Annotated in this window: 182 protein-coding genes, 1 tRNA gene, 2 pseudogenes, 1 riboswitch and 1 other annotated feature (1 of these 187 running past the window's edge); of the genes and pseudogenes, 38 read left to right on the top strand and 147 right to left on the bottom strand. The window is 35.0% G+C overall.

Annotation, left to right across the window (positions count from 1 at the left end; genetic code table 11):
• Positions 1-75: 75 nt before the first annotated feature.
• From SLH52_RS04285 to SLH52_RS04245, 9 genes are all read right to left on the bottom strand, one after another.
• On the bottom strand, positions 76-1113 hold the full coding sequence (locus SLH52_RS04285; protein WP_320208042.1) for an anthranilate phosphoribosyltransferase: 1038 nt from the start codon (positions 1111-1113) through the stop codon (positions 76-78).
• A gap of 314 nt (positions 1114-1427) precedes the next feature.
• A complete protein-coding gene (gene nasC / locus SLH52_RS04280; protein WP_320208041.1) occupies positions 1428-3554 on the bottom strand; it encodes an assimilatory nitrate reductase catalytic subunit NasC in 2127 nt (708 codons plus the stop codon).
• A 10-nt stretch (positions 3555-3564) separates the two neighbouring features.
• On the bottom strand, positions 3565-3870 hold the full coding sequence (gene nirD, locus SLH52_RS04275) for a nitrite reductase small subunit NirD (RefSeq protein ID WP_320208040.1): 306 nt from the start codon (positions 3868-3870) through the stop codon (positions 3565-3567).
• Between the two features lie 11 nt (positions 3871-3881).
• Positions 3882-6305, bottom strand: coding sequence for a nitrite reductase large subunit NirB (nirB, locus tag SLH52_RS04270; RefSeq protein ID WP_320208062.1), 2424 nt, complete (start codon positions 6303-6305; stop codon positions 3882-3884).
• A gap of 204 nt (positions 6306-6509) precedes the next feature.
• Complete coding sequence (locus SLH52_RS04265; RefSeq protein ID WP_320208039.1) at positions 6510-7958, bottom strand: NarK family nitrate/nitrite MFS transporter; 1449 nt, start codon at positions 7956-7958, stop codon at positions 6510-6512.
• Positions 7959-8247: 289 nt separating this feature from the next.
• Entirely contained in the window at positions 8248-8811 is a 564-nt protein-coding gene (locus SLH52_RS04260) for a hypothetical protein (protein WP_320208038.1), read from the bottom strand.
• A 118-nt stretch (positions 8812-8929) separates the two neighbouring features.
• Entirely contained in the window at positions 8930-10099 is a 1170-nt protein-coding gene (locus SLH52_RS04255) for an endonuclease Q family protein (RefSeq protein WP_320208037.1), read from the bottom strand.
• A 24-nt stretch (positions 10100-10123) separates the two neighbouring features.
• On the bottom strand, positions 10124-10684 hold the full coding sequence (locus SLH52_RS04250; RefSeq protein WP_320208036.1) for an NUDIX hydrolase: 561 nt from the start codon (positions 10682-10684) through the stop codon (positions 10124-10126).
• A gap of 11 nt (positions 10685-10695) precedes the next feature.
• Positions 10696-11235: an isochorismatase family cysteine hydrolase gene (locus SLH52_RS04245; RefSeq protein WP_320208035.1), complete on the bottom strand. Its 540-nt coding sequence runs from the start codon at positions 11233-11235 to the stop codon at positions 10696-10698.
• Between the two features lie 228 nt (positions 11236-11463).
• Here SLH52_RS04245 and SLH52_RS04240 point away from each other — a divergent pair, with 228 nt between their 5' ends.
• Entirely contained in the window at positions 11464-12381 is a 918-nt protein-coding gene (locus SLH52_RS04240; protein ID WP_320208034.1) for an aldo/keto reductase, read from the top strand.
• Between the two features lie 109 nt (positions 12382-12490).
• Here the strand turns inward: SLH52_RS04240 and SLH52_RS04235 are convergent, their stop codons facing one another.
• A complete protein-coding gene (locus SLH52_RS04235; RefSeq protein ID WP_320208033.1) occupies positions 12491-13006 on the bottom strand; it encodes a GrpB family protein in 516 nt (171 codons plus the stop codon).
• Between the two features lie 55 nt (positions 13007-13061).
• The gene (locus SLH52_RS04230; protein ID WP_320208032.1) at positions 13062-13313 is read right to left on the bottom strand and encodes a YqkE family protein; all 252 of its coding nucleotides are present in this window, start codon (positions 13311-13313) and stop codon (positions 13062-13064) included.
• Between the two features lie 154 nt (positions 13314-13467).
• Here SLH52_RS04230 and SLH52_RS04225 point away from each other — a divergent pair, with 154 nt between their 5' ends.
• The 3 genes from SLH52_RS04225 (at position 13468) to SLH52_RS04215 (ending at position 15722) form a co-directional block, all read left to right on the top strand.
• Entirely contained in the window at positions 13468-14370 is a 903-nt protein-coding gene (locus SLH52_RS04225; protein ID WP_320208031.1) for a hydroxymethylglutaryl-CoA lyase, read from the top strand.
• A gap of 90 nt (positions 14371-14460) precedes the next feature.
• Positions 14461-14589: a hypothetical protein gene (locus tag SLH52_RS04220; RefSeq protein WP_320208030.1), complete on the top strand. Its 129-nt coding sequence runs from the start codon at positions 14461-14463 to the stop codon at positions 14587-14589.
• Between the two features lie 221 nt (positions 14590-14810).
• Complete coding sequence (locus SLH52_RS04215; protein ID WP_320208029.1) at positions 14811-15722, top strand: alpha/beta hydrolase; 912 nt, start codon at positions 14811-14813, stop codon at positions 15720-15722.
• A gap of 27 nt (positions 15723-15749) precedes the next feature.
• Here SLH52_RS04215 and SLH52_RS04210 read toward each other — a convergent pair whose 3' ends face one another.
• Entirely contained in the window at positions 15750-16073 is a 324-nt protein-coding gene (locus tag SLH52_RS04210; protein WP_320208028.1) for an iron-sulfur cluster biosynthesis family protein, read from the bottom strand.
• Positions 16074-16233: 160 nt separating this feature from the next.
• Between SLH52_RS04210 and SLH52_RS04205 the strand changes: the two genes are divergently transcribed.
• Both SLH52_RS04205 and SLH52_RS04200 read left to right on the top strand, forming a co-directional pair.
• Positions 16234-16431 carry a CDGSH iron-sulfur domain-containing protein gene (locus SLH52_RS04205; protein WP_320208027.1) on the top strand — a complete coding sequence of 66 codons (198 nt, stop codon included), beginning with the start codon at positions 16234-16236 and terminating at the stop codon, positions 16429-16431.
• A gap of 477 nt (positions 16432-16908) precedes the next feature.
• Entirely contained in the window at positions 16909-17967 is a 1059-nt protein-coding gene (locus tag SLH52_RS04200) for an oxidoreductase (protein WP_320208026.1), read from the top strand.
• A gap of 76 nt (positions 17968-18043) precedes the next feature.
• Here SLH52_RS04200 and SLH52_RS04195 read toward each other — a convergent pair whose 3' ends face one another.
• Together SLH52_RS04195 and SLH52_RS04190 are read right to left on the bottom strand one after the other, a co-directional pair.
• Positions 18044-18373 carry a YolD-like family protein gene (locus SLH52_RS04195; RefSeq protein ID WP_320208025.1) on the bottom strand — a complete coding sequence of 110 codons (330 nt, stop codon included), beginning with the start codon at positions 18371-18373 and terminating at the stop codon, positions 18044-18046.
• Positions 18374-18768: 395 nt separating this feature from the next.
• Positions 18769-20028, bottom strand: coding sequence for a DNA polymerase thumb domain-containing protein (locus tag SLH52_RS04190; RefSeq protein WP_320208024.1), 1260 nt, complete (start codon positions 20026-20028; stop codon positions 18769-18771).
• Positions 20029-20445: 417 nt separating this feature from the next.
• Here SLH52_RS04190 and SLH52_RS04185 point away from each other — a divergent pair, with 417 nt between their 5' ends.
• The 3 genes from SLH52_RS04185 (at position 20446) to SLH52_RS04175 (ending at position 23701) form a co-directional block, all read left to right on the top strand.
• Complete coding sequence (locus tag SLH52_RS04185) at positions 20446-21081, top strand: TetR/AcrR family transcriptional regulator (protein WP_320208023.1); 636 nt, start codon at positions 20446-20448, stop codon at positions 21079-21081.
• Between the two features lie 31 nt (positions 21082-21112).
• Entirely contained in the window at positions 21113-22387 is a 1275-nt protein-coding gene (locus SLH52_RS04180) for an MFS transporter (protein ID WP_320208022.1), read from the top strand.
• 162 nt (positions 22388-22549) lie between these two features.
• A complete protein-coding gene (locus tag SLH52_RS04175) occupies positions 22550-23701 on the top strand; it encodes a C45 family peptidase (protein WP_320208021.1) in 1152 nt (383 codons plus the stop codon).
• Positions 23702-23761: 60 nt separating this feature from the next.
• On the opposite strand, the gene SLH52_RS04170 is transcribed toward SLH52_RS04175, so the two are convergent.
• The 12 genes from SLH52_RS04170 to SLH52_RS04115 form a co-directional block, all read right to left on the bottom strand.
• Complete coding sequence (locus SLH52_RS04170; RefSeq protein ID WP_320208020.1) at positions 23762-23974, bottom strand: hypothetical protein; 213 nt, start codon at positions 23972-23974, stop codon at positions 23762-23764.
• A gap of 172 nt (positions 23975-24146) precedes the next feature.
• A complete protein-coding gene (locus tag SLH52_RS04165) occupies positions 24147-26330 on the bottom strand; it encodes a motility associated factor glycosyltransferase family protein (protein WP_320208019.1) in 2184 nt (727 codons plus the stop codon).
• Positions 26317-26613, bottom strand: coding sequence for a hypothetical protein (locus tag SLH52_RS04160; protein ID WP_320208018.1), 297 nt, complete (start codon positions 26611-26613; stop codon positions 26317-26319). Before SLH52_RS04160 ends, SLH52_RS04165 begins: the two co-directional genes overlap by 14 nt.
• A gap of 40 nt (positions 26614-26653) precedes the next feature.
• Complete coding sequence (gene pseC, locus SLH52_RS04155) at positions 26654-27847, bottom strand: UDP-4-amino-4,6-dideoxy-N-acetyl-beta-L-altrosamine transaminase (protein ID WP_320208017.1); 1194 nt, start codon at positions 27845-27847, stop codon at positions 26654-26656.
• A 14-nt stretch (positions 27848-27861) separates the two neighbouring features.
• Positions 27862-28890: an SDR family NAD(P)-dependent oxidoreductase gene (locus SLH52_RS04150; protein WP_320208061.1), complete on the bottom strand. Its 1029-nt coding sequence runs from the start codon at positions 28888-28890 to the stop codon at positions 27862-27864.
• 128 nt (positions 28891-29018) lie between these two features.
• Positions 29019-30068, bottom strand: coding sequence for a pseudaminic acid synthase (gene pseI, locus SLH52_RS04145; protein ID WP_320208016.1), 1050 nt, complete (start codon positions 30066-30068; stop codon positions 29019-29021).
• Entirely contained in the window at positions 30069-31130 is a 1062-nt protein-coding gene (gene pseG, locus SLH52_RS04140) for a UDP-2,4-diacetamido-2,4,6-trideoxy-beta-L-altropyranose hydrolase (RefSeq protein WP_320208015.1), read from the bottom strand.
• A gap of 32 nt (positions 31131-31162) precedes the next feature.
• Positions 31163-31888, bottom strand: a complete 726-nt coding sequence (locus tag SLH52_RS04135; RefSeq protein WP_320208014.1) for a glycosyltransferase family protein — start codon at positions 31886-31888, stop codon at positions 31163-31165.
• A gap of 16 nt (positions 31889-31904) precedes the next feature.
• Positions 31905-32846 carry an ATP-grasp domain-containing protein gene (locus SLH52_RS04130; RefSeq protein WP_413785487.1) on the bottom strand — a complete coding sequence of 314 codons (942 nt, stop codon included), beginning with the start codon at positions 32844-32846 and terminating at the stop codon, positions 31905-31907.
• 23 nt (positions 32847-32869) lie between these two features.
• Positions 32870-34231: a sugar phosphate nucleotidyltransferase gene (locus tag SLH52_RS04125; RefSeq protein WP_320208012.1), complete on the bottom strand. Its 1362-nt coding sequence runs from the start codon at positions 34229-34231 to the stop codon at positions 32870-32872.
• Positions 34232-34556: 325 nt separating this feature from the next.
• Positions 34557-35684: a glycosyltransferase family 4 protein gene (locus tag SLH52_RS04120; protein WP_320208011.1), complete on the bottom strand. Its 1128-nt coding sequence runs from the start codon at positions 35682-35684 to the stop codon at positions 34557-34559.
• A 385-nt stretch (positions 35685-36069) separates the two neighbouring features.
• On the bottom strand, positions 36070-37008 hold the full coding sequence (locus SLH52_RS04115) for a dTDP-glucose 4,6-dehydratase (protein ID WP_320208010.1): 939 nt from the start codon (positions 37006-37008) through the stop codon (positions 36070-36072).
• Positions 37009-37338: 330 nt separating this feature from the next.
• On the opposite strand from SLH52_RS04115, the gene SLH52_RS04110 reads away from it, so the two are divergent.
• A complete protein-coding gene (locus SLH52_RS04110; protein ID WP_320208009.1) occupies positions 37339-37785 on the top strand; it encodes a hypothetical protein in 447 nt (148 codons plus the stop codon).
• Between the two features lie 152 nt (positions 37786-37937).
• Here the strand turns inward: SLH52_RS04110 and SLH52_RS04105 are convergent, their stop codons facing one another.
• The 3 genes from SLH52_RS04105 to SLH52_RS04095 form a co-directional block, all read right to left on the bottom strand.
• Positions 37938-38726: an SDR family oxidoreductase gene (locus SLH52_RS04105; protein WP_320208008.1), complete on the bottom strand. Its 789-nt coding sequence runs from the start codon at positions 38724-38726 to the stop codon at positions 37938-37940.
• A gap of 282 nt (positions 38727-39008) precedes the next feature.
• Positions 39009-40679, bottom strand: coding sequence for a glutamine--tRNA ligase/YqeY domain fusion protein (locus tag SLH52_RS04100; RefSeq protein WP_320208007.1), 1671 nt, complete (start codon positions 40677-40679; stop codon positions 39009-39011).
• 69 nt (positions 40680-40748) lie between these two features.
• Positions 40749-41006: a binding site (T-box leader), on the bottom strand.
• A gap of 283 nt (positions 41007-41289) precedes the next feature.
• The gene (locus tag SLH52_RS04095; protein WP_320208006.1) at positions 41290-42255 is read right to left on the bottom strand and encodes an MBL fold metallo-hydrolase; all 966 of its coding nucleotides are present in this window, start codon (positions 42253-42255) and stop codon (positions 41290-41292) included.
• A gap of 711 nt (positions 42256-42966) precedes the next feature.
• Here SLH52_RS04095 and proI point away from each other — a divergent pair.
• Positions 42967-43803 carry a pyrroline-5-carboxylate reductase ProI gene (gene proI, locus SLH52_RS04090; RefSeq protein ID WP_320208005.1) on the top strand — a complete coding sequence of 279 codons (837 nt, stop codon included), beginning with the start codon at positions 42967-42969 and terminating at the stop codon, positions 43801-43803.
• Positions 43804-43924: 121 nt separating this feature from the next.
• Here proI and rnz read toward each other — a convergent pair whose 3' ends face one another.
• A complete protein-coding gene (gene rnz, locus SLH52_RS04085; protein WP_320208004.1) occupies positions 43925-44866 on the bottom strand; it encodes a ribonuclease Z in 942 nt (313 codons plus the stop codon).
• A 417-nt stretch (positions 44867-45283) separates the two neighbouring features.
• Here rnz and zwf point away from each other — a divergent pair, with 417 nt between their 5' ends.
• Both zwf and SLH52_RS04075 read left to right on the top strand, forming a co-directional pair.
• On the top strand, positions 45284-46762 hold the full coding sequence (gene zwf / locus SLH52_RS04080; protein WP_320208003.1) for a glucose-6-phosphate dehydrogenase: 1479 nt from the start codon (positions 45284-45286) through the stop codon (positions 46760-46762).
• 67 nt (positions 46763-46829) lie between these two features.
• Positions 46830-47444: a cyclase family protein gene (locus SLH52_RS04075; protein WP_320208002.1), complete on the top strand. Its 615-nt coding sequence runs from the start codon at positions 46830-46832 to the stop codon at positions 47442-47444.
• A gap of 205 nt (positions 47445-47649) precedes the next feature.
• Here the strand turns inward: SLH52_RS04075 and rpiA are convergent, their stop codons facing one another.
• The 9 genes from rpiA to mce all read right to left on the bottom strand — a co-directional run bounded on the left by rpiA (position 47650) and on the right by mce (position 58043).
• On the bottom strand, positions 47650-48321 hold the full coding sequence (gene rpiA, locus SLH52_RS04070; RefSeq protein WP_320208001.1) for a ribose-5-phosphate isomerase RpiA: 672 nt from the start codon (positions 48319-48321) through the stop codon (positions 47650-47652).
• Between the two features lie 193 nt (positions 48322-48514).
• Positions 48515-49846, bottom strand: a complete 1332-nt coding sequence (locus SLH52_RS04065; RefSeq protein WP_320208000.1) for a CoA-disulfide reductase — start codon at positions 49844-49846, stop codon at positions 48515-48517.
• Positions 49847-49916: 70 nt separating this feature from the next.
• On the bottom strand, positions 49917-50702 hold the full coding sequence (locus tag SLH52_RS04060; RefSeq protein WP_320207999.1) for an alpha/beta hydrolase: 786 nt from the start codon (positions 50700-50702) through the stop codon (positions 49917-49919).
• A gap of 87 nt (positions 50703-50789) precedes the next feature.
• Positions 50790-52202: an NADP-dependent phosphogluconate dehydrogenase gene (gene gndA, locus SLH52_RS04055; RefSeq protein WP_320207998.1), complete on the bottom strand. Its 1413-nt coding sequence runs from the start codon at positions 52200-52202 to the stop codon at positions 50790-50792.
• A 92-nt stretch (positions 52203-52294) separates the two neighbouring features.
• Positions 52295-53545 (bottom strand): DNA polymerase IV, encoded by a 1251-nt coding sequence (locus SLH52_RS04050; RefSeq protein ID WP_320207997.1) that lies wholly within the window; start codon positions 53543-53545, stop codon positions 52295-52297.
• A 41-nt stretch (positions 53546-53586) separates the two neighbouring features.
• Positions 53587-54051: a chemotaxis protein CheW gene (locus SLH52_RS04045; RefSeq protein WP_320207996.1), complete on the bottom strand. Its 465-nt coding sequence runs from the start codon at positions 54049-54051 to the stop codon at positions 53587-53589.
• A gap of 267 nt (positions 54052-54318) precedes the next feature.
• Entirely contained in the window at positions 54319-55437 is a 1119-nt protein-coding gene (locus tag SLH52_RS04040) for a tripeptidase T (RefSeq protein WP_320207995.1), read from the bottom strand.
• A 640-nt stretch (positions 55438-56077) separates the two neighbouring features.
• Entirely contained in the window at positions 56078-57628 is a 1551-nt protein-coding gene (locus SLH52_RS04035) for an acyl-CoA carboxylase subunit beta (protein ID WP_320207994.1), read from the bottom strand.
• Between the two features lies 1 nt (position 57629).
• A complete protein-coding gene (mce, locus tag SLH52_RS04030) occupies positions 57630-58043 on the bottom strand; it encodes a methylmalonyl-CoA epimerase (protein WP_320207993.1) in 414 nt (137 codons plus the stop codon).
• 549 nt (positions 58044-58592) lie between these two features.
• Between mce and prli42 the strand changes: the two genes are divergently transcribed.
• Positions 58593-58688 (top strand): stressosome-associated protein Prli42, encoded by a 96-nt coding sequence (gene prli42, locus SLH52_RS04025; protein ID WP_214480176.1) that lies wholly within the window; start codon positions 58593-58595, stop codon positions 58686-58688.
• An 89-nt stretch (positions 58689-58777) separates the two neighbouring features.
• Here the strand turns inward: prli42 and SLH52_RS04020 are convergent, their stop codons facing one another.
• Positions 58778-59290 carry a L,D-transpeptidase gene (locus SLH52_RS04020; protein WP_320207992.1) on the bottom strand — a complete coding sequence of 171 codons (513 nt, stop codon included), beginning with the start codon at positions 59288-59290 and terminating at the stop codon, positions 58778-58780.
• A gap of 73 nt (positions 59291-59363) precedes the next feature.
• Positions 59364-60314 (bottom strand): aromatic acid exporter family protein, encoded by a 951-nt coding sequence (locus tag SLH52_RS04015; protein WP_320207991.1) that lies wholly within the window; start codon positions 60312-60314, stop codon positions 59364-59366.
• Positions 60315-60540: 226 nt separating this feature from the next.
• Between SLH52_RS04015 and SLH52_RS04010 the strand changes: the two genes are divergently transcribed.
• A complete protein-coding gene (locus SLH52_RS04010; RefSeq protein ID WP_320207990.1) occupies positions 60541-61158 on the top strand; it encodes a nitroreductase family protein in 618 nt (205 codons plus the stop codon).
• A gap of 57 nt (positions 61159-61215) precedes the next feature.
• Here SLH52_RS04010 and SLH52_RS04005 read toward each other — a convergent pair whose 3' ends face one another.
• Entirely contained in the window at positions 61216-63318 is a 2103-nt protein-coding gene (locus SLH52_RS04005) for a neutral/alkaline ceramidase (protein ID WP_320207989.1), read from the bottom strand.
• 471 nt (positions 63319-63789) lie between these two features.
• Here SLH52_RS04005 and SLH52_RS04000 point away from each other — a divergent pair, with 471 nt between their 5' ends.
• Entirely contained in the window at positions 63790-64269 is a 480-nt protein-coding gene (locus tag SLH52_RS04000; RefSeq protein ID WP_320207988.1) for a hypothetical protein, read from the top strand.
• A gap of 290 nt (positions 64270-64559) precedes the next feature.
• On the opposite strand, the gene SLH52_RS03995 is transcribed toward SLH52_RS04000, so the two are convergent.
• From SLH52_RS03995 to SLH52_RS03985, 3 genes are all read right to left on the bottom strand, one after another.
• A complete protein-coding gene (locus SLH52_RS03995) occupies positions 64560-65081 on the bottom strand; it encodes a DinB family protein (protein ID WP_320207987.1) in 522 nt (173 codons plus the stop codon).
• 325 nt (positions 65082-65406) lie between these two features.
• Positions 65407-66039 carry a PAQR family membrane homeostasis protein TrhA gene (trhA, locus tag SLH52_RS03990; protein ID WP_320207986.1) on the bottom strand — a complete coding sequence of 211 codons (633 nt, stop codon included), beginning with the start codon at positions 66037-66039 and terminating at the stop codon, positions 65407-65409.
• A 76-nt stretch (positions 66040-66115) separates the two neighbouring features.
• A complete protein-coding gene (locus SLH52_RS03985; protein ID WP_320207985.1) occupies positions 66116-67396 on the bottom strand; it encodes an APC family permease in 1281 nt (426 codons plus the stop codon).
• A gap of 148 nt (positions 67397-67544) precedes the next feature.
• Between SLH52_RS03985 and SLH52_RS03980 the strand changes: the two genes are divergently transcribed.
• Positions 67545-68456 carry a LysR family transcriptional regulator gene (locus tag SLH52_RS03980; RefSeq protein ID WP_320207984.1) on the top strand — a complete coding sequence of 304 codons (912 nt, stop codon included), beginning with the start codon at positions 67545-67547 and terminating at the stop codon, positions 68454-68456.
• 130 nt (positions 68457-68586) lie between these two features.
• On the opposite strand, the gene SLH52_RS03975 is transcribed toward SLH52_RS03980, so the two are convergent.
• The 16 genes and pseudogenes from SLH52_RS03975 to SLH52_RS03905 form a co-directional block, all read right to left on the bottom strand.
• Positions 68587-69309, bottom strand: a complete 723-nt coding sequence (locus tag SLH52_RS03975) for an amino acid ABC transporter ATP-binding protein (protein ID WP_320207983.1) — start codon at positions 69307-69309, stop codon at positions 68587-68589.
• Positions 69302-69961, bottom strand: coding sequence for an amino acid ABC transporter permease (locus tag SLH52_RS03970; RefSeq protein WP_320207982.1), 660 nt, complete (start codon positions 69959-69961; stop codon positions 69302-69304). Before SLH52_RS03970 ends, SLH52_RS03975 begins: the two co-directional genes overlap by 8 nt.
• Before the next feature lie 84 nt (positions 69962-70045).
• Complete coding sequence (locus tag SLH52_RS03965) at positions 70046-70846, bottom strand: transporter substrate-binding domain-containing protein (protein WP_320207981.1); 801 nt, start codon at positions 70844-70846, stop codon at positions 70046-70048.
• 505 nt (positions 70847-71351) lie between these two features.
• Entirely contained in the window at positions 71352-71789 is a 438-nt protein-coding gene (locus SLH52_RS03960; protein WP_320207980.1) for a BrxA/BrxB family bacilliredoxin, read from the bottom strand.
• A 97-nt stretch (positions 71790-71886) separates the two neighbouring features.
• Positions 71887-73017 (bottom strand): methylmalonyl Co-A mutase-associated GTPase MeaB, encoded by a 1131-nt coding sequence (meaB, locus tag SLH52_RS03955; RefSeq protein WP_320207979.1) that lies wholly within the window; start codon positions 73015-73017, stop codon positions 71887-71889.
• The gene (gene scpA / locus SLH52_RS03950; protein ID WP_320207978.1) at positions 72995-75202 is read right to left on the bottom strand and encodes a methylmalonyl-CoA mutase; all 2208 of its coding nucleotides are present in this window, start codon (positions 75200-75202) and stop codon (positions 72995-72997) included. Before scpA ends, meaB begins: the two co-directional genes overlap by 23 nt.
• Positions 75203-75205: 3 nt before the next feature.
• Positions 75206-77287, bottom strand: coding sequence for a methylmalonyl-CoA mutase family protein (locus SLH52_RS03945; protein ID WP_320207977.1), 2082 nt, complete (start codon positions 77285-77287; stop codon positions 75206-75208).
• 456 nt (positions 77288-77743) lie between these two features.
• Positions 77744-78712: pseudogene (locus tag SLH52_RS03940) on the bottom strand (dihydrolipoamide acetyltransferase family protein); the annotation flags it as partial.
• 156 nt (positions 78713-78868) lie between these two features.
• Positions 78869-79018 (bottom strand): annotated as a pseudogene (locus SLH52_RS23330) (biotin/lipoyl-containing protein); the annotation flags it as partial.
• 45 nt (positions 79019-79063) lie between these two features.
• Positions 79064-80047, bottom strand: coding sequence for an alpha-ketoacid dehydrogenase subunit beta (locus tag SLH52_RS03935; protein WP_320207975.1), 984 nt, complete (start codon positions 80045-80047; stop codon positions 79064-79066).
• A 17-nt stretch (positions 80048-80064) separates the two neighbouring features.
• Positions 80065-81057, bottom strand: a complete 993-nt coding sequence (locus SLH52_RS03930; protein ID WP_320207974.1) for a thiamine pyrophosphate-dependent dehydrogenase E1 component subunit alpha — start codon at positions 81055-81057, stop codon at positions 80065-80067.
• 124 nt (positions 81058-81181) lie between these two features.
• On the bottom strand, positions 81182-82603 hold the full coding sequence (gene lpdA / locus SLH52_RS03925; protein ID WP_320207973.1) for a dihydrolipoyl dehydrogenase: 1422 nt from the start codon (positions 82601-82603) through the stop codon (positions 81182-81184).
• Between the two features lie 38 nt (positions 82604-82641).
• Positions 82642-83727, bottom strand: coding sequence for a butyrate kinase (buk, locus tag SLH52_RS03920; protein WP_320207972.1), 1086 nt, complete (start codon positions 83725-83727; stop codon positions 82642-82644).
• 178 nt (positions 83728-83905) lie between these two features.
• A complete protein-coding gene (bcd, locus tag SLH52_RS03915; RefSeq protein ID WP_320207971.1) occupies positions 83906-85006 on the bottom strand; it encodes a branched-chain amino acid dehydrogenase in 1101 nt (366 codons plus the stop codon).
• A gap of 20 nt (positions 85007-85026) precedes the next feature.
• Positions 85027-85938, bottom strand: coding sequence for a phosphate butyryltransferase (gene yqiS / locus SLH52_RS03910; protein ID WP_320207970.1), 912 nt, complete (start codon positions 85936-85938; stop codon positions 85027-85029).
• A gap of 176 nt (positions 85939-86114) precedes the next feature.
• Positions 86115-88187 carry a sigma 54-interacting transcriptional regulator gene (locus tag SLH52_RS03905; protein ID WP_320207969.1) on the bottom strand — a complete coding sequence of 691 codons (2073 nt, stop codon included), beginning with the start codon at positions 88185-88187 and terminating at the stop codon, positions 86115-86117.
• A gap of 283 nt (positions 88188-88470) precedes the next feature.
• Here SLH52_RS03905 and SLH52_RS03900 point away from each other — a divergent pair, with 283 nt between their 5' ends.
• Positions 88471-88719: a DUF2627 domain-containing protein gene (locus SLH52_RS03900; protein WP_214480201.1), complete on the top strand. Its 249-nt coding sequence runs from the start codon at positions 88471-88473 to the stop codon at positions 88717-88719.
• A 73-nt stretch (positions 88720-88792) separates the two neighbouring features.
• Positions 88793-88939, top strand: coding sequence for a YycC family protein (locus SLH52_RS03895; RefSeq protein ID WP_214480202.1), 147 nt, complete (start codon positions 88793-88795; stop codon positions 88937-88939).
• 44 nt (positions 88940-88983) lie between these two features.
• On the opposite strand, the gene SLH52_RS03890 is transcribed toward SLH52_RS03895, so the two are convergent.
• From SLH52_RS03890 to SLH52_RS03760, 27 genes are all read right to left on the bottom strand, one after another.
• Positions 88984-90567, bottom strand: a complete 1584-nt coding sequence (locus tag SLH52_RS03890; RefSeq protein ID WP_320207968.1) for a FapA family protein — start codon at positions 90565-90567, stop codon at positions 88984-88986.
• Between the two features lie 512 nt (positions 90568-91079).
• Positions 91080-91865, bottom strand: a complete 786-nt coding sequence (spo0A, locus tag SLH52_RS03885; protein ID WP_320207967.1) for a sporulation transcription factor Spo0A — start codon at positions 91863-91865, stop codon at positions 91080-91082.
• A gap of 246 nt (positions 91866-92111) precedes the next feature.
• Positions 92112-93398: a SpoIVB peptidase gene (gene spoIVB / locus SLH52_RS03880; RefSeq protein WP_413785486.1), complete on the bottom strand. Its 1287-nt coding sequence runs from the start codon at positions 93396-93398 to the stop codon at positions 92112-92114.
• A 132-nt stretch (positions 93399-93530) separates the two neighbouring features.
• Positions 93531-95255, bottom strand: a complete 1725-nt coding sequence (gene recN / locus SLH52_RS03875; protein WP_320207965.1) for a DNA repair protein RecN — start codon at positions 95253-95255, stop codon at positions 93531-93533.
• 12 nt (positions 95256-95267) lie between these two features.
• Positions 95268-95717 (bottom strand): transcriptional regulator AhrC/ArgR, encoded by a 450-nt coding sequence (ahrC, locus tag SLH52_RS03870; protein WP_320207964.1) that lies wholly within the window; start codon positions 95715-95717, stop codon positions 95268-95270.
• A 316-nt stretch (positions 95718-96033) separates the two neighbouring features.
• Positions 96034-96861 carry a TlyA family RNA methyltransferase gene (locus SLH52_RS03865; protein ID WP_320207963.1) on the bottom strand — a complete coding sequence of 276 codons (828 nt, stop codon included), beginning with the start codon at positions 96859-96861 and terminating at the stop codon, positions 96034-96036.
• 4 nt (positions 96862-96865) lie between these two features.
• Positions 96866-98758 (bottom strand): 1-deoxy-D-xylulose-5-phosphate synthase, encoded by a 1893-nt coding sequence (gene dxs / locus SLH52_RS03860; protein WP_320207962.1) that lies wholly within the window; start codon positions 98756-98758, stop codon positions 96866-96868.
• A 14-nt stretch (positions 98759-98772) separates the two neighbouring features.
• Positions 98773-99378 carry a hypothetical protein gene (locus SLH52_RS03855; protein ID WP_320207961.1) on the bottom strand — a complete coding sequence of 202 codons (606 nt, stop codon included), beginning with the start codon at positions 99376-99378 and terminating at the stop codon, positions 98773-98775.
• A 717-nt stretch (positions 99379-100095) separates the two neighbouring features.
• Positions 100096-100986, bottom strand: a complete 891-nt coding sequence (locus tag SLH52_RS03850) for a farnesyl diphosphate synthase (RefSeq protein ID WP_320207960.1) — start codon at positions 100984-100986, stop codon at positions 100096-100098.
• A 5-nt stretch (positions 100987-100991) separates the two neighbouring features.
• Entirely contained in the window at positions 100992-101219 is a 228-nt protein-coding gene (locus SLH52_RS03845; protein ID WP_214480212.1) for an exodeoxyribonuclease VII small subunit, read from the bottom strand.
• Complete coding sequence (gene xseA, locus SLH52_RS03840; protein ID WP_320207959.1) at positions 101212-102567, bottom strand: exodeoxyribonuclease VII large subunit; 1356 nt, start codon at positions 102565-102567, stop codon at positions 101212-101214. Before xseA ends, SLH52_RS03845 begins: the two co-directional genes overlap by 8 nt.
• Before the next feature lie 25 nt (positions 102568-102592).
• Complete coding sequence (gene nusB, locus SLH52_RS03835; RefSeq protein WP_320207958.1) at positions 102593-102988, bottom strand: transcription antitermination factor NusB; 396 nt, start codon at positions 102986-102988, stop codon at positions 102593-102595.
• A 498-nt stretch (positions 102989-103486) separates the two neighbouring features.
• On the bottom strand, positions 103487-103888 hold the full coding sequence (locus SLH52_RS03830; protein WP_320207957.1) for an Asp23/Gls24 family envelope stress response protein: 402 nt from the start codon (positions 103886-103888) through the stop codon (positions 103487-103489).
• A gap of 21 nt (positions 103889-103909) precedes the next feature.
• Positions 103910-105265: an acetyl-CoA carboxylase biotin carboxylase subunit gene (accC, locus tag SLH52_RS03825; RefSeq protein ID WP_320207956.1), complete on the bottom strand. Its 1356-nt coding sequence runs from the start codon at positions 105263-105265 to the stop codon at positions 103910-103912.
• Between the two features lie 55 nt (positions 105266-105320).
• Positions 105321-105839: an acetyl-CoA carboxylase biotin carboxyl carrier protein gene (accB, locus tag SLH52_RS03820; protein WP_320207955.1), complete on the bottom strand. Its 519-nt coding sequence runs from the start codon at positions 105837-105839 to the stop codon at positions 105321-105323.
• A gap of 250 nt (positions 105840-106089) precedes the next feature.
• Complete coding sequence (locus tag SLH52_RS03815; RefSeq protein ID WP_320207954.1) at positions 106090-106662, bottom strand: SpoIIIAH-like family protein; 573 nt, start codon at positions 106660-106662, stop codon at positions 106090-106092.
• Positions 106663-106666: 4 nt separating this feature from the next.
• Positions 106667-107320: a stage III sporulation protein AG gene (gene spoIIIAG / locus SLH52_RS03810; protein WP_320207953.1), complete on the bottom strand. Its 654-nt coding sequence runs from the start codon at positions 107318-107320 to the stop codon at positions 106667-106669.
• 7 nt (positions 107321-107327) lie between these two features.
• Positions 107328-107921: a stage III sporulation protein AF gene (spoIIIAF, locus tag SLH52_RS03805; protein WP_320207952.1), complete on the bottom strand. Its 594-nt coding sequence runs from the start codon at positions 107919-107921 to the stop codon at positions 107328-107330.
• A gap of 27 nt (positions 107922-107948) precedes the next feature.
• Entirely contained in the window at positions 107949-109121 is a 1173-nt protein-coding gene (spoIIIAE, locus tag SLH52_RS03800) for a stage III sporulation protein AE (protein WP_320207951.1), read from the bottom strand.
• An 80-nt stretch (positions 109122-109201) separates the two neighbouring features.
• Positions 109202-109594 carry a stage III sporulation protein AD gene (gene spoIIIAD, locus SLH52_RS03795; protein WP_320208060.1) on the bottom strand — a complete coding sequence of 131 codons (393 nt, stop codon included), beginning with the start codon at positions 109592-109594 and terminating at the stop codon, positions 109202-109204.
• A gap of 15 nt (positions 109595-109609) precedes the next feature.
• On the bottom strand, positions 109610-109816 hold the full coding sequence (gene spoIIIAC / locus SLH52_RS03790; protein ID WP_214480222.1) for a stage III sporulation protein AC: 207 nt from the start codon (positions 109814-109816) through the stop codon (positions 109610-109612).
• 22 nt (positions 109817-109838) lie between these two features.
• Complete coding sequence (spoIIIAB, locus tag SLH52_RS03785) at positions 109839-110351, bottom strand: stage III sporulation protein SpoIIIAB (protein ID WP_214480223.1); 513 nt, start codon at positions 110349-110351, stop codon at positions 109839-109841.
• Positions 110352-111275 (bottom strand): stage III sporulation protein AA, encoded by a 924-nt coding sequence (spoIIIAA, locus tag SLH52_RS03780; protein WP_320207950.1) that lies wholly within the window; start codon positions 111273-111275, stop codon positions 110352-110354.
• Between the two features lie 746 nt (positions 111276-112021).
• Entirely contained in the window at positions 112022-112579 is a 558-nt protein-coding gene (gene efp, locus SLH52_RS03775; RefSeq protein ID WP_320207949.1) for an elongation factor P, read from the bottom strand.
• Positions 112580-112663: 84 nt separating this feature from the next.
• A complete protein-coding gene (locus SLH52_RS03770; RefSeq protein WP_320207948.1) occupies positions 112664-113725 on the bottom strand; it encodes a Xaa-Pro peptidase family protein in 1062 nt (353 codons plus the stop codon).
• On the bottom strand, positions 113718-114170 hold the full coding sequence (gene aroQ, locus SLH52_RS03765; RefSeq protein ID WP_320207947.1) for a type II 3-dehydroquinate dehydratase: 453 nt from the start codon (positions 114168-114170) through the stop codon (positions 113718-113720). The genes SLH52_RS03770 and aroQ overlap by 8 nt, the downstream gene beginning before the upstream one ends.
• A 344-nt stretch (positions 114171-114514) precedes the next feature.
• Positions 114515-115036 (bottom strand): YqhR family membrane protein, encoded by a 522-nt coding sequence (locus SLH52_RS03760; protein WP_320207946.1) that lies wholly within the window; start codon positions 115034-115036, stop codon positions 114515-114517.
• 381 nt (positions 115037-115417) lie between these two features.
• Between SLH52_RS03760 and SLH52_RS03755 the strand changes: the two genes are divergently transcribed.
• Both SLH52_RS03755 and SLH52_RS03750 read left to right on the top strand, forming a co-directional pair.
• Positions 115418-116371: a DUF1385 domain-containing protein gene (locus SLH52_RS03755; RefSeq protein WP_320207945.1), complete on the top strand. Its 954-nt coding sequence runs from the start codon at positions 115418-115420 to the stop codon at positions 116369-116371.
• 67 nt (positions 116372-116438) lie between these two features.
• Positions 116439-116825, top strand: coding sequence for an SA1362 family protein (locus SLH52_RS03750; protein WP_320207944.1), 387 nt, complete (start codon positions 116439-116441; stop codon positions 116823-116825).
• A 71-nt stretch (positions 116826-116896) separates the two neighbouring features.
• Here the strand turns inward: SLH52_RS03750 and SLH52_RS03745 are convergent, their stop codons facing one another.
• From SLH52_RS03745 to SLH52_RS03730, 4 genes are all read right to left on the bottom strand, one after another.
• A complete protein-coding gene (locus SLH52_RS03745) occupies positions 116897-117778 on the bottom strand; it encodes a patatin-like phospholipase family protein (protein WP_320207943.1) in 882 nt (293 codons plus the stop codon).
• Positions 117779-118120: 342 nt separating this feature from the next.
• Positions 118121-118549: a transcriptional regulator MntR gene (mntR, locus tag SLH52_RS03740; protein WP_320207942.1), complete on the bottom strand. Its 429-nt coding sequence runs from the start codon at positions 118547-118549 to the stop codon at positions 118121-118123.
• A gap of 322 nt (positions 118550-118871) precedes the next feature.
• A complete protein-coding gene (locus SLH52_RS03735; protein ID WP_320207941.1) occupies positions 118872-121439 on the bottom strand; it encodes a vitamin B12-dependent ribonucleotide reductase in 2568 nt (855 codons plus the stop codon).
• A gap of 801 nt (positions 121440-122240) precedes the next feature.
• Positions 122241-123074 (bottom strand): biotin/lipoate A/B protein ligase family protein, encoded by an 834-nt coding sequence (locus SLH52_RS03730; RefSeq protein ID WP_320207940.1) that lies wholly within the window; start codon positions 123072-123074, stop codon positions 122241-122243.
• A 206-nt stretch (positions 123075-123280) separates the two neighbouring features.
• On the opposite strand from SLH52_RS03730, the gene SLH52_RS03725 reads away from it, so the two are divergent.
• Positions 123281-123604 carry a rhodanese-like domain-containing protein gene (locus SLH52_RS03725; RefSeq protein WP_413785485.1) on the top strand — a complete coding sequence of 108 codons (324 nt, stop codon included), beginning with the start codon at positions 123281-123283 and terminating at the stop codon, positions 123602-123604.
• 214 nt (positions 123605-123818) lie between these two features.
• Here SLH52_RS03725 and gcvPB read toward each other — a convergent pair whose 3' ends face one another.
• The 3 genes from gcvPB to gcvT are packed head-to-tail and all read right to left on the bottom strand — an operon-like array spanning position 123819 to position 127750.
• Positions 123819-125276, bottom strand: coding sequence for an aminomethyl-transferring glycine dehydrogenase subunit GcvPB (gcvPB, locus tag SLH52_RS03720; RefSeq protein ID WP_320207938.1), 1458 nt, complete (start codon positions 125274-125276; stop codon positions 123819-123821).
• On the bottom strand, positions 125269-126615 hold the full coding sequence (gcvPA, locus tag SLH52_RS03715; RefSeq protein ID WP_320207937.1) for an aminomethyl-transferring glycine dehydrogenase subunit GcvPA: 1347 nt from the start codon (positions 126613-126615) through the stop codon (positions 125269-125271). Before gcvPA ends, gcvPB begins: the two co-directional genes overlap by 8 nt.
• A 28-nt stretch (positions 126616-126643) precedes the next feature.
• Positions 126644-127750 carry a glycine cleavage system aminomethyltransferase GcvT gene (gene gcvT, locus SLH52_RS03710; protein ID WP_320207936.1) on the bottom strand — a complete coding sequence of 369 codons (1107 nt, stop codon included), beginning with the start codon at positions 127748-127750 and terminating at the stop codon, positions 126644-126646.
• 344 nt (positions 127751-128094) lie between these two features.
• Positions 128095-128186, bottom strand: a riboswitch (glycine riboswitch).
• Positions 128187-128423: 237 nt separating this feature from the next.
• Between gcvT and SLH52_RS03705 the strand changes: the two genes are divergently transcribed.
• Positions 128424-130124, top strand: a complete 1701-nt coding sequence (locus SLH52_RS03705; RefSeq protein ID WP_320207935.1) for a DEAD/DEAH box helicase — start codon at positions 128424-128426, stop codon at positions 130122-130124.
• Positions 130102-130914 (top strand): YqhG family protein, encoded by an 813-nt coding sequence (locus tag SLH52_RS03700; RefSeq protein WP_320207934.1) that lies wholly within the window; start codon positions 130102-130104, stop codon positions 130912-130914. Before SLH52_RS03705 ends, SLH52_RS03700 begins: the two co-directional genes overlap by 23 nt.
• Before the next feature lie 239 nt (positions 130915-131153).
• Here SLH52_RS03700 and SLH52_RS03695 read toward each other — a convergent pair whose 3' ends face one another.
• The 10 genes from SLH52_RS03695 to comGA form a co-directional block, all read right to left on the bottom strand.
• Positions 131154-131672 (bottom strand): hypothetical protein, encoded by a 519-nt coding sequence (locus SLH52_RS03695; RefSeq protein WP_320207933.1) that lies wholly within the window; start codon positions 131670-131672, stop codon positions 131154-131156.
• Positions 131673-132074: 402 nt separating this feature from the next.
• Positions 132075-132263, bottom strand: coding sequence for a YqzE family protein (locus SLH52_RS03690; RefSeq protein ID WP_320207932.1), 189 nt, complete (start codon positions 132261-132263; stop codon positions 132075-132077).
• A 22-nt stretch (positions 132264-132285) separates the two neighbouring features.
• Complete coding sequence (locus SLH52_RS03685) at positions 132286-132804, bottom strand: shikimate kinase (RefSeq protein WP_320207931.1); 519 nt, start codon at positions 132802-132804, stop codon at positions 132286-132288.
• A gap of 101 nt (positions 132805-132905) precedes the next feature.
• Complete coding sequence (gene comGG / locus SLH52_RS03680) at positions 132906-133292, bottom strand: competence type IV pilus minor pilin ComGG (RefSeq protein WP_320207930.1); 387 nt, start codon at positions 133290-133292, stop codon at positions 132906-132908.
• The gene (gene comGF / locus SLH52_RS03675) at positions 133279-133749 is read right to left on the bottom strand and encodes a competence type IV pilus minor pilin ComGF (protein ID WP_320207929.1); all 471 of its coding nucleotides are present in this window, start codon (positions 133747-133749) and stop codon (positions 133279-133281) included. The genes comGG and comGF overlap by 14 nt, the downstream gene beginning before the upstream one ends.
• The gene (comGE, locus tag SLH52_RS03670; protein WP_320207928.1) at positions 133728-134057 is read right to left on the bottom strand and encodes a competence type IV pilus minor pilin ComGE; all 330 of its coding nucleotides are present in this window, start codon (positions 134055-134057) and stop codon (positions 133728-133730) included. Before comGE ends, comGF begins: the two co-directional genes overlap by 22 nt.
• Complete coding sequence (comGD, locus tag SLH52_RS03665; RefSeq protein ID WP_320208059.1) at positions 134041-134493, bottom strand: competence type IV pilus minor pilin ComGD; 453 nt, start codon at positions 134491-134493, stop codon at positions 134041-134043. The genes comGE and comGD overlap by 17 nt, the downstream gene beginning before the upstream one ends.
• Positions 134483-134788 (bottom strand): competence type IV pilus major pilin ComGC, encoded by a 306-nt coding sequence (gene comGC / locus SLH52_RS03660; RefSeq protein WP_320208058.1) that lies wholly within the window; start codon positions 134786-134788, stop codon positions 134483-134485. Before comGC ends, comGD begins: the two co-directional genes overlap by 11 nt.
• A gap of 25 nt (positions 134789-134813) precedes the next feature.
• Positions 134814-135848 (bottom strand): competence type IV pilus assembly protein ComGB, encoded by a 1035-nt coding sequence (gene comGB / locus SLH52_RS03655; RefSeq protein WP_320207927.1) that lies wholly within the window; start codon positions 135846-135848, stop codon positions 134814-134816.
• Positions 135832-136905, bottom strand: coding sequence for a competence type IV pilus ATPase ComGA (gene comGA, locus SLH52_RS03650; protein WP_320207926.1), 1074 nt, complete (start codon positions 136903-136905; stop codon positions 135832-135834). The genes comGB and comGA overlap by 17 nt, the downstream gene beginning before the upstream one ends.
• A 336-nt stretch (positions 136906-137241) precedes the next feature.
• On the opposite strand from comGA, the gene SLH52_RS03645 reads away from it, so the two are divergent.
• On the top strand, positions 137242-137943 hold the full coding sequence (locus tag SLH52_RS03645; RefSeq protein WP_320207925.1) for a helix-turn-helix transcriptional regulator: 702 nt from the start codon (positions 137242-137244) through the stop codon (positions 137941-137943).
• 85 nt (positions 137944-138028) lie between these two features.
• Positions 138029-138271: a DUF2626 domain-containing protein gene (locus SLH52_RS03640; RefSeq protein WP_320207924.1), complete on the top strand. Its 243-nt coding sequence runs from the start codon at positions 138029-138031 to the stop codon at positions 138269-138271.
• Positions 138272-138409: 138 nt separating this feature from the next.
• Here the strand turns inward: SLH52_RS03640 and SLH52_RS03635 are convergent, their stop codons facing one another.
• Both SLH52_RS03635 and SLH52_RS03630 read right to left on the bottom strand, forming a co-directional pair.
• Positions 138410-139537, bottom strand: a complete 1128-nt coding sequence (locus SLH52_RS03635; RefSeq protein WP_320207923.1) for a class I SAM-dependent methyltransferase — start codon at positions 139535-139537, stop codon at positions 138410-138412.
• A gap of 4 nt (positions 139538-139541) precedes the next feature.
• Positions 139542-140177: an MBL fold metallo-hydrolase gene (locus SLH52_RS03630; protein WP_320208057.1), complete on the bottom strand. Its 636-nt coding sequence runs from the start codon at positions 140175-140177 to the stop codon at positions 139542-139544.
• 101 nt (positions 140178-140278) lie between these two features.
• Between SLH52_RS03630 and SLH52_RS03625 the strand changes: the two genes are divergently transcribed.
• Both SLH52_RS03625 and SLH52_RS03620 read left to right on the top strand, forming a co-directional pair.
• Entirely contained in the window at positions 140279-140761 is a 483-nt protein-coding gene (locus SLH52_RS03625) for a hypothetical protein (protein WP_320207922.1), read from the top strand.
• Positions 140762-140848: 87 nt separating this feature from the next.
• Positions 140849-141025 (top strand): DUF2759 domain-containing protein, encoded by a 177-nt coding sequence (locus tag SLH52_RS03620; RefSeq protein WP_214480445.1) that lies wholly within the window; start codon positions 140849-140851, stop codon positions 141023-141025.
• A gap of 349 nt (positions 141026-141374) precedes the next feature.
• Here the strand turns inward: SLH52_RS03620 and SLH52_RS03615 are convergent, their stop codons facing one another.
• The 6 genes from SLH52_RS03615 to SLH52_RS03590 form a co-directional block, all read right to left on the bottom strand.
• Positions 141375-142508 (bottom strand): hypothetical protein, encoded by a 1134-nt coding sequence (locus SLH52_RS03615; RefSeq protein ID WP_320207921.1) that lies wholly within the window; start codon positions 142506-142508, stop codon positions 141375-141377.
• A gap of 77 nt (positions 142509-142585) precedes the next feature.
• Entirely contained in the window at positions 142586-143779 is a 1194-nt protein-coding gene (locus SLH52_RS03610) for a M14 family metallopeptidase (RefSeq protein WP_320207920.1), read from the bottom strand.
• A 267-nt stretch (positions 143780-144046) separates the two neighbouring features.
• Positions 144047-145939: an LTA synthase family protein gene (locus tag SLH52_RS03605; RefSeq protein WP_320207919.1), complete on the bottom strand. Its 1893-nt coding sequence runs from the start codon at positions 145937-145939 to the stop codon at positions 144047-144049.
• A gap of 858 nt (positions 145940-146797) precedes the next feature.
• Complete coding sequence (locus SLH52_RS03600; protein ID WP_320207918.1) at positions 146798-147763, bottom strand: ROK family glucokinase; 966 nt, start codon at positions 147761-147763, stop codon at positions 146798-146800.
• Positions 147764-147855: 92 nt separating this feature from the next.
• A complete protein-coding gene (locus SLH52_RS03595; protein ID WP_320207917.1) occupies positions 147856-148056 on the bottom strand; it encodes a YqgQ family protein in 201 nt (66 codons plus the stop codon).
• Between the two features lie 213 nt (positions 148057-148269).
• On the bottom strand, positions 148270-149733 hold the full coding sequence (locus SLH52_RS03590) for a spore germination protein (RefSeq protein WP_320207916.1): 1464 nt from the start codon (positions 149731-149733) through the stop codon (positions 148270-148272).
• A 411-nt stretch (positions 149734-150144) separates the two neighbouring features.
• Between SLH52_RS03590 and SLH52_RS03585 the strand changes: the two genes are divergently transcribed.
• Complete coding sequence (locus SLH52_RS03585; protein WP_320207915.1) at positions 150145-151026, top strand: hypothetical protein; 882 nt, start codon at positions 150145-150147, stop codon at positions 151024-151026.
• Here SLH52_RS03585 and SLH52_RS03580 read toward each other — a convergent pair.
• The 6 genes from SLH52_RS03580 to SLH52_RS03555 all read right to left on the bottom strand — a co-directional run bounded on the left by SLH52_RS03580 (position 150998) and on the right by SLH52_RS03555 (position 156971).
• Positions 150998-152545 (bottom strand): rhomboid family intramembrane serine protease, encoded by a 1548-nt coding sequence (locus SLH52_RS03580; RefSeq protein ID WP_320207914.1) that lies wholly within the window; start codon positions 152543-152545, stop codon positions 150998-151000. The genes SLH52_RS03585 and SLH52_RS03580 overlap by 29 nt on opposite strands.
• A 217-nt stretch (positions 152546-152762) precedes the next feature.
• The gene (locus tag SLH52_RS03575) at positions 152763-153485 is read right to left on the bottom strand and encodes an HAD family hydrolase (RefSeq protein WP_320207913.1); all 723 of its coding nucleotides are present in this window, start codon (positions 153483-153485) and stop codon (positions 152763-152765) included.
• 334 nt (positions 153486-153819) lie between these two features.
• Positions 153820-154002: a hypothetical protein gene (locus SLH52_RS03570; RefSeq protein WP_320207912.1), complete on the bottom strand. Its 183-nt coding sequence runs from the start codon at positions 154000-154002 to the stop codon at positions 153820-153822.
• A 377-nt stretch (positions 154003-154379) separates the two neighbouring features.
• Entirely contained in the window at positions 154380-155330 is a 951-nt protein-coding gene (locus SLH52_RS03565) for an L-lactate dehydrogenase (protein ID WP_320207911.1), read from the bottom strand.
• A 293-nt stretch (positions 155331-155623) separates the two neighbouring features.
• Positions 155624-156409, bottom strand: coding sequence for a DUF92 domain-containing protein (locus tag SLH52_RS03560; protein ID WP_320207910.1), 786 nt, complete (start codon positions 156407-156409; stop codon positions 155624-155626).
• Positions 156402-156971, bottom strand: coding sequence for a 5-formyltetrahydrofolate cyclo-ligase (locus tag SLH52_RS03555; RefSeq protein ID WP_320207909.1), 570 nt, complete (start codon positions 156969-156971; stop codon positions 156402-156404). The genes SLH52_RS03560 and SLH52_RS03555 overlap by 8 nt, the downstream gene beginning before the upstream one ends.
• Positions 156972-157463: 492 nt before the next feature.
• Here SLH52_RS03555 and rpmG point away from each other — a divergent pair, with 492 nt between their 5' ends.
• The 3 genes from rpmG (at position 157464) to SLH52_RS03540 (ending at position 158819) form a co-directional block, all read left to right on the top strand.
• Positions 157464-157613: a 50S ribosomal protein L33 gene (rpmG, locus tag SLH52_RS03550; RefSeq protein ID WP_214480264.1), complete on the top strand. Its 150-nt coding sequence runs from the start codon at positions 157464-157466 to the stop codon at positions 157611-157613.
• A gap of 326 nt (positions 157614-157939) precedes the next feature.
• Complete coding sequence (locus tag SLH52_RS03545) at positions 157940-158329, top strand: hypothetical protein (protein ID WP_320207908.1); 390 nt, start codon at positions 157940-157942, stop codon at positions 158327-158329.
• Positions 158322-158819 (top strand): hypothetical protein, encoded by a 498-nt coding sequence (locus SLH52_RS03540; RefSeq protein ID WP_320207907.1) that lies wholly within the window; start codon positions 158322-158324, stop codon positions 158817-158819. The genes SLH52_RS03545 and SLH52_RS03540 overlap by 8 nt, the downstream gene beginning before the upstream one ends.
• A 216-nt stretch (positions 158820-159035) precedes the next feature.
• Here SLH52_RS03540 and phoU read toward each other — a convergent pair whose 3' ends face one another.
• The 11 genes from phoU to SLH52_RS03485 form a co-directional block, all read right to left on the bottom strand.
• A complete protein-coding gene (phoU, locus tag SLH52_RS03535; protein ID WP_320207906.1) occupies positions 159036-159695 on the bottom strand; it encodes a phosphate signaling complex protein PhoU in 660 nt (219 codons plus the stop codon).
• Positions 159696-159933: 238 nt separating this feature from the next.
• Positions 159934-160761, bottom strand: coding sequence for a phosphate ABC transporter ATP-binding protein PstB (pstB, locus tag SLH52_RS03530; RefSeq protein ID WP_320207905.1), 828 nt, complete (start codon positions 160759-160761; stop codon positions 159934-159936).
• Positions 160762-160926: 165 nt separating this feature from the next.
• Entirely contained in the window at positions 160927-161805 is an 879-nt protein-coding gene (gene pstA, locus SLH52_RS03525; protein WP_320207904.1) for a phosphate ABC transporter permease PstA, read from the bottom strand.
• 1 nt (position 161806) lies between these two features.
• Positions 161807-162715, bottom strand: coding sequence for a phosphate ABC transporter permease subunit PstC (gene pstC, locus SLH52_RS03520; RefSeq protein ID WP_413785484.1), 909 nt, complete (start codon positions 162713-162715; stop codon positions 161807-161809).
• 117 nt (positions 162716-162832) lie between these two features.
• Positions 162833-163789, bottom strand: coding sequence for a PstS family phosphate ABC transporter substrate-binding protein (locus SLH52_RS03515; RefSeq protein WP_320207903.1), 957 nt, complete (start codon positions 163787-163789; stop codon positions 162833-162835).
• Positions 163790-164286: 497 nt separating this feature from the next.
• Positions 164287-166446, bottom strand: coding sequence for a penicillin-binding protein 2 (locus SLH52_RS03510; protein ID WP_320207902.1), 2160 nt, complete (start codon positions 166444-166446; stop codon positions 164287-164289).
• Positions 166447-166540: 94 nt separating this feature from the next.
• Positions 166541-167833: an MFS transporter gene (locus SLH52_RS03505; protein WP_320207901.1), complete on the bottom strand. Its 1293-nt coding sequence runs from the start codon at positions 167831-167833 to the stop codon at positions 166541-166543.
• 338 nt (positions 167834-168171) lie between these two features.
• Positions 168172-168780 carry a superoxide dismutase SodA gene (gene sodA / locus SLH52_RS03500; protein WP_320207900.1) on the bottom strand — a complete coding sequence of 203 codons (609 nt, stop codon included), beginning with the start codon at positions 168778-168780 and terminating at the stop codon, positions 168172-168174.
• 261 nt (positions 168781-169041) lie between these two features.
• Positions 169042-169115 (bottom strand) — tRNA-Ile (locus SLH52_RS03495).
• 45 nt (positions 169116-169160) lie between these two features.
• Positions 169161-169643, bottom strand: coding sequence for a DUF456 domain-containing protein (locus tag SLH52_RS03490; protein WP_320207899.1), 483 nt, complete (start codon positions 169641-169643; stop codon positions 169161-169163).
• A gap of 387 nt (positions 169644-170030) precedes the next feature.
• Positions 170031-171656 carry a Na/Pi cotransporter family protein gene (locus SLH52_RS03485; protein ID WP_320207898.1) on the bottom strand — a complete coding sequence of 542 codons (1626 nt, stop codon included), beginning with the start codon at positions 171654-171656 and terminating at the stop codon, positions 170031-170033.
• A gap of 289 nt (positions 171657-171945) precedes the next feature.
• On the opposite strand from SLH52_RS03485, the gene SLH52_RS03480 reads away from it, so the two are divergent.
• From SLH52_RS03480 to ispG, 3 genes are all read left to right on the top strand, one after another.
• Positions 171946-172719 (top strand): DUF1189 domain-containing protein, encoded by a 774-nt coding sequence (locus SLH52_RS03480; RefSeq protein ID WP_320207897.1) that lies wholly within the window; start codon positions 171946-171948, stop codon positions 172717-172719.
• 223 nt (positions 172720-172942) lie between these two features.
• Positions 172943-173293: a hypothetical protein gene (locus tag SLH52_RS03475; protein ID WP_320207896.1), complete on the top strand. Its 351-nt coding sequence runs from the start codon at positions 172943-172945 to the stop codon at positions 173291-173293.
• Between the two features lie 139 nt (positions 173294-173432).
• Positions 173433-174509 (top strand): flavodoxin-dependent (E)-4-hydroxy-3-methylbut-2-enyl-diphosphate synthase, encoded by a 1077-nt coding sequence (gene ispG / locus SLH52_RS03470; RefSeq protein WP_320208056.1) that lies wholly within the window; start codon positions 173433-173435, stop codon positions 174507-174509.
• Between the two features lie 45 nt (positions 174510-174554).
• Here ispG and SLH52_RS03465 read toward each other — a convergent pair whose 3' ends face one another.
• The 5 genes from SLH52_RS03465 to SLH52_RS03445 all read right to left on the bottom strand — a co-directional run bounded on the left by SLH52_RS03465 (position 174555) and on the right by SLH52_RS03445 (position 178352).
• A complete protein-coding gene (locus SLH52_RS03465) occupies positions 174555-174881 on the bottom strand; it encodes a DUF4190 domain-containing protein (protein ID WP_320207895.1) in 327 nt (108 codons plus the stop codon).
• A gap of 340 nt (positions 174882-175221) precedes the next feature.
• Positions 175222-175638 (bottom strand): Fur family transcriptional regulator, encoded by a 417-nt coding sequence (locus SLH52_RS03460; protein WP_320207894.1) that lies wholly within the window; start codon positions 175636-175638, stop codon positions 175222-175224.
• On the bottom strand, positions 175635-176474 hold the full coding sequence (locus SLH52_RS03455; protein ID WP_320207893.1) for a metal ABC transporter permease: 840 nt from the start codon (positions 176472-176474) through the stop codon (positions 175635-175637). Before SLH52_RS03455 ends, SLH52_RS03460 begins: the two co-directional genes overlap by 4 nt.
• Positions 176475-176477: 3 nt before the next feature.
• On the bottom strand, positions 176478-177248 hold the full coding sequence (locus SLH52_RS03450; protein ID WP_320207892.1) for a metal ABC transporter ATP-binding protein: 771 nt from the start codon (positions 177246-177248) through the stop codon (positions 176478-176480).
• Positions 177249-177479: 231 nt separating this feature from the next.
• A complete protein-coding gene (locus tag SLH52_RS03445; protein WP_320207891.1) occupies positions 177480-178352 on the bottom strand; it encodes a YitT family protein in 873 nt (290 codons plus the stop codon).
• A gap of 146 nt (positions 178353-178498) precedes the next feature.
• Between SLH52_RS03445 and SLH52_RS03440 the strand changes: the two genes are divergently transcribed.
• The gene (locus tag SLH52_RS03440) at positions 178499-178753 is read left to right on the top strand and encodes a DUF2624 domain-containing protein (protein WP_320207890.1); all 255 of its coding nucleotides are present in this window, start codon (positions 178499-178501) and stop codon (positions 178751-178753) included.
• A 97-nt stretch (positions 178754-178850) separates the two neighbouring features.
• Here SLH52_RS03440 and SLH52_RS03435 read toward each other — a convergent pair whose 3' ends face one another.
• Both SLH52_RS03435 and SLH52_RS03430 read right to left on the bottom strand, forming a co-directional pair.
• On the bottom strand, positions 178851-179744 hold the full coding sequence (locus SLH52_RS03435; RefSeq protein WP_320207889.1) for a deoxyribonuclease IV: 894 nt from the start codon (positions 179742-179744) through the stop codon (positions 178851-178853).
• A 40-nt stretch (positions 179745-179784) separates the two neighbouring features.
• Positions 179785-181098, bottom strand: coding sequence for a DEAD/DEAH box helicase (locus SLH52_RS03430; protein WP_320207888.1), 1314 nt, complete (start codon positions 181096-181098; stop codon positions 179785-179787).
• Positions 181099-182138: 1040 nt separating this feature from the next.
• On the opposite strand from SLH52_RS03430, the gene SLH52_RS03425 reads away from it, so the two are divergent.
• On the top strand, positions 182139-182528 hold the full coding sequence (locus SLH52_RS03425; protein ID WP_320207887.1) for a hypothetical protein: 390 nt from the start codon (positions 182139-182141) through the stop codon (positions 182526-182528).
• Positions 182529-182916: 388 nt separating this feature from the next.
• A complete protein-coding gene (locus tag SLH52_RS03420) occupies positions 182917-183864 on the top strand; it encodes a 4-hydroxy-3-methylbut-2-enyl diphosphate reductase (protein WP_320207886.1) in 948 nt (315 codons plus the stop codon).
• A gap of 128 nt (positions 183865-183992) precedes the next feature.
• On the opposite strand, the gene SLH52_RS03415 is transcribed toward SLH52_RS03420, so the two are convergent.
• The 10 genes from SLH52_RS03415 to recO form a co-directional block, all read right to left on the bottom strand.
• Complete coding sequence (locus tag SLH52_RS03415) at positions 183993-185111, bottom strand: Nif3-like dinuclear metal center hexameric protein (RefSeq protein WP_320207885.1); 1119 nt, start codon at positions 185109-185111, stop codon at positions 183993-183995.
• Positions 185108-185815, bottom strand: coding sequence for a tRNA (adenine(22)-N(1))-methyltransferase TrmK (locus SLH52_RS03410; RefSeq protein ID WP_320207884.1), 708 nt, complete (start codon positions 185813-185815; stop codon positions 185108-185110). The genes SLH52_RS03415 and SLH52_RS03410 overlap by 4 nt, the downstream gene beginning before the upstream one ends.
• Positions 185816-185914: 99 nt before the next feature.
• A complete protein-coding gene (cccA, locus tag SLH52_RS03405) occupies positions 185915-186268 on the bottom strand; it encodes a cytochrome c550 (protein ID WP_320207883.1) in 354 nt (117 codons plus the stop codon).
• Between the two features lie 179 nt (positions 186269-186447).
• Entirely contained in the window at positions 186448-187587 is a 1140-nt protein-coding gene (locus tag SLH52_RS03400; RefSeq protein WP_320207882.1) for an acyl-CoA dehydrogenase family protein, read from the bottom strand.
• A gap of 226 nt (positions 187588-187813) precedes the next feature.
• On the bottom strand, positions 187814-188938 hold the full coding sequence (gene rpoD / locus SLH52_RS03395) for an RNA polymerase sigma factor RpoD (RefSeq protein WP_320207881.1): 1125 nt from the start codon (positions 188936-188938) through the stop codon (positions 187814-187816).
• A 52-nt stretch (positions 188939-188990) separates the two neighbouring features.
• Positions 188991-190796 (bottom strand): DNA primase, encoded by a 1806-nt coding sequence (gene dnaG / locus SLH52_RS03390; RefSeq protein ID WP_320207880.1) that lies wholly within the window; start codon positions 190794-190796, stop codon positions 188991-188993.
• A gap of 35 nt (positions 190797-190831) precedes the next feature.
• Positions 190832-191278 (bottom strand): YaiI/YqxD family protein, encoded by a 447-nt coding sequence (locus SLH52_RS03385; RefSeq protein WP_320208055.1) that lies wholly within the window; start codon positions 191276-191278, stop codon positions 190832-190834.
• Positions 191279-191820: 542 nt separating this feature from the next.
• The gene (locus tag SLH52_RS03380; protein ID WP_320207879.1) at positions 191821-192630 is read right to left on the bottom strand and encodes a pyruvate, water dikinase regulatory protein; all 810 of its coding nucleotides are present in this window, start codon (positions 192628-192630) and stop codon (positions 191821-191823) included.
• Between the two features lie 42 nt (positions 192631-192672).
• Positions 192673-193314, bottom strand: coding sequence for a helix-turn-helix transcriptional regulator (locus SLH52_RS03375; RefSeq protein ID WP_320208054.1), 642 nt, complete (start codon positions 193312-193314; stop codon positions 192673-192675).
• Positions 193315-193440: 126 nt separating this feature from the next.
• On the bottom strand, positions 193441-193550 hold the 3' portion of the coding sequence (gene recO / locus SLH52_RS03370) for a DNA repair protein RecO (RefSeq protein ID WP_320207878.1). 643 nt of this gene lie beyond the right edge of the window; only the last 110 of its 753 coding nucleotides appear in the window; its start codon lies beyond the right edge, outside the window; the stop codon is at positions 193441-193443.

The raw sequence follows: 193550 nt of genomic DNA, 5'->3' as shown, positions 1-193550 counted from the left end.
TTTACAACGAGTAAAATTTCAACGGCTTTTTCATTTCAGAGGTGGGTTTTGTCCCAGCCTCTTACAACACAAAAATTAAGAATAGAGCAATTGCTGCCACCGGTTTAATTGAGATATACCTTTACCCTCATTTAGTTGCTCCGTCGCTTTTTCAATTCCTCCTTCAATTGTAGGTGTTATATTAAATAAGAAATACCTAACCGCGGTGTTATAAATAACTTTTGCTCGCAACGGTAATAATTCTGGAGCTTGTTCACCGTTTAATATTCTTTTCATGATCGTTGCCTGCTCTTGCTTTGTAAGAACCTCATCATCTTTCTCATACTTTAACCCATACTGCTCAGGGTTTAATAAAAATGATTCTGCATGACTATTGGTTACCTTGTAAACAAAACTCTTACGATGGATAGGTAAGTCCTCTGATCCGTCTTCACCTTGGACAACATAGCCAACATCATAACTAGATTGTTGGATAATTGGAATGAGTTTATCTACTGCAGTTTTATGAAATACACCTACCATCATTTTCTTTGCATTTCCAAGGTTAAGCATTTTCTCAACTGTATTAATAATTGAACGAACGCCAATTTCTTCTCGAATATGCCTTATTTTTTTCAAAGGTTCACATAGATTTTCTGTCCAAACAAAGCCGATTTGATTACTCATAATTGAGTCCTCAATTTGTTTTGGTGTTGCATTTGTCTGAATCGATAATTCTGAGAGGATATCTTTAATTGTCATGCCATGTTTAGGAGGTAAAGTGTCACTACTATGTAATAAAACTGGCACACCAGCTTCCGCTAATAATAATGAAGTAGGAACAGTTGTAACAAAACCTTTCCTACCATCATATGGACCAGCAAAATCAATTAAGTCATCTGAAATGGTAGATGGAAGGTTTAGCTTCTTTGAGCACCCTTTAAGTTCATCGATAAAGCCAAGTACTTCACTATATGTTTCTCCCTTCATTCGCTCCGCTATTAAAAAAGCACTAATTTGTGAGTCGGTTGCCTTACCACTTGAAATTAAGCGTGCAGCTTCACGCATTTCTTCATAAGTTAAATCTTTTGAACCCTTTTTTCCTCTACCAACTTCTTTAATCCACTGTTGCACAGAAATCCCCCTTTTCAGTAATTAGCTAAGTGTGATTGTCAATACTATATCGTTTTTTTTTATCTATGAAAAGGAGAATGTATTATTAAACAATTAAATTCCCTTAATAGCAGTTGTTCAATCGCCTTGGAGAAAAGCTCTTTTTTGTTGCCATTATAACCAAACCGAAACATGTAGTTTTATACGTTGATCATCGTTTTATCAGAGAAAAGCCGCCACCAACTTAAGTTGCGTATAATTAAATCTTAGTACGAAAAACAACAATCAACGAGAAAACACATGACTAAATCGGCTTCATCTATTTTGAAAACATGCTAAAACGGACTTATTTTTACAGCGCATAGCTTAAAGCTTGGCATTTTACATGATGGGTCAAAGGAGGGATCAGTAATTCGATTAATATTTTGTATATCTCCCCAGTGAAATGGTACAAAGACTGTATCACGTCGAATTTTCGGTGTTATTTTGCATCGTACGACGACACTTCCCCTTTTTGACTCCAGCTTAACAAAACTTTTATCTTTAACTCCAAACTTCTTTGCGGCTAACGGGTGAATTTCAATATGTGATTCAGGATAACGCGAGTTGAGTGATGAACTTCGTCTAGTTTGAGTTCCTGATAAATAATGTGCTAATACTCTACCTGTCGTCAAGTATAGAGGGTAATCTTCTGAGATTGCTTCACGGTTAGGTGTAGTTGCTATGACTTTGATTACTGCTCTCCCATCTGTATGTGCAAACTGATCGCTAAAAAGCCTCTCTGTTCCTGGATGGTCACTATTTGGACAAGGCCAATACAGCTTTTCTTTATTATTTAACCTTTCATAAGTAACACCAGCATAATCAGCCCTTCCTCCTCGACTTGCTACTCTAAGCTCATTAAATATGTCTTCAGAGGTAGCGTAATTAAAATATTCTCCTTCTCCAAGTATTGTTGCAATATCACGAAGAATTTCCCAATCATGTTTAACTTCACCCGGTTTTTTTCTTTCACCATTTCTTAACGTTATTCTACCTTCTAAATTCGTCATCGTTCCTTCGTTTTCTAAATAAGAAGAAGACGGTAAAAGTAAATCTGCTAGTTGGGCAGTTTCTGAGATGAACATATCTACAACGACAAGAAAATTTAATTTTTTTAATGATTTTTCTACAAAAATCGCATTTGGATTAGACACAACTGGATTTGACCCTACTACTAATAACCCTGTAATCTCCTTTCTATCAATTTTCTCTATCATTTCATAAGCGGAAACCCCTTTGGAAGGAAGATCGAATTCATTCATACCCCAAACAGAAGCAATATGCTTTCGATGTTCCATATTATTTATAGATCGGTAGCCCGGTAATTGATCCGCTTTTTGACCATGCTCTCTACCACCCTGACCATTACCCTGTCCAGTGATTGCACCATAGCCACAACCTTCTCTACCAATTTTCCCAGTAATTAAACATAGATTAATAAAGTTTCTAACAGTTTCATTACCATTTACATGTTGTTCGACACCTCTAGCAGTGAATACCATCGCTGAATTTGCTTTACCATACATTTCTGCTGCTAGGCGTATTTGTTTTTCATGAATACCCGTTTGCTCAACTATATCTGTTAATTGTATATTACAAAGAAATTGTTGTAGATCGTTATAGCCATGTGTTCTATTTTCAATAAAATCCTTATTGGCATATCCTTCTTCAACCAACACCTTTAACATCCCATTGACTAAACTCCAATCAGTCCCTGGCTTTAATTGCAAATGTATATCTGCTATTTTGGTTGTAGCCGTTTCCCTTGGGTCAATAGCAATAATAAACGCACCATTCTTTTTGGCTTTTAGAAAATATGGCATGATCGTAGGTTGACATTCAGCGATATTTGTTCCCGCTAAAATGATGCATTTAGCTAATGGAATATCTGACAATGGGTTCGTCATACCACGATCAATACCAAAAGCATCGTTAGCAGCAGTTGCCGCCGAAGACATGCAAAACCTTCCGTTATAGTCTATATGTCTAGTTTTCAAGGCGACTCTAGCAAATTTCCCTAACATATATGCTTCTTCATTCGTTAATGACCCTCCGCCATACACAGATAAAGCATCGAACCCATCTTCTTCTTGAATACTCTTGAATTTCCCCTTAATAATTTCTAATGCCATGTCCCATGTGATTTTTACAAATTCACCATCTATCTTTAGCATTGGGGACGTTATTCGCTTATCATTAATCACATGTTGATGTGCATTTAATCCTTTTATACATAGCTTTCCCTGTGAAGTAGGATCCATTTTATTAGGAACAACCTTGTATTTCATTCGTTCAATGATACGTTCCTCAATCAATTGCATACTACACTGCATACTACAATATGGACATTGGGTGTTCATTATTTTTTCATTATTTAATTGTTTTTGTTTTTCACGAAAATGTTTCAGTAAATCGTTCATTTATTCCACCCTACACAGTAAGTAAAATTTTGTCATTCTTCACTTCAACATCATAAACTTTTACGCAACCTGTATCTGGTTGCTGTACTTTACCATCTTCCAAACATATTTTCCACTCATGTAAAGGACAGTAGACAACATTACCACTCACTATTCCTTCTGCTAATGTGCCACCGTTATGGGGACATTTATTTTCAACAGCATAAACTTCTCCATTAGATAAACGAAACAATGCAATTTCTGTATTATTTAGCTTTACTGATTTTCCTACCCTCTGAGGCAACTCACTATATTTTGCAATCTCTATTTTATTCATTTATATCACTCCTAAATTGTTGTTAACGAATAACTGTTATACAATTTATGTTGTTTATCTTTATCATTAACGACATCTTCCCATGGATCTTTTAGTGTAGCTAAAGCTACCTCAATTCGTTCATTTAATGACGAACGTACTTCCTCACTAGCCAATACATCACCAATCGCTGCCAAACCCATTCTCTCAACCCAAGCAGAAGTTCTTTCCCCATACTCCCCTGTTTCACGATAGTATTGGAGAATAGCTGCACTCCATTGTATAACCTCATCGGCTGTTTTCACTTTACATAACAGGTCACCTGCACGTAAGTTAGTACCTCCATTACCACCGATATATAACTCCCAACCATCACTTACTCCAACAATCCCAATATCTTTTATCGCACTTTCTGCACAATTCCTCGGACAAGCAGAGACGCTCATCTTCACCTTGGCAGGTGTATTTAATCTTTCAAATTTCTTCTCAAGATCTATACCCATCTGCGTTGAGTTCTGTGTTCCAAATCTACAAAACTCTGACCCTACACAAGTTTTAACAGTACGTATCGCTTTCCCGTATGCATAACCAGAAGGCATATCCAACTCTTCCCATACCTTTGGCAAATCTTCTTTCTTAATCCCAAGTAAGTCAATTCGTTGACCACCTGTTAACTTCACCATCGGAACTTCATATTTCTCTGCAACGTCTGCAATACGCCTTAATTCTTGTGCATTAGTTACCCCACCATACATTCGCGGAACGACAGAATAAGTGCCATCTTTTTGAATGTTTGCATGCATTCTTTCGTTCACAAATCTAGATTCTAATTCGTCTACATACTCCGTTGGATGCACCATCCCTAAATAATAGTTTATAGCTGGTCGACACTTTGAACACCCTTCATCAGATTGCCAGCCTAACACGTTCATTACTTCACGGATATGAGTTAAGCCCATCATTCGTATATTTTCAACAATCTCATCTCTAGTTAACGATGTACATTCACAAATTGACTGTATTTGTTCAGTTTCTTCAAAGCTTTCTCCTAACGTTTCCTTAACTAGCTCACTAACAAGAGGTGAACAACCTCCACACGAAGTTCCAGCTTTCGTACATGATTTAACTTCTGAAACAGAACTTAAATCATTTGACTTTATTGCTTCAACAATCATTCCTTTCGTTATACCATTACACCCACAAACTTGATCATCCATCTCCATAGATGCTAAGATTGACTGTTCTCCACTTCCATTACTTTGTCCTTGTACAAATGATAAAGGAGCCATGTCACTTATCAATGTTTGTTTTTGCATCATCTGAAGCAGCTTAGTTCCATCAATAATATCACCATATAATACCGCGCCGACTACTTTGCTATCACGAATAACGACCTTTTTATAAATATTGTTATATTCATCGTAAATTTGCATACTCTTGTCATTTACATCTTCTTGGAACTCTCCGGCAGAAAAAACATCTACACCGGATACTTTTAGTTTTGTCGAGACGACAGAACCTTCATATTTTTTATCATCAATCTCATGCAATTTTGTAGCTAGTACTTGACCTTGTTCGTATAGTGGAGCAACTAATCCGTATACAACTTCTCGATGTTCAGCACATTCTCCAACAGCATAAACATGTGGTATTGACGTTTGCATGTAATCATTTACGACAATGCCTCTATTTGTTTCTATACCGCTTATTTTTGCTAGTTCAACATTTGGACGTATCCCCACCGCCATCACAACTAAATCAGCAGTAATTTCTGTCCCGTCAGCAAAGCGCAGCCCTTCTACACGATCTCCACCAATGATCTCTTTCGTTTGCTTCTCTAATAAAAAATTCATCCCTTGCTTCGTAAGCTCTTCTTCAAGTAGTTTGGATGCTTTTGGATCAAGCTGCCTTTCCATCAAATACTTTTCTATATGAATGACATCAACTTCCATACCTAAATTCAACAAACCTCTTGCAGCCTCTAAGCCTAATAAGCCTCCACCTATTACGGCTGCTTTTTTATAATTTTTTGAAGCATCAATCATTCTTTCACAATCTTTAATATCACGAAATGCAGTTACTCCTTCTTTATCAGCGCCTGGAAGAGGGAGAATAAATGGTACAGATCCTGTAGCAATGATTAATTCATCATAATTAATTTCTATTAACTTATCAGTTATAACCGATTTTGTAGCCGTGTTAATTTCTTGTACTTTATGACCGGTAAACAATTCAATATTATTTTCTTTATACCACTGCCAGTCATTAATCGTTATATCTTCAAGTGATGTATCTCCTGCTAGCACAGTTGAAAGTAAAATTCTATTATAATTAGGGTGTGGTTCTTCACCGATAACCGTAATTTCAAATTGATTAGGGTTCAGCTTAATAACCTCTTCAATACAACGAACACCCGCCATACCATTACCTATAAGAACTAATTTCTTTTTATTCAGCACAAGTATCCCTCCGATGTTTTTAATTTTTAAGAAAGGCTCTTTTTGTCAACATTGTTGCTATTTACGTATCCATCTTGCTCATTTCCGACAAGCGCTGGAAGCATTACACAGGAAGTTTTTTCATCATGTATAATGTCTATGCGACCTCGATTCGTTGGCACCTGGAGCTAAGCTACTTGTAAAGCAAGAGATAAAATTAACTTATCCAACGAGCTCCTCTTGTTTCGGTTCCATCGCTGCAACAATAGCTTCATTTTCCAATTTAGGTTCAACAAGAAAGAAAGCTGCGATAAAACAAGCGAAGGCACCTATGCCGATAATCATAAAAAATAATGATGGGTTGAGAAAGCTTAAAACTGTCAAGAAGATAACCGAACCTACATTTCCATATGCACCTACCATCCCAGCTACTTGACCTGTAATTCGCTTTTTTACTAATGGTACCATTGAGAATACAGATCCTTCTCCAGCTTGAACGAAGAATGAGCATACCATCGTTAAGAGAACAGCGGCTACAAGTGACCAACTTGAAGAGATTTGTGACATAGCAATATAAGCTGCTCCAAGACATAGAAGCAAGACCATTAATGTTTTTTTTCTGCCAAATTTATCGCTAAGCCACCCTCCACCTGGACGTGCAACTAAATTCATGAAAGCAAAGCTCCCACCAATCATTCCAGCTTGTGCAACAGTTAAATTAAATGTTTCTTCAAAAAACATCGGGAGCATCGAAACGACAGCTAATTCAGAACCAAATGTTATTAAATAGGCAAAATCTAATATGGCTACTTGTTTAAAAGAATACTGTTCTTCTTTAGGTACCCCAGTTTTTAAATGGTGTTTGTTTACACTCCATATTTTATAGACGTTAAATAAATATAAAACAGCTAAAACGATATATATTGCTAAGGCAATATTTGCACCTATAAAATTCACATTTTTGAGTTTCCATGTTAACAAACCAAGTACTCCATACAACGGTAGAGTCATCACTATGAGTCCAATCATACTCTTATAGCTAGTTACTTCCATCGCACCAGACCTCTTTGGAATCTGGTATACCTTTTTTGCAGGTGTATCTTGCACCGATCGATAATAGATAAATCCGTATATTAAACTAAGTAACCCAGTTAACCCAATCGCATATCTCCAGCCGTCATCTCCACCAACCCATAGAGCAATGATCGGTAAACTAAATGCTGCAGCTGCTGAACCAAAATTTCCCCATCCTCCGTATATCCCTTCTACTAAACCAAGTTGTTTTTGGGGGAACCATTCAGAAACCATTCTTATTCCTATAACAAAGCCAGCTCCGATAATTCCTAAAAAGGCACGAGCTATAAATAACTGCCAAAAAGAAGTACCAAAGGCAAACACAAAACACGGTATACTCATAACAATTAGTAGTGAAGAGTATACTTTCCTCGGTCCGAAACGATCGACTAACATGCCAATAATGATTCTTGCTGGAATAGTTAATGCTACATTAATTGTCATTAAAACCGTAATCTGTTCTTTTGTTAACTGTAGCACCTTCATTAAGGTCGTATTAAAAGGGGCCATATTAAACCAAACAACAAATGATAAGAAAAAAGCAAAGGTAGTCATAAATAAAATCTTTTTGTTTCCTTCGTAAATATTTTCGTTCATTTTATCACTCCTTGATTTAATATCTATTTGGACACTGTAAATCCATGTTATATTTCATGACATTCACAACATTTAATTTTCAGTGTTTTTTTAATAATTGTAATTATGCCATATTTTATGATCATTGTCACTATTTTTATGTCACATTTTATTACATAAATTTAAATTATACATTTATAAAGCAATTAAATTACATATCATGTTATATTTTATAACATGATTTACAAATAAAAAAACAACCCTTTCTCACTAAAAGGATTGTTTTTTAAATTAATTATTAGCATGTATACTAACTTGGATACTCTACCTTGATCCCGTTACGATCAAGTATCTTTCTAATAAGAATACCATTTTTATAGTACTTTCTTGCATCTATCTCAAATTCTACGTCATTTTCATATTCTAAGTGTAATACCCTTACGCCATCATTATTGTAAATTACTTGTGCTTTCGTTACTTCATCCCACTTGTATTCTGTTTCTTTCATTGACAGTGGAGCATTAAATTTTATAGTATCGTGAGTCATATATGTGTAATCATTCATACCAAATAAGTAACAAGGAATTGAACTAAGTACAATAAGTGATGATATTATTTTTATTTTAATTGTATCTCCAAGTTTTCTCTCTAAAGTGTAATATAGGATAAGGCCGAGACCTAAGAAGATTGCTGCTATAAATATCCATAAGTAGGCTGTTATATTTGGCGAGTAATACCAATACCCTTGATCGTAATTAATCATTAACGGTTGGATAATCCCAACAATTAGTATAGGGATGATAAAGCTCGAGAATATTATTATTAATGATAATACGAGTAAAGTATTAGATGTTTTTGTGCTTATATGATTCATAGATATGTGCCTCCTTGAAAAGCTAGTATAATATAAACATACGTGGCACTAGCTACTATGATTCACATATCTGACATTTCATCTAACGTCAACCTCTCCTTAATAATAATATAAATACCTAATCTTTAAATTTTACTCTGCCGTATTTTCCTCCACCGCCTGTTTCTACAGAAAGAGTACCGTTCCTTGCATTCATAATAGAATTAACAATTGATCGATTGACAACACGAAGCAATGATTTCTCTGGAACTTGATGTATAATCGCCATTTCAGTTTGAAAATGATCAAGTAAATTTCGCAATGTCTTCTTGCCAATGCCAGGTATAAACTCAAGTGGAACTTGGTGAATATAGCTAGGTCTATTTTCTCGCTTTGAATTTGTGTTTTTTAGTTCCTTTATACGATAATAAACACCCTTAATTATCTTCTTATGTCCGCATTTCACACAACATCCCTCTCCAAGCCCCATAGTTGCGAAGCATCTTTCACATACTGCGTGATAATATTTTCCTAGCTTTGGGTCAAGCCCGTAATTAGCAACAACCGCACGATTGTTATCATTGTGTAGGGCTTTTCTCAATTCTAGAAAAGTTGGTGCTTTCATCTGAATCACTTGGTACTCTCGAGCAATTTTCCCTACAGAATGGGCGTCTGAATTTGATAAATACGTATAGTTATGTAACTCATTTATTTGATCAGCCATGTACGAATCTGCACTTAAACCTAGTTCTACAGCATCTATTAATTGGGGATCAAAAACTTCCACGAGAGAAGAAGCTACACCTTTTCCGTACAAGCTTTTATAGGGAGTAAAAATATGTGCTGGAATAAATAATCCCGACATTGATTTTACTTTTTGCTGTAATTCAACAGCCGTTCCATATATTCTTTGTGTACTTAGCGTAATATTTTTCAATCTACTTTCTAACCAATGTGTAAATTCTTTTATCTTTGCTAATGTTGGAAAATACACTAAAACATGAACTGGTCCTTTACAATGTTCATCAAACACTTCAATTTCACACCCAAGTATTACTGTAAGATTTTTATAGCAAAGCCCCCCACCTACAAGTTCAGTCATTTCTCCTTCACTTAATAGGTCCTCAAGCTCATTTTGCACTTCTGGAACGTGGCAATCAATGATACCAACCATATTAAGTCCTTTACGATTTAAGGCTTCATGTAATATCGTTGGTAACGTCATTGTTTTTGATGCAGTGATCTTTACGGGCTTACCTGATTTTGTCCTTCCGAGATGAATATGTAAATCAACATAATATTGTTGCATCGTGTAGGAATCACATTCCTTCCATCAGTTGTTACTATTATCAGCTAATTGCTTCATTTGTAAATATTGAACAGCATAGGCTGTTTTCGCATCATATATTCGTTTTTCCGACATATAAGCTAATGCTTCATCTAACGTTAACTCAATCACATCAACGAATTCATCTTCATCTAATTGTGCTTTTACTTCTAATTTCATTAAACCTTCTGCAACATAAAGATGGACGAGTTCATCTGCAAAACCTGGTGAAGTGTAGAATGATGTTAAATGCGTTAACTTGTGAGCAGTATAACCTGTTTCTTCTTCTAATTCTCTCTTTGCTGTTTCAATCGGTTCTTCCCCTTGTTCCAATTTGCCTGCTGGTATTTCAACAAGGACACGTTCTAATGGTTTCCGATATTGCTGTACCATGACAATCTTGTTCTCACTCGTTACAGCAATTACCGCAACAGCTCCTGGATGTTTTACTATTTCTCGCTTACTCGTTTTACCGTTCGGTAATTCTACATCCTCTACGTATAAATCAATAATTTTCCCAGTAAAAAGCTTATTTTTTTTAATTGTTTTTTCCTTTAAATGATTCATGATTTCTCCTTTTACCTTATTTCAGTCTTAAACACTGTTTCCATATGTGTTACAAACGTATCTTCATTCTCTGTAAAAGTTGCCATTTTATCACGATGCGCAACCGTTTGATATCCTCGTGCATATGCACCGTAAGCAGTTAAAAAATTACAAATATCTGTACAGACACCTGTTACGTGTACTTTTTTTACATTTCTATTTTGCAATTCTTCATGCAGTGCTGTGTCATAAAATGCATCATATTCAGGCTTCGGGATGTATACAACATTTGGATGATTTTTATTTTCCTCAAACCATGCCGCTAAATCACCAAATAGTTCCTGCCCCCACGTACCCTTCACGTTATGCGCTGGCCACAATTCAAAATGTGGATCATTTTCTTCATGTGCATCCATACAAATTGCAACTACTTGATCATTCGCAATAAAATCATCAGCCGCCTTAATAATATTTGCAACGATTTGTTGTGCTGGCTTCCCAACTGTTAAATTTCCTTTATCTGATACAAAATCATTACTCATATCAATAATGAGTAGTGCTTCTCGATTCATTTCTATTCCCCCTTCAAGATGTTGTTCAAAAGTTCAGAAAAATATTGAACAAGCTCATTAAATATATATAGTTTCAACATATTTGAGCTTACCCATTCTGTCAAGTTACAATATTGTTAGACTGTTTAAAAGGGCTAAATCTTGGACGTGGTATGGAAATTCCAATAAGAAGTAGTACGTCACATAACATTCAGTCGATTAAGCATATAGTTCAAGGGGGAAATGCAATTGAACAAAAGACAAATAGGTTCTTCAGATTTATTCGTTAGTGAAATTGGCCTAGGTTGTATGTCATTAGGTACAGATGAAAAGCACGCAATATCAATTGTTGATCATGCACTCGATCTTGGTATCAATTTTTTTGACACAGCTGATTTATATGATTTTGGAGTAAATGAAGAAATAGTCGGTAAAGCATTAAAAAATAGGCGGCATGATATTATTCTCGCAACGAAAGTCGGAAACCGTTGGACTGATAACAAAGACGGCTGGTACTGGGATGCTTCTAAACAATATATTGTAGAGACTGTGAAAGACAGCTTACGTAGACTGCAAACAGATTATATTGATTTATATCAGCTTCACGGTGGGACGATAGAAGATCATATTGATGATACAATCGACGCCTTCGAACAGTTGAAGCGGGAAGGAGTCATTCGTCAATATGGAATATCCTCTATCCGACCAAATGTCATTCGAGAATTCGTCAATAAGTCATCAATCGTTAGTGTAATGATGCAATACAGCATACTAGACCGCCGTCCTGAAGAATTATTCCCAATGTTGCAGAAAAACAATATTCATGTCATTGCACGTGGTCCACTTGCAAAAGGAATCTTAACTGGAAAACCTCTAATGAACGCGAGAAAAAAAGTTTTAGAGAAAGGATACCTTCATTATACGTACGAAGAACTAAGCCATGTTCGAAGTGAAGTAACAGCTATTTGTAACAACCGCAGCTTAACTGAAATTGCGCTTCAATATTGTTTACATAGCTCTGAAGTAGCAACTGCTATACCAGGCGCGAGTAGAATCGAACAACTTATTGAAAATGTTGAAGGTGCAAAAACAATAGGTTTAACAAATTCACAGTATTCAAAAATACAAGAGGTTACTAAAGTTAACAAATATGAGCTGCACCGATAAGTTGGTACAATTTTTTCACACAAATTAACATACGAAAAGCAGGCAAAGAAATACGTATAAACCTTCTTTGTCTGCTTTACTGTGAACATCTATATTAGGCAATCCCTTATCAATTATTGGTATACCATTTTGCAGCTTTACGATCAATTTCTTTAATAAAGGCATCCTTCCCAGCAATATAACTAGCAATATCGTTTGCATATTGTGTTGCTAGTCGTTCCTTTAAAATTGCGTATTCCATCGCCTCATCCGAGTGATTAATAAGATAATCTCGAAAGATAATATGACGTAAAACTTGTGGGTGGTCAGTTGGAAATACATGTACGTGATGCGTTCGATGATTACCGCCTTTTTGGAAGTATCTACGGTCTTCAACACCATTTTCTCCTTTTGCTTCATATCCTATATTTTTCATTTGATCATTTAAATTATCTACTAACCCCAGGTCGTCGACTTCAATCATTATATCAATAATTGGCTTAGCCGACATATTTGGAATTGATGTACTGCCGATGTGATGATAACTAGCAGCTAGGTCTTGATAAATATGCATTAAAGCTTGTTTCTCCAAGTCAAATTGCTGACTCCAGTCTGAATTATAGCGATGTACCTCAACCTTTCTCACCTTAGCCTCCTATACATTTGGTAGATTATGAGTAAAGAAGCGTCTACCAATTCATCTATTTATAGTCATCCCAATTTAAATTACTTTCATTTAATAGTTCTTCAAAGGATTTGTTCTTTTCACGTTGACGACGTTCTTCTCGTTTTCTGTTTTCTTCATCTTCTTGTCTTCTTTTCTCTTCTATCGCTAATTCATTCTTTTTTTCTTGTAATTGTTGAAAAAGTGAAGAATTAAGTCGGTCTTTTACACTTAATACATCATCATGACTCTTGTGTTTATGCTGTTTTTTATGTTTATTTTTCTTCATTTTGATCACTCCCGTTCTTCATTGTGTGTCAATATTATAGCATATGGACATTCGCAATCTTACTAGAAATTAGTTTAATTGTTGCCGAAATATTCAAATATTTAATAGAATAAAGGTAAGCGTTTTCATCTATTAAATGAAGGAGGATATGATTATGCAATTACCTGATCAAGTCACAATCATTGAGGTCGGCCCACGTGATGGGCTACAAAATGAAAATGCCCTCATTCCTACTGAAAAAAAAATTCAGTTTATTCATAGCTTAATGGAGGCTGGTATTCATGAAATGGAGCTAACATCGTTCGTCTCACCAAAATGGGTGCCACAAATGAAAGATGCTGAGGACATAATTTCATCTTGCTTAGATACAACGAAGCGGCACTTTGTGTTAACTCCAAATAAAAAAGGGGTTGACCGGCTTTACAAAACTTCTTGTAAACATGTTGCCCTTTTTGTCGGGGTCAGTAACACGTTTAACAAAAAAAATATTAATAAAACGACAGCTGAAAGCGTCACAGAATTAATCCCACTTATTCATGAGTTAAAAGAAAAAGGCTATTTTGTACGTGCATGTATATCCACTTCATTTTATTGCCCTTATGAAGGGAAAATTTCTGAGGCGGATGTCATGTCATTATGCGCTCATTTTGTCAATGCTGGAGTAGATGAATTAAGTGTTGCTGATACGATTGGAATGGCTAATCCACAACAAGTTTTTTCATTGTTTACAAAATTGAAAGCAAGATTTCCTCACGTACTACACACCGGTCATTTTCATGACACACGCGGAATGGCGATAGCAAATATTTATGCAGCACTCCAAGCTGGTACTATGCGATTCGATACGTCTGTAGGTGGGTTAGGAGGATGTCCGTTTGCTAAGGGGGCAACTGGCAATGTAGCTACAGAAGACGTCGTATTTATGATGCATCAAATGGGCATTAATACGAACATTGAGCTAACTAAATTAACTGAATCCCTCAATGTTATCCGCCCATTTTTAACGAAATCCTTAAACAGTAACTATGACGATATTGTACAAAAAACATCGCTATAATTTTTTTATTACAATATTGGTATAATATCTTACTATTTTTCTCACCATACTATTTGTATAACAAATTTAGTAAAGGAGACTTTTCAATCTATGCCAAAACAACAAAAAACACGTGGCCAAAAAGGTAAGCAGAATTCTGACACAACAAATACTATGATGTCTGTCGAGGAGTTGGAAAAAGCAACACACCCTACGAACCGCCAAAATTCTAAATCATAAGACAGACACCTTAAAATTCACCGTAGTCAACGCCCTGTAAGCTAAGCTACGGTGAGATTCCTTCATCAATATGCCAACAAGATCTTGAATCACCTCTAAAGAAGCATTTGTCACCTGCTGAAATGGCGAAGTATCCTAAATTCAATTAACACATTCTCTCCGATCATCTTTCCCCTAATGGTATAATGAAAATAAATCACTCTTTAAGGGGAAAGCACTTTATGATAACACTATTCATATTTATTGGAGCGTTATTTACCATTATCGTAATTACTGGATTTATACTAACAAATCAAATTTTATATATTTCAAAGAAAGATGATGATGAGCTATATAACCGAGAAGTAAATGAAGGTCGCTTTAAACCTGAAGCTTTTGCACAACTGCCTTGTCAAAAGATTGAGATACAATCAAAATACAACTACGAAATCCACGGTTGGCTTATTGCACCACACCAAGCAAATAAGTATATGATATTTTGCCACGGTGTAACAGTAAATAAAGTGAATTCTATTAAATATATGGATGTATTTTTAGAGAGAGGTTGGAATGTTCTTGCATATGATCATCGCCGTCACGGCGAATCAGGTGGAAAAACAACAAGCTACGGGTATTACGAAAAGCATGACCTCGCTGAAGTTGTTAACTGGTTAAAAAAGCGTGTCGATCATAATAGTATGATTGGTATACACGGAGAATCAATGGGTGCAGTAACACTACTATTATATGCTGACATGGTTAAGGATGGAGCTGATTTCTACATAGCAGATTGTCCTTTCTCTGATTTCGAGGAACAGTTAGTCTACCGTGTAAAGAAGTCGGTTAACCTTCCCAAGCAGTTGTTTATACCTTTGACAAACCTATTTTTAAAATGGCGAGAGGGGTACTCATTAAAGGACATATCCCCCATTTCAATCGTAGAAAATATTACACAACCGATTCTGTTTATTCATAGTCAAAAGGATGACTATATTTTACCTGAAATGACTAAAAGTCTATACAAACAAAAAAAAGGACCCAAAAAGCTATTTCTAGCTCAAAATGGATCACATGCATTATCTTTAGCAGAGAATAAAACAGCTTACGAACAAGTTCTTGACGAGTTTTTAGCACAGTATAAACTCAATACTTAAAAAGCGCCATGAATCATTATAGCTCTGCTATTCCCCCATTTCTAATAAGCTCATCCGTGGATTTAAGATTTGGCTTGGGCTTTTGAGCATGAAACAGTTTGCATTCTCTGTAAAATCAATCGTCATCTCCTCATCAAAAAACACTGTTTTTGATTGATCAATTAGCAATGGTATAAAATTCGTATCCACTTTTATCTCATCATCATTTTCTTTATCAACAATCCACAATGCCGATACACCACTAACTACACAGCCGCACCCTTCTGTGTCATAAGCAAGCTTTAACAATTTACTTTGTTCCATATTAGTTTCTATATGATCTATTGCTTTTTTTGTAAATGTAATTTTCAAATTGATCCTTCTCCCTGTAAGTTTTCCTATCATTTTAGCATATTACCATAAGATATACTCATATTTTGTATACAAGCTCATTTATTTGCATATTCTCATAGTAATGAAGTTGAGTTTTTTTGATATTTGTAAAAAATACCCAATCAAAGGAGAGAAAAACATGTCTGATGTTCGAATTAAAGTGTTAGATAATGGACCATTACGAGTAACTGGTAACATTGAATTAACTGATGGTGATGGTAACAGTTTTGAAACGAAGCAAGCTTATTCTTTATGCCGGTGCGGCTTATCAAGTAAAGCTCCATATTGTGACGGATCTCATAAAGATAAATTCGAATCTTCTGTTCGAGCTGAGTAAACTCACAAAAGTAAAGGCTATTTTCATAAACATTGTTTACTACAAATGGGCAGAATGATGAGTATTATGAGAGCTTAATAATTGTAAAAGTATAAAAGTGCCACGAACGCTAGATTTCGTGGCATCTTCTTCTATTTAACGATGACTCTTGAGTAAAAAGACATTATACAAAAAATTACAAAAGACTCTTTTCGTAAACTTTGTTGCTATTTTTATTAAAAAAATGGATAATATGATGAGTTTTTTTAGAGCTTAATAATGTAAAAGTAGTAAAGCTGCCACGAATACTAGATGTATACGTGCTTATATCTTAGAACGTATAGCAACTATCAATGCGAAAAGAGCCTTAAATAACATAGTTGAACCTCAAAAGAGATGGAAAGTTAGCTACCAGTCTTGTTAGCTTTTCATTACTCCTTTACGACTACACATAAAATGTGTATACTACAACCATTCCAAATGAAAGAAGGAAAAATAATGAACAAAACCATACATGTTGGTCTCGTTGGTTTTGGATTTTCTGGACAAGTATTTCATGCACCATTTGTTCATTCTCATCCAAACCTGCAATTAACAAAAGTCGTTGAACGAACGAAAAGTCGTTCAAAGGAACTATACCCATACACAGAAGTTGTTCGTGACTTCGATGAACTGCTTGAAGACGAAGCAATTGATCTTGTTATCATTACTACCGCTAATGAGCTCCACTATCCTATGGTAAAGAAAGCCTTGCTGAAAAATAAACACGTGGTCGTCGAAAAACCTTTTACGATTTCCTCTGAAGAAGCAACACAATTAGCTAAACTAGCAAACAAACAAAATCGAGTGTTAAGTGTCTATCACAATCGTCGCTTTGATGGTGATTTTTTAACTATAAACCAGATCATTCAACAAAATCTACTTGGTCATATCGTCGAATTTGAGTCACACTACGATCGTTACCGAAATTTTTTAAAAGGCTCCTGGCGAGAAGACAATAGACCAGGATCAGGTATTTTGTATGATTTAGGCTCTCACTTAATCGACCAAGCAATCACATTATTCGGGTATCCTCATACTGTGACTGCTGATGTGCGAATTCAACGACCTATTGCTCAAACCGTTGATTCCTTCGATCTCAAATTAGATTACGATAACCTCAAGGTTTTACTAAAAGCTAGCATGTTAGTAAGGGAACCAGGACCTCGTTTTGTCATTCACGGCACAAACGGTTCTTTTGTTAAATATGGGATGGATCCACAAGAGGAACAATTAAAAAATGGCATGATGCCTACAAATATGATGTATGGAATAGAAAAGGTAGAGCATTGGGCCACCCTAAACACTGACCTTAAAGACCTACATTACAAAGGGAAAATTGAAACAATGAAGGGAAATTACATGAATTTCTACAATAATATTTATGATGCAATTGTAAATGACATGCCACTAATGGTAACCGGTGAGCAAGCATGTAATACTATCCGCATAATTGAGTTAGCGATGCAAAGTTCCGAAGAGGGTAGAAGTATACCTTTTACACCTCAATTAGTTTAATTCATACCCTCTATAGCGCTATTTATCGTTTATTCTCGAAAATCTTTTCTATACGTTCTTTTTTAGTATTTTTCATTTACAAAGGCTGAATGTCTACAATATTAACAAGCTGTACATCATGGATTTTTTCAACCAAATCTATGATGCGTACAGTTTTGTTAATGTGGTCTATAAAATGAATATTACCTTCAACATTATTTATCGCATGATTTTGATAATAGGAAAAAGATAATGTTTGATTTCCAGCTATACCGATATGAATCATTTCATTCAACTCTTCTAGCCGCTGCTCATCTAGCAAAGGCTTTGATGCTCTATGCTGATTTTTTTCTAACTCCCTTAACAGCTTTGTATGTTCAGGGAGCATCATTGATACCCATTTAATTGTTCCACGGTCTCGAATCACTTTTATCACTCTCCTTTTAAACTAGGTACAGCGCCTTCATTTGTAATGCTTCCAATGCTTGTCGAGAGGAGTCATGGATGACGACATTCCTCCGTTGCCCATAGGAAGTGGGCTGGTTTTAGGGGGAATTGGGTCGGCTCGCTTTTCCTTTTGTCCAGCTACAGCGCCTATCTCCTCGAGTCACTTCTCCATTACACCTAAAGGCAAAGAACGCCTTCATTTGTAATGCTTCCAGTGCTTGTCGGAGATGACCAAGGCACTTCCGCTTTTCCTTTTGTCCAGCTACAGCGCCTATCTCCTCGAGTCACTTCTCCATTACACCTAAAGGCAAAGAACGCCTTCATTTGTAATGCTTCCAGTGCTTGTCGGAGATGACCAAGGCACTTCCGCTTTTCCTATTGCTTATGGCCTCCTACTAGTGTGCTGCGGTGACGGGCTGTCCCTGCATTCGTATATGAAACTGCTCGCAAAATTGCATTTGAGCCGTATTTCCTCCTAATTTCATCCATACAGTAGCCGAGTGCTTGCTGCTTCGGTTTATTCATTTCAAACAGTGATAGTTGCATATTTAGATCATCCTCAATATTAGACAGTGCAATTGAGATTTTTCGTACTGTTTTATTTGTATAATGCTTTTGAAATAGCTCAATACAAACATTGTAAATGTCCATTGTAATATTTGTTGGTTCTTCAATTGTTTTTGAACGATAAAATCCGCCACCAAATTCATCTTTACTATATCCAATACCAAGACTAACCGTTCTTCCGACCTTTTTAGCTGCGCGAGTTCTTCTTGCCACCTCCTCACACATTTCTAATATTACTCGCTTTACATCTGTCGGATCTGGATAATCTCGTAATAAAATTTGACTTTTTCCAAAGCTAATTTGTCCTTGTAGGAAGGGTGCCCCAAGCTCTGAAAAGTCAACACCCCACGCGTGATAATATAGCTGATTTCCCATAATACCAAACTTTTGTTCAAGTTGTTTGAGGGAATAATTAGCAAGCTGCCCTACTGAGAATATTCCTATCCTGTTTAATCTTTTTTCCATTTTCCCACCAATTCCCCACATTTGACTAAGTGGTGAAAGCGGCCAAAGTTTTGTTTTCACATCATCATATGTCCATCGGGAAATCCCTGTTTTTTTCGCCTCTAAATCCAAGCATAATTTTGCCATAAGCATATTTGGTCCTATACCAATTGCACACGGAACTTCATATTCTCTCTCTATATCTTTTTTTAATTTTTGAGCTGTCGTTTCTGCATCACCCCATAGCTTCTCAGTACCATCCACTTGTAAAAAACTCTCATCAACGCTATACGTATGAACTGCTTCTCCCGGCACATAGCGCTGAAATAACTTAGTAAGTTCCATTGATATACGTAAGTATGTGCGCATCTTTGGATTGACGATTACAATTCGCGGGTCCTTAGGAATTTCAAATAAACGCGACCCTGTTCTAATACCAAATTCCTTCTTCAAGCGTGGTGAAGCTGCTAAAACAACACTCCCCTGTCTTTCTGTATCACCAACAACCGCTAAGTAGCATGTAAGTGGATCTAAATTCAATAGTACTGCTGCACAACTTGCAAAAAAGCTTTTCATATCAATACATAAGATGTTATGGTGAGGCATTTTGCTATAATCGATCAAATATAACACCCCTAAAGGAATATATGTTCGTATTATTATTATATTCAATATCTTAACCGAATATACGTTCGTTATCAATTGCAAATTGTTTCCAATAAGATATACTAAAATACCCAATGTTCGGTGACAAACACTGAAGCCACACAATGAAGGTGTTTTATTGTTTGAAAAGTGCTATTGTTAGATACTTCAGAAGACCCTTTGCTTAAACTTTGTTGCTTTTTTCACTTAAATTTGAGTAACTGATGTGTATAGTTTTTATAGGAGAAAAGATGCCACTTATTACTTGTAGCAATTAATGTGAAAATACCAGGGATTTATTCCACATAATTTTTTTTACAAATTATTCTTTTATTACTAAAGTATACATGTTATAATTTTGATTGATTAATCAATCAATGAATGTGAGGTCTAATTATGTCTAAACAATTATCTAAGAAGGAACAACTACGTGAAGAAAAACGACAAAGAATTTTACATGCAGCTATCACCCTCTTCTCGAAAAATGGCTATTCAGAAACAACGATTGCAGCTGTCGCCAAAGGTTCGGAAGTGAGTTTCGGAACTGTATTTACATATTTTCCAAATAAGGAGCAACTATTTGAGGCCGCGGTATTAGAACCGTTAAATGAAATCAAGCCGCTGTTTTTATGTCAAATTAACAAGGGTCAAACTCCCTTAGAACATCTTAAACAAATGGTTAAAGAGCATGTTATTACCTTTTCTCAAAAGGAAACCCATTTACGCTTAGTTCAGTATGTATTAGGGCAACATGAAAGGTTTCCAAAAATATTCGAGCAATTAGATTCTTTTTTCCATGACGTCATCGAAGCACTGGAGCCAATCATTATAGAAGGACAAAAACAAGGTGAGCTGCATACGTTGAATCCTGAAATCGTAGCAACATCTTATTTCCAATTTTTAAATGGGATTCGTGTAACAATTATTGATCCCCCTGACGGAATTATATGGAAGGCTCTTATCCCACAGGCGTTGCTCCTTTTTGCACCAGTAAATTCAAAGGATATTTACGATAGCACCCTCAATGAATAAAATGCTAATTTTAAAGGAAGGAGATTGAAAGATGAAAACAAACTTATTCAGCCCACTTAAAAACAAGCAGTTTAGAGCGTTATTTTCTGCACAAGTCGTATCAGATTTAGGAACATTGTTCGATTTAACTGCCCTTTTCGCTTTGTTTGCCTACCATTGGGAGCTAGGTCCTTATTATCTAGCATTATTGTCAATTGCATTTGGCTTACCGTGGGTTTTATTCGGTCCAGTCGCTGGAGTGTTTGCTGATCGACTTCCTCAGAAATTAGTCATGATTACTAGTGACCTCATCCGAGCCTTAGTTGTTTTTTGCTTAGTATTTGCCCCGAATGCTTATGTCGTCATTATTCTCGTAGCTATAAAAGGCTTTTTTAATGCATTATTTGATCCAGCAAAACAAAGTGCGATTAAACAAATTGTTCCAGATGATATGCTTCTTCAAGCAAATGCACTAAGTCAGCTGTCACTCAATCTTTCTAGGGTGCTTGGTCCTTCTCTTGGTGCGATTGTTTTAGCTATTTCAACTCCACAAACTGCATTTGTACTTGATTCAATTACATTTTTGCTTTCAGCAGTATTTTTACTAAAACTACCAAAAATGAGGCACAGCCGAGTAGAAGAAAAGGGTCATGAAAAACAAACGATGAATTCATTACAAACTTTCATTAACGAGTTAAAAGAAGGTCTGCAATATGTCGTTACAAACAAATTATTAATATTCTTAATTTCTTTTAACGGAGCTGTATTTTTCATCATTTTCCTATTCGATAGTATAGGTGTTCTGTTAGCAAAAAGCTTCGGCTTCAGTGAATCAATTTATGCTATTTTTAGCAGTGTTATCGGACTTGGAAGTATCATTGGTTCAATTATCATTAGTCGTCTAGGTAAAAGAATTAATGAGAAAGTATTGATGTGTTCCTCTGCTGTGTTGTTAGGTGTGTTAATTACACTAAACGGAGTGGGCGGTATAGGGTATATCCCCCCTTCATTACTGTTTTGGCTGTTGATATGGCTAATGATTGGAATATGTGTAGCAGTGATTACCATATGTTATGGCTACTTACTTCAAAAAACGACCCCGCAGCATGTCATGGGCCGGGTTTCCAGTATAGGTAACGCCATCATTAATGCATTTATCGTCATTTCTCCAGCATTGGGAGCTTTAATAGCAAGTATAATCGGAGTTGGGGGTGTATTTTTAATAGCTGGAATTGCAATGATTTTACTTGGAGGAATTGTAAGCTTCTCCATGCGAGGCCAACAAACAACAAGTATAAGTGCTTCACGAACCAAGGCTCATTCATAACTAAAGACTTTTCATACCAAATTAGAACAGCTAGAAGTGGTTTTATAAGATGATAAAGAATAGAAGATAGCAGAAATTTTAGTTATCTGCATGTAAATTGTTTTATAAAAATCAACAACCTTTATGAAAAAAATTACATCATATTTAACAGGAGGGATATTCATGTTTTTCGAGGAAAAAGTAATTACAGGAAGTCCAAGTGAGTTTATGGAAGTTCGTCATGTAAAGATAAAAGGTTCAAATTTTGATATTGGAAAGAAGCTAGCTGAGATTGCGTATAATAATCATCGTGCCCTACCTTACCCCGCAACTACCAAATACAAATATCAGCTAGAATATTTTAAAAATAATTATCCTATCTTACTTGACCGAATACAAGGAGCGACTGATTATTTCAGTAATGTAAACGTTGAAGACAATAGCTATGATTTTTCTTCCTTCGTTTATTCGTCTGGATTACCTGGCTGTTCAGTTGTATTTTACCCTCCAACAACTACACAAAATGGAAGTCCAGTCGTAAGTCGTAACTTCGACTTTGCAACTGGAACTATAACTGGAGGAATACCAGCTGATGACGAAAAACCAGCTTTTGCAAATCCTTACATTCTTGAACTGCATCCAGACGAAGGCTATTCTTCTTTATGTGTGTCGGGATATGATATGCTAAGTGGAGTACTTGATGGAATAAACTCAGAAGGCCTTGTTGTTACGTTATTAGCTGATGATGATGCGATTTCTCATTACCCTATAGAACCAACCTATCAACCTCAAGTTGGTTTGAATGAATTACAAATACTAAGACTGTTATTAGATACATGTGCCAACATTGAAGAGGCAAAGAAAGCACTGTATATGAATAAACACTATTATACTCTCTATCCCTTGCACTTCCTCATCGCAGATAAACATGGCAACTCATTTGTTTGGGAACAATCTCACGGACGTAATAAAGAATTTATTTTTGATGGTGATAAGAACCATCCCCAAGTAGTTACTAATTTCCCATTGTACAAGTATCAATCCGAGTCACAATTTCCCGATACTGATGATCGATTATCTATGTATAACCGGTTCTGTAATATAAAAGAAAATGTCAAGAGAAATAAAGCCCCTTATTCCATAGACTTTATTAAAAATGTAAATCAACAAGTCTCTTTTCATGACCATTCTCACTTAAGAGAATCACAATGTCCTACACGAACGTTATGGCATAGCATATATGATATTGAAGATCGTACTATATTAATAGATTTTTACTTAGGTGAAGAAAATGAAACGATAAAAAGATCCGGATATATCCACCTTTCCCTATGAAAAAGTCATAAAGGGTGACTCATGATTGAGTTATTCCTATTTCCTTTGATGGTTTCCAGTTCACAACTTATAGTTTAATTCTTCACCCTCATTTATTATTGGGGGTGAAGGCACAGTTGTGAATTGTGATGGACTTGGGCTACCGATAATATCAGCACGACAATGCTGAATAGATAAGTTCAACGATGTAAATAGCTTCCTTTCTTTTTTCTTGGTCAGGGCATATGAGCAAATCAGTAATCGACGAAAGCATACCATACCGTAGTGCTTCATAGGTTAAATTTGTCCCCTTCATCCTTGATGTAAGGATAACCCAAAATTTTAGAGCAAACCTTACACTCTTTATATCTTGTATATAAGACAGCATTGCCTTTATACAGTAGCTAGAATCACTCTTACCGCTTTTTGAGCTACCCTTTTAAATTATGCTAAAATATACTTATATTTATAACTTCTTTTGTGCTTCTCTAAAGCTCTCAACAAGGCTTTCTGCTATAATCTCTAATCTCTTGAACCAGTTAGATTGTACTGTCAAAGCTTTCACTGCACCTTCTACAGTGTGAATATTGCCTAGCCGATTTAAATCGTCGTAACCGGTATACATTATCTGTTGAAAAAAATAAACGAACAAATCATTTGAAAAAAACTGTTGAAGATCTATATGGTTTTTATTCAACACCTCTTCAAGCTCTTTTAAAGGAGTTCTAGTCTCTTTTTTACATAAATTTAAAACTTCGTGGCATCTTTTCATTCCTTTTTGAGTTGAATGTAATAAACTCTTCATTTTATTTGTATACTTATCTAGTTCATCAGCAAGATCATGTAATCTAATCATTCTTTCTTTTAAGTTGATTGTTTCTTTACTTTCAGAAACAATTGTATAGAGTTTCTTTTTCAACGGCTTTTTACAGTATAATTCAATAGCTTCCATAAGTGGCATACAAGTCGTACCGTTAATCTGCGCACCACCTTCTGTTGCATTAATGACTGTTATGTGGGGGGTATTCATTATCATTTCTTCAAGGCCTTTTCTAAAGAACGTCCACAAAGGTGTTGAAGCAATTGATTTACCGTCATTACTGTCAACATTCACTACCTTATTTTTGTCATAATAGCTTTGGGAACTTCCTTCGTAATAACGTGACCTTTTACTATGGTGAGCTCCATCTGGAGCAAAGGCAAAATCTTGACCTACAAATATTACAGGGTTGGCACCCATGTATATAGCAGCCTCGTACGCTAGATGTGATACGTTAGAACCACCACTTAGACAAGATTCATCTCCAATTAAGCGGTTAACCCATCTATTCATTGCTTCCCTTGAGCGAAATATTGGAATCCTTGGTCCTTGAAAAGTTTGATAATTTCGCTCATCAATTATTGCTAAACCAAGTAAGACTAATTCCTCTGGATATTCTATGCCTCTAAAATGATGTAAAAAAGCTTGCTCGGTTCGTTCTAATATACACATTGCATCAGGTTTAATTTCTTCCTTTAATAAAGGTAGTACCGAAGAGCCAGCTGCTATGATTAGACCTTTATCCTTAATCTTTTTTAATATTTCGATATTTTTGTCCAATGATGGTCCATTTGCAACAATAAACGCTGGTTTATTATAAAATTTATTTTTCAAACTACTAACATACGGATTTTGAATAATTTCATTTACATTGTTAATTAAATTATGAAAACCTATTAAATTATCGTAAGGATCGTTACCTATATTTATCGTACAAAAAGTAATAAGCTCCATAATTGATTGATGAAGGTGCAAGTATTTCTTTTTAAAATATCTTTTTGCACTATTCGTAAAGACACACGTAGGCATCGTGCATTTTAGCAACCCACCAGTAAGTAAAAATTGCTGGAATTCTTGTGAAATATCATGAAAATCTCCCACAAAAAAAATAACTTTTGGATCTTTCAACATTTTTTCAAGGTCAAACAAATATAACATCGCCAAAAAAATATATATATTTTGTTCAAATATAACAACAAACGTATTCTGGTGTCTTTTTGCATCAAGAGTAAACAGTGGGTATCCAACGTCACAGCCATAAATAAATAAAGATGTAGCATCAATTATAGAATTTTCTTTAAATAATACTTCACCTTCATCTAATGGTGTCGTACCATTTAAATAAAAAGACCCTTCTGTTCCAATATACTTACAAGTCGGCATTCCTTTATCATTAACCGACACCTGAATTTTTCTCCAGAGATCATCTTTATTCACCTTTCTCACTTGTTTTTTAATACGCTCTGGGAGAAGGTTAAAGTTTTTCTGAAAACCTATTTCTAATAGTGTAGTTTTTAAAATTAACCTTCCTTTCATTTTTTTTAGTAACTGCAACCCCTCACATTCAAGTACACTTCTAAGACCGATGATATCTTTTTCACTTAATATCTTACGTAACGGGTGAAGTAGTAAAATTATAGCTCTTACTTCATCATAGCTTACCATCATGTTAGAAGAATAATTTTCTATAACAAACTCTAATTTTTCTAGAAAAAAGATAAAGTGCTCGAGAGCATATTTGTCATTCCCTTCTTTTATGCTCTGTACCGTCAAAAGAAGTATTTTTTCCGACTCTACTATATGATTGTACAAATCATCATTTATCATCATCTTCCCTTTCTAGTAGGTTTTTCCATTTTTCCTGTTGAAAATCTTCAAGGTTTTTTAGAACTCCTTTCTTATATTGAAGCGACTCATAATCAAGCTTATCCATTGTAGCCTGAACCTCTTTAATATCCTCTTCAGTCCAATAGTTAGATAATGATTGATTGGACATTTCTTTTAATCCAACTAAAATTGTTTTTAATTCGATAACAGCTTTGTTATAGTCACTTTCCTTACTAGCTTCAAGGCTCTTATTATCTTCATTAGCATGCATTTTCTTATTGTCCATTAAAAGCACCTCGCATTTTTTATCATATTCAAAGAATTTCTTATTTTGCAAAGTGAAAAATGACTTTTTGGACTGCTTTTATTACACTCTCAACATCATCATCAGTCATTTTCGGAAATAGCGGTAAGGTAATAGCATCGCCATAAAACTTTTCCGCTATCGGACAAAGGCTTCGTGGATAACCAAGCTTTTGGTAATAAGGTTGTAAATATACAGGTATATAATGAACATTAACTCCAATATTTTCATTTATTAAAGCCTCATATATTTCCTTACGAGCCACGTATAATTTGTGCAGGTCCAATTTAATGACATATAAATGATAACTTGAAAGTCGATCATTCTTTTCATAAGGTAGGATAAGTTGATTTAGCTTATTAAAAGCATTATTATATTTTCCTACTATTTCCTTCCGACGACTTATAAACGAATCAACTTTTTTGAGTTGACTTATTCCTAGCGCAGCCTGAATATCAGTCATACGATAATTAAATCCTAGAAATTGCATTTCATAATACCACGCTCCTTCATTCTCCCCCATCTTTTCACAGTTTCTAGTAATTCCATGATTACGGAATTGGATTAGCTTATCATAATAGTCTCGATTGTTTGTTGTAATAACCCCACCTTCACCAGTAGTAATGTGCTTTACTGGGTGGAAGCTAAACATTGTCATATCACTAATTGACCCTATCTGTCTTCCCTTATACTTAGCACCTAGTGCATGAGCTGCATCTTCAATAATGATTAAATCGTATTTCCTAGCAATATTAATAATCGCATCCAAGTCAGCAGGCAGACCACCAAAATCTACAGGGATTATCGCCTTTGTTCGTGATGTTATTAACGCTTCTATATTTTCAGCTGCAATATTATTCGTATCAAGATTAATATCAGCAAAAACCGGAGAGCCTCTCTGATATAAAATACAATTCGTAGTTGCTACAAACGTTATTGGCGTTGTTATTACTTCATCCCCCTCAGAAATACCCGCAGCAAAAACAGCAGCATGAAGTGCAGCCGTTCCACTTGAAAAAGCAACAGCATATTTACTATTTACATATGTTGAAATCTCTTTCTCAAATTTTTTAAGAATAGGTCCAGTAGTTAAATATTCACTTTTCAAAACATCGATAACTATGTTAATATCTTGGTCATCAATCCATTGCTGTCCGTAAGGGAGAAATTCATTTCGAACTGGTTTGCCACCGTGTACTGCCAATTTATTTAACATAACATTCCCCCTCGTCATCGATCAGACCGTAAAAAATCTAATAAATTTACCTCTTTCAATATAATGTTTTTGATGTCTTTCACAGCTAACTGGTTACAACCAAAACAGTCAGCTCGGTAATGAACACTTTTAACAGGCTTACTCGCGCCTTCAACTTTTGGATAATCACTAGGAATAATAAACATGTTATCTTTCTCATAAACAAATGGGATTTCTTCATTCATTAAAAGTTCTTCAACAACCTTTTCCCCAGGTCGTAAGCCGATTTCTTCAATATAAATTTCATCCTTTAATATATTAAATTTTTCCTCAACAATTGATATGATTGCTTCCACTAGGTCATTCAGTTGAACTACAGGCATTTTTAATACGAATATTTCTCCTCCATTAGCAATTCGAAGTGCATCTAACATTAACGAGCATGCTTCAGTTTGTGACATCATAAATCTTTTCATTTTTAAATCGGTAACTGTTATTTTTTTTTCTTTCATTATTTTCTTAAAAAATAAAGGAATAACTGACCCTCTTGACCCAATTACATTGCCAAACCTGACTGAAGAAAAAACAGTTTTATGATTTCCTTTATATGAATTGGCAGAAACAAAAAGTTTTTCTGCAATTAACTTAGATGCTCCCATTGTATTAGTAGGACTAATTGCTTTATCGCTGCTTGTAAATAACACTTTTTGCACTTTGTTTTCAAGAGCTGCTTCAATAACATTTTGTGAACCAATTATATTCGTTCTGACAGCTTCAAATGGATTATTTTCACAAGCAGGGACATGCTTTAACGCTGCTAAATGAAACACATAATCAATATCATTCATCGCATAACTAAGCCGCTCTTTATCTCTAACGTCGCCAAGTAAAAAGCGCAATCTTTTTTGAGCTTTCCACTCTTCTTGCATTTCAAACTGCTTATTTTCATCCCGACTAAAAATACGTACAATAGCAGGATTATATGTTAACAAAATATCTACTAGTGCTTTACCGATACTTCCTGTTCCTCCTGTCACCAAAATTTTTTTTCCTTCAAACAAAATAACACCTACTTCCCCTCATAGATTTCACTATTACTTCACACTACACTTGGAATAAAATTAGGTGTTTTTTTAAAAATGTTTAAACTGTTTGAACATTGACATTGAAAGGGTGAATTAATCGAAATTAGTTAAAGCATCTTCCATGACACAGGGGTACCTTTCTTAACACTTTCCTTTACACGCTTCCCTAATAAAATGTCATAATATTTCGGCTCAAGACCATAACCTGGCCGAATGATTCTAATATTTTTTTCTGTAATCATTTCTCCTGCATTTAAGTCTTCAGTAATATATATAGAACGACGATGAAGCAACGACGAAACCTCTCCTTCTGTTGGTCCATAGCTCACCTTTCCTATTGATCTCCAAGCCTTCCTTACTTCGGTAACAAGCATTTTCATCTCATCTGGTTCCATAGAAAATGGTGAATCTATCCCATCATCAGTTCTAGACATCGTGAAATGTTTTTCAATAACTGTTGCTCCTAAAGCAACACTAGCTATTGGAACACCTAACCCTATAGTATGATCTGATAATCCTACCTCACAATTGAACAACTCAGCCAAATGAGGGATTGTCACAATGTTTGAATCACTTTCGGATGCAGGATAGGAACTCGTACATTTTAATAAAATTATATTATTGCACCCCGCACCTTTTGCTGCTTGAACTGCTTCATCAAGCACGGCGACTGTTGCCATACCGGTAGATATGAATAAAGGTTTCCCTGTCGCAGCTACTTTTCTAATTAACGGGATATCTACATTTTCAAATGAAGCAATTTTATAAGCTGGAACTTTTAATGTTTCTAAAAAATCTACAGCAGTCACATCAAAGGGAGAACTAAACCCGACCATCCCGAGCTCCCTACACTTGTTAAATATCGTCTCATGCCATTCCCATGGTGTATACGCCCTCTTATACAGCTCATACAATGTCTGACCTTGCCATAAGCTATTAGCATCGTTAATAAAAAATTCCTCTTTTTTCATATTTATTGTCATCGTATCTGCTGTATATGTTTGTAGTTTTATAGCGTCGACACCAGCTCTAGCTGCAGCCTCTACAATTGTTAACGCATGATCTAATGATTGATTATGATTCCCGGACATTTCCGCAATAATAAACGGTTGATGACCCTTACCAACGTAACGATTAGCTATTTTGCATTTATACATCTATTTTTCTCCTCCCTTCATTTGTAAAATTGTGTTGACAGCGCTATGTTGTTGATTATTTGTACATCTATTTGTAATAGCTAACGCTCGTTGACTCATATTAATTAACTTTTGAGGTGACCTTAAAGCATTGTTAATTTTTGCAACGTAATCATTTACTTTGACATCCTCATGCCAACCGATTTTCCATACAGCCCCATATTGATGAGCAGCACAAACTGATTGTTGTTGATTTTTTGCAACAATCGCAGTGATAGAAGGGACACCTAAATAACATCTTTCCCACATCGATATACCGCCTGCTCCAATTGCGAGATTCACCTTTGATAGCAATCTTGCAAAATGGGTTATTTGACTATGGTATTGATAACCTTGTTGTTCACACATCATATAAATCACATCTTGTTTCGGATTTGAAGTCCCAACGACGACATCTACATGATGTAAATCAAAATCAATTTTATTCACGGCTTTTAGAGCTTTTTCAGTTTCTTCTGTTGGATCGCTACCTCCGAAGAAAATAAGTAGCCGACGGACATGACCGTCTCTTGGTTTTACTTGCATTCTTTCATGGATAAATTCTTTTCTAATGAGTAGATGCTTTGGTCCGAGGATTTTTTTACAATGAGGTGGAACGAGTAGGTCATAACGAGTTTGGTAGTTACTAATAAAATTGTGATCAAGCAATATATCACACTGATGACATCTGTTAGCTAAATCATCAATTACCATCAATTTAGAAACGCGATTCCTCACTATACTCTCCCATTTTTCGCTAATATGATAGTGATCAACGATAAGCCATTCTATTTGGTTAGAAATCACTTGTAGTCCTTGCAAAGTTTCATCCGCATCTTCTTGCTCTGAATGAATTTGCTTATAAAGACGGATCACACGAAACCCCTGTAATTCAATATATGAGTTAAGATTCCCTTCAAGCTCCCTAGATATAAAAACAACAAGATATCCTTCTTCTCTTAATTGTTCAGCAAGCACTAAACAACGCATAACATGACCAGTACCTATTAGCGTAGATGCGTCTACTCTAAAGACAGTGTTCATAGATATCCTCCATTTGAGCTCAACATTACGGTTTATTCAACAGGTTTTTGAGTGATATGAGCATTCATATTTGCTACATTAGCATGTGTAACTAAATATTCCACCACATCTTGAGAAGGGATTAGAATCTCTCCCTTAAAATAATCAGCTACCACACAGCACAACTGATAATCCTCTATTGTATCTAAGGTAATCCTCAGCTCAGGATGATTCAGAAAACTAGGTGCGATTACTTTTGTATGCTTGAACTTCGATGGATGTTCATAAGCATAGTAAGTAACATGTTCACGATGACGGGTTTCATGACCATATTTATAAATAAACTCAAGGGCAGTAAATGCAATCATTTCAACAACTAGTCCGCGAGGTAAATGCCCATTAACAATTACAATATCTCCCGGATTCTTTTCCATACGATTTATGATTTGGTTTGCAAAGGTATAATCTATAAATGGACAATCTGCAGTAACACGAATAATATAATCTGGCTTATACTGTTTAGCACAATGATAGTAACGACTTAGTACATCACTTTCACTTCCACGGTAACAAGTAATATCATGTTTTTTACACCATTCTTCAATTTGATTATCTTGTTCGAGGGTCGAAGTTGCCACAATGATACCCAAAGTCTTTTGAATTTTCTTACACCTAGAAACGACATAGTTTATAACCGTACTCGTGCCTAACGGTTTTAATACTTTACCAGGTAATCGTGTCGAGCCCATTCGAGCTTGGATAATTATTAGAGTTTCCAAATGCTCACCGCCTAGCTCACAATATTAAATCTTCAGGGTACCGAACAAGCATCATTTCCTTATTAGTGTGAACAAAAGGGTGTTTGTGTAAATCATTCCCATTTGTTTCTAATATAAACCAGTAAAAGCTATCTAAGCCTGCCGCTATACTTAATGTAGATGCACCACCAAAACGACTATTACATTCAATAATATGAAAATAGCCATTCTTATCAACTATCACTTGTAAAACAACATGACCATATAACTCTAAATCAGTAACCATTTTTGAACAAAGCTTTGCTAATCGTTGATCACGAAATGTAGTAGATATTTGTGATTCACCATCAACTACTAATACACGTTTTCTAGTCACAACACCTTTCACTTCTCCAGTTCTCATTACATATACATCTGCGGATATTTCATCCCCTTCAATATAAGGTTGAAAAATGGGCTTAGCTAGCTTTTCAGCATACTCGATTGACTGATCTTTTGTTAATTTCAAGCCAATATCTTTTGATCCAGCCCCATACCTTTCTTTTACTACATAAAATTGGTTATCCCCTACCATATCTATAAAACTTGTTTCCGTTTGAACTACAGGGTAGCCATGCTTCGTTCCGAATTTACTAAATAGATATTTATCTACACATCTGCCTACAGCTTTTTTTGTGGCAATCATTACAAAGATACCATTTTCATTTAATACATTTTTATGCTTAGCAAAAAATAATAATTCTCCATCACGAGAAGGAATAATGGATGTAATGTGATTTTCTATACAATATTGAAGTAAGTAATCAACTGTAAGCTTATTGAAGTTAGGGATTTTCCAAAATTGATCAACGAAATAACGACCGATACAATGATCATCGCTATCGGCTCCGTACACTTTTATGTTACTATTGATTTTTTCAGCTGCTACTTTCACTGCTTTTAGCATCGGTACTTTTTTTGATATACTTGTTACAAGAATATTAGTTTTTATTTATGTCCCCCCTAAAAAATACTCTGTTGAATTGTGTTCCAATCTATAAACAATCGAATAATATCTTCTTCAACAAGCTCCTTGCCCATTTGTATTTCGATAATTTCAATATCAGTTAACCCTCTTATCGTATGTTTGTCACCGATATTAATATTTACAACATCCCCAGCCTTTACATGAAACTCCTTATTGTTTAAAATACATGTTCCACTACCTGAAATAATCTTCCACGTTTCATTTCGTTTTTTGTGAAATTGATAACTTAAATTTTTCCCTTTATAAATACAGACTCTTTTTGTTAGTACTTCAATACCAGTTGCTAACTTGGTATAATCAAGAACGCGATACCACCCCCAACGGCGCTCTTCATACATAGGTCGTTGTTCAAATCCATCTAACAAATCTTTTAATCTAGGACTAGCTTTTTTACTACTTACTAAAATCCCGTCTGGACTTGCTGCAACAACTGCATCCGACACTCCTAATACATATGTAGGAATCTCTAGTTCGTTTATAAGATGTATATTCGTTGAATCTTCACTTATTTTCCCATTTCCTACAATATTATTAGACATTTCATCTGTTAAAGTGTTCCAAGAACCAAGATCCTTCCATTCACCCTCATATGGCAAAACGACTATATTTTTTGCAAATTCAACAACTTCGAAATCAAAACTAATTCTCTTTAATTGCTCGTATTGTCTTAACAACTTTTCATATGTAACCGCTATGCCTTTTTGTACTAACAAATTTATTAAATATCTTAGTTTAAATGCAAAAATCCCACAATTCCAAAGTGCACCTTCTTTTATTAATCTTTGTGCCTCTTTTTCATTCGGTTTTTCAATAAAGTTACTCACATTATAGTAAGAACCTTGAACAAAAGATTGCTTCGGCATAATATATCCATATTTTTCAGACGGATATACAGGACGTACTCCAATTAAGGCAATATCACATTCTGTTTCATTTACAACCCTCTCTAATTCTAGTACCTTAGTAAAAAAATAATTTTCAACATAAGAGTCAACAGGAATGACACAAATCACTTCATCAAGGCCATTTCCTATTGATAGTAAGTAAGTTGCAGCTAACGAAATAGCTGGAAACGTATCTCTCCTGTTAGGCTCAATAATTATTGATATGGTAGAAGAAATTTGATTTTGTACTATTTCTACTTGAGATCTAGGTGCAGTAATGTACATTGAATCCCTTACACCAGCTAATTGCAGCTGACGTAAAACTCTCTGAACCATTGACTCTACATTTCCATTGTCATCTTTTAATATCTTCAAAAACTGCTTCGATCTTGAATCATTAGAAATTGGCCACAACCGTTTCCCCGATCCACCTGATAGTAACACGTGGTGCATTTATTCCCCTACTCTCATTATGATTTTCAATATTGAAGAGAGAATACTAACAATATCATTCAGGCCAACATTCTTTGAATTTAGAATACTAAGTACAATTTATCTTGTAAATTAACGGCAATTTCAGTCACAGATGTTAGAATGTTTTTGTTACGAATGTTTTCCTTCTTAACAGACTGTCATGCTTAAACTTTATTCCGTTACGTTCAAATAAATTGCATGCTTTTCGGTAAATCCTTGAACTAATGGTGAAAGCAACTAATAGTTTTCATAGAATTAAATTGTAGCAATAGTTGTTATTCATATTTATGAGTGTTGAGAATAGTTATTGGTTATGTCTTCTAATCGTGTTTACATATTTACTGACACATTCGTTAATATCATACTTCTTCTTTACAGTCATTTTTGCGCTTTTTGTTAATTCCGATAATTTATAGTAATTCTCATATGAATAAATTAATGCATCAGCAAGTTCGTCTATATTCCCTGGTTTCACCCCTATTCCATTAATATTCGGGCGTAAATAATCTTGTATACCTTCTGTATAAGAGGCTATTACAGGCACTTGAAGAGCCATCGCCTCTAGTCCAACAATACCTAGACCTTCACTTAGTGTAGGAAACACAAAAACATTACAGCACTTAACCAATTCGAGAGGTTTTTTTAGCATACCAGTAAACACAACATGTTCTTGTATACCACTTTGATGTATTTCATATAGTACTTTCTCATAATAGTCCTGTTCAGCAATTTCACCTATAATGATTAATTTCGCTCTTTTAATTTGATTTAGCGCTTTTTTAAAAGATTTAACTAAATGTAATATCCCCTTCCTTTCTTCTACACGCCCTAAAGTAACAAAACAAAATTCATCGCTCTCACAATATAATATTTTTAACTTTTTGTTTATCTGAATATTCTCACAATATTCCACGTCAATTCCCCAAGGGATAACCTCTAATTTGTTCTTATCAATATTCATGTTCACTTCTAGAAATTCTTTCCAATAATATGACATTGTATATATTTCATCACACATATTAAATGCATAACCATCTGCTATGTTCATCCATGCTGGCCTATTAACATTCCAACTGTGAAACGTTGCTACAATTGGAATATCTTTACCACAAAGTTCCTTTGCCATATTTACTAAGAAAGCTGGATATCCAGCATGTACATGAACAAGGTCAAATTGATCTAGAATAGTTGTCAACGATATAATTTCCATCCACATGCTTTTGTAATCACGCTTAAAGGAGTCAACTTTTATAATAGGAACATCATTTTTCTTTAATATTCCTTCATATTCATCCCAATTCTTTATTTGTTCAACTGGATTTGAAGTTGCCACAGTTACTTCACAATATTTTCTTAATTCTAAAGATAATGTAGTTACAACTTTTCCAGAACCACTTATTAAAAATGGGGTGATTTCCAATACCCTCATCATTTTCCATCACCTCTTATTTAAAATTGTATATAATCTATCTCTAGTCTAGTTACCAAATATACAATAATATTGAGATGCCACCTTGTTTGATCAGTTGCTGATATTTTCACCACCACTAAATCTAATTTTCGTACGTTTACTAAATGTATTTTGCGGTATGTTTGTTTCAGAATAAGTAGTTCCGGTCTAATGTATATCCATTACACTTAAATAATTTCTAGAGAACCAACAATTATCTCCAAAACTATGACTAGTAGTCATAATATCGGTTTTCGATTTTAATTAAAGCAATCAATCCAAATCTAAATCTTTATAACAGTATAGTACTTAGTTTAAGCTCTTTTTCTTTCCACTATGTCCTATTAGACTAATTTATTATATTTTCTCACCTATCTTTTAACCACTCCTCTGTTCTTCTTATTCCTTCTTCTAAACTCACTTTCGGCACCCATCCTAATAGTTGTGTTGCCTTATCAAAATTACATAGTAGTTTCTCAATTTCACTTTGAGGATGAATATGAGGTACGAGTCGAATCCTAGATTGATCACCATCAACAATCATCTTTGCTAACTTTTTTATTGAAATATCAGATCCTAACCCTGCATTTATTATTTCTCCATTTGTTTGATTAGAGTAGCCTGCTGTAACAATAAATCGAGCACAGTCATCTACAAAAAGAAAATCTCTCGTCTGAGTCCCATTACCATATATATTTAAGCTTTGACCATTCAATTTATTTTGCAGAAATTTAGTAATAACCCCACCTTCTCCATTTGACTTTTGATAAGGACCATACGTATTAAACGGGCGAAGAACTACTACTGGAAGACCGTATGAATAATAATAAGAGAGCACCATACTTTCCGCTGCTATTTTTGCTCCTGCATATGGGGAGGCTGGTTTAATTGAATGTGTCTCATTAATACCAACATCGTTTGAAGATCGATCATAAACCATACATGTACTCATAAAAACAAGCTTTACAGCATATCTCCTGCATTGTTCAAGAATGTAGAATGTTCCAATTGTATCATTATTAAAAGTTGTATCGGGATGCTCAATACTATCATGAACATTAATGCTCGCCGCCAGATGATAACAAAGATCAAATTTTTGTAGAAAGAGCTCGTTTAATAAAGCAGTGTCTTTAATATCCCCATGAACAAATTCCATAAAATTTTCATTACCTATAAACTCTTCAATATTTTCTTTTCTACCGTTAGATAGGTCGTCCACTATCCACACTTTGTGCTGATCCGATAATAACTGTTTAACAACCCATCTACCAATAAATCCAGCCCCCCCTGGAACAAGTATTTTCAAGGGCAAATTCCTCCTATAAAGTAGTGCCTCAATTTATTCTTTCAAATCCATTTATGCTCAATGTATTCCGGTTAAAGTTGTACTATGTATAACAAATTACTATTAGTCTAAATCATCATGTTCTCATTGAATAAGTTAAGTAATTTATTTCCTTATGGACTTACCACTCAAAAAACCTTACTCTGTAATACATGAGCAAGGTTTACTGAAATGTATAAGATAACTAAACAGCTACTATTACCAAAGAAGATATTATTTACCCCCGTGCCCAATCAATGCTGATTAGCAAGAATAAAATACACTAGACAAACTATGAAAAGGGGTTAAAACATGGGTAAATATACTACATCGTCATGTTGTGGTAGCACTAAGATAACTACCACAGAGAAGACAGCTTGTTGCGATTGCCCTACCTTTGTTAACCAGATGAACAGTAGTGTTAACTTATCTTGTGGGGCATCTGAATACACAATTTTCGCTGGAAATACCCAAGGCTCTTTAAGTGGAACAATCTCTACCAATGGAGCCGGTACAGGACCTTGCTCTAATGCAACTATACGTATCTTATCAAATAACCTATTATTACATCAACAGGATTTAATTGTGACACAAAACTTTAGCTTTTCTTTTAATAATGTAACAAGAGTTACCGCTTCGTGTAGTGGAGGTAACGATGGCGATATGTGTGAAATAAAATGGGAGTTGGCATCTTCAGAAAGATGCATAACAAATAGTCCTCCCCCAACAACATTTTCTTCAAACTCAAATGGACCATAGAATCAAAATTCTATTGCTGTAGCAGTGATTCCCGAATTATATAACAATTCCATAAATTAACAAATCTTAACTAAGCGCTCTTAGACAAGTTACCACCGTTCATAGCGGTGGTTTGTTTTGTGTAATGTTAAATTACTCCTCATTAACTAATGTTATTTCTTATCAAATACTCCTGCAAATTTCTCAAAAGCTCTAGGAAATAAATGATACAAAACACTACTAGCATTCATCCATCTAGGTAAATTTAACTCTCGCTTAGGATGAATCATTAATTTTATGATTTGCTCAGACACATACTCTGATTTCAAGATTATTTTTTTTACATTTTTCACATAATTACCTGATTTATCAGCAGTATTGAAAAAATTTGTTTCAATTGGTCCGGGATTAACTGCTGAAACATGAATATTTGTTTTAGCAAGCTCCATTCTTAAACTATTTGTAAATCCGATGACTGCATGCTTGCTAGCTGAATAACCACTAGATTTAGGTGTAGCCAATTTGCCCGCTTGAGATGCAATATTTATAATATGCCCCGAGTTATTGCTTACCATAGAAGGTAGCACTTCCTTCGTACAAGCCGTTAACCCAAGTACATTTACCGCAAACATTCGTTCAATATCATCCATATTTGCTTCAATAAATGAATCAAAAATACCGAATCCAGCGTTATTTACGAGAATGTCTATATGTCCAACTTGTTGATAAATTTGTTGAAAAACTACCTTTACTTGAGCTAAGTTACTTACATCAAGTGGAAAATACAGACTATCGACTGAAGCTTTTTCATTTATATATGATGAAATTTCTCTTAATTTGTCTTCAGATCGAGCTAGCATTATAGGGCGAGCACCCATCTCAGCCACCTTCAAAGCAATTTTTTCACCAATCCCTGAGGAAGCTCCTGTAATAACGATGTTTTTATTTAATAGTGTATTCATACTTCTCCCCCGCAAAAATTAAGTTCCATAAGAGACATATTTGCCCATTTTATTTTTATATGACGGTTTTATCAATTGTAGCCTTTAAAAGTTTTTTTATCTATAGACAAGCATTGTATTTTCACATGCATTAATACACCTGATAGGATCGAACATTTACTAAGCCATTTTCAATTCTTTTCTTTTCCAATATAAATATTGATTGCCTTAATAATTGAGGTAGTTTCTGGTTTACTAGACGTTTACTAATATTGTAATTTAATCACTTGGATTATCATCATTCTATTTTCTTTTCCAAGAATCTTTTAATGCAACAATTCTGTTAAAAATTAACTTTTCGGCTGATGAATTTTTATCTACGTTGAAATAACCATGACGGAAAAATTGAAACTTACTTTCAATCTTTGAGTTGTTAATAGCAGGTTCTATGACACAGTCTTTTTTAATCACTTTCGAATTCGGATTGATTTTTTCCATCCATGTTTTCTCTTTGTCCTTTACGATATCTTCATTCTCGAATAATTTCTCATATAATATAACGTCTGCTTTTACACTATGTAGAGCTGAAACCCAATGAATCGTACCCTTTACTTTTCTGCCTGCAAAACCTGTTCCACTTTTTGTTTTTTGGTCATACGTACAACGAAGTTCAATAATTTCACCAGTCTCATCCTTTATAACTTCATTACACTTAATAAAATAGGCTCCCTTTAATCGAACCTCTGAATTCAATGTTAACCTTTTAAAACCTTTTACGGGCACTTCCATAAAATCATCTTTTTCAATATAGATTACGCTTGAAAAAGGTACAGCTCTTTTTCCTAAATTAGGATTTTCTACATTGTTGTCAATTGATAGCATTTCCTTCTTATTTTCATCAAAGTTCGTAATAGTAACCTTTAAAGGATTTAACACAGCCATAACACTTTTCACTTTCGGTTTCAGTTCGTTACGAACGATACTTTCAAGCATTGCATAATTAACAGTGCTTTGATGTTTTACAAAACCAATTTCATTTATAAACTTTCTGATACTTTCTGGAGTAACTCCTCTTCTTCTTAATCCCCTTATTGTTGGTAATCTCGGGTCATCCCATCCATCTACATACCCTTCTGTTACCAGCTCTCTTAAATATCTTTTACTAGTTACAACTCCTGTTAGATTTACCCTGCCAAACTCTCTTTGTTTCGGTGGTTCTTTTACATCGAGTTCACTTAATACCCATTCGTATAACGGGCGATGGTCTCTAAATTCTATGGAGCATAGAGAATGTGTAACCCCTTCTATTGAATCTTGAATTGGATGTGCAAAATCATACATCGGATAAATACACCAATCACTACCCGTTCTATAATGGTTTTTGTGAATAATTCTATATAAGATAGGGTCTCTTAAATTGATATTTGGCGACTCCATATCTATTTTTGCTCGTAATACTTTAGAAGCTGTTGGAAATTCACCCTTTTTCATCTTTAAGAATAAAGTTAAATTTTTATCAATAGTTCTTTCTCTATATGGACTATTTTTTCCAGGTTCAATTAAAGTACCACGATAATTTGTAATTTCTTCAGGAGAAAGGTCACAAACATAAGCTTTACCTTTTTTTATCAATGTAACAGCAGCATTAAAAATTTCATTAGAATAGTCTGATCCATAAAATACTCGATTACCCGGGCGATAGCCTAACCAGTTAATATCCTCAATAATTGCATTAACATACTCAATATCCTCTTTTAAAGGGTTTGTATCATCAAAACGTAGATTAAAATTCCCATTAAACTTTTGAGAGACCATAAAGTTTGTATGAATAGCATAAACACTACCAATATGAAGATATCCATTTGGCTCAGGTGGGAACCTTGTACAAATAGGTCTATTAAAAGTACCATCCATTAAGTCGTCTTCGATTAATCTATCTATAAAACTGTTGGTAATTATCTTATTCTCACTCATTTTCTATCCTCCTAAATTTAAATTTGAATTGTTCAACAAAAAAAATCTCACCCCCAAGACTAGTTATGTCTTGGGGACGAGATTATATATCGTGGTACCACCCCAGTTTGTTAATATGTCACCATATTAACCTCTTCAGGTACGGTATTAAAATTTAATACTTATACCCTAGCTCTATAACAGGAGCACCTGTCACACTATCCCTTAAAATAAGTTCCAATGCGATACTCTGAGGCTTGGTTCAACAAATAATTCTTACTCCTTTTCAGCAGTTGGAGCTCTCTGTAAAGAATTAATATTATCTACTCTTCTCTTCGTCGCGATTACAATTTTTAGTTTTTTTTATAGTATCAGTGCAAGCATTTTTTGTAAATATTTACTTCTAAAATACACTAAATTGTTAAAATATATATCCGTTTAATGTTTAAGATATCATTTCATTATTCACACCCACTGAGGTCTGAGAAAGAAACAACACACGAATTAGCAGTACAAATTGAAGAAAGAAATTTAAAACAATATATAGTGGTTTAGCATAAGAGCCATCTACTTAAATAAGGCTAACTGGTCCTAGAACCGTTAGCCTTTATATACCTACTGTTTGTTCACGTTACAACACTTTAGAAACTTGAGCGGAATATAGCCATTGCTCGCTTGATGTATCGACTACAATTTCGTTGATATCAACTAAATAGTCCAATTGCCCAAACGCTTCAGACATTGTGAGAGCTAACTCCTTTTGATAAACAGAAGGATACAGCTCCTTACACACCTCAAAAGCAGTCATAGGTTTTTTCTTTAACATGTCTAGCACATAATATGCCTTTTCTTTTTGTTTATCAAGGCGTTTAAGAATTAACGAATGTGCATCTTCTATATCTTCTCCGTGACCAGTAAAAGCATAAGAGATATCAATATCAAGTAGCTTTTTAATTGACTCATTATATTGTAATTGAGGTTTTGGACGGTTTATCTCACCAAACATAGGTGCTTCAAGCAGCGGGTTAGGTGAAATAGCTGCTAATAAATGATCACCTGCAATTAACAGTCCATCTGATTCACGGTAAAGCACGATATGGCTTTGGGCATGCCCTGGTGTTTCTATAACCTTCCATTCATGCAAACCGTCAATTTTATCACCTTGAATAATTTCACCTGTTAATGACCGAGTGCAAGAAAAGCGGAGTGACAGTTTCATTTTCGCAATGAGAGGCATATAAGCTGGATCTATACCCGCTTGAAAAAAAAGTGATGTAAAAAAAGATTCCCTTTGCGTTAAGTATTCCTTATCTTGACTAATCCATGGTTCATTTTTCGGATGACCAATGACCGGTAGATCAGCAGGTAAATAATCCAGTAAACCAACATGATCTGGATGATGATGTGTAATAACAACTTGCTCAATATCCTCTGGACGATAGCCGTATTCCTTTAATTGAGTTCTAAAAACATTCCATGCTTCCTCTGTTTTAATTCCAGCGTCTATTAACGTTAAGCTGTCACCTTTTATGAGATACATATTAACATCACCAACTGGAAATGGTGTTGGTACAGTTAATTTTAAAATTTGCTCCATTACTTTCACCCTTTCATGTTCAATTATATTTATATAATCATTTTTCAGCTGTTAACGTACAATTTGATAGCTCCCCTAACATGAGGAGTTTAATTATCATATACTATGTATCATAGTTTACATGTTTTCCTCTCACTTGTCATTATATTCAAATAATTAGATATGATAACGCGTTAATGCGGTAAAAAAAATCAACTGATAGCTATTGACAAATAGATGTGGACAATTCATAATGACAAACAAATAAGAAAACTGAAAATCAAAACTTGTTGGGTATATGAGCTGAAAGACAAACACATGAATACACCTTTTGTCTTCAAATGTATGTCTGAACGACTTGAACCCGATCAAGCTCGATAACTAGACACAAATAACCTAGGCAATTTATGCCTTCTAACCATATAGCAAATGCACTGAATGGGACTAGTAAATGATTAATGGTAATAAGAGAATGAAATCCATCGGCTGAAAGATTTCATAACCCGCTTAATCAATGAACCTACCCAGGAGCAGTTAGCAAAACTAACCGTATACCCTCGTTACGGGAGAGAGCTGGACGATTTTCATTCGTGAATTGTGAGTTTCGAGTGTTATTGTCAATGAAGGTGGTACCGCGGAAATAGACCTATTCCGTCCTTTTTATGGATGAAATAGGTCTTTTTATATTTCACATGCTTTTTGGAATATCAATTTGATTTTGGAGGGATTACAATGAGCACCGAGTTAAATATTGCTTTCATCGGAGCAGGTTCGATGGCTGAAGCGCTAATAGCTGGTATGGTGAAGGAATCACTGTATCAACCAAAGCAAATTTCAGTAACAAATCGCTCCAACTATTCTCGTTTAGTAGAATTATCGAATAAATATGGGGTGACAACGACTACCACTAAAGAAAGCCTTATAAAGAATGCGGATGTTATCGTCCTAGCAATGAAACCGAAAGATGTGGCTGAAGGGTTGTCCTCCATATCGAAATATATTCGAGCAGATCAGCTCATTATTTCATTGTTGGCAGGCGTTTCTACGACATCTATAAATGAACTTTTACAGGAAAAGAACCCTGTTATACGAGCCATGCCAAATACGTCTGCAACCATTGGCAAATCCGCAACTGCTTTGGCACAAGGAACATATAGTTCAAAAAGCCATTTAGAAATTGCTAGGACATTGTTTGAAACTGTTGGGATCGTTACTATAGTTGCTGAAGACAAGTTACATGCTGTAACAGGCCTTTCTGGAAGTGGGCCAGCATATGTATATTATTTAGTGGAAGCAATGGAAAATGCATCAGTTGAAATTGGCCTAGATAAAGCTGTTGCCAAAGAGCTTATTTTACAAACAATTATCGGGGCAGCAGAAATGTTAAAGACATCAGAAAAACAACCGGCCACACTTAGACGCGAGGTGACAAGTCCAGGTGGTACAACAGAGGCTGGCATACAGGTCCTAGAACAGCATCAATATCAACAAGCTGTAATTGCGTGTATAAAACGGGCAACTGATAGATCAACTGAATTGGGGGCAGCTTTAACACAACTTGTTAAATAGCAAAGCTTAGCATACCCAATTCTACCTTAGAGCAATCTATTTCATCAGGTGGAGCATTTCCCCACCTGATGACAACCCATTTAAATGAAGTAGAAACTAACTTCATATCAAAAAAATGACATTAACCTTTCATACCTCTTGATAATTTTGGAATAGGGTATGACAAAAAGTCATGAGCCATATATGTATTATCGAATATCTCACGAGCCTCATTTACAAGCACTTCAGAGCTACTCCCCTGATAGCGCGAGCTAATATGTGTTAGCATCAAAGCTTTAACATTAGCCTTTTTTGCAATCTCTGCAGCTTCATAACTAGTTGAATGAAAATAATTATAAGCTAACTCTTCTTCAGCTCCTCCAAAAGTTGCTTCATGAATCAATAAGTCTGCATTTTTACCGAGTTCAACACTTTTTTCGTTACTTCTCGTATCTCCTAAAACCGTAATAATTCTCCCTTTTTGGCTTGGACCAATAAATTGTTTTCCATCAATGATGTCACCGTTTTCTAACTCAATAGTTAAACCCTTTTTTATTTGTTGGTATATTGGACCAGGGGGGATACCACGTGCTTTTAACTCGTCTACAAGTAACGCTCCTGGTAAATCTTTTTCAACAATTCGATATCCATAGGAAGTGATACCATGTTCAAGTTTACCTGCAGTAACATGAAATTGCTCATCCTCATAGATCAACCCTTCATCAATTTCATGAATATGTAAATCGTATTTTAAGCGGGTGCTACTAGTTTTTAAGGAGATGGTTAAATAATCTTTAATACCGCTCGGTCCATAAACTGTCACTGGTGTTTCTCCACCTTGAAACGATCGGCTTCCTAATAACCCTGAAAGTCCAAAAATATGATCGCCATGAAGATGGGTGATAAAAATTTTGTCTATTCTCCTCGGGCGAATTGACGTATGTAAAATTTGGTGTTGAGTTGCTTCACCACAATCAAAAAGCCACACGGATGCACGCTCTTCTAACAATTGTAAAGCAATTGATGTTACGTTCCGCTCCTTTGCAGGTACACCAGCCCCTGTTCCTAAAAAAATAACTTCCATAATAATACCTCCCCCACCGTTGCGCTATACTAAGCATAACAACTACAGTTAGATTAGGCAAAAAGAAAAATGATAGTTAAACTCATGTATGATTTCTTCAAATAATGACTCCAGAACTTCATCATACCAGTAGCTGTTGTATTAATAGACTTTTGTTACTAAGTATATATTTAATACATAAGTTTACTATGTAGGTGTCGGTTTTTTTCGATAAATATGTAGAATATTAGCCTGTTTTATCGTATTTTTTCTTTTAAAACATAAAATTGGTTGCTATAAATTTTATTTTTGTAGTCATTTATGATAAAACTAAATATAAAGGATCAGCTAATATCATATATTTTCCTTTTACTTACAAACCACAATTAAGTATTGCATAAATACTTTTAACGCTACGAGAAGAGAGAGGTTTTGAGCGTGAGCAATGTAGAAAAACCAAAAGCAATTATTATTATTTTTGGAGCAACAGGTGACTTAGCAAAGCGAAAATTATATCCCTCCATTTATAACCTATTTAAGGAAAAAAAGATGTCTAATGACTTTGCAGTTGTGGGGGTTGCAAGGCGACCTTTATCAAACGAAGAGTTCCGTAACGATGTAAAAACTTCGATTGAAGATTCCAATATCCAAGAGCTTGATAATGATGATTTTACGTCGCATTTTTACTATCACCCTTTTGACGTAACGAATAGTTCTTCATACGAGCAATTAAAGGAGTTAGTAGACACACTTGATACAAAATATAACACCGTGGGCAACCGAATGTTTTATTTAGCAATGGCTCCGGAGTTTTTCGGTACAATTGCCTCTTTCTTAAAATCAGAAGGATTAACAAACACTCAAGGGTGGTCAAGGCTAGTCATTGAAAAACCTTTCGGGCATGACCTACCATCAGCACAAAAATTAAATGAACAAATTAGAGAATCCTTCTCTGAAGATCAAATATATCGTATCGATCATTACTTGGGTAAAGAAATGGTTCAAAATATCGAAGTTATTCGCTTTGCGAATGCTTTATTTGAACCGCTCTGGAATAATAGATATATATCAAATATCCAAATTACGTCTAGTGAATCACTTGGTGTCGAAGATCGTGGACGATACTATGAAAAATCCGGAGCATTGCGGGATATGCTGCAAAACCATATGCTACAAATCGTATCTCTCCTAGCAATGGAACCACCAAGTAAGCTTGCAACAAAAGAAATTCGAAATGAGAAAGTAAAAGTATTAGGTGCACTTCGTCCAATAGAAGAACAAGAAGTTAATGATTATTTTGTTCGTGGTCAATACGGCAAAGGAATCGTTAACGATAAGAACGTGAGCGCATACCGTGAAGAAAATTTAGTTGATGCAGAGTCTAATACTGAAACGTATGTAGCTGGAAAACTACTTATCGATAATTTCCGCTGGGCAGGGGTACCTTTTTACATAAGAACAGGTAAAAGAATGCCTACAAAATCAACGAAAGTTGTAGTTCAATTTAATGATGTACCGATGAACCTCTATTATAAAAAAGGGGAAACGATGCACCCTAACTTACTCGTCATACACATTCAACCTGATGAAGGAATTACATTGCATTTGAATGCAAAAAGAAGTGGACAGACGATGAAAACAACACCTATACAGCTAGATTATTGCAATAATTGTGTGGACGGCATAAATACGCCTGAAGCATATGAAAAACTCATCTTTGATTGTATGAGGGGTGATGCTACGAACTTTACACATTGGGATGAAGTTGCTCTTTCTTGGAAATTTGTTGATACAATATCATCTGTTTGGGAAAAAGAGAAAGCACAGGATTTTCCTAATTATGAAGCTGGCACAACAGGACCAAAATTAGCAGATCAACTCCTTGCAAAAGATGGCTTCGCTTGGTGGGGGATTTAACCCTCCACCAGATATACATATTAATTTAGCGGGGGACATACCCCATGAAAGGAATTGAATAATAATAATGAAGATGTATGATGTGACTGCACAAGTTTATACAGGAATGCCTGTGTACAAAAATACACCTGCAAAACAACCGAGTTTAACAACTGTAACTAATGATTATATAACCGAATCTCGAATTGATATGGATGTGCACAGTGGCACGCATGTTGATGCGCCTCTACATATGATTAATGATGGCGAAACGATTGAAACGATATCAATTGAAGACTTAGTAGGCCAATGTAAAGTATTTGACCTAACAGAGGTTGAAGACCAGATTACAAAAAAAGACATTGAAAAATTCGACATTCAGGAAAATGATTTTGTTATATTCAAAACGAAAAATTCGTATGATGAAGAGTTTAATTTTGAATTTATTTTTGTAAATGAAGAAGCTGCAACTTATCTTGCTGAAAAAGGAATAAAGGGTGTTGGTGTTGATGCATTAGGCATCGAAAGAAGCCAGCCAGGACATCCAACACATAAAACATTATTTACGAATGATGTTATTATTATCGAAGGTCTTCGTTTAAAAGAGGTAGCTGCTGGTGAATACTTTATGGTTGCTGCTCCAATAAAGCTGCAGGGCTGTGATGCTGCTCCAGCGCGTGTTTTATTGTTTGAAGGTATGTAAAATAAAGAGCTCTCATAAATAGTTTTTCAATATAAAAATGTGTACATCCATATGTAAAAAGGTGTACACATTTTATTTTTTTATTTCAACTGTTAACACATCGATTGTTATTGATGAAAGCTTATATCGCTAATGTTTGTAGCATTTTTCTGTATTAAACCTTAGCGAGCGATTTAGTGTAGACAAATATCTACAAAGAAACAACCTATACCTTTTCAATAACTTGCACACCATCACTTGACCCAATGATAACTACGTTGGCCATATTCGGAAACAAACCTGTATCAATGACTCCTGAAACTTGTTTCAAGCTTTGCTGTAACACTGCTGGAGCATGAATTTCACTTACATTACAATCAAGTATGTAATTTCCATTGTCAGTAATATATGGCTCATTCTGAACAGTTCGTAGTTGAGGCAATACATTCAATTGCTGAGTAATTTCCTTAGCAGTTCTTTGCCAAGCAAATGGTACAACTTCAATTGGTAGTGGAAACTTTCCTAAGGTTTCCACGATTTTGGTTTCATCAGCAACTATGACTAACTGTTTTGAAGAAAGAGCAACTAACTTCTCTCTCAACAATGCACCACCTCCACCTTTTATAAGATTATACTCAGCATCAATTTCATCAGCACCATCTATTGTTATATCAAGTTCTTTTATTTCATCAAAATTACTCAATGGTATATTTAACTTTCTTGCTAATATCTCTGTATGATTTGAGGTAGGTATAGTCGTTATCGAAAGCCCTGCTTTTACTAACTCACCGAGCTTTTTAATTGTCCAATATACTGTTGAGCCCGTTCCAAGTCCTACTGTCATTCCATCTGTAATATATTCTACTGCTTTTTCTCCTGCAATTCTTTTTGTATCCACATAAGCCTCCTTATTTTATATCAAGTTTTTTTGGAAACTTTGTTGTTTTAGTTAATATATTTGAACTGCTAAGCAACTTTTATACAATTTCATAGTCGTTAACGAAGAAATAGATGCTCGAACTTGAGTTATATACATAATGATTTGTCAGTACAAAAAATATCAATCAATGCTACAACTATGATTCTAGTGTTTACCGTACCCTTCTAGCAGCCTGTTGAATCGGATCCCACGCACCGTTAAATGGCGGAGCATAACATAGATCAAGATCTTCTAGTTCGTTTACTGACATGCGATTATACAGCCCTGTTGCTAATACGTCCACACGCTTATCGACCCCTGCTTTACCGATCAATTGTCCACCAAGTAAAAGATGGTTATCACTTCTATAAACTAGCTTTATATGGATTGGATCAGCTCCTGGATAATACCCTGCAATATGCTTCGTAGTTATTTTTACTGTTTCATAGGGAATTTTTAGAGCATGAGCTTCTTTCTCAGAAAGTCCTGTTCTCCCTAACGATAGATCCATAAATTTAATAATGGATGACCCCGTAACTCCTGCAAAAGTTCTTGACTTTCCTACCATATTTAAACCAGCAAGCCTTCCCTGCTTGTTTGCTGTCGTTCCAAGAGGAATATAGTCATCTTGTCCTTTTACCATATGATATTGTACTGCACAATCTCCTGCCGCATACACATCCTCTATATTTGTTTGCATATAACGATTTATTTGAATTGCACCCTTTACGCCAAAAGCAAGCCCCGTGTCTTTCACAAATGTCGTATTAGGTCTTGCACCGATAGCTATTAAAACGAGATCTGTGTCATATTCACCACGATCAGTTTGCACTGATTCAACAAATTTATCCCCATTCAAAGAAAGGACATTCTCATTTGTATTTAACTCTATTCCATGCTTTATTGCTTCTTCATGAATGAGTTCAGCCATATCTTCATCAAAAATGCTTCCCAATTGACTACCACGTTGAATCATGCGAACATTTTTTCCAAGCATTTTGAAGTTCTCTGCCATCTCTAAGCCAATGTAACCACCACCAATTACAGTCACATTGTTTATATTATCATCCAGTTCTTCAAGTATGCTATTAGCATCTGGGATTGTTTTCAGTGTAAACACACGCTTAAGGTCAACACCCTTCCATTTTGGAACGACAGGTGATGCACCGCTAGCAATTAATAATTTATCATACTCATAAGCAAACGTTTCTCCGGTATGGCTGTTAATACCTTGAACTACTTTTTCTTCAGGAATAACATTTTGAACTTCGTGGTATATTTGAGCATTAATTCCGTACTTGTCTCGAAAAGTCTCCACAGACCTAGCTATAAGTTTCTCAGTAGATGGAATTACTCTACTTATCGTATATGGTAAACCGCATTGTCCATAAGAATAAATTCCACCTTTTTCTAATGTTGTGACCTTGGCATCGCTGTCATTTCTAATAATTTGCATAGCAGCACTCATACCAGCTGCATCACCGCCTATAATAACGTAATTCAAAAAATCATCCTCCCCGCTCTTATATTTATCAATGATTTTCAGTAACAGCGAAATTATTTTTTATCGGTTCTCACGATAAAAAACTTTTTATATCTGATAATAACTGTTCACTATCCTCAAACATGCTCATATGACCAACGTGTTTAATTAGAGATTGAGTTACATTATCTTTTGAAGTGGAAAACACCTTAGCTGTTGGTATGATTAGATCCTGTTCTCCTGCGACTAATAACACAGGTAAAGAAGTATGCTCTAGTATATCGCTGCGATTTGGGCGGTTTTTCATTGCCTTTAACGCACCAATAGTTCCCTCTTTTGATGTTTTATACCCAATTTCCTTTATGTAAGCCTCCTCTTCCATCATTTTCATTACGTTATTTTCCGAAAAAAGCTTAGGGACTAAACCATTAATTAGTGGCCTTACACCGTCTTTTTCAACTTTTTTAATATTCGCTTCCCTACCGGCTATCGCCTCATCTGAATCAGCAAAAGCAGTCGAATGAACGAGTGAAAAACTATTTAGCATGCTACTATAACGTTCTACAAAAGCGAGTGTAATGTACCCACCTAGGGAATGTCCAAACATTGAAACTTTATTAATATTCAGCGCTTCTAACAGAAGTTTAATATCTTCAGCCATATCTTCAATGGTATATTCGTCGGTTTGATAAGTTGAACCTCCGTGCCCGCGTAAATCAGGAGCAATTACTCGATATTGTTTCGCTAATTCTGGCATAATCCTTTCCCAATATGCATGACTCCCACAAAATCCATGCAGTAAGACAATTGGTTCCCCTTGTCCAACATCTTCATATGATAGTGTTAAATTTTCCGAAATAAACTGCTTCTTTAGCAAAATTTTCCCCTCCTATTGACTAATAAATAATTTAATCTTCAAATATACAAAAGAAAGCCCCACCTTAAGGAGCTTTCTTCATTACTTTTATTTTTCTAACCATTCTGTATGGAAAATGCCTTCTTTATCAATTCTTTGATACGTATGCGCTCCAAAATAGTCACGCTGTGCTTGAAGTAGGTTTGCAGGTAAAGTTTCAGTACGATAACTATCGTAATAAGCGAGAGCACTAGAAAATGCAGGTACAGGAATACCTAACTTCACCGCACTAGCAATAATCTCACGTAGTGATGATTGATAGCTTTCAACGATCTCTTTAAAATATGGATCAAGCAAAAGGTTTGGTAAATGAGCATCTCTATCATATGCATCCTTAATTTTTTGTAGGAATCTTGCTCGAATAATACATCCGCCTCTAAAAATCATCGCAATATCTCCGTATTGTAGATTCCAATCATATTCTTCAGAAGCAGCTTTATACTGAGCCCAGCCTTGAGCATAGGAACATATTTTACTCATATACAATGCTTTTCTTACGGCTTCAATAAACTCTTGTCTATCTCCGTCAAAAGCAGGTGATTGTGGACCACTTAACATGGAGCTTGCTTTAACCCGTTCTTCCTTCATAGCAGATATGAAGCGAGCAAAAACAGATTCTGTAATAATAGGTAATGGTACACCAAGGTCAAGAGCACTTTGGCTTGTCCACTTTCCTGTGCCTTTTTGACCAGCTGTATCTAAGATAACATCAACTAGAGGTTTCCCTGTTTCCTCATCAACTTTTTTGAATATATCTGCTGTGATTTCAATGAGATAACTATCAAGTTCACCAGTATTCCACTCTTTAAATATTTCATGAAGTTCTAAAGCGTTGAGTCCTAAGACGTTTTTCAATAGAAAATAAGCTTCACTAATAAGTTGCATATCGCCATATTCAATTCCATTATGCACCATTTTTACATAATGTCCAGCTCCATCTGGGCCAATATATGTACAACAAGGCTCACCATCAACTTTTGCGGAAATAGCTTCAAAAATTGGTCGTACAAGTTCGTATGCTTCCTTTTGGCCACCTGGCATAATAGCTGGGCCTTTTAAAGCACCTTCCTCTCCACCTGAAACCCCTGTACCAATAAAGTGAATGCCTTTCTCAGCTAACAGTTGGTTTCTTCTTTGTGTATCGCCAAAATAAGTATTTCCACCGTCTATTAAAATATCCCCTTTTGATAAGTGAGGAAGTAATTGTTCAATCGTTGCATCCGTCGGTTTCCCTGCCTTAACCATCAACATGATTTTCCGTGGTACTTCAAGTGATTCCACAAATTCTTCAATGCTATAAGTAGGTTTTACATTTTTTCCTTGTGCTTCACTAAGCATTTCATCCGTTTTTCCACGTGAACGATTATATACAGATATAGAGTACCCTCTACTTTCAATATTAAATGCTAAATTTTTCCCCATGACCGCTAAGCCGATCACACCAATTTGCTGTTTTGTCATGATAAGTACTTCCTTTCTATCAACAAATTCTATATTCAACCTTGAAAATACCACAAATATACTACTATAATCAAGTTCCACACACTAAGGTACTACAGGAAAAAGTCTTTTTCAAAACTTGTGCCTGATTCATTATCTCCATAATCATTTGATTTGTTAACTTTCACACCTCTTTTTATCGTATCTTTGCCGAACTTTTCATTTATTTGTGTTATCGTATTAGCTAATGGTTCTTCTCTAGCATCATCTTCGAATGAAAAAATATCAAGTTGTTTTGATGCACTTTCTTTTTCAAGTAAGTTTTGAGCTGTAATACCGAGCAAACGAATCGGTTGCTCATCCCAATGGCTTTTTAATAGTTGTAGCCCTGTCGAAAAAAGCATCTCATCATTAGACATTGGGTTTGAAAGCTTTTGACTGCGAGTAATTGTTTTGCGATTAGCGTAGCGGATCGTTAGTTGAACTGTTTGACAAACTAAATGTTTACGCCTCAAACGTTGTCCTACCGATAGGGCTAATTTCTGCAATACTTTCTCTATTTTACGTTCATCAATTGTATCGTGTGGTAAAGTTGTTGAATTACCTATACTTTTACGATCATAAATCGCCTCTGGGTCAACTTGCCTCCCATCTTGCCCATTTGCTCTTTCCTTCAACTTTATACCGTTAATTCCAAGAAGGTTTCTTAACTGAACATCGTTTCCTTTCGCTAAATGCTCGATCGTTTGAATATTGATTGTCTTTAACTTTTCTGCTGTTCTTTTACCAACCCCGTGCATAGCATCAACCTGTAACGGCCACAGCTTTGTTGCTACATCTCTTTTTCTCAAAATCGTGATACCAAGCGGTTTTCTCATATTTGATGCCATTTTAGCTAAAAATTTATTAGGTGCTATACCAATACTACAAGGTAATTGCAGATTGTGAAGAAGTTTTTTTTGTATCTCTGTGGCGATTTGAAGAGGTGAACCGAGCTCATAGCAATTAGTAATATCTACGTATCCTTCATCAATGGACACCGGCTCGACGAGTGGAGTAATTGTTCTAAGCACGTCAAACATTTGCAATGAAGCTTTCCTATATCTTTCGAAATTTGGCTTAATTATCGATAGTGTTGGACATAGCTTTTTCGCTTCCCATACGGGCATTGTAGTCTTAACTCCTAGAGCACGTGCTTCGTAGCTACAAGTTATAATAATTCCTCTTCGTTCTTCTACATTTCCAGCGATCGCAATAGGCTTTCCTTTAAGCGATGGTTCATATGATACTTCAACAGATGCATAAAAACTATTCATGTCTACATGTAAAATTACTTGACCATTTTTCGGATATAAATGTTTCATAAAAAACACTTCCAAAATTAATGTGATAAGACAGTCACCTATTATTGGTGACTGAGCATATGTCCTTTAATGTCTTCTTTCCCTTCCAAACTATCAAATAGCATAGCAGGATCAATTAAAGTTACTAAGCGATTTTGTAAATTTGCTACACCTGTGAAATAAGACGTCTTTTTAAACTGTACAAGTTGAACTTCTTTTATATAATCACTTGAAATATCAATAATTTCCTTTGCTTCATCAACTACAAACCCGACAGTAATATCTTTAGCTTTTGTAACTATTAATTTAATGTTATCCATAGTTTCAAAAGAGTTGTTAAATAAAATAGTTCTCGTATCAATAATCGGTACAAGCTCATCGCGAATTTTTAAGACACCTATCACATATGGAGGCATTTGAGGGATGATCGTAACAGACGCCATTTTTTCTATCGAAACGACTTGGTTAATTGGAAATCCGTATTCTTCCTTATTTATATTAAAAACGACCACTTTATTGCTTTCCATCTAAATTCCCCCTTCAAACGGCAACGACTACAAAAACTATTTGCTAAGTACATTCTTTTGAAATGCAAACAATTTCTAGCAAATCAAAGGCTCTTTTCGTATTCGTTGTTGTTTTATAAATTACATATATCCATATAGCGCCGTAGCATCTTTTTTTCTATATTAATGTTGGTTACAAGGTAACAATGGCAACAAATTTTACGAAATTACTTAACTAAAAAATCGGCCCCACTTCCCACGATAAGGAAATGGAGCCTGATCCTTACCTTAATTCGCTACTTCTTCAATAATTGCAACGACCATTTCAGCACATTTTACTAATTCTTCAATTGGTATTTTTTCATTTGTTGTATGTATTTCTTCATAACCAACTGCTAAGTTAACTGTTGGAATTCCAAACCCAGCAATTACATTAGCGTCACTGCCCCCACCACTTCTTTGTAGTTCGCATGGACGATTGATTTTTTTTGCAGCTTTTTTTGCGATCTCAACAACATGATCGCCATCACCAAACTTAAATCCTGGATACATAATGTTGACTTCTACATCAGCTTTTCCACCCATTTGTTCTGCAACAGATTCAAAAGCATCCTTCATTTTTGCAACTTGTGCTTCCATTTTTTCTTGAACTAATGAGCGTGCCTCAGCTAAAATATCAACACGATCACAAACAATATTTGTTTGGGAGCCACCCTCAAAGCGTCCAATATTTGCAGTTGTTTCTTCATCAATACGGCCTAACGGCATTTGTGCAATTGCTTTTGACGCAATTGTTATTGCAGAAACTCCTTTTTCCGGAGCAACCCCAGCATGAGCTGTTTTTCCATGGATGGTTGCTATTATTTTCGCTTGCGTAGGTGCAGCTACCACAATATTACCTACTTTACCATCGCTATCAATAGCATAACCATACTTTGCAATGATTTGTGATGGGTCTAATACTTTTGCGCCGACTAGACCAGACTCTTCACCAACAGTAATAATAAATTGAATCGTTCCATGTGCTATATTATTTTCTTTTAACACACGAATTGCTTCTAGCATTGCAGCTAATCCAGCTTTGTCATCTGCACCTAAAATCGTTGTGCCATCAGTTACAATGTAACCATCTTTAATCGAAGGTTTGATGCCATTTCCTGGTACTACTGTATCCATATGTGACGTAAAATAGATTGGGTCAACTCCATTTCTTGTACCTTCTAATGTGCAAATTAAATTGCCAGCACCATGCCCTGTTTGTGAAGTTGTATCATCTTCAACTACTTTTACACCTAAGGATAAAAATTTTTCCTTTAATACTTTTGCTATTTCTGTTTCATATTTTGTTTCAGAATCTACCTTCACTAGTTCAATAAATTCGTTAACTAGACGATCTTGTTGAATCATTGTCATTCCTCCATCATTTTATCACTTTTGCACATTTCTAGTGTAATATAAAACAGTTTATTTTTCACCTTTTGTCGGTTATCCATTCTTCTAATGCAGGCCACCAATGTTATGTTTATCCTACATTCATTATTAGCTTCATCTTAAACTACACAACTAAAAAAGAAAGAAGCATTACTCCAAATTACATAATGCTTCTCTAAAATACTGTTATTGTTTATTTGAATAAAAGCTCGGTTAAACTTCAATGTTTAGTTATAAGGAGGAAACGTAAGCTGGTGAATGTGTCCATCATGTCAAGTTTACTCTAACGCTTGTCAGAGGAGTAAGGGTGGTAATCCACCGTTGCACACAGGACTTGGGCTAATTATAAGTATTTGCATACGCTTGCGTTTTTGTTACTGCTAACTTCAGCGCCTATCCCCTCGAGGTCACTTCACCAATTCACCTGAAGGTAAAAAGCACCTTCATGCGAATTAGCTCCAGTGCTTGTCGGGGATGAACAAGGCGCTTACGTTTTTGTTACTGCTAACTTCAGCGCCTATCCCCTCGAGGTCACGCCGCCAAGAGACATTGTGCGTCTTCCACTGTTAAAGGTTTTTGTACAGGAAGATCAGAACAGTCAGCTCCTATTTCGTTCCTACAACGGGATGTTGCCGTGTTTCTTTTTCGGACGCTGTTCTTTCTTATTCCTCAGCATTTCAAGTGCTTGAACTATTTTAATTCTCGTTTCTCGTGGGTCGATGACGTCATCAACCATACCTTGACTAGCTGCTACATATGGGTTTGCAAACTTTTCCCGATATTCTTCTATTTTTTGTGCTCGTATCTCTTCAGGATTTTCACTTGCGTTAATTTCGTTTGCAAAAATAATATTTGCCGCACCTTGAGGGCCCATTACAGCTATTTCAGCATTTGGCCATGCAAATACAATATCTGCTCCGATTGACTTACTATTTAGCGCAACATATGCTCCACCATATGCCTTACGAAGTATTACTGTTAATTTTGGAACAGTCGCTTCAGAATAAGCATATAAAATTTTTGCACCATGACGAATAATTCCACCATGTTCTTGTTTAACACCTGGGAAAAAACCCGTCACATCTTCAAACGTGATAAGTGGAATGTTAAACGAATCGCAAAAACGAATAAATCGTGCAGCCTTATCTGAAGAATCGATATCTAATCCTCCCGCCATAAACTTTGGTTGGTTACATACGAGTCCAACTACTTCGCCTCTTATTCGCGCAAAGCCTACAACTATATTGCGAGCGAAGTGCTCATGAATTTCTAAAAAAGAGCCTTCATCTACAACTTGTTCAATGACTTTACGGACATCATATGGACGAACAGGATCAAATGGGATCACATCTGTTAAATCTGCTCGATAATCATCATCTGATGAAACGTCATAAATAGGAGCCTTCTCCTCATTGTTTTGAGGTAAATAACTTAGTAATTTTCGAACTTGAGCGAGTACTTCCTCTTCCGTCTGACCAGAAAAATGGGCGTTACCGCTTATAGAATTATGTACATTAGCTCCACCTAAATCCTCCGAACTAATTTGTTCACCAGTAACAGTCTCAATTACTTTTGGACCAGTGATGAACATTTGACTCGTCTTTTCTACCATGAAAACAAAATCAGTAATTGCAGGTGAGTAAACAGCTCCTCCCGCACAAGGTCCCATAATTACCGAAATTTGTGGAATCACACCTGAATAGATTGAGTTTCTATAAAAGACATGGCCATAGCCATCTAAAGACAAAACCCCTTCTTGGATTCGGGCGCCACCAGAGTCATTTAGTCCGACAAATGGAGCTCCATTTTGAACTGCTAAATCCATTACATTTGCTATTTTTTTAGCATGCATTTCGCCTAGTGCGCCACCAAAAACAGTGAAATCTTGCGAAAATAAATATATCGGTTTCCCGTTGACTTTCCCGTATCCTGTTACAACTCCATCTCCAGGACCTTCCTTATTACCTAAACCAAAGTCGTTGCAACGATGTTCAATAAATGGGTTTAATTCAACAAATGTTCCTTCATCTACTAACAGCTCAATACGCTCTCGAGCTGTTAATTTACCTTTTTCATGCTGTTTAGCTATTTTATTATCCCCACCACCCATCTCAACTTTTCTACGTCGATCGTATAAGTCATTAATTTTTTCATAGATGTCTTCCATGCTAATCCTCCTGCTTTCTTTTTTCACAAAGTTCAAATAAAATACCTTTTGTCGATTTAGGATGAATAAAAGCTATTTGCGAACCTCCTGCACCCGTTTTTGCTTTCTCGTTAATCATCCGAATCCCGTTCACCTTCATATCTTCTAGTCGTTGTTCTATAGAGTCTACAGCTAATGCTATATGATGGATACCTTCTCCACGTTTTTCAATAAAAATTGCTATGGGACTATCTGTGTGTATTGGTTCTAATAGTTCTAACTTAGATTCACCTATTTTTAAAAAGGCTACGCGAACTTTTTCAGACTCTACCTCTTCGATTCCTTCTAAATGTAGCTGAAGTACATCTTGATAAAATGGTAGCGCTTCCTTTATTGAACGTACTGCAATACCAATATGATCAATTTTCTTTACCATATAGCAATAACACCCTTTCTAGTAAAATATCTTCACACAAAAGTGATTAGATAGCTACTCTTATCAGTAATAAAACTGTAGTTTCCATAACATATTACCTCATACTAGACCATAGGTTGCAATTCTAGTCTAGAGAGTCACTAGTGATGACATTACATCGATATCCACTGAGCGTAAGCTTACTTATTCTAGGTGGAATTACATATGCTGCGCTTTCCAATTATCCAGTTACGCCTCCTTGCCTATCGAGTTGCTTCATCTATACAACTGAAGGCATTAAAAAACGACTTCTAATGTATAGTCTTCAATCCTTGTCGAGGAAGTCACGGATGACGATATCCTACTGTTGCCTACAGGAGGTGGGCTAATTTAAGATGGAATTGAGTCGGCTTCGCTTTCCTTATTAACTTATTCTGCAAAAAACGACATTTTCCTTCAATTATTCTAATTTCCAAAATCAACTACAACTTCATAGAATAACTTCTTGTCCAAGTTATCATTTGAGGTTAAAATGATATAAAGAAAGCTTTGTTTAGGAGGGGAAAAAGAATGTCCCGTAAAAAGACACAAAAGGTTATCATTTATGTCATGCTCGGTACAATGTTACTTACAACGTTATTAGCTGGTGCTAGTACGTGGCTATAAAATATAATAATTAAAGCATCGGAATAAATAAATTCCGATGCTTTTTTATACTTCATTTTGTTATTTGAACTGAGTTTGCTGTATATCTTTCAACGTTTCATTGCGCCATATTGTATTGCTAACGCTTCAAAGCTATCCTCACTACGTACAATTAAAACTCTTGTACCGATAGGCAATTGGTCAAAAAGCTGTTCAACATCTTTATTTTGCATCCTAACACAGCCTTGTGTTACATATGTTCCAATAGATGAAGGGTTATTCGTACCATGGATGCCGTATATTCTACCTTGCGTACCTTTTACATCAAGCCCTAGCCATCTGCTCCCTAATGGATTTTTTGGAGAGCCACCTTGAATATCTTTTTTTCGATAATATGGATTAATTGCTTTTACGATAATCGTGAATTCTCCTTGTGGTGTATCGTTGTTAGTAACACCTGTGGCGATAGGAAAAACCCCCTGTATTTCCCCATCATTAATATATGCTAATTTATTGTCATGTTTATTAATAATAACAAAAGGGTCACCGATTATTGGATTTTGCCCTAATGGCCATATTGGAGATAAAGAAATAGTAAACAACAGCAACATGGACCAATTCAAAACTTAACCACCCCCATTTAATCCACTTCATCTTTAGTGTTATTAGAACGAGAGGTTTTATTCAAGATTTAAACTAGTTCATTGGTATAAATGAGTCTTTAATAATTAAGTAGAGCTCCATCTCTTTTATAAAATGAAGTAAAGAAGCTCTTGCCTCAAATTCTTCACGACTAATAGGTAAAGGCATGTCCTCAAACTGTTTCTTCATATTTGCTAACTTTATTAAGTATGTTTTAGCTGTATTACCAGGATGAATACCTGTAATTAATTCCTCTACGAAATCAGCTATTATTTCGCCCTGTTCCACAGTTATCGTAATTGATGTTACTGTCGGTAACACTCTCTCAATAATTTCAAACTGCTTTTCTCGCATAGTAAAGTAATGGTAGTAACCGTCTTTTTTCCGAAGAAAGCGATTATCAATGTCCTTAAGTGCCATATCTTTAGCCTCTTGTATAAGCTTATCTGTTACTGTTATCTCTTCCCCTTTCCAGCTCATATCATTTGTTCGTAAATAAACAACAATATGTTCGAATATTCTTTTAAAATTACCTTCAACTTCTTGTTGATAACTTCGTAGTCTTTTTTCAACACTTGGCATGTATATATTTACGAGTAATGCAATTAATATACCGATTAAAATAATAATTAATTCATTTATAACAAATTGAACAGTAAATTGCTGCGCAGCATAAAAATGAAGAATAATTACAATACTTGTTATTATTCCTTCCTGAATCCGTAACATAACAGTTGTAGGAATAAAAAATAAAACTAATAGACCAACCGAAACTGGTGTATATCCAATACCCTCGAAAAATACAAATGCAAAAACAATGCCAACAACACAAGCTAGAAACCTGTCAATAGAGCTTAACACCGATTCCTTCTTTGTCGATTGAATACATAATACAGTAATAATTCCTGCTGAAATGTAATTCTCCAATTGCAAGAAATTCGCAAGAGCCATTGAAGTCGTTATCCCAAGTGCAGTTTTCAACGTTCGATAACCAATTTTAAACATAATCTTCTCCTAGGTTGTGAATTCCCATATATGTAGTTACACTTTCATTGCAATCATTATTATAAACCGCAAACTAAAGAATTGAAAGTTCCACTATTATAAGGAGATATGCGCCGCTTTTTAATTGACAAGCACAGAAAAAGATGGTTTAATTATCTTGAATTAAAGATATTTTAATATGAGATAATTAACTAATCAATAGATTATGGAAGTGAGGTATTAACAAATGAACGCAACGCAATTAATTAAAGAAAGACGGTCCGCAAGTAATTTTGAAGAAGACATTAAAATGACCGAACATGATTTTGAACAAATATTTGAGCTAGTTAAGTATGCTCCATCAGCATTTAATTTACAGCATACACACTATGTTGTCGTACAAAATGCTTCAACGAAGCTTGAGCTTAAAGAAGCAGCTTTTGGCCAACACAAAGTTGGTACAGCTTCTGCAACAATCGTTGTTTTAGGTGATCGATTAGCTTATCAACAAGCTGCTAATATATACGAGGGGCTGGTAAACTTAAATATACTCAGTAAGCAGGAATTTGATCATACGATTCAAAGTATTAATCAACTATATGAATCTCGCGGTTCTCAATTCTTAACAGAAGAAGCAATTAGAAACGCTAGCTTATCAGCAATGTTGTTTATGATTGCAGCAAAAGAACAGGGCTGGGATACTTGCCCAATGATTGGTTTTAATCCTAATCAAGTAAAAAAGGTATTACAGTTAGAGGATCGTTATGAACCTGTATTATTAATTACTATTGGCAAAGAAAAACTCTCTAGTCGCTCTCCTAGAGGATACAGAAAACCAGTAAGAGAATTTGTTACGTTTACATAAGAAATTGCTCTACAAATAACAGAAGCGCTCCTCTTAAAGGAGAGCTTCTGTTTATCATTACTCTAATGTAAACTCTGAAGAGATTCCATCGTACTCATATACCTTTCCAGTTATAGTCTGATATGCTCCATAATGAACAATTCGGTAATTCCCAGCATCTGCGTCAAAAGGAATTTCCCATTCAATTAAAGAGGAGGATGTCCCTAGTATTGTTGATTCTCTAATCCATCTATACTTCGTTTCCCAATCCCCATCATTAGCAACAGTTATCCACTCACCATTCTCAAGCTTTTGAACTTCTAAGTATGTGGACTGTGTCCTAAAATTATTATTTGGATGTCCTGACCAAAAACTAACACTAACAATATCCCCTTTTTGATAAGACAATTGCACATCATCTTTTACATCACCAAAGTCCTTAAAAATTGGTGGTGCATCAAAAACGATACCAATATCAAAATACACTTGTTCATTACTTAAATCTTTTGGAAGTGGACCAGGAGCTATTCCTTCATTATTAATAATCGCATTTGATAATTTATCAAATTCTTGCAAGTACCCGCTTAACGTCCATTTACCGAATTGAGTTGATGCTCCTTCATAATGCTGGACATCATATTCTTCAGGCGTCGTAACATAACTGCTGTACGAGTTTGATAACCCTGCAACGACTACGTAATTTTCACCGTTAAATTGTGGACCCATCTTCTCATTTACACTCTCTTTCAACCTTCTACCTGCCATTGACGTAAATTCGGCAGGAACGGCAAGAATCGAGAGCTGACCAATTTGCACCATTTGTAATGGGATAATTTGTGGAGTCCATGGATCAGGTGATACTTCTGATGGTGCAAATAATATTGGCTTCGGATAGTGCTGCTCCCATAGCTCCGGATATAACACCCCACTCATTTCACCTATTTGTGGAACGAGGGTCAATAGTCCTTGTGCATAGGTTACTAGGTTATCATAACCGTCAATTGAATATTCAGATTGTGTCATTCCTTCAACAAAAACCGGCAAATTGGTTCGACCATCCTCTGTACCAGCTGCAAAAGAATATCCCATCGTCGATGGATACGTTCTTCTTTCTTCACCATCCGTATATTGTGGATCAACTACTAAATTTGAAAAATCTACAAATTCATGCCGAGAACTTATCGGTCCTGTTAACCGGATTTCAGCTAAGTTGCTTAATGCTTTTGCTTTCTCAAATTGAATTTCTCCAGATCTTTTAGTACTATCAAAGTCATCATCACCATAGCCTTTACCATCTCCAAATATGTTAGGGGTTACGTCTCCTTCATTTGCTTGTGCAAAAGCAGCAACAAATGTTTTGTTATCAGTATAATCAGTCCCCATCTCTTTTTCATATAAATAAGATGCGTACCCTTTATTATCACCGGAGATCAAATGATTTTCTTGACTCATCGAGACAGGGTGAACAGCAAACCAATTTATAATTCCTAGCAACTCACCTTGTTGATTGCGAAAATTAAGATGTGTCACCGTTTTATCAACACTGTCTTGAAATTTATTTCGCTCACCTTCAGGATTATTGTTATATGCTTCAATAGACCTATTTGCACTTGTTCCATCTAAATACCCTTCTGTTATTTCAATGTATCCTGGCTCAAGATTATGATGTGCTCTAATAATAGATTCATAAATCCCATCTACGATTGCTTGATAATTTTCTTCATGAAACCCAAATGTAGAAACATTATATAGTCCTTCATGAGAGTATCCACCTGGTCCACTGTGACTGTGTGTTGCACTAAGTATTACGTTGCTGTAATTATAAAGATGACCGTAGCCATTTTGCTCTAACTTATTTATTACCCCTTGTGTTACAGAATGAAAGATTGTTCCTACATCAGCACTTACAAATACAACATTATTATTTGCATCTTTTTCTTTCATTATAAAAGCTCTAGATCGTAGACGAAAATGCAACCCCTCTGTTTTATGAGCAGAATCAGCATACCCCATCATCACTACTTCGGCAGCTGGGCCTGTTATATCATACATACCAGCACCTACATAATAATCAAAATTACCAGCATTGGTAGCGCTTTCAGTTTTTACTACTGGTAAGTATGAGAGTAAAAAGACTGCGACAATAATGACGGCCATCATTTTTTTTAATGTACTGTACAATTCTAAATTTCCCCCTTTAATAGTTTTAGAACGTGAAAATATTAATTTCTAATATATTCTTAATCTAACAAGTTGTTTAATATGCAGAAAATTCAGTAAATATATCATTTGAATTAGCAAATAAATTTTTATGTACAGGTAAAAAGTACTGCAAACAGTTTTCTATGAAATTACTTACACTTATTCGAAAAATAATAGACTATGCAAATAGCAATTACAAAACTAATTATGACGTTTGTTCAGTCTACACCTTTATCTTTATAGCAAACGAAGAAATTTTGTCTTAAATACCTGCTCAAACAGTTTGGATAAAGGGCATTCTATGTATGTTATGTATAATTAAAAATACTTGGTAGAATTTCTTATCATATATATAAACCGTTATCTGTTTAACATGCTACCACATAAATAATTAGAATTTTCTGAAACAACATACTAAATTATTCGTCTAATATAGGAGAGGAGGTTATGATGAAAAAGAATATTATATGTATATTTTTAATTGGAATACTAGTAGGTTGTTCAGAACAAACAGTTACTGAGGAAAATTGGGAAGTTTCCCCTACATTTACTATTAAAAGTGGAGACCGAGAGAGAGAGCTAAGAGGATATAAAAGTGAAGTGGCTTTTTTGGATACAATGGATTTTTTAGTCGATAAAGCTGGTAAAACAAGATGGTTTTTTTGGGGTGAAGAATTAGAAGAAGTTAATGAGGAACATTTTAAATTGATTGGTATTCATAAAAACACAGGAGAAGAAAAAACATTGATTGATTCAAAGGGATGGGAAGTAGTAAGTCAAAATTATAAAGAAACGGGAATAAAAGGTGTACTAGGAGCTCAATCGTCTCAACATACTATGTTTACACTTCCAACGGCTGGCTTATGGCGATTAAATGCTTATATAAGCGATAAACTTTATGGAAGTATTGTTGTAGAAGTGGAAGAGTAAAAGTGAACTCGTACAAATAACTTGCCCAACGGTGAATCACGTAAAATAAAGCCCTTCATTATACCTCGTTAGTTAAAAGCGGTAGTCATGTTGAATAAACCAACAACGCAGAGTTGTAAAAAAAACTCTGCGTTGTTTCAAAAAATAAGATCTACCTTGGAATTTAGTTTTTCTATTTTTTAGCCGAAATAAAATTAAAACAGCTCGCACCACATTGATGACCTTGTAATCCCTTTGTAGAAAAACAACTATCTATGAAAAAGAGCTTTGACTATAATATCTTACGAAAATTATGGTGAAACAGGTACATAAAGAGTTTCTAGTTTAATCTCATTAAGTTGTTCAAAGTGCCTTAACTCATGAAGGCCGATAAACTCTAGACACTGTGCTAAACTTAATAAACCAAACTTAGGAAAGCTGATCGCTAACTTTTCTACTTCATCTTCACCTTTAATCTCATCAATTAATCGTAACAATGTTTGTCTTGATTGAGCTAACAGTGAAAGTAATTCATCCTTCGTAGTAAATTTTTCAGAAGGTGCCCTCCCTTCTGGAACTTTACCTTTTTGAGTTCTATCGAGAATCATGAATAGCGGTTTTCTTTCTAGATTTCCAGTATTAGATTGTTCTAATGCAAATTTTATCATCTGTGTAAGTCCCGTTTCACTATCGTACAAATGGCGCAATAACTGTGCAATACTCCATTTATCCTCTGAATAGCGTTTATTTATTTGAGAATCTGTTAATTCTTCAACACTAGCTAGTATTTTATTCCTAATCATCTTAATACTCATTAACTCATAATCTAACATTTGCTCTCCACCCCTAGAAATAGATTTACCACCCTTATTCTATTCGTTATAGCGTAATAGTATACCAGAACAGCCAAGGTAAATTGCAAATTAACAAATTAGTTCTTTTCATATTAGATTCAAACGAAAAGAACTAAGGGTAAATAAAAAAGCAGTAAGAGATCGTTATATCTCCTACAGCTTAAATATAAATCGGTATTCGTATTGTTTGTTGTTCTTAGGTTCAGAAATAATTAGTTTATACCATATTGTCTTCTCAATAACAATGACAATCAGTAAATTTAAGTTTATTTTTTTCGTAGCAAATGAAATGTATGAAAAGAGCCTAAAAATTTAGGACTGCAAAAAAGTGTGCAGCTGAGCCAGCAAGAACGAATAAATGCCAAACTGCATGGTGGTATGGAAAGCTGCGCCACATATAAAAAATCGTTCCTACTGTATAAAGAACTCCCCCAAGAACGAGTAGGTACATTCCTATAACAGGTATGCTTACAGTAAGTGGCTTCCAAGCAAACACGATGATCCAACCCATTAATACATACATGAAAGTCGAAGTATAAAGAAATTTCTTAACAAAAAATACTTTAAAAATAACTCCCGCGATGGCAAGACCCCACACTATTCCAAATAACGTCCAGCCTAACGCACCTTTAATTACAGTAAATAAAATGGGTGTATACGTTCCGGCAATAAACAAGTAAATGGCTGAATGATCAAAAATCTGAAATAAATCCTTAACCCTTCCATCAGGGAAACTATGCACTAAAGTTGAAGATAAAAATAGTAATAGCATCGTCACACCATATATCGTAAAGCTAACGACATGCCATACTGTTCCCTCTGTTGCAGCCGTAACAATGAGTATAACGAGTGCGGCTACACTTAGTAAAGCCCCAATTCCATGTGTTATGGCGTTGGCAATCTCTTCTTTTTTCGTAAATGTATGCGTAGTGGCCATTATATCTTTTCCTTTCTTTCCGTTTCATTACATTATATTATACTACTAAAAAAGAAGTGTGACATGAAAAGTTATGTTACACTTCTTCTTTCATTTGTATTAGCTTTATTCGCGTAGATCGTTTTTTCATTTCAGCTATAATCGCGTAAAGGGTTAGTATACCTATTAACAACAATACCCAGATTGGTGAAAATGTCAGCATCCATAATAAGGATCCAATTAAAACCATACAACTAAAGGTAACTACCCAATGATTGATAATGCGCATTGCTGCTAATAACCCAATAATTGCATTACTAATAAAAAATGCATTCGTTATTTCAACGAGTAGTTCAAGGTTAACTAAATCAGTATACAGAATAACTAAAACGATTAAATGGATACTTGCTAGTAGTATTAAACTTACAATCGGGATATTTGATTTTGACTTATATCCCAAAATCTTAGGTAACTTCCTATCTTCAGCTTGAGCAGAAATTAATCTTGCTATCCCCCCTACGATCATAATATATGTAGTAACACATAGAGCTGAAGTGATTAATGTCAGTACAGGTATTGCAAATGAGCCAAAAAGAGGTGCTATGATTAACGCCAATTTGAGCTGAGAAGAGGCCTGCCCACTGTTTAAGGCAGCTGTGTCAATCCACTGATATGCTGCAGCAACGGTTATATAAATGATCGCAATGATAATTGCACTATAGAAAACACTCTTTTTAATCGTTTTTTCACGATCTCTCACTTCCATTGAGTAGTTTCCAATAATCTCCCATCCCATCATTGCCCAAAAAAGAAGTAACACACTATTTCCTAACGATTGAATGTTAAGTGTCCCTACAATTGATACTTCTGATCTAAAAAACAGTAGAGTTGAAAGACCTCCAATAAATAACACGAGTGCTGAAATAGATGTTAATACTAATGAAATTTTTCCTAAAGATGAAATGTTTCTCATCAATATCATCTGACATATGATTAACAGCACAATTCCATATATTTCAACTTTTATGTTAGACAATTGAAATAACAATGAAATATATTCACTCGCTGTCATTAACACCGCTACAGGGCCTACACAAACTGCCAGTATCATAAAAATAGCTGTTAATTGCTTAATAGAGTCACCAAAAGTATGTTTCACTGCATTCGTAACACCTGAATCACCAGGAAATAAAATACTAAGCTTGCCGAACACATAAGCAAATGGAAAGCTTAAGAACGTAATGATCAGCCAAGCAATAATAGCGGAACTTCCAGCTTGCTCCTTAATGATTGGAGGCAATAGAATGATTCCTGACCCTAGTATCGGGCCGATAATTAAACCACTTAAAAGTAGTGGACCAATAAGTTTTGATTTCATTTTGCTTCACTCCAATGTAAAATAATGATAAATCGTATTATGTTTGTTTGGTTTGATTATATCTTCGTTTTTTACTTCAGTAAAATAGATAGTTTCGAACAAAACAATCGAATAAACCGATTGATTCCTCGTGAAGGGAGATATGTAATTGGAACTTAAACATTTAAAAACATTTAAGGTTATTACAGATGTTGGAGGATTTACTAAAGCCGCAGATGTGCTTGGCTATGCTCAATCTTCTGTTACTGCACATATTCAAACCCTTGAAGATGAAATAGGCTCTCCTATATTTGATAGGATCGGTAAGAAAGTTGTTATTACAGATGCCGGTAAAAAACTATTACCATATGCTATTCAAATGTTAGATTTATATGATCGTGCAAGACATATTGCAAAAGAGGAAGAAAACCCTGCCGGAACAATTAAAATTGGTGCACCTGAATCCTTAACAGTTTATCGGCTACCAGCAATTATCTCAGCATATAAAAAGCTATATCCTAATGTACAAATTATCATTAAAACATTTGAGTGTTGGAGATTAAAAGAGTTGCTACGTAGAGGTGAAATAGACATTGCCTTGCTACTACAACCAGAACACGAAGACTCAGATTTACAAATTACAAAACTAATCGATGAACCAATGAATGTTATAGCACCAATTGAACACCCTTTAGCTAAAAAACATGATGAACCAATTTCAATCCCACTCGATGAAACGTTTATTTATACAGAGAAAGGGTGTGATTACCGAGCGACATTTGAAAATCACTTAATTAAGCACGGCTATGTCCCTGATACGTCGCTTGAATTTTGGAGTATCGAAGCAATTAAACAGTGTGTCATGTGTGGATTAGGAATATCCTATCTTCCTTCGATAGCAGTACAAACTGAGCTAAAGGAAGGAAAGATCACATCACTTGATTGGAAAATTGATGGTGAAAATGTCTCAACATTATTAGCCTTTCATAAAAACAAATGGCTCTCGCCTGCTTTAGACGCATTTGTAGAAATATGTACACGTTTTTCTATTGAATGGCAAGAGGAAACTGTAAAAAAATAGAGGTTTATGTGTGAATGATTCAAAAACTAAATGTTACGGATTACAAACAATCCTTGAGAAAACATCCATTCGAAAAACCCTAAGTGTAAATTATAACTTCACTTAGGGTTGTTAATTAATTGAGTTTATTTTATAACACCTTTGCTAAGAAATCTTGTGCACGTTGACTTTTTGGTGAGGAGAAAAATTGTTCTGGTACTGCATCCTCAATCAATTGACCGTCATCTAAGAACAAAATTCTATCAGCTACTTCTTTTGCAAAGCCCATTTCATGCGTTACAATAACCATCGTCATACCTGTATGCGCTAGTGATTTCATAACCTCTAACACTTCCTTCACCATCTCTGGATCTAAGGCAGACGTAGGCTCGTCAAACAGCATTACGTCAGGTGACATGGCTAGCGCACGTGCAATAGCAACACGTTGTTTTTGTCCACCTGACAGTCGTTTAGGATACTCATTCGCTTTTTCTGAAAGTCCTACTTTTTTCAATAATTCCTTTGCTTTCGATTCCGCTTCAGGTTTACTGACGCCCTTTACTTTAATAGGTGCATACATAATATTTTCTAAAACTGTTTTATGTGGGAATAAATGAAAATGCTGAAATACCATGCCTACATGATGACGAACTTTCATAATATCAGTTTTAGGGTTTGTCACTTCATCTTGCCCTATCCAAACTTTTCCTTTCGTAGGCTCTTCTAGTAGGTTGAGACAGCGTAAGAATGTCGACTTGCCAGATCCTGAAGGTCCAATGACAGCTACTACCTCACCAGAATCAATCGTTGTCGAGACATCCTTTAACACTTCTAGTTTACCAAATGATTTATAAAGATTTTCTACTTTAATCACTTCTTCTCATTCTCCTCTCAATCGCTTTTCCAAGGAGTGTTAATATCATGACCAAAATATAATAAATAAGTGCAGCAAATAACATCGGTTCAAAATACGCATACAATTCTCCACCAACTATATATGCTGATCTCATAATATCCATCACACCAATCGTCATGACAAGTGCTGATTCCTTTGTTAAAGTAATAAATTCATTCATTAAAGCAGGTAAAATATTCTTTAATGCTTGAGGTAATATGATGTCAAGCATCATCTTACTATACGGCACCCCTAATGCTTGAGCAGCTTCTTTTTGCCCTTTATCTACCGCTAAAATACCAGCTCGAATAATCTCAGATATATAAGCAGCAGAATTCAAACTAAATGCAATAACCGCAGCTGGAAAGGCATCAATGTCAACTCCAATTATTTGAGGAAGACCAAAATAGATAATAACTAATTGTAAAATTAATGGTGTACCACGAAATATTGAAGTATATACATCTGATAAGAACACAATTACCTTAATTCCAGAAATTTTAAATAAAGAAAGTATTACTCCTAATATAAATCCAATCACTGCTGAACTTAGTACAATTTTTAATGTAACAATTATTCCCTTTAATATAAAGGGAATGGATGGTACAATTTGCGCGAAATCCAAACTCACAATTCATTTCATTCCTTCCAAAAACACATTTAAAAAGGTGAGACCCCCCTCACCTTTTCAAAAATATGCTTTTTCTACTTTTTCTTATTCTTCCCCACCGAACCATTTAATAATTAATTTTTCTAGTTCGCCATTTTCCTTAAGCTCATTTAATGCACTATTAAACTCTTCAGTTAATTCGCTCCCTTTAGGAAATGCGATAGCTGACCCTGCTTCTTCAGCATCAGCTTCAATTGTGTGTCCAGTTAAGTTATCATTTTTCTCTAAATAACCTTTTGCAACAGTATCTTCGATAATTGCTACATCAAATCTACCTATTTGAAGCTCTTGAATAAGCTCAGGAATTCTATTTCTACTTTCAACTGTTATATCAGAGGTTTCTGCAAGTTCATTAGCTAATTCTTCTTGGATTGATCCAAGCTGGACTCCAACTACTTTACCACCAAAATCTTCTACTGATTCAATACCACTATCCTTTGTTGTAACGATCATATGATTTGCAACATAATATACATCAGTAAAATCTACATTTTTTTTACGTTCTTCAGTAGGAGTCATACCAGAGATGACAAAATCAAACTTATTTGATTGTAATGCAGCTATAAGCCCATTGAAATCTGAGTCTACTATTTCCAACTCATAACCTAATTTATCAGCAATCGCATTTGCTATGTCGATATCAAACCCAATAATCTCATCACCATTAGCAGTATCAATATACTCAAATGGGGCATAATCTGCAGATGTACCCATTTTCAATACTTTCTCAGTAGCGTCTCCCTCAGCTGCTTGTCCATTATCTGCACTCTCATCCTTCGTTCCACATGCTGCCAACAAACCAATTACTAATATACTAATTAAACCTAACAAAATATTCTTTTTCACATTTATCCCCCTAAAACATTGTATTTTTATGCAAGTAATTGTATTTTAACATAAATCTATAATTATGCAACAAAAATAATTATTATGTTTACTAGAATGTATCACCTCTTTTTGGGTGGCTCTTTTCGTAAACCTTGTTACTAAATTAGAACAAAGATAAGGCTTTATGCGTCTTTCATCTTTAAAGAAGGGTAAATATTCCACTACCACTTATTGGATACATGTTTAACTTCTAAAAATGAAATCTACTATGTATTCAAGATTTAGTTATATGTATATGGCACATTGATAGGAATTCCTCGCCCTTGTATACAAGCTTTTATCGAATAAGTTGTCGCTAATAAAACTAATATAGATTAGTAAAAATAATTTTATGCACTTGACCTCATTTTATTTTAGTAAATAATATCGTAAGCGTTTTCATTTCTAACTTTCCAAAGAAAAGCCTTATAGAAATGTTTAGACACAATTCATTAAGGCTTTATTTTCTAGAGGATAAACATGTTTATATTTCTTCACAATACTTTTCAAATGATGCTTGGAGCTTATTAATAACCGCCGTTGGTTCATGACCTTCTATTTCATGACGTTCTACCATCGTACAAATTTTGCCGTCCTTTAATAAAGCAAAGCTAGGCGAAGATGGTGGATAGCCTTCAAAATATTGTCTAGCTTCAGCAGTCGCTTCTTTATCCTGCCCAGCAAAAACTGTCACTAAATGATCAGGGCGTTTATCATAGTGGACTGCATGGGTAGCAGCTGGTCTAGCAATCCCCCCTGCACAGCCGCAAACAGAATTAACCATAACTAATGTTGTTCCAGAACGCTGGAAAGCTGCTTCTACATCATCTATCGTAGTCAATTGCTCGTAACCCGCTGCATCCATTTCTTGACGAGCTTGGCGAACAATATCATTCATAAACAAGTTAAAATCAATATTCATTTACAATTTCACTCCCTTAATTATTAACCTATTACTATGATAGCAAGTAATCAATCTTATTTGCAATAATTTCACTATATAAACGTATAAAACATAACTAGTTTTCATTAAAATACAATGCAAGTAACTGTTGAACAGCTAACGTTACTGGAATATTCCCTGATATTACATTGCTCTCTACTTGAGGTAATCTTCCTTTTATTTGTGGATGAGTAAAAAACCTTGTTTCTAACTGATCTTTAATTGTCGCATGTATCCATTCTTTCATTTGTGCTTTTCTACGGCTTTCAAAAGTACCAGCTGCCTTTGTCTGATCTACAAATTCATTAATAATTTTCCATACATTATCAATTCCTGTTCCAAGGAGGGCTGAACACGTATACGCTTTCGTTTCCCACCCTTCAGTAGCTGGTCGTAAATAATGTAGAAATCGATTATAATCTCGTTGTGCAATCTCGGCATGACGCTTATTATCTCCATCTGCTTTATTGATAATTAACGCGTCAGCTAGTTCAAGTACACCCTTTTTCATTCCTTGCAACTCATCGCCTGCTCCAGTAAGAGCAAGCAATAAAAAGAAATCAACCATCGTTCTAACAACAATTTCACTTTGCCCAACACCAACTGTTTCAACAAGGATAACATCAAAGCCTGCCGCTTCACAGAGCAACATCGTTTCCCTCGTTTTCCGGTGTACTCCCCCAAGCGTCCCTCCTGAAGGTGATGGTCGCACAAATGCACGGGGGTGTCGAGAAAGGTTCTCCATTCTAGTCTTATCTCCAAGAATACTTCCTCCAGTAATTGAACTACTAGGGTCAACAGCTAATACCGCAACATGATACCCTTTGTCACAAAGATATGTACCAAAAGATTCAATGAATGTACTTTTGCCTGCACCAGGAACCCCAGTAATGCCTATTCGAATAGAGGAACCAACATGTGGAAGTAATTCATTTAAAACAGCCTGAGCTTTATCTACATGTCTCTGTGCGTTGCTCTCGATTAACGTTATCGCTTGAGCCAACATTGTTCGGTCTTTATTTAATACTCCATCAACATAGTCTTTTACATGCTTCTCCGTTTTTCTAATAAACTTCTTGTTTTCACAATGCTGACTACTCATCCCATCATGACTACCAGTTACACCTTTTTTAATATATGATGTAAAACTGTCATTTTCTTTTGAAGGTACCCAATCAGGTCTTTCATTTATGTTCGTCACTAACATCCACTTCCTCATAGCCGAGTCTATGATAAATTTCTTCAATGACCTTGTGGGCAGCTACCGGAATGATAGTACCAGGGCCAAAAATAGCGGAAGCTCCATTTTCTTTAAGATAATCATAGTCTTGAGCTGGAATAACTCCACCAATTACGACAACAATGTCTTCACGACCTAGCTTCTTTAATTCTGAGACTAATTGGGGGAGCAACGTTTTGTGACCAGCAGCGAGAGAACTTATGCCAACTACATGGACATCATTCTCCACTGCTTGTATCGCAGTTTCTTTAGGTGTTTGAAAGAGAGGACCAACGTCTACGTCAAAGCCTAAATCAGCAAATGCAGTTGCAATCACCTTAGCTCCTCTATCATGTCCATCCTGCCCCATTTTTGCAACCAAAATACGTGGTCTTCTTCCTTCTAGTTCAAGAAATTCATCTGTAGTACGTTTGATCAGCTCAATTTCCTCCTCACTTGAAAACTCTGAGCTGTATACGCCGCTAATAGAACGGATAATCGCTTTGTGACGTTTAGCTACCTTTTCAACCGCGTCAGAGATTTCTCCTAATGTTGCACGAGCCCTTGCAGCTTTCACAGCAAGGTCAAGTAAATTCCCTTCGCCACTTTCTGTCGCTTTTGTTATGTCTAGTAAAGTTTGCTGGACTGTAGATTCTTCTCTAGTCGCTCTAAGCTTTTCTAAGCGTTCAATTTGCTTTTTCCTCACAGCAGTATTATCAATATCCAAAATATCGATCGGTTCTTCTTCAGTCAATTTATATTTATTTACACCAATGATCGCTTCTTTACCGGAATCTATTTTGGCCTGTCTGCGAGCAGCTGCTTCCTCAATACGCATTTTGGGCAATCCCGTTTCTATCGCCTTAGCCATGCCCCCTAAGCTGTCAATTTCCTCTATATGTTCCCATGCACGTTTCATCAATTCGTGCGTTAAATATTCAACATAGTATGACCCAGCCCATGGGTCAATAACATCACAAATACCCGTTTCATCTTGTAAGTATAACTGAGTATTCCTTGCAATTCTCGCAGAAAAATCTGTTGGTAGGGCAATTGCTTCATCAAGTGCATTCGTATGCAGTGATTGCGTATGACCGAGCGAGGCTGCCAATGCTTCAATACATGTCCTTGTGACATTGTTAAATGGATCTTGTTCAGTTAAACTCCATCCTGATGTTTGTGAATGTGTTCGCAGAGCTAAAGATTTAGGATTTTTAGGATTAAACTGTTTCATTAATTGTGCCCACATAAGCCTAGCTGCCCGCATTTTTGCAACTTCCATAAAATAATTCATACCTATCGCCCAAAAAAACGACAACCTCGGAGCGAATGAATCAATATCAATTCCAGCTTTTATCCCTGTTCGGACGTATTCTAGACCATCTGCAAGTGTATATGCTAACTCTAAATCTGCTGGCGCTCCTGCTTCTTGCATATGGTATCCAGATATACTAATGCTATTGAATTTCGGCATAAATGTTGATGTATACCCAAAAATATCTGCAATGATCCGCATTGATGTGTCAGGGGGATAAATATACGTATTGCGAACCATATACTCTTTTAGAATATCATTTTGAATTGTCCCTGCTAGCTTTTCAGGACTTACTCCTTGTTCTTCAGCTGTGACGATATAAAATGCCATTATTGGTAATACTGCTCCATTCATCGTCATTGACACGGACATTTTATCAAGTGGGATCCCATCAAATAAAACTTTCATATCCAAAATAGAATCTATTGCTACACCTGCTTTTCCAACATCACCAATAACACGGGGATGATCTGAATCATAGCCACGATGTGTCGCTAAATCAAATGCAACAGATAACCCTTTTTGACCCATTGCTAAATTCCGACGGTAAAAAGCATTACTTTCTTCAGCTGTAGAAAAACCTGCATACTGCCTAACAGTCCAAGGTCGATTGACATACATTGTCGGATATGGCCCTCGTAAATAAGGTTCTACACCTGGCATATAATGTTGGTGATCTATATCTTTCAAATCATCTTTTGTATACACCTGTTTTAAAGCAATGTGTTCATTCGTTTCAAATAATAAATCTTCAATCGTAGCATCTATGTGCTGATGAATGGCTTCTCCATTATCAGGCTTTGAGGTATGATTATGTGAGCTAGTGTAATTTATTTTTGTAAAATCTGGTCGTTTCATTTTTTACATCTCCTGTTCCTGATGTAATGAAGTTAAAAATTCATAGCAATTTGTTGTTGCATCTATTATATGGCTTACTCCAGCTTCAACCAGCTCTGTTGTAAGGGTATCTTCTTGCTTTCCAGCTAGATATAGCTTAATATCTTTTTTTCCATCAAGAAGTTTTCTACAAATAGCAACAGCCATTTCTTTATATTTTTCATTACTACCACAGATTACATATGTTGCTAGCTTCATAGCTTTTGTTCCTTCAATAGCATCTTCTACTGACAAATAACCATGAGATGATATAATTTCAAACCCTCCTGCTTCAAAAAATCCCGTAATGAAATCTGCACGAGGCTTATGCTCCGGTATTGAACCTAAATTAATTAAGCCAACTTTAGGACGAAAACCATACTTTTCAAAATATTGGTCAGATGTTTGTCTTAGTTCTTCAAAAGATTGCGTAAGTCTTATTTTTTCTATACTGTTTATTTTTACAGTAGCTTCTTTATCTTTCATCAAATTAATAAATTGTGATATAGTGAGTCCTTCACGCATGAAATGAACAGCTACATCCATGACATTATCAATATCCATTTCAAATACTTCTTTTAATCGCGCTAACTTCTCAATTGATAGTTGATCATTAATGTCAACATGTTCATCTTTTTTCAAACTACTCATCGTCATAGGTTCTTCATGCAAATCTGCATAAAAATTAGTTCCAACAATTTTGTCTTTTCTATTATGAACATGCTTTTGCCGTTTTGTTGCAACCTCTTTTATTTCTTGTTGAACAAAGTTCAACTTCAATGCTTGCTCCATACCACCTAATTGTTCGACCTTTTGGAATAATTCCCATGAACTCTTTGCAACATCATTCGTGAGCTTTTCAATGTACCAAGAACCACCCGTTGGATCAATAACCTTTGATATAAAAGCTTCTTCTTGAAGGATAATTTGAGTATTTCTTGCAATTCTTCTTGAAAAATTAGTCGTTCGATCTATTGCTTCATTAAAAGACGAAACATCTAAACTATCAACTCCACCCACTCCTGCTGCAAACGCTTCAGTTGTCACCCTTAACATGTTTACGTACGGGTCATAGTATGTTTTCGTAAATGCCGATGTACGACCATGAATGTTCATTCTTTGTGATTTTTCATTTCCACCAAAAGATTTAACAATCAATGTCCAAAGTGTTCTAGCAGCTCGTAATTTCGCAATTTCCATAAACATATTTGCTCCGATTGAGAATGAAAATGTTATTTTTTGAGCAACATCATCAATGTTCAAGCCTCTTTTCAGCGCTTCCGCTACATACTCGACAGCAGTTGCTATTGAAAAGGCTAATTCTTGAACAGCGTTTGCCCCTCCATTATGATATGGATGTCCTTTCACTAGGATGGTATTTATATTTTGGCTATGTTTCTTTCCCCACAATGTTAATTGTGCCATTACATCATAGAGCTGGGATGTATTCATAGGTAATTCGCCATCTTCCACTAGAGCAGCCAAAGGATCCATGCCAATCGTTCCCTTAATTGTTTCCAAAGGAATATTGTTCTTTTCAAAATAAGCTGTCAACATTGATAGCATTGGCAATGAACAATAATGGGTGTCAATCATAAGTGATTTATGTTGTAGAGAAATATCATTTAGAGCTTTCTCTATATCATGAATCGTCTCTACTAAAAGACCTTTACCATTACTATTAGGCAAACTATACCCTCGTTTAGTTTTATCATTTAATAATAGATGAATCATTGTTAAACCACGGTCTATGTCATCTTTCAACACTTGATTACACTGATGGGGACAAGACACATCTATTTCTTGACTAACGTCCCAAGCCTGCCCGCTCGTTCTTAAAAGCTTTGTCCCACGAAGATGTGATCCTTGCCCAGGTAATTCATTCAAAAAAGGTAAACCCTTTACATCCTCCTCTGTATACAATGGTTTTAGTTCAATGCCCTCATATGTATTAGTGTATAGCTGTTCAATTGATTTACCCTTTAGAGATTGTGTCGCTTTGCCTTTCCAGTCATCGAATGACGGAACAGCAAATTGTGAATTCTTAACTTCATTTATGTTCTTCATAACCGTTCCTTCTCTCCTTAAGGTAGTTTATTATTATAAAATTCTTTTAACTCTTGAAGATTCCTTTACAAGATATATAGATTGTAAGTTCTTCGTCTCGTTTTCCCTCACTATTCTGTTCATGTTGCCAGTCATTGCCAGTCTACAAATAATTGGTGTCATCTAATCACGGTAGCATTGGCATTACTCTTAAACCACCTCACCCAATATCGAGTCATATGACGTCTAAAAATCATTCGTTCATTTATTCTTGTTCTCATATTCAACATGCATCAAGAAAGAAACCGCTTTCAATATAATTGTCTAAATATTTTCAAAAGTACTTCTAACATTAGTATATTAAAAAAATGACTTTAATTCCATATACGTTTAATACATTTTGACCTTATAAAAGAAAATTGAAAAAGCAATACTTCAAAAAACACTGCTACAAATTTGCAGCAGTGTTTTTCGTTACTAATATATAGATGTATTATCTTTTGATGTCTTTTCTAAAATATCCTTCACACGTGCAAGGAAGCGTCCACATACAAGTCCATCAAGAACACGATGGTCTAAAGACATACATAGATTCACCATATCCCGAACAGCGATCATCCCATTATTCATAACAACTGGTCGTTTCACAATCGATTCGACCTGGACGATTCCTGCTTGTGGATAATTAATAATTCCCATTGATTGTACTGACCCGAATGACCCTGTATTATTTACAGTAAAAGTTCCACCTTGCATCTCATCAGCCGATAGCTTACCTGAGCGAACTTTTGTAGCCAGTTCCGTTATTTCACGTGCAATTCCTTTGATCGTTTTCTCATCAGCGTGCTTAATCACAGGTACAAACAATGCATCATCTGTAGCTACGGCGATTGAAATGTTTATATCTTTCTTTTGAATAATTTTGTCACCCGCCCACATTGAATTAATTTGTGGGAACTCTTTCAAAGCTTGAGCAACAGCTTTGACGAAGAATGCAAAGAAAGTTAGACTAAATCCTTCTTTTTGTTTAAATTCGTTCTTAATTTCATTTCGATACTCAACTAGATTTGTTACATCAACTTCAACCATCATCCAAGCATGTGGAGCTTCATGCTTACTACGTAACATATTTGTTGCAATCGCTTTTCGAACGCCTGATACAGGAATTTCAATATCTCCAGTTTGGACAGGAATGTTAGGAGCTGGGCTTGTTTCTTTATGTTGCACTCTTTCTGTAACAGTGTTTTGCACCTTTGATTCTTCAACTGTTTCAACAATAACCGTTTCCTTCTTCTTATTTGCACCTGTCACTGGAATATCACCAGAGCTTATTAACTTCTTCAAGTCTTTTCTCGTTATACGGCCATCTTTGCCTGTACCTGAAACAAGTTCAAGGTCTATGTTGTGTTCTTGAGCTAATCTTAAAACAGCCGGTGAATAGCGTACTTTATGTTCACGTACCTCTTCCACTTTAGGTTGTTCATTAGCCGTAGGTGTATCCTGTTCCTTTGCCTCTTGAGTAGATTGATCACCTTCTACCTCTATTGTACATATGAGGCCATCAACAGGAATCGTTTCACCTTCTTCAGCTACTAATTCTTTTATCACACCAGTAAATGATGATGGTACTTCAGCGTTTACTTTATCTGTATTTACCTCAGCAAGTGGATCATATTTATTTACTTTATCACCAACAGAAACGAGCCAGGTACTGATCGTACCCTCTGTTACACTTTCACCAAGCTGCGGCATTGTAATTTTTTCAATTGCCAATGGATAAACCCTCCTTCATCAATACTAAAATTCTGCAAGCTCTCTCATGGCCTTCTCCACTTTGTCAGGATTCACCATAAAGAATTTTTCCATAGTTGGTGCATATGGCATAGCAGGTATATCGGGGCCAGCTAGACGTTTTATTGGAGCGTCTAAATCAAATAAGCAATGTTCAGATATTATAGCTGCAACTTCGCTTATAATACTTCCTTCTTTATTATCTTCTGTTACAAGTAATACTTTTCCAGTTTTCGAAGCTGCTTCTATAATTGCCTCTTTATCTAATGGATACACTGTACGAAGATCAAGAATATGTGCAGAGATTCCATCTTGAGCAAGTTTTTCAGCGGCTTGGAGTGCAAAATGAACACATAATCCGTATGTAATAACCGTAATATCTTCACCTTCACGCTTAACGTCAGCTTTGCCAATTGGCAACACATAGTCATCTTCTGGTACTTCACCTTTAATTAAACGATACGCGCGCTTATGCTCAAAAAACAAGACAGGATCATTATCACGAATAGCTGCCTTTAATAACCCCTTCACATCATATGGTGTTGAAGGCATGACAATTTTTAAACCAGGCTGATTTGCAAAAACAGCTTCTACAGACTGGGAATGATATAACGCACCGTGTACTCCTCCTCCGTATGGAGCACGAATCGTTAGTGGACATGACCAGTCATTGTTGGAACGATATCTAATCTTAGCAGCTTCTGATATAATTTGGTTTACAGCTGGCATGATAAAATCAGCGAACTGCATTTCTGCGATCGGTCTCATACCATACATGGCAGCACCAATACCTACCCCAGCAATCGCTGATTCAGCAAGAGGTGTATCTATGACTCGCTCTTCCCCAAATTGTTCATGTAAGCCAACTGTAGCTTTAAAAACGCCACCTTTTTTTCCTACATCTTCTCCAAGTACAAATACTTTTGAATCATTTTCCATCTCTTCACGTATTGCCATTGTAACAGCGTCAATATATGAAATTACAGGCATATAATTTCCCCCCTCTTTCACTCTGCATAAACATACTTCATTGCTGATTCTGCTTCAGCATAAGCAGCATTTTCCGCATATTCTGTTGCTTCGTTAACCTGACTCATCACTCGACTATCAATTTCTTTTTCCAACTCTTCACTTAATAATCCAATATTCCTTAAATAAGATGCAAAAGTGATGATAGGATCATTTTTCTTCGCTTCAGTTACCTCATTACTTTCTCGATAACTACGGTCGTCATCGTCACTAGAATGCGGTGTTAAGCGATAGGAGATTGTTTCAACTAATGTAGGGCCTTCACCGTTACGTGCTCGCTCAGCAGCCTCTTTTACAGCCTTGTACACTTCCAACGGATCATTACCATTTACTGTATAACCAGGCATTCCATATCCAATAGCTCTGTCAGAAACTTTCTCACATGCTAATTGTTTTTCAATTGGTACCGAAATAGCATATTTATTGTTCTCACACATAAAAATAACAGGGAGCTTGTGAACACCTGCAAAATTCGCACCTTCATGGAAATCTCCTTGATTTGAAGACCCTTCACCAAAAGTAACAAATGTCACAAGGTCTTTTCCTTCCATTTTGCCAGCTAGAGCTACTCCAACAGCGTGTGGAACTTGAGTTGTAACTGGTGATGATCCTGTAACGATATTGTTGCTCTTCTGACCGAAATGTCCTGGCATTTGACGACCACCTGAATTTGGGTCTTCTGCTTTTGCAAATCCTGATAACATTAAATCTTTTGCAGTCATACCAAACGTTAACACGACACCCATATCTCGATAGTATGGTAGTACATAATCTTTATTGCGATCTAACGCAAAGGCAGCACCGACCTGTGCTGCTTCTTGCCCTTGACAAGATATTACGAACGGTATTTTACCAGCTCTATTTAATAACCACATACGTTCATCAATTTTTCGTGCAAGTAACATCATTTCATACATTTCAAGTACACTTTCATCATTTAAACCGAGCTCTTGATGACGATTTTCAGTCATACATATACCTCCTTTATTATTTAGGCTGTTATCGCATTGATCGTTGCTTTTCGTTCTTAAATATCCATACTTTAGTAGCAATAGCAACAATGTTTACGATAAGAGCCATTATATATATTATCTATTAGCCATGAATTGGTTTACCATCTACAGCTAGCGCAGCTTCACCAATAGCTTCTGACAAAGTAGGATGCGGGTGAATAGTATGTGCTACCTCCCATGGAGTAGCATCTAATACACGAGCTAACCCAGCTTCTGATATCATATCAGTTACGTGTGGGCCAATCATATGTACGCCTAATATATCATCGGTTTCGGTGTCAGCAACAATTTTAACGAAACCATCTGATTCACCAAACACAAGCGCTTTTCCTATCGCCTTGAATGAGAATTTACCTGTTTTTACATTAAATCCTTGCTCTTGTGCCTCATGTTCAGTATAACCAACACTTGCAACCTCTGGATTACTGTATACGCATTTTGATATTAGTGAATAATCAATTGGAGAAGGGTTTTCTCCCTTAATATGCTCTACAGCAACAATTCCTTCGTGTGACGCAACATGTGCAAGTTGAAGGCCTCCTATGCAATCTCCAATCGCATAAATATGAGATTCTTTCGTCTGATAAAATTCATTTGTTTGTATGAACCCTTTATCAATTACAATATCAGTATTTTCAATACCAATTCCTTCAACATTTGCTTGACGACCAACAGACACGAGTATTTTTTCTGCTTGGAAAGTTTTTTCTTCCCCTTTATGTTCCGCCTTAATCGTCACTTCTTCACTTGTTGATAACGTTTCGGGAAGTACTTTTGCGCCAGTAACAATGTTAATTCCTTTTTTCTTCATAAGGCGTCGCATCTCTTTGGAAATTTCAATATCCTCAGTTGGTAGAATGTGATCTGCATATTCAAGAACAGTAATTTCGACACCGAAATCTGCTAACATAGAAGCCCACTCAATTCCAATAACTCCTCCACCGACAATGATCATTGATGATGGTAGTTCCTTCATTTCAAGAGCTTCATCAGAAGTCAGCACAAATTCGCCGTCAATTTCTAACCCAGGTAATGACCTTGGACGTGACCCTGTTGCGATAATGACATTTTTCGGAATGAGCATTTCATTTTCGTCACCGTTATTCATTTCAACTGAAATTGTTCCAGGCATCGGAGAAAAAATTGATGGACCTAAAATCCTTCCAACTCCCTCATAAACATCAATCTTACCTTTTTTCATTAAATATTGAACACTTTTATACAATTGGGAAATAATCTGATCTTTTCTACCTTGAACCTTTGAAAAATCTAAGGAAACATCTGTTGTTAGAACTCCAAATTCTTCACTTTTTTTCGTTGTTGAATAGACTTCAGCGCTTCTAAGCAGTGCTTTACTAGGGATACACCCTGAGTGCAAGCATGTACCACCTAATTTACCCTTTTCAACCACAGCTGTTTTCAAACCTAATTGTGATGCACGGATCGCTGTTACATAACCGCCTGTACCACCGCCGAGTATCACGAGATCATATTCTTTTGACATTGTTACTATCCCCTTCCATCATTACACGATCTTATATGTTAGTTAGCAGGATATATTTTTTCATCTTCATCATTACGCAAAACACGTAACGCACCTTCTGTTAACGCTTGTAATTCATTTTCCCCCGGAAGAACGATTACATCAGCAACCCAGTTAACGCGTGTAGATATGTGCTTAACAAACTCTTTGCCGTAAGCTAATCCCCCAGTTAAAATAATTGCATCGATTTTACCTGACAGGACTGCACTTGCAGCACCAATTTCCTTCGCAATTTGATAAGCCATCGCTTCATACACAAGTTGGGCATTTTCATCTCCCTTGGTTATCATTTTTTCAACCGCTACTGCATCATTTGTTCCTAGATAACCTACCAGTCCTCCGTTACCTACTAGCTTTTTCATCACTTCATCACGGTAATAATCACCAGAATAGCAAAGCGTAACTAAGTCACCAGCAGGTACAGTCCCAGCGCGTTCTGGGCTAAATGGTCCGTCACCATGTAACCCATTGTTTACATCTACAACACGACCTTGTTTGTGGGCACCAACCGTTATACCACCACCCATATGGGTGACAATTAAATTACATTCCTCATATCTCTTACCTAAATCTTTTGCAACTCTTCTTGCAACGGCCTTTTGGTTCAGCGCATGAAAAATACTTTTTCGTTCGATAAGTGGAAATCCAGAAACCTTTGCAATCGAATCCATTTCATCAACTACAACTGGGTCAACGATAAAGGCAGGTATATTTAATCCTCCAGCAATTTCATGTGCTATGATGCCACCAAGGTTTGAAGCATGTTGGCCAGCGTAACCAATACGTAAATCAGCAAGCATCGCTTCATTTACGCGATAGGTACCACCTTCAATAGGACGTAATAACCCACCACGTCCACAAACAGCATCTAATTTAGAAATATTAATGCCCTCATGATGCAATGTTTCAAGGATTGTGTTTTTTCGAAATTCGTATTGGTCAATAATCGCTTCATATGAGTTAATGATCTTACTATCATGCCGAATCGTTTTCTCAAATATCGAGAGTTCATTATCAAAGACTCCTATTTTCGTCGATGTTGATCCTGGGTTGATAACAAGAATACGATATTCTCTCTCTTGCAAATCAATACCTCCATTTTGTGATGTCATTAGGGCTTTGTGATAACTCCACACCATATGTATGGAGGAGTAAGGTGGCGTCATTTTGCCACCTTATTTTCCAATTTATCTATAGCAAAGATTACTTTTTTCGTAAATGCTAAAAATAGACCACATATACCCTCATCACAATCTTCCTATTTTAGCGATTTCTTCTACTTAGAATGTGATGTTCATTTCGCAAGAACTGGCTACGTGAATTTCTCATACGTTCTATGCGCTCTTCAGCTAAACGGTCCGCAGCTACATAAGTTGGAATACGATCACGATTTGCTATTTCAATGACTTTTTCTATGTTATTATAGATCGTTTCTACTTTTTTCATAGCACGGTCGCGATTATAACCATTTAATTCATCTGCCACGTTCATTACTCCACCAGCATTAATCACGTAATCAGGTGCATATACAATTCCTAAGTCATGAATAGTATCTCCATGACGTGGCTCTCTTAATTGATTATTCGCTGCACCTGCAATTACTTTTGCTTTCAGCTTAGGAATAGTATCATCGTTAATAGTAGCACCAAGAGCACAAGGTGCATAAATATCGCAGTCTACACTGTAGATATCATCAGGGTCTACAGCCTGAGCACCAAATTGTTCAACTGCTGCTTGTACTGCTTCCTTGTTAATGTCAGTAACGATTAATTGTGCTCCTTCTTCATGAAGGTGTTTGCACAAGTTAAAAGCAACATTACCAACACCTTGAACAGCGATGACTTTTCCTTCTAATGAATCTGTTCCAAATGCTTCCTTTGCAGCTGCTTTCATTCCACGATACACACCGTAGGCAGTCACAGGTGATGGATTACCTGATGAACCAAATGCTGGTGAAATACCTGTAACAAAATCTGTTTCTTCATGAATCAAATCCATGTCAGCTACTGTAGTACCGACATCCTCTGCAGTAATGTAGCGACCATTTAGTCCTTGTATATAGCGACCAAATGCTCTAAACATTTCTTCATTTTTGTCAGTACGTGGATCACCAATAATAACTGTCTTACCACCGCCTAAATTTAAGCCTGCAGCAGCGTTTTTATATGTCATTCCTTTGGCTAAACGTAATGCATCTTCAATTGCTAATTCCTCAGAAGCATATGTCCACATTCGAGTACCACCAAGAGCCGGTCCTAAAGTTGTATCATGAATCGCAATTATAGCTTTTAGTCCTGATTGTTTATCTTGACAAAACACTAATTGCTCATAATCATACTCTTCCATATAAGAAAAAATCTGCATATTAAAATCCTCCTATAATTCTAAATTATTTTATGAACGGAACGAATAGCCAAAGCTAGTGAGTAAAGCTTGCTTTCTGATGAATCTGCTCTCGAAGTTAAAACAATTGGAGCTTTGGCACCAGATATAACAGCCCCAACTTTTGCTTTAGCAAAGTAAATAAGAGATTTATAAAGGGCATTTCCCGTTTCAATATTAGGAACAAGTAATATATCTGACATTCCTGCTACTTCACTTACTATACCTTTTTGTTTAGTAGCATGAACTGAAATAGCATTATCAAGTGCCAATGGACCATCAACAATACAATCTTTAATTTGACCTCTTCTATTCATTTGCGTTAAGGCTGCAGCGTCAAGTGTAGCTTGCATCACTGGATTAACTACCTCTACAGCGCATATTGGAGCTACCTTGGGCTGATTAATGCCAATCGATCTGGCAAGCTGAACTGCATTTCCTATTATTTGTGCCTTTTGGTCAAGGTTTGGTGCAATATTCATTGCTGCGTCAGTTACGAAAATAAGTCGATCAAAACCCTCAACCTCAAATACGGCATTATGAGATAATACATTACCTGTTCTAAGTCCCCACTCTTTATGAAGAACTGCAGATAAAATCAACGAAGTTGAAAGGTTTCCTTTCATTAATACATCCGCTTCACCTGAAGAAACGGATTTAACAGCTAGTTCAGCTGCGTCTTCATGTGAATCTGCAGCAATAAGCGAGATTGCTTCACTGTTAACACAGTCAGGAGCTAACTCCTGAAGCAATTTGTTCACCTTCACTTCATCACCAAATAGTCGAAAATTGGCTAAGTTTCTTCGAAGTGCTCCTACTACTGCTTCAATGATTTCTTTGTCCTCAGCAACTGCAACTGCTACAGTTTTTTTTGGAGACGTTGTTGCTTGCTCAATTAATAGGTCCAATTTCATGTAATCTACTTCAACCCTTTCGTAAGAATTACTTGAGCTAATCCTACTTTCTGAGTATATCGTTCTCAGGTTTTTATATCTGCAAGAAGCATGCCACAAATAAGAATTATAAGTATTTGTGTAATTAAGTTATGTTTCACTACATACACTGCGCAAAAAAATTCAAAACTTGAAATTTATTGCATGCTATTTATTGCAATATTATATTTTTCAATTTTATAATATAAATTCCTTAATGAAATACCGAGAGATTTTGCCGTGGCAGTTTTATTCCCGTTGTTGCTTGTTAAAACTTGTTCAATAATTGCCCCTTCATAATTCTCTAACATCTCTGATAATGTTTGATCATTTTGTGTAGGTATAGTGATGAGAGATGTGTCAGCTTTGTTAGCTATTCCAGATTCAAGCGTAGGGACATGTTTAAGACCTATATGAACTTCATTAAATTTCATAAAGATCATTGCTCGTCCAATAATATTTTCCAACTCTCTAACATTCCCAGGCCAATTGTATGTATGAAAGTAATCAAGCACTTCCAAGTCTAAACCTTCTACATTTCTTCCATATTCTTGGTTTATTTTACGAAGAAGGTGTTCGCATAATGCTGGTAAGTCTTGTTTCCTATTTCGTAAAGGCGGAATTTGTATAGGTAACTTATTTAAGCGATAAAATAAATCTTCCCGAAAAGACCCATCAGCTATAGCCATTTCAAGATTCACATTTGTTGCAGCTATTATTCGTACGTTAATTGGAATGGGCTGCGTTCCTCCAACCTTAATAATTTCATTTTCCTGTAGCACTCTTAGTAACTTTGCCTGTGTATTAGGCGATAACTCACCAATCTCATCTAAGAAAATACTACCATTATTAGCTTCTTCAAACAGACCTCTTTTTCCACCACGTTTTGCTCCTGAAAAAGCTCCTTCTACATAACCAAACAATTCACTCTCAAGAAGTGTTTCAGATAAAGCAGCACAATTGACACGTATAAATTTATTAAACTTTCGATTGCTTGCGTTATGAATCGCATGTGCAAATAGTTCTTTTCCTGTTCCTGACTCACCGCGTAAAAGTACTGTAGCGGGTGTGATTGCTCCAAGTTTCGCTTGTTGAATAGCAAATTCCATCTCTTCAGAATGACCAATAATATCATCAAACGAATACTTTGCTTCTAACGTACGAATAATTTGCCTCGCTCTATTTAATTCAGTTGTTAATTGCTGAATTTCAGAAACATCGTGGATAACACCAACGCTCCCTTTTAATTTTCCATCGACAATAATAGGGGCAACATTTACTAAGACATCTCTCTTATTAGGGCCAACCTTCATCCTAACCCCTCTAACAGGTCTTCTCGTATTCAGCACTTTCATGTGAACACTATCTCCTTCTGAAATATCTGCTGTAGCAGGTTTTCCGATCACCTCATCTTCTGTTAACCCTGTAATCTTTGTATAGGCACGGTTAATTAGTAAGCCAATACCGTTCTCATTCACTACTGATATTGCTTCTTCAGATGATTGAATAATTGCTCCTAGCATTGTTTGAATTTCTTTCAGGTTAGTTATTTCTTCAGCTAGTTTTACTGCATCAGTTATATCCTTAAATACAGCAACCGCCCCATATAGAACACCCGCTTCATTAACAATAGGTATTCTTGTCGTAATAATTTTCTTACCATTATTTAATATAAGCTCTTGATTAATTTCAGTTTGTCTTGTTTTCATCACTCTAGTCAGTTGACTTGCAGGTATGATTTCCTCAATCGGCTTCCCTATAACATCTTCTTTATTCAAGCCAACAATTCGTTCAGCACTTCTGTTAAACAAAACAATATTTGTGTCGAAATTGATCACAATCATACCATCATGAGTGGAATTCAAAATTAAGTCATGCTTATCTGATTCATTTTTTAGTTTAGTAATTAGCCCTTCTTTTTGCTCCATTAACTGGGCAGTTATATAAGCAACAGCTCCAGGGATTAACACTGTTTTTTTAGTTCTTACTTCACGAATTTCTTCAAAAACCTTTTCACTACCTGTTGCTTCTATAACAACATCAATCTCACTTGTTAAAAACTCTCGCCAATTACTACCAGTACGAATACTCAAATCTCTTGCCAGCTTCAATCCAATCGCGGTAGGCTTAACATCGACAACCGCTACAACTTCCATTATCTCTGTTTCTTGTAATATTTTTAGAATTGCCGAGCCACCCTTTCCAGCCCCAACAATCAACGCTTTTTTCATGAACAACACACCTCTACGGCCTCTTTGAAATAAATTACATACTTTTCAATAACATATATGCAATATCTTTCACTAACATATCATACCGTTTTTTTAACTCCTTGACAAATAAATTAGAAGAGTTATTCTTTTTTTAGAGCACTATTTTGCATTACTTGTAGTTTTCTTACTATGAACTAAATTCGTATGCGATTAACATTTGAGAAACTATATCTAGTCGTACTAATTTAGGTAATAGCAACAAAACTTGTAAAAGAGAAACTCCATTGAAAGGATTAATATGATGAAAAGAATCATTGCATTATTAGTATTATTAATACCAGGAATTTTATCGGCCCTTGGAATTAAATTAATGAGGGATATGCTATTCAATATATTACAAAAACCTTTTCCTTTTTTATGGCTTCAATTTCTCGTAGGATTCATCATGTTTATAGCTGGTTTAGTATTTGTTGCCGGCTTTATACTGCACAGAGATCGTAAAAGAAATAAAGTACAACCGCGCTTACAGCAAAATAGTAAGATAAAATAACTGAATGAACAGCTGGACTATGTTGACTTAGTCCCATTTTCATTAAATATGATTATCTGGAGGTGCAAGTTACATGAATCCACATCAAATATCTCTTGAAACTGCTCAAAAACTTGCAAGCACGCTAAATATTCCCATAGAACAAATTATGCATATGCCAAAACATATTCTTGTTCAAAAAATGGCTGAAGCAGAGAAGAAAAAAGACGACAAGGAGTAAGATATACTCCTTGTCGTCTTTTTTGCTCTTAATTATATGCCGTACTACTCAATATGTAGTTGTTTATCCACTACATAGAATACTCCCTTGCCTGGACTTTTCAATTTCTTTGTTTGCTTTTTAATTTGGATAAACGTTTCAGGATAAGCTTTTTGAAAGATTGATACTTGCCCATCACCTTTTAAAGTTAATAATTCGGCTAACGCTTTTCGGGAATGTTCAAAATTTGAAACTTCTGTAACTTGTTCATCAAACTTATGCCTCAAACGATCATATTCTCTTTGATCCATTTCTGATAAATCATTACTGTAGTTATCAAATTGGTCAAGTTGTACTTTTATCGATTCAACTTTTTGCACAGCCTTTTTGTAATTTCTTAGAAGCTCAGCGAGCTCTTCTTTAACTTGCTCACGGTCAAATCCCTTCACAATGACCACAGTTCTCTTTTCCATCTTATTACCGATAACCCCTGCAGTAACACTCGCTTTTGCTTCAACATGACCACCAATTATTTTTCCTTTATGTTCGTTAGCAACAACATTCATAGCTTTCAAGTTACTTCCTATTGCGTAATAGCCAATGTTAATATTATGACTTGCTTCTAACACACATTCATTGGCATATTTGACAAATATATCATTTCCAGCAGTTATTGTCGTAACACCCTTACCAAAAACGCCACCTTTAATAAATACATCACCAGTTTTTGATTCAATCAGTTTAACGCCACTTATACCAAGCTCACTCATAACCGAGACATCTTTTGTCGCAACTACAGAGAAACCATTTTGCACAACACCGTTGACCGTGACATTTCCATCAAATGAAATATTACCAGTTTCAACACCCACATCACCATTAATGATTAAATGGTCTCCAATAGCTATTTTTCCATTTTTCACTTGAACAACACCGTCAATAGCTGCCCGAAGTACCTCTTTTCCATCTTTCAATTGCTCTTTTTTCACAGTTTTTTTGTCATAATAGAACCTTTTATCTTTTCCTTTTTTAGGAACAATTAATTCGCCTGTAACCGTTTTACCTGCTTTGCCGGTTGTCGGAGGTATCTTTTCTCCCAACCATTCGCCTTCTTTGACTACATCAATAAAATTCATATCGAAATAGTCAGCATTTCCGTCATCACGAATCGTTGGCTTTCTTTCAGATATCTCATAATAAGTAACTTTAGCGTCTTCACCATGGATAGGTTCAAGCCCTCTAGCAACAACGATATCTTTCTTAACTTGTAATTGTTGGTACAGGACATCTAATAATATACCTTCATTCACTCCATTACTATGTAACAATTCAACTGCTTTTGTAATATATGAGGATTTATGTTCTGTTAGCTCTTCTTCTGAACAATTAAAATGAATTGTTGCACTCATTTTATCTTTTGATACATCGCATATAACTAAAGGCTTTAATTCACCTATGTGTGTAATGTTGTTATTCGGCTCTTCAATGGCTTGTCTTAAAATTAAAAATTTTGAAATCGTTATTCGTGGATATTTAGTTAATAAAGCATGAAAATCGGCCATTGTATAGCCCTTCTTAAACACATTTATATAAAGTTTTGAATCATTATCATAAGTCATTTCAAAATATTCATTTTTTATAAATTCCATACAAATCACTCATTTCTTATATCTTAAAAGGACTGTTTACACTTAAAAACCGTCATTCCAAAATATTATTATATCAACAGCAGGACTAAGAAATATCTTCATTTTGTAAAGGGTTATCAAAGAGAAGATCTATCCGACAAAATGTCATTATTTTCACCCTTAATTATACCATTATTTCGAATATTATTTATAACAAATTAAAGTACATTATATTTTTTATGGATAAATACATAAGCTATTAGTAGCATACTTTTGTTAGCTATGAAATCGTACGTTTTTGCACACTTAAAAACCCAATAAACCACTTTGATTTATTGGGCGCATAACGTTCTTCCGTCATAAATTATTACTACTAATGCGTAATTAGACTTATTGAAGTTTTGATCGTGCAGCTTACTTTAGCAAGAGGTTCAATGAAACCGTTGTATATGGTTATTTCTTAGATTTGAAAACAACGTCCTTAAAAAGTTTTTTAATACCGTCTTTTGTAAAACGAGTTAATTCTTACCCTTTCAAGAAGCTTTATGCTCTAAACGCAGCTTATCAGCAACCATCGCGATGAATTCTGAATTGGTAGGCTTAGCTTTTGACATACTGACTGTATAACCGAACAATGACGAGATTGATTCGATATTGCCTCGACTCCATGCAACTTCTATTGCATGACGAATTGCTCGTTCTACTCTACTTGCTGTAGTGTTATATTTTTTTGCAATATCAGGATAAAGCACTTTAGTAATTGACCCTAATAGCTCAATATCGTTATATACCATTGATATCGCTTCACGAAGATATAAGTATCCTTTAATATGTGCAGGGACACCAATTTCATGGATAATACTTGTAATACTTGCATCAAGATTTTTATGCTTAGACTCATTTTGTGTGCGATACAATGTTGTTGTTTGTTTAACATGTGTAAGACCTTTACCACTTACTTGACGAATATGACTAATTAAGTTCTCCATATCAAAAGGTTTTAAAATAAAATATGAGGCCCCTAATTCCACAGCTTTTTTAGTAACATCTTCTTGACCAAAAGCTGTTAGCATAATGACATTTGGTTGCTTGTCCCTTTGTTCACGGATTTTTTCAAGGACAGCTAAACCATCTAAATGAGGCATAATAATGTCTAAAACTAACACATCAGGGGTATTATTTTTTAAGATATCCAAGCAGTCATGCCCGTTATAAGCTACCCCCACAACTTCCATATCATCTTGATTCGAAATATATTGTTCAATTAGGCTTACTAACTCTCTGTTGTCATCAATAATACAAACTTTAATTTTTTTCACACACTTTCCTCCTCGAACTCCAAATAAAATCAGGATTCATTATTTTCTGACTTTAGTGTAATGGAACATTTCGACGACATAACATGAAATCCCTTTAATTTTTTAAAAATAATATAAAATCTCTAAAATCTATACTTTTCTCCCAAAACCTTAAATATCCTATGTTTTTCGTTATTCGACAAATAACGAAAAATTTTTGTCGAAATGCGTTTTTCAGTTTATATATTATGTAAAAAACGAGCTGTTTTAGCTCGCTTTTTGTTGATTTTTTTCGTAAATGTCAATTCCTGCTTCATTTAGCATCCATTCAATATGAACGCCATACCCACTGGTAGGATCATTAACAAATACGTGAGTTACAGCACCAATTACCTTGCCATTTTGAATAATAGGACTGCCACTCATACCTTGAACGATACCACCTGTTTTACGCAACAGCTTTGGATCTGTAATTTTAATAACCATACCTTTTATTGCTGGAAATTTTTGTGGAACCGAGCTAATGATTTCAACATCAAATTCCTCAACTTTATCATTATCAACCACAGTTAGTATTTTTGCTGGACCTTCCTTAACTTCGTGTGATAATGCTATTGGTAATGCTTGATCATTTATACCATTTTTAATTTTTTTAGTTAACTCACCAAAAATTCCAAATGGGCTATTTTTACTAATTGTACCAATCTCTTCTTTATCTTTTGAAAATCTTGCTAATTTCTCACCCGGAGTCCCTGTACTCCCCTTTTGAATGGATGTAACGGTCGACCGAACAATGTGTCCATCTTGAACTCTAATTGGTTTTTTGGTATCTATGTCTGAAATCACATGACCCAATGCTCCGTATTTTTTAGAGTCAGGATGATAAAATGTCATTGTGCCGATTCCTGCAGCTGAATCACGTATATACAGACCTATACGATAGGTGTGATCATTTATATCTTTGATTGGTTGCAAAGTAGTAGTTACTTCATCATTATCACGGGAAATTGTTAGTTCAAGCGCTTTTTCTTCTTTTCCAGCTTGTTTAACAAAAGGAGCAACATCACTCATTTTTTCTATTTCCTTACCATTAATTTTAGTAATTAAGTCTCCAATTTTCACACCAGAATTTTCTCCAGGAGATACGCTACCTTCCTCTGTATCAACTTGATGAAACCCAACTACTAAAACTCCGATTGAATTTAGTTTGACTCCAATAGACTGCCCACCTGGTATCACCTTTAAATCATTAAGAACATTTACATTGATTTTTTTAATTGGGATACCTGCCATCTCTAATAGCATTTCACCATTTCCAGAAGCTTCACCCATAACGGCTAAACCAGTTTCAGCATTTGAAACTGAAAATACATCATTATCGTTTTGTTGACTAACTGTTACAGGTAATGTAGAAGGTAATTTAAGCTGCTGACCTTCAAAAACAATAATATTTTTTGGCAAACCAACATATTCTTTAAATGGACCAAAAAAAAGTATACTTACCAATGTAACAAGGAGAACAGCACCAACTATTTTTCTTATCTTCTCTGTTATCAATCACTTTCACTCTCCTCGCCCTAACCCACACCAAATATAATTACATGGCTACATCATTAATTTAGCCTACTAAGCGAACATTTATAACTATATAACAGAGAAAAAAGCTAGCCGTTTTTGGATAGCTTTTCAAGCATTTTTTAAATTTTTTGCTAAATCAAGCAATTCCTTTGCATGTTTCTTAGTTAAGTCAGTGATTTCTACACCCGAAATCATCCGACCAATTTCTTTTATTTTCTCATTTTTATTAAGGTGAGTAACTTTTGTTGTCGTTCGATCTCGTGAAGTATTTTTTGAAATAAACAAATGAGTGTCTGCCATTGCTGCTACTTGAGGTAAATGCGAAATACAGAGCACTTGTGAACCAACAGAGACATGATATATTTTTTCAGCAATTGCTTGAGCAACTCTTCCACTTACTCCGGTATCAACTTCATCAAAAATAATAGATGTTACGCCCTGATGCTTTGAGAAGATACTTTTTATCGCAAGCATAATTCGAGATAGCTCTCCACCTGATGCAACTTTTGAAAGTGGCTTTAATGGTTCACCAGGATTAGTTGAAATAAAAAACTCAACTTCATCAATGCCATTTTTTTTATATTTCACAGGAATTTCATTCTCGAAAGATGTTTCATGAATCCCCTCTTTTTTTGACAATGCAACGTCAAAGGTCGTTTTATCCATATATAAATGTTTAAGTTCTCTTTTAATATCTTTAATCAACAGGTCAGCATATTGCTTCCTAAGAACTGAGAGATTTTTAGCCTCTAATAACAAATCAGCTGATATACCTTCTAGTTCTTTTTTCAGTTGAAGAACATGACTATCACGATTTTGAATCGTATCAATTTCTTCCTCGATTGTTGCTGCATATTCAAGTATATCTTGAACTGTTCGTCCATATTTTCTTTTCAAATGATTTAACTCATTCAAACGTCCTTCTATAAAATTCAACCGATCTGGGTCATACTCTAGCTCATCTAATTGGTTGCGTATCTTATAAGAAATTTCCTCTACTAAATAATAGCTATTGGAAATTGTCTCAAACGCCTCTTTTAAATTTGCATCATAAGTGGAGACACCATCTAGGTGATTCATTGCTAGTCCAAGCCAATCTAACCCTCTTTGCTCTCCTAAAAGAGACTGATACGTATTATGTAACGCTTCATATATTTTTTCAAAGTTAGCAATTTTCGTTTTTTCATCAAGCAATTCATCATCTTCATTTTGAATCAGATTCGCTTCTTGAATCTCCTTCGATTGAAACTGAATTAAGTCTAAACGATGTGCCATTTCCTGTTCATTGTCACTTAGTTTTTGGAGTTTATTCGTTAAATTAACATATTTTTTATAAAGAACTTCATATTCATTTAGAGCTGACTTTATGTTCTTTCCGCCATATTGGTCGAGCAAATATAAATGATTGTCAGCAATCATCAGCTCCTGATGTTCATGCTGGCCATGTATATCTACCAACGTAGCACCAATTTCTCTTAATGTAGCAATTGTTACTAGCTTTCCATTTACTCGACAAACACTTTTACCTGTTGTATACATATCACGATGTAGGACAACCATACCATCACTTATTTCAATACCTAATTCTGCTGCTTTATTGTAGCACGAATGGGCATTATCCTCGAGTAAAAAAAGCCCTTCAATTTCTGCTCTTTTTTCCCCATAACGCACTAAATCTGAAGATCCCCTTCCTCCAGCGAGTAGATGGATTGCATCAATAATAATTGATTTACCTGCACCAGTTTCTCCCGTTAACACAGTTAGTCCCTTATCGAATGAAATCGAAAGGGAATCAATAATTGCAAAGTTTTTGATTGTTAATTCTGCTAGCATACCACACCTCACTTACAGCATATCTAAAAACCGTTGAGATATGATCTCTCTATCATCGGGCGTTCTACAAATGATTAAGCAAGTATCGTCTCCACAAATTGTTCCTAATATTTCTTCCCAATCAAGGTTATCTATTAGAGCACCAATAGCATGAGCATTGCCAGGTAACGTTTTCATTACTAGTAAATGACTAGCGCCATCTATCCCAACAAATGCATCCATTAATGATCTTTTTAATTTCTGTAACGGATTAAAACGTTGATCTGCTGGCAAGCTGTATTTATATCTCCCATCCATGGTTGGAACCTTGACTAGATGGAGTTCTTTTATATCTCGAGATACTGTAGCCTGTGTTACATTAAAACCAGCTTCCTTCAGTATGTCAACTAGTTCATCCTGTGTCTCTATCTCATTATTAGTAATGATATCCCTTATCCTAATATGTCTTTGCCCCTTGTTCATGCTAAGCACCTCTTTTGTATAATTATTTCGTCCATTATAAAGGTGTGATACTCATAATCTTATATTACCTGAATGGTCGGCATGTGCATATTTGAATTAAGCATTGTTTACAAAATAGTTAAAATTAGATCATGCTGTTTCTACATGGGTGGTAGTTATTTAAGATACTAACACCTACACAAGCTAGAGGTATCCTTTCAACTGTTCAATAGAACAAAGTCTCATTTATATCCTCATCTTGATGTCCTAATTTGTTAACAATTCAACAACGGTTACGAAAGAATCCTTAGATAAAAAGATTCCATTGTAGTAACAATTATTTTTTCCTTAACTCCTCATGTGCATTCTCTACAACTTTTTCAATAACTTCAGGATGAAATTGTTCAACTTTCTGATCTGTTGCACGCCATTTAAGGTGAAGAAGGAATTCAATATTCCCATCACCACCTGTTATCGGAGAAAATGTAGCATCCATAACATCATACCCATGCTCATCTGCAAATTGAACAATTGCATTTAATACTGATAAATGAACATTTTTATCCCGGACAATTCCCTTCTTGCCTACGAATTCTTTACCTGCTTCAAATTGAGGTTTCACAAGTGCTACTACATCACTATTTTCCTTAAGCAATGTTTTAAGTACAGGGAGTATTAAGCGTAATGAGATAAAGGATACATCTATTGATGCAAAATTTGGCATTCCATTCGTTAAATCTGATGATTTAATATAACGAAAGTTCATTCTCTCCATAACGATAACTCTTTTATCCTGTCTCAGTTTCCACGCCAATTGATTATAACCTACATCAATGGCATAGGATAGCCTTGCACCATTTTGCAAAGCACAATCAGTAAACCCTCCTGTAGATGAACCAATATCAATTATCGTTTTATTTTCCACAGTTATATCAAAGTATTTTAGTGCTTTTTCAAGCTTTAATCCTCCTCGACTAACATATGGATGATCGTTCCCCTTCACAGATAAGTTAATCGTGACATCGACTTTTTCCCCAGGTTTATCGAGTCTAATTTCGTTTGAATAAATTAACCCTGCCATAATCAAGCGTTTTGCTTTTTCTCTGGACTCAGCTAACCCACGTTCCACTAATAACACGTCTATTCGTTCTTTCTTAACTTTCATTCTTTTATGCCCTTTTTTGAATTTTAGGTATACTTTTTCTTATTCTATCAGCGACTGCTTCACTGGTCAGCCCAATTTCTGCTAATAAGTCTTTTACACTCCCATGCTCTATAAAACGATCTGGAATTCCCATTCTCTCAATATGCGCGCCATAAAAGGTTTGGTCGTGCGCAAATTCTAGAATTGCACTGCCAAAACCACCTTGCAACACAGCTTCTTCAACTGTTACAATCGGTATTTTTCTTTTTAATATTGTTATTAACATCTTTTCATCCAGAGGCTTGATAAAACGTGCGTTAACGACTTGTACTGAAACATTCTCTTTCGCTAACATATCGGCCGCTTCTAAAGCCATTCCGATCGTCGTTCCGAATGTTAATATAACAGCATCTGATCCATCCTTAAGAATTTCCCAACTGCCGATCGGTATAGCATTCAATTTTTGGTCTAAAGTGACACCGAGCCCATTACCTCGTGGAAAACGAAGTGCAATTGGGCCGTCATCATACTGTATTGCAGTATGAACCATATGTTGGCCTTCATTCTCATCTTTTGGCATCATCAGCACGATATTAGGAATATGACGAAGAAAAGCAATGTCAAATACACCTTGATGTGTTTCTCCATCAGCACCTACTAAACCAGCACGGTCAATTCCTAAAAATACATTTAAGTTTTGTCGGCAAATATCGTGGACGACTTGGTCATATGCTCTCTGTAGGAATGTAGAGTAAATTGCTAAAAAAGGCTTCATCCCTTGTGTTGCTAAGCCAGCTGCCATCGTGGCAGCATGCTGTTCAGCGATTCCTACATCATACATACGGTCAGGAAATTCACTAGCGAAGCCTTCTAACTTCGACCCTACAGGCATTGCGGGTGTAACAGCAACAATCCTATCATCGTTACGTGCTAATTTACGAACCGTTTCACTAACTAAACCACTCCAAGATGGAGGCGTATTCACTGGTTTTATTAAATCACCAGTTTCTATCTTATATGGCCCTGTTCCGTGCCATGTACCAACTTTATCAGATTCTGCTGGATAATAGCCTTTCCCCTTTTTGGTAATGACATGTAGAAGAACTGGACCTTCAGTTTTTTTAGCATAATGAAGGTTTTCGAACAAATCTTCATAATTATGACCATCTACCGGTCCTAAGTAGGTGAATCCTAACTCCTCAAAAAACACTCCAGATACAAGCAAGTACTTAAGGCTATCTTTGACACGTTCTGCAGTTGTTGCAAGTTTCCCTCCTACTGATGGGATTTTCTTTAGCAGCATCTCTAATTCATCTTTTACCCAATGGTATTTACCTGCTGTTCTAAGCCGTCCTAAAACATTATGAAGTGCACCTACATTCGGTGCAATAGACATCTCATTATCGTTTAAAACTACAAGAATATCCTTCTTTTCATGACCGATATGGTTTAGTGCTTCTAGAGCCATACCACCTGTAATAGCACCATCACCAATGATTGGAATAATGATGTCATTAGATTTCTTTAGATCCCTAGCTAATACCATCCCCATCGCTGCAGACAACGATGTTGAACTGTGACCAGTTTCCCAAACATCATGTTCACTTTCATTCATTTTTGGAAAGCCACATAAGCCTTGATATTTTCTAAGCGTATCAAATTCATTGGCACGACCCGTCAATATTTTGTGAACATAAGACTGATGACCGACATCCCAAAGAAATTTATCCTTAGGGCTGTCGAATACTTTGTGTAAGGCGATCGTCAGTTCAACAACACCTAAATTGGGTCCAATATGACCCCCGGTCTTCGAGAGCTTTTCAATTAAAAACTTACGGATTTCTTCAGTTAGTTGTTCTAGTTCGTGACTTGATAAGTTTTTTAAAAAACGAGGATCTTTTATTGTCGTTAGATCCATAGGACCACTCACCTTCATCTGGTTTTTCTTTGCTTGTTTTTCTTCTTTTTCTCCTTTAATAGTTCAATATTAAACTTTTCTTCAAGAAAATAAAACAACTTACCAACTTGAAAAATAATCTCTGTAGAATATGCAAGTGCAAGTGATTTCCCCATTGCTTTTCCACCAACTGTCAATGCAGCCACTACACTTGTAAAAATCACTGATACAATAATTTGGAAAAACGAGCCTTCATTATAATGAAAAGATACAGTGAACTGGACAATAACTACCGCCGAAGCAGTTCCACTAATAATTCCAGATATATCACCAATTACATCATTACAGAAGCTCGCAAATTTATCTGCATTGCGAACGATCCGGATCGCTGGTTTTGCTCCACTTATTTTTTTTGAAGCCATTGAATGAAATGGCACTTCGTTAGCAGCAGTAGCAGCTATTCCTATCATATCAAAAAATATTCCAGTTAATACAATTGCTAAAACGATGAGCATGCCTAATCCCCAAGTCACGCCGCTTAACATACTTGTAGATACAACTGAAAAAAGAGCCGCTAACACAAAAGTGATAACGGCAATCCCCATGCTCCAATTTATTGATTGTCGAAAAACTTGTTTCATGTGGTATACTACACCCTATTCAACCGTATTTCCTATCTTATATTCAAACAAAAATGTCAATTTATTATGTATAGTAGGGTGGTCATGAAAAGAGTAAAAATTACGGCTTAGGTCCAGTAGGTTTTCCCAAGCAAGTACCAAGCGTTGCCACTTTGGCGGTTTCCCTTCAAACTTGTTTTAGCTATGTCACCATATGCTAGACTGGATTACCACTTAGTCCGTACTATAATCCTCTTTTCATGTCATTGGAACAGTCTAGGAGTTTTCCTCAACAAACCTTAACCAAATCCTTATCCTCTTTTGCAGAGATGATTTCATATGGACTGATGAGGCATATATCAATGGCCAACTGATGTATACCTTAAACCATAATCCCCTCAAACTCCACTCAAGGCAGGCTACGCTGCTTGTAATTTGACTTACAGTGACAGGTTCATTCCCCATCCCATAGATTTAATAAATCTACAAGTATGGGCCTCCGCGGAAGCTGGGTCAACGCCCACATGCCATTGTGGATCGCCCAGCAACCTTAACTCCCAGCACCAACCCAAGGCTGGGCGCCTCAAGCCGACACAAGGAACTTCATCGATATGCCCTTTGGCGGATTTTTAGGCCCGCCTTCAGGAACGGTGGTTTGACTAGAATACTGCACCACCCCTAGCTAAAATTAAATATACCATATAATTAAGTATTTCTCAATTGATCGTTATTTTAAGCTTAATTTTCCCTAGTTGCAATAAGATCACATATATATTCTAGAATATCATGATTGATATTCGCTTGCTGTAATTTAAACTTTGCATGAGTGATGTGGAAAGACAGTTTTTCTTTTGCACCACTCAAGGTTAATAAAGCTGGGTATGTCATCTTATCCAGTTCTTCATCACTACCTATAGGCTTCCCTATTTTGTCCTCAGAACCTTCAATATCTAATATGTCATCCCTTATTTGAAATGCCAATCCAATATGCATTGCGAATTCTTTCAGAACACTTAATTGCGCATCTGATGCTCCTGCAAGTATAGCTCCAGCAATCACACTGTAAGCAAGGAGCTTACCTGTTTTGTGCTTATGAATATATTCCAACGTCTCGATTGAAGGCGTTTTTCCTTCACTTTGTATGTCAGCAACTTGACCACCAACCATACCTTCTGGCCCTGCAGCTTGAGCGAGTTTTGATATAAGTAACAACTTGACTTCAGGTGATACCGATGGATGATTTATGTCAGCAATTAATTGGAAACTATATGTCAACAATGCATCTCCTGCTAAAATAGCCATAGCTTCGCCAAACACTTTATGATTAGTAGGATTTCCTCTACGCAAATCATCATCATCCATGCTTGGGAGATCATCATGAACTAGTGAGTATGTATGTATTAATTCTATTGCAACAGCCACATCAATTCCAAGATCTTCATCTTTATTAAAAGCACGCAATGTAGCAAGTAATAACAATGGTCTTAGTCTTTTTCCACCAGCTTGAAGAGAATAATTCATAGATTCCTTTAAAATGTCAGGTGAGGACAATGCTTGTATGCCAGTTAATAAATTTTTTTCAATTACTTTTTTTTGTTCCGACAAATATTCTGCTACTTCTACTTGCATGTATGTCACTCATCCTCTCGAATAGTGAAAGGTTCAAGCTCACCGTCTTCACGAAGTATTTGATCCATTTGTTTTTCTACATTTTGTAATTTCTCATGACAAAATGATGAGAGTTTCATACCTTCTTTAAAGAAATCAATTGCCTCCTCGAGAGGAACATCTCCTTCTTCAAGTTTCTCAACAATCTTTTCAAGCTGCTCCATCGCTTGCTCAAATGTTATCTCCTTATTCATCTATCATTCGCTCCTCTACACTGCAAACTTCACAAGCTAATTTACCATCTTTCATTTGTATTGTTAGGCTATCATTCACTTTTACTCTTTCAACACTTTTTACTATAAGATCATTATTATCATAAACTAGGCTAAATCCTCTATCCATTACTTTCAGTGGACTTAAAGCATCTAATTTAGAAACATTCGAGGTAAATAAGAGTTGATTTTGCTTTACAACATTTTGTATTTCTTTTTGGAGAGCTTTTGTTGTTATCGAATGTTGCTCGAATGCTTTATGAATTAATTCTTTAGGATGCTTTTGCATTAAACGTTTCAGCAAATTCTCGGTACTGTCTTGTTTCACGCTAACTAATCGGCTAACTGTACGTTTAAGCTGTTCTAGCATGCGATCAAGCTCTTGGTTTTTTTGGGCATAGAGTTGTTGGGGATACCGAAATGCATATGATTTTTTCATATGATTTAATTGATCTGCTTCATTAACTAGCCTTTGTTTCATTAACTTTATAAGACGGACTTTATTTTGTGATAACCGTTCAGCAACGTCCGATAGTTTAGGCACTGCCATTTCAGCTGCTCCGGTAGGAGTAGGTGCTCTTAAATCTGCAACCAAATCTGAGATTGTAAAATCTGTCTCATGACCTACAGCAGAGATGACCGGTATCGATGAAGCAAAGATTTCTCTTACAACGCTTTCCTCGTTAAACGCCCATAATTCTTCAATCGAGCCCCCGCCTCTACCAACGATTAATACATCTAAATATGCTAGTTGGTTCGCGTATTTTATTTTTTCAACTAGTGATTGTGGTGCATATTCACCTTGTACAAGCGCAGGTAATATTACTACATTTGCTATAGGATAACGCCTTTTAATAGTAGTTAATATATCTCTAACTGCTGCTCCAGTCGGGGATGTTATAACACCGATGTATCGTGGAAACTTAGGAATATTTTTTTTGTGTTTAGTTAAAAATAACCCTTCTTCATCAAGCCTTTTCTTTAGTTCTTCAAATGCAATATACAAGCTACCTATGCCGTCAGGTTCCATTTCTTTAACGTAGATCTGATATGATCCACTGGATTGATAAACCGATATTTCTCCCCTAAGTAATACCTTCATGCCATTTTCAGGTTTATATTTTAACGTACGATTTTGCTTAGCAAACATGACTGCTTGAATTTTTGCTCCCTCATCTTTTAAGGTGAAATACATATGTCCACGGCTATGCAAGGTGAAGTTTGAAATTTCACCTTTTACCCATATATCTTGTAAATGAGGGTCAACATCAAACTTACGCTTTACATATTTTGTCAACGCAGTTACTGTTACAAATTTTTTTTCACCCATATAACATAAACCCCTTGGAATATTGTTATGTTCTATTTATCGAATTACTTATTTTTGATAACACACCATTTATAAATTTCCCAGATTGCTCATCGCCAAAAAGCTTGCCTAATTCAATTGCCTCATCAATGCTTACGTTTGTTGGTATTTCATCTATATACATCATTTCAAACACCGCAATGCGTAAAATGGATCGGTCAACATTTGCTACCCGTTCTATCGTCCAATTCTCTAAATTCTTACGAATATGTTCATCTATTTCAGCTTGGTGCTTTGCTACACCTAAGACTATTTCTTCTAGGAAAGGATCACTATGTTGTTCACCAATTACATTGTCAATAGCTTCCTTTGATTCAATATCACTTATGTCAATTTGAAATAATGCTTGTAGTGCCTTTTTTCTAGCAGTACGACGTTTCATAACTTCCTTCTCCTTTATAAACTTTACTACAACACGTACCATTATTTTATGAAAGTTTTCAAATAGTAACTATATTGTCGATTTATCATAACATGATCATAACACAATTCAAACACCTTAGTACAATCACCCAAAGTAGAAGAGCATTGATCACCCCTGACAAGCGCTGAAGCCATATACAGGAGCTAGACACCAAGAAAAGAGCGGTGGCGATCAAAAAAAAGACAAGTGGAAGATTGTTTTTTAACCTTCTTGAGTTTTATGACCCCAACAGGTTGCCCTTGTACTAGCCGTGAAAAATACGAAAATTTGAAATTAAAGCCAATAACACTCTAACATATATTAAAAAACGCAAAAATAAGGATCAAACCACATTACTCCCAAAACCTTGTATAATATCTTCAGAATCACTCATTATACAAAGGTGGATAGCGGGTTTGACCCTTTTTTAGTCATTAGTTAATTTTCAAACGATAATAACACTAGCTTGTAGCTGTATTATAGTTCTTCTATTTCAGTCTCTTGTGCAGGGTTATCAAATTGAACTCCTACTACGTGAATGTTAACTTCATCAACATCTAAAGCAGTCATATTCAATAGTGTCTGACGAACGTTGTCTTGTACTTGATGAGCTATACTCGGGATCGAAACACCAAATTTCACCATACAGTACACGTCTATCGTAACACCCTCTTCAGTGAGCTCAACCTTAACACCTTTACCATGATTTTTTATACCTAGCCTCTCAACTACTCCAGAAGCAAAGTTTCCTCGCATTTGTGCAATACCCTCAATCTCAGATGCAGCTATGCCGGCTATAACCTCAATTACTTCAGGAGCAATTTCGATTTTCCCTAAACTATTATTCCCTTGGTTCATTTCTAATAAGTTGCTTTCCATTTTAATACACCTCCTATATTTTTATTTATTGCCCATTACATCATATAATTCAAGAAATTTAGTATTAAAATTTCCTTCTACAAATTTTTCATGTTCTAACAAATTCATATGAAAAGGTATAGTTGTATGAATTCCTTCGATTACAAATTCCTTTAATGCCCTTTTCATTCTATCAATTGCTTCATCTCTAGTTTTTCCATAGGTAATTAATTTTGCTATCATTGAATCATAATATGGTGGAATCATATACCCAGGATATGCTGCCGAGTCTACACGAACCCCGTAGCCTCCAGGCGGCAAGTACATATTAATTCTTCCAGGTGAAGGCATAAAGTTTTTCTCAGGGTTTTCTGCATTTATCCTACATTCAATTGCCCATCCAGTATACGTAATGTCTTCTTGGGTGTATGCAAGCTTTTCTCCAGAAGCTACACGAATTTGTTCTTTTATTAAATCAACTCCTGTTACCATCTCTGTAACTGGATGCTCAACTTGTATCCTCGTATTCATTTCCATGAAGTAGAACGCGTTTTCGTTATAGTCAAAAATAAACTCTACCGTTCCTGCTCCTGAATAGTTTACAGCTGCAGCCGCTTTAACTGCTGCATTTCCCATTCGTTCTCGAATTTCTTCATTTAGTGCAGGTGACGGTGTTTCCTCAACAAGCTTCTGAAGACGACGTTGAATCGAACAATCACGTTCACCTAAATGAATAACATTTCCAAAGTTATCAGCTAATACTTGAATCTCTACATGACGAAAATCTTGAACATATTTTTCAATATAAACTCCAGGATTCCCAAACGCAGTAGCTGCCTCTTGTTGAGTAATGTTGATGCCATTTATTAATTCTTGTTCGTCTGCTGCGACACGAATGCCTTTTCCTCCACCACCAGCTGTCGCTTTGATAATAACAGGATATCCAATGTCGTTAGCTAATAGTACTGCTTCATCTGTACTATTAATTATCCCTTGCGATCCAGGTACAATTGGAACATTAGCTGTCTTCATAGTCTCTCTAGCTACATCCTTAGTACCCATTTTCGTGATTGCTTCTGGACTTGGACCAACAAATGTAATATTACATTCCCTGCATAGATCTGCGAAATCTGCATTCTCAGCTAAAAACCCGTACCCAGGATGAATAGCATCACTACCTGTAAGTGTTGCTACACTAATAATATTTGTAAAATTTAAATAGCTATCTTTTGACGCGGTAGGTCCAATACAATAAGCCTCGTCTGCCATTTGTACATGTAATGCGTCACGGTCAGCCTCAGAAAATACTGCAACAGTTTCTATTCCCAATTCTGTACATGCTCGAATGATGCGTACAGCAATTTCACCCCTGTTTGCAATTAATAATTTTTTTATCATTCGTCATTCTCTCCTGTTCTACTCCATCCTCTTTGTTCTCTTATTGAAAACTTACTTACACAGGCTTCACAAGGAACAAGGGCTGACCATACTCTACAAGTTGGCCATCTTCTGCAAGAATGTCTACGATTTCCCCTTTTACTTCTGCTTCAATTTCATTAAATAACTTCATTGCCTCTACAATACAAACTACTGTGTTGTTTTGCACACTATCACCTACTGAAACGTATTTGTCACTGTCAGGTGATGGTGCAGCATAAAAAGTTCCAACCATTGGTGAAGTAATCTTATGTAAATTCGTCTGTTCTTCGATACCTTTTCTTTCTGCTTCCACGCGCACGTTACTGCTTTCAGCGGGAACTTCTGACACAGGACTTGAACTTAGTTCTGTTGTTGGTGCAACAGGTTGATGCTTTTGCACTTCCTCAACAGCAATGTTACTAAGGGTTTGTTTAGTAACGGTTCCTTGTTTTTTCATTTTAATTTTTGAACCTTCATTCTCATAAACAAATTCGTCAATATTTGATTGGTCAACTAGTTTAATTAATTCTCGAATCTCTTGAATTTTCAACATATGAGCACTCCTTATTTAACTTATACTTGTTTCTAGTATCTCATACCATCATCATACGATAGACACCTATTTCATTCAACAGTTTAACAACAATCGTATAAAAATTATTCTACACTATTTTCATTTGATCTACCTTTAAAGTACGTAAAAACCCAGCTGGCACTTAAGCCGGCTGGGTTAAAAAATATTTTTTCCCTTACATTTATATTACCTTTACAAAAACTATCAATCAGTTACCTATGTTGTTTTTTTATGGATTGTGCTTAACTAACACATCTTTCCTTTCTTGAAATTCCTCATTCACTTTCTTGATGATCGCATTAGCCTCGCTAGGAGATAAAGCTTCTGCCTGCACAGTTACTTCCACATTATTTCCATTCGTCTCAACAAGTGCAGCAACATAGCCCATCGACTCAATTAACACTTCTAATGTATCTTCTTTTGCACTTAATGTTTCAAGTTCCTCAAGTTTACTTGCTGCCTCGTTAATTTCATCAATCGTGGCAGTTTTTGAAGCTGCAATGTCTTGTAATTTCTCCATTTCTTTACTTCTTATATCTTGTAGTTGCATGCGTTTTGCTATAATCCAATCGTCAGAAGACAAAGTAAGAGAATCCTCTTCCAATCCTTCTACCATACCGCTCATGCTACCTTGTTCACTAATTTCTACTACAGTTCCAGATTGTTCTTCTTCAACCATCTCTTGATTAATAAAGGCTAAATCATTTCTCGTTCCACCATCACTAGTAATATAATATACAGATAATATTAGAACCAAAGCCACCATCGTTAACAACCATACAGTTTGTTTTTTTAAAAGCATCTACTCATTCCCCCTCAGATTTTTTCGGCAACACTTCTACTCTATGACTAGGTACATCTAACAATTTTATAACTGCATCCTTCACCCTTTGTTTAGCTTGCATATCTTTTAACTTCGCAACTACTAGAACCCCACGAACTTTAGGCTTTTTCGTTGTTAATACAATAGGTGTCTCCTTGTCTCCATCTCGTATAATTATGGCTTGTTCATCAACAGACCAATCTTCTACTTCTCTTTTTCCACCTTCTCTATCAGTCTCTTTCGTCGTTTGGGTCGATGTTGTAGTGCTTTTCTCTAGTACATTTATTTCAGTTGAGTCTAAGTTAACACTAACTGCTACATCTCCTACACCTTCTACCTGTTCTAATAGATCCTTTAATTGATTTTCATAGTTGGTCTCATAATCACTCATTGATTCATCTTTCGTATTTTTCGCACCAAAAGCAGGTGTATCCTTTTGCTCTTCAGTTAACAAAGATGGATTCGTATATGAAGCTTCTTCACTAGGAAACATCACATTATTTAATAGTATTAGAACGACACCCAATACTAACAATATAAGTACGTATATGTACTTAGATTTTGTTTTATCATTGCTACCATTATTTTTTGAAAGGAAGTTTTGTATCCATTGTATAAACCCTCTATTTTTCTCCACTTGGTACCTACTCCCCCCCTTCCATTTGTACATTTATGAGTTCTGAATCAATTTCCCATGCGTCTGATAAATGCTTAGAAATATCTTGTTCTGCTACTGACTTGTTATTTTTCTTCATTGGTTGGGAGGTATTTATACTAATTGATTTCACAACTGGAACTGTAACTCCATCTTCATGATATTTTGTCACCATCACTTCGACTCCGGTTACTGTGTCTTCAGTAAGAAAGATTTCTATATCTTGAATCATGTATCCATACGTTTCTATCAACTCCTCTTCCACATCTTCTTTCATTTGGACAGCCGTTTGTTCTAAAATATATGCACGATGTGATGCTTGTATTTCTTTTTTCTTCATTTCAATTTCATTTTCTAACATTTCTTCTTGAAACTCTGATTTTGTACTCATTGATGAAAAGATTTGGTCGATGTCTGTTGACAGAAGTTGAAGAAGTGGGGTAATTATAATTGTAATTAATAATAAACCAGTGACCATTTTGACATATTTTTGTATGCTAGTATCCGGAATTAATAAATCTATGACTGTTGCAAGAAGAAGAAACAAGATGACATTTGTAATCCATTCAAGCAAAAACTCCACATCATTCACCTCATCAGCTATAAAAAACTACCTCACCATCATGGTCATATTTCCAACTGCAATTATTACTGTAATACTTAGAAAAAACATAAGGGATACGATAGCTAAAGCAGCGAAAATATAGATAATACTTTTGCTAATAATGTCTAAGCAATCTATAACAGGTCCACCGCCAATAGGTTGTATCAAAGCTGCAGTCAATTTATAAATAACTGCTATTGATAATATTTTCAGCGCTGGGAATACCGCAATTAATAACAAAATTGCTACTCCAACTATACCGACAGTATTTTTTAATAGTAAAGATGCACTTATGACTGTATCAGTCGTTTCAGTGAAGATTCGACCGATGACAGGGACAAAATTGTTTGTTACAAATTTAGCAGTGCGAATTGTTATTCCATCTGTCACCGCTGAGGATGATCCTTGGACTGAAATAACGCCTAGAAATACAGTTAAAAAAGTACCAAGCAAGCCAATGCTTATGCTTTTTAATAATTGTGCCAATTGCGTTACTTTATAATGGTCAGTTAGTGTACTTACGATACTTAATAATGCAGATAAGAATAGTAGAGGTAGGACAATATAATTTATTAGTAAACCACTTGTGTTCATCAAAAGAAGAATGATCGGATGAAAAAAAGCAGCTGAGATAATTCCCCCAGAAGTAGCAATTAGCGCTAATAAAAGCGGAATTAACGCAATCATGAAATTTGTCATGACTTCTATTGCCTCTTTCGTAAATTGGATAACAATATGAAAGCTGTTTAAAGCAATGATGATTAGCACCATATATACGAGGGCATAAGCCACTTTACTAACCGTTTGCTGTTCAAAAGCATTCTGAACTGTTTGCAAAAACATACTTAAAATTGTTAACATTAGTAAAGTTCCTAATAGTTTTCCATTTGCCGCAAGTTCGTAAAATAAAAATTTTACTAACCCCATTAACCACTGTTGAATTGAGAAATCTTTCTCACCACGGACAAAATCAAAAAAACTGCCTTTTTGGCTTTCAGGTAAAAAGCCACCATACTTCGTCACTATTTCATCCCAAAACTGTTTAATCTCTTCAATCCCAAGTGCCTCCAACTGTTGATCAACAAAATCTTGTTGAGGGGAAGATGCTTGTACATTATTCGGAAAGAAAAAAAACAAAAACAAAGCTGAAGCGCATAATATTAAACATAGTTGCTTCAATTTGTTTACCTCCTACATAAAGTGAACTCTTTTAGAACATTAGCGTGCAAGGTATTTAACTTCCCCTCTATCCATATGTTTCATATTGATGGGATTAATCTTATTATCGTTTCAATGATGACAGTTAAAATAGGGATAGCCATCGTTAAAATTAATATTTTGCCGGCTAATTCGATCTTAGTAGCAATTGCTCCTTGACCTGCATCTTTAGTAATTTGAGCTCCAAATTCTGCTATATATGCAATTCCAATAATCTTCATGATCGTTTCGATGTATACCATATTCACATTAGCATTCACAGCTATTTTTTCTATCATTCGAATAACTTCATAGATTTGATCTATTAGAAAAAGAAAAATAATACAACTAACAAACACAACGAGTAAAAATGCAAATGATGGTTTTTGTTCATTGACTATCATCGCTAAGAACGTAGCAATCAAACCAATACCAACAATTTGAACAATCTCAATGACTAAACACCTCGCTTACCCTTGAAACAAAAAGACTGACTTAATTTTTTTAAATAAGTCATCGACTATTGAAGCTACCATAAACAAAATATAAACAAAACCTAATAAGGTTACCCAATGAGCGTAATCTTCTTTTCCCATTTGTTTTAAAATTGTATGGAGAAATGCAACTACTATACCTACGCCAGCGATTTTAAATATGACATCCACATCTATGCCCACGATGTACTTCTCCTCCTAATCACTACAGCAATAAAATTATTAGTAATAAACCACCTAAAAATCCTAAACTTTTCACCATTTTTTCATATCGTAACTGTTGTTCCTTCGCCTCATTCTCTTCTCTTTCTAAATGATTTAAAGCTAACAAAATATGCTTTTGTTGTGAAGTACGGTCGTGCTGACCAAGAGTCTCGCCAAATTGCCTAAGTATCTCCATTTCTCCTGCTTTTAAAGATGTAAACTTCCATACTTCCTGTAAGCTCTTATTCCAAGCATCTTTTACACTTGTATCACTTGCCTCTAGATTTTTCGCAAAACCCTCAAACAACCAGGAGAGCGGTTTTTGAAGTTGAGTTGCCAAATTCATAGCTGCATCATGTAGCGGAAGATGACCATACATAATTTCTGCCTCGAGTGATTGTAATGCCACCTTTAACTGCCTAAGTTGACGTGGTCTCTCTGTTAATTGCTTAGCAGCTTCAAAACCTGTCCACGTAGAAGCAATTAGTATTATCACTGCGCCAAGAAACTTCATTTAGGTCACTCTCACTTTACTCATGATGTTTTCACCTCTAGCATTCAATACTCGCGAAACAGTACCTGGTCCATTCCTTCTTGTTAATTCTATAAACCTATCAAACACTTCCATTTCAAGAATGGGCCTAAGAGATGGACGCTTTTTTAAATCCTGCCATTCGTACCCATGTACAGTCACAAATAATCTCACACCTGCGTTTACTGCTTCTAATATCGCCTCACTATCTTCTACTCTACCTATTTCATCCACTACTAGCACATCAGGGCTCATAGAACGAATCATCATCATCATACCCTCTGCTTTTGGGCAAGCATCAAGGATATCTACCCTTTCTCCAAGATCATGCTGTGGGATACCATTGACACTACCAGCTATTTCAGAACGTTCATCAACTATACCTACCTTACATGACTGGATATTCTCATCAGCTATCCCTAAACTTATTAACCGCGTAATATCTCTAAGTAGAGTTGTTTTTCCAGTTTGCGGTGGACCGATTATAATAGTATTTAGCCATCGGTTGTTATATAAATAATTAGTTAAATGATTTGCCACACCTATCTTTTGCTTTGCAATTCGAATATTAAAAGAAGACACATTTCGAATCGCTTTTACGTTCCCACTTTCTGTTATAACCTTCCCTGCCAAGCCAACCCGATGTCCACCTTCAATTGTAATGTACCCTCTCCTAAGCTCCTCTTCTAACGTATAAATTGAATATTGGCTTATTTTATTTAGAAGTTGGCGTCCATCCTCATGTGTAACCAAATATGGATGAAACTGTGGTTTACCATCAATAATAACTTCTAGTGGTTTCGAAACTCTTACTCGTATTTCTTCTATTTGTTTGAGGGTCGATGGAGAATATTTTGTAAGAAGAAGAGAGATTGACTGTGGCAATACATTATAAACCTCATCCATTTTTCCACCCCCCATTAAAGGAACATCTCAATAATTTCAATACTCTTCATAAATGAGCCTTTGCTAAAACCCTACTTCTCCTTGAACGTCCTTATAACACAATGTATGGTCAGCTTGACCACTTTATGACTGCAACTATTGAAGAAAAGCGGAAGCGCATTGCTCATCCCCGACAAGCGCTGGAGTTATATCACTTGAAGGCGCTTTTTGCCTTCGATTGATATGACGAAGCGACCTCGAGGGGATATGCGCTGGAGCTAGACAAATAGAAAAGCGGAAGCGCATTGCCCATCCCCGACAAGCGCTGGAGTTATATCACTTGAAGGCGCTTTTTGCCTTCGATTGATATGACGAAGCGACCTCGAGGGGATATGCGCTGGAGCTAGACAAATAGAAAAGCGGAAGGCACCTGCTTATCGGCGACAAGCACTGGAAGCCATACACTAGAAGGCATTTTTTGACTTCGGGAGTATGGCTAAAGTAACCTCGAGAGGCAAGGAGTCGAAGCTAGCCAAGTAGAAAAGCGGAAGGCACCCCAATTCCACCTAACATCAGCACACGTCCTGTGTGCAACGGTGGAAGGTCGTCATCCTGATTCCTGCACAAGCACTCGGCTAATCATCTCTGAAAAAGTGCACAAAAAACACCCATGTACACTTGATTCAAGTACATGAGTGTTTTTTGTTGAATATTATATTTTAATATATAAGCTCAGATTGGTTGTCAGCTTGGATTGCTCTCAACAATTATGCGCGTGAAACGTAAGTACCATCTGTAGTATTAATGACTAACTTATCCCCTTCGTTTACGAAGAATGGAACTTGAACAATTAGCCCAGTTTCAGTAGTTGCTGGCTTTGATCCTCCCGAAGCAGTATCCCCTTTAATACCAGGTTCTGTTTCTGTTACGACTAATTCTACTGAGTTCGGTAGTTCTACTCCGATTGTTTCACCTTGATACATCATGATAGCAACTGGCATGTTTTCTTTTAAGAATTTCAATTCATATTCGATTTGAGTCTCAGGTAACTCAATTTGTTCATAAGTATGATTATCCATAAATACATGTTGATCACCATTCGCATATAAATATTGCATTTTGCGATTATCGATTTGTGCTTTCCCTACTTTTTCTCCTGCACGGAAAGTTTTTTCTTGAATAGCACCTGTACGAAGGTTACGAAGCTTAGATCTAACAAACGCTGCTCCTTTTCCTGGTTTTACATGTTGGAAATCTATTACTCTCCAAATACCTCCGTCTACTTCTACCGTTAATCCTGTTCTAAAATCATTAACTGAAATCATTTCTGTTATATCCTCCCATTTTGTAAATATACTAATTAGTCGTTTAATGATGTTATGTGTATTTCAAACCATATTAAATGAAGGTTACAATATAATTAGCTCTTTTGTTGAATGAGAAAGTGATTCATTTCCATCCTCAGTAATAACTGTATCATCCTCTATTCGTACCCCACCAAGACCAGCAACATATATACCAGGTTCTACTGTGACGACCATTCCAGGTACTAGTGCTGTATCAGATTTAAACGAAAGAGATGGACTTTCATGTACTTCCATACCTAATCCGTGACCTGTTGAATGTCCAAAGTATTCACCATAACCTTTTTCCTGAATATAATCACGTGTTAATGCATCAGCTTCTTTACCTGTCATACCAGGCTTGATTCCTTTCATGCCACGCATTTGTGCTTCTAATACGATATGATAAATATTTTTAAGCTCTTCGCTTACCTCACCTACTGCTACTGTTCGTGTAATGTCCGAACAATACCCTTTGTAATAAGCCCCAAAATCTAACGTAACAAATTCTCCTGTTTCAATCACTTTATCGCTAGCAACACCATGTGGTAGTGCTGAACGATAGCCAGAAGCCACAATAATATCAAATGAAGAGGAAACGGCTCCTTGCTTTCTCATGAAAAATTCTAGCTCATTTGACACATCTAACTCAGTAATTCCCGGTCTAATAAATTGCAAAATATGTTCATAAGCAGCATCTGCTATTTGCGTAGCTTCCTTTAATATCTTAATCTCAGACTCCGACTTTATCAACCGTAACTTTTCAATCGCACCTGAAACTGGAATTAACTCTGCACTACACTCCTTTTCATATGACTTATATGTAGAAAAGGTCATGTTATCTTGTTCAAATCCTAATTTTTTAATCCCCATTAACTCAGCTTGTTTTGCAACCTCTTCCATAATGGGAGCAGTATGCTGAACAATATCAAAGCCTTGAATCTGTTTATTTGCCTGTTCAACATAGCGGAAATCAGTAATAAAAACCGCCTTATGTAAGCTAACTATCGCTACACCTGCAGTTCCAGTAAAACCTGTAATATATCGACGGTTATAGCCATTTGTAATTAACAATCCATCAATGTCGTGTGAGGAAAATTGTTCACGGAGTTTTGTTAATTTACTCATTATTTTCACTTCCCCTTATTTTTTCTATTAATGCTAATAAAGCAAGTTTATAACCATAGGTACCAAGGCCAACAATCTGTCCTATTGTAGCAGGAGCTGTTACTGACACATGTCGAAATGACTCACGAGCATGAACATTTGAAATATGGACCTCTATGACAGGTGTAGAGATACTCGAAATCGCATCTAAAATTGCATAGCTATAATGAGTGAATGCACCTGGATTAATGATCACCCCATCATAGTTATCTGCTGCCAGATGGATTTTATCTATGATTTCACCTTCATGATTTGATTGGAAGCAATGAAGTTCTACTTGCTGGTCCTTTGCAAATATATCTAATTTTTTTTCTAATGATTCTAATGTCTCAACTCCATATACTGTTGGTTCCCTTTTACCAAGCCGGTTAAGGTTAGGTCCGTTAATCAGTAAGACTCGATTCATAGTTTTTTATCTCCTTGCACAAAAAATGTTCAATCATAGAACATTCTACCATAAACTGAAGCTTCTTTCAGTCGCTTTTTCCTTTACGCAGTTTTCTTTAAAGCCATTGTTAGTTGATTAAGAAATTAAGCTTATTTAATTGTTAACAATAGAGTAACAAAGATAACGAATGCTGTTTTCGATTGATTATTTTTTCCGTTCGGAGAAATAAAAATGTTTACAAGCTAGGCATCTTTTCTTCTTTTAAAAGATGGAAGTCGTAAATAGCTTCAACTTGCTATTTTAATTTTATTTCAATAAGACCAAGATTATATGAAAGAGACTATTTTATAAATTTTTAACAACTATTCTTTCTCTGTTGAAGGTTGTTGCGGATGACTTTGATCATTAAGTTCATTCACTTCAAAAGAAATGGAGTATCCGATAAATACGCCATATAATATGTAAAGACAGATTGTAGTGATAACAGTGTCCCTTGAAAGTTCGTTCATGTCTTTTAACCCAGGAAATATTGGATTAAATAAATAAAAAACAAGTAACCACAAACCAACTCCATATAATATCCCAACCCAAAGATTGTCGTATTTCTTAAATAATCCATAGTATAGTAATGCTGTTAAGATCGACAAAAGACCAATAACAATGATGCCAATCACATTTCCTAAAACTTGGTTTTTCCAATCTCCTATTGCCCAAGGTAATAACACGAGGTTAGGACTCAATTCAGTAAAATTTAGGATGTACGCCAAATACGATATTGAACTCCATAATACCCCACCACACAAACCTATTACTATAACCTTTGTAACTAGTGGTAGCGGGGTTTCCTTTTGATTTTGCTCTAATGCTTGTTGCTCTGATTCCATATTTAGTCACCTCTTATACTAGTATATCCCCTCATTTTCTTTCTATTTGTAAATTATAACTGTGGTACAAATAGGAAATTTTAGCAGAGATGTGTAAATATACATTGTAACGGGTATAATATATTTACACAGCCTGCTTTCGTATGATTGTTATACTATTCAGATAAAATATGTATGTATGTATGTAGCAACGGAATTCTTCTTAATACATTAATAATCGTATAAAATCTCTCTAATTGCTCTACTAAAATCAAAGATATCAACAAAGTTTACGAAAAGAGCCTTAACAATTGACACATCAACCTAGAGGTTTTTATTATTTTCTAGTAAAATATACATAGGATGAAGTTTCTCAATGAATTTTTTAGGTTGGTGAATTGAATGTCTCAAGAAAACAAACCGGTTTACGGTGGCCAAGCTGTTGTAGAAGGTGTCATGTTTGGTGGAAAACGTCACTATGTAACAGCTATACGAAGAAAAGATCAATCAATTGAATACTTTCGGCTACCTAGGAAATCAAAACAAGCTTTAACGACAATGAAAAAAATTCCTTTTCTTAGAGGAATTATTGCAATTCTTGAAGCAAGTGCAAATGGATCAAAACACCTTAATTTCTCAACTGAAAGATACGATGTCGATCCTAGTGAAGATGAAAAAATCGATCATTCACAATCTGAGTCAAAGTTAGCAATGATACTTGGTGTTGCCGCAGTAGGTATTCTATCATTTTTATTTGGTAAATTTATTTTTACTTTGATTCCAGTTTTTTTGGCTGAACTAACTCGTCCAATTTTTTCATCTGATTTATCACAAATTTTGATTGAAGGATTATTTAAATTATTATTGCTGTTAGCTTATATTTACTTTATTTCATTAACTCCACTCATCAGGCGTGTATTTCAATATCACGGAGCAGAACATAAAGTAATTAATGCATTTGAAAGCGACTTACCATTAACAGTCCAAAATGTTCAAAATCAATCAAGACTACACTATCGTTGTGGCAGTAGCTTTATTATATTTACCGTGATTGTTGGCGTTTTTGTCTACATGCTTCCATTTGTTGCTACAGAACCGTTATGGCTTAGAGTTGTGAATAGACTCGCATTAATTCCAGTAGTATTAGGAATTTCGTTTGAAGTGTTGCAACTTACCAATAAATTCCGAGATATCCCATTGCTTCGTTATTTAGGGTATCCTGGGTTATGGCTGCAATTATTAACGACAAAAGAGCCAACTGATAGTCAAGTTGAAGTAGCCATTGCTTCATTTAATGAATTATTACGTTTAGAAAATGACCCTAATGCTATAAATAAAACTGAAGAAATTGTATAACATTTGTCAACTTGACCTATTTTGGTTAATACAATAGTTATATAGAATGTTTAGGGAGGTGGATTCGTTGCAACGTCGCTCGTCTTTACCAATAATCATAATAATTAGCTTAAGTGGTCTGGGATTGTTGTCCGTGCTTTTTAATAAACCTGAAACACTTATTTTAACTCTTATAACAGGACTGATTGTTTTTGGTATTTTTTATATGATTTTACAGTTACTATCTGGTAATAACAAAAGAAATACTGAACATTCTGCATACAAGAAAGCAGTAAAGCAATCAAAAAAGCGATATAATGAACGTAACCGTAACAACCAAGTAGCTAGACCAATGTCAAAATCTGTTCAATCAAACAAAGCTGCTAACCCTAACATTCAAAAGCGTAAAGATCATCCACATTTAACTGTTATAGAAGGAAAAAAAGGAAAGAAGAAGAACCGAGCATCATTTTAACAGCTTGGTTCTTCTTTTTTTATTAAATATTATCAAAGCTTTTGATCTACTCTCTTTTCTTTATACTACTACTAATAGGACCATTTTTTTAAAAAACTACTTGTTTGATCATATCCAAGTTTCACTAATTCCTGCTTTTTTTCATCAGAAATTGAAAATTCAGTTGTAACTGTATGATTCATTGGAATAAAGATTATATTTCTTTCGTGCCTTCGCGAGATGTGCCGTTCATCATGTGCTACTTTCATTGTCTCAAATAATGCTGGAAATAACTCAATCGCATTATTTATTTTATTATTCTGTTGTTCACTCTCTTTCGCACTTAATTTAATACCTAGTACAGGTCGTTTTTTCAGTTTCTTTTCTTCATCAAACAAAAATATCGGAAAATTACTTAAAACCCCTCCATCAACAATCACAGGTTTTCCTTTTACTAATAATTTTACTGGTTCAAAAAAATATGGTAGGCTAGCACTCATTCTCACTGCTTTTGCAACAGAGAAACTATCTGGATTCATTCCATATTTAGGAAGATCATTTGGCAAGACAAGCATTTTTCCATTTGTTAAATCTGATGCAACAAAACGCAGTGAACCATTTGGTAAATCTCTAAAAGTACGAACACCTTTTTTCCTTAATTCTCTGCCAACCCATTTTTCTAACTCATCTCCTTTATACAATCCCATTCTCCAATAGAGTTGAATCCACTTGCCAATTGCAGCAGGCAAAATTGATTTACGAGCATCTAAAAATGTCTTTACATCTACTTCCTCCATAATTGAAAGTATTTCCTTACTGCTATATCCGGAAGCAATAAATGCAGCAATAATTGCTCCAGCGCTCGTTCCAGCAACTCTTGTGAAGTGTAAGCCTTTTTCTTCTATTGCTTCATAGGCACCAATTAAAGAAAACCCTTTTATGCCACCACCCGAAAACACTCCATCAATATACATCTCTACTCCCCCTAAAAGAAATGCATCTTTTACATGTCTAATCAGAAGTAGAATCAATTAGAACAAAACAGCACGGATACATCCTCTTAATAAGTAGAAAAATTGTAGTGATACCGCTTGTATCAAAAGTTGCTTGAAATAGGGAAATTGTGTGTAGAACACTCAAAAGCAAGGATTAAAGCACTCCTGACAGTTAATGGGTTTAGAATCGTATATTTGAGAAAGTTTAAAGAGAAAATTAAAGGCCTCTTCCCGATTAAATATCGAGAAAAGGCCTCTCTAACTTAATTCTTTTTTTAGTTAAGCTGACATGGGGATGAAACGCATATTCTTACTCTTATTTTATGAAGGATTCTCATCTGTTTTCTGTTGAATACGCTTTAAGGATTCAACTCTATTTGCATCTTCTTCAAAATATTGTACAACGTCACCAATCCTGTCGATTGCATTCCAGCTTAAATGATGTTCAATGCCCTCAACATCATTGTAAATTTCACTTTCATTTACACCGATAATTCGTAAAAATTGTTCTAACAATTCATGGCGATCAACTAAGCGTTTACCGATTTTCTTTCCTTTTGTAGTCAACATTAATCCTCGATATTTTTCATATATGAGATATTCATCTTTGTCTAGTTTTTGTACCATTTTTGTAACTGAGGAGGGATGTACAGACAAAGCTTCGGCAATATCTGAAACTCTCGCATAACCCTTATCTTTTATTAAAATATAGATCTGTTCTATATAATCTTCCATACTTGGTGTAGGCATGATATACCCTCCAATTACTCCATTTTTATAACAATAATCATTAAAAGTGTACAATATATGAAGAAGTGTTACAAGGGAATTTCACTTGTTTTTTTCATATGCTGTTTTCGCATTGATTGTTGTTTTTCGGATTAAGAAATAAACACGTAGTCAACCATTTTCTTTCTGTACAACAATGATTAACATATAAAACCACTTTTTATCGTAATTTGAGAACAATAGAACAGCGTTTATGAAAAGAGCTTAGCTATAAGAAAGAAAAAGGATGGAGTATGTAAACATCCATCCTTGCTAACTAGTTGAGTATAGTAGTGTTATCTCGTTATAGTCCACATTTTAATTGTGCACCACAATTAGTACAAGTATTACAACCCCCAAGGTCTTCGACTGTTCCTTTACGACAAACAGGACATGTATTACCAATTTCAGAGCCAATTGTTACATCAGTCGAGCGTAAATCATTAATTGTATCTACTAAGACTACGTGGCTTTTTACAGAATCACGTTCAGGAATTTCCGCACCTTTCTTATCAACAGTATTTTCTTCAGCTTTTAAAGTAAGTACTTGTGCATCTCTACTTCCGTCGACATAAACTGTCCCGCCTTTTGCACCACCTTTATATAAGCGTTCATATACCTTCTCAACTTGCTCAACAGTATATCCACGTGGTGCATTTACTGTTTTACTAATCGAGCTATCGATCCAGTGCTGAATAGTACATTGTACATCCGCATGTGCTTGAGGAGAAAGTTCCATCGCTGAAATAAACCAGTTTGGCAAATCATTTGCATCTACATGTGGATTTTCATCTAAATATTCTTGAACGATATCTGCTTTTACTTCAATGAATTTTCCTAATCTTCCACTTCTAAAGTAAGAGAATGAAAAATAAGGTTCAAGTCCTGTTGATACACCAACCATCGTCCCTGTACTTCCTGTTGGCGCTACAGTTAATAAGTGAGAGTTCCTAATACCATATTTTTTAATATTTTCTTTTATATCTTCAGGCATACGTTTCATATAACCAGTTTCTGTGAAGGCTGTTCGCAAACTAATCGTATCTTTTTCAGTTTCACCAACAAGAAATGGAAAGCTTCCTTTCTCCTTCGCTAGTTCCACTGAAGTGCGATAAGCAGTTGTTGCAATTACTTCAAATACCTGATCTATTAGATCGTCACCAGCCTTTGACCCGTACTCTGTTTCACAATAAATAAGCAGGTCATGTAGTCCCATAACACCTAAACCGACACGACGTTCCCCTAATGCTTGTTTCTTATTTTCCTGCAAGAAATATGGTGTAGCATCAATAACATTGTCTTGCATTCTAACGCCTACTTCAACAGTTTGTTTCAGTTTATCAAAATTCACAGTCTTCGTATTTTTATCGGCCATTTCTGCTAAGTTAACAGCTGCAAGGTTACAAACTGAATAAGGGGCAAGAGGCTGTTCTCCACAAGGGTTTGTTGCTACAACCTGTTGTCCATAAGCTTTTGCATTAGTCATGTCATTTGCATTATCTATGAAGAAAATACCTGGTTCGGCAGAGTAGGTAGCACAAATATTAATTAAATTCCAAAGTTCTTTTGCTTTAATTTTACGATATACACGAACTTTATACCCTAACTCTTCCCATTTCCTTACATCACCTATTTTATGCCAATTCTCATTATATTCTTGCATTTCTTTTTCATTATAACTTTCTACATCTGGGAACCGAAGATCATAATAACCGTCTGCTTCAACTGCTTCCATAAACTCTTTCGTTAAACATACTGAAATGTTAGCTCCAGTTAAAAACTCTGAGTTATGCACACTGTAAGTCCCATTTTCTTGTAATTTCTCTTCAGCGTCATGAATAATCTCTGTTGTAAAGCCACCAAGACCAGGCATGTTTTTATAGTTAACAATCCCTTGGTACATTGCTTTATCTTGCTCTGTCAAACGATTAAACTTAAGTTTATCTTGAGCACACTTTATAATTGTTTCGTCACTTGTATTTTCTAATAAAAATCTCAAAATACGTGGATTTTGCATTTTCGAGATGATGAATTCAATAATATCTGGGTGCCAATCAGCTAACATAATCATCTGTGCTCCTCGACGTGATCCCCCTTGCTCAACAAGGTGAGTTAGCTTTGCAATATCATCTAACCAAGATACTGACCCTGATGATTTACCGTTTACGCCCTTTGCTAAAGTATTGCGGGGCCTTAATGTGGAACCGTTTGTACCAACACCACCACCACGACTCATAATCTCCATCACTTGCTTACGATGTTCAGATATACCTTCACGTGAATCTTGAACAAATGGCATAACGTAACAATTAAAGTATGTCACATCAGTGTTAGCACCTGCACCATACAACACTCTTCCTGCTGGGACAAAGTTCAGGTTAACTAATTCATCATAATACTTTTCAAACCACTCTTTACGCTTTTCTTCATTTGATTCAACGGATGCAAGTCCATTTGCATTACGCTTTGCTATTTGTTCATAATAAATTTCCAGCGGCTTTTCAATTACATCTAGTGAGCGTTTTACAATGCCTGTTTCAATTTCTTCAGCACGTTCAAGTGCACCACGATATTCTTCCTCGATCCTTACTTGTGCAAATTTGTTCTTCCAATCAATCTCTTCAATAAACCCAAGGCCACGGGCGGGAAATTTCGGGTCTTCCTTAATTGTTAACACCACAAAATCACCTGCTGATAAAGTAACTTTTTCAGTATCTTTAAACGAGTACCGATCAAGCATTACAAGCCTTGAAACCCCTTTGTGCGTTAACTTCATGTCTGGTGAAATTTGATGAACTTGGGGATAAAGTTGAATATCCTTATTTAATCTCTCTACGTTCACTTTCATTTTCTCTTTTAGCACAACAGTCATTGCTACAACTCCCTTTATTAATATCACTATTTTGTATGTACATTCTCACGAAGTATTTTTGTTCATATGTTATAAAAATGATGTCATTGATAATTTACCATATTTCAGTCAACCAATCAATATATAGTGTTACATTTAAATGATTTAATACTACATATTGATTCTAGGTCAAGTGTTCTATGATTTGTCAAACAAAAAAAAGAACACATATCATAGAAAAATGAAGAAAACAGTCGCATATGTAGTTTAATATACGAATTTCTAACTAATTTAGAAGTTGCATTATTTTATCCGTAGGAAGTATGTCCCAAATAGGCTGTTTTATCAATGAATTGTCAATTTAATGTTGCAGAATCTACAAAAATAAAAGTAGAGTTCGTAGAATTTTTTAAAAAAAGATGGCGTGTTTTATTAGAGTTTTGGAAAAAGAACAACAAGAAGCCAAAGAAAAGAGGATAACTCATAAACGAAAGACATATCTCATACCCTATATCTTGTATAATAATAAGGTGTATACCTCCTTTATATACAGCATATAGGGTATAAGACAAGCCATCCTGAGTTACCCTCTTCAATTTATTAAACTCTTCTCGTTGCTATTGTTACCAAATCATTAACCGAAATGATTTTAAATGTTAATCTTCGTTGTACAGAAGAATGCCATTATCGTATTTAGCTCAAAAACGAAAAGCAACAATTAATGCGAAAAATTATTTAGTGAGACTGTTTTCGAACTGCTTCTAGCACATATAGAACTAATAGTTGTGTTATCTTTACACCTTTAACGAAAAGAACCTTCAGTTATTTGCGAAAATTCCATTCATCATTCTCATATCGTTTTGTTGCTATATCATTTACATACGCTAATTCATCTTGCGTTAATTCATACGGTTCTAAATCAATATTTAACCCTTTTGCAAACCCTGCTTTAAACGCAGATTTCGCCTCTCCTATTGTAACTTCCTCTTCCCTTAATTCATTGATTGCAACAGCTTTATTTTTAAACTGTCTTTGTAACCTTTCTTTAACACGTTCATTAGGATATTTAAAAAGACTAAAGAGCACATCTTCATCTAAATCAAGTAATATCGAACCATGTTGGAGGATAACCCCTTTTTGTCTCGTTTGTGCACTCCCAGCTACTTTTCTTCCTTCAACGACTAACTCATACCAAGAAGGTGCATCAAAGCAAACCGAAGATCGTGGATTTTTCAAGCTGCTTCGCTCTTCCTCTGATTTTGGAATAGCAAAATATGCATCTAAGCCAAGCTTTTTAAAACCTTCTAATAACCCTTCAGATATGACTCTGTAAGCTTCAGTTACTGAATGAGGCATATTAGGATATTTCTCTGAAACAATTACACTATATGTTAATTCATTGTCATGAAGTACCCCTCTACCACCAGTAGGCCTTCTTACAAATCCTAACCCGTGTTTTTTTACAGCATTTAAGTCAATTTCTCTCTCTATTTTTTGGAAATAACCAATTGATAACGTTGGAGGAGACCAGCCATAAAAACGAATAGTAGGAGGAATCTTACCTTGGCTATGCCATTCCAATAATGCTTCATCTAATGCCATATTAAATGCTGGTGAACAATTTCCAGAATCGATAAACCGCCATTTTTCTTTCATATCTCTACCTCTTTTATTTAGCTTTCTTTTGCGTGTCTATAGTCTACCAAATGTAAGATATATTTGAAAAGCAATAAGGATTTCCTTTACTAATCAAAGCCTAGCCTTATATAATAATGTATGTCGATAGAAAGAGAAGAAAAGGGGTAGATCTCGTGGAACTATTATTAATTATCGTTGGTGCTGTGCTCGTTTACTTTGTAATTATGACGGTATACCGCAGAAGAATATTAACTTCATTAACTGAGGAGCAATTTCGTGAGGGATATCGAAAAGCTCAATTAATAGATGTACGTGAGCAAAATGAATTTGAAGGTGGGCATATATTAGGTGCTAGAAATATTCCATTGTCACAATTGAAAATGCGAATTAATGAACTTAGACCTGATAAACCTGTATATTTATATTGCCAAAGCAGTATTAGAAGTGGTAGAGCTGCACAAACATTGAGAAGAAAAGGATTTAAAGACCTTTACCATTTAAAAGGCGGATTTAAGAAATGGTCTGGAAAAATTAAAGTAAAAAAATAATTAAAAGTATAACACACCTACAATTCTTCAATCATCCTGTTCAAAATCTCTTATAAAGTATTAGTTAAATAAGATAAGGCTTTTTTATCATTGATTTTTTAATTATGTAGTTCATAACACCCTTGCTCTATGGAACAATAGCAACATTAATTTACAAAAAGAGCTTAAGAAAAAACAAAGGATTCTCCAATAATTGGTGAATCCTTTGTTTTCGTTATTTTTTATATCTTAGTATCGGCTTACGGGCTGCAATTGTCTCATCTAATCGTTTTACAACTGTTGTATGTGGTGCTTCTTGAACAATTTCTGGATTCTCCTCTGCTTCATTTGCTATTTGGATCATCGCTTCAATAAAAGCATCGAGTGTCTCCTTCGATTCCGTTTCTGTAGGCTCGATCATTATACATTCTTCTACATTTAATGGAAAATAAATTGTAGGTGGATGGTAGCCAAAATCCAACAACCGCTTAGCGATATCAAGTGTACGCACGCCTAATTTTTTTTGACGTTTTCCAGATAATACAAACTCATGCTTACAATGCTTATCGAAAGGTAGATCAAAATGTGGTGCAAGACGTCGCATCATATAATTTGCATTTAACACAGCATATTCGGTAACTGCATTCAATCCATCAGGACCCATTGATCTGATGTACGTATAAGCACGAACGTTGATTCCGAAATTTCCGTAGAAAGGTTTAACTCTACCAATAGCTTGTGGGCGATAGTAATCGAATGTAAAGCCTGTTTCATCTTTTATTAATACTGGTTTTGGTAGAAAAGGAAGCAAGTCTTCTTTAACTCCAACTGGCCCTGAACCTGGTCCACCTCCACCATGTGGACCTGTAAATGTCTTATGAAGGTTTAAATGAACAACATCAAATCCCATATCGCCAGGTCGTGCTTTACTTAACACCGCATTTAAATTAGCACCATCGTAATAAAGCTTCCCTCCAGCTCCATGGACAATCTCCGCCATTTCAATAATATTTTCTTCAAATAGTCCTAACGTATTTGGGTTTGTTAGCATTAACGCTGCAGTATCTTGTCCAACAACACGCTTTAAATCTTCAAGGTCAACTAGCCCATTGTCATCAGATTTTACTGTTACAGTTTCCAAGCCTGCTACTGTTGCTGATGCAGGATTAGTACCGTGTGCTGAATCTGGTACGATGACCTTTGTTCGATTAAAATCATTGTTTGCTTCATGATAAGCACGGATCATCATTAACCCTGTCCATTCACCATGTGCACCAGCTGCAGGCTGTAATGTTACAGCATCCATCCCAGTAATTTCTACTAAATGCTCTTGTAAATCATACATGAGCTCAAGTGCCCCTTGTACTGTACCCTCATCTTGTAAAGGATGGATGTTTGCAAATCCACTAAATCGCGCCACATTTTCATTAATTTTTGGATTATACTTCATCGTACAAGAACCTAGTGGGTAAAACCCTGAATCAACTCCATGATTCCGATTTGATAAAGCTGTGTAATGGCGCATAATGTCTAATTCAGACACCTCTGGTAACTCTGGCTCATCTACCCTTATATAATCATTAGGTAAAACATCATTAACATTTATATTAGGGACATCTAAATCTGGTAAGCTGTAACCAATTCTCCCTTGCTTGGATAACTCAAAAATTAATGGTTGCTCTTGATTATTCATTGTCATCCCCCAATTCCTTCACAAATGTATCAATCTCTGCCTTTGTACGTAGCTCGGTAACCGCTACTAACATATGATTCTCTAGCTCAGCAAAATCTTTACCTAAATCGTATCCGCCGATAATCCCTTTATCTAATAGCTTACGATTGATTTCTTTTACTGATTTTCGTAATTTAATGACAAATTCATTAAAGAAAGGACCTTCAAATGCTATTTCAAAACCATGCGCTTTAAGTTGATTTTTTGCATATTGCGATTTTTGTATGTTTTGAGTTGCCATATGTTTAACACCTTTTTTCCCAAGGGCGGTCATTGCAACAGAGGCTGCTAACGCATTTAACGCTTGATTTGAACAAATATTCGACGTTGCTTTATCTCTACGAATATGTTGCTCACGTGCTTGAAGTGTTAAAACAAAACCACGGCGTCCATCTTCATCCACTGTTTGACCAACAAGGCGTCCAGGGACTTTCCTCATAAGTTTCGAAGTGACCGCAAAATATCCACAATGCGGACCACCATATTGGGTAGGTATGCCAAATACTTGTGCATCACCAATAACAATATCTGCCCCGAAGGCACCTGGTGGTGTTAAAGCCCCTAATGATAATGGATTACTCGATACTACAAACATACTTTTTTCTGAATGTGCTATTTCTTCTATTTCTTTTAATGGTTCAATTTGTCCAAAGAAATTAGGGTATTGTACAATTACTGAAGCAACCGTATCATCCATTTCTTTTGCTAGTTCACGGACATCAGTTACACCGTTATTTGCTGGTATTTCAACAACTTCGATACGCTGTCCCTTAGCATAAGTTTTCAATACTTCGATTGATTCAGGGTGCACCGTCTTTGAAACGAGTACTTTCTTCTTACGTGTATGTCCTGCACTTAACATTGCTGCTTCAGCAAGTGCTGTTCCGCCATCATACATTGAAGAATTGGCTACATCCATCCCTGTTAATTCACAAATCATCGTTTGAAATTCAAAGATGGCTTGCAGTTCTCCTTGAGAAATTTCTGGTTGGTATGGTGTATAAGCTGTGTAAAATTCTGACCGAGAAATAACATGGTCTACTATAATTGGCATATAATGGCTATAGACTCCTGCACCTAGAAAAGACGCGTGCGTTTGTGTATTGGCATTTTTTTCAGCAAGCGCAGCCATCTCTCGTGTTAATTCAGGTTCAGAAGAGGCTTGTTTAATATTGTATTCCCCATTAAATCGAACACCTTCTGGAATATCATTAAAAAGTTCATCAATTGAGCTAACTCCAATAGCTTCAAGCATCTCTTTTTTATCATGTTCAGTCATTGGTAAATAGCGATGTTTCATAACTTTACCCCTCTCTTCTATAAAGTACTTATTTTTTTGGACGTTTATATAACGGCGTTGAAACTACTATTGCTCTCAATTTTCGTTTTCGAACTTGAACTTCAACTTCTGTTCCTAGTTCAGTAAATTCAGTTTTCAGCAAGGCGAGACCAACATTTTTCTTAAGAGTTGGTGATTGAGTTCCAGTAGTTACCTCACCGATTCTTTCGTCTCCTATATACACATCATAACCATGTCTCGGAATGCCTTTGTCAATCATTTCAATACCGACTAACTTGCGTACTATACCCTCATTTTTTTGCTCAACTAACCGTTGCTTCCCTAAAAAATGATCAACATCTTTGTTCACCTTAACAGCAAAGCCTATGCCAGCTTCCAACGGTGAAATATCTTTTGAAAGTTCTTGGCCATATAATGGTAGGTTAGCTTCAAAACGAAGTGTATCACGCGCTCCAAGTCCACATGGCTGAATCCCTTCAGGCTTACCTTCTTCAAGGATTTCTTTCCAAATATGGATAGAATCTTCGTTATCGCAATATATTTCAAACCCATCTTCCCCAGTATAACCTGTTCGAGACACAAGGGCTTTATATCCTTTCAAATCTACATTATCGAGAAATTTAAAAAACTTAATGTCTTGTAGATTCGTTGATGTTAGTTTTTGAAGAACATTCTCCGCTAATGGTCCCTGTATAGCAAGCTGTGCAACATTCGCTGAAATATTTTCTAGAACAACATCCCCGAAAAGGTGTGATTGTAACCACTCATAATCTTTAGTTATATTCGCTGCATTTACAACGAGCAAAAAATTGTTATCAGACTTTTTATATATTAATAAATCGTCTACTGTTCCTCCATCTTCATAACACATTGCTGTGTATTGAGCACTTCCATTCTTTAACTTTGATACATCATTTGTCATCATTTTTTGCAAATATGCTAAACTACCTTCACCTTTAACAGTGATTTCCCCCATATGCGATACATCAAAAAGTCCCGCACGCGTTCGTACTGCTTCATGTTCCTCTAAAATACTAGAAAATTGTACTGGTAAATCCCAGCCACCAAAATCGATCGTTTTAGCACCAGATTGTTCGTATACTTCAAACAGAGGTGTACGCTTTAATTGAGACATATTATTTCCTCCCCTTTGTAATAATTAAATGCGTAAGCGTCTTGTTTATCCCCAACAAGCACTGGAGGCATATTACTTGAAGGCGGCATTTACCTTCAGGTGATATGGTGAAGTGACCTCGAGTAGCTAAGCGCTTGGACATACAAACGTTACCGAAATGCACATGCAAAAAAAGACAGAGTAACTCCACAATATATTTGTGAAGATCTCTGTCCTGGTACCTGAAAGTTTACCTTATTGATTCGATTTTGTTCGTTCAATAAAGCTTGCCCCTTTGGTAGTTCATCATTTTCGCTATGTAATACTTCACTGCCGCAAAAAATGAAGAACATTCTCCAGAGTTGCGTCAAGTAGAAGTCTTTTTGCCTGAGAGATTCACAAATTAATGCTTGCTCCTTCGGCGCTACAAATACGTAGTCTCTCCCTCTACCGTCATTCGCTGTTAATATTAATTTTAAAACTTGCACATACTACAATAAAATATACTATCATCCTACCATTAGTTGACCTTATTGAGCAATATAATATTTCTAACGTTATTGAACGGGAAAAGATTAAATGTTCGTGTTTTGCTAAAGTAAATCGCTTACAATACTGATTTTTAGTCAAATCGATATAAAACAATGATTTTCCCCGAAATAAGAAACTTTTTATCACAAGGGGGACATAGCATATGAAAGTTAATATTCAATTCGATGAAACATGGCAAGAAAACTTTTCAAAGCGTATTAACGATGATGGGCCGTGGGTAAACAACAACCTGTATAAATTGGCAATTGAAGCAGCTGAACACTCTGTCATTCCAACATTCGATGGATTGCAAGCTCCTAAACATTTACCAAACCTCACTCCTCTACCTCATCAATTAGATGTTGCAAAACAGGTTGTGGAAAAAATGAACGGCAAGGCGATCTTAGCTGATGAAGTTGGTTTAGGAAAAACGATTGAAGCTGGTCTCATTTTAAAAGAGTACATGATCCGTGGATTGGTTAAGAAAGTATTAATTTTAGTACCTGCCTCCCTCGTTACTCAATGGTGTAAAGAATTAAATGAAAAATTTTTTATACCAGCTATTCAACAAAAGAAAAGTTATGTTTGGGAGCAGTGTGACGTTGTCGTTTCATCAATTGATACAGCAAAACGCAATCCACATCGAGAGATTATCTTCGAACAAAGCTATGATTTAATTATTATTGATGAGGCCCATAAATTAAAAAACAATAAAACAAAAAACTATGAGTTTGTTCAGCATTTAAAGAAAAAGTTTTGTTTATTATTAACAGCTACACCTATACAAAATAAAATTGAAGAAATATTTAACCTCGTTTCGCTTCTTAAACCAGGACATTTAGGTAATCAAGATTATTTTGAACAAGCTTTTTCTGCTAAAAATCGCACTGTTGAAAATGATAAATATTTAAAAGAGCTTGTAAATAAAGTTATGCTCAGAAATCGTCGAGGCGATACTGGTATTGAATGGCCGAAAAGGCACGTTCAAACTGTGCCAATTGATTTCACAAATGAAGAACAAGAACTATATAACTCTATAAATAATATACGAACGAATAGTCATCTATACATAAATAGTCAATTTTCAATTATCACTTTACAACGAGAAGCATGCAGTAGCCGCGAGGCGGTTTTTTATACATTAAAAAATATGCTAAATAAAAAAGATGAAGAAGGCAACCCTATTCAGCCACCATTATTTATTGAAGAGTTACTTAAAAAGGTAGAAGGAGTTACTCAAAATTCAAAAGCTATAAAAGCTTTGGAATTAATCAAGTCGATAAATAATAAAGTTATTATTTTCACAGAATATCGTGCCACCCAACTATATTTACAATGGTTTTTGCAGCAACACGGTATATCTTCAGTTCCATTCAGAGGAGGTTTTAAAAGAAGTAAAAAAGATTGGATGCAACAATTATTCAAAAATCATGCCCAAGTATTAATTGCAACTGAAGCAGGCGGAGAAGGGATAAATTTACAATTTTGTAACCATATTATCAATTTCGATTTACCTTGGAATCCAATGCGCCTTGAACAGAGAATTGGACGAGTACATCGGCTTGGTCAAGAAAACGATGTATTTATTTATAATTTTGCTATTAAACATACTGTAGAAGAACATATGTTAAAGCTTTTATATGAAAAAATACATTTATTCGAAAGAGTGGTTGGAGAGCTAGATGAAATTCTGACAAGATTAGACATAAAAAATTTAGAGGACCAGCTACAAGATATTTTATTCAACTCAAGGAGCGAAGGAGAAATGAAAATAAAAATGGATAACTTAACATCAGCCATACAATTTGCTGAACACATAAATAATGAAGTGAGGGAAAATCATGCATCAACAGGAAATTCATAATTTTTTATACCATTTTTTTTCGTCGAACGATTGTCATGTTATTGAAAATGAACATGGCTATTTAACAGTACAATTATCAGTTGACCTTGATAAAGAATTAATGAACAGACCATTTTATTGGCATTATTTAGAGAAAACAGGAGGGACACCAAATCCAATGAAGCTTACACTCATTACGGATCAGAGTAAAGCTTCAACCACAAAAAAAGGTGAGGTTGTACATTTTGGTTCACCTCGGTTACATCAGATCTTTGCCTCATTACAAAAATTAGCTGGGTTCATTCGTCTATATGAAGATAACGTGACACCAACAAACCATTCAAGTATCCCTCTCTATCCTTGGATAGGTATCAATGTGCTAATATCGTACGAATGTGATCGCAAACGTGACTATATTCATTCTTTAGGTTTACATATGATTAATGGCATGATAGTAACAAATTTCCAAAATCAATTAAATAAACTTCGGTTAACACCTAAAATACCTGACCTATGCTTTACCATGTCACCACTTATCATGCCACAAAGTGGACTAGTACGTTTGAACCAACATATAAATCACATGATTGAACAAGAAGATCACTCTTGGGCTGATGAAGCACGCGAAAGATGGAATGAGGATTTATCACTATTAAATCACTTTTATGAAGGAGTAGAAGAAAAGCCTGATTGTTATGAAACAGAAAAAAGAGCACTCCAGGAACAATACGAACCTACAATAAATGTAAAAGTGATAAACGGAGGCTTATTTTACCTTAGACAAACGTCCAACATTAAAAAAGATGCATAACGTCATGTTATAGCATCAAAAATAAATGGCTATGTGTTTGGAGTATGCTTATAATAATTGGCCTATCTTACATTGATTGTTGAATTTAGTACTAAGAAAAAATTACATATAAATCCAGCTTTTCAGTTTTACAATGAAGTAAAATTGTATATGTTTATTTGCTGCTGTTATAAATCAATCTCAATAGCAACAAAGTTTATCCTACCTAGAACTATATAGTAAAAGTCTCACGTTAAAGGTTACTTATCAAAATATTCTTCAAGCGCTTGTTTTCTTGATTCTTTTTTTTGTTTCTTATTATCTTTATCTGTAAAATATTTCTCCTTCTGAAGATCCTTTTTTTCCTCTTCCACATTCTGCTTTTTATCCTTATTGTAATACATACTTTCTCGTTTAATTTTAGTGTTTTCTTCCATTAAATGTTTAATTTCCCTTTTTGCTTTTTCCAACTCATGTTTATAAAAACTTTTATCATCAAAAAAATCAGTAGCAGCATCAACAGAACAGTCTAACTGCTCTTTAAGCCTTTCAAGTTCTTCTTGTTGTTCGTTTAATTTATTTAGCAGCTCTCGTTTTTCTGATTTAAGATATACCTTCTGTAGATACTCAATAGGGAAGCAGCCACTATAATTTTTTAGAAAAACAAGCCTTTCTCCATGTCGTTCATATTCATCAGTTCTACAAGTCCAAATTTTACCATTGTGTTTAATTGCCTCTTCACAACTATGCATTACCACTTTGTCACCCTTTTGAATCAACCCATACGCCCTCCTTAAATAAAATACTGTCATATATAAGTAGTAAATGCAGGACGAATAAACAATGTAAGGGATAGATGACTAATTAGTTATACTTTTTTCATACAATTGACTATCAATTTTCAACTCTAAAAAGAACATCTTCACAAGTGAAGATGTTCTAATCCAAACATATTTAATTTTTCACAATTATCATATACACATATATGCGTGTAACACTTACGCTTTCTTTAAGGCTCTATTAATAAACTTTGTTGCTATTATCGTCAAATTTATACTATCGAAGTGGCTTTATATGTTAGTCATCATATTACAGAAAGAAAAGATGCCAAGAACTTTAGTTGTATTTCCTAATAGGAAAAACACCAATTAATGCAAAAACCGCCTTCTGTAACGAGGAGTTTACTTCGTCTTTATCTTTCTGTGTACAAACATTGAAAATGCTAGAGGCAAAACACCAAACCATCGATTTCCAAAAGAGGTACGTTCATTTTTTCGTTTTTGACGATACTTTTTTCTTTCTTCTTTCGGTTGGTCAATATAACTAACAATTTGTTGGGTAACATATTTCACATAATCATTCGTAGACAACAGCTACACCTCCTACCATCTACTACTTATTATCTCCTCCTATGCTTTTTTTAACCTCTAAATTAATTTCATCTACAATTTGCGCTATACTTTTGTTTGTTGTATCGATTGTCACACTGCATTCTTTGTAATATGGAAGTCTTGTTGTCAATATGTGTTCAATCTGTTCCTTTTTGTTATTTTTTATTAGAGGTCTAGATGAATCCCCTTCTAGTCTAGAGATGATTTGTTCTAGATCACAATGTAAATAAATCACAAAACCATTATCATTCATCCAATTACGATTTTCTTCTTGAATAACGATTCCACCACCGGTAGTAATCACAACATTTTCTGTTGGTAATGTAGGTAGCAATTCTCTTTCATATTGACGAAATGTATCCTCTCCATCTTCTTTAAAAAGCTCACTAATTTTTTTGCCCATTTTTTTTTCAATGTAATCATCAGTATCAATTACAGGTAACTTCCACTCTTCCCCTAAACTTTTTCCTACAGTAGTTTTTCCAGCACCCATGAAGCCTGTTAAGATGACTGCTTTCATTTTCTCCCCCCATAGTAATAAAATATTTAAATTTAATGTAGTTAATGTAATGCTTCCCACTTAATTGGCGAATATATTTGAGTTTTTCTTGTACGAGTTCACTAATGGTTTTCTACCCATTTTATTATTCTACCCTCTTCTAATTCATAAATAAAGAAGGCATTGTAAAGACGGTTTTGTAATGTTTTACATTCAATCGATATTTTAAGCAGCCTTTCCTCAATTTGTTCTGTTGAGTACATTGCTTGTCCATTTGGATATGTGTATATTTTATTTTGAATAGGGTGAGCATTGTCATGAATGTCTGTTAAAATATCTGTAGTAGTCATTTGCACAATGTTTTCTAGTATATAAAGTTGTTCTATTTCATGGTAAAAGTTTTTTTCTACTACATACATTTCTATTTGATGAAGTAGCACTAAAAAAAATAACAAGCTCATAACTAACGTAACTGGAAAAATAAAACCATGTTCATTATTCTTTTTCACGGTAAGGCACCTCCAATGTTACCATTGAAGAAATTCGCTCTTCGTATAATTCACCACTAAGATCGATAACTTGGATAATAATACCTTCTGTAACAGGACGAAAGATAACAGAGGAAATGTTTTGTATTAACACTTCATGCCCTGTCCCATCTACCCTACGCCTTAGTATAGTCTTGTATTGTTCATAGGAAATCGTTTTCTGATGACTAGTCGTTAAATATAATGTATTGGAATTGACATTGATAGCAATTGCTTCTCTCAACTCAATACGCGCTTGTTGTAGAAATAATTCCCATTCTTGATTATTGATTTGATCATTATTATCATAATTCGGAAAAACAATAGCTATCATGGTAGGTAAAAATGCAACGATTAATAAAAAAATAGATAGTGATAACAAAACCTCTATGAGCGTAAAACCTTTTGCAGTTCGAATTATTTGTTTGTATAACCACACCTTTTCTTTTCTTCCTTTCGAAAATCTATATACGATACACATACTTTAGCTAATTCATTCGCGTCTTCCCAAGCAACTGTGAACTTATAATTGTTAACGTTCATTTGCTCATCTGCAAAATACGATTCTGTATGATAAATTTGAAGCTTATTCGACACAATGTGATTAGCTGTATTGATCAACTGAATGTTTTTTCGTTCCTGTACAATATGAGTTAGCGGAGGTAATAATATGAGGAGCAGAAGAAGCCATATACTTAAGGATACTAATAGTTCAATCATAGAAAAGCCATTACAATTCTTGAACATAAAACCTTCCCTTTCCTAGCAGAAAAACAACTTTATATTTCTTACCATGATGATTTACAATTAATGTTCCAGCTTGACTTATAGCACCATTACTACGAAAAGATATACTTAACCCTAATGTTCCTTTTTCTATGTTTAAACCTTTGTCAAATGAGCGTTGCATGATGGGAGAGCTCATACCATTAGAAAGAACATAATATGTTGAATCCTGATTTGAGAAAAGAAGTGTTATGCTTTTTTGATTACTCAATGCATAAATTTGAGCGTAAAAAATATCATTTTCTAATTGGGCAAAAAAATGTGCCATCTTTCTTTTTTCAATAAGAGGGTTAATTTGTAGAACTGAAACGGAAGCCATTATAGAGACGATAGCTAATACAATCATTACTTCAATTAATGTATAACCCCGTTCATTTTTATAATTGTCATTCTTCAGTCACATCACCTTCCTTCACGCTACCGTCGGTACCCACTTCTATAACATTTCCACCTGGGCACGTATTTGTCGTAATATACCCTTCTTCTAAAAGTTCAGTTATTGTCGGAATCGTTTCATGTTCAATCTCATAAGCTTTCACCTGAGCTTGTACCATATTTATTAATGCATCACACCCTTTCTCGTTTATCACTTTACTATGTTTAGTAATATTAGGTATTGTTATAATTAAAAGTACTGAAATTACCATAAGGACAATTAACATCTCGATTAACGTAAAACCTTTGTCGTCCATCATTTTATCCCCTCTTTCACACATACTATAAAGCTTTAATTAACTGAAACATTGGAATCATGATTGCTAAATAAATGAACAAAACGACCATACCTACACTTATAAAAAGAGCTGGTTGTAAAACATTTAACAATGACATCACTTTTTCTTCGATTCTTAGTAATGTGTATTGACTATAATGATACAATTCATTTGCAAGGTTTCCATTGGATTGTCCGTGAGAAATAACTAGGGCTAATTCTTTCTCGAAATAAGGTCTTGATTCAATAATTGCCTCTAAGCATTCTCCTGAAGTTAACTGCTGACGAATACGTGCTGCTTCTAACTGATAAAATGCTAAATGATACTGCCGCTCAAAAATCAACAATGATTCATTAATTGATAGTCCACCATTAAGTAAAGTACTTAATTGAAAAGAAAAATATTGGGAGTTTATTTGTGCTACTGATGAATGAAGGAACGGTATCTTACAAATGATATTCATTTGTAAAATAGGAGATTGTTTCTTGAAGAAGGTAAAGTAAAACGCTAACGATAAGGTAAGGCAACACAAAACAGTTAAAAAGATATAAGGTGTAATCGCATACACATTTTGTAGAATTGTTGAGAAAGTAGTTTTTGTTAATTTCATTGATTGATTTAATTGGTCAAATTGATTCAATAATACTTGCTGCACAGCCACAAACAATAAAGACACTACAACGATTAAAAACACAGGGTAACGAATAACCTTAATAAACTTTTTATAATATACATCTTTTTTGGCTATAATTGAACTACCTTCTAGCAATGCTTTTGCTAATTCACCTTGTTGCTCAGAAAAGTATAAATAGCTCAGTAAGTCCCTATGAAAAGATAAATGTTCTAAAACCTCGTGAAGTAAGTAACCTTCTTTCATTTTTCCTATGCAATATTGTAGATCTTCTTGTTGTGATTTAGACAATTGTAAAGTGAGAAACTCAATCCCTTGAGATAAAGTATACCCTTTCTCTAGCAACTCACCTAACCTGCGACAAAATTGGGCTTGTTGTTTTAAATTCCATTTATTTTTCGATTTCATCTTTGTATACCCATTTATCGAATTCTTTAGTAGAGATAAACCCAAGAGCTATTGCTTTACTAATAACATCTTTCATTTTTTTATAACTATAGACAACTGAATCTCCCTTAGCTTCATCAATCATTTTTGTTAATATTTTCCCGTACACAAACTCACTAATACTCGTTCTCCTATATGTGCGTAACGTTTTACAATATATAGAGCACTCCTCAGCACAAAATGGACATTTAATATTCACTAACCTTTGGGCGGTAATTGCAATTAGAGTTTGAGATATGTCTTGTACTGGAACACCAAATTCTAACAGCCTATAAATGGCACCTTTCGCTTCTCTTGTATGCATGGTTGTTAACACTAAATGTCCAGTAAGTGATGCTCTAACAGCAATTTTGGCAGTTTCTGCGTCTCGAATCTCTCCAACCATAATTACATCAGGATCATGTCGTAGTATCGCCTTTAGCCCATTTGAGAATGTGATACCTGCCTTTTCATTTACCTGTACTTGAATGACTTTATCACTCCTTTTTTCAATTGGATCTTCAAGCGTAATAATGTTGCGATTTACCAGGTGTTGGGATGAATGAAGTAAAGAATATAATGTGGTTGTTTTACCCGAGCCAGTTGGACCTGTAAAAATGATTAACCCATGAGCATGCTTTAATAAAGAAATAAGCTTTTTTGTCGTATTAGGGAAAAGAGTTAAAAAGTTGAGTGGATAAAATGAATCTGAAGGTAATAATCTAATAACGAGGCTTTCATTATTAATCGTAGGTAAGGTTGATAGCCGAAGTTGAAGGTTTTTGCTATTAATAATCATAGATAATGCGCCATTTTGCGGCCTTCGCCTTTCACCAATATCCATTCCGGCAAGAAATTTATAATGTGCAATTAATCGCTCACATGTTGATTTACTTATCATTTCCTTTGCAGTTAGTTCGTTGTCTAGCCGAAATTGAATCAGAGCATCTTTTTTTCGAGGCATAAAGTGAATATCAGATACGCCCAAGTGTTGGGCCTCAGTTAACAAGCGATCACCAATTCTTTCAATCGCTGGCAAATGTATCGACCTCCTTTTATATTGATTAATAAACACTCTTCTACATAAATCTCCATTCTCCTTCTTTTTTTTCGTATAAAATACATTTATTTAGAAGGGTATAAATTTAACTATGAGATGCTGCAGCTTAACCCTTAAGGAAAAGGACGACAAATGGCTATCTTTTTCTCTCCGTATTCAACATTAATAAATAAACTTGCTTTGTCAATAATAACAAAATAGTCAACAAATTGTGAACAATTTAGAACAACTAATGTTTACCACGTAAATAACATTTAAATGTAAATACGCCTGTATTATAATGGAATTAAGATTCCATTGTTAGGAGTGAACTGTATGGAACAAACTTTAAAAATTACAAATGTATTATCTGATCCTACTCGTTATTACATCTATCAATATATAACTAAAAGACATAGTGAGGTTACCGTTCAAGAAATTGCTGATGAGTTTAAAATTCATCCGAATGTCGCACGTCTCCATTTGTCTAAATTAGAAGATGTTAACATGCTTGTTTCAGAGGCAAAGAAGACAGGAAAAGGTGGTAGGCCAAGCCGTTTATATCGTTTATCTGACGATGTGGTACAACTGTTTTTCCCATTTCGCGATTATCAATTATTAGCAAAAGTAGCCATACAATCAATGATGAAACTAGGTGAGGCTGGAAAAGAAGCATTATTTGATACAGGGAAAGCATTTGGTCAAGAAATAATTAATTCACAGCTTCACCCAAATGACACACAAACTACGGCACTGTCATTCGAACATAAGTTGAAAATACTAAAAGATTCTGCTACTACTTTAGGTTTTCACCCTGAATTTGAACATAATGAAGATAAAACGATCATCTTTTTCCAAATCTTCAATTGTCCATTTAAAGAACTAGCTGATAAACATACTGACGCTATTTGTGGCATGCATTATGCTTTTTTACATGGAATGTTCGAAGTATTATTCAATAATGTAAAACTAATCGAAAAAGATAATATTATTCACGGCTGTGACTCTTGTTCATATCAAGTCAAAGTCACAAACTAGTAACAATCTTATGTTTACAATCGCCTGAATTGTACATTATAATATGTAAGTGGAATATAAGGGGATAAAGGAGGGACTTATACATATGGATCGTATGTTTCGTGTATTAGGGTTTTGGACAGGTATATTTGCTGTTATGTTTTATATTGGTCACATGGATGAAGTAGCATTGCTTTTCTTCGCTCAAACGGTCTTCTTTATTATTTTAGGTTATTTAAAACTAACTGAGCGCATGTATCTTTATATATTTGGTGCTTACTTAACAATTTTTTTCGCGGGCTTCACATACTATACTACATTCTTTATGGTACCTGGCGCAGGACATTAAGAGATTATAATCAAGAACAAAAAGCGATGGTTTTCCATCGCTTTTTGTTTTGATTATAAAGAGCTTGTTCATTTAAACATCAGTGTAAGCTAAAGAATATCCTCCATCTACAACCAGTGTAGCATTTAACTATAATCCTTAACACATATAGTTTTTTTCCCAAGCTATATCCATGTTTTTTTGCATCATGATGACGTGAAAATATGAACTTATCCCGCCATCTAAAATTAAACTTCTTATCGCACGATTTCTTTTGCTAACTTCAGAAAAAGGGTTCGTATCATTATTCTCTTGTAAATATTGTAATATACCAGCCTCAAGCAGGAATTGATCCTGCCTCATCATAGCGACTTCGGTAAATCCAGCCTTACGGTAGTAATATTTAACGGCATCAAGATGAACGTGTGACGTGATGTCCATATTTCCTGGGTTTAATAGAGGATTGTTAATGAGCTGATGACGATGGTACCCTCTAAGACTTCCTCTCATATGTGCAGGATGTTGCCATTCTTTATGTGTATAGCCATAATCCACAGTATATACAACCGCTTGTTCTAGAGTGCTACTAAGCTGGTGGATAAAACTTTTCATCTGTAACGGAATTTCAAAGCGTTGACCATTAGTTAATTCAATGTTCTGTTCTTCTAAATATTTGATAATTTCTTTATTTGAAAGCGGTACGAAGTATTCTTCAATTTCGTTGTCATCATTTAGTGTCACCATAACCTCATGTAATTCCTCATGACGTTTTTCAATTACTTCAACTGGAAAAGCATCGAATAATTCATTCGTAAAAACAACCCCCTGATAAAAAGGATGATTTTCAATGAACTGTTGAAGATGTTCAAACTGAATCACTTTATCTTGTTCATTTATGAGCAGCTGCCTTTGCAGCTCACGATGATATGGACTCGTTTCAATCAATATATATGTAAGTTGCTCATATGACTGGGGAGATCTTTCTTTCCATTCTTCTAGTACCGATTTTGCAAATCGACCGCTGCCTCCTCCAATTTCAACAATCATTGGGGGCACTTTTTGCTGTTGGACTAAATCAATAAATATATTAGTAAACAAGACAGCAAAAACATTGGAAATATTACTACTCGTTATAAAATCACCTTTTTTACCGATCTTAGTTTGTTCTCGCATATAATAGCCATAGTTAGGATGATACAGTGCTAATTCCATAAATTGCGCATAAGAAATCATCTTGTTTTGACTTGAACTAATCGCATCTTTAATAATTGTGTTCATATTCATCATAGTATTAAAACCCGTTTAAAAAAGGATTGTTACTCATTTCAATTTCAATTGTCGTTTCAGGGCCATGACCAGGTAGCACAATCGTATCTTCAGGAAGTGATAATAATTTTGCATGAATGCTATTAAGCAATTGCTGATGGTCTCCACCAGGTAAATCAGTACGCCCTATACTACCCGCAAAGAGTGTATCACCAGAAAAAACAGTCTTAATACTTTCACAATAAAATGATAAACTTCCAGGCGAATGCCCTGGTGTTTCAAAAACAGTAAAATGAAATGATCCGATCGTTAGTTGTTGTTCCTTGTCAATGATTACGTCGCCAGGTTTATCACAAACAACAGCGCCTAATGAAAAATATGCTGAACCATTCAATGAAGCATTTGTAAGCCAATCTTGTTCATCTTTATGGATGTAAACAGGGACACCCCACTTCCTTCTAACATCTTCAACAGCACCTATATGATCAAAATGTGCATGAGTAAGAACAATTGCTAAAGGCTGCAGAGATTTTCTTGTTAATAATTCATTAAAGGAATCTCCTTCACTTCCTGGATCAAAGATAATACATTCATTTTGTTCATTCCTAAGGATGTATGCATTTGTTTGTAAGGGACCTAACGGAATTTGCTCCCAATTCATCATTTTGTATTCCTCCATTGCAGTCATTCTAATCTTATTTTACACTAATTAAAGATGCTCAGAAAGATTGAAATAAGGTTGACTTTTAAGGAGTGTAAAAATTGATTACATATTATGGAGTTGAAATGCCGGAAGAAGTAGATGACTCTACTCATTTATTAGACATAACAGCAATAATAAGTAACATTACCACTTTTGATTTTGATCAACAGCTGTTGCTTTTTTCTGATTCAGAAGATGCTATATTAGCAAAAGAATATTTATTAACATATGATTATGAAATAGAAGAGTACGTTTTATTTCACGTCGAAAATATATTACCAACTACTAAATTTACTGATTATGGATTTAAATCTGAAAAAGGTAAACACTATATGTACAAAGATATGGTTTCGCCGTTTATTGTGAAAAGTGGTAAGCCACAACAAATTGAAATGGCATTAATAGAAATAAATGAGTTTGTGGTTGCAATCGAGGGTGGCCAGAATACCATATATTTTGTTGATAAACAACACAGCGAGTTAATTTATGGCATCGCTAAAGCTTATGACATAGAAGTGTCATTTTTTCATCTCGACAAATAAGATGAAAACGATTAAAATATAATAGGAATGTTTTGAGCCTTTACATATAAGCTAATAATATCTAAAGGAGGCACAAAGATGGTACAGATGGGACTTGTCTTCATATTTGGGTTAGTTACTATTTTGGCAGCAATTGGAGTTGTTAGCTCCCTTAAAAACAAAAATTTCCTAGGATTCTTTTTTGCTTTTGGAACAGTCGCTGTATTTGGTTTCTTTACTGTGATGACTGTTATTAATCATGGTTACCCTGCAGTTGCCCACTAAAAAGAGCTAACAAAATAATTAAACCATCGATTAAATAAATCGATGGTTTTTTATTTTTTCGCGTAAACTTTGTTTCTTCCCTTTTCAGAAGATAAAGATATCGTGCTATAGCAGAAAATATGACTCAAAGTCTAGTTTAATAGGGTGTATTTTATTAATACGAATAACACCCACCTTTGCGAAAACAGCCTAATACCTTAATTCCAATAAAGTCCAACTCAATAAAATATATAAATGAGATTTTGTGAATTTATTCGTTATTAATGAAGGATCGACCCACGTATCATGCTATTTCTTATTACAAAAATCAGCATTAATTATATAAAAAAAATTTACTTGCAGAACTTTATTATAGCTGAACAAGTTCATAGATTTTGTTGTTATTAAGGTTAATAATTTTTTCATTATAGTATCCATACAAACAAAGTTCACCATTTGGCGACATATTTATCGGTAGGTTAGGGATGTTTGACAAGATTAGTTTTTTTTCACCAGTGAGTACGGAATAGGTAATTAACTCAAAATCATCGTGATAGTTATCATAATTACCACTTCCGTATGGAGCAAACGTGATAAATTCATCCTTACTTTCAATAAAGTCAAAATAAGGGAAGAACCATTGTGAATAAAGAGCTAACAGCGGAATTTCCATTTGGGTCATTTTTTTAATAGGACTAGTTTGATAAAAGGAATAATAAGCAATACTGTCATCATCTGTTGTAATTGTCATTAAGAGATTATTTGTAGTGGCATACATAGAAACATCCTCTATCAAATGACGCTCTTGTTTCATTTGTAGGTTTTGTTCATACAATGGTGCAGAGTAAGAAGGTTCATCTTGGTTCCACTTTAAATATGTAACTTCTTCAATTCCAGCCCACTGAATAAATGGTATATCGATTGTACTTTCTTCAACACTCTGTTTAGAAACATTTAACAAATAAGTTTCAAAGGACCAATCAGCAAAAAATGTTGTTACATATAGTAGCTCAGGATTATAAGGGTTCCATTCATAGTTTAATTCGTAAGAACCTGTAGCCCACTTGAATACCTCTTTCCCTTCCTTATCAACAATAATAATCTCTGCCTCATACGTAGTCGGTAAAGTATGTAGCAAGAAATAACTTTGATTATGGTTCCCTTTTATTGTTGAAATTTCTGAGTTGCTCTTATAAAGTTGTTCCTTTTTTCCTGAGTAGATATTGTGCTTATACACAATAGAACCTTCATTCTCGTTAGTAATAAACAATATCGTCGTATCATTGTACCAATCCCCAACCGTTTGAATGCTGCGATCATCAAGATCAATTGGTTGAATTGTTGAATTGTCTGTATACAACTGGTCTATTTTCCCTTTAGTTAGATCATTTACAAATCTTAATGAAGGTTGTTTATCTATCGTTTTTGTACCATTATTTATAAAACAACCCGTGACCACTGTTACAACTATGATTAAAGAAAAAACAAACCGAAACCAACGCATATTATCGTTCACCTCACCTACTTGTATATACGATTATGATGCGTGAATGGTTTCATTTCAAGAAGAAAACCTAAAAATCACATATACATAGAAGCTAGAAAGATTCCAACTGTTTTGTTATAAATTTCATCAAACTGAGATAATGGCAATGGATTTATTCCTCTTCCAAGTTCTATAGTAAAACCAGATCTTCTCCACTCTTGGATAAACCAATCTTTGTAGCCTGCGTGGCTATCAACGTACCGTACCGCTTTATATCCACTCACCCTAACGAATTCTTTTACAATTGCTTCTGAGTATGGAGGCTCATAACCTTCATATCCCCAATAAATCTCTTCTCCTTGTGTATGGAATGCTAGCACTCTGTCAAAATTGCGGATTTCTGTTAGTTTTTCCATTGCTATTGCTTCAGGTTCTGTTAATGGGGCATCACCAGGATAATCTCGAGGAGCTGGTGCCTTAGGCTTTTTACGTTCTTTTTCAATTTCCCAATTTGCTGGATATTGATTGTTAAGGTCAACACCTCTAATATTTGCTTTCCAATCAGAAAAATTCATACTTCCGCTATTTATTTGAACTACTTTAGTTTTATAAGGCATTTGGTTTGGTGGGCCGTTAATGACAAGATTGACACCATCAGGATTTACCATCGGAACAACTGACAGCATAACTGAATCATATAGCTTCTGTGTTAAAATTCCACGAATGTACCCACTATTTGTTAGTGATAACAGATAATCATTTAAAAATTGCATAATTATTGCTGTCGTTATCCACTCATTCGCATGAAAAGCACCATTCCAATGAACTTTTTTTGGACCTCTTCCAATGATAAGTTCGGGTATGTTTGAATTTAAAACTGATTTCCCAGCTTCATTTAATTTAATAAATGGGTATACTTGACGTAGTTTATCAATATCTCTAACTAATGCTTGATAATCGTATAAGGTATTAGTGTGGATGACACCACTTGACATGGAAATGGGAATATAAATTCTTTGGCCAATACTTAACTTATTTGGATTTACGTGTTGATTTACGAGCAATAAAGCATCAGTTGATAAATTAAACCTTTGCGCAATATTCCAATACATATCCCCTGGTTTAATTGTATATGGTCTTAAAGTAAAGCTTGGTATATTCACCTCATCTCCAATGGCCAAAACATTAGGCTCCTTATGTGGGTTGGAGTCAATGATAAGTTGCAGAGGAATCTGAAATAATTGGCTGAAATACCATAATGTATCACCTTTTCTTACCATAACTTTCAATAGTAATTCCTCCTTATATCTTATTAATACAAGGCTCTTTTCGAACATTTGTCGTTATTTATACGAAATTACCACAGTGATGTGACTATCATCATTTTATAGAAGAAAAGAGATATTATAGATGTATCCGTATTAATTTATTAGTGCGAAAAACAGCCTAATACAACAATATGAGTATCAATAATAAAACATGAATAAAAACGCTATGACCAACTTCATATGGCCATAGCGTTTAATATTTTCATTCGGTATTTAATGAGCTCATCACTATTTCTCTTCTGTTAAATTCTCATTATAAGATGTTCCTTCATAAAACCTTAATAAATCCCCGTAGACAATGTTATCAGAGTACTCTAGCTCTTGCTTCGCTTTTTCTTCATAAGGCTCACACTTAGAACCGTCCGTCTCTTCGCCTGTCTCTTTATCATAGCATGTAGATTTTGTATATACATAATCTTCAGTGATAAAGCTTCCATCTCTAAGCACAATAAAATCTAGTTTATCTTCTGAGAAAATATCAGATCCGAAGTGAACATCATCCTTCGTATCAATACCTAATAAATGTAGAAGTGTTGGCTTCACATCAAGCTGACCTGATACTTTAGAAATCACTTCTGGATTCTTGTCAGTCACACCTGGTATATGAACAATGAATGGAACCTTTTGTAATTGTACGACATCTAACGGTGTGATGTCCTTCTCTAAAAACTCACCCATTGCTTTATTATGATTTTCTGAAATACCATAATGATCACCATAAAACACGAGAATAGAATTTTCATATAAACCTTCTTGCTTTAATTGTTCTACAAAGCTTTTTAATGATTCATCCATATATCTTACCGTTGGGAAATAACGATTAAGTGTACGACTGTTTGACGTAAATTCATCTACCATTTTATCTTCTTCATCTAGCTCAAATGGAAAATGATTTGTTAACGTAATAAATTTTGTATAAAACGGTTGAGGTAATGTTTTAAGCTTCTCAACAGATTGATCAAAAAACTCAATATCTTTCAATCCCCAACCAATTGAATTTTCTTCGTTCACATCGTAATCAACTAATGAAAAGTAACGGTCATATCCAAGGTTAGGATAAATAACATCACGATTCCAAAAGCTTTTATTATTTGCATGAAATACTGCGGAATAATAATCTTCTTCTTCTTTTAAAATCTCTGGTGTTGCACGGAACTCGTTTTCAGCATTAGTGAAGAAAACAGCTCCTCTACCTAAAGGATATAACGAGTTTTCAACTAAAAATTCTCCATCAGAGGTTTTCCCTTGACCTGTCTGATGGTAAAAATTATCAAAGTAATAGCTTTCTTCAATTAAATCATTTAAAAATGGTGTAATTTCTTCGCCATTAATTGTTTCGTTAATCACAAAGCTTTGCAGAGATTCCATTGAAACCATAATGACATTGCGATCCTTTGCTACGCCAAAAAGGTCTTCATCCGGCTCTGTGTAATTTGCATTTAAATAGTTCTCAATTTCAACAAATTCGCTGCTGTCTGCAAATGCTCTTTGTGCTTTTGTTTTTGACGTTAACACAAGATCGTATATGTGATAATTGTATGACCCAATATTTTTCACGAGCATTTCACGATCAAATGTACGAGTTAACAACTGAGGACGTTCTGTTTCTGCAAGACCTAAGTTAAAAAATACAACTGCTGCGACCATTAAAAAATATGCTCTACGTTCTCTGTTTGTAAAAGTTGTTAGTGATGTACGTATATTGTTTTTACGCATAATGAAATATAAGATGAGCACATCTACAAACATTAAAATGTCAGTCACATGTAATAACTCGAATATACTATTACCTAAATCTGCTAGATTATTAGCTTGAAAGAGTAAAGGTATCGTAATAAAATCTGTAAACTCTCGATAATACATTACATTAGCAAATAGAATAAAAGAAACAATAAAACTCGTAATAAGAATATATCGATTACGGCGTTTTTCTTTAATAAACAGTGCTATACCAAACACAATGAGTAAAAAGCTTAATGGGTTTATAAAAAGAATAAATTCTTGCTTCCAAGATTCAATTTTAATATCAAAACTAGTTTTATAGACAATATATGTCTTAATCCATAATAAAACTGTTGCTATAAGAATTATAGACATTTTTGACAATGATGATTTTTTCATACTGAATTCCTCCCTAGATCATTGCATATCTAATGGAAAATTTTTTGTATTTTTTTACATTTATAGGCTATTAACAAAAACAACTAATGGTTATCTTAATACTTTTTTTACTAAAATGCAAATTAAAATTAACTATCTTCTGTTAAAATAATCTTTTTATCTTATTCACCGCTTACTATAATTAGACGAATGAACTAACAAAAAGTTTCATGTACTTTTATATTCAGAATTATTCCAATAATAACACAACCTAGACGACAGCTTTTATGCTGGACTATTTACGTTGTTGCTGCGCTGACTTTTGTGTTTCATACATTGACCTAAAGGCGTTCTTTGTAGCTATTCTTATCAACCGGTCGTAATCTAAAAACATAACAAAAATTATGAAAAACATCCTAAGTATTATAAATATGACAAATAAACGTGAAATCGCTGATAGTAAGAAATGCCTCTTCAGCTAATTGTAAATGAGATATAACTCTAATACTTTAAAACAAAGTCAAATGCGTACTAATAGTTATAGTACAGTGTATACAATACTTTGTCTTACTCTAGTTGTCAATGGGTATAACTTACACCTCGACATTTAGCTATCTCTATAATGAGTGTAATATACTTGTATTACATCTTCTATCGTAATAGATGTCATTTTCCTTACAATGTTGTCACATAAATGAAAACAATGAGCTCCTTTCTATGTGAAAAAAAGTCGTTATACTTAACAGTTTTTGTAAAAAGATGCTATAAACACTAGGATACTGGGTTCAACTTTCAGTACGTAAAGCAGCAATCAATGTAATAAATGCGAAACAAAAAAAGGTTGACAATGTGTCAACCTTCTCGTTTTCCCTCTATTGTTTATACATTCTTTTTTACTAACCAAGCAGCTCCAATTACCCCGGCATCATTTCCTAAAGTAGCTAAAGAAATAGATACACCTTGTGCTACTCTTGGAAAAAGAAGTTGATTAAATTGTTCAGTTACTTTATCGACTAAAATTGCGCCTGCGTGTGATACACCGCCACCAATAATTATTTTTTCAGGGTTTAAACCATTTGCTAAACTAGCTAAAACAAATCCTAGATGAAAAGCCATATAATCAATTATTTCCAGAGCCAATTGATCTCCTTCTTTTGCCGTATCAAAAACTAGTTTTGCTGAAATTTGTCCTTGCTGTTCAGAAAGGTCTCTTAATTTACTAGGAACGGTTGTTTGTTGAAGTTTTTCTTTAGCTACGCGAACGATTCCAGTTGCAGAAGCGATTGTTTCAATACATCCTTTTTTTCCACAGCTACATAAAGCACCATTTTCTAGTACAGAAGTAATATGACCAATTTCTCCACCCGCACCATTTATACCGTGGACGAGTTCACCATTAGCAATAATACCTCCTCCAACTCCAGTTCCTAACGTAACACAAATTAAGTCTTCTGCTCCTCCTCCAGCTCCCTTCCACATTTCACCTGCAGCAGCATTATTTGCATCATTATCGACAATAACAGGAAGGTCTGTTATCGCTTCCAAGTGACTTTTTAGAGAATAATTTTCCCAGCCTAAATTTCCAGCTACGTATACAACACCTGTTGCTGTATTTACTGGACCAGGAGCACCTACACCAATTCCAATTAAATCTTTTCGAGATTTTTGTAGCTGTGATAGTTTATTATCTATAGCCTGCGCGATATGGTTTACTATATGTTCTCCATTGTCAGAAATATCTGTAGCAATTTCCCATTTTTCAATAATGTTCCCTTCATTATCAACAAAGGCTAACTTTACTGTTGTTCCACCAATATCTACACCAACATACCATTTATTATCCATTCTATCTTTCATTCCTTTTATTAATTAAGTTTATCGATCGATACTACAAGAAATTTATTAAAATGTATAAAAAATAATTGCTTTATACGTTTTTATAACTCGTCTTTCAAACGTTGAACTTCTTGACGAAGTAATAGTAGTGCCATCTGGTAGTCTTTTACATCTACAAGCTGTGATTGATATAGCTCTTTTAATTCAGATTCCATTAATTCAAGGTCGGCAATTCTATCACCAATGTATATTATTGTACCATATTTTTTTAATAATTGTTGAACGTCATACAATGTCCTCATAATAATTATCTCCTAACGTCAGACTATTTCAAATCACTTGTACATCACTTACTTTATAAAGAAATGGCTTAATTCGTCAAGCTAAATAACAAAAAAATGAGTGCCAAAGATGACACTCACGACAAATTAATTCTTTAGTTCGAGTGGGATTTCCAAACACATGGAATAATTTCCCATGATTTTCTCCATACCCACATTATGTTAACCATTTTACTAGCGATCGGGATCTTTGGGATGTAAAATAGTAGGTCTTCTGTTTTTCAATGGAATCGGCGCACGAACTAATACATCTCTGAAAGCTCGATAAGAGAAGGGTAAAAATGGCCACAAATAAGGTGTATGGAATGATTTCATACGCGCTAACATCACTAGCCATATCGTAATACTAATAATAAAGCCTGCTAGACCAAAAATGGCAGTAAATAATAAGATTGCAATTCTTATTAATCTGTTTGCCATACTCATTTCATAGCTAGGTGTGGCGAAAGTTCCAACAGCTGCAACAGCAAAATAAAGAACTACTTCATTAATAAATATACCCACTTCAATAGCAACCTGACCAATTAAAATAGCTGCAACTAAACCTAGCGCAGTAGCTAATGAAGATGGAGTATGTATTGATGCCATCCTTAACATATCCATACCTATTTCTATTAGCACAATCTGTAATAATAACGGAATTTCTCCTACATCATTAGGGGCTAAATATTCCAGCCCTTCTGGTAATAATTCAGGGTTGCTTGCAAATAAATACCACAATGGTAATAGAAAGAGAGATGCCCAAATTGCTACAAAGCGTACAAGACGCAAATATGCTCCTACAATTGGTTTATTTCGATATTCTTCTGCATGCTGTAAGTGATGCCAAAATGTTGTAGGCGTAATTATTACGCTAGGAGAACCATCGACAATAATAATGACATGTCCTTCATAAATATGAGCTGCTGCGGTGTCAGGTCTTTCCGTGTATCTAACTAACGGATAAGGGTTCCAATGTCTACCTGAAATAAATTCCTCAATTGTTTTTTCTGCCATAGGTATACCATCTGTATCTATTTTATTTAATGACTGCTTTATATCTTCTACTAGCCCTGTGTCAGCGATATCCTCTAAATAACAAATACATATATCTGTTTTTGACCGTCTACCAACTTGCATATACTCCATACGTAATGTTCGGTCACGTATTCGTCTCCTTGTCAATGCAGTATTAAAGACTATTGTTTCAACGTAACCATCCCTTGCACCTCGAACAACACGTTCAATATCGGGTTCCTCTGGACCTCTGACAGGATATGTTCTCGCATCAATGATAATGACATGTTCAATTCCATCAACGACTAAAGCTGTAGGGCCTGCTAACACAGCATCAACTACAGTCTCTAAATTATCTGTCTTTTCAACCTCCACATAAGGAATATAAGTTTTTAGAAGTTTTTGCAATACTTCTTTTTCAAGTTGGTCTTCTGTTAACTCGGATAAGAGCTTCATCAAATAATGGAGTATATCATCTTTAGCAAATCCATCAATTAAAAATAAGGCCATATCTCTCTTAGCATATTCAACGTCTAAATGAATAACATCAAAGCTTTTCCCAACACCCAATTCCTTGCGTAAAAATTGTATATTTTCATCTATGTTTTCTGAAACAGGTGTTACTTTATTTTTCATGTCCATCTCATCACCACCAAACAAACTTCTTCCACCATCATTGACTCTATTTCAAAAAAAAATACATTTGAATGATCTATTAGTGGATATTTGTACAAGTTGGTTCATACATATTTATAAAATGCCTGTTAATGGTTGTCTACACCAATTTGAAAAATAAGCATTTTTCAGTATGTAAAGATGTATCAGTATAGTAGCTTTATTCGTATTGTTTGTTGTTTTCTTACTAAGTTCCAAACATCAATACAACTAGAGTTTGTAGTATCCTTGCTTCTTACATCAATGGCAATCTAATAAAATCTACTTCTGGATGTTATAAGTTGGTAACAATTGCAACGATGTTTTCGAATAAAGTAAGTCCTAAATAAATGAGTTAGCTAGTTAGTTAACATCTTTCCTAAGCTACGGAGGGTTAGTATGAATAGACGATCATTTTTTATCATTTTAGCTCTTTTTTCAATTTTCACAGCTATATTGTTCGTTTTTGTACAACATGACTCTACACAAGAAAGCATCATTTACTTCCCTATAGATCCTGATGTAACGTTTACTCATACAGATAGCACGCTTACGCTTTTAGATAAACCAAAAAATAATAAATATATCATTGAATGGGATGTCACCTCAATCCTAGATAGAGAAGCATATTTAAGACAAGATATTTCTTTGTTGTATGCGAATGGGAGATTATTAGATACTCTCTCAGAGTGGGAGGATTACAGTGAGAAAATTGCTCAATACAAAAAAATCCAAGCGGATGAAAGCAGATACTTTGTGACAATCTCCTACCATCATGCTGAATTACATAATGATGATTTAAACATTAAAAGTAGCCAACAAATGAGCTTTGACGAGCTATATGTAATTAATTCTTTATTTGCCCCCCTGCAATCATTTCGTATAGCGGAAAATAAGGAACAAAAGGAGTGGAAGTATGTTTTAGATCATGCTGTAAAACAGCAATTACAGTATAGCTGGAAGCGTTTAGTTGATCATTTTCAATTACCATTAAAAAAGTATATTCAAATTCCACTTTCAGACATAGTACTATATAATGACAAACCATTAATTAATAATAATGCTGAAAAGTCACAACAAATCCTAGGTAATTTATGGGAGGGTTTATACAAAAATTATTTCCTGGGCATTAAAAAAAAGGATGGTACCATTATAGAGCCAGTTGGTAGTACCATACCTCTTATTTTACTAAGTAAAGATTATACTCATCTGATTATTTTAATTGAAACAAGAGATGGTGAAGCTATAAAACTTATTCAGCAGATTCCTTCGAATTCATAAGTTGTGTATATAGTTCTTTATAATCTTTATTATTTGGTTTTATATCTAATGCATCTTCCGACAATTCTAAAGCTTGTTCATAGTTACCTTCATTCGTATAAATCAATGCTAAATTAAAATAAGCCTCATCATATAACGGTTCTATATCAATAACTGTTAGTAGGTTTTGTTTAGCCAAATCAAAGTTACCTTGTTTTATTTCTATATAAGATAATAAAAATAGTTGGTCTGCCTCAAATTGATGGTCTTGTGGTGTATTTTGCAATAAATCATAAGCCGCATCATAACTCTCATTATCTATATACTCTTGTGCAACTGACAAGGATACAGCAGGGTCAAATTTAGGGTAAGAAAAACCTAAATAGGCAAACAAAGAGACAAAAATCACAGTAGTTAATAAGTATATCGTCTGCTTCACTAAGTGCTTATGTTTAGGCAAATGGACAATGCTTGCCGCCAAGAAACCACCTATAAGCCCTCCAATATGTCCTGCATTATCAATTGATGGTACGCTAAACCCAAATAATAAATTGATGCCAATCACTATAAGTATATTCATACCCATTGTTCTAAAAAACAAGTTAGGATGTATAACTCCAAAAAATAACAAAGCACCAAAGCATCCAAAGATTGCTCCTGATGCTCCTGCTGATAGTGAAGCACTTAGGGCAAAGCTTAGCAAAGTTCCTGAAAAACCAGCAAACATATAAATGATAAAAAATCTCGTGCTACCAAATATTTTTTCAACCGCGGACCCTAAATAATATAATGCTAAGGTATTCATAAGCAAATGTAAGAAGCCAATATGTAAAAACATAGGAGTAAAAAATCTCCACCACTCACCTGCCAGAATTGATGGATTGTATTTTGCCCCAAACTTCATTAATACTTGGGAACTTTGACTCCCACCACTAAATTCCAATAAAAAGAACATACCTAATTGAATTATAATAAAAATATATGTCCATCTAGGTTTACCATACTGAAACAATTGTTGTTCTGTTTTGACCTTTTGTTGTGCAACTGTAAATACTTCTTTTTTTAGATTTTCTAACAGTAATGGCTCTGTTAAAATCTTATTAGTGTCAACACGTGGATGAAATTGAAGTAAGTTTGATATGTCACTTAATCCTTCTTGAATATTCTCTGAATGAATAACAAATGAATGTACTTTCGTTTCACTATTCTTGCCAGCAACAAGGGGCTCTTTAGTTCGAAATTCCCAGTCATCAACAGGGGGGAAAGTTGATATGTACAAATTTACAACTTCTAAACCTCTTCTAATTGATTTTCTACGCAAGCTATCGACTTTTTGTAGAACTACTTGCATGTCACGCTCGAGCCAATTACTCCAATCAATATCGTGTCGCAATATTCTGATTACTTTACTTTTCTTTCTTGATGTAGACTCAAGCCAAATTTCATGGTGATCATTAGAAACAGTTAGGACCCTATAATTTTCTTGAACTACTAATTGATTGATAATCCCCCAGTACAAAACGTCTTGCTTAGAACTCAATTGGTAATCTCCCCTCTGAATTGTTTGAATATACTCACTAATATACTCTTTCTAATAGGCTGTTTTCGCATAGATTTTCGTTATGCCATTTAACTATAAAACACGTATACAACTTGTTTTGGTGCCATCTTTTCTTCTATAAAAAACGATAGCAGTTGCGTAAGGCGACAACTTTAACTTCTAGTACGATAGCAATAAAGTTTACATAATGGTGTTTCTATAGATTAAGCAATACGGACAGCTCATCTATATGGTTACAAATCCCGTATATGCAATCTCTAGTAGAAGGCTGTTGATTTCTTGTATTAAAATAAATTGCATCCCAGCCTGCTTGTTTAGCACCTAACACATCGAGTTCCCATGAATCACCTATGTATAGTGCTTTTTTTCCTTCCATTTTCACAGCATTTTTCGCGTAGTCAAAAATTTGCTTATGTGGTTTTTCAACACCTACATCTTCTGAAACAATCACAAATTCCTTTGGAAATATTGTATGCAAGCCCATTTGTATAATCTTTCTATATTGTATATCCATTTTACCGTTAGAGATGACAACGAGTCGAAGTTGCTTTTGAACTAAACTTGATAAAATTCTCGTAATTCCATCTATTGGTATCGTATATTTACTAACTACTTGGTCAAATTCTTCTTGAAATTCGTCTGCCATGTTATTTGATACATTTATTCCAAGCTCATTAGCTGAATGAATGAAGCGCTTACGTCTATATTCCTTTCTAGACATGCAATTGTTTTCGTATAGAGGCCAATACATGTCACAATATTTTTTGAAAACAGGAAACCATATATCTGCTTCAATCTTGTCGTGAAGATGGTTTGTGTACATATATACTTCATAACAATGTATCATTGCTCTTTGAAACGTTCTTTCATAATGAACAATTGTATTATCCAAATCAAATCCAATTAAATCCCAATACATATGTACCCTCTTTTTGTCTTAGGATGTTCTCTCTTTGAGTGTTGCTGTTCCTATACACCAAGAAAATTCACGGATGTCATTTTTTTAAACTTGGTGTTTTCCATATAAAAAATAAACATATGTACAGCTAGATTTGCTGCTGATTAACGACATCTTTATCTTATTTTAAGAATGATATTCGGACTAAATAACGTATTTACTACTCGTGATATCTTTTCTATCGGTAGCAGTAGCCACCCTTTTTGCTATTAACAACAACTAATAAAGAGCTTTGTCTTTTTACCATTATATCTAGTAGTACATATATTAACAAATATAAGCCTTTCGAGTCTAACTAGACTCGAAAGGCTGTGTTAATAAATTGTTCTCTAATAAAAGGAATCTTCATTGTCATTCTGACAAACGTTTTGCTAACAAAAGGTATCTGTAACAAAGCATCTGCTACTCTATAACGGTAGCGATACATACAAAACCCTAGCACGATGAGTAAAATAAATCGAAAAAACCTTAGTTCCATATGTGCACCCTCCTTAGATATACCTTTTATCTTTTTAAGCCATTTTATCCATAGGATATCCAAAAGGTTATCTACCTAATTTAATCATACACATATAAGAACCGAACAAGCTTTAATAAAGAGCTCTATTTGCATTGCTTATTTTTATTTTACTAAGGTTTACATACTTTAAAACACTAGATTTCTTGGCGTCTTTCTACTATTAAATGATAACAAGTGTATAAATGGACATCTTAATCCTCTAGGACACCAACATGAGCAACAAAGTTTACGTAAAGAGTCTTATTAAATAATTATCTTAATATTTAATAGAACCAACTATCTGGTCAATAATAGCTAAATAAAAAAAGGGGTCTCCCCCTTTTTATTGTACATATTTAACTTCCTAGCACTGGTTCCATAGTGTCCTTCAAGACTTTGACTGAATGTGAAAACTGCTCTTGTTCAGTTTTATCAAGTTTTAATTCTACGATTTCACGTATACCCAGTCGATTAACGATAGCCGGAACCCCAATATAAACATCCTTCTCACCGTATTCCCCATTTAAGTAAGTAGATACAGTTAATACAGAATTCTCATTTTGTAAAATCGCTTTTGTAAGTCGAACTAAGCCCATTGCTATCCCGTAATAAGTCGCACCTTTGCGTTCAATAATTTGGTATGCTGCATCCCGTACATTAATGAATATTTCATCTAAGTCTTCCTTACTATATTCATTTTCATCATTTACTATATCTACAATTGATCTTCCACCGATATCTGCATGGCTCCAAACTGGTAACTCTGTATCTCCATGCTCACCGATTATATAACCATGAACATTTCTTGCATCTACATTAAAATAATCACCAATTAAATATCTAAAACGTGCTGTATCTAAAATAGTCCCTGAACCAATAATACGTTCTTTTGGTAAACCAGAAAGTTTCCATGTAGCATACGTTAATATATCAACTGGATTTGCAGCGACGATGAAAATTCCATCAAAACCACTAGCCATTACTTGATCAATAATTGTTTTATAAATTTTAACGTTCTTTCCTACAAGGTCTAATCGAGTTTCACCTGGTCTTTGATTTGCACCAGCACATAAAACAACGATGTCAGCCTTTTGACAATCACTATAGTCACCAAACCATATTTTCGTAGGAGATGGTGCAAAAGCAACCCCATGGTTTAAATCCATTGCATCCCCTTCTGATTTTTCTTTATTTAAATCAATTAACACTAATTCTTCTGTTACCCCTTGATTAAGAAGAGCAAACGCATAACTAGAACCTACTGCCCCAGTTCCGACAAGTACAACACGATTAACATTATTAGCCATAATATATACCACCTTTCTTATATATCAATAAATTTCTCTTAAAGCATTCTTCAAATAACTTCAACAGTTCTCAATCGATTTCCCCAAAGGAAGTTGATGTTTCCTGCACGACCGAAATATAAATATATACGCCGATTTAACTATAATGATATTGATAATGTTGTTTTCTTTGTTCCTACAGTAATAAATATACACTAATTTCAAACGTTTGAAATACTATGTAAGCGTTATATATATTGCGATATTGTTACAATTTTATTCACTGATCAGAGAGTGAAAATAATCATTATAACTTATAGTAAAATAAACCCACCCATTAGAGCCGAAATTGTGATAGCTAATAAATTAATCATGTCATTATTTAAAAAGGGGTAGCCTTTCAAATGATTGCAAGTCATACCACAATGTTCTGTTTTTTCAGTAACTAACGAACACTTTGAGCATTGATATACAACTTGAACAGTCGCCCCGAGTAGTGTATCAATTAAGCTACCTATAAATCCGAATAAGCCAATGAATAGTATCAATAATAACGTTAATTCATTCCAAATCAATGATGCAAGTATTGCTATAAAATAAGCACCACCTAACGAACTAACAGTACCTAATATTGTCATCGCTCCAGACGTTCCTGGGTCCACTCTCCTCATTGTGGTAATTAAGAAAGGCTTCTGCTTACTCAAAGTACCTAACTCTGAAGCCCACGTATCTGCGTTTGCCGCTGCAATAGATATTAAAAAAAGGTATAACCAAATATTTACTGGGTCTAAATAATATAACAAACTAGCAAAGGCTGGCACACCTCCATTCGCCAAAACCTGTACCCAATCACGCTCATCACCTTTTGCCACTTTTTCCACTACGAATGCTTTTTTATCCAGCTTGAACTTACTCCACAGGCTTGAACTTACAAAAAAACTACCTAGTATAAATAGTCCTTTCCAGCCAAATCCTAAAATAACAATTACACCAATGATGATTGTAGCAATTGCACCAGATAAAGATAGTGATTTAAGTCTTTTCCCGCTAAGAGCCGCTACAAATATGATTGCAAAATAAAATAAATAATTATCATTCATTACAAATAATTTCCTCTTCATTCGTTAAAATTCTTTGTACACGCTTGTCAAATGGTTCAGTTGGTAAAGCCTGCACTATTTGAATAGCGAAGGCTAACGAAACTGTATTACCTATGTAATTGACTAAATATCGATCATAATATCCCCCACCAAATCCTAGACGATCTCCAGTCTTTGTAAAACATAACCCTGGTACAAATAATAAATCTATATCATGAGATGCTATCTCTTTTGTTTGTTCCTCTATAGGTTCCTGTAAGCCATAATAAACAATTTCCAGTTGATCAAAAGAGCTAATTTCCCTAAATGTCATCTCCTTCTTTGTCGGATGACATTTTGGTACTACGACTTTTTTATTATGCTTCCATGCTTTTTCTATAATTGGAATTGTATCAACTTCCGGCCTTTTCGATATAGTAATTCCAATTGTATTTGAATCTTTCCACAGACGATGTGAAAACAGGCGTTGAGCGATTAAATGAGACCAATCATGGTAGATGTAATCATCTATTTTATGTAAAGATTTTTTCACTTTATTACGCAGATTACGCTTTTCTTCCATTATAATCACCTTCAGTATAAATTTCTTAGAACTCGGATTTCTATCATAAACGATAGATGATTGAAATTACATTCCAACCGCTGTACTGATAAAGATTAAAACAGATGATATCTATTCTTTAAGTGTAGCAAAAAATCAAACACTTCTAAATGATTTTGCAAAAGGTTGTTTTCGCATAGATTGTTGCTTTCAAATTAAGAAATAAACAGGTCCACAACAAGACTAGAATGTGTGGCACCTTTCTAAAACGATGACAAACATATATAACTTCTTGTGCTTCTAATTTGATAGCAATAGCAACAAAGTTTACAAAATGAGAAAAAAAGGATAGAATTACGATTATGAATTTTAGCGCTATACATCATTCGTAATTTCCATAATGTAGATAAAAGTGTTCTAAGGAAAATCATAAAAAGACACTAGAATTTCATATAGAATAATGGTATTATTGTATAGTCTGATTTAAAGCTTAATGTTTGGAGGGATATGAACATGCGTGTAAATATTACATTAGCTTGCACAGAATGTGGAGAGCGTAACTATATTTCTAAAAAAAATAAACGAAACAATCCAGATCGCCTTGAGCTTAAAAAATATTGCTCAAGAGATAAAAAATCAACTCTTCATCGTGAGACTAAGTAAGTAGTAGGAATACATTCCTACTGCTTTTTTTATTCTTACCTACATAACTTGATTAACTTCATCCGAAAACATAGTAAGTCTCAATTTGACTGCTTTCACAAAGGTGCTTTTCATACTATCATTCAAACACTTATGTATTTATGCTTCGTAGCACCTTTTCTACTTGTAAAAGTTAAGTGTTCAGATAAAAACTCATCTTACTATCATTAATGTTAATTACAACAAAGTTATTAAAAAGAGTCTTATCTTTTTTAATATTATACAGCTAACTATTACGAAATTATGATATAACAGTATATAGAAATAGAATATTTTGGGGTGATCTGATGGAATATGCAATTGTTATTTTATTCGCTATTGCAATTATTTTACTTATTGTTTCATTTGTTAGCAAAGATAAAGTAAGTGACTTAGAAAAACAAATAGAGCAATTATCCTTATCAGTTATGCAAGACAATTATCAAGTAAAAAAGAAACTAAAAATCTTGGAAGAAGAGCTTCTTGTCAACGACAGTGTGTTACCGAATAACATTTTTCAACAAGACGAAAATCTGCGACCAAAAGCAACACATGACGCTAAACATGAGCAAATTCAATCATTATTGAACCTAGGACAAACTGTTGAAGAAATAGCTAAAGAAACTTCTTTAACAATAGAAGAGGTTGGAATCATCGTTAATCATATTAGCAGAATGAGAGGAGATCATGTTGAATAAACAAAGTATAAGGGCATTTTCATCGGGTTTGATTACAGCTACTACCGTCCTAGGCTCCATTTACTTTATAACACCAAGCTCAGAACAAAGCATGAACAAACCAGATGATCATGTCATGTCAGAGACTGAAGAGCTTAAAGCTGAAATAAAGTTATTAAAAGATCAAGTAAAAGAACAAAGCTTGATTATACAAGAATATGAATTTAGCGAAAGTGTTAATAATGAAGATAATACTATAACAAATGAACATGAACCTCAATCAGAACCTATTCGTATATACCATTTACAAGTTGACACTGGTATGACAAGCTCAGAAATTTCGTCAATACTAGAGGAAGCTAAAATTATAACAAGCGGAAAAGAACTACAACAATACTTTATGGATCAACAGCTTAGCCGTCAAATTCAGGTTGGAAAGTTTGAGGTTAACAGTAATATGACAATTGAAAATATTGTTAGTTTACTAACTGGAAATACGATTTTTGAATAATAATATACACTTGACGATAATTAAACTCCCCCCATTTAGCCTTCACTCGCTTCGCATTGTGTCGCTTTGAAGTGGGGGTCTTCTGACCGAAACATGATAAACCAACCTGAATCATATATCAGGTTGGTTTATTATTTCAGTCGTTTTCATACAAAAATTTATATATAATTCCACTTTGCTGTTTAAAAGCTAACGACAAGAAAGAACTTGCTCTATTTAATCATTTAACTCGTAACGTTTTCCTTTAACAATATAAAAGATATTTTCCGCAATGTTCGTTGCATGATCTGCTATGCGTTCTATATAACGACAAACAAACGATAGCTGGGTAATTTGTGCCATTTGTTCACTGTTAGTCTTCGTAAGCTCAAGAAGCTCTCTAATATTCTCACCGTATAACTGATCAACAAAATCGTCCATCTCTACCACTTTTTTCGCTAAAAGGACATCTTCTGTTTCGTAAGCTTGTATTGCAAGATTTAACATTTGTATAGCATGCTCCTGCATCTTTACGATCTTATCCAATGATTTTATGTGCTTCTTTTCGCCAATTCTAATCGTAGCTTTTGCGATATTAACTGCAAAATCTGCAATTCGTTCTACATCTGTAGATACTTTTATTGCTACTATAATCCTTCGTAAATCAATAGCTACAGGTTGTTGCTTTGTAATTAATAAAATAGCAAAATCATTTATTTCTTCGTCTAATAGATCTATCGGTGTATCGTCATCTATGACTGTTAATGCCTGATCAATATTTTGAGTAGTAAGTGCTTCTATTGAGTCGTTTAATGCTTGATCTGTAAGTTGACCTAGCTCTACTAATTTATCCTTTAGTACTTGTAAATCAAGTTCAAATGCTCCTCGTACAACCATGCTTTTCTCTCCAATCATATATGGATTACCTTATATTACGGTTAAAAGTCTTGGAAAAAATTTCACTTATACAAAACTTACTGATCCAAAGTTGCTTCCTTCATCATGAAATACGATTTCAGCGTATTCTATTAACTCCAAAAAAGTAAATTACCTAATACTAGTCAGCAATGGATGCTTCCCAAAAAGGCGATCTCACTTCCGAACTAAATTCTGACCTGTTTTTTTATCACGTCTTTTACCCGAAGCGACCAGTTATATAATCTTCAGTTCGTTTATCATTAGGCGTTGAAAATAGTTTATCAGTATTTGAAAACTCAATTACCTCACCGCTTAAGAAAAATGCGGTTTTCTCTGAAATACGAGCTGCCTGCTGCATATTATGTGTAACAATGATAATACTGTACTGTTGCTTTAACTCCTGTATAAGCTCTTCTACTTTTAAAGTAGAGATTGGATCTAATGCTGAAGTCGGTTCGTCCATTAAAATTACGTCTGGTTCAATTGCTAAGCACCTTGCAATACAAAGACGTTGCTGCTGCCCGCCTGATAAACCATATGCATTTTCATGAAGGCGGTCTTTTACCTCATCCCAAATTGCCGCTCCTCTTAGACTTTTCTCTACAATTTCATCCAGCACCTTTTTATTTTTAATCCCATGTATCTTTGGACCATATACAATATTTTCGTAAATTGATTTTGGAAACGGATTTGGTTTTTGGAAAACCATCCCTACTTGTGTACGAAGCTCCTCGACCCGATAAGACTTGTCAAAAATATTCTTACCTCTGTATGAAATTTGTCCTGATGTCTTCACAATAGGAATAAGCTCAACCATTCTGTTCAGTGTTTTAATAAATGTCGACTTTCCACACCCAGATGGCCCAATGATTGCTGTTACTTCATTTTCTGCTATATCTAGGTCAATATTTTTTAATGCATGATCTTCTCCGTACCATAAATTAAGATTCGACGTTTGGTAGACAATTTCCTTGTTAACAGATGCCTTCGAAGCTGCACCTATTACATTTTGACTATCTTGCTGCTTTACCGTTGTAATGTTCATTGAAAACCCTCCATCATCATTTTATTGTTCTCTATTTTTTAGGCTGCTTTCACTTTTCATAGCTAGAACTAATAACGTTTAAAATTATACCTACGTGGATAAAACCTCGTTTTATTGTTGTAATTTAGTAAAGAGGACAACATAGCTTTCAAACAGCATCTCTTATTAATAACGTTTTTCAAATCTATTTCTAATAAATACAGCTATTGAATTCATAACAATTAAGACAACCAACAACACAATAATTCCGGCTGCAGCTACATGTTGAAAATCTTCTTGTGGCCTTCCAGTCCAGTTGTATATTTGTAATGGCATGGCAGTAAATGAGTCTAATAAATTATCTGGTAAGAACATAACAAAGGTTGGAATTCCAACAACTACTAATGGAGCAGTTTCTCCAATTGCACGAGAAAGCGCTAAAATACTACCTGTTAACATACCTGGGATGGCAGCAGGTAAAACTACTCTACGAATTGTTTGCCATTTCGTTGCCCCCATACCATAAGATGCTTCTCTTAATTCATTCGGCACAGCTTTTATCGCTTCTTGTGATGCAACAACGATAACTGGCAATATTAATAAGCTCATCGTCAACCCCGCAGCCAATACACTTGTGCCTAAATGTAAAGCTCTAACAAATACTGTTAATCCTAATAAACCAAAAACGATTGATGGTACTCCCGCTAAATTTGAAATATTTGTTTGAATAAAATCATTAAAACGATTTTTCTTCGCGTATTCCTCTAGATAAATAGCGGTTCCTATACCAATAATCATTGAAACAGGAGCAACGACAGCCATTAGCCAAATCGAGCCAATTAACGCTGCTTTAATTCCTGCCCGTTCTGCTCTTGGAGCAGCATTATTTTGTAAAAAGTCTAAATCTAACCAGCTTAATCCTTGAGTCAATACCCGATACAATAACATTGCTAACACAACTAATCCAAACATTGTTGCAGCATAAAAAAGAATTTTATACAAATTATTTATCAATAGTCTTCTTGACATTAAGCGTTGAACATGATCTTTATCAATTAACTTCATGTTAATATTCCTCCCTGAAGCGGCGTGAAATATAACGAGCAATCAAATTCATTATTAAAGTAAATACGAATAGGGTCATCCCTACTGCATAAACACTGTAATAAATCGTTGTTCCATAGCCCGCATCACCTAGACTCACTTGTACGATGTAAGCAGTCATCGTTTGTATCGATTGCGTAACGTCTAATGAAAATGTAGGTGTTGCACCACCTGCAACAGTTACAATCATCGTTTCACCAATCGCCCTAGAAATAGCTAAGACAAATGAGGCAATGATACCAGATAAAGCTGCAGGAAGAACAACTTTGATTGCTACTTCAAACTTCGTTGCACCTAAAGCTAATGCTCCCTCACGAATTTTATTAGGAACCGAGCTCATCGCATCTTCAGATAATGAGGCAACCATTGGAATAATCATTATTCCAACAACGATACCTGGACTCAAGGCGTTAAAAATTGATAAACCAGGAATAATCTTTTGAAGTATAGGTGTTACAAACGTTAATGCAAAAAAACCATAAACAATCGTCGGGATTCCAGCTAGCACTTCAAGAATCGGTTTTATAGTCTTTCTAGTCTTTTCTGAAGCATATTCACTCAAAAATATAGCTGAAGCAACACCGATCGGTATTGCCACAATCATTGCAATGACTGTAATTAGCAATGTACCTGAAATCAATGCACCTATACCATAGGATGGATTACTAGATGAGAATGGTTTCCAAGCTGTTGACGTAAAAAAATCTACAATTGATACTCTATTAAAGAAAGTTATCGTCTCAAATATAAGGGTAAAGATAATCCCTACCGTAGTTAATACAGAGATAAGTGCAGTAATAAATAATATTTTTGGTACTAACTTTTCAGCCATGTTTGAAATGCCCTTTTTCTGTTTGTTTTCTTGAATCATCTCTTTGACTGAATATCTATCTATATTTGGTCTTTCGATAGCCACTAATGAAAACCCCTTTCCACCCATAACAGAGTGAGAAGCATCACCCACCGCTTCTCACTACATGTTCTTTCTTTATTTTTTGTGTTCTTCAATTTTTGCCAATTGCTCATCATATTGTTCTTGAGGTAAACGTACGTAACCAACTTCTTCAGCTGCTGTAGCTGCATTTTCTAATGTATAATGAACAAAATCATATACTTGTGCTTCACCTAAAGATTCAACATTAACATATGTGAATAAAGGACGTGATAAAGGTGTATATTCACCTGTTTCAATTGTGTCCCCATTAGGTTTAACCCCGTTAATTTTTACAGCAGTTAATTTATCTTGATTTTCTAGGTAATAAGCATATCCGAAGAACCCAATAGCATAATCATCACCAGAAACACCTGTGACAAGCGTGTTATCATCTTCTGATAACGTAATGTTATCTTCTTCAATTTGTTGTTCCTCTAAAATGACTTCATCAAAGTAATCATATGTTCCTGAATCTGTGCCTGGAGCATAAAATTCTATTTCTTCTGCTGGCCAATCAGGATTTATGTCAGACCATTTTTTTGTTTCAAGAGAATCGTTTTCTAACCAAATCTTTCGTAAATCTTCAACAGTTAAATCTTTTGCAAAGTCATTAGTTTTGTTTACTACAATCGTTAAGCCATCAAATGCAAGCTCTAATTCAATATATTCAATATTATTTTCTTTAGCTATATCCGCTTCTTCTTGCTTAATCGGACGTGAAGCATTGCTTAAATCCGTTTCCCCTACGACGAATTTTTTAAAGCCTCCTCCTGAACCAGATAATCCAACTGGAACCTCTACTTCTGGTTGCACACTATAATATTCGTATGCTACTGCTTCCATAATAGGAAATACAGTAGAAGAGCCGTCTATGATGACCGATCCTTGAAGTTTATCTCCAGCTTCAGATTGAGTGTTATCATCTGATGCTTCATCGGAGCCACAAGCTGCTGAAAAAGCCATAGTTGCTCCTAACATTGTTGATAATGCTAAAACTTTAAAGTTCTTCATCTTCATTATTCCCCCTAGGAAAAATTCGTTTGTTTTGTCTTACCGTTATTAGAATAACGCTTGACTATTAATGTGGTTTTAACCATTTGTTAAACTATTGTAAAGATCGAATATTATGCTGAATTTTGTTGAATAATAAGCTTCTTTTTGAAAAAATTATTACTAATGCTAGTAAGTTAGACTAGCTAAATGTATTTTTCTGAGATTGTCATAGTTTTATAGAAGAATAGCTGTATGAATATACGTGTTTATCCTTAGTTCGAAGAAAAGCCGATAGGAAAAGTGAAGTGACTCGGCAAGGTTTTAATGATCAGTATAATTTGTATTAACATTACAACTGACCTTATTTGTAAATGTTGTAAGTATTTATTTAACTATCATATAGAAGAAAAGCAGCCACTAATGATCAAAGATACATATTTATTTCTCAATACTCATTGCGAAAACAGCAAAAAAAGCACTCAAAGTTGAAGTGCTTTTTTTAAAATTGTAAACCTTTATTCACTTTCATCTTCAGTTGTTGTATCAATTACTTCTGACTCCGACTCTGTATTAGTAGCTTCTTCCGTAGATTGCTGTGTTGTACCACTTGCCCTTTGTTGTTTGAGATCAAAATATGTGTCCAAGATCCTTTTACCAATATCTTTGTTTATTTGACTTTTACCTGTTGTATCAGCGTTTGGAACAACAACAGCAAATGAGACCTCAGGATTATCGAATGGAGCATATCCAATTAATGTTAAGTTATAAGCAAGTGTTTCTCCGTCTGGATATACCTCAGCTGTTCCTGTTTTTCCAGCAGGTTTGTAAGTACTCGCTCCGAAATGACCGAAGGCTGTTCCTCCAGTTTCCTGCATAACTTGACGAAACCCTTCTTGCACTTGTTCAATATATTCTGTCTTCATGTCAATCTTATTTAACACCAAAGGTTCAAATTCTTTTAATACAGGTCCCAACCCTTCTTGGTCGGGAGATGGCTCATGAATATCCTTCACAACTTGAGGCTTAATTCTATAACCACCATTGGCTATCGTTGACACATATTGTGTAAGCTGTAGAGGCGTATATGTATCATATTGTCCAATGGCCATGTCTAGCAGTAAACCTGAGGTTGTGTCTTGTCCCACATAACCAGTTCCTTCTCCTGGCAAATCAATTCCTGTTTTTATTCCCAGTCCGAATTGGTTAAAATAGTAGCGAAATAAATCAAACGCTTCTGGATTTGATGGTATAGGTTGGTTTCTTTGATATTCTCCACCTAATAATGAAATTGCAATTTTAAACATATATACGTTCGATGACCTTTTAAGAGCATATAGATCATTAATCCGGCCCATTACCTCCCATGATTTTTTTGGGGGAGAACCTTTAATATATAATACCTCGTCTAATTTCCTCTCACCAGGATTAACAACACCTGTTTCATACCCAGTTAACAAAGTTGCGCCTTTCACTGTTGATCCCATTTCAAAAGCTTCTTGAAAGGTCCCGATAGCATAATCCCAAAGCTCTACTTCACCTTGTTCATTTGTCGTATATTGCTTTCCTGCTAACGAAAGCACTTCTCCAGTTGATGGATTCATCATAACAACAAAAGCACGGTCTAAAAATGCAGATCCTGGTTTGCTTTTTGCATTTAATAATTCTTCTTCAATAATTTGTTCAACAGCAATTTGCAAATCCATATCAATAGAAAGAACAAGATCTTTACCGTTTTCACCTTCAGTAATTACTTCCTGATCAAGTGGATTGCCTGCCTTGTCTGTAATATTTTTTACCTTCTCTTTTTGTCCATGTAACACTTCTTCGTATTGCTTCTCAATATAGCTTTTACCTACACGGTCATTACGACTATATTCTTTGGCGACATAATAGTCTTCTACTTCAGAAGGTAATCCTTCCTTTGAAGATGTAATATTTCCCAATACTGTTCGAAAGGTATCACCGTATGGGTATTCACGTAACCAATCTGTGGTCGTATCCACACCAGGCAATTGAGCTAAATGTTCACTTACAACTGCATACTCTTCTTCAGTAACTTCATCATTCTCATTTTCACTTCTACTTTTGACGATTTGTGGTGTGAGTGCATATCCACTAAATTCTCTATATATTGCTAAGACTTCTAACTCTTGTCCAGTTATTGTGGCAAGTTCCTCTTCAGTGATTCTATCAAGCTGAAGCTTATATATATCTTTTGCTTCAAGTTCACCGTCATCTTCTTTGTTTAATTCTTCTTTTGTTATTTTTTCTAAAGCTTCTTCAGGGTGTGTTAACAGCCAAAAGTCTTTTTTATCACGTTCAGTTACACTTTCAGTATCCTTATCAATAAATATTGCAAGATCTCTCGCAACCTCGAGACGCTCATCCGCTGTTGTACCTTGAAAACCTGTATATGTAATCGCGTTTAACGGTATATTATCCACAATGACATTACCGTTCCTATCATATATTTTTCCTCTTGGAACGGATGCGCTAACAGTCACCTCTTCTTTTTTTTCAATTTCACGTTTGTAATCTTCCCCGTAAACGATCTGAGTAAGACCAAGCTTTAAAATCAGGGTAGAAAATAGTAAAAAAACGATAAAAAATAACACATTCAACCGAAATGGGAGATGATTCCTTTTCTTTTTATTTTTTTTCTGTTTCTTTTTCATTCATTCACCTACTACATTAATTATTTCATTAATATTTATTTTATATAATAGCAGCTGAATTTTCCATTGTTAAAATATGAAAAAGGCAATTCAACTATACAGATGAACCACCTTCTCGATTTCCAACTTGTTGAGTACATTCGTCAGCTTGTTTATTTGATTCTACATTTTTTTCATCTACAAACTCGATATTTCTTATAAAAAGATAAATGAACGCGTGACCGGTACCTATGATGGCTAACAAGATTGGGATACTTACTTGTTCATCAAAAAAAGAAACTGCGATTAAAAATAGTAAAATTGAGACAATCCTTCCACCATTTAAAAACAACTCACGTACGACAATATATTCAATTCTCATTTGTGCTGCATTCCATCCTTTGCCAATAACATCATAAGTTAATGAAATGTATGGAACTAAAAGCATCGGATAAGCAATTGCGATGGCGATGGCATACATAATGAGCTTTGTATAAGTGACATTAAACAATATTAAAAAAATGGACATATATAGCAACAAGCCACCTAATAAGATTGCCTTTTTTCGATATTTTTGTTTTATTAATCGCGTTGCTAAATAATATGCAACAAATGAAATAGCTGAATTAACTAACCCAAATGTCCCTAGTGCTAATTCACTATTCGTTGTAATAAATACTAAGACAGAAACAACAAAGACAAAGGTTCCTTCTCGTACACCTTGAAAAAAGTGCGCATTTGTAATATTTGCCCAATTTTTGTTATACCTTCGTTCTTGGATGATTCTCTTTAATACAAATTCACCTTCTGCCGCTCTTGGTTGTAAAAACAAGCTAAATATTACAGCCCCGATAAATAATGCAAGAGATATTGAAAAAATAACTGTGTAACCTGTGAATTTTTCCATTCTAGATATTATAAAACCCGCAGCTATTGGACCGATCATTCCTCCGAATGAAGTAACGATTCCTAAAAAGCCATTAAAAAAATCACGTGTTTCTGGTTCAGTTATTTCGAAGGTAAGTACATTGTAGGCCAACCAATAAAACCCGTATCCAATTCCAAGCAGTCCCCCAAGAACTATTAAATACCGAGACGCTTGATCACCAAAAAAAAGAACAGCTATAAAAAATATTGCAAGAAATGTTACACCTAGCCTTAGTACTAGAACGCGATCGATCTTCTTTGCCCATCTTCCCGCCACTATAAATGTTAATGGTTGCATAATAACAATTGATAAGTTGTAAATCCCTAAATCTTTAAATTGACCTGATTGCTTCCATAAATACACATTTACGAATGTATTTGATAAAGCAATACTTAATGCATACAGCCCTCCAATTATTAATAATAATAGTAAATCCTTATTAACATCCACATCACCAATTATCTTGCGTAAAGCCGACATTGAAAAACTCCCCTTCTTTATCTACAAAGTAGTTTTCCAATTAGGCGATTTAGTTATGTATATAGAAATAGGCTTTTTAAAATGACATATATGAAGCAGGCAAAGACTGTTGCTGTATAAATTATGGTTTAACATAAACATGAACACAACTATTAATAGGTTGGGAAATAAACGTAACATAAATTGGTTTTATTAAACAACATTAGAATAGCTTTTTTCGTAAACTCTGTTGCTTTTATTACGAAAGACAATAAATTATGCCGAAAAACAGCATAAATAAAACTTTATAACAAAAAAACAACAGAGATTGTATCCTCTGTTGTTTGAGTGTTTACTATTTATTTCGCAGCTGAATAAAGCTTTGCTACTTCATCCCAATTTACAACATTCCAAAAAGCTGAAATGTAATCTGGGCGACGGTTTTGATAGTTTAAGTAATAGGCATGCTCCCATACATCTAATCCAAGAATTGGCGTATTCCCATCCATAAGTGGTGTATCTTGGTTTGGTGTGCTCGTCACTTCTAGCTCACCGTTGTTAACAACTAACCATGCCCAACCTGAACCAAATCGAGTAGCTCCAGCTTTTGCAAACGCTTCTTTGAAGCTGTCAAAGCTTCCGAACTTATTGTTTATCTCATCTGCAAGCTCACCAGTTGGTGCGCCCCCACCATTTGGTGATAAAATCGTCCAGAATAAGCTATGGTTCGCATGACCTCCACCGTTGTTACGTACTGCAGTACGAGCAGCTTCAGGAACAGCGTCTAAGTTACCCATTAGATCTTCAATGCTTTTGCTTAGAAGCTCTTCATTTCCTTCTAATGCAGCATTAAGATTTGTTACATAAGCATTGTGATGTTTTGTGTGATGAATTGTCATCGTTTCTTTGTCAATGTGAGGTGCTAATGCATCATATTCATAAGGTAATTTTGGTAATTCAAATGCCATAATAATTCCTCCTCAAATTATGTAATGAATAGTGTTCAATCATAGACTTTTGAACACTAAATGTGAACTGGGCAACATTCATTTTCATAATTACTAAACATGAATGTTTCTTAAGTTCGTTGCTTATAGATTAGCAAATTTTCCACAATATTTCAATTAATTTGCTTGTAACAAACCCTAATTTACTATATGTATTTTTGACTCTTCTCATTCAATCAAACAAAAAAAGCCTTCAATATATTAATGAAAGGCTTGCTTAGATGGACCCTGCAGGACTCGAACCTGCGACCGGACGGTTATGAGCCGTCAGCTCTAACCAACTGAGCTAAGGGTCCATGTCAAAAGCTCCATATTACCATACTAACATTGTAAATCTTTCTTTACAAAGCAGTAAATAAAAAATATGTAATCATAATTAATTGGATGAACCCTTTTGCCACTACACCGCTTAAAAATCCAAATAATGACCCTAAGCCAATTTTTGTCGCCTCTTTAACATTTTTCTTGTGAACAACTAACTCAGCTACAACAGCACCTAGAAATGGTCCGAGAATGATCCCAGCTACTGGTATTACAAAAGGTCCTACTAACAAGCCAATTGTACTGCCCCATACAGCTGCTTGGCTTCCACCTAGCTTTTTGACACCGATTAGATTTGCTGCATAATCAGCACCAAATAATAACAAAACAAACGTTCCTTGGATCATCCAAAATAACATTGAAAATTGCTCAAAGCTAATTAGAAACCCATAAATTAAAAAACCAGCTACGATAAAAAGTACACTTGGAATAATCGGATATATTAAACCAACAAAAGAAACGATAAAACAGCAAATCACTATTATCCAAATTAATAACTCCATCACCAAGCCCCCTGATACTTGTTAATAGCAATTTCATACTAGCATCGTTCGTTTATGTTAGTCAATTAACTTACAAGGCTCTGTTCATAAACTTTGTTGCTATTTTTACTAAATATGGACGGTATAAAATCAGCAAGATGCCACGAACGGAGATGTATACTTGCTTAAATCTCAAGAACGGAACAATTTACGAATCTACAACAGAAAAACGAACTTATATTTGTTTGTTACAGCTATTCAGGAGACTAGATACCTAGGTTATAGTTTACTGTTTGCATATTTCTTATCACGAGAACAATTAAATGGAAAATAGCGTAAAACAAAGAGGTATGTTAAAAATCTAATTTCGATTTCTAACGTACCTCTTTTGTGATTGTATGCTTATTTTTACTCTCCTAATACCGCTTCAGCGATATTAACAGCGTGATCACCTATACGTTCTAAATTACTTACGATGTCTACAAATACAATACCAGCTTGTCCAGTGCATTTGCCTTCATTTAATCGTAAAATATGCTTTTTACGCAATGTTCGTTCCATCTTATCAATCTTGTCTTCTTTCTTCACAACTTCTCTTGCTAAATCTTTATCGTTTTCTTCAAGAGATTGAATTGCTTCTTTCACAGTGGAAATGGTTAATTCAAACATTTCTTTTAAATCAGCTTTTGCTAAATCAGTCATCTTCACTTTATTTGATAGCTGATAGTCAACCAACTCCACAATATTTTCAAAATGATCACCTATACGTTCAATATCTCGTACGGTATCCATTAACACTGAGTGCTCTTCTGATTCATTTTGTGACAATGAAGCTGAAGAGAGTAACACTAAATAATCAGTAATTTTCCGGTCTAAATTATTGATGGCACTCTCTAGTTGCATAGATAGATCAGCATGTTTCTGCAAATTGCTGTTTAAATATTTATGTGACTCTTCTAAACCTAGAGTAGCAAACTCACCCATTCTAACAACTTCTTCTTTAGCTTGACCTAATGCAATAGATGGTGATTGCTCAATAAAGTTAGGATCCAAATGCTTAGCTTTATATTCCACTACCGAATCATTACCAGGTATAAGTTTTGTTACAATATATGCCAATACACCTATAAACGGTAATTGAATCAACGTATTCGTTATATTAAAGGCTCCATGCGCGAATGCAATCGTCATTTCTGGATTTAAATTAAATGCCTCTTGTAGCATAATAACCAATTGTGTATAGAGCTTCAACCCAATTAGAAATATGGTTGCTCCAACCAAGTTAAATAGCACATGTGTTAAAGCAGCTCGTCTAGCTGCAACTGATGCTCCAATTGAAGCTAATATCGCAGTGATCGTTGTACCAAGATTATCACCAAATAAAACAGGCAATGCAGCGTTTAAATCCAACAGACCTTGACCATACAATTCCTGCAATATCCCAATGGTTGCACTCGAACTTTGCACGATGACAGTAAATATTGTTCCAATAGCAACTCCAAGAATTGGAATTTCACTCATGTTTACTGTTAACTCAGCAAATGATTCTAGTGAACGTAGTGGTTTCATCCCCGAACTCATTAGTTTCAAACCATAAAAAAGTGCACCAAAGCCAAATACTACTTGGCCAAAATTGTGAATTTTCTTATTTTTAAAGAAAAAGAGTAGGAGAGCACCTGCGGCTATAATTGGTAGTGCGTAATTTGACAATTTGATACCGATAATAAATGCAGTAACAGTCGTCCCAATATTTGCCCCCATGATTACACCAATTGCTTGTCTTAAATTCATAAAGCCGGCACTGACTAAACCAACTGTAATTACAGTTGTACCAGAGCTACTTTGAATTAACACTGTTACAATAATACCAGCTAAGACACCCATAAATGGGTTGGTCGTAAAGCGATCTAAGATATCTCTTAATTTGTCACCTGCGGATTTTTGTAGTCCATCTCCCATATACTTTATCCCAAATAAGAAGATACCTAAACCACCAATAAATTCAAAAATCATCTTTTGAACATCAAGTTCCACTTTTTCTACCTCCGAAAAATTATCTGACTAGTTTCGACACAAGCTTACAAAACCCTATACAATTATTAACGAAATCCATTAGAATTGTAAAGGTTTTTAATAAATAATTTACAATAGCTTAACAATCGAATGAAAGGTGGACAAATTCTGCTAGTGCTTTTCACAAAATAACTGCCAAAAGCAATATTTCAACTTATAAAATGACCATTCATATTAGACGTTGTTTTATAGTTTTCACCACGCTAAAATAATTATGAGAGAGAAAAAGAAAATAAAGGGGATTATTGAGATGTCTATTTTCAGACAATTAGTTAAAAGCTTATATTCAACTAATGATATAGCTAAATTTCGTTTTCAAGGTATAGGAAAAACAATTTTATATGTGTTTTTATTAACATTAATCTCCATTATACCTACAGCATATTTTATTGCCAGTGATATTTCCAAAGGTGTAAATAAAATAAATGATCTTTTTGAGTCAGACCTCCCTTCTTTTTACATTGAGGATGGTAAGTTATCTATTCCTGGCGAAGAACCAATTCTCATTTCAAAAGATGATTTTTCGTTAATCATCGACAGTCGTGAAAATATATCAAATAATGATGCTGTTAATAATATTGATGGTGATGGCTTGGCGTTGCTAAAAAATAGAGCTGTATATGTATCTAATGCCAATGAACAATCTTTTTATTACTCAAGCTTTGGAGATATAACATTTTCTAGTGATGATATGCAAAATGTTATAAGCACATTAGACTCGTTATTAATTATAATCATCCCTGTTTTCATACTTATCATGTATATTTTTTCTAGCGGCATGAAATTTCTAGGCATCACATTACTCGCGTTCATCGGGATGATCATAAATAGTGTCTTAACAAGAAAGATTACATATCGACATTCGTGGATATTATCTGCATATAGTGTAACAATCCCGACTTTATTTTTCACCTTAATGGGCACATTTAACGTCATAATTCCTGCACAATTTACATTAAATGTTATAATAAGTGTTATCATTTTGTCATTAGTCATTCAACAAATACCTATTCCGAAGAAATAAACAACACAGAGTAGACCTAAAAGAGTTTACTCTGTTTTGTTTTACCTTGTTTTAAAATTTTTCTCAAATAAATAACGTAAGTAGAACTATTGTAAACTTAACAATAAGACTAGCTCGGACTATTATTATTTATTATTAATATACATTCTTTACAAATTTTAAGGAATATTTTTATTGGACATGCATACATAGGTATAAAAGCTATGCAAACGGGGTGGAAATAATGAAGAAAAAAATGATAGGCATTATATTATTTTTATTTGTTATTTATATCTTTTATTATGACATAAGCATTGGCTCCTTACCTGTAATTGATTTACAAAAAAATGTGGAAGAAAAAACGCCATTAGTTGATGGGGATGAAACGCCATTAAATATACAGCAAATGGAATATCAGCTTATTCAGGTTAAAAGAGGCGATACAGTGATATCTATTGTCGAAGAGTTATATAATGGTCCCATTCCTGTTTCAATGGAACAGCTCTTAAATGATTTTGAAGCTTTAAATAATAATTTAAAACCAGAACAATTGCAAGCAGGTAAAACATATAAATTCCCTATGTATGACTATTAAGAATTCTGTTAAATTCTTGTCAATTTTATATTTTCACTGTTACAATATTCTATGAGCATAAAGATACTGAAATTAAAGCACATAAAAACAAATATATTTAGAAGATAATCCTTGAAGGAGAGATAAATACGTGAGTCAAATTATACATCGTACCAAAACTCGTCCAGTTAAAGTTGGTAATTTAACAATTGGTGGAAATAACGAGCTAGTTATACAAAGTATGACCACAACAAAAACGCATGATGTCGAAGCCACCGTAGCAGAAATTAAACGCTTAGAAGAAGCTGGATGTCAAATAGTTCGTGTCGCTTGTCCAGATGAACGAGCTGCCAATGCAATTGCAGAAATAAAAAGTCGCATAGACATACCACTTGTAGTTGACATTCATTTTGACTATAAGTTAGCACTCAAGGCAATCGAAGGTGGCGCAGACAAAATTCGCATAAACCCAGGGAATATTGGGCGACGTGAAAAAGTTGAAGCTGTCGTAAATGCTGCAAAAGAAAAAAATATACCTATTCGAATTGGTGTTAACGCTGGATCTCTTGAGAAAAAGATACTAGAGAAATACGGATACCCTACTGCTGATGGTATGGTTGAGAGTGCGTTACACCATATCAAGATATTAGAAGAACTTGATTTCCATGATATCATTGTATCTATGAAAGCTTCGGATGTAAATTTAGCAATCGAAGCTTACGAAAAAGCAGCAAAGGCATTTGATTATCCTTTACATTTAGGCATTACTGAATCAGGTACGTTATTTGCAGGAACAGTAAAAAGTGCAGCTGGCTTAGGTGCCATTTTAAGTAAAGGGATTGGAAATACACTTCGTATTTCTCTTAGTGCAGACCCAGTAGAAGAAGTAAAAGTAGCACGGGAATTACTTAAATCTTTTGGGCTTGCCTCAAATGCAGCAACATTAATTTCATGTCCAACTTGCGGAAGAATTGAAATTGACCTTATTAGTATAGCTAATGAAGTAGAAGACTATATTTCAACAATTAAAGCTCCGATAAAAGTAGCCGTTTTAGGCTGTGCTGTAAATGGTCCAGGAGAGGCTCGAGAAGCGGATATAGGGATTGCAGGGGCTAGAGGTGAAGGACTACTTTTCCGCCACGGTGAAATTGTTCGTAAAGTTCCTGAAGAAACAATGGTAGAAGAACTTAAGAAAGAAATTGATAAAATAGCAGCAGAACATTACGCAAAGCAGTAAACGGAAAAAGCTTGACATATAAATGTCAAGCTTTTTTTCATCATGTTAAAAAAATGGGAGTATAAAGATGCCCAGAACAATGGATACGATACCAATTCCTATCGCCCATGCCCCCATTCCTTCTGCTCCTCTTCTGCGGGCAACAAAACCTAATATGATACCTGCAGCTCCAAAAAGGATTGGAGCGACAAAAAGTGAAATGATCGATAGAGCCAAGGAAAGCCAACCTACCCAGTTATTTTCAACTTCCCTAGTACTACCTAAAGCTTGAACAGGTTCCGCAAACTCCGTTGATGTTTCTTCCATAAAATCCGCTTCTGGATCATTTCTATAGTTATCTCGATAGCCATCATCATTTCTTTCCTGAGCCATGTTTATATACCTCACTTTCTTATGTTAAAGAGGGGCATTATTTAGTATTGTTCTCTAGGAAAGAAATATTTGTGTTAATCTTTGCTTTTATTGGAAGCATCTTTGTATAAATTATCTTGCTATCATTGAAAAAGTACAATAAAAAAACTTTTTTCGATCATTCATGACCTTAAAATAAAAATTCTAGGAACTCAAGATGTATACCTGTTTATATCTCAATACGAAAAAAACAAATAAAATTCAGCATAACTCGGTCTTGTACATATCTCCATGAGACTTAAAAACGCGAAAATGAAAATACCTATAAAAACCTTAAAATCCAACTTATTATAGAACTCATTTATGCATTAGCACAAACTGGACATGTCCCATATACTTCAAATTTATGCCCGGAAACATCATATCCTTGAAAATGATCCGCCAATTGATTCATTGGACAAGAGTGAATTTCTTTCGTTTTCCCACATTGTAAACAAATAAAATGGTGGTGGTGTTCTTTCGTAGCACAAGTAAAACGGAAGTGCTTTTCACCAGATAGTTCAGTCATTTCTAATATATCTAACTTAACAAACAACGATAAATTCCTATATATTGTATCAAAGCTTAAACTAGGATAGTTATCTTTCATCCTCAACAGTACTTCACGGGCAGTTAAATATTTATCTGTATTTGAGAAAAGTTGTAGCATTTCTTCACGCTTACCCGTATATTTATATCCTTCCTTCTTTAATAAATTGATTGCACCAGCAACATTCATTTTTTCTTTCTCCCCACTCTCTTCGTGATTAGAACTAGGATTAATTCTATAACAGCAAAAAGAACAATCGTACCACCGGGTGCCACATCTAAATAATAAGCACTAAACAAACCAAAGAATACGGCTAATTGGGCAAACACAATTGACAAAATAATCGTTTGTTTAAACCCTTTACTAATACGTATACTTGCTGCTACAGGTAATGTCATTAATGAAGAGACTAATAAAATTCCGACAATTCGCATCGATGCAGCAATTGCCAATGCTACCATAACGATAAATAACAAATGCAACCATTTTGTATTCAGACCGCTAGCAGTTGCATGCTCTTCATCAAATGAAAGTAAAAATAATTCTTTATAAAATATGAAAATGATTACACAAACGAACATTAAAATAACTAAAATAGTCCAAACGTCACTCATACTTACAGCGCTCACACTACCGAATAAATACATGAATAGATCTGTATTAAAACCATCAGCTAGTGAAATAAAAACTACACTAAGCCCGATTCCAGTTGAGTGAATGATTGGTATTGCCAACTCTTGATAATGTTTATATACGGATCTAAGTTTTTCAATAAAAATGGAGCCTACTACAGAAAAGCCCATGCCCATATATAATGGGTTCATTCCTTGAAAAACTCCGAGTTTCTTTTCAACAAACAGACTTGCAGCTATACCAGCAAGTGTAACATGGCTTAACGCATCTGCAATCAAAGACTGTCGTCTAACAACTATAAAAACACCAAGTAAAGGTGCTAAAAAACCAATCATCATTCCAGTAATGAAAGCGTTACGTAAAAATTCATATTGAAAAATCTCAATTAACATCATTTATCCTCCATGGTTATGAGTTAAAACGTGGAGATGATGACCATAAAACGTAGATAATGCACCTTCATCAAGGCTTTCAAATTGCTCTGTTTTACCGTGAAAATGTAAAGTCTTATTTAAACAGGCAACATGTGACACTTTATCAGTAATTGTTCCAATATCATGAGTGACTAATAATAAGCTAATCCCCAAGTTCTGATTTAAGTCTTCTAACATATTGTAAAAGCTTTGAACATTTGTAGCATCTACACCTACAGTTGGTTCATCTAAAATTAATAAGGATGGGTCACTAACTATAGCTCGTGCAATAAAAACTCTTTGTTGCTGACCTCCTGATAACTCTCCAATATTTCGATTAGTAAACTGGCTCATTCCTACTGAAGCTATTGCTTTTGATGCAGCTAATTTATGTTCCTTGGAAAAAAATCGAAGTAAACCTACCTTCGAAGTCAACCCACTTAGAACAACTTCAAGCACTGTGGCAGGAAAACCACTGTTAAAACTGTTTGCCTTTTGAGAAACAAATCCAATTTTATGCCAATTTTTAAATTTGTGAATTTCAGTTCCAAACAATCGTATTGATCCAGATTGCGGTTTAATAAGTCCTAAAATACATTTTAATAAAGTTGATTTACCAGACCCATTTGGTCCTACTAACCCTAAAAATGCTCCTTGAGGCATTACTAAATTAATGTCCTCTAAGACATTCTCCTGCTCATAACCAAAGGTTAGATCACCAATTTCTAATATAGGTACATTATTATTTGTCATATCATCACCATTCTATCTTATTAGGAATCATTACGATTTAAACAACAAAATTATACATGAAGCTAGCTCTATTGTAAAGAAAGGCAACTTTCGTAACCCTTGTTAATCATTTCTTACATAGAACAACTTAATAAAGCTCCATGCATCTTCCACCTTTTCATAGCATAAAAGATGCTATGGAAACTTGTTATATATGATCAGCAACGATCATGCGAAAATATCCTAAAGTCATTAGTGTATAGCTGATTTAAACTTAGCTCCTCTCGTTTCTTGAGTGCTCATAATTGTCAAAAATGCATTAGCATCGATTTCATGAACGATCGATTTAAGTTTAGTTACTTCAATCCTTGTCACCACAACGTAAATTACTTCTTTTTCTGCATCTGTAAATCCACCTTTTCCCTTCAACTTAGTTGTACCTCGTCCAAGCCTATGTAATATAGCATCCGATACCTCTTCAAAATAATCGGAAACGATAATGACAGCCTTTGTTTCGTCTAGTCCTTGAATGACAGTGTCAATTGTTTTGAAAGCAATATAATATGTCATCACAGAATACATTGCTTCTTCAGTTCCAAAAACAAATGCTGCCCAAACAAAAATAAAAATATTAATAAACATAACAAACTCGCCTACTGAAAAAGGCAGCTTTTTCGTTAATAAAATCCCAAGAATTTCAGTGCCATCTAAAGATCCGCCATGTCTGATAACTAACCCTACCCCAACACCTAATATTAGACCTCCAAATACAGTTGCCAATATAGGTTCTGGTGTAAATGGTTCAACATTGTGCAGAAGTTGTTCAATAATAGCCAGACAAATAATACCGAACATAGAAGATATCATAAACGTCTTACCTATTTGTTTATACCCAGAATACATAAATGGGATATTTAGTAGAACGACTAACATTGCAAAACTTATATATGAAGGTGTTAAATAATCAATAATTAAAGAGACACCAATAATTCCACCATCAATTATATTATTTGGAACTAAAAATAACTCAATAGAAACAGCTACTAATCCTGCTCCAAATAAAATCATTATGAAGCGATAAAAAAAATGTAGTTTACTTTCTTTTTTATGTTGTCTTGTTGCCATGAGTCTCCCTCCTCAGTGTTGTTATATGTGCTTTAAATTTTCTTTGTATCATTATACTTGTTTCTCCTTGCAAATATGAAGCACCCTTGTTTTATGGAACATAATATTATTCAATATCATACTATGTGTAAGGGGAGGAGAATACAATGAAGCTTTTTCAACACGTGATTAATCAAAAAATAAAACATATGACCGTAAAAGATTTACTTAATTATAGTAAACAATATGACATTAAAATATCGAAGGCACAGGCAAGGCAAATTACAGAGCTTATACAAAAGAGAGATGTAGATATTTTTGAAGATAAAGAGCGAAAAAAACTCATTAAGGAAGTTGCCAAAATTACAAACCCAACTGTAGCTAAGAAAATTAACTCTTTCTTCACTAAATTTATTCAATAAAAGGCTGTCTAATATAAGTTAAGACAGCCCTTTAAATGTTTTGACACAGATCTGTAGGTACATAAATCCTTGTCAATATGTTGACATAGTGATTAAGCTAACCAGCCAAAATTTTTGTAAGTAAATTTGGATTATATTCTTTTTGATTTAACATTTCTATTTCAAATTTATAAGGTGGCTTTTTATTTTTCTTATCTTCCCCTACATATGGAGTTTCTAAGATTTTAGGTATATCTGAAAGTTGCGGATGATGAACAATGTAGCTAAGAGCATCATATCCAATGTGTCCAAACCCAATGTTTTCATGTCTGTCTTTATGAGAATTAGTTGGATTTTTACTGTCATTAATATGTAATACTTTTAAACGGTCAAGTCCGATCACTTGATCGAAATGTTGAAGCACACCATCAAAATCATTCACAATATCATAGCCAGCATCATGAGTGTGACATGTGTCAAAGCAAACAGATAACTTTTCGTTAAGCGTGACACCTTCGATAATTTGAGCTAACTCTTCAAAAGTTCTACCACATTCTGAGCCTTTACCTGCCATCGTTTCCAGAGCAATTTGGACATTTTGCTCAGGCGTTAAAACTTCGTTTAAACCTTCAATAATTTTGTTAATTCCTGCCTCTGCCCCTGCTCCCACATGTGCACCAGGATGAAGAACAATTTGTTTAGCACCTAAAGCTTCAGTTCTTTCAATTTCTGATCGCAAAAAATTGACTCCTAATTCAAACGTTTCTGGTTTTGTCGTATTACCAATATTAATAATATACGGGGCATGAACAACTATATCTTCAATACCATGTTCTCTCATATGAGCATGGCCAGCCTCAATATTCAATTCTTCAATTTTCTTTCTTCGTGTATTTTGTGGAGCACCAGTGTAAATCATAAAAGTATTTGCACCGTATCCCACAGCTTCTTCACTAGCTCCAAGCAACATTTTCTTTCCACTCATAGAGACATGGGAACCTATTTTTATCATACCATTCATCTCCCTTAAAATAATATCGTCATAGGTTTGATCACTTAGTTCTCTTGTTAATACGTCGCTGACGCTTCTTATATTGTTCCATATCGTTTTTCATTTTCTTTTTATAACCAGGCTTTACTTTAGAAGGTTTACGGACAATTTTTTTAGCTTCAATATCAAGCTCATTCACTTGTTTTTTGCGCTTATTCCGTTTATCTCTAGCTCCAAGCTCAACCCATTCGTTATTACGAAGATCCTGTTGTTTAAATGTAATCCCCATTTTTTCTAATTTTACTATTGCATCCTCATCTGAAGGATCATACAAAGTAGCTGCAATGCCAGAATAACCTGCTCTTGCAGTCCTCCCTACTCGGTGAACATAAAAATCTAGATCAGAAGGTATTTCAAAATTAATGACGTGACTAACCCCTTCAATATCAATACCTCTAGCTGCTAAATCTGTTGCTACAACATATTGAAAGTCTAAATCCTTAATTTGCTTCATCATTTTCTTCCGATCACGTGGTGATAAGTCCCCGTGAATTCTACCGACTTTTAAGCCTTTTTTAATTAATGAATCTGCAACTTCATCTGCCTTCACTTTAGTATTTGTAAAGACAATTGCTAAATATGGATTATACTTCAACAAGATATCATGTAAAATTTGAACTTTGTCTCGATGACGCGATGGTATCAGGATTTGCTCAACACTCGTAACAGTTACTTGGTTAGGTGCTACATGCGAATATTTTGGGTTGTCCATATATTTACGTAAAAACTGCTTTAATTTTTCTGGTATTGTAGCAGAAAAAACTAATATCTGTAATTTTTCTGCCATCCTTGCTGCAATTTGATCTACTTCATTAATGAACCCCATATCAAGCATTAAATCTGCTTCATCGACGACTAATGAATTAGAAGAATATACATGCAGCGCCTGTTCCTTTATTAAATCAAGTATTCTTCCTGGTGTTCCTACAACGATGTGTGGTTGTACCTTTAGCTTTTCAAGCGTACGTTGTTTATCTGTACCACCCACATAACATCGTGCCGTTATTTGTTCACTTCCATCATAAAATTTTGTGACCTTTAATACTTCCTGATAAATTTGATTAGCTAATTCACGCGTCGGTGCTGTAATAACCGCTTGTACTTCTTGTTTTGAAGGGTCTATATTGTTAATAACCGGTAACAAATAAGCATGTGTTTTACCTGTTCCTGTTTGTGATTGACCTATTACACTTTCACCTTTTAGAATCGAGGGAATCAAACGCTCTTGTATGTCAGTAGGTTTATAAAATTCCAAGCTATTAATCGCTTTAATTATAAAAGGCTTTAATCCAAATCTTTCAAATTGTGAGTTCATCGTATCTATACTCCTTATGAAACTATCCCAAATGAATTGTAAATTCCTCTGGAACACTCATTATAATTTCTACTAGCCAAAACATATCATCATTAGATTATAATGGATTTTATAAGAAAAGTGCAAGCTTGTCAGCAACTCCCTTAAGCGATGGAGCTTAATTGAATACTATTAATGCTTTTAGAAAGGCAAAGTTAAACGTCGTTACACTAGAATGTAGAGCATAATATTTAATAAGTAATAGGCTGTTTTCGTATAAAATGTTGTTTTTCATGCTAAAGGGCATCTTTTCTTCTATAAAACGATGACTGTTAAGTAACACGGTGTTGATATCTTCTATCTCAGAAACTATAGCAACAAAGTTTACGAATAGAGCTTAAATTAAAATATGATGCGATATGCTAAATGTAAACTATATTAAAAGTAATAGACGTACAAAAATCAAACTAAGACTAAATCAAGTACTTACTTTGATGAAATATAGGTCGATTAGCCACACCTTAAAGACAATTGTAAATAGTCGATCCTTCGAAATCCATATAAACACCTTCCTAATCAGTTTAACATTATTCCCTTTTCCGTAAAAAGTTTTGTTTGGCTTAAGCACTACAGTCTTATATCATCAGGATTCTATGCTTTGTTTACTTTTTACTATGGCCGATTTCGCATAGCATATTGTTTAACGTACTAATAAATAAACAGAAATACAACTAGATTTCGTGGCACCATTTCTTATAAAACGATGAATTTTGAGGAAAACAACATCTTTATCTATTAGTTAAGATACTTTAGGAACAAAGTTTACGAACAGTACCTTTCCTAAAATTAGAGCTGCTAGGATGGGGTTATATTCCTCTGCCAACGGTGTTTAAGATGGGATTATGCCTTTGTACAAAAAATAATAATTAATAGAAAGAAAATGCCGATCTAAACATAAGATTTTAAGAAAACAGGCTACAACCCAACAACATAATAACTTAATCTCACATAAAATAATCTATAACTACTAGCACAATGAAACATATGAAAGGAGAATGACATTGAATCACCAAAACTCACTTAGTCAAATGCTTTCTAACAGTCAATGGTTCCAAAATCCATTTACTTCAATCATGCATTCAAACAAAGGGTTAGATAATTATTTGTCAACGATGCTGCACTCACCAAATTCGTTAAAAGGCTTAATGAATCCAAAAGATTTCCAAAAGTCATTGAGTAGTGTTCAACAATGGTTTAAAACTGCCGAATCTGTAGCCCCAACGTTAAAGGAACTGTCCCCTATCGCAAATAAAATCCCGTCTATGTTTAATATGTTTAACGAACCAGCAAACCAGACCAAAAATTCTATACGTCAGAGAGATCTACCAAGAATAACGAAATCCCCGCCTGCTGATCGTAGTGGAGCATCAAAACCAAAGCTCTATATTTAGCTCATAACTTTAATTCTTATCTCCACTTCGCTATAATAAAGAGAAATAAGAAAAGCATAACAACTTTTACCTCTCACAGCTAATGTGAGACATTTCATGGATGCTTGATTAGTCCATGAAGAAAGCTTTCTTATTTTTCTAAGCTCTTTTCGTAAATTTTATTGGTATTTTCACAAACCACTACATCATATGACGGCTTTCTGTCACTGTCTTCGTTTTATAGAAGGTACTACGAAATCCTAGGCTGATTATGTGTTTGTTTCATCATACGATTAATATCAATTAATGCGAAAAAAGCTTTTTATATCAGCCGATGAACAAATGATTGTTAGGCATTTGCTAATATAGATAAAAAATTCTCATTTAGGGATAAATGGAGGAGATTCGAATGGAAGTAGTCAAAATTACTCCTAGAGGTTATTGTTATGGTGTTGTAGATGCCATGGTAATTGCTAGAAATGCAGCTCTAGATAAAACTTTACCAAGGCCAATATACATTTTAGGAATGATTGTTCATAATAAACATGTAACTGATGCATTTGAAGAAGACGGGATCATCACATTAGATGGAGAAAACAGACTTGATATTTTAAGCAAAGTAGATAAGGGTACAGTTATCTTTACCGCTCATGGCGTTTCACCTGAAGTAATAAAACTTGCAAAAGAAAAGGGGCTTGTGACAATTGATGCAACATGCCCAGACGTAACAAAAACTCACGACTTAATAAGAGCTAAAGAAAGTGAAGGCTATGACATCATCTATATAGGGAAGAAAGGACATCCTGAACCCGAAGGAGCTATTGGAGTTGCTCCTCAAGCTGTTCACCTCGTAGCGAACGAAGAAGATGTACAAAACCTTTCCTTAAATAACGAAAAAATTATTGTCACAAACCAAACGACGATGAGTCAATGGGATGTTGGCCATATTATGGAGCAAGTAAAGGAAAAATATCCACAGGTAGAATTTCACAAAGAAATTTGTTTAGCTACACAGGTTCGACAAGAAGCAGTTGCGGATCAAGCAGGACATGCAGATGTTACTATCGTTGTAGGTGATCCAAAAAGTAACAATTCCAATAGGCTAGCACAGGTTTCCATGGAAATAGCAGGAACAAAAGCTTACCGTGTTGCGGATGTGACTGACATAAATATTGATTGGATTAAAGATGCGAACAAAGTAGCAGTTACAGCAGGTGCATCGACACCAACACCTATAACTAAAGAAGTGATTGCATTTTTAGAAAACTTTAATAACTCAGATGAATCAACATGGACAAGAGAAAGAAAAGTGCCATTGCACAAAATATTACCTAAGGTAAAAACTCCAAAAAGTTAAAAACGTTCATTTTTTATAACCGAGGAATATAATAAAGGACTAAATAAACTACTATTTAGTCCCTTTTTATGTAACCTCTGTACTTTTCTTCATCCCTATGTATCACTATTATTGGACACTACACTTTTTTACATAAATGTAAAAGGATCTGTATTTATTTCAGAAGCAACAATATTCACTTTAAAGTTTTTCGATGCAACTTGCTTACGCATCATTTCTACAACACCCTTTTTCATCACTTTTTCGACGTTATGACCTGGATCCACAATATTTAACCCAGCCTGCATTGCATCATGGGCAACATGATAATATATATCACCAGATACATACACATCTGCACCTCTCATCTTTGCTTGGCTAATATACTTATTACCGTCTCCTCCTAAGACAGCAACTTTCTTAACCTTGTCTTGTAAATTACCTACTACTCTTAAACCTTCCACATCTAATTTGCTTTTTACAAAAGCAGCAAAATCTCCAAGTGTGAGTTCACTTTGTAAGTAACCGATCCTACCTAACCCTTTCATTTCTCCCTTATTATCAAGTGGATAAATGTCATAAGCTACTTCTTCATAAGGGTGTGCTTTTAACATTGCAGATAATACTTTTTTTTCTAGGTTTTCTGGGAAAACCGTTTCTATCCTCTGTTCTTTTACTGTTTCCAATTTTCCAGGTGTTCCTATATAGGGGTTAGCTTTGTCCTTAGGTAGAAATGTGCCTACACCTTCTGAACTGAAGGTACAGTGGCTATAGTTACCGATAAATCCAGCCCCTGCATTGCCGATTGCTTCTTTAATTTGATTAGCATGAGCCTCTGGGACAGTTACTACTAGTTTTTTTAAATTCAACTCAAAAGTAGGAACTAATACTTCTACTTTTGTAAGCTCAAGTGCTTTAGCTAATAAATCATTCACCCCACCTTGTGCAACATCTAAATTTGTGTGAGCAGCATAGATTGTTATATTATTTTTTATACATTTTTCGATGATCCTTCCATCAGGTCGATCAGTAACGATATTTTTTAATGGTCTAAAAATAAGTGGGTGGTGAGCAATAATTAAATCAACACTATTTTCTATCGCTTCATCAATAACTGTTTCTAAAACATCTAATGCAACCATTACATGGCGAATAGGCTTATTTAGTGTTCCTATTTGAAGCCCAATTTTGTCACCCTCCATTGCCAGATGCTTAGGCGAAAACTGCTCAAATAATTGAATAACTTCAAATCCATTTGGTGTTTTCATGTTAAAGCCTCCGTTACTAAAGTAATTTTTTGTTCAAGTTCCTTTTTCTTCGTTAAATTATCATAGGAGTGAGAAGCATTATCTAATTTTGCTAAAATCATTTGCCAATGCTTTAATTCATTTGTCCATTTTCGCTTAAATGAATCATTATTCTCCTTTAATAAAAATGGACCTACGAGTAGACCCTTTTCAATATCTTCTTCATAAGGCTCATATGGTGCTCCTCTTTCAGCTACTAAAATTTCATATATTTTCTCATCTTCCGCTAAAATGGTTTCAGCAATTAACTCCCACCCATTTAAAATAAACCATTGTCTTACATGCTTTGCTCCCACATTAGGTTGAAGAATTAATCTCTTGACCCCAGAGAGCTTTTCTTTACCTGTTTCTAGAATGTCACGGATAAGCAGTCCACCCATTCCTGCAATGGTTATACAATCGACTTCTCCTCGTTCAACTACGGACAAGCCATCACCTTTTCTTACATCTATCACATTATTTAAATGACAAGAGGTCACTTGATCTTTTGCAGATTGAAACGGTCCTTGAGTTATTTCTCCTGCAATTGCAAAAGTTATCTTTTGTTGTAAAAAAGCATAGCAAGGTAAATATGCGTGATCTGATCCAATATCAGCTAGCTTTGATCCCATTGGAATGTACTCTGCTACAGCTTCTAATCTTTTCGACAGCTTTAATTCGTTCATCTTTTCACCACTATCTTTATTTTGTATTCGATTATGAATGATCTAAATGAAAAAGTCCATTACCGAAGTATGGACTTTGTATCATGTATAAGGTTTAGCCTATTTTAATGTTGTTAGCCATTCAGCCATTGCATCCAATTGATCAGCTGGAACTAACCCTCCTGGCATAGTGCCTTTCCCGTTTGCTAAAATATCTTTAATTTGATCCAAATCTAACTTGTCACCAACACCTAGAAGCGCTGGACCAGCTACGCCTTCATAATTTCCTCCATGACAGCCAATACAGCTCCCATTATAAATTTCTTCTGGAGATTGTACGACTTCTTCTTGTGGTTCCTCTTCACCTAGTGCAATCCTTTCAGCGTCTCCTAAACCTTTGAAAGAAAGGAATAACATAAGACCAATACCTAAAACCGCGATTAGTGCATAAGGCACTAGTGGATTTCTGTTCATTTCATTTACCCCCTTATGTAAAAAATGAAGTCAAGTAGTAATTATATTTTACAAACAACTTCTATTTTACTTTAAAATAAATAGAAGGAAAAGTCCTAATTCAAAGTTCTTATACATTTTAAAATTTTATTACGAAAATATACACATATTATTGATTAAAACATAAGGGGTTATACGAGTTAACAACCAATTTGTCTTGCAATGACTAACCTTTGAATTTCTGATGTACCTTCACCAATTTCTAATAGCTTAGCATCCCTCATAAAACGTTCAACTTGATACTCTTTCATGTACCCGTAGCCACCATGAATTTGTACAGCTTGACTAGTAACTTCCATACATATTTCAGAAGCATAAAGTTTACACATAGCAGCCTCTTTCGTAAATGATTTTTTATGGTCTTTCAGCCAGGCGGCTTTGTATACCATATTTCTAGCAAGCTCAATCTTTAAGGCCATATCAGCAAGCTTAAATTGAATGGCCGACAATTTTGAGATGGGTTTACCGAACTGAACTCTTTCATTTGCATATGCATGTGCCTTTTCAAATGCTGCTTGCGCAATTCCTACTGCCATAGCACCAATACCAATTCTTCCTCCATCTAGCGTAATTAAAAACTGTTTTAAGCCATTCCCTCTTGTTCCTAAAATGTTTTCTTTTGGAACCCTAACATTACTTAATACAAGTTCTGTAGTATTTGACGCGTTCAACCCCATTTTTTCATAATTATCAATGATTGAGAAGCCTTCCTTATTTGTTGGAACTATTATGGAACTTATTTCTTTTTCATCCCCACTTCTACTTGTAACTGCAGTTAATGCTAAGAATTTAGCAAAGCTAGCGTTAGTAATAAAACACTTATTACCATTAATCACAAATTCTTCACCATCTTCTACCGCCTCAGTCATTGTTCCACCAGCATCAGATCCAGCATTTGGTTCAGTTAGCCCAAATGCCCCTAACGATTCACCGTTACAAATAGGAGCCAAGTAAAGTTCCTTCTGTTCATCCGAACCAAATAAATTAATAGGTGCCCCACCTAAGGAAATATGTGCAGAATAGGTTATTCCTGTAGAGGCACATGCTTTACTTAATTCCTCAACTACTATTGCAAAACTAATTGTATCTGCACCTGCCCCCCCATATTCTTCTGGGAATGGAAGACCCATTAATCCTAACTTTGCCAATTTGTTAAATATCTCTTGAGGAAACATTTTATTTTTATCACGTTGAATTGCTCCTGGAGCAACTTCCTCCTGAGCAAATTCCTTTATGGTTTTTTTCAAAACTTGTTGTTCCATTGTTAAATCAAAATTCATATATTTTCTCCTCTCAACAAAATGTATACGCTTACATTCCATTATAAGGTTAATTAATGAATTTTCTCAACATTTTAAAATATTTAAAAACTTATTTCTATAACCATTTGCAAAACAACTAACAATTCAGTACAATAAATTACAAGAAATGTTATAAAAAAAATAGTTCACTCCAACTTTTTAGTTGAAGTAAACTATTGTTATGGAAAAAAAATCCAATAAAAGATTATTCTAGAAAATCTTTTAGTCGTTTACTACGACTAGGATGTCTTAATTTACGCAGTGCTTTTGCTTCGATTTGTCGTATACGTTCACGTGTTACTCCAAAAACTTTGCCAACCTCTTCTAGTGTTCGCGTTCTACCATCATCTAAACCAAATCGTAGGCGAAGTACATTTTCTTCACGATCAGTTAACGTATCTAAGACATCTTCTAATTGTTCTTTTAATAATTCATACGCTGCATGTTCAGAAGGTGATGTAGCATCTTGGTCTTCGATAAAATCGCCTAGGTGCGAATCATCTTCTTCCCCAATCGGTGTTTCAAGAGATACAGGCTCTTGAGCAATTTTTTGGATTTCCCTAACTTTATCTGGTGTTAAGTCCATATCTTCAGCAATTTCTTCTGGAGTAGGTTCTCGACCTAAATCTTGTAATAATTGTCTTTGAACACGAATTAATTTATTTATCGTTTCGACCATATGAACAGGAATACGTATTGTTCTCGCTTGATCTGCAATAGCACGAGTAATTGCTTGACGAATCCACCAGGTTGCATACGTACTAAATTTATATCCTTTTTCATAGTCAAATTTTTCAACCGCTTTGATCAAACCCATGTTGCCTTCTTGAATCAAGTCAAGAAACAACATACCACGACCAACATAACGCTTTGCAATACTTACAACTAATCGTAGGTTTGCCTCTGCTAGACGACGTTTTGCTTCTTCATCACCTTGTTCAATGCGTTTAGCTAGAGATATTTCATCTTTAGCAGATAACAAATCAACACGTCCAATTTCTTTTAAATACATCCGAACTGGATCATTAATTTTTACTCCTGGAGGTACACTTAGGTCATTAAGGTCAAATTCTTCTTCTTTCGCTAGATCTTGGATGTTGGGGTCTTTATCTTCATCACCGTCACCAATTAATTCTACACCTTGTTCACCTAAAAATTCATAATATTCATCCATTTGGTCTGATTCAATTTCAAATCCAGACATACGTTCGGCGATCTCTTCATAAGTAAGTACCCCGCGTTTCTTCCCTATCTCTGTTAATTGTTCTTTTATTTGGTCAAGTGTTAATTCAGTATCAATATCTTTAGAACGAGCTGACTTTTCAGCCATCTGTCCCCCTCCTTCCAAGCTTATCACGAGGAACTAGTTATACAATAAGTCCCTATTTAAGAGATCTTGATATTTGTATAATTTCGTTCGCAATGGTTGCAGCCTTCACAAAATCTTTTTGCTGTTCGGCATTTTGTTTTTCTAACTCTTTTTCCTTTAGTTTCAAAAGTTTTGGATATGTTAATACATGGTTTATATAATCAGTAAGCTCTTGCTCTGATACATCATCATTAATAGCCAACATTGCAATTTCTGATACTGTTTTTTGAAGGTTTCCATTTTGGACACGTTGGATGAACGAGCTAACGTCAGCGTCATTTCCTTCCTCATAAAATGCATACAGATAAGTAATTATTGCCCTATGTTCCTCAATGTTAAAGTCGCCTTGTATTGTTTGTTGAACTTTAAAAGCAATGTCCTTATTACGAAGCATATGTGCAATTAGGAAACGTTCTGCATTTTGAAATGCAGGTAATAGTTTTGTCTGAGTATGAGTTCTAAATGATATTTTATTACTATTCCATGTATGGTTATCCTTTTTACGATGTCCCTGTTTTTGAAGTTGACTTAATTGTTGCTGCAATGCGTCTAATGATATAGAAAACTCACTAGATAGCTGCCTTATATAGTGGTCACGTTCAACCGCCTTATCTACAATGCTTATTTCCTTAAGTACTTCATCTATATAACGCATGCGCTCCCCTTCATCTTGAAGGTTTTTGCCTCTTCTTAAATATTGCATTTTAAATGACATTAACGAAACACTTGCCCCTATTACATCGGTATTAAATTTTTCTGATCCATATTTTTGAATGTAGTCATCAGGGTCAAAGCCTTCAGGCATTTGCGCAATCTTCACAAAGCATCCTTCATCAGATAATAGCTTTGAAGCACGAAAGGATGCTTCGATTCCTGCATTATCAGAATCATAACAAATCGTAATTGATTCAACATTTCTTCTTATTATCCTTGCTTGCTCATCAGTTAAAGATGTTCCCATCGTTGCAATTGAATGTTCAATTCCACACTTATTTGCAGCTATTACATCTCCAAACCCTTCAAAAAGAATAACATGCTGTTGCTTTCTTATATGCAACCTTGATTGATGAAAGTTATACAATAGTTTTCTTTTGTTAAAAATAGAGCTTTCTGGACTATTTAAATACTTTGGTTTTTCATTTCCAAGCACCCTTCCAGAGAATGCTACTACACGCCCCTGGTGATCATATATCGGAAACATAATACGGTTACGGAACCTGTCATAAAATGAACCTTCGGCGTCCTTTTTAACAATTAATCCTGCTTTTTCTAATAGTATGGCGGAAAATCCTCTTTTCATCAGAAACTTTGAAATGAAATCCCAAGAATCTAGGGCATACCCAATCTCAAATTTTTCTATCATCTCTTTCGTAATGCCTCGATTAAGCAAATAATCCAAGGCGTCTTGACCTTCTTTTGTATTAACAAGTAAATGATGATAGAATTTTTTCAATAAGTCATGCGCTTCAAGCATTTTAGAGCTCTCATTAGATTTTGCCACTTCAATAGGAGCAGTTGTGTATTTGGTTACATCAACATCTACCTTTGCTGCAAGCCGTTCTGCTGCCTCTACAAAGGAAAGACCTTCAAGTTCCATTAAAAAAGAAAAAGCATTTCCTCCAGCTCCGCATCCAAAACAATGGTAAATTTGCTTTTCTGGAGAGACCGAAAAAGAAGGCGATTTTTCTCCATGGAATGGGCAAAGTCCGAAATAGTTTCTCCCTTGCTTCTTCAATTGTACATATTCACTTATTAAATCAACGATGTCTGTTGAGTGATGTAATTGTTGGATAACTTCTTCGGGAATTCGATTTCCCATAACTAACATCTCCGTGTGATAAAGTTATTCTCTATTTATGATTTAATTCCTGCAAGTTTCGACAAAATTTTTTTAAAAGATTTGATAAAATAGTTACGATCATTTGATGAAAACGCTTTTGGACCTTTTGTGTGGTGTCCGGCTCTCCGTTCTTTTGCTGAAATATACCGAAGCTGTAGCATTAAATCCATGTTGTTTTCATGAAAGATTTTTCCACGTGGAGATATGACAACTACACCTTTCGGAAGTAGAATACTCGCCAATCCATGATCTTGTGTAACGACAACATCATTTGCACATACTTTGTTCATGATATGTAAATCCACTGCCTCTTTATCTGAATCAACAAAGACCCACTTAGCTCCAAGGTCAGTTTCTGAGACATGTGCATACGATGCGATAAAGGTTACTTCTGCGACATAATTTTTTGCAACTTCAACAATTTCTGATTTTACTGGACAAGAATCAGCATCTACAAAGATCCTTACAACTTTTTTACTATATCTCTCTATTCTACATCACTCCGAGGATTCCTTCTTTTCATAGATACTCCTTATCATAAATACAAAAGTAACAAATTTGTTACTTTTTCTTTGTCGAATTATTTTTAAGTTTACCCCTTGACAACTTACAATAAATAGTTTATTCGTAATAACCAAACTCTAAACCTTTTTTATCACAATTTTTTATTATAATATAAAGTTCAATGATTGGCTATACAAATAAAGCAAATATAAATCAAGTTTAAGCATGAAAAAAATAACAATAAACTTTATTGCTACTTTCGTCTTGATTGTTGTTTTCATATTAAAACTAAACACATATTCAATAACACTTAGTGGCCTTTTCATCTTTAAAAACAGTTAGCACATAAAGTGTGGCATCTTTTCTGTTCTACAACGATGACAAACATATAAAACCACATGTTGCGATTCAATAAAGTTTGCGAAAAGACCATATATATGAATTCACCAACCCCCTGGGTTGAATATACTAAAGCACATATCACTGAAAAGTGTATGCGCTAAATTGTACGATTATTATAGATGTTTAAAATTGTATTTGCGGTTTCCTCTACCGCTTTATTCGTTACATCAATAACATCACAACCAATGTTGGTAATAATATTATCGAAATAGCATAACTCTTCATTTATTCTATCTATATTTGCGTAAATCGCTTTATCATTCAGCCCCAGAGACTTCAAACGCTCTTTTCTTATATAGTTTAACTTTTCAGAGCTTATTTTTAACCCAAAGCATTTATTAGCAGGTACTTGAAATAGTTCGTCAGGAGGGTCAACTTCAGGTACGATTGGTACATTTGCCACCTTTAAACGTTTATGAGCTAAATATTGTGATAATGGAGTTTTGGAAGTGCGTGACACACCAACTAAGACAATATCAGCTCTTAAAATGCCTCGAGGGTCCCTTCCATCATCATACTTTACAGCAAACTCAATAGCTTCAACTTTCTTAAAGTACTCATCATCTAGCTTTCTAACCATACCTGGTTCTTGGCGAGGTTTCGTATCATAAGCAATTTGCATTTTATCTATAAGTGGACCAATAATATCATAAATTACAACACCTTCACGCGCTGCTTCTTCAATCAAAAACGTACGCATTTCTGGAATAACTAACGTATAAGCAATAATTGCATTATTCATTTTTGCTAGTGAAAGTACTTCGGTAAGAGTAGACGTATCCTCAACATATGGCACTCGCTTAATTTCAATGTTCGTGTTGCTAAACTGGCATATAGCCGCTTTTACAACAAGTTCTGCTGTTTCTCCTACAGAATCAGATACTACATATATTTGTGGGTTATTCATCCTATTCCCCCATTTCAGTATATTAATAGACTTACAAATTGTTTATATTAATTCATCTTCCTCTATTGCTACAAGTACCTTTGTCATATTTGTTTTCGTAATTCTACCGATTACTTCATACCCTTTGTCTGTTTCTTTTATGACTGGTAATGCATCAATTTGCTTTTCAATTAATATTCTAGCAACATCTATCATTAAGTCATCTCTTTTACACATCGTTATATTCGGCATTCTTGTCATAATAATATTAACAGGAATTGTTGTCAACTCTTGTTTACCGATACTAGCTCTAAGTAAATCCTTCCTTGATAAAACACCAACGAGTGAAGTGTTATCATCTACTACGAACAGTGTACCAACATCTTCTAAAAACATTGTACAAATAGCATCATACACCGACACACCTTCATTAACTACAACAGGAATTGATTGGTAATCCTTAACTAAGATTTTCTTTATTTTATCGCTCAACAGCTGTGAACCAGTCTTTCCTGTATAAAAATAGCCAACACGAGGTCTTGCTTCTAAGTAACCAGCCATTGTTAATATAGCTAAGTCAGGCCGTAATGTCGCTCTTGTTAAATTTAATTGGTCTGCAATATGTTCACCGGTGATAGGTCCATTATCCTTAACAATTCGTAGTATTTGCTCCTGTCGTTTACTTAATTCGATTGTAATCACCACCTTTAATTTTAGCAATCGCGATATATACTCCTATGTAGTTTGTTACTACAAGATATTATATACTAAGTTGGTAGCTTTGAAAAAACCTACTGTATGTTTTAATACAATAGGCTGATGTTAAATACATTATAGTTTATTTTTCAAGTTGTCTAATTGATTTAAAAATCTTTTTGATTTTAACGCTAGCCCTGAGTATTCATCATAGTATGCAGCTATGATCGTATTTAATTGTTGCT

Origin of the sequence: Cytobacillus sp. IB215665 (genome assembly GCF_033963835.1) — a bacterium.
Lineage (GTDB): Bacteria > Bacillota > Bacilli > Bacillales > SM2101 > Nanhaiella.
Note: the sequence above shows the minus strand (reverse complement) of the source record. Positions and strands in the feature narration are given on the sequence as shown.

What these genes read in the sequence shown, in the direction of transcription:
- lpdA (WP_320207973.1), bottom strand. Translation starts at nt 82,603, where the DNA reads ATGTCAAAAGAATATGATCTCGTGATACTCGGCGGTGGTACAGGCGGT.
- SLH52_RS03995 (WP_320207987.1), bottom strand. Translation starts at nt 65,081, where the DNA reads ATGTTAGATTATGAGTTAATGAGTATTAAGATGATTAGGAATAAAATA.
- SLH52_RS03590 (WP_320207916.1), bottom strand. Translation starts at nt 149,733, where the DNA reads ATGGACATGAAAAATAAAGTAACACCTGTTTCAGAAAACATAGATGAA.
- SLH52_RS03945 (WP_320207977.1), bottom strand. Translation starts at nt 77,287, where the DNA reads ATGAAGAACATAAATGAAGTTAAGAATTCACAATTTGCTGTTCCGTCA.
- SLH52_RS04045 (WP_320207996.1), bottom strand. Translation starts at nt 54,051, where the DNA reads ATGGAAAGCAATAAAGTGGTCGTTTTTAATATAAATAAGGAAGAATAC.
- SLH52_RS03905 (WP_320207969.1), bottom strand. Translation starts at nt 88,187, where the DNA reads ATGAAAAAAGCGTTGATTGTTGGGGCTGGAAAGGGTGGCTCGGCAATT.
- aroQ (WP_320207947.1), bottom strand. Translation starts at nt 114,170, where the DNA reads ATGAATCGAGTCTTACTGATTAACGGACCTAACCTTAACCGGCTTGGT.
- SLH52_RS04165 (WP_320208019.1), bottom strand. Translation starts at nt 26,330, where the DNA reads ATGATGATAAATGATGATTTGTACAATCATATAGTAGAGTCGGAAAAA.
- SLH52_RS03415 (WP_320207885.1), bottom strand. Translation starts at nt 185,111, where the DNA reads ATGAAAACACCAAATGGATTTGAAGTTATTCAATTATTTGAGCAGTTT.
- SLH52_RS03440 (WP_320207890.1), top strand. Translation starts at nt 178,499, where the DNA reads ATGAAGCTTTTTCAACACGTGATTAATCAAAAAATAAAACATATGACC.
- SLH52_RS04170 (WP_320208020.1), bottom strand. Translation starts at nt 23,974, where the DNA reads ATGAAGCACTACGGTATGGTATGCTTTCGTCGATTACTGATTTGCTCA.
- nasC (WP_320208041.1), bottom strand. Translation starts at nt 3,554, where the DNA reads ATGAACGATTTACTGAAACATTTTCGTGAAAAACAAAAACAATTAAAT.
- comGC (WP_320208058.1), bottom strand. Translation starts at nt 134,788, where the DNA reads ATGGACGACAAAGGTTTTACGTTAATCGAGATGTTAATTGTCCTTATG.
- SLH52_RS03615 (WP_320207921.1), bottom strand. Translation starts at nt 142,508, where the DNA reads ATGCGTTGGTTTCGGTTTGTTTTTTCTTTAATCATAGTTGTAACAGTG.
- gcvPA (WP_320207937.1), bottom strand. Translation starts at nt 126,615, where the DNA reads ATGAAACATCGCTATTTACCAATGACTGAACATGATAAAAAAGAGATG.
- rpmG (WP_214480264.1), top strand. Translation starts at nt 157,464, where the DNA reads ATGCGTGTAAATATTACATTAGCTTGCACAGAATGTGGAGAGCGTAAC.
- SLH52_RS04120 (WP_320208011.1), bottom strand. Translation starts at nt 35,684, where the DNA reads ATGATGAGGGTATTGGAAATCACCCCATTTTTAATAAGTGGTTCTGGA.
- scpA (WP_320207978.1), bottom strand. Translation starts at nt 75,202, where the DNA reads ATGAAACGACCAGATTTTACAAAAATAAATTACACTAGCTCACATAAT.
- SLH52_RS03510 (WP_320207902.1), bottom strand. Translation starts at nt 166,446, where the DNA reads ATGAAAAAGAAACAGAAAAAAAATAAAAAGAAAAGGAATCATCTCCCA.
- SLH52_RS03640 (WP_320207924.1), top strand. Translation starts at nt 138,029, where the DNA reads ATGGATCGTATGTTTCGTGTATTAGGGTTTTGGACAGGTATATTTGCT.
- accC (WP_320207956.1), bottom strand. Translation starts at nt 105,265, where the DNA reads ATGATAAAAAAATTATTAATTGCAAACAGGGGTGAAATTGCTGTACGC.
- SLH52_RS03855 (WP_320207961.1), bottom strand. Translation starts at nt 99,378, where the DNA reads ATGAAACAAGTTTTTCGACAATCAATAAATTGGAGCATGGGGATTGCC.
- SLH52_RS03475 (WP_320207896.1), top strand. Translation starts at nt 172,943, where the DNA reads ATGAAGAAAAAAATGATAGGCATTATATTATTTTTATTTGTTATTTAT.
- SLH52_RS03380 (WP_320207879.1), bottom strand. Translation starts at nt 192,630, where the DNA reads ATGAATAACCCACAAATATATGTAGTATCTGATTCTGTAGGAGAAACA.
- SLH52_RS03465 (WP_320207895.1), bottom strand. Translation starts at nt 174,881, where the DNA reads ATGGCTCAGGAAAGAAATGATGATGGCTATCGAGATAACTATAGAAAT.
- nusB (WP_320207958.1), bottom strand. Translation starts at nt 102,988, where the DNA reads ATGAAACGTCGTACTGCTAGAAAAAAGGCACTACAAGCATTATTTCAA.
- SLH52_RS04160 (WP_320208018.1), bottom strand. Translation starts at nt 26,613, where the DNA reads ATGGACAATAAGAAAATGCATGCTAATGAAGATAATAAGAGCCTTGAA.
- SLH52_RS03570 (WP_320207912.1), bottom strand. Translation starts at nt 154,002, where the DNA reads ATGGAACTAAGGTTTTTTCGATTTATTTTACTCATCGTGCTAGGGTTT.
- SLH52_RS04220 (WP_320208030.1), top strand. Translation starts at nt 14,461, where the DNA reads ATGCCAAAACAACAAAAAACACGTGGCCAAAAAGGTAAGCAGAATTCT.
- SLH52_RS03895 (WP_214480202.1), top strand. Translation starts at nt 88,793, where the DNA reads ATGAATCCACATCAAATATCTCTTGAAACTGCTCAAAAACTTGCAAGC.
- SLH52_RS03845 (WP_214480212.1), bottom strand. Translation starts at nt 101,219, where the DNA reads ATGAATAAGGAGATAACATTTGAGCAAGCGATGGAGCAGCTTGAAAAG.
- pseI (WP_320208016.1), bottom strand. Translation starts at nt 30,068, where the DNA reads ATGTATAAATGCAAAATAGCTAATCGTTACGTTGGTAAGGGTCATCAA.
- SLH52_RS03850 (WP_320207960.1), bottom strand. Translation starts at nt 100,986, where the DNA reads ATGCAAGTAGAAGTAGCAGAATATTTGTCGGAACAAAAAAAAGTAATT.
- dxs (WP_320207962.1), bottom strand. Translation starts at nt 98,758, where the DNA reads ATGGATCTAACGACAATAAAAGATCCTCGTTTTTTAAAAAACTTATCA.
- SLH52_RS04105 (WP_320208008.1), bottom strand. Translation starts at nt 38,726, where the DNA reads ATGAATACACTATTAAATAAAAACATCGTTATTACAGGAGCTTCCTCA.
- meaB (WP_320207979.1), bottom strand. Translation starts at nt 73,017, where the DNA reads ATGTTAGTGACGAACATAAATGAAAGACCTGATTGGGTACCTTCAAAA.
- SLH52_RS03645 (WP_320207925.1), top strand. Translation starts at nt 137,242, where the DNA reads ATGGAACAAACTTTAAAAATTACAAATGTATTATCTGATCCTACTCGT.
- SLH52_RS03490 (WP_320207899.1), bottom strand. Translation starts at nt 169,643, where the DNA reads ATGGAGTTATTAATTTGGATAATAGTGATTTGCTGTTTTATCGTTTCT.
- SLH52_RS04010 (WP_320207990.1), top strand. Translation starts at nt 60,541, where the DNA reads ATGAACGCAACGCAATTAATTAAAGAAAGACGGTCCGCAAGTAATTTT.
- sodA (WP_320207900.1), bottom strand. Translation starts at nt 168,780, where the DNA reads ATGGCATTTGAATTACCAAAATTACCTTATGAATATGATGCATTAGCA.
- mntR (WP_320207942.1), bottom strand. Translation starts at nt 118,549, where the DNA reads ATGCCTACACCAAGTATGGAAGATTATATAGAACAGATCTATATTTTA.
- cccA (WP_320207883.1), bottom strand. Translation starts at nt 186,268, where the DNA reads ATGAACAGAAATCCACTAGTGCCTTATGCACTAATCGCGGTTTTAGGT.
- SLH52_RS04205 (WP_320208027.1), top strand. Translation starts at nt 16,234, where the DNA reads ATGTCTGATGTTCGAATTAAAGTGTTAGATAATGGACCATTACGAGTA.
- nirD (WP_320208040.1), bottom strand. Translation starts at nt 3,870, where the DNA reads ATGAATAAAATAGAGATTGCAAAATATAGTGAGTTGCCTCAGAGGGTA.
- pseC (WP_320208017.1), bottom strand. Translation starts at nt 27,847, where the DNA reads ATGTTAAATAAATTGGCAGTACACGGTGGCAAACCAGTTCGAAATGAA.
- prli42 (WP_214480176.1), top strand. Translation starts at nt 58,593, where the DNA reads ATGTCCCGTAAAAAGACACAAAAGGTTATCATTTATGTCATGCTCGGT.
- SLH52_RS04250 (WP_320208036.1), bottom strand. Translation starts at nt 10,684, where the DNA reads ATGAATCATTTAAAGGAAAAAACAATTAAAAAAAATAAGCTTTTTACT.
- SLH52_RS03735 (WP_320207941.1), bottom strand. Translation starts at nt 121,439, where the DNA reads ATGACTGTTGTGCTAAAAGAGAAAATGAAAGTGAACGTAGAGAGATTA.
- SLH52_RS03505 (WP_320207901.1), bottom strand. Translation starts at nt 167,833, where the DNA reads ATGTCGGCTTTACGCAAGATAATTGGTGATGTGGATGTTAATAAGGAT.
- SLH52_RS03755 (WP_320207945.1), top strand. Translation starts at nt 115,418, where the DNA reads ATGTCTCAAGAAAACAAACCGGTTTACGGTGGCCAAGCTGTTGTAGAA.
- SLH52_RS03545 (WP_320207908.1), top strand. Translation starts at nt 157,940, where the DNA reads ATGGAATATGCAATTGTTATTTTATTCGCTATTGCAATTATTTTACTT.
- xseA (WP_320207959.1), bottom strand. Translation starts at nt 102,567, where the DNA reads ATGGGTGAAAAAAAATTTGTAACAGTAACTGCGTTGACAAAATATGTA.
- SLH52_RS04050 (WP_320207997.1), bottom strand. Translation starts at nt 53,545, where the DNA reads ATGAAACATTTATATCCGAAAAATGGTCAAGTAATTTTACATGTAGAC.
- mce (WP_320207993.1), bottom strand. Translation starts at nt 58,043, where the DNA reads ATGGTAAAGAAAATTGATCATATTGGTATTGCAGTACGTTCAATAAAG.
- SLH52_RS03435 (WP_320207889.1), bottom strand. Translation starts at nt 179,744, where the DNA reads ATGATAAAAATAGGTTCCCATGTCTCTATGAGTGGAAAGAAAATGTTG.
- SLH52_RS03595 (WP_320207917.1), bottom strand. Translation starts at nt 148,056, where the DNA reads ATGAGGACATTGTATGACGTTCAACAATTATTAAAAAAATATGGTACA.
- SLH52_RS04000 (WP_320207988.1), top strand. Translation starts at nt 63,790, where the DNA reads ATGAAAAAGAATATTATATGTATATTTTTAATTGGAATACTAGTAGGT.
- SLH52_RS04015 (WP_320207991.1), bottom strand. Translation starts at nt 60,314, where the DNA reads ATGTTTAAAATTGGTTATCGAACGTTGAAAACTGCACTTGGGATAACG.
- SLH52_RS03935 (WP_320207975.1), bottom strand. Translation starts at nt 80,047, where the DNA reads ATGCCTGTAATTTCATATATTGACGCTGTTACAATGGCAATACGTGAA.
- rnz (WP_320208004.1), bottom strand. Translation starts at nt 44,866, where the DNA reads ATGGAAGTTATTTTTTTAGGAACAGGGGCTGGTGTACCTGCAAAGGAG.
- SLH52_RS03450 (WP_320207892.1), bottom strand. Translation starts at nt 177,248, where the DNA reads ATGACAAATAATAATGTACCTATATTAGAAATTGGTGATCTAACCTTT.
- gcvT (WP_320207936.1), bottom strand. Translation starts at nt 127,750, where the DNA reads ATGTCTCAATTAAAGCGTACACCTCTGTTTGAAGTATACGAACAATCT.
- SLH52_RS03560 (WP_320207910.1), bottom strand. Translation starts at nt 156,409, where the DNA reads ATGAATGATAATTATTTATTTTATTTTGCAATCATATTTGTAGCGGCT.
- SLH52_RS04180 (WP_320208022.1), top strand. Translation starts at nt 21,113, where the DNA reads ATGAAAACAAACTTATTCAGCCCACTTAAAAACAAGCAGTTTAGAGCG.
- SLH52_RS03445 (WP_320207891.1), bottom strand. Translation starts at nt 178,352, where the DNA reads ATGGCAACAAGACAACATAAAAAAGAAAGTAAACTACATTTTTTTTAT.
- SLH52_RS03555 (WP_320207909.1), bottom strand. Translation starts at nt 156,971, where the DNA reads ATGGAAGAAAAGCGTAATCTGCGTAATAAAGTGAAAAAATCTTTACAT.
- SLH52_RS04125 (WP_320208012.1), bottom strand. Translation starts at nt 34,231, where the DNA reads ATGCACCACGTGTTACTATCAGGTGGATCGGGGAAACGGTTGTGGCCA.
- pstC (WP_413785484.1), bottom strand. Translation starts at nt 162,715, where the DNA reads ATGATTCAAGAAAACAAACAGAAAAAGGGCATTTCAAACATGGCTGAA.
- SLH52_RS04215 (WP_320208029.1), top strand. Translation starts at nt 14,811, where the DNA reads ATGATAACACTATTCATATTTATTGGAGCGTTATTTACCATTATCGTA.
- SLH52_RS03685 (WP_320207931.1), bottom strand. Translation starts at nt 132,804, where the DNA reads ATGAAAGCAGTCATCTTAACAGGCTTCATGGGTGCTGGAAAAACTACT.
- pseG (WP_320208015.1), bottom strand. Translation starts at nt 31,130, where the DNA reads ATGAACACTGTCTTTAGAGTAGACGCATCTACGCTAATAGGTACTGGT.
- SLH52_RS03400 (WP_320207882.1), bottom strand. Translation starts at nt 187,587, where the DNA reads ATGAATTTTGATTTAACAATGGAACAACAAGTTTTGAAAAAAACCATA.
- comGE (WP_320207928.1), bottom strand. Translation starts at nt 134,057, where the DNA reads ATGTTCAAGAATTGTAATGGCTTTTCTATGATTGAACTATTAGTATCC.
- SLH52_RS03460 (WP_320207894.1), bottom strand. Translation starts at nt 175,638, where the DNA reads ATGAATGTTGCTGGTGCAATCAATTTATTAAAGAAGGAAGGATATAAA.
- SLH52_RS03890 (WP_320207968.1), bottom strand. Translation starts at nt 90,567, where the DNA reads ATGGAATTTATAAAAAATGAATATTTTGAAATGACTTATGATAATGAT.
- SLH52_RS04185 (WP_320208023.1), top strand. Translation starts at nt 20,446, where the DNA reads ATGTCTAAACAATTATCTAAGAAGGAACAACTACGTGAAGAAAAACGA.
- SLH52_RS03410 (WP_320207884.1), bottom strand. Translation starts at nt 185,815, where the DNA reads ATGAACGAATTAAAGCTGTCGAAAAGATTAGAAGCTGTAGCAGAGTAC.
- SLH52_RS03455 (WP_320207893.1), bottom strand. Translation starts at nt 176,474, where the DNA reads ATGTTAATTGAGATTTTTCAATATGAATTTTTACGTAACGCTTTCATT.
- SLH52_RS03515 (WP_320207903.1), bottom strand. Translation starts at nt 163,789, where the DNA reads ATGAAGAACTTTAAAGTTTTAGCATTATCAACAATGTTAGGAGCAACT.
- comGB (WP_320207927.1), bottom strand. Translation starts at nt 135,848, where the DNA reads ATGAAATCGAAAAATAAATGGAATTTAAAACAACAAGCCCAATTTTGT.
- SLH52_RS03430 (WP_320207888.1), bottom strand. Translation starts at nt 181,098, where the DNA reads ATGAACTCACAATTTGAAAGATTTGGATTAAAGCCTTTTATAATTAAA.
- SLH52_RS04260 (WP_320208038.1), bottom strand. Translation starts at nt 8,811, where the DNA reads ATGAATCATATAAGCACAAAAACATCTAATACTTTACTCGTATTATCA.
- efp (WP_320207949.1), bottom strand. Translation starts at nt 112,579, where the DNA reads ATGATTTCAGTTAATGATTTTAGAACAGGATTAACGGTAGAAGTAGAC.
- trhA (WP_320207986.1), bottom strand. Translation starts at nt 66,039, where the DNA reads ATGGCCACTACGCATACATTTACGAAAAAAGAAGAGATTGCCAACGCC.
- SLH52_RS03960 (WP_320207980.1), bottom strand. Translation starts at nt 71,789, where the DNA reads ATGAATATTGATTTTAACTTGTTTATGAATGATATTGTTCGCCAAGCT.
- SLH52_RS03635 (WP_320207923.1), bottom strand. Translation starts at nt 139,537, where the DNA reads ATGATGAATATGAACACAATTATTAAAGATGCGATTAGTTCAAGTCAA.
- SLH52_RS04255 (WP_320208037.1), bottom strand. Translation starts at nt 10,099, where the DNA reads ATGCAACAATATTATGTTGATTTACATATTCATCTCGGAAGGACAAAA.
- rpoD (WP_320207881.1), bottom strand. Translation starts at nt 188,938, where the DNA reads ATGGCTGAAAAGTCAGCTCGTTCTAAAGATATTGATACTGAATTAACA.
- SLH52_RS04175 (WP_320208021.1), top strand. Translation starts at nt 22,550, where the DNA reads ATGTTTTTCGAGGAAAAAGTAATTACAGGAAGTCCAAGTGAGTTTATG.
- SLH52_RS03480 (WP_320207897.1), top strand. Translation starts at nt 171,946, where the DNA reads ATGTCTATTTTCAGACAATTAGTTAAAAGCTTATATTCAACTAATGAT.
- SLH52_RS03900 (WP_214480201.1), top strand. Translation starts at nt 88,471, where the DNA reads ATGAAAAGAATCATTGCATTATTAGTATTATTAATACCAGGAATTTTA.
- SLH52_RS03725 (WP_413785485.1), top strand. Translation starts at nt 123,281, where the DNA reads ATGACGGTATACCGCAGAAGAATATTAACTTCATTAACTGAGGAGCAA.
- SLH52_RS03605 (WP_320207919.1), bottom strand. Translation starts at nt 145,939, where the DNA reads ATGAAAAAATCATCATTGTCAAAAATGTCTATAATTCTTATAGCAACA.
- SLH52_RS04265 (WP_320208039.1), bottom strand. Translation starts at nt 7,958, where the DNA reads ATGAACGAAAATATTTACGAAGGAAACAAAAAGATTTTATTTATGACT.
- SLH52_RS03600 (WP_320207918.1), bottom strand. Translation starts at nt 147,763, where the DNA reads ATGGATAATAAATGGTATGTTGGTGTAGATATTGGTGGAACAACAGTA.
- spoIIIAA (WP_320207950.1), bottom strand. Translation starts at nt 111,275, where the DNA reads ATGGATGAGGTTTATAATGTATTGCCACAGTCAATCTCTCTTCTTCTT.
- SLH52_RS03565 (WP_320207911.1), bottom strand. Translation starts at nt 155,330, where the DNA reads ATGGCTAATAATGTTAATCGTGTTGTACTTGTCGGAACTGGGGCAGTA.
- SLH52_RS03630 (WP_320208057.1), bottom strand. Translation starts at nt 140,177, where the DNA reads ATGAATTGGGAGCAAATTCCGTTAGGTCCCTTACAAACAAATGCATAC.
- SLH52_RS03730 (WP_320207940.1), bottom strand. Translation starts at nt 123,074, where the DNA reads ATGAAAGAAAAATGGCGGTTTATCGATTCTGGAAATTGTTCACCAGCA.
- SLH52_RS03865 (WP_320207963.1), bottom strand. Translation starts at nt 96,861, where the DNA reads ATGAAAGTTAAGAAAGAACGAATAGACGTGTTATTAGTGGAACGTGGG.
- pstB (WP_320207905.1), bottom strand. Translation starts at nt 160,761, where the DNA reads ATGAACATTACAACGGTAAAGCAGCAAGATAGTCAAAATGTAATAGGT.
- SLH52_RS04095 (WP_320208006.1), bottom strand. Translation starts at nt 42,255, where the DNA reads ATGGAGCAAATTTTAAAATTAACTGTACCAACACCATTTCCAGTTGGT.
- SLH52_RS04100 (WP_320208007.1), bottom strand. Translation starts at nt 40,679, where the DNA reads ATGAGTGAGAATAAGATAATTACCAACAGTTTTATAGATAGATTAATC.
- SLH52_RS03830 (WP_320207957.1), bottom strand. Translation starts at nt 103,888, where the DNA reads ATGGAAAGCAACTTATTAGAAATGAACCAAGGGAATAATAGTTTAGGG.
- SLH52_RS04225 (WP_320208031.1), top strand. Translation starts at nt 13,468, where the DNA reads ATGCAATTACCTGATCAAGTCACAATCATTGAGGTCGGCCCACGTGAT.
- pstA (WP_320207904.1), bottom strand. Translation starts at nt 161,805, where the DNA reads ATGAAGTTAATTGATAAAGATCATGTTCAACGCTTAATGTCAAGAAGA.
- SLH52_RS03575 (WP_320207913.1), bottom strand. Translation starts at nt 153,485, where the DNA reads ATGTATTGGGATTTAATTGGATTTGATTTGGATAATACAATTGTTCAT.
- spoIIIAB (WP_214480223.1), bottom strand. Translation starts at nt 110,351, where the DNA reads ATGAAGTTTCTTGGCGCAGTGATAATACTAATTGCTTCTACGTGGACA.
- SLH52_RS04075 (WP_320208002.1), top strand. Translation starts at nt 46,830, where the DNA reads ATGAAGATGTATGATGTGACTGCACAAGTTTATACAGGAATGCCTGTG.
- proI (WP_320208005.1), top strand. Translation starts at nt 42,967, where the DNA reads ATGAGCACCGAGTTAAATATTGCTTTCATCGGAGCAGGTTCGATGGCT.
- SLH52_RS04245 (WP_320208035.1), bottom strand. Translation starts at nt 11,235, where the DNA reads ATGAATCGAGAAGCACTACTCATTATTGATATGAGTAATGATTTTGTA.
- gndA (WP_320207998.1), bottom strand. Translation starts at nt 52,202, where the DNA reads ATGACAAAACAGCAAATTGGTGTGATCGGCTTAGCGGTCATGGGGAAA.
- dnaG (WP_320207880.1), bottom strand. Translation starts at nt 190,796, where the DNA reads ATGGGAAATCGAATTCCCGAAGAAGTTATCCAACAATTACATCACTCA.
- gcvPB (WP_320207938.1), bottom strand. Translation starts at nt 125,276, where the DNA reads ATGAATAATCAAGAGCAACCATTAATTTTTGAGTTATCCAAGCAAGGG.
- SLH52_RS04230 (WP_320208032.1), bottom strand. Translation starts at nt 13,313, where the DNA reads ATGAAGAAAAATAAACATAAAAAACAGCATAAACACAAGAGTCATGAT.
- SLH52_RS03745 (WP_320207943.1), bottom strand. Translation starts at nt 117,778, where the DNA reads ATGTATATTGATGGAGTGTTTTCGGGTGGTGGCATAAAAGGGTTTTCT.
- SLH52_RS04035 (WP_320207994.1), bottom strand. Translation starts at nt 57,628, where the DNA reads ATGGAAGACATCTATGAAAAAATTAATGACTTATACGATCGACGTAGA.
- recN (WP_320207965.1), bottom strand. Translation starts at nt 95,255, where the DNA reads ATGCTAGCAGAATTAACAATCAAAAACTTTGCAATTATTGATTCCCTT.
- SLH52_RS03770 (WP_320207948.1), bottom strand. Translation starts at nt 113,725, where the DNA reads ATGAGTAAATTAACAAAACTCCGTGAACAATTTTCCTCACACGACATT.
- SLH52_RS03705 (WP_320207935.1), top strand. Translation starts at nt 128,424, where the DNA reads ATGAAAGTTAATATTCAATTCGATGAAACATGGCAAGAAAACTTTTCA.
- yqiS (WP_320207970.1), bottom strand. Translation starts at nt 85,938, where the DNA reads ATGAAATTGGACCTATTAATTGAGCAAGCAACAACGTCTCCAAAAAAA.
- SLH52_RS03815 (WP_320207954.1), bottom strand. Translation starts at nt 106,662, where the DNA reads ATGCTTTTAAAAAAACAAACTGTATGGTTGTTAACGATGGTGGCTTTG.
- SLH52_RS03930 (WP_320207974.1), bottom strand. Translation starts at nt 81,057, where the DNA reads ATGACTGAAAATCGTCATCAAGAGCTCGGTTTAAATGATGAAAGTGTA.
- SLH52_RS04200 (WP_320208026.1), top strand. Translation starts at nt 16,909, where the DNA reads ATGAACAAAACCATACATGTTGGTCTCGTTGGTTTTGGATTTTCTGGA.
- SLH52_RS04040 (WP_320207995.1), bottom strand. Translation starts at nt 55,437, where the DNA reads ATGATTCAACAAGATCGTCTAGTTAACGAATTTATTGAACTAGTGAAG.
- SLH52_RS03760 (WP_320207946.1), bottom strand. Translation starts at nt 115,036, where the DNA reads ATGGAATCAGAGCAACAAGCATTAGAGCAAAATCAAAAGGAAACCCCG.
- SLH52_RS03985 (WP_320207985.1), bottom strand. Translation starts at nt 67,396, where the DNA reads ATGAAATCAAAACTTATTGGTCCACTACTTTTAAGTGGTTTAATTATC.
- SLH52_RS03585 (WP_320207915.1), top strand. Translation starts at nt 150,145, where the DNA reads ATGAATAGACGATCATTTTTTATCATTTTAGCTCTTTTTTCAATTTTC.
- ahrC (WP_320207964.1), bottom strand. Translation starts at nt 95,717, where the DNA reads ATGAACAAGGGGCAAAGACATATTAGGATAAGGGATATCATTACTAAT.
- SLH52_RS03700 (WP_320207934.1), top strand. Translation starts at nt 130,102, where the DNA reads ATGCATCAACAGGAAATTCATAATTTTTTATACCATTTTTTTTCGTCG.
- accB (WP_320207955.1), bottom strand. Translation starts at nt 105,839, where the DNA reads ATGTTGAAAATTCAAGAGATTCGAGAATTAATTAAACTAGTTGACCAA.
- SLH52_RS04110 (WP_320208009.1), top strand. Translation starts at nt 37,339, where the DNA reads ATGGGTAAATATACTACATCGTCATGTTGTGGTAGCACTAAGATAACT.
- SLH52_RS03620 (WP_214480445.1), top strand. Translation starts at nt 140,849, where the DNA reads ATGGGACTTGTCTTCATATTTGGGTTAGTTACTATTTTGGCAGCAATT.
- bcd (WP_320207971.1), bottom strand. Translation starts at nt 85,006, where the DNA reads ATGCAGATTTTTTCTTATATGGAAGAGTATGATTATGAGCAATTAGTG.
- phoU (WP_320207906.1), bottom strand. Translation starts at nt 159,695, where the DNA reads ATGGTTGTACGAGGAGCATTTGAACTTGATTTACAAGTACTAAAGGAT.
- SLH52_RS03420 (WP_320207886.1), top strand. Translation starts at nt 182,917, where the DNA reads ATGGAAGTAGTCAAAATTACTCCTAGAGGTTATTGTTATGGTGTTGTA.